The sequence below is a fragment of the Niveispirillum sp. SYP-B3756 genome (assembly GCF_009495745.1).
GTDB lineage: Bacteria > Pseudomonadota > Alphaproteobacteria > Azospirillales > Azospirillaceae > Niveispirillum.
Map to the genome: position 1 here is coordinate 342,966 of NZ_WIDQ01000002.1, position 230,686 is coordinate 573,651.

The 230,686-nt window shown below is 63.4% G+C and carries 187 protein-coding genes and 1 riboswitch (2 of these 188 only partly in view); of the genes, 82 read left to right on the top strand and 105 right to left on the bottom strand.

Going from position 1 to position 230,686, the window contains the following annotated elements; translation table 11 throughout:
- The 13 genes from GE253_RS05500 to GE253_RS05560 all read left to right on the top strand — a co-directional run.
- A protein-coding gene (locus tag GE253_RS05500) for a 2-dehydro-3-deoxy-6-phosphogalactonate aldolase (protein WP_247878492.1) crosses the window boundary here: on the top strand, positions 1-482 show its 3' portion. The gene continues 160 nt to the left of window position 1, outside the view; 482 of the gene's 642 nt are visible here — the last part of the coding sequence; the start codon falls outside the window, past its left edge; the stop codon is at positions 480-482.
- Positions 483-749: 267 nt separating this feature from the next.
- Complete coding sequence (locus GE253_RS05505; RefSeq protein ID WP_153203134.1) at positions 750-1,661, top strand: SMP-30/gluconolactonase/LRE family protein; 912 nt, start codon at positions 750-752, stop codon at positions 1,659-1,661.
- Between the two features lie 151 nt (positions 1,662-1,812).
- Positions 1,813-2,883 carry a saccharopine dehydrogenase C-terminal domain-containing protein gene (locus tag GE253_RS05510; RefSeq protein ID WP_153203135.1) on the top strand — a complete coding sequence of 357 codons (1,071 nt, stop codon included), beginning with the start codon at positions 1,813-1,815 and terminating at the stop codon, positions 2,881-2,883.
- A 213-nt stretch (positions 2,884-3,096) separates the two neighbouring features.
- Positions 3,097-4,602, top strand: coding sequence for an aldehyde dehydrogenase family protein (locus tag GE253_RS05515; protein ID WP_153203136.1), 1,506 nt, complete (start codon positions 3,097-3,099; stop codon positions 4,600-4,602).
- A 182-nt stretch (positions 4,603-4,784) separates the two neighbouring features.
- Positions 4,785-5,819 carry a DUF1338 family protein gene (locus tag GE253_RS05520; protein ID WP_153203137.1) on the top strand — a complete coding sequence of 345 codons (1,035 nt, stop codon included), beginning with the start codon at positions 4,785-4,787 and terminating at the stop codon, positions 5,817-5,819.
- A complete protein-coding gene (locus GE253_RS05525) occupies positions 5,813-7,225 on the top strand; it encodes an FAD-binding oxidoreductase (protein ID WP_153203138.1) in 1,413 nt (470 codons plus the stop codon). Before GE253_RS05520 ends, GE253_RS05525 begins: the two co-directional genes overlap by 7 nt.
- Positions 7,222-7,662: an Lrp/AsnC ligand binding domain-containing protein gene (locus GE253_RS05530; RefSeq protein ID WP_348770777.1), complete on the top strand. Its 441-nt coding sequence runs from the start codon at positions 7,222-7,224 to the stop codon at positions 7,660-7,662. The genes GE253_RS05525 and GE253_RS05530 overlap by 4 nt, the downstream gene beginning before the upstream one ends.
- A gap of 132 nt (positions 7,663-7,794) precedes the next feature.
- Entirely contained in the window at positions 7,795-8,517 is a 723-nt protein-coding gene (locus GE253_RS05535; RefSeq protein ID WP_153203140.1) for a TetR/AcrR family transcriptional regulator, read from the top strand.
- Positions 8,518-8,805: 288 nt separating this feature from the next.
- Positions 8,806-11,172, top strand: a complete 2,367-nt coding sequence (locus GE253_RS05540) for a TonB-dependent siderophore receptor (RefSeq protein ID WP_211101354.1) — start codon at positions 8,806-8,808, stop codon at positions 11,170-11,172.
- A 148-nt stretch (positions 11,173-11,320) separates the two neighbouring features.
- Positions 11,321-12,001: a Fe2+-dependent dioxygenase gene (locus GE253_RS05545; RefSeq protein ID WP_153203141.1), complete on the top strand. Its 681-nt coding sequence runs from the start codon at positions 11,321-11,323 to the stop codon at positions 11,999-12,001.
- A 170-nt stretch (positions 12,002-12,171) separates the two neighbouring features.
- Positions 12,172-12,318: a hypothetical protein gene (locus tag GE253_RS05550; RefSeq protein ID WP_153203142.1), complete on the top strand. Its 147-nt coding sequence runs from the start codon at positions 12,172-12,174 to the stop codon at positions 12,316-12,318.
- A 19-nt stretch (positions 12,319-12,337) separates the two neighbouring features.
- The gene (locus GE253_RS05555) at positions 12,338-12,790 is read left to right on the top strand and encodes a DUF4112 domain-containing protein (RefSeq protein WP_153203143.1); all 453 of its coding nucleotides are present in this window, start codon (positions 12,338-12,340) and stop codon (positions 12,788-12,790) included.
- A 41-nt stretch (positions 12,791-12,831) separates the two neighbouring features.
- The gene (locus tag GE253_RS05560; protein ID WP_153203144.1) at positions 12,832-13,341 is read left to right on the top strand and encodes a TerB family tellurite resistance protein; all 510 of its coding nucleotides are present in this window, start codon (positions 12,832-12,834) and stop codon (positions 13,339-13,341) included.
- A 57-nt stretch (positions 13,342-13,398) separates the two neighbouring features.
- On the opposite strand, the gene GE253_RS05565 is transcribed toward GE253_RS05560, so the two are convergent.
- The 8 genes from GE253_RS05565 to GE253_RS05600 all read right to left on the bottom strand — a co-directional run bounded on the left by GE253_RS05565 (position 13,399) and on the right by GE253_RS05600 (position 24,767).
- The gene (locus GE253_RS05565; protein WP_173012515.1) at positions 13,399-15,357 is read right to left on the bottom strand and encodes a methyl-accepting chemotaxis protein; all 1,959 of its coding nucleotides are present in this window, start codon (positions 15,355-15,357) and stop codon (positions 13,399-13,401) included.
- 312 nt (positions 15,358-15,669) lie between these two features.
- Positions 15,670-16,095, bottom strand: a complete 426-nt coding sequence (locus tag GE253_RS05570) for a hypothetical protein (protein WP_153203146.1) — start codon at positions 16,093-16,095, stop codon at positions 15,670-15,672.
- 66 nt (positions 16,096-16,161) lie between these two features.
- The gene (locus GE253_RS05575) at positions 16,162-19,419 is read right to left on the bottom strand and encodes a CusA/CzcA family heavy metal efflux RND transporter (protein WP_153203147.1); all 3,258 of its coding nucleotides are present in this window, start codon (positions 19,417-19,419) and stop codon (positions 16,162-16,164) included.
- 11 nt (positions 19,420-19,430) lie between these two features.
- On the bottom strand, positions 19,431-20,669 hold the full coding sequence (locus tag GE253_RS05580) for an efflux RND transporter periplasmic adaptor subunit (protein ID WP_153203148.1): 1,239 nt from the start codon (positions 20,667-20,669) through the stop codon (positions 19,431-19,433).
- Complete coding sequence (locus GE253_RS05585) at positions 20,666-21,916, bottom strand: TolC family protein (protein ID WP_153203149.1); 1,251 nt, start codon at positions 21,914-21,916, stop codon at positions 20,666-20,668. The genes GE253_RS05580 and GE253_RS05585 overlap by 4 nt, the downstream gene beginning before the upstream one ends.
- 74 nt (positions 21,917-21,990) lie before the next feature.
- Positions 21,991-22,314, bottom strand: a complete 324-nt coding sequence (locus GE253_RS05590) for a hypothetical protein (protein ID WP_153203150.1) — start codon at positions 22,312-22,314, stop codon at positions 21,991-21,993.
- 344 nt (positions 22,315-22,658) lie between these two features.
- Entirely contained in the window at positions 22,659-23,876 is a 1,218-nt protein-coding gene (locus GE253_RS05595) for an NADP-dependent isocitrate dehydrogenase (protein WP_153203151.1), read from the bottom strand.
- 291 nt (positions 23,877-24,167) lie between these two features.
- Positions 24,168-24,767, bottom strand: a complete 600-nt coding sequence (locus GE253_RS05600; protein WP_153203152.1) for a TIGR00730 family Rossman fold protein — start codon at positions 24,765-24,767, stop codon at positions 24,168-24,170.
- A gap of 278 nt (positions 24,768-25,045) precedes the next feature.
- On the opposite strand from GE253_RS05600, the gene GE253_RS05605 reads away from it, so the two are divergent.
- The 4 genes from GE253_RS05605 (at position 25,046) to GE253_RS05620 (ending at position 28,241) form a co-directional block, all read left to right on the top strand.
- Positions 25,046-25,504 (top strand): cytochrome c, encoded by a 459-nt coding sequence (locus GE253_RS05605; RefSeq protein ID WP_153203153.1) that lies wholly within the window; start codon positions 25,046-25,048, stop codon positions 25,502-25,504.
- Positions 25,505-25,617: 113 nt separating this feature from the next.
- On the top strand, positions 25,618-26,301 hold the full coding sequence (locus tag GE253_RS05610; RefSeq protein WP_153203154.1) for a cytochrome b/b6 domain-containing protein: 684 nt from the start codon (positions 25,618-25,620) through the stop codon (positions 26,299-26,301).
- 42 nt (positions 26,302-26,343) lie between these two features.
- Entirely contained in the window at positions 26,344-27,333 is a 990-nt protein-coding gene (locus tag GE253_RS26650) for a LysM peptidoglycan-binding domain-containing protein (protein WP_153203155.1), read from the top strand.
- Positions 27,334-27,425: 92 nt separating this feature from the next.
- Complete coding sequence (locus GE253_RS05620; protein ID WP_153203156.1) at positions 27,426-28,241, top strand: hypothetical protein; 816 nt, start codon at positions 27,426-27,428, stop codon at positions 28,239-28,241.
- Between the two features lie 19 nt (positions 28,242-28,260).
- Here the strand turns inward: GE253_RS05620 and GE253_RS05625 are convergent, their stop codons facing one another.
- On the bottom strand, positions 28,261-28,716 hold the full coding sequence (locus GE253_RS05625) for a hypothetical protein (protein WP_153203157.1): 456 nt from the start codon (positions 28,714-28,716) through the stop codon (positions 28,261-28,263).
- A 213-nt stretch (positions 28,717-28,929) separates the two neighbouring features.
- Between GE253_RS05625 and GE253_RS05630 the strand changes: the two genes are divergently transcribed.
- A complete protein-coding gene (locus tag GE253_RS05630) occupies positions 28,930-29,232 on the top strand; it encodes a hypothetical protein (RefSeq protein ID WP_153203158.1) in 303 nt (100 codons plus the stop codon).
- Between the two features lie 17 nt (positions 29,233-29,249).
- Here GE253_RS05630 and GE253_RS05635 read toward each other — a convergent pair whose 3' ends face one another.
- The 9 genes from GE253_RS05635 to GE253_RS05675 all read right to left on the bottom strand — a co-directional run bounded on the left by GE253_RS05635 (position 29,250) and on the right by GE253_RS05675 (position 35,678).
- On the bottom strand, positions 29,250-29,522 hold the full coding sequence (locus GE253_RS05635) for a hypothetical protein (RefSeq protein ID WP_089289920.1): 273 nt from the start codon (positions 29,520-29,522) through the stop codon (positions 29,250-29,252).
- Between the two features lie 146 nt (positions 29,523-29,668).
- A complete protein-coding gene (infA, locus tag GE253_RS05640) occupies positions 29,669-29,956 on the bottom strand; it encodes a translation initiation factor IF-1 (RefSeq protein ID WP_089289919.1) in 288 nt (95 codons plus the stop codon).
- A 161-nt stretch (positions 29,957-30,117) separates the two neighbouring features.
- Positions 30,118-30,324, bottom strand: coding sequence for a cold-shock protein (locus GE253_RS05645; RefSeq protein WP_089289918.1), 207 nt, complete (start codon positions 30,322-30,324; stop codon positions 30,118-30,120).
- Between the two features lie 171 nt (positions 30,325-30,495).
- The gene (locus GE253_RS05650; protein WP_173012516.1) at positions 30,496-32,061 is read right to left on the bottom strand and encodes an ABC transporter substrate-binding protein; all 1,566 of its coding nucleotides are present in this window, start codon (positions 32,059-32,061) and stop codon (positions 30,496-30,498) included.
- Positions 32,062-32,131: 70 nt separating this feature from the next.
- Positions 32,132-33,694, bottom strand: a complete 1,563-nt coding sequence (locus GE253_RS05655; RefSeq protein WP_153203160.1) for an ATP-binding protein — start codon at positions 33,692-33,694, stop codon at positions 32,132-32,134.
- 217 nt (positions 33,695-33,911) lie between these two features.
- Entirely contained in the window at positions 33,912-34,664 is a 753-nt protein-coding gene (gene fliP / locus GE253_RS05660; protein WP_153203161.1) for a flagellar type III secretion system pore protein FliP, read from the bottom strand.
- The gene (locus tag GE253_RS05665; protein ID WP_153203162.1) at positions 34,661-35,011 is read right to left on the bottom strand and encodes a flagellar biosynthetic protein FliO; all 351 of its coding nucleotides are present in this window, start codon (positions 35,009-35,011) and stop codon (positions 34,661-34,663) included. The genes fliP and GE253_RS05665 overlap by 4 nt, the downstream gene beginning before the upstream one ends.
- A 2-nt stretch (positions 35,012-35,013) precedes the next feature.
- Positions 35,014-35,349 carry a hypothetical protein gene (locus GE253_RS05670; protein ID WP_153203163.1) on the bottom strand — a complete coding sequence of 112 codons (336 nt, stop codon included), beginning with the start codon at positions 35,347-35,349 and terminating at the stop codon, positions 35,014-35,016.
- Entirely contained in the window at positions 35,346-35,678 is a 333-nt protein-coding gene (locus tag GE253_RS05675; RefSeq protein WP_247878493.1) for an EscU/YscU/HrcU family type III secretion system export apparatus switch protein, read from the bottom strand. Before GE253_RS05675 ends, GE253_RS05670 begins: the two co-directional genes overlap by 4 nt.
- Positions 35,679-35,955: 277 nt before the next feature.
- On the opposite strand from GE253_RS05675, the gene flgB reads away from it, so the two are divergent.
- From flgB to GE253_RS05715, 8 genes are all read left to right on the top strand, one after another.
- A complete protein-coding gene (flgB, locus tag GE253_RS05680) occupies positions 35,956-36,360 on the top strand; it encodes a flagellar basal body rod protein FlgB (RefSeq protein ID WP_089289912.1) in 405 nt (134 codons plus the stop codon).
- Between the two features lie 29 nt (positions 36,361-36,389).
- Complete coding sequence (gene flgC / locus GE253_RS05685; RefSeq protein WP_089289911.1) at positions 36,390-36,803, top strand: flagellar basal body rod protein FlgC; 414 nt, start codon at positions 36,390-36,392, stop codon at positions 36,801-36,803.
- A 70-nt stretch (positions 36,804-36,873) separates the two neighbouring features.
- On the top strand, positions 36,874-37,191 hold the full coding sequence (gene fliE / locus GE253_RS05690; RefSeq protein ID WP_153203165.1) for a flagellar hook-basal body complex protein FliE: 318 nt from the start codon (positions 36,874-36,876) through the stop codon (positions 37,189-37,191).
- A gap of 213 nt (positions 37,192-37,404) precedes the next feature.
- Complete coding sequence (gene fliQ / locus GE253_RS05695) at positions 37,405-37,695, top strand: flagellar biosynthesis protein FliQ (protein ID WP_153203166.1); 291 nt, start codon at positions 37,405-37,407, stop codon at positions 37,693-37,695.
- Positions 37,695-38,459 carry a flagellar biosynthetic protein FliR gene (gene fliR, locus GE253_RS05700; RefSeq protein ID WP_153203167.1) on the top strand — a complete coding sequence of 255 codons (765 nt, stop codon included), beginning with the start codon at positions 37,695-37,697 and terminating at the stop codon, positions 38,457-38,459. The genes fliQ and fliR overlap by 1 nt, the downstream gene beginning before the upstream one ends.
- 16 nt (positions 38,460-38,475) lie before the next feature.
- Positions 38,476-39,555 carry a flagellar biosynthesis protein FlhB gene (gene flhB / locus GE253_RS05705; RefSeq protein ID WP_153203168.1) on the top strand — a complete coding sequence of 360 codons (1,080 nt, stop codon included), beginning with the start codon at positions 38,476-38,478 and terminating at the stop codon, positions 39,553-39,555.
- Between the two features lie 189 nt (positions 39,556-39,744).
- A complete protein-coding gene (locus GE253_RS05710; protein ID WP_348770778.1) occupies positions 39,745-41,925 on the top strand; it encodes an ATP-binding protein in 2,181 nt (726 codons plus the stop codon).
- 495 nt (positions 41,926-42,420) lie between these two features.
- On the top strand, positions 42,421-45,495 hold the full coding sequence (locus GE253_RS05715; RefSeq protein ID WP_153203169.1) for a TonB-dependent receptor: 3,075 nt from the start codon (positions 42,421-42,423) through the stop codon (positions 45,493-45,495).
- Between the two features lie 188 nt (positions 45,496-45,683).
- Here GE253_RS05715 and GE253_RS05720 read toward each other — a convergent pair whose 3' ends face one another.
- The 5 genes from GE253_RS05720 to GE253_RS05740 form a co-directional block, all read right to left on the bottom strand.
- Positions 45,684-48,701 carry a TonB-dependent receptor gene (locus GE253_RS05720; RefSeq protein ID WP_211101355.1) on the bottom strand — a complete coding sequence of 1,006 codons (3,018 nt, stop codon included), beginning with the start codon at positions 48,699-48,701 and terminating at the stop codon, positions 45,684-45,686.
- Between the two features lie 457 nt (positions 48,702-49,158).
- Positions 49,159-50,508, bottom strand: a complete 1,350-nt coding sequence (gene accC / locus GE253_RS05725) for an acetyl-CoA carboxylase biotin carboxylase subunit (protein ID WP_153203409.1) — start codon at positions 50,506-50,508, stop codon at positions 49,159-49,161.
- A gap of 31 nt (positions 50,509-50,539) precedes the next feature.
- Positions 50,540-51,007, bottom strand: coding sequence for an acetyl-CoA carboxylase biotin carboxyl carrier protein (gene accB / locus GE253_RS05730; protein WP_153203170.1), 468 nt, complete (start codon positions 51,005-51,007; stop codon positions 50,540-50,542).
- Between the two features lie 30 nt (positions 51,008-51,037).
- Complete coding sequence (gene aroQ, locus GE253_RS05735) at positions 51,038-51,502, bottom strand: type II 3-dehydroquinate dehydratase (RefSeq protein WP_089289905.1); 465 nt, start codon at positions 51,500-51,502, stop codon at positions 51,038-51,040.
- 111 nt (positions 51,503-51,613) lie between these two features.
- The gene (locus GE253_RS05740; protein ID WP_247878494.1) at positions 51,614-52,402 is read right to left on the bottom strand and encodes a DsbA family protein; all 789 of its coding nucleotides are present in this window, start codon (positions 52,400-52,402) and stop codon (positions 51,614-51,616) included.
- Between the two features lie 231 nt (positions 52,403-52,633).
- Here GE253_RS05740 and GE253_RS05745 point away from each other — a divergent pair, with 231 nt between their 5' ends.
- Positions 52,634-54,190 (top strand): DUF3369 domain-containing protein, encoded by a 1,557-nt coding sequence (locus GE253_RS05745; protein ID WP_173012517.1) that lies wholly within the window; start codon positions 52,634-52,636, stop codon positions 54,188-54,190.
- 14 nt (positions 54,191-54,204) lie between these two features.
- Here the strand turns inward: GE253_RS05745 and GE253_RS05750 are convergent, their stop codons facing one another.
- The 6 genes from GE253_RS05750 to parE form a co-directional block, all read right to left on the bottom strand.
- Complete coding sequence (locus GE253_RS05750) at positions 54,205-54,735, bottom strand: hypothetical protein (protein WP_153203172.1); 531 nt, start codon at positions 54,733-54,735, stop codon at positions 54,205-54,207.
- A gap of 115 nt (positions 54,736-54,850) precedes the next feature.
- Positions 54,851-57,595 (bottom strand): type I DNA topoisomerase, encoded by a 2,745-nt coding sequence (gene topA / locus GE253_RS05755; protein WP_348770779.1) that lies wholly within the window; start codon positions 57,593-57,595, stop codon positions 54,851-54,853.
- Between the two features lie 49 nt (positions 57,596-57,644).
- On the bottom strand, positions 57,645-58,766 hold the full coding sequence (gene dprA / locus GE253_RS05760; RefSeq protein WP_153203173.1) for a DNA-processing protein DprA: 1,122 nt from the start codon (positions 58,764-58,766) through the stop codon (positions 57,645-57,647).
- Between the two features lie 160 nt (positions 58,767-58,926).
- Positions 58,927-59,160 carry a DUF3126 family protein gene (locus tag GE253_RS05765; RefSeq protein ID WP_153203411.1) on the bottom strand — a complete coding sequence of 78 codons (234 nt, stop codon included), beginning with the start codon at positions 59,158-59,160 and terminating at the stop codon, positions 58,927-58,929.
- 112 nt (positions 59,161-59,272) lie between these two features.
- Positions 59,273-60,280 carry a type I glyceraldehyde-3-phosphate dehydrogenase gene (gap, locus tag GE253_RS05770; RefSeq protein WP_153203174.1) on the bottom strand — a complete coding sequence of 336 codons (1,008 nt, stop codon included), beginning with the start codon at positions 60,278-60,280 and terminating at the stop codon, positions 59,273-59,275.
- 371 nt (positions 60,281-60,651) lie between these two features.
- Positions 60,652-62,643 carry a DNA topoisomerase IV subunit B gene (parE, locus tag GE253_RS05775; protein ID WP_153203175.1) on the bottom strand — a complete coding sequence of 664 codons (1,992 nt, stop codon included), beginning with the start codon at positions 62,641-62,643 and terminating at the stop codon, positions 60,652-60,654.
- 100 nt (positions 62,644-62,743) lie between these two features.
- Here parE and GE253_RS05780 point away from each other — a divergent pair, with 100 nt between their 5' ends.
- Positions 62,744-63,142: an acyl-CoA thioesterase gene (locus GE253_RS05780; RefSeq protein ID WP_153203176.1), complete on the top strand. Its 399-nt coding sequence runs from the start codon at positions 62,744-62,746 to the stop codon at positions 63,140-63,142.
- Positions 63,143-63,217: 75 nt separating this feature from the next.
- On the opposite strand, the gene cheB is transcribed toward GE253_RS05780, so the two are convergent.
- From cheB to tssI, 22 genes are all read right to left on the bottom strand, one after another.
- Positions 63,218-64,264: a chemotaxis-specific protein-glutamate methyltransferase CheB gene (gene cheB / locus GE253_RS05785; RefSeq protein ID WP_211101356.1), complete on the bottom strand. Its 1,047-nt coding sequence runs from the start codon at positions 64,262-64,264 to the stop codon at positions 63,218-63,220.
- Between the two features lie 11 nt (positions 64,265-64,275).
- Positions 64,276-66,516: a response regulator gene (locus GE253_RS05790; protein WP_153203177.1), complete on the bottom strand. Its 2,241-nt coding sequence runs from the start codon at positions 66,514-66,516 to the stop codon at positions 64,276-64,278.
- Positions 66,517-66,538: 22 nt separating this feature from the next.
- The gene (locus GE253_RS05795) at positions 66,539-68,149 is read right to left on the bottom strand and encodes a CHASE3 domain-containing protein (protein ID WP_173012518.1); all 1,611 of its coding nucleotides are present in this window, start codon (positions 68,147-68,149) and stop codon (positions 66,539-66,541) included.
- 2 nt (positions 68,150-68,151) lie between these two features.
- A complete protein-coding gene (locus GE253_RS05800; RefSeq protein WP_153203179.1) occupies positions 68,152-68,772 on the bottom strand; it encodes a chemotaxis protein CheW in 621 nt (206 codons plus the stop codon).
- Positions 68,769-70,220 carry a protein-glutamate O-methyltransferase CheR gene (locus GE253_RS05805; protein ID WP_153203180.1) on the bottom strand — a complete coding sequence of 484 codons (1,452 nt, stop codon included), beginning with the start codon at positions 70,218-70,220 and terminating at the stop codon, positions 68,769-68,771. The genes GE253_RS05800 and GE253_RS05805 overlap by 4 nt, the downstream gene beginning before the upstream one ends.
- Positions 70,217-70,714: a chemotaxis protein CheW gene (locus GE253_RS05810; RefSeq protein WP_211101357.1), complete on the bottom strand. Its 498-nt coding sequence runs from the start codon at positions 70,712-70,714 to the stop codon at positions 70,217-70,219. Before GE253_RS05810 ends, GE253_RS05805 begins: the two co-directional genes overlap by 4 nt.
- 237 nt (positions 70,715-70,951) lie before the next feature.
- Entirely contained in the window at positions 70,952-71,239 is a 288-nt protein-coding gene (locus GE253_RS05815) for a PAAR domain-containing protein (RefSeq protein WP_153203181.1), read from the bottom strand.
- Between the two features lie 4 nt (positions 71,240-71,243).
- The gene (locus tag GE253_RS05820) at positions 71,244-71,798 is read right to left on the bottom strand and encodes a DUF4123 domain-containing protein (protein WP_153203182.1); all 555 of its coding nucleotides are present in this window, start codon (positions 71,796-71,798) and stop codon (positions 71,244-71,246) included.
- Position 71,799: 1 nt separating this feature from the next.
- The gene (gene tssK, locus GE253_RS05825; protein ID WP_153203183.1) at positions 71,800-73,221 is read right to left on the bottom strand and encodes a type VI secretion system baseplate subunit TssK; all 1,422 of its coding nucleotides are present in this window, start codon (positions 73,219-73,221) and stop codon (positions 71,800-71,802) included.
- Positions 73,218-74,585: a DotU family type IV/VI secretion system protein gene (locus GE253_RS05830; RefSeq protein ID WP_173012519.1), complete on the bottom strand. Its 1,368-nt coding sequence runs from the start codon at positions 74,583-74,585 to the stop codon at positions 73,218-73,220. Before GE253_RS05830 ends, tssK begins: the two co-directional genes overlap by 4 nt.
- A gap of 14 nt (positions 74,586-74,599) precedes the next feature.
- The gene (locus tag GE253_RS05835) at positions 74,600-77,833 is read right to left on the bottom strand and encodes a type VI secretion protein IcmF/TssM N-terminal domain-containing protein (protein WP_173012520.1); all 3,234 of its coding nucleotides are present in this window, start codon (positions 77,831-77,833) and stop codon (positions 74,600-74,602) included.
- A 153-nt stretch (positions 77,834-77,986) separates the two neighbouring features.
- Complete coding sequence (locus GE253_RS05840; protein ID WP_153203186.1) at positions 77,987-79,336, bottom strand: alpha/beta fold hydrolase; 1,350 nt, start codon at positions 79,334-79,336, stop codon at positions 77,987-77,989.
- Between the two features lie 4 nt (positions 79,337-79,340).
- Positions 79,341-79,853: an OmpA family protein gene (locus GE253_RS05845; protein WP_153203187.1), complete on the bottom strand. Its 513-nt coding sequence runs from the start codon at positions 79,851-79,853 to the stop codon at positions 79,341-79,343.
- 17 nt (positions 79,854-79,870) lie between these two features.
- Positions 79,871-82,861 carry a VWA domain-containing protein gene (locus tag GE253_RS26460; protein WP_153203188.1) on the bottom strand — a complete coding sequence of 997 codons (2,991 nt, stop codon included), beginning with the start codon at positions 82,859-82,861 and terminating at the stop codon, positions 79,871-79,873.
- A 21-nt stretch (positions 82,862-82,882) separates the two neighbouring features.
- Positions 82,883-83,983 (bottom strand): autotransporter outer membrane beta-barrel domain-containing protein, encoded by a 1,101-nt coding sequence (locus GE253_RS05855; RefSeq protein WP_153203189.1) that lies wholly within the window; start codon positions 83,981-83,983, stop codon positions 82,883-82,885.
- A gap of 108 nt (positions 83,984-84,091) precedes the next feature.
- Positions 84,092-86,509 (bottom strand): caspase family protein, encoded by a 2,418-nt coding sequence (locus GE253_RS05860; protein ID WP_153203190.1) that lies wholly within the window; start codon positions 86,507-86,509, stop codon positions 84,092-84,094.
- On the bottom strand, positions 86,506-87,519 hold the full coding sequence (gene tssG / locus GE253_RS05865) for a type VI secretion system baseplate subunit TssG (protein WP_153203191.1): 1,014 nt from the start codon (positions 87,517-87,519) through the stop codon (positions 86,506-86,508). The genes GE253_RS05860 and tssG overlap by 4 nt, the downstream gene beginning before the upstream one ends.
- Positions 87,483-89,309 (bottom strand): type VI secretion system baseplate subunit TssF, encoded by a 1,827-nt coding sequence (gene tssF / locus GE253_RS05870; RefSeq protein WP_153203192.1) that lies wholly within the window; start codon positions 89,307-89,309, stop codon positions 87,483-87,485. The genes tssG and tssF overlap by 37 nt, the downstream gene beginning before the upstream one ends.
- Positions 89,306-89,770: a type VI secretion system baseplate subunit TssE gene (gene tssE / locus GE253_RS05875; protein ID WP_153203193.1), complete on the bottom strand. Its 465-nt coding sequence runs from the start codon at positions 89,768-89,770 to the stop codon at positions 89,306-89,308. The genes tssF and tssE overlap by 4 nt, the downstream gene beginning before the upstream one ends.
- Before the next feature lie 3 nt (positions 89,771-89,773).
- Positions 89,774-90,274 (bottom strand): type VI secretion system tube protein Hcp, encoded by a 501-nt coding sequence (locus GE253_RS05880; RefSeq protein WP_153203194.1) that lies wholly within the window; start codon positions 90,272-90,274, stop codon positions 89,774-89,776.
- Positions 90,264-92,150 carry a type VI secretion system contractile sheath large subunit gene (locus GE253_RS05885; protein ID WP_153203195.1) on the bottom strand — a complete coding sequence of 629 codons (1,887 nt, stop codon included), beginning with the start codon at positions 92,148-92,150 and terminating at the stop codon, positions 90,264-90,266. Before GE253_RS05885 ends, GE253_RS05880 begins: the two co-directional genes overlap by 11 nt.
- Entirely contained in the window at positions 92,150-94,183 is a 2,034-nt protein-coding gene (tssI, locus tag GE253_RS05890; RefSeq protein WP_153203196.1) for a type VI secretion system tip protein TssI/VgrG, read from the bottom strand. Before tssI ends, GE253_RS05885 begins: the two co-directional genes overlap by 1 nt.
- Positions 94,184-94,518: 335 nt before the next feature.
- Here tssI and tssH point away from each other — a divergent pair, with 335 nt between their 5' ends.
- The 5 genes from tssH to GE253_RS05915 all read left to right on the top strand — a co-directional run bounded on the left by tssH (position 94,519) and on the right by GE253_RS05915 (position 101,562).
- Entirely contained in the window at positions 94,519-97,077 is a 2,559-nt protein-coding gene (gene tssH, locus GE253_RS05895) for a type VI secretion system ATPase TssH (RefSeq protein ID WP_153203197.1), read from the top strand.
- Positions 97,078-97,263: 186 nt separating this feature from the next.
- The gene (locus GE253_RS05900) at positions 97,264-98,811 is read left to right on the top strand and encodes a TssA family type VI secretion system protein (protein ID WP_173012521.1); all 1,548 of its coding nucleotides are present in this window, start codon (positions 97,264-97,266) and stop codon (positions 98,809-98,811) included.
- 40 nt (positions 98,812-98,851) lie between these two features.
- Positions 98,852-99,403 carry a type VI secretion system contractile sheath small subunit gene (gene tssB, locus GE253_RS05905; RefSeq protein WP_153203199.1) on the top strand — a complete coding sequence of 184 codons (552 nt, stop codon included), beginning with the start codon at positions 98,852-98,854 and terminating at the stop codon, positions 99,401-99,403.
- A complete protein-coding gene (tssC, locus tag GE253_RS05910; protein WP_153203200.1) occupies positions 99,400-100,974 on the top strand; it encodes a type VI secretion system contractile sheath large subunit in 1,575 nt (524 codons plus the stop codon). The genes tssB and tssC overlap by 4 nt, the downstream gene beginning before the upstream one ends.
- Positions 100,975-101,046: 72 nt before the next feature.
- Complete coding sequence (locus GE253_RS05915; protein ID WP_153203201.1) at positions 101,047-101,562, top strand: Hcp family type VI secretion system effector; 516 nt, start codon at positions 101,047-101,049, stop codon at positions 101,560-101,562.
- Between the two features lie 366 nt (positions 101,563-101,928).
- Here the strand turns inward: GE253_RS05915 and GE253_RS05920 are convergent, their stop codons facing one another.
- Both GE253_RS05920 and GE253_RS05925 read right to left on the bottom strand, forming a co-directional pair.
- The gene (locus GE253_RS05920; protein ID WP_153203202.1) at positions 101,929-103,083 is read right to left on the bottom strand and encodes an ArgE/DapE family deacylase; all 1,155 of its coding nucleotides are present in this window, start codon (positions 103,081-103,083) and stop codon (positions 101,929-101,931) included.
- Between the two features lie 18 nt (positions 103,084-103,101).
- Complete coding sequence (locus GE253_RS05925) at positions 103,102-104,364, bottom strand: Zn-dependent hydrolase (protein ID WP_153203203.1); 1,263 nt, start codon at positions 104,362-104,364, stop codon at positions 103,102-103,104.
- Positions 104,365-104,490: 126 nt separating this feature from the next.
- On the opposite strand from GE253_RS05925, the gene xdhA reads away from it, so the two are divergent.
- From xdhA to GE253_RS05955, 6 genes are all read left to right on the top strand, one after another.
- Positions 104,491-105,924: a xanthine dehydrogenase small subunit gene (gene xdhA, locus GE253_RS05930; RefSeq protein ID WP_153203204.1), complete on the top strand. Its 1,434-nt coding sequence runs from the start codon at positions 104,491-104,493 to the stop codon at positions 105,922-105,924.
- Positions 105,921-108,260, top strand: a complete 2,340-nt coding sequence (gene xdhB / locus GE253_RS05935; protein WP_153203205.1) for a xanthine dehydrogenase molybdopterin binding subunit — start codon at positions 105,921-105,923, stop codon at positions 108,258-108,260. Before xdhA ends, xdhB begins: the two co-directional genes overlap by 4 nt.
- Positions 108,257-109,117: a xanthine dehydrogenase accessory protein XdhC gene (gene xdhC / locus GE253_RS05940; RefSeq protein ID WP_153203206.1), complete on the top strand. Its 861-nt coding sequence runs from the start codon at positions 108,257-108,259 to the stop codon at positions 109,115-109,117. The genes xdhB and xdhC overlap by 4 nt, the downstream gene beginning before the upstream one ends.
- Before the next feature lie 175 nt (positions 109,118-109,292).
- Complete coding sequence (locus GE253_RS05945) at positions 109,293-109,676, top strand: hypothetical protein (RefSeq protein ID WP_153203207.1); 384 nt, start codon at positions 109,293-109,295, stop codon at positions 109,674-109,676.
- Positions 109,677-110,400: 724 nt separating this feature from the next.
- The gene (locus GE253_RS05950) at positions 110,401-112,122 is read left to right on the top strand and encodes an MFS transporter (protein ID WP_153203208.1); all 1,722 of its coding nucleotides are present in this window, start codon (positions 110,401-110,403) and stop codon (positions 112,120-112,122) included.
- A gap of 164 nt (positions 112,123-112,286) precedes the next feature.
- On the top strand, positions 112,287-112,634 hold the full coding sequence (locus GE253_RS05955; RefSeq protein WP_173012522.1) for a PilZ domain-containing protein: 348 nt from the start codon (positions 112,287-112,289) through the stop codon (positions 112,632-112,634).
- Between the two features lie 97 nt (positions 112,635-112,731).
- Here GE253_RS05955 and GE253_RS05960 read toward each other — a convergent pair whose 3' ends face one another.
- Positions 112,732-116,229 carry a PAS domain-containing hybrid sensor histidine kinase/response regulator gene (locus tag GE253_RS05960; RefSeq protein WP_153203210.1) on the bottom strand — a complete coding sequence of 1,166 codons (3,498 nt, stop codon included), beginning with the start codon at positions 116,227-116,229 and terminating at the stop codon, positions 112,732-112,734.
- Between the two features lie 85 nt (positions 116,230-116,314).
- Positions 116,315-116,806 (bottom strand): hypothetical protein, encoded by a 492-nt coding sequence (locus tag GE253_RS05965; RefSeq protein ID WP_153203211.1) that lies wholly within the window; start codon positions 116,804-116,806, stop codon positions 116,315-116,317.
- Between the two features lie 318 nt (positions 116,807-117,124).
- Between GE253_RS05965 and GE253_RS05970 the strand changes: the two genes are divergently transcribed.
- The 3 genes from GE253_RS05970 to GE253_RS05980 all read left to right on the top strand — a co-directional run bounded on the left by GE253_RS05970 (position 117,125) and on the right by GE253_RS05980 (position 121,737).
- Positions 117,125-118,453: a dicarboxylate/amino acid:cation symporter gene (locus tag GE253_RS05970; protein ID WP_153203414.1), complete on the top strand. Its 1,329-nt coding sequence runs from the start codon at positions 117,125-117,127 to the stop codon at positions 118,451-118,453.
- 193 nt (positions 118,454-118,646) lie between these two features.
- The gene (locus GE253_RS05975) at positions 118,647-120,368 is read left to right on the top strand and encodes an ATP-binding protein (protein WP_348770784.1); all 1,722 of its coding nucleotides are present in this window, start codon (positions 118,647-118,649) and stop codon (positions 120,366-120,368) included.
- Positions 120,361-121,737: a sigma-54 dependent transcriptional regulator gene (locus tag GE253_RS05980; RefSeq protein WP_153203213.1), complete on the top strand. Its 1,377-nt coding sequence runs from the start codon at positions 120,361-120,363 to the stop codon at positions 121,735-121,737. The genes GE253_RS05975 and GE253_RS05980 overlap by 8 nt, the downstream gene beginning before the upstream one ends.
- A gap of 1,138 nt (positions 121,738-122,875) precedes the next feature.
- Here GE253_RS05980 and GE253_RS05985 read toward each other — a convergent pair.
- Positions 122,876-123,070, bottom strand: coding sequence for a hypothetical protein (locus GE253_RS05985; protein ID WP_211101358.1), 195 nt, complete (start codon positions 123,068-123,070; stop codon positions 122,876-122,878).
- A 136-nt stretch (positions 123,071-123,206) separates the two neighbouring features.
- On the bottom strand, positions 123,207-124,265 hold the full coding sequence (hisC, locus tag GE253_RS05990; RefSeq protein WP_153203214.1) for a histidinol-phosphate transaminase: 1,059 nt from the start codon (positions 124,263-124,265) through the stop codon (positions 123,207-123,209).
- Positions 124,266-124,483: 218 nt separating this feature from the next.
- Between hisC and GE253_RS05995 the strand changes: the two genes are divergently transcribed.
- From GE253_RS05995 to GE253_RS06015, 5 genes are all read left to right on the top strand, one after another.
- Positions 124,484-126,598 (top strand): TonB-dependent siderophore receptor, encoded by a 2,115-nt coding sequence (locus tag GE253_RS05995; protein ID WP_153203215.1) that lies wholly within the window; start codon positions 124,484-124,486, stop codon positions 126,596-126,598.
- Between the two features lie 138 nt (positions 126,599-126,736).
- The gene (locus tag GE253_RS06000) at positions 126,737-128,248 is read left to right on the top strand and encodes an FAD-binding oxidoreductase (RefSeq protein WP_153203216.1); all 1,512 of its coding nucleotides are present in this window, start codon (positions 126,737-126,739) and stop codon (positions 128,246-128,248) included.
- Positions 128,249-128,363: 115 nt separating this feature from the next.
- The gene (locus GE253_RS06005; RefSeq protein ID WP_153203217.1) at positions 128,364-130,502 is read left to right on the top strand and encodes a TonB-dependent receptor; all 2,139 of its coding nucleotides are present in this window, start codon (positions 128,364-128,366) and stop codon (positions 130,500-130,502) included.
- Between the two features lie 187 nt (positions 130,503-130,689).
- Positions 130,690-133,095: a TonB-dependent receptor gene (locus GE253_RS06010; protein ID WP_247878495.1), complete on the top strand. Its 2,406-nt coding sequence runs from the start codon at positions 130,690-130,692 to the stop codon at positions 133,093-133,095.
- On the top strand, positions 133,095-134,375 hold the full coding sequence (locus GE253_RS06015) for an aminotransferase class V-fold PLP-dependent enzyme (RefSeq protein WP_153203218.1): 1,281 nt from the start codon (positions 133,095-133,097) through the stop codon (positions 134,373-134,375). Before GE253_RS06010 ends, GE253_RS06015 begins: the two co-directional genes overlap by 1 nt.
- 39 nt (positions 134,376-134,414) lie before the next feature.
- Here the strand turns inward: GE253_RS06015 and GE253_RS06020 are convergent, their stop codons facing one another.
- The 3 genes from GE253_RS06020 to GE253_RS06030 form a co-directional block, all read right to left on the bottom strand.
- Positions 134,415-137,948, bottom strand: a complete 3,534-nt coding sequence (locus tag GE253_RS06020; RefSeq protein WP_153203219.1) for a YhaN family protein — start codon at positions 137,946-137,948, stop codon at positions 134,415-134,417.
- Complete coding sequence (locus GE253_RS06025; RefSeq protein ID WP_153203220.1) at positions 137,948-139,192, bottom strand: DNA repair exonuclease; 1,245 nt, start codon at positions 139,190-139,192, stop codon at positions 137,948-137,950. The genes GE253_RS06020 and GE253_RS06025 overlap by 1 nt, the downstream gene beginning before the upstream one ends.
- 75 nt (positions 139,193-139,267) lie before the next feature.
- Positions 139,268-141,346, bottom strand: coding sequence for a methyl-accepting chemotaxis protein (locus tag GE253_RS06030; protein ID WP_173012523.1), 2,079 nt, complete (start codon positions 141,344-141,346; stop codon positions 139,268-139,270).
- A gap of 206 nt (positions 141,347-141,552) precedes the next feature.
- Positions 141,553-141,754, top strand: a riboswitch (cobalamin riboswitch).
- A 173-nt stretch (positions 141,755-141,927) separates the two neighbouring features.
- On the opposite strand from GE253_RS06030, the gene GE253_RS06035 reads away from it, so the two are divergent.
- The 7 genes from GE253_RS06035 to GE253_RS06065 all read left to right on the top strand — a co-directional run bounded on the left by GE253_RS06035 (position 141,928) and on the right by GE253_RS06065 (position 149,269).
- Complete coding sequence (locus tag GE253_RS06035) at positions 141,928-143,781, top strand: TonB-dependent receptor (protein WP_153203222.1); 1,854 nt, start codon at positions 141,928-141,930, stop codon at positions 143,779-143,781.
- Positions 143,781-144,635 (top strand): ABC transporter substrate-binding protein, encoded by an 855-nt coding sequence (locus GE253_RS06040; protein ID WP_153203223.1) that lies wholly within the window; start codon positions 143,781-143,783, stop codon positions 144,633-144,635. The genes GE253_RS06035 and GE253_RS06040 overlap by 1 nt, the downstream gene beginning before the upstream one ends.
- Complete coding sequence (locus GE253_RS06045) at positions 144,635-145,627, top strand: iron ABC transporter permease (protein WP_211101380.1); 993 nt, start codon at positions 144,635-144,637, stop codon at positions 145,625-145,627. Before GE253_RS06040 ends, GE253_RS06045 begins: the two co-directional genes overlap by 1 nt.
- Positions 145,624-146,421, top strand: a complete 798-nt coding sequence (locus GE253_RS06050; RefSeq protein ID WP_153203225.1) for an ABC transporter ATP-binding protein — start codon at positions 145,624-145,626, stop codon at positions 146,419-146,421. The genes GE253_RS06045 and GE253_RS06050 overlap by 4 nt, the downstream gene beginning before the upstream one ends.
- On the top strand, positions 146,418-146,939 hold the full coding sequence (gene cobU, locus GE253_RS06055; protein ID WP_153203226.1) for a bifunctional adenosylcobinamide kinase/adenosylcobinamide-phosphate guanylyltransferase: 522 nt from the start codon (positions 146,418-146,420) through the stop codon (positions 146,937-146,939). The genes GE253_RS06050 and cobU overlap by 4 nt, the downstream gene beginning before the upstream one ends.
- A complete protein-coding gene (gene cobO / locus GE253_RS06060) occupies positions 146,936-147,553 on the top strand; it encodes a cob(I)yrinic acid a,c-diamide adenosyltransferase (protein WP_153203227.1) in 618 nt (205 codons plus the stop codon). The genes cobU and cobO overlap by 4 nt, the downstream gene beginning before the upstream one ends.
- A gap of 249 nt (positions 147,554-147,802) precedes the next feature.
- Positions 147,803-149,269 (top strand): cobyric acid synthase, encoded by a 1,467-nt coding sequence (locus tag GE253_RS06065; RefSeq protein WP_153203228.1) that lies wholly within the window; start codon positions 147,803-147,805, stop codon positions 149,267-149,269.
- Positions 149,270-149,709: 440 nt separating this feature from the next.
- On the opposite strand, the gene cbiB is transcribed toward GE253_RS06065, so the two are convergent.
- Positions 149,710-150,684 (bottom strand): adenosylcobinamide-phosphate synthase CbiB, encoded by a 975-nt coding sequence (gene cbiB / locus GE253_RS06070; RefSeq protein WP_153203229.1) that lies wholly within the window; start codon positions 150,682-150,684, stop codon positions 149,710-149,712.
- On the opposite strand from cbiB, the gene cobD reads away from it, so the two are divergent.
- Both cobD and GE253_RS06080 read left to right on the top strand, forming a co-directional pair.
- Positions 150,683-151,711 carry a threonine-phosphate decarboxylase CobD gene (gene cobD, locus GE253_RS06075; protein ID WP_247878496.1) on the top strand — a complete coding sequence of 343 codons (1,029 nt, stop codon included), beginning with the start codon at positions 150,683-150,685 and terminating at the stop codon, positions 151,709-151,711. The genes cbiB and cobD overlap by 2 nt on opposite strands.
- Before the next feature lie 166 nt (positions 151,712-151,877).
- Positions 151,878-153,116, top strand: coding sequence for an SGNH/GDSL hydrolase family protein (locus tag GE253_RS06080; protein WP_153203230.1), 1,239 nt, complete (start codon positions 151,878-151,880; stop codon positions 153,114-153,116).
- A 198-nt stretch (positions 153,117-153,314) separates the two neighbouring features.
- Here the strand turns inward: GE253_RS06080 and GE253_RS06085 are convergent, their stop codons facing one another.
- Genes GE253_RS06085 through rfbF form a run of 5 tightly spaced genes read right to left on the bottom strand, consistent with a single transcriptional unit; the run spans position 153,315 to position 160,154 of the window.
- A complete protein-coding gene (locus GE253_RS06085) occupies positions 153,315-156,650 on the bottom strand; it encodes a glycosyltransferase (RefSeq protein ID WP_153203231.1) in 3,336 nt (1,111 codons plus the stop codon).
- Between the two features lie 25 nt (positions 156,651-156,675).
- Positions 156,676-157,575 carry an NAD(P)-dependent oxidoreductase gene (locus GE253_RS06090; protein ID WP_153203232.1) on the bottom strand — a complete coding sequence of 300 codons (900 nt, stop codon included), beginning with the start codon at positions 157,573-157,575 and terminating at the stop codon, positions 156,676-156,678.
- Positions 157,572-158,102 (bottom strand): dTDP-4-dehydrorhamnose 3,5-epimerase, encoded by a 531-nt coding sequence (gene rfbC, locus GE253_RS06095; protein ID WP_153203417.1) that lies wholly within the window; start codon positions 158,100-158,102, stop codon positions 157,572-157,574. The genes GE253_RS06090 and rfbC overlap by 4 nt, the downstream gene beginning before the upstream one ends.
- Positions 158,102-159,334 carry a class I SAM-dependent methyltransferase gene (locus tag GE253_RS06100; protein WP_153203233.1) on the bottom strand — a complete coding sequence of 411 codons (1,233 nt, stop codon included), beginning with the start codon at positions 159,332-159,334 and terminating at the stop codon, positions 158,102-158,104. The genes rfbC and GE253_RS06100 overlap by 1 nt, the downstream gene beginning before the upstream one ends.
- A gap of 52 nt (positions 159,335-159,386) precedes the next feature.
- Complete coding sequence (gene rfbF, locus GE253_RS06105; RefSeq protein WP_153203234.1) at positions 159,387-160,154, bottom strand: glucose-1-phosphate cytidylyltransferase; 768 nt, start codon at positions 160,152-160,154, stop codon at positions 159,387-159,389.
- 782 nt (positions 160,155-160,936) lie between these two features.
- On the opposite strand from rfbF, the gene GE253_RS06110 reads away from it, so the two are divergent.
- On the top strand, positions 160,937-163,216 hold the full coding sequence (locus GE253_RS06110) for a glycosyltransferase (protein ID WP_153203235.1): 2,280 nt from the start codon (positions 160,937-160,939) through the stop codon (positions 163,214-163,216).
- Positions 163,213-164,373: a glycosyltransferase family 92 protein gene (locus tag GE253_RS06115; RefSeq protein ID WP_153203236.1), complete on the top strand. Its 1,161-nt coding sequence runs from the start codon at positions 163,213-163,215 to the stop codon at positions 164,371-164,373. The genes GE253_RS06110 and GE253_RS06115 overlap by 4 nt, the downstream gene beginning before the upstream one ends.
- Here the strand turns inward: GE253_RS06115 and GE253_RS06120 are convergent.
- Positions 164,356-165,030 (bottom strand): HAD family hydrolase, encoded by a 675-nt coding sequence (locus GE253_RS06120; RefSeq protein ID WP_247878498.1) that lies wholly within the window; start codon positions 165,028-165,030, stop codon positions 164,356-164,358. The two genes, GE253_RS06115 and GE253_RS06120, sit on opposite strands and share 18 nt — an antisense overlap.
- A gap of 422 nt (positions 165,031-165,452) precedes the next feature.
- On the opposite strand from GE253_RS06120, the gene GE253_RS06125 reads away from it, so the two are divergent.
- The 6 genes from GE253_RS06125 to GE253_RS06150 all read left to right on the top strand — a co-directional run bounded on the left by GE253_RS06125 (position 165,453) and on the right by GE253_RS06150 (position 172,088).
- Positions 165,453-166,112: a hydrolase gene (locus tag GE253_RS06125; protein ID WP_153203237.1), complete on the top strand. Its 660-nt coding sequence runs from the start codon at positions 165,453-165,455 to the stop codon at positions 166,110-166,112.
- Positions 166,113-166,346: 234 nt separating this feature from the next.
- A complete protein-coding gene (locus tag GE253_RS06130) occupies positions 166,347-166,604 on the top strand; it encodes a DUF1427 family protein (protein ID WP_153203238.1) in 258 nt (85 codons plus the stop codon).
- An 83-nt stretch (positions 166,605-166,687) separates the two neighbouring features.
- Positions 166,688-168,553 (top strand): amidohydrolase, encoded by a 1,866-nt coding sequence (locus GE253_RS06135; RefSeq protein WP_247878499.1) that lies wholly within the window; start codon positions 166,688-166,690, stop codon positions 168,551-168,553.
- A 262-nt stretch (positions 168,554-168,815) separates the two neighbouring features.
- Positions 168,816-169,235, top strand: coding sequence for a DoxX family protein (locus tag GE253_RS06140; RefSeq protein WP_153203240.1), 420 nt, complete (start codon positions 168,816-168,818; stop codon positions 169,233-169,235).
- Position 169,236: 1 nt separating this feature from the next.
- Positions 169,237-170,847 carry an MFS transporter gene (locus GE253_RS06145; protein WP_153203241.1) on the top strand — a complete coding sequence of 537 codons (1,611 nt, stop codon included), beginning with the start codon at positions 169,237-169,239 and terminating at the stop codon, positions 170,845-170,847.
- Positions 170,844-172,088: an alginate export family protein gene (locus tag GE253_RS06150; protein ID WP_153203242.1), complete on the top strand. Its 1,245-nt coding sequence runs from the start codon at positions 170,844-170,846 to the stop codon at positions 172,086-172,088. Before GE253_RS06145 ends, GE253_RS06150 begins: the two co-directional genes overlap by 4 nt.
- 3 nt (positions 172,089-172,091) lie before the next feature.
- Here GE253_RS06150 and GE253_RS06155 read toward each other — a convergent pair whose 3' ends face one another.
- The 5 genes from GE253_RS06155 to GE253_RS06175 form a co-directional block, all read right to left on the bottom strand.
- A complete protein-coding gene (locus GE253_RS06155) occupies positions 172,092-173,324 on the bottom strand; it encodes a LysM peptidoglycan-binding domain-containing M23 family metallopeptidase (RefSeq protein WP_173012524.1) in 1,233 nt (410 codons plus the stop codon).
- 2 nt (positions 173,325-173,326) lie between these two features.
- The gene (locus GE253_RS06160) at positions 173,327-174,007 is read right to left on the bottom strand and encodes a protein-L-isoaspartate(D-aspartate) O-methyltransferase (protein ID WP_348770780.1); all 681 of its coding nucleotides are present in this window, start codon (positions 174,005-174,007) and stop codon (positions 173,327-173,329) included.
- Positions 174,004-174,786 (bottom strand): 5'/3'-nucleotidase SurE, encoded by a 783-nt coding sequence (surE, locus tag GE253_RS06165; protein ID WP_153203244.1) that lies wholly within the window; start codon positions 174,784-174,786, stop codon positions 174,004-174,006. The genes GE253_RS06160 and surE overlap by 4 nt, the downstream gene beginning before the upstream one ends.
- The gene (gene serS, locus GE253_RS06170; RefSeq protein WP_153203245.1) at positions 174,786-176,054 is read right to left on the bottom strand and encodes a serine--tRNA ligase; all 1,269 of its coding nucleotides are present in this window, start codon (positions 176,052-176,054) and stop codon (positions 174,786-174,788) included. Before serS ends, surE begins: the two co-directional genes overlap by 1 nt.
- A 98-nt stretch (positions 176,055-176,152) precedes the next feature.
- The gene (locus tag GE253_RS06175) at positions 176,153-177,166 is read right to left on the bottom strand and encodes an esterase-like activity of phytase family protein (RefSeq protein ID WP_173012525.1); all 1,014 of its coding nucleotides are present in this window, start codon (positions 177,164-177,166) and stop codon (positions 176,153-176,155) included.
- A 165-nt stretch (positions 177,167-177,331) separates the two neighbouring features.
- Here GE253_RS06175 and GE253_RS06180 point away from each other — a divergent pair, with 165 nt between their 5' ends.
- Together GE253_RS06180 and GE253_RS06185 are read left to right on the top strand one after the other, a co-directional pair.
- Positions 177,332-177,592, top strand: coding sequence for a hypothetical protein (locus tag GE253_RS06180; protein WP_153203247.1), 261 nt, complete (start codon positions 177,332-177,334; stop codon positions 177,590-177,592).
- A gap of 170 nt (positions 177,593-177,762) precedes the next feature.
- Entirely contained in the window at positions 177,763-178,077 is a 315-nt protein-coding gene (locus tag GE253_RS06185; RefSeq protein ID WP_153203248.1) for a hypothetical protein, read from the top strand.
- Between the two features lie 21 nt (positions 178,078-178,098).
- Here the strand turns inward: GE253_RS06185 and GE253_RS06190 are convergent, their stop codons facing one another.
- Both GE253_RS06190 and GE253_RS06195 read right to left on the bottom strand, forming a co-directional pair.
- On the bottom strand, positions 178,099-178,632 hold the full coding sequence (locus GE253_RS06190; RefSeq protein ID WP_247878523.1) for a protease complex subunit PrcB family protein: 534 nt from the start codon (positions 178,630-178,632) through the stop codon (positions 178,099-178,101).
- A gap of 4 nt (positions 178,633-178,636) precedes the next feature.
- Positions 178,637-179,818: a M20 aminoacylase family protein gene (locus tag GE253_RS06195; protein ID WP_153203250.1), complete on the bottom strand. Its 1,182-nt coding sequence runs from the start codon at positions 179,816-179,818 to the stop codon at positions 178,637-178,639.
- Between the two features lie 205 nt (positions 179,819-180,023).
- On the opposite strand from GE253_RS06195, the gene GE253_RS06200 reads away from it, so the two are divergent.
- Positions 180,024-180,812, top strand: coding sequence for a MipA/OmpV family protein (locus GE253_RS06200; RefSeq protein WP_153203251.1), 789 nt, complete (start codon positions 180,024-180,026; stop codon positions 180,810-180,812).
- Positions 180,813-180,967: 155 nt separating this feature from the next.
- Here GE253_RS06200 and GE253_RS06205 read toward each other — a convergent pair whose 3' ends face one another.
- The 3 genes from GE253_RS06205 to GE253_RS06215 form a co-directional block, all read right to left on the bottom strand.
- The gene (locus tag GE253_RS06205; protein ID WP_153203252.1) at positions 180,968-181,429 is read right to left on the bottom strand and encodes a hypothetical protein; all 462 of its coding nucleotides are present in this window, start codon (positions 181,427-181,429) and stop codon (positions 180,968-180,970) included.
- A gap of 111 nt (positions 181,430-181,540) precedes the next feature.
- Entirely contained in the window at positions 181,541-182,965 is a 1,425-nt protein-coding gene (locus GE253_RS06210; RefSeq protein WP_153203253.1) for a mannose-1-phosphate guanylyltransferase/mannose-6-phosphate isomerase, read from the bottom strand.
- Positions 182,966-183,247: 282 nt separating this feature from the next.
- Entirely contained in the window at positions 183,248-184,174 is a 927-nt protein-coding gene (locus GE253_RS06215) for a hydrogen peroxide-inducible genes activator (RefSeq protein WP_247878500.1), read from the bottom strand.
- A gap of 144 nt (positions 184,175-184,318) precedes the next feature.
- Between GE253_RS06215 and katG the strand changes: the two genes are divergently transcribed.
- The gene (katG, locus tag GE253_RS06220) at positions 184,319-186,499 is read left to right on the top strand and encodes a catalase/peroxidase HPI (RefSeq protein WP_153203255.1); all 2,181 of its coding nucleotides are present in this window, start codon (positions 184,319-184,321) and stop codon (positions 186,497-186,499) included.
- 66 nt (positions 186,500-186,565) lie between these two features.
- Here the strand turns inward: katG and GE253_RS06225 are convergent, their stop codons facing one another.
- The 6 genes from GE253_RS06225 to GE253_RS06250 form a co-directional block, all read right to left on the bottom strand.
- Positions 186,566-189,490 (bottom strand): TonB-dependent receptor, encoded by a 2,925-nt coding sequence (locus tag GE253_RS06225; protein WP_211101359.1) that lies wholly within the window; start codon positions 189,488-189,490, stop codon positions 186,566-186,568.
- A 92-nt stretch (positions 189,491-189,582) separates the two neighbouring features.
- The gene (locus GE253_RS06230) at positions 189,583-190,674 is read right to left on the bottom strand and encodes an alpha/beta hydrolase (RefSeq protein WP_173012526.1); all 1,092 of its coding nucleotides are present in this window, start codon (positions 190,672-190,674) and stop codon (positions 189,583-189,585) included.
- A 169-nt stretch (positions 190,675-190,843) separates the two neighbouring features.
- Positions 190,844-191,512 (bottom strand): TetR/AcrR family transcriptional regulator, encoded by a 669-nt coding sequence (locus GE253_RS06235; protein ID WP_153203257.1) that lies wholly within the window; start codon positions 191,510-191,512, stop codon positions 190,844-190,846.
- A gap of 69 nt (positions 191,513-191,581) precedes the next feature.
- The gene (locus GE253_RS06240) at positions 191,582-192,064 is read right to left on the bottom strand and encodes a DUF3237 family protein (protein WP_173012527.1); all 483 of its coding nucleotides are present in this window, start codon (positions 192,062-192,064) and stop codon (positions 191,582-191,584) included.
- A 164-nt stretch (positions 192,065-192,228) separates the two neighbouring features.
- Entirely contained in the window at positions 192,229-193,809 is a 1,581-nt protein-coding gene (locus GE253_RS06245) for a carboxylesterase family protein (protein ID WP_153203259.1), read from the bottom strand.
- A 166-nt stretch (positions 193,810-193,975) separates the two neighbouring features.
- Positions 193,976-195,868: a sugar phosphate isomerase/epimerase and 4-hydroxyphenylpyruvate domain-containing protein gene (locus GE253_RS06250; protein ID WP_247878501.1), complete on the bottom strand. Its 1,893-nt coding sequence runs from the start codon at positions 195,866-195,868 to the stop codon at positions 193,976-193,978.
- A 163-nt stretch (positions 195,869-196,031) separates the two neighbouring features.
- Between GE253_RS06250 and aroQ (GE253_RS06255) the strand changes: the two genes are divergently transcribed.
- From aroQ (GE253_RS06255) to GE253_RS06265, 3 genes are read left to right on the top strand one after another with little or no spacing between them, the layout of a single operon-like run.
- The gene (aroQ, locus tag GE253_RS06255; RefSeq protein ID WP_348770785.1) at positions 196,032-196,484 is read left to right on the top strand and encodes a type II 3-dehydroquinate dehydratase; all 453 of its coding nucleotides are present in this window, start codon (positions 196,032-196,034) and stop codon (positions 196,482-196,484) included.
- Positions 196,481-197,332 (top strand): shikimate dehydrogenase, encoded by an 852-nt coding sequence (locus GE253_RS06260; RefSeq protein WP_153203261.1) that lies wholly within the window; start codon positions 196,481-196,483, stop codon positions 197,330-197,332. Before aroQ (GE253_RS06255) ends, GE253_RS06260 begins: the two co-directional genes overlap by 4 nt.
- A 52-nt stretch (positions 197,333-197,384) precedes the next feature.
- Entirely contained in the window at positions 197,385-198,722 is a 1,338-nt protein-coding gene (locus GE253_RS06265) for an MFS transporter (RefSeq protein ID WP_153203262.1), read from the top strand.
- A gap of 97 nt (positions 198,723-198,819) precedes the next feature.
- Here the strand turns inward: GE253_RS06265 and GE253_RS06270 are convergent, their stop codons facing one another.
- From GE253_RS06270 to GE253_RS06280, 3 genes are read right to left on the bottom strand one after another with little or no spacing between them, the layout of a single operon-like run.
- Positions 198,820-199,587: an SDR family NAD(P)-dependent oxidoreductase gene (locus GE253_RS06270; protein ID WP_153203263.1), complete on the bottom strand. Its 768-nt coding sequence runs from the start codon at positions 199,585-199,587 to the stop codon at positions 198,820-198,822.
- Positions 199,588-199,602: 15 nt separating this feature from the next.
- Positions 199,603-199,947, bottom strand: coding sequence for a putative quinol monooxygenase (locus GE253_RS06275; protein WP_173012528.1), 345 nt, complete (start codon positions 199,945-199,947; stop codon positions 199,603-199,605).
- Between the two features lie 22 nt (positions 199,948-199,969).
- Positions 199,970-201,148: an SRPBCC family protein gene (locus tag GE253_RS06280; RefSeq protein ID WP_153203265.1), complete on the bottom strand. Its 1,179-nt coding sequence runs from the start codon at positions 201,146-201,148 to the stop codon at positions 199,970-199,972.
- A 327-nt stretch (positions 201,149-201,475) separates the two neighbouring features.
- Between GE253_RS06280 and GE253_RS06285 the strand changes: the two genes are divergently transcribed.
- Genes GE253_RS06285 through GE253_RS06295 form a run of 3 tightly spaced genes read left to right on the top strand, consistent with a single transcriptional unit; the run spans position 201,476 to position 203,856 of the window.
- Positions 201,476-202,237 (top strand): SDR family NAD(P)-dependent oxidoreductase, encoded by a 762-nt coding sequence (locus GE253_RS06285; RefSeq protein ID WP_153203266.1) that lies wholly within the window; start codon positions 201,476-201,478, stop codon positions 202,235-202,237.
- A gap of 12 nt (positions 202,238-202,249) precedes the next feature.
- Positions 202,250-203,059: an SDR family oxidoreductase gene (locus tag GE253_RS06290; protein ID WP_153203267.1), complete on the top strand. Its 810-nt coding sequence runs from the start codon at positions 202,250-202,252 to the stop codon at positions 203,057-203,059.
- 14 nt (positions 203,060-203,073) lie between these two features.
- Complete coding sequence (locus tag GE253_RS06295) at positions 203,074-203,856, top strand: SDR family oxidoreductase (protein WP_153203268.1); 783 nt, start codon at positions 203,074-203,076, stop codon at positions 203,854-203,856.
- Positions 203,857-204,033: 177 nt separating this feature from the next.
- Here the strand turns inward: GE253_RS06295 and GE253_RS06300 are convergent, their stop codons facing one another.
- Positions 204,034-205,056, bottom strand: a complete 1,023-nt coding sequence (locus GE253_RS06300; RefSeq protein WP_153203269.1) for an NADP-dependent oxidoreductase — start codon at positions 205,054-205,056, stop codon at positions 204,034-204,036.
- Positions 205,057-205,120: 64 nt separating this feature from the next.
- Complete coding sequence (locus GE253_RS06305; protein WP_153203270.1) at positions 205,121-207,364, bottom strand: TonB-dependent receptor; 2,244 nt, start codon at positions 207,362-207,364, stop codon at positions 205,121-205,123.
- A gap of 323 nt (positions 207,365-207,687) precedes the next feature.
- On the opposite strand from GE253_RS06305, the gene GE253_RS06310 reads away from it, so the two are divergent.
- On the top strand, positions 207,688-208,137 hold the full coding sequence (locus GE253_RS06310) for a nuclear transport factor 2 family protein (RefSeq protein WP_153203271.1): 450 nt from the start codon (positions 207,688-207,690) through the stop codon (positions 208,135-208,137).
- A 47-nt stretch (positions 208,138-208,184) separates the two neighbouring features.
- Here the strand turns inward: GE253_RS06310 and GE253_RS06315 are convergent, their stop codons facing one another.
- From GE253_RS06315 to GE253_RS06335, 5 genes are all read right to left on the bottom strand, one after another.
- Complete coding sequence (locus GE253_RS06315) at positions 208,185-209,498, bottom strand: aromatic ring-hydroxylating dioxygenase subunit alpha (protein WP_153203272.1); 1,314 nt, start codon at positions 209,496-209,498, stop codon at positions 208,185-208,187.
- Between the two features lie 283 nt (positions 209,499-209,781).
- Positions 209,782-210,561: an SDR family oxidoreductase gene (locus GE253_RS06320; protein WP_211101360.1), complete on the bottom strand. Its 780-nt coding sequence runs from the start codon at positions 210,559-210,561 to the stop codon at positions 209,782-209,784.
- A complete protein-coding gene (locus GE253_RS06325) occupies positions 210,548-212,167 on the bottom strand; it encodes an AMP-binding protein (protein WP_153203273.1) in 1,620 nt (539 codons plus the stop codon). Before GE253_RS06325 ends, GE253_RS06320 begins: the two co-directional genes overlap by 14 nt.
- Entirely contained in the window at positions 212,167-213,288 is a 1,122-nt protein-coding gene (locus tag GE253_RS06330; RefSeq protein ID WP_153203274.1) for an acyl-CoA dehydrogenase family protein, read from the bottom strand. The genes GE253_RS06325 and GE253_RS06330 overlap by 1 nt, the downstream gene beginning before the upstream one ends.
- A gap of 8 nt (positions 213,289-213,296) precedes the next feature.
- Positions 213,297-214,502 (bottom strand): acyl-CoA dehydrogenase family protein, encoded by a 1,206-nt coding sequence (locus GE253_RS06335; protein ID WP_247878502.1) that lies wholly within the window; start codon positions 214,500-214,502, stop codon positions 213,297-213,299.
- A gap of 181 nt (positions 214,503-214,683) precedes the next feature.
- Between GE253_RS06335 and GE253_RS06340 the strand changes: the two genes are divergently transcribed.
- Positions 214,684-215,022: a Rieske 2Fe-2S domain-containing protein gene (locus tag GE253_RS06340; RefSeq protein ID WP_173012529.1), complete on the top strand. Its 339-nt coding sequence runs from the start codon at positions 214,684-214,686 to the stop codon at positions 215,020-215,022.
- A 7-nt stretch (positions 215,023-215,029) separates the two neighbouring features.
- Here GE253_RS06340 and GE253_RS06345 read toward each other — a convergent pair whose 3' ends face one another.
- Positions 215,030-215,788: a ThuA domain-containing protein gene (locus GE253_RS06345; protein WP_153203276.1), complete on the bottom strand. Its 759-nt coding sequence runs from the start codon at positions 215,786-215,788 to the stop codon at positions 215,030-215,032.
- Between the two features lie 21 nt (positions 215,789-215,809).
- Positions 215,810-216,571: an SDR family oxidoreductase gene (locus tag GE253_RS06350; RefSeq protein WP_153203277.1), complete on the bottom strand. Its 762-nt coding sequence runs from the start codon at positions 216,569-216,571 to the stop codon at positions 215,810-215,812.
- A gap of 175 nt (positions 216,572-216,746) precedes the next feature.
- Here GE253_RS06350 and GE253_RS06355 point away from each other — a divergent pair, with 175 nt between their 5' ends.
- Complete coding sequence (locus GE253_RS06355) at positions 216,747-217,157, top strand: OB-fold domain-containing protein (RefSeq protein ID WP_211101361.1); 411 nt, start codon at positions 216,747-216,749, stop codon at positions 217,155-217,157.
- A gap of 25 nt (positions 217,158-217,182) precedes the next feature.
- Positions 217,183-218,328 (top strand): thiolase family protein, encoded by a 1,146-nt coding sequence (locus tag GE253_RS06360; RefSeq protein WP_153203278.1) that lies wholly within the window; start codon positions 217,183-217,185, stop codon positions 218,326-218,328.
- Between the two features lie 161 nt (positions 218,329-218,489).
- On the opposite strand, the gene GE253_RS06365 is transcribed toward GE253_RS06360, so the two are convergent.
- From GE253_RS06365 to GE253_RS06380, 4 genes are read right to left on the bottom strand one after another with little or no spacing between them, the layout of a single operon-like run.
- Complete coding sequence (locus tag GE253_RS06365) at positions 218,490-218,759, bottom strand: nuclear transport factor 2 family protein (protein ID WP_348770786.1); 270 nt, start codon at positions 218,757-218,759, stop codon at positions 218,490-218,492.
- A gap of 6 nt (positions 218,760-218,765) precedes the next feature.
- Complete coding sequence (locus GE253_RS06370; RefSeq protein ID WP_153203279.1) at positions 218,766-220,322, bottom strand: 2-oxo acid dehydrogenase subunit E2; 1,557 nt, start codon at positions 220,320-220,322, stop codon at positions 218,766-218,768.
- 18 nt (positions 220,323-220,340) lie between these two features.
- Positions 220,341-221,354, bottom strand: a complete 1,014-nt coding sequence (locus GE253_RS06375) for an alpha-ketoacid dehydrogenase subunit beta (RefSeq protein ID WP_089290529.1) — start codon at positions 221,352-221,354, stop codon at positions 220,341-220,343.
- Between the two features lie 15 nt (positions 221,355-221,369).
- Positions 221,370-222,338 (bottom strand): thiamine pyrophosphate-dependent dehydrogenase E1 component subunit alpha, encoded by a 969-nt coding sequence (locus tag GE253_RS06380; RefSeq protein ID WP_153203280.1) that lies wholly within the window; start codon positions 222,336-222,338, stop codon positions 221,370-221,372.
- A 299-nt stretch (positions 222,339-222,637) separates the two neighbouring features.
- Between GE253_RS06380 and GE253_RS06385 the strand changes: the two genes are divergently transcribed.
- Complete coding sequence (locus GE253_RS06385) at positions 222,638-223,402, top strand: TetR/AcrR family transcriptional regulator (RefSeq protein ID WP_173012530.1); 765 nt, start codon at positions 222,638-222,640, stop codon at positions 223,400-223,402.
- 155 nt (positions 223,403-223,557) lie between these two features.
- Here GE253_RS06385 and GE253_RS06390 read toward each other — a convergent pair whose 3' ends face one another.
- The 3 genes from GE253_RS06390 to GE253_RS06400 form a co-directional block, all read right to left on the bottom strand.
- Positions 223,558-224,349 carry an SDR family oxidoreductase gene (locus GE253_RS06390; protein ID WP_211101363.1) on the bottom strand — a complete coding sequence of 264 codons (792 nt, stop codon included), beginning with the start codon at positions 224,347-224,349 and terminating at the stop codon, positions 223,558-223,560.
- Between the two features lie 7 nt (positions 224,350-224,356).
- Positions 224,357-224,770 carry a nuclear transport factor 2 family protein gene (locus tag GE253_RS06395; RefSeq protein WP_153203282.1) on the bottom strand — a complete coding sequence of 138 codons (414 nt, stop codon included), beginning with the start codon at positions 224,768-224,770 and terminating at the stop codon, positions 224,357-224,359.
- 65 nt (positions 224,771-224,835) lie between these two features.
- Positions 224,836-225,687, bottom strand: coding sequence for an enoyl-CoA hydratase-related protein (locus GE253_RS06400; RefSeq protein WP_153203283.1), 852 nt, complete (start codon positions 225,685-225,687; stop codon positions 224,836-224,838).
- 111 nt (positions 225,688-225,798) lie between these two features.
- Between GE253_RS06400 and GE253_RS06405 the strand changes: the two genes are divergently transcribed.
- Both GE253_RS06405 and GE253_RS06410 read left to right on the top strand, forming a co-directional pair.
- Entirely contained in the window at positions 225,799-226,113 is a 315-nt protein-coding gene (locus GE253_RS06405; protein WP_153203284.1) for a 2Fe-2S iron-sulfur cluster-binding protein, read from the top strand.
- Positions 226,114-226,230: 117 nt separating this feature from the next.
- Positions 226,231-226,965 (top strand): TetR/AcrR family transcriptional regulator, encoded by a 735-nt coding sequence (locus GE253_RS06410; RefSeq protein WP_348770781.1) that lies wholly within the window; start codon positions 226,231-226,233, stop codon positions 226,963-226,965.
- A gap of 4 nt (positions 226,966-226,969) precedes the next feature.
- Here GE253_RS06410 and GE253_RS06415 read toward each other — a convergent pair whose 3' ends face one another.
- Both GE253_RS06415 and GE253_RS06420 read right to left on the bottom strand, forming a co-directional pair.
- Positions 226,970-228,295 carry an aromatic ring-hydroxylating dioxygenase subunit alpha gene (locus GE253_RS06415; protein WP_153203285.1) on the bottom strand — a complete coding sequence of 442 codons (1,326 nt, stop codon included), beginning with the start codon at positions 228,293-228,295 and terminating at the stop codon, positions 226,970-226,972.
- A 224-nt stretch (positions 228,296-228,519) separates the two neighbouring features.
- Positions 228,520-229,716 (bottom strand): acyl-CoA dehydrogenase family protein, encoded by a 1,197-nt coding sequence (locus GE253_RS06420; RefSeq protein ID WP_153203286.1) that lies wholly within the window; start codon positions 229,714-229,716, stop codon positions 228,520-228,522.
- 100 nt (positions 229,717-229,816) lie between these two features.
- Here GE253_RS06420 and GE253_RS06425 point away from each other — a divergent pair, with 100 nt between their 5' ends.
- Positions 229,817-230,500 carry a TetR/AcrR family transcriptional regulator gene (locus tag GE253_RS06425; protein ID WP_153203287.1) on the top strand — a complete coding sequence of 228 codons (684 nt, stop codon included), beginning with the start codon at positions 229,817-229,819 and terminating at the stop codon, positions 230,498-230,500.
- Positions 230,501-230,595: 95 nt separating this feature from the next.
- On the opposite strand, the gene GE253_RS06430 is transcribed toward GE253_RS06425, so the two are convergent.
- Positions 230,596-230,686, bottom strand: partial view of an MFS transporter gene (locus GE253_RS06430; RefSeq protein WP_247878503.1) — the 3' end only. The gene runs 1,091 nt beyond the window's last position; the window shows 91 of its 1,182 coding nt (coding positions 1,092-1,182); its start codon lies beyond the right edge, outside the window; its stop codon occupies positions 230,596-230,598.

Consider the following 230,686-nt stretch of genomic DNA (forward strand, 5'->3'; position numbering starts at 1 on the left):
ACCCGTTTGAAAGCATCCGCCGTCTTGGGGAAGCTTTGGGCGACCAGTGTCTGCATGGCGCCGGCACGGTGCTGACCCCGGCGGATGTCGACCGGGTGGCCGATGCCAGCGGCCGGCTGATCGTTACCCCCAACAGTGATGTTTCGGTGATCCGCCGCGCGGTGGAACGGGGGCTGGTGCCTTTCCCCGGCTTCATGACCCCGACGGAGGCTTTCGCCGCCATCGGTGCCGGTGCCCGCCATATCAAGCTGTTCCCCGCCGCCACGGTGGGGACGGGCCATCTGAAGGCCATCAAGGCTGTGTTGCCGCGTGAGGTCGGTGTCTATGCCGTGGGTGGCGTGGGTGCGGCGGAGATGGAGTCTTGGCGTCAGGCCGGTGCCGTCGGCTTCGGCATCGGGTCGGAGATTTACCAGCCCGGCCGCGATCTGGCCGAAATCGACCGCCGCACCGCCGCCTTGGTGGCGGCTTGCGCGAAAGGGTGAGCGGGGGCTGGTCCTGTTCCGTTTGTTCAGGGCTGAAGATCTGATCAGCTACTTCTGTTCTCTCTACCGTCACCCCGGCGAAGGCCGGGGTCCAGTTTCATAGAGCAATGCGCCTTTGGCCCCTGGACCCCGGCCGCAGCATGGGTGACGGTTAGGGAACTGCGGTGACGATGCGGGACAGGTAGACTTTTCTCAGTCTCATTGCACCACCCGCCCACATCCATCCCGGTGCCGCTCTCAAGCAAATACTGAATAAGGGGGGAAACCATGACTATCGAACCGATCGAGATTGTCGCTACCCGTGACGGGCTGGGCGAGGGCGTGCTGTGGGATGACCGTAAGGGTGTGGCCTGGTGGACCGATATTGTCGGCCGCCGGATGCATCGCTGGACGCCCGGCGGCATTCTGGAAACCTTCGCCACGCCGCAGCGCCTCGGCTCCTTCGGGCTGGTGGAGGGGATGGATGCGCTGGTCTGCGCCTTTGAGCAGGGGTTCGCCCTGTTCGATCCGCCCAGCGGCCGGCTGCTCTGGATCGACCAGTTGCTGGAAAGCGGCTGCGGCATCCGCTTCAACGATGGCCGTGTCGGACCCAACGGCCTGTTCTGGGCTGGCACCATGGTGGAGGACGCCGCCAAGGCCGGTGCTGCTAACCTGGGCAGCCAGTTCACCCTGGCCGGTGATGGCACGGTGACCCGGCATGAAGGCGGCTTCCACATCTCCAACGGCACCTGCTGGAGCCCGGATGGCACCACCATGTATTTTGCCGACAGCATTCCCGGCGAAATGTACGCCTATGATGTGGACGCCGCGACGGGGCTGCCGGCCAACCGCCGCCCCTTTGCCCGCACGCCTGATGGGGCCTCGCCCGATGGGGCGACGGTGGATGCCGACGGTTATCTCTGGAGTGCGCAATGGGGTGCTTCCCGCATTGTGCGCTTCCGCCCGGATGGGGAAATTGATCTGATCCTGCCGGTGCCGGCGTCACAGCCCACCTGTGTCGCCTTTGGTGGCAAGGATCTGGACCTGCTGCTGGTGACGACGGCTTCTGTCGATCTGTCAGAGGAGGCATTGGTCGCCCAGCCGCAGGCCGGCAATCTGCTGGCCTATCGCACCGGCCATCGCGGCCGGCCGGAACGCCGCTTCACCCCGAAGCCCGGCTTCCCCAGCCTGCCCGCCTGATAGGGAATCTGTTGGATAGACGGTTTGGCAATTCGCCGGCCAAACCGTCTATCCGCCGATACTTATCCGTCTTTCCGTCACTTCGCCGGCTTCCCGCCGGTCGCCCCAGCCCTGACCATGGATGAAAATAATCCAGGAAGGTGAGGGCGTTATGAAGAACATTCTGTTGCTGGGTGCCGGCAAGATCGGCCTTGCCATCACGCTGCTGCTGCGCCGCAGCGGCGATTACAAGGTGACGGTGGCCGACCATAGTGCCGCCGCCCTGAAACGCTTCACCGATCTGGGTGTGGAGACGCTGGAACTGGATATCCAAGATGGTCCGGCCCTACGCCGCGCCATGGCGGGGCGCTATGCAGTGCTGAACGCCCTGCCGTTCCATGCCACCTCCACCATTGCCTATGGCGCCTTTGATGCCGGCATCCATTATTTCGACCTGACCGAAGATGTCGCCTCCACCCGCGTGGTGAAGGAAGTCGCGGCCAAGGCCAACAGCGCCTTTGTGCCGCAATGCGGGCTGGCACCCGGCTTTGTCTCCATCGCCGCGCATGGGCTGGCGGAAGGGTTCGACAGTTTGCGCGATGTGCAGCTGCGCGTCGGCGCGCTGCCGCGCTATCCCACCAATGCCTTGAAATATAATCTCACTTGGTCCACCGATGGGCTGATCAACGAATATCTGAACCCGTGCGAGGCGGTGCAGGACGGCCATAAGGTGGAGCTGCCGCCGCTGGAAGACCTGGAGGAATTCGCCCTGGAAGGGGTGACCTATGAGGCGTTCAACACCTCGGGCGGGCTGGGATCGCTGGTGGAGACGCTGGCGGGCCGGGTGGAGAACCTGACCTATAAATCCATCCGTTATCCGGGCCATTGCGCCCTGATCAAGCTGCTGGTGGAAGATTTGCGGCTGGCCCGCCGGCGCGACCTGTTGAAGGAAGTGCTGGAAGAAGCTCTGCCCATCACCATGCAGGATGTGGTGTTGGTCTTCTGCACCGTGTCCGGCAAGCGCCATGGCCGGCTGGAACAGGAAAGCATCGTCCGCCATATCCATGGCGAAGAGGTGGATGGCCATTTCCTGTCGGCCATCCAGATGAGCACGGCGGCCGGCATCTGCGCCATGCTGGATCTGCAGGCGCAAGGCCACCTGCCGGCCAAGGGCTTCGTCCGGCAGGAGGAGATGAAGCTGGACCGCTTCCTGGCTAACCGGTTCGGCAAGGTTTATGCGTGAGGATTAGAGGAACTGGCTGCTGCCCTCTCCCACCGTCATTCCCGCGAAGGCGGGAATCCAGCAGACGCATCAATTAGAAGTTGCTTTGGTAATGGCACCGTTGTCTGGATTCCCGCCTTCGCGGGAATGACGGTAAAATGGTGCGTACCCTGTATTGAATAACACCAAAGCCCAAAAAACCGCCCATCCATATACATACCGGAGGCCTGCCCCATGTCCGACCTTTCCGCCCTGCTGCACCGGCTTGGCCTTACCGGCCTTGTCACCGATGGCGACATCCTCTCCCGCTCCCCCATTGATGGCGCCGTTATCGGGGCGGTTCAGGCCCACAGCCCCCAACAGGTGGAAGCCGCCATTGCCCGTTCTGCTGCCGCCTTCAAGGTCTGGCGCACCGTTCCCGCCCCAAGGCGCGGGGAACTGGTGCGCCTGTTTGGTGAGGTGCTGCGGGAGCATAAGGCCGATCTGGGGGCGCTGGTGACGCTGGAGGCCGGCAAGATCGTCCAGGAAGGGCTGGGCGAGGTGCAGGAGATGATTGATATCTGCGACTTCGCCGTCGGCCTGTCGCGCCAGTTGCACGGGCTGACCATCGCCTCTGAACGGCCGCGCCACCGGATGGTGGAAACCTGGCAGCCGCTGGGGCCGGTCGCCATCATCACCGCCTTCAATTTTCCCGTCGCCGTCTGGGCCTGGAACGCCGCGCTGGCCCTGGTTTGCGGCGATCCGGTGATCTGGAAGCCGTCGGAAAAGACTCCGCTGACGGCGCTGGCCACGCAGAAGTTGTTTGAAAAGGCGCTGGCCCGGTTTGGTGATGCGCCGGCAGGCCTGTCGGAACTGCTGTTCGGGCTGAAGGATGTGGGGGAAAAGCTCGCTGCCGATCCGCGTATCCCGCTGGTCAGCGCCACCGGTTCCACCCGCATGGGCCGCGACGTCGCCCCGGTGGTGGCCGGGCGCTTTGGCCGGTCGATCCTGGAACTGGGCGGCAACAATGCCATGATCGTCACCCCCTCGGCTGACCTGAAGCTGGCGGTACGGGCCATCCTGTTCGCTGCCGTCGGCACGGCGGGCCAGCGCTGCACCAGCCTGCGCCGATTGATCGTGCATGAAGATTGCTATGACAAGGTGGTGGCAGCGGTGAAAACCGCCTTTGCCGCCATCCAGCCGGGCGACCCGCGCGACGCTGGCACCCTGATGGGGCCGCTGATCGACAAACCCGCCTTTGACGCGGTGGAGGCGGCGCTCACCCAGGCGAAGGCGCAGGGTGGCGTGGTGCATGGCGGCGGGCGGGCGCTGGCCGAAACGTTCCCAGATGCGTATTACGCCTATCTCGCATTGGTGGAGATGCCGGACCAGACGGCGATCGTGAAGCACGAAACGTTTGGCCCCATCCTCTATGTGCTGCGCTACAGCGATTTCGAGGAAGCGGTGGCGTTGCAGAATGACGTGCCGCAGGGCCTGTCCTCCTCCATCATCACCCGCGACCTGCTGGAGGCCGAGCGCTTCCTGGCCCCCGATGGGTCTGACTGCGGCATCGCCAATGTCAATATGGGCCCCAGTGGGGCGGAAATCGGCGGGGCCTTCGGGGGCGAGAAGGAAACTGGCGGCGGGCGCGAAAGCGGGTCTGACGCCTGGAAACAATATATGCGCCGCCAGACCTCCGCCATCAATTACGGCACCTCGCTGCCCCTGGCACAGGGGATTGAGTTTCCGGAGATGGGGTGAGGGGGGGGAACGACCTCCAAAATAGCGCACCATGACTCCCCCTCTCTACCGTCACCCCGGCACAGGCCGGGGTCCAGTTTCGTAGAGCGAGGCGCTTTTGGCCCCTGGACCCCGGCCTGCGCCGGGGTGACGGTAAAGGGGGCGCCAAGCTGATCTCCCCCCAACCAGAAAGGCCCCCAACCATGAGCCACCTGTCCATCCTGACCAGCGCCACCCTGGGTGAAGCCGACAGCGGGCGGTTGTTGGGGCTGCTGGATATCCGCCCCGACCTGCGGACCAGCGAGGGGCCAGACGTGCCGCGCGCCGTGCTCTCCATGGCCCTGTCCATGGTGTTGTTCCAGCGCCTGCTGGAGGAGGTGCCGGAGGGCACGCGCTATGTTGCCGAACAATCGCAGCGCGCCCGGCTGGTGTTCGACCATGGCGCCCTGCGCACGGTGGATATGGCAACGGGCGACCTGCCCGGCGGCACCGCCGCCTTCGGTCGGATTCTGGAACCGCTGGGTTATGCCGTGGCCGGGATTTATCCGCTGGATAAATTGCGCATGACCGGCCGGGCCTATGCCCACCGCGATTTCCCCGAAGATATCGCGCAATATTTCGTCAGCGAAATCCACCCCGACCGCTTCCCCGAACCGGTGCAACAGGCGGCATCGCGCATCTTCGGCAATTCCCGCGATCCGCTGACATCCTGGGCCAAGCAAGCGCTAGACCGGCTGGCCAGCCGCCGCTTCCTGCCCCTGGCCGATGCGGTGGAACTGTTGCCCACCCTGGCCGGCTGCTTCGACCGCCAGCACCCGGTGCCGGCGCTGGCGGATTATGAAACCGTCCTGGCCGCCTCGGCGGAAATGGGCTGGATCGCCACGGAAGGCAACCGTTTCAACCATGCCACCGACCGGGTACCCGACGTGCTGGCCCATGCCGAAGAGTTGAAGCTGCGCCAGTTCCCGATGAAGGAGAAGGTGGAAATCTCCGCCCAGGGCAGCGTGCGGCAGACGGCCATCCGGGCGGCCCAGGTGGAACGGCCCTTCCTGGCCGCCGATGGCAGCACCGTTACCCGCACGGTGCCCGGTTCCTTCTATGAGTTCATCTCCCGCGACGTGGTGGCCCCGCCGGGGCCGCGTAGCAGCGGCCTGGATTTGCGGTTTGACAGTTCCAACGCGCAGGGCATCTTCAAGATGACGGCAGCACAGAAAGCCGGACCCGCTGCGGAGTGTTGAGCCTTATGGATCTGGGTGCCTTCATCACCAGCCTGGCCGCCATCGTCGGCCCGCGTCACGTGTTGAGCGAGGCGGGCGATCTGGCCCCCTATCAGACCGCCGCACGCTATGGCGGCGGGCGGGCACTGGCGGTGGTGCGGCCGGACAGCGCCGAACAGGTGGCCGCCATCCTGCGCCTGTGCCACCTGCACAAGGTGCGGCTGGTGCCGCAGGGGGCCAATACCGGGCTGGTCGGGGCGTCGGTGCCCGATGGGTCGGGCGAACAGTTGGTGCTGTCGCTGTCGCGCCTGACCGGGCTGTTTGATCTGGATATGGCCAACCGCGCCGTCACCGTGGGGGCCGGCTGGGATCTGGACCGGCTGAATGAGAAGCTGGCCCCACACGGCCTGTGGTTTCCCATTGATATTTCCGCCAGCCCCAGCGTCGGCGGCATGATCTCCACCAATGCCGGCGGGTCGCGGGTGCTGCGCTATGGCGATGCGCGGCGCAATGTGCTGTCATTGCAGGTGGTGCTGCCCGATGGCCGCATCGCCGGCGACCTGAAGGGCCTGCGCAAGAACAGCACGGGCCTGGATTTCAAACAGCTTTTCATCGGCACGGGCGGCAGCTTCGGCATCGTCACCGCCGCCGTACTGGACCTGCTGCCGCTGCCGAAACAGACAGTCACCGCCCTGGTGGTGCCGCGCGATTTGGACGCCATCGGCCCGATCCAGGCCCTGCTGGATGGGCAGGCGGGGGAGTTCCTTTCTGCCTTTGAAAGCATGAGCGGGCCGGCCCTGAAGGCGGCCCTGCACCACCGGCCCCAGTTGCGCAACCCGTTCGGCGGCCCGCCGCCGGATGAAACCTTGCTGGTGGAACTGATGTCCACCACCGGGGCTGATCAGTTGGACCTGGAGGCGCTGCTGCTGGCGGTGCTGGAACAGGGCTATGAGAGTGGCCTGATCGCCGATGCCATTCCCGGCCCCCCGGCGGAACTGTGGGCGCTGCGCCACGCCATTTCAGAGGGGTTGCGGGGCCTGGGCCGGGTGATCGGGCTGGATATCTCGCTCGCGCGCGGCAAGATGAGCGCGTTCCGGGCAGAGGCGACGGCTTGGGTGCGGGCCAACCATCCGGGCCTGCTGATCTGTGGTTTCGGCCATCGCGGTGATGGCGGCGACCATTTCAATCTGGTGATCCCCAAGGAATTGGATGCTGATTACCCGCCTGACCGGGTGGATGGCGTGCGCCGTGGCATCTATGACCTGCTGGTGGGCCGCTATGATGGCAGCTATAGCGGGGAACATGGGGTCGGCCCGGTCAATCTGGCCCACCACCAGATCCATGCCGACCCGGCCCAGCAGGCGCTGGCCCGGCTGCTGCAGAACCATCTGGATGCGGATGGGCTGCTGGGGCGGGTGCGCTGGTGACGGAAACGGGGGAGCAGGACGGCACCGATCTGGCGCTGCTGCAATTGCTGCGCGCCAATGCGCGCGAACCCACGGCATCGCTGGCCCGCAAGCTGGGGCTGGCGCGGTCCAGCGTGCAGGCGCGGATTGCCCGGCTGGAACGGCTGGGCATCATCCAGGGCTATACGCTGCGCAGCGATTACGCCACCGCCCGGCTGATCCGCGCCTATGTATTGCTCTCCACCAACCCGAAAATGATTGCCCGCATCGTCGGCGATGTGAAGCGCATCCCGGAGGTGGAATCGCTGAGCGCCATTTCCGGCAGTTACGACATGATGGCCGTGGTCGCCGCCCCGACCGTGCAGGATATCGACCGGGTGCTGGACCAGTTGGGTCTGGTGACGGGGGTAGAGCGCACCATGTCGTCGCTGGTGCTGTCGGACAAGTTCCGGCGCTGACACCAAACCGGCCTTCCGCGCCAGGTCGCTGCCGTCGCTGCGTTTTTTGTTGGAGTTGACGTATCGCTGCGCGCGGGTGACCTTGGCATCGGACCGCTCACCGGTGGCCCGGGCGTGTTTGTGGGGAGACAGTTGGAACAAGGCGGTGAACCGTTCGGCAGCGTGGTGGCGCGCGGCCCCCGATCTGAGAAGGGCGAGGAAACGCGGGAGCGGATACTGGACGCGGCGGAGAAGCTGTTTGCCCGGCATGGCTTCTACGGCGTCACCGTGCGCCAGATCACCCGCGAGGCCGGGGTGGATGTGGCGCTTGCCCATTATTATTTCGGTACCAAAATGGGCCTGTTCGATGCGGTGTTCCTGCGCCGGGCGGACATTCTGAACCGGGCGCGCATCGCCTCCCTCAACCGCTATCAGGCCGATCCGGGGCCGGAGGGGTTGACGGTTGAAGGGGTGATTGAGGCCTTTGTCGGCCCAATGCTGGATATCTGGGCGGCGGGCGGGCGCGGCTGGTCGGATTATTTTGCCCTGCTGGCGCAGGTGAACAACACGCCCGACTGGGGCGGGCAGACCATGGCCCGTTATTTTGATCCCGTCATTCATCGCCTGTTGGATGTGCTGCGCCCCATCCTGCCGGGGGCGACAGAAGAGGATCTGCTCTGGAGCTATCAGTTCCTCTCCGGCGCCATGTTGCTGGCCTTCGCCCAGACCGGCCGGATCGAGCGACTCTCCGGCGGTGCTTTGGCGTCAAACGATGTTGCGGCGGTGCGGGCCCGGATGCCGCGCTATATCGCCGCCGGTTTCCGCGCGATCTGTGGCGACAAAACCGCTCCCCCCGGCGATAAAGCCATGCCTTGAGTGACGGGCTGGGCTGCGCTGCTGCCCGACCAATAAAAAAATATATTTATTTCAATATGTTATGTGAAAACGGTGTGCTGGCGCGGGTATCCCGTACCCGATGCGACAGCATTGTTAATGTGAATTGTTCGCAATATCGTGCGCGCAGCCAAATATTCTTCAGGCCTTGCGGCTGTGAAGGCATGGCAGCGGAATGACCAGGACTGTCCGGTCCTGATTTTTCGTATGCGAATAACATTGATAATGAATTGCTCACCGAAACAAACGGTGAAGGGAAGGGTCTCTGAAATGGAAGAGAAGTCGGGTTCGAATCTGGTGCGTGGCCGTATGGCCCTGATGGCGGCGCTTTCTGCGGGTGTGGTGTCGGCGGTGGCCGCCCCCGCCCTGGCGCAACCGGCCCAGCAGGGCAATGCCAGCGGTGGTACCATGATGCTGCCGACGCTGAGCGTCGAAGGCCAGGGCGTGGCCAATGAGAAGAAGCCGCCGGAGCGGGTGGCTTCCCCGAAATATGTCGCCCCGCTGCGCGACACGCCGCAGACCATCACGGTCATTCCCAAGGCGGTGATGGAGGAGCAGAACCTGATTTCGCTGACCGACATCCTGTCCACCGTGCCGGGTATTACCTTTGGCGCGGGTGAGGGAGGGGCCGGTGGTTCCGACAGTGTCAATCTGCGCGGTTATTCCGCCAACAGCGACATCACCATCGATGGCGTGCGCGACAGCGGTGCCTATGTGCGCAGCGACAGCTTCAATGTGCAGCAGGTCGAGGTGACGAACGGCGCCAACTCCGTGTTCAACGGCTCTGGCTCCGTCGGCGGCACCATCAATATGGTCAGCAAGGTGGCGCAGGATGATAGCTTCACCAAGGCAACCGCCGGCATCGGTACGGATAATTATTACCGCGCCACGGTCGACACCAACCAGTTGCTGGATGAGAATACGGCCATCCGCCTGAACGGCATGTGGCACCGCAATGATGTGCCCAAGCGCGATGTGGAGGATGCCAAGCGCTGGGGCATCGCGCCGTCGATCACCCTGGGCCTGAATACCGATACCCAGGTTTCCATCAGCTATCTCCATCAGCAGGATGACAATATCCCGCTGTATGGCGTGCCCTATGGGTTGAACGCCGTGTCACACGGGCCGCTGGCCGGTATTGATCGTGAGGCCTATTACGGCTACAGCAATATCGACACGCAGGAGAGTACGTTGAACATGGCCACCTTGAAGGTGGATCATCGCTTCAACGACACGCTGTCGATCAGCAACCTGACCCGCTGGCAGCAGGTGGACAGCTTGGTCACCACTTCCTATCTGCAGGGTACCTGGTGTCTGGCCAATGGCATTAATGCCTATACCGGGGCGCGCTGTACCCCGGCGGGCATCTTCACGCCCAGCACCAATCGCGGCATCACCCGCGATGCCGATACCAGCATCTTCTATAACCAGACCGATCTGAAGGCCTCGCTGCAGACGGGCAGCATCAAGCATGATATCGTGCTGGGTGCTGCGATCTCGTCGGAGAAGTTCGACCAGAAGTCGGGTAATCGCCTGCGCAATCCCAACGGCACGGTGCCGACGGCCAGCTTTGTGCCGATCTCCATCGCCAATCCCAACAGCGTCTGGACTGGGCCGGATAATTTCACCGTCACCAGCGATGTCGATTCCACGCTGAACAACCAGGCGGTTTATCTGTTCGACCGCACCCAGCTTTCCGAGCAGTTTGAGCTGAATGGCGGGATGCGCTGGGAGCGCACCGATGGTGACTATCACAGCACCAGCTACGCCTATACGGCCACCGGCAAGACCACCACGGTCAATCCGACGGCCAGCAACAAGGAGCATCTGTTCTCCTGGCGCGTCGGGGCGGTCTATAAGCCGCTGCCCTTTGGCTCGATCTATATCGGCTATGGCAATTCCAAGACGCCGTCACAAAGTGCCGTCAATGGTGCCTGCTCCACTTCCGCCACCAACCCGACCTGCAATGTGAAGCCGGAAACGGCGGAAAACATTGAACTGGGCACCAAGTGGGATGTGCTGGATGAGCAACTGTCGCTGACCGCCGCCATCTTCCGCAACGACCGCACCAACTACAAGGTGGCGTCCAACGAACCGGGCGTGCCGGATCAGCAGTTGGATGGCAAGTCGCGGGTGGATGGTGTCGCCCTGGGCGCTGCCGGTCACGTCACGCCGGAATGGGGTATCTTCGCCAACTACACCTTCCTGGACAGCGAGGTCTTGCAGGGTGTTTCCGATTACTGCCTTGCCAACCCGACCCAGGCCAGTTGCGCCAGCGCGCTGGCTGGGGCAAATGGTGGTCAAGGCGCGGTGCTGACGGCCACGCCGCGCCATGCCTTCAGCATCTGGACCACCTATGACCTGCCGGTCGGGGTGCAGTTGGGTTATGGTGTGACCTATCAGGGCAAGATGCTGCCCAATAATTCCAACGCCCTGGCCATGTACAAGGTGCCGGGCTATTGGGTCCACCGCGCCGCTGTCTCTTATCAGCTGAACGATCAGGTGAAGCTGCAGCTCAATGTCACGAACCTGTTTGACGAGACCTATTACACCAAGATCCGCAGCAACCCGACCAATGGCTGGGCCAACCCCGGCACGGGGCGCAATGCCACGCTGACGGTCGGCTACACGTTCTGATCTGACGCTGAAGAGCGCTACAAGGGGGAAGGGGAGCGGCCGCACAGCCGCTCCCCTTTTTCATGGGGGTATTGATGCAAATCAGAGTAGCTCTCAGGTGCATTCGCTATAAGCTGGCTCCCTTGCCGTTTTCACCAGGATATGCGCCATGTTGATCGCCATCCCCAATGTGCTGACCCCTGAACAGGTGGGGCAGGCCCGCGCGACCCTGGATGCGGCCGATTGGGTGGATGGGAAGGGGACCGCCGGTTTCCAATCCGCCAAGGTGAAGGATAATGCCCAACTGCCGGAGAATCACCCGGTGGCGCAGGAACTGGGGCAGATGATCCTGCAGGCGCTGTCGCGCAACCTGCTCTTCATGTCGGCGGCCTTGCCGTCCCGCATCCTGCCGCCGATGTTCAACCGTTATGCGGGGGGGCAGCATTTCGGCGCCCATGTCGATAATGCCATCCGACTGGTGGCGGGCACCGGCCAGCGCCTCCGCACCGACCTGTCCTGCACCTTGTTCTTCGCCGAGCCCGACGAATATGATGGCGGGGAGTTGGTGATCGAGGATCTGTTCGGCACCCAGCAGGTGAAGCTGCCGGCCGGTCACATGGTGCTTTATCCCAGCAGCAGCCTGCACCATGTCCGGCCGGTGACGCGGGGCGCGCGCGTGTCTTCCTTCTTCTGGGTGCAAAGCATGATCCGCGATGATGCGCAGCGCCGCATCCTGTTCGATATGGATATGGCCATTGTGCGGCTGAACCAGGATGTGCCCGACCATCCGGGTGTGCTGTCGCTGACCAACAGCTATCATAACCTGCTGCGGCTCTGGGCGGATGTGTGATGGGTGGTCGGTGTGGTCGCTGAATATTTTTGTCCGGCAGGGCTTGTGCCATGCGGCATGGCTTCTTACATCAGGTCAGTCTCGGGTCCGGGCCCCTCTGACGTGGTTTAACGCCACGTGATGTCGGACTCCTTGGACGAAGCTGTCGCTTGGTCGTGAAGGAGCCTGTTATGACCTATCAATTGCCCTACATTATCCGCTTCGCCCAGGTTGCCACCGCGCTGCGTCGTGCGCGGGCAGGCCGGCGGTCGGGATTGTTCCGGCTGTCCTGGCCGCGTCGGCAGCGGCTGGGGGCTTGGTGGTTGGCCGCGATCTGACGCGCAAAGGCCGCCCCGAATGTCCCCGCGTTTGCGCTCCTATGCCCCGGTTCTGGCAACCGGCGCTGGCTTTTCCGATCGTCACTGGCGTGTGCGGCGACGGTTGGAGCGTGTTTCCGGTCTGTTGGACAATGCCTTCCGCCTGCCCTTGCTCGGCTGGCGCTTCGGGCTGGACCCGCTGCTGAACCTGATCCCCGGTCTGGGGACGCTGGCCAGCGGCAGCATTTCCGCCTGGCTGATCCTGGAGGCGGCCCGGCTGCGGGTGCCGCGTGCCCTGCTGGTCCGCATGGCTGGGAATGTGGCGCTGGATACCGTGCTGGGGGCCATCCCCCTGGTCGGCTGGGCGGCTGATTTCGTCTTCAAGGCCAATGACCGCAATATGAGGCTGCTGCGCCGTCATCTGGATGGCGCGCATCCTTTCCGTGATCCCCGGGGTGGGCCGCTGATTGATGGCACGGCCGCCGCCCTTTGAGGGATGTTTACCAAACATATAACTTGGCAGGATGTGATTCCATGAGCTTGTTCAGTATGTTCAAGAGCGACAAGGGCGAGCAGATGACGCCGCACAAGGCGTTCACCATCGCCCTGATCTACACCATGGCCGCCGATGGCGAGATGGACCCCGAAGAGGTGGGCCATCTGCTGGCGGTGATCGGCGGTGACAGCAAGGGCGGCGTTATTGGCGTTGGTGCTAATAACCAGGCCTTGCTGGACTCTGCCTTCAAATATGTCCGCAGCCACAGCCATGAACAGTTCCTGGCCGAGGCCACACCGGTGCTGACCACGGCACAGCGCCTCTGCATCCTGATGAATCTGGTGGATAGCGCGCTGGCCGACGGCGAGGCGGAGCCGGAGGAACGGGTCTTCTTCGACAAAACCCAGCAGGCTTTCGGCATCACGGATGAGGAGTTCCGGCCGTATTTTGAGGTCATCATGATGAAGAGTGACCGCTCGGTGTTCCGAGACCAGAACCACCCGATGAACCAGCCCGGTTTCAAGGTTGGCCTGTCTGGCCAGCACTGAACCGTGCATAAAGGGGGTGGCGACAGCAGGTCGCCACCCCTCCCTTTTCCGAAGTCTTTAAGCCGCGCGGGCATTCGCCAAGAACTGCGCCACTTGGCGCGACAGCCGGCTGGCCCCGCCGGAAAGCTCGCCGGCGGCGGTGCTCACCTGCTGCGCGGCGTCGCCGGTTTCGCTGGTGGATTGGTTCAGGCCGGTGATGTTCTGCGTCACCTCCTGCGTGCCAGCCGCAGCCTGGGTGATATTGCTGGCAATTTCCCGTGTTGCGGCCTGTTGCTCTTCCACCGCCGCGGCGATGGCTGCCGCTGTGGAATGCACATCGCGCACCGATTGGGTGATCCCCCGCAGGGCGCTGCCCACCCGATCACTGGCGCCCTGGATTTCGGCGATCTTGTCGCGGATACGGTCGGTGGCGGTTGCCGTCTGGTTGGCCAGACCCTTCACCTCACTGGCGACCACGGCAAAGCCCTTGCCGGCCTCGCCCGCCCTTGCGGCCTCAATGGTGGCGTTCAGGGCCAGCAGGTTGGTCTGGGCGGCAATGGCATTGATCAGATCGACAACTTCCCCCACCTCGCGCGCCGCATCGGCCAGTTGCGCCACCAACGTGTCGGCATGGCCGGCATCTTCCACCGCCTTGCTGGTCCGGCCATTGGCGGCTTCCGCCTGACGACCGATTTCCTGGATGGAGGCGGCCAGTTCTTCGGTGGCGCAGGCCACCGTGGCGACATTGGTGCTGGCCTGCAGCGCGGCAGCGGCCACGGCAGCGGATTGGTCGTGGGCCCGCTCAGCCGTCTGGCTCAAGCTCACGGCGGCATTCGCCATTTCCTCGGCCGCCTGGCTGACCAGATCGACGACGCCCTTCACATTAGCCTCGAAATCGTCCGTCTGCTTCACCTGCTGGGTGATCAGTGACCAGGTCAGCATTGGGGCAACATAATTGCCGGCCGTGTCGCGGATGGCGCTGACGCGCAGATCCATCACCTCGCCGCCGACGCGGATCTTGGCATTGTGCGGCAGGTTGGCCGGGTTGGCCAGGATGCGCCGCTGATGTTCGGGATGCTTGTGCAGGATGTCGATGGACTTGCCCACCATCTCATCCACCTTGCAGGGCAGCAGGTTCTCAATGGTCTTCAGCACCTTCTGGCTCTGCTTGTTCATATAGGTGATGCGAAAATCATTGGCCGGGTCACAGGTCATCACCCCCAGCGGCAATTCAGCGATCATCTGCGCCTGGGCGAAACATTGGGTCACCGTTTCCCCCAACGCATCGGTGGCGTTGGCGATACGGCCGATTTCATCACGACGCTCCCAGCGCAAGGGGGCCACTGGTTCATTCCGGCTCAGCTTCGCCAGGATTTCCGCCACCTTGTGCAATGGTGCCGCCACCAGCCGGGACAGCAGCAGCGCCAGCAGCATGGCAAAGATGGCCACAAGGATGGCGCCGCCCCAGATGGCGACCATCGCGTGCTGCTTTTCTACTTCCGCTGCTTCGACAATTTGGGCCAGGCGACGCTGCTCCGCGGTTAGCGCGGCAATGACAGTATCGTGCAGTTTTGCCTGCAGGGCACGGCCCGTGGGGCCGTTGGCAATTTCTTTGGCTTTGGCTACGCCATCCGGCTGCGCCATCAAGGCGATTTCCTGATCCCCCACCTTCTGCCGCCAATCTGCCGCCACGCGCGATAGATCCTGAAGCCGCTGCTGTTGTTCGGCCTCTGTTGCCAGTTGCTGCGCTTTCTGCATCGCATGTTCGAAATCACCGCCGGCTTTGCGGTACTGCTCAACAAAACTGGCATTTCCCGTGGCCATATAACCGCGCACGGAGGATTCCTGCCGCGTGCTGGCCAACTCTGCTTCTGCCAGGATCTGCAGCATTTCCTGGGACTGGCTGTTGCGCTGCAGCGCCTCATCCAACTGGTTCAGCCCGTCGGTGGTGACCATGCCAGCCCCCAGAACGACAGCGATCACCGCCCCGAAGGACACGCCCAATTTTGAAAGGATCGAGAGATCGATCAAGCGCATGTTTTTCCTCATATACGGACGGTGATCGGTAGAAGATTCTATTATAGGAAAAACGTTAAACGCCTGTTTGTGGCAAATGAAGGCCGAATCCTTACTTCGACGGTATAGCCTATACTTTAGTAGATGGTAATAATGGTTAATAAAATCTTTAAAAGAATTTCAATGAAATAGGTTCGGTGTCGTAATGAAAAATGCTCTGCTTAATATAGTATTTGGCACGGATCGTGCTGAAAGGCCCGATCCGTGCGTTGGTGGATGAGCAAAAGCCCAAGGTGGTTCACGCCTGTCCCGAAAACTCGGCTCTCAATATCCTCAGTGCGCGTGGCCGCCCAGTTCGAACCGGGCCTGACCTGATTTGCCGTCCTTGGTCCGCAGGCTGATCATTGCATCTGCTCCTTCCGGTGCTGTGCCATTGGCTATCAGATGGTCACCCGCCGGGGCCAGCACCAGCGTACCCTTGCGGGTGCTGCCCTGGGTGAACAGCAGGCTGGCCTGTATGCCCTCAACCGACACGGGCTTGTCGGTGGCCACATCCAGCAGATAAAGCTGAACCGTGCCATCCGCCAACACCAGTTCCGCCTCAAACCCGGCCAGCCTTTGCACGATACCGCCATGCGGGCCTTTGGCATCTGCGGCATGGGAATGATCATGGCCATGTCCGTGGGCATGATTTTCGGCCGCCAGGGCGCTGCCGGCGGTGAACAGCAGGCTGGTGGCCAGCAGGAAAATTTTCAGCATGATGAACTCCTTGTTTGATGAAAGGGAGGGGGAACCCGGCGGCGGGACCGCCGGGTGGGCAATGGTTCAATGAGGGGAAGCCGGCAGGGCCGGGGCATCCCCTTCCGCCTCTTCGCCCTCGCCGGCCAGCGGCCCGGCGAAGCGACGGTAGAGTGCTGGCAGTACCAGCAGGGTCAGCAAGGTGGCGGTGATCAGCCCGCCAATGACCACGGTGGCGATGGGGCGCTGCACCTCCGCCCCCGGGCTGGTGGACAGGGCCATCGGCACAAAGCCCAGGCTGGCCACCAGCGCCGTCATCAGCACCGGGCGCAGTCGGGTCTGCGCCCCCTCCCGCACCGCCTGTTCCAGTGTCCTGCCCTTGATCCGCAACTGGCGGATATAGGAAAGCATGACCAGACCGTTCAGCACGGCGATACCCGAAAGCGCGATCATGCCGACGGCGGCGGAGATGGAAAACGGCATCCCGCGCAGGAACAGGGCCAGGATGCCGCCCGTCAACGCCAGCGGCACCCCGCTGAACACCAGGGCGGCATCACGACCGGAGCCTAAGGCGCTGTAAAGCAGCAGGAAGATCAGGGCGAAACAGGCCGGCACCACCACCATCAACCGCTCACGCGCGGCGATCAGGTTTTCAAACTGGCCGCCCCAGTTGATCCAGTAACCGGCGGGCACGGTCACTTGGGTGGCGATACGGGCCTGTGCGTCGGCCACGAAGGAACCGATATCCCGACCGCGCACATTGGCCTGTACCACGATGCGGCGTTTACCGTTTTCGCGGCTGATCTGGTTGGGGCCTTCGGCGATGTTGAAACTTGCCACCTCTCCCAATGGCACGGTGCGCACGGCGGCTTCCCCCCGGCCAGCCACCGTTTCAGCGGGCAACGGGATAGGTAACGCGGCCAGGGCGGCAGGGTCGTTGCGCAGGGCGTCCGGCAGGCGGGTGACGATATCAAACCGCCGGTCGCCCTGGTACAGCAATCCGGCTTCCAAGCCGCCCACGGCCATGGCCAGCACTTCCTGCACATCCGCGACGGACAGGCCGTAACGGGCGGCCTTGGCCCGGTCGACTTCCATATTCAGGTATGTCGCACCGGATACCTGTTCCACCCGAACATCGGCGGCACCCGGCACGGCTTGTACGACGGCGGAGATCTGGTTGGCGGTGGCCAACAGCGTGTCGAAATCATCACCGAACAGTTTGATGGCGACATCGCCCCGCACGCCGGCCAGCAATTCGTTGAAGCGAAGCTGGATCGGCTGACTGACCTCGTAGACCTGCCCCGGCAGGGCTCCCACGGCCTTTTCCAGCCGCTTGACCAGTTCTGCCTTGGACAGCGACGGGTCCGGCCACTGGTCGCGCGGCTTCAGCATCACGAACATGTGGGAGATGCCGGGCGGCATCACGTCGGTGCCGATTTCCGCCGTCCCGGTTTTGGAGAAGGCGAAGGCCACCTCCGGGAAGGCGGTAATGGTCTTTTCGATCTCCAACTGCTGACCGGTCGCCTGATCCAGCCCGGTGCTGGGGATACGGAAGGCATTCAAGGCCAGATCACCTTCATCCAGTTGCGGGATGAATTCTTGGCCCAGTTGGTTGAAGAACAGCAGGCTGCCGCCGAAAAGCAGGGCGGCCAATGCCGCCATCCGCAACGGTGCCTTCAACGCCTTATCCAGCAGCGGCAGATAGGCGGCGTTGGCCTTGCGGATGATGATGTTTTCCTTCTCCTCCACCTTGCCGGAAACGAAGATGGCGATCAGGGCGGGCACGAGGGTCAGCGACAGGATGAAGGCCGCCACCAGGGCGATGATGACCGTCAGGGCCATCGGCTCGAACATCTTGCCTTCGACATCGGTAAAGGTGAGCAGCGGCAGATAAACGGTAATGATGATGGCCTGACCATAGACGGAGGGCTGAATCATCTCCTTGGCGGCGATGGTCACCTCGCTCAACCGTTCCCGCAAGCTCAGTACCCGACCGACATGGTGCTGGCGTTCGCCCAGGCGGCGCAGACAATTTTCCGCGATGATGACGGCCCCATCGACGATCAGGCCGAAATCCAACGCGCCCAGACTCATCAGGTTGGCGCTGACACCGGCCTTAAGCATACCGGTGGCCGTCAGCAGCATGGTCACCGGGATGACCAGGGCGGTGATCAGCGCCGCCCGGATATTGCCCAGCAGCAGGAACAGCACGGCAATGACCAGCAATGCCCCTTCTGTCAGGTTCTTGGCCACGGTCTTCACCGTGGCATTCACCAGATCGGTGCGGTCCAGCACCGTCTTGGCCATGATGCCGGCGGGCAGGGAGCGGCGGATATCCTCCAGCCTGGCATCCACGGCAGCGGCCACGGTGCGGCTGTTCTGGCCAACCAGCATCAGGGCCGTGCCCACCACGACTTCACGCCCATTTTCCGACGCGCTGCCGGTGCGCACCTCCTGCCCCGGCTGGATGGCGGCCACATCGCCCAGCCGCACCGGCACCCCCTCCCGCGTTGCCACCACCACCTGGGCGATCTGGTCGGGCGTGGCGATGCGCCCGTCCGAGCGCACGATGAACAGCTCGCCATTGCGCTCCAGTTGCCCGGCCCCCAGGCTCTGGTTGGCGCGTTCCAGCGCCCGGCCCAGCTCCGCAAAGGTCAGGTTGAAGGCGATCAGCCGGGCCGGGTCGGGCATGACATGGAACTGGCGGACATAGCCGCCGATCGTGTCCACACCGGCTACCCCCTTCACCCCCTTCATCTGGGGGGCGACGATCCAATCCTGCACCGTGCGCAGATATGTGGCCCGCTCCACCTCGCTGGTCAGGCTTTCGCCTTCCGGGGTCAGGAAGCTGCCATCGGGTTGCCAGCCGGGTTTGCCGGCCTCCGCCTTCACCGTATCGAACGGCGCATATTCCACCGTCCACATATAGACCTCGCCCAACCCGGTGGAGATCGGGCCCATGGTAGGGGCAAGGCCGGGGGGAAGCTGTTCCTTGGCCTCCGTCAGCCGCTCGCTCACCTGCTGGCGGGCGAAATAGATATCCACCTTCTCCCCGAAAATGGCCGTCACCTGCGACAAGCCGTTGACGGAGATGGAGCGGGTGCTTTCCAGCCCGGCAATGCCGGCCAGGGCGGTTTCCACCGGATATGTCACCTGCTGTTCGATTTCGAACGGCGACAGGGCCGGGGCCAGCGTGGTGATCTGGATCTGGTTGTTGGTGATATCTGGAACCGCATCGATGGGCAGTTGCCGCAGCGACTGCACCCCAAAGGCGGCGGCGACCGCCACCAGCAGCACCACCAGAAAGCGGCGCTGGATGGCGAAGGTGAGGATACGTTCGATCATGCCAACGTTCCTCAATGTGAATGCGAATGGGCGGCTGCCCCGCGCGATGCCTCGGCCTTCAACAGGAAGGTATTGCCGGTGGCCACCTGATCGCCGGGGAACAGGCCGAACAGCACCTCCGCCACGCTGCTGTTACGGCGGCCGATTTCCACCACGCGCGGTTCAAACCCCTCTGGATTGCGCACAAACACCACGGTTTCGCCCTTCAGCATTTGCAGGGCAGAGGCGGGCACGGTGAGATCCGCCGGTTCCCCGCCACCGGTTTCAATGGCACCGCTGGTGAAATCACCGGGGCGCCAGTGGCCTTCGGCATTATCCACCTGCGCCACCACGCGGGCGGCACCCGTGGCCGGGTCGATGGTGGGGGCGACGAAGATCACCTTTCCGTCGCCCTGCTGGCCATGATGGCCCTTCAATACCAGCCGCTGGCCCTCCCGCACCTGGGGCAGGTCGGCGGCATAGACGGGCAGTTCCACCCAGACCTGTGACAGGTCGGCAATGGCAAAGGCCTCCTTCTCCGCCGCCACCAGCTCCCCGCGCTGCAGGTTGCGGGCGGTGATGCGCCCCGCGATGGGGGCCCGCAATTCCAGCCGGGCCAGGCTGGCGGGGTTCTGGCTGGGCAAAGCCTTGATATCGCTGGCACTCAGGCCCAGTGCGCCCAGCCGCTGGCGGGCGGCATCCAGGCTGATCCGGGCGGTTTCGGCATTGGTGCGGGCGTCCAGATAATCCTGCTCGGCCGAGATTTTCTTGCGCCAGAGGTCTTCCTCGCGTTTCAGGGTGCCGGCGGCCAGCCCCTCCTGACGCTGGGCGGAAAGATAGGCGGCCTTGGCGTCGGCCATCTCGGTACTGTCCAGCACGGCCAGCACCTCGCCCGCCGCCACCCTGTCGCCCAGCCGCTTGGGCAGATCCACCACCACGCCGGGAAGGCGGGTGGTAACGCTGCTCATCCGGTCGGCATCGGCGGTGATGCTGCCCATCACCCGCACCTCGCCGGTGACGGCGGCGGGGCCGGCGGCGACAAGGTTGATCTTGGCCTTGGCAATCTGCTCTGTCGTCAGATGCACATTGCCGTCGCTTTCCTCCTCCTCGCCATGCGCATGGCCGCCTTCGGCAGCGTGGTTGTGGCCATCGCCCTCGGCGTGTTTTTCGTCCTTGGGCGCGTGGTCGCCGGGACCGGCGAAGGCATGGGGTGCGCCGCTGGTGGCCAGGGCTGCCAGACAGACACCGATCAGCAGGAAATTCTTGGTCATCGTGCCCCCTCTGCGCCGGTCACGGCGGCGGTTGCGGTCAGCCGGTCCAGCTCAGCCCGCGCGTTATGAAAGCCCTGGAGTGTGTTGATCAGGTCGCGCCGCGCCTCAAACAGGGTGCGCTGCGCCTCCAACACCTCCAGGTAGGCGAACTTGCCCTGGCGATAGCCTTCCTGGGCGGCGGCGAAGGCCGTTTCCGCCGTGGGAATGATTTGTTCTTTCAGGGCGGTGGCACCATCGCGGGCGGCATCCAGATTGGCCTGGGCGGCAGCCAGCCGCCGGTCGCGGTCAATCCGCTCGGCCGCCAGATCGGCCTCTGCCGCCGTCAGTTCTGCGCGCGCGCGGGCAATCGCCCCCCGATTCTGGTCAAACACGGGAATCGGCACGCTGACGCCAACCAGGAAGGCATTATTGTTCCCCTCCCGGAACTGGCGGAAGCCGGCAGAGACCGTCACGTCGGGAATGGCTTTGGCCCGTTCCACCGCCAGATCGGCGCGGCCCTGACGCACGGCGGTCTGCTGGCGCAGCAGGTCCGCCGTTTCCCCCGTTTGGGCGGCTGGGGCGCTGTCCAGCCGGGTGAACCAATCATCCACCAAGCGTAGGCCCGGCTGCTGGATGCCGGTCAGCCCGGCCAGCATCTGCCGGGCCAGGTTGGCGCGGCGTTTGGCCTGATCCAGTACCATCTGAGCCTGCCGTCGGGCGATTTCTGCCCGGCTTAACTGGATCGGGGCTTCCCGCCCGGCATCCAGCCGGGCCTGGATCGCCCTTTCAACCTCTCCGGCCAGACGGACCTGATCTTCAGCCAGGGCCATATCGGCCTCGGTGGCCAGGGCCTCGGCAAAGGCCAGCCGCACATCGCGCGTCAGGTCCAGCCGGCTGATCTCCAGATCATAGGTAGCGCGGGAAAGACCGGCGCGGGCGGCATCCACCCGCGCGCCCCGCTTGCCGCCCAGTTCCAGCCTCTGGGACAGGCTGTAGGTGCGCTCGGAACTGCGGAAATCCCGATAGGGACCGGAGCCCTGGAAATTCTCCATCTCCACGGAGAGTTCAGGATTGGGGGCGACATCGGCCTGATCGACACCGGCGGCCGCCGCCTGCCGGCGGGCCTGGGCGGCGGCGGTGCGTGGCCCCGTCTCCAGGGCCTGGGCGATGGCGGCCTCTATGGTCAGGCTGGCCGGCACCTGTTGCGCCATCGCCAGCGGCACCCCGGCGATAACCATCGCCAGGGCAGTAACAAGATGAATGCGCATGGAAACTCCCACATGCGGACAAGCAGATAGCGGGAACGCCACGGGGGGCGGTCACCCGGCTTCAGGTCGGCTTGTCAGGCGCGTGGGGGTTCTTCGGGCTGGTGCGGCTCGGCACTGGCCGGCGGCGTTTCGTTATCGGCGCGGTACAGGGTCGGTTCCCAGAAGGCGGGTTCCGACACATGTGTCAGGCGGACATGATCGGCCACATGGATATGGCTGCAGCAATGATGCGCATCCATCCCGTGCGGGGTGTCCGGCGCGGGGGAAGCATCTTCGCAATCCGGCGTGCCGGTATCCGCCGCGCCATGCACATGGTCCGGCATCACGTCCCGGGCATGGATGCCGGGCGCGTTGAACAGGAATGCCACGAGCAACAGAAGGGCGGCGAAGCAGCGCATGGGGAACAAGATAGGGTGATTGCGGATGGTTCGCAAGGGAGGTGAGGGCTGTAAGTGTCTGTTTGGAAAATTGTCGTATTTTCCGACGCTTTGTCATTTCACCACCGTCATTCCCGCGAAGGCGGGAATCCATACGACAGGGCGGGTTTTGGATTCCCGCCTTCGCGGGAATGACGGTTATGTGGTTGGAACGACAGCAGAAACCTACGAGGAGACTCCTGAGTTTCAGTCACACCTGACCGTCGCTCTGGTCCACACATCAGCGCTGACAAAAAGAAAACCCCGGCACCATCGGCACCGGGGTTCCCCATCTCAACGAAACCTGTACGGTTTCGCCCATCGCCTTACTTGGCGCGGGCGGCCTGCAGGTTTTCGTCCAGCTTGGCCAGGAAGTCCTGGGTGGTCAGCCACTTCTGTTCCGGCCCGATCAGGGTGGCCAGATCCTTGGTCATGTAGCCATCTTCCACCGTGGCCACGCAGACCTTTTCCAGGGTCTTGGCGAACTCGACCACGTCGGGCGTGTTGTCGAACTTGCCGCGATATGTGAGACCCTGGGTCCAGGCAAAGATGCTGGCGATCGGGTTGGTGGAGGTGGGCTTGCCCTTCTGGTGGTCACGGAAGTGACGGGTCACGGTGCCGTGGGCGGCTTCCGCTTCCACCGTCTTGCCATCGGGGGTCATCAGAACGGAGGTCATCAGGCCCAGAGAGCCGAAGCCCTGCGCCACCAGATCGGACTGCACGTCGCCATCATAGTTCTTGGCAGCCCACAGGAAGTTACCCGACCATTTCAGGGCGGATGCCACCATGTCATCGATCAGACGATGTTCATAGGTGATGCCGGCGGCCTGGAACTTGTCGGCGAATTCTGCCTCGTACACTTCCTGGAACAGATCCTTGAAGCGACCATCATAGGCCTTCAGAATCGTGTTCTTGGTGGACAGGTACACCGGGTAGCCGCGCATCAGGCCATAATTCATGCAGGCGCGGGCAAAGCCACGGATCGATTCATCGACATTGTACATGCCCATGGCAACGCCCGGCCCGTCGAAATCGAATACGGTGTGGCGGATGTTGCTGGTGCCATCGGCGCTGGTGAAGGTGATGGACAGGCGGCCGGCGCCGGGGATGATGAAATCCGTGGCCTTGTACTGGTCACCAAAGGCGTGGCGACCGATGACGATCGGCTGGGTCCAGCCGGGCACCAGACGCGGCACATTCTTGCAGATGATCGGCTCGCGGAAGACGGTGCCGCCCAGGATGTTGCGGATGGTGCCGTTGGGCGACTTCCACATCTGCTTCAGATTGAATTCCTTCACCCGCGCTTCGTCGGGGGTGATGGTGGCGCACTTCACGCCCACGCCGTAATGCTTGATGGCCTCGGCGGATTCGACGGTGATCTTGTCATCCGTCTTGTCGCGGGCTTCCACGCCCAGATCGTAGTACTTCAGATCGACGTCAAGATACGGCAGAATCAGGCGGTCCTTGATGAACTGCCAGATCACGCGGGTCATTTCGTCGCCGTCGAGTTCCACGATCGGATTGGCGACTTTGATCTTCGACATGGAAGCGCTCTCCCAGGGTTCAAGAGGGCGGACCTGTTTACCGATCCGCCCGGCGGGGCCAATAAAGCCTATTTGCAATAACGTCGCAACAGCCCCGCAACCGGTAACTTTCGTTCTAACGGCGGGGCTGGGCTGCGGTAATACCATCGGTCAAATTCTTGACCGATGGTTCGGCGGCGACTGCCGCCGCGCCGCTCGTGCGGCGTAGCCAAGCCCACGGATGTGGGCGCTGGCGATTGAAGGGCCTGACAGAGTGACCGATGGTCACTCTGTCAGGCCGCTGGTATCGGATCAAATCCGCGCCGTCTGCGCCTCGCGCATCGGGGTCGGCTGCACCGACAATAGCGGCAGGATCGATTCCACGTCATTGACGATCTGAAACAACTGGCTGCTGGCGCCCGGCAGGTTGGGCTTGCGCATGAAGCCGGTGGCCTGCATATGGTCCATCAGGGCCAGCAGCGGATCCCAGAAGCCGTTGATATTGACGATGATCACCGGCTTGGCGTGCAATTGCAGCTGCCGCCAGGTGATGATCTCGAACATCTCATCCAGGGTGCCGATGCCGCCCGGCAGCACGATGAAGGCGTCGGAACGCTCCACCATCATGCGCTTGCGGGTATGCATACTGTCGACCACATGCAGCTCGGTCAGGCCGGTATGGTCCACCTCGAACTTCTGGATATGGTCGGGGATGATGCCGATGACGCGGCCGCCGGCGGCCAGGGCGGCATCGGCGGTGATTCCCATCAGGCCGACATTGCCGCCGCCATAAACAAGGTCCAGCCCGGCCGCGGCCAGCAGATGGCCGGTTTGTTTCGCCGCCTGCTTATAGGCCTCATCCACATAATTTGATGAACCGCAGTAAACACAGACGGAACGGATATTCGACATGATCAACGCATTTCCCTGACGACGGATACCGGTGATGGGCCCGTAAAAGCTGGTGTTGACGGCAGATGCCGGAATGGGTGCTGGCGGCACTCTGTCACGCCATAAGGGACGGGTAAACCCGCAGCTTGTTCTCAATGTGGCTTTCTTGCCTCTTGCGGATATGGGGCGGTACCAACAAATTGCGGGGGCGGATGTGCTGCGGTGCATCCACTGACCCCCATCCGGGACGCCGCCTTTCGATTGGCGCCGGCCCGGCGCCAGGATGACAGGAGAATCGAATGAAGCGTATTCAGGGCTTGCTGATCGCCGGTTTTGTGGCTGCCGGTGTGCTGTCGGCCGGCGTCGCCGTCGCTGCACAGGACCCGCTGGCCGTGGTCGATGCGCGCAAGACCGAACTGAAGAAGGCTGGCGGCGCCATGAAGGCCATCGGTGCCTTCCTGAAAGAGGGCAAGGGCACCGTCGCCGATGTGCAGGCCGCTGCCGCCACCATCGAGGGCGTTTCCAAGGCCTTCCCCGGCTGGTGGCCGACCGGTACCGCCATTGGTGTCGGCGAGAGCGAGGCCAAGCCCGGCATCTGGGAGAATATGGACGATTTCAAGGCCAAGACCATGGCGTTCCAGGCCGCTTCCGCTGACCTGGTGGCGGCCGCGGCCACCGGTGACAAGGCCGCCATCGGTGGGGTTCTGGGCAAGTTGGGCGGCACCTGCAAGGGTTGCCACGAAACCTACCGCAAGTAAGTCTGCGCCGTCCCCTCGCCAGGGCTTCGGCGGGGGAACGGCATAGTGGCGCGGGCGGCGGTGCCTCACGGCTTCCGCCGCCTTTCATCCGGATTTTCCAGTGGGATAAGGCCATGGGCCGGAACAAGGACAAGACCGCTGTTACCCGCAGGGTCGTGGTATGGGATCTGCCGGTGCGCCTGTTCCATTGGTCGCTGGTGTTCTGCATTGTCGCGGCCTGGTGGTCGGGCGAAAATGATGCCATGGATTGGCACATGCGCTTTGGCTATGCCGTGCTGGCGCTGCTGCTGTTCCGGCTGATCTGGGGCCTGGTGGGCAGCCAGACGGCACGGTTCAGCCAGTTTGTCCGCGGGCCAGCGGCCATTCTGGCCCATCTGCGGGAACTGGCGGCACCCGGCCGCATGGCGGCCCATGCCGGGCATAATCCGCTGGGTGCGCTGGCGGTGATCGGGCTGCTGAGCGTGGTGACTGTGCAGGCCGTGACCGGCCTGTTCACCAGCGATGGTATCATGGTGGACGGGCCCTTGGCGGGGAAGGTCAGCGGGGCGACGTCCGCCCTGATGCGTACGATCCACAAGGGCAATTTCAATGTGCTGCTGGCCATTGTCGGCCTGCATATCGCCGCCATCCTCCTCTATGCCGGGTTGAAGCGGCTGGATCTGGTGCGGCCGATGGTGACGGGACGGGCGGCCTTGCCAGCGTCGGAGCCGGCGCCACGGATCGTTTCGCTTTTTCGGGCGTTTATGGTAGCAGCCATAGCGACCGCCGCCATCTGGGCCCTGATCAGCTTCGCCTGATCTGGGGCGTTCCGCATGATTGCGAGAAAGGTTCCACTGCCCGTGAATCGCAAACAGCTTCTGATCCCCGCCGCCATTGTCGCCGTTGCCGCCATCGGCGCGGGGGCCTTCTATCTTCAGGGCCAGGGGGGCGACAAGGCCGGCCCCGGTACGGCCAGACCGGCGGCAAGCGCCCCGGCGACGCTGCCTGCCGGCCCCACCTTTGATGTGGTTCGGGTGGAACCGGCGGGCAATGCCGTCATCGCCGGCCGTGCCATACCAGGGCAGAATGTGCGCATCCTGGATGGCGACAAGCTGTTGGGCAGTGTCATGGCCGATGCCCGGGGCGAATGGGTGTTCCTGCCCACCGAACCCCTGCCGCCCGGTGCGCGCGAATTACGGCTGGAGGCGGTGGGGCCGGATGGCACGGTGACCGCCGGCCTGGGTACGGTGGTGCTGGCGGTGCCGGAGAGCAACCGCGATCTGGCCGGGCGCCGCCAGGATGGCACGGGCGACGCGCTGGCCGTGCTGACTGGCCCGCAGGGCGACAGCCGCGTCTTGCAGAAGCCGCGCGCTGCCGGTGGCGAAGGCGCGCCCCGTCCGGCGGGGGAGGTGACGATCGACACCATCGATTATGACCGTGGCGGCCGCGTCACCGTTGGCGGCCAGGCCAAGGCCGGGTCGGAGGTGATGCTCTATGTGGAAAATAATCTGATCGGCCGGATACAGGCCGATGATGCCGGGCGCTGGTCGCTGACACCGGATCGCGGGCTGGAAAATGGCCGCTACAATCTGCGTGCCGATCAGGTTCAGAATGGTGCCAAGGTTGCCAGCCGGGCAGAGGTGGAGTTCGACAAGAAACCCTTGCCGGAAAGTATGGCTGGTAACCGCGCCGTGGTGGTGGTGCCGGGCAATAATCTCTGGACCATCGCCCGCCGCTCCTATGGCGAAGGGCCGCGCTATACGATGATCTTCGAGGCTAACCAGGGCCAGATCCGCGATCCGGACCTGATCTATCCTGGTCAGATTTTCATGATGCCGGACGAGAAATAGCCCGTTTCCAAAAAGAGAAAATCCCCCTGGTCATGCGCGTTGTCCTGCCTTATCGTCCGCTGTGCGACCATTGACGTAAGGGGGAGGGGCGCTTGCGGCATTTCTGGTTTGGTCTCGGCCTTGTCTTGTGCCTGCTGGGGTTGTTCATGCCCCTGCTGGAACTGTTGAACCTGATGCCCGACCGGCTCTCTCCCGCGACCGTCCGCTTGGAACAGGAGGACCGTCAGGTCGCTGCTGTGGTCCGCTATATCCAGACGGGGGAGGATGCGGCCCTGCGCGGTTTGGCACCGCCCGCCCTCTGGGAGCAATTATCCGCCGTCCTGCCCGCTCTGCGGGACGCGCTGCCGACCGCCCCTGTGGAACAGCGGTTGCTCTCCGTCCATTGGGGGCAAAACCTCGCCGTAACCTATGAACTGAAGGGGGCTGACGGACGGTATGCCCTGCTGAATATCGTTCTGGAGCGGGGGGAGACGGCCCGTCTTCTGGGGATTCAGGTCAATCCGCTCAAAGCGCCCCTGGCAGAATTGAACCGTTTCCATCTGAACGGCCTCAGCGGGGAGCATTATGTCCTGTTGGCACTGATGCTGGTGATTGTTGCGATTAAGGTGCTGGCATTGACGCTGATGTGGCGATGCAGGGTTTTGCGGTTTCGCTGGCTCTGGACCCTTTTTGTCTCTGCCGGGCTGGGGCTGGTGACGATGGATTGGGCGGGCAACCTCAATCTGCATCTGCTGATGGCCGGCATCATGACGGAGGGCTTTCAAAAGCCGGTCCTGTATCTGCCCTGGTCGCTGAAATTCGCCCTGCCGGTGGGGGCGGCCATATTCCTGATCCTGCGGCTGATCTGGCGGGAAGATCAGGCGTTGGCGCAGCCCCTGGCACCGGTAAACACCCCGCTGAGCACGTAAGGAGGGGCGCCCTTTACTGCTACAGACACTCCCCCAGCACGCGCAGATAGGGGCGGGCTTCCTGCAGGAACTGCACGGTTTCATACATCAGGTCGGCCAGGGTCATGGCCCCCTCAACCTCCACCTGCCCCAGCACCAGAATCTTCTGCTTCTCATCCACGATGAATTTGGCGCGGTCCAGCCCATTGGTGGCCCGCAGCACCGTCATCAGCCGCGCCCGCTTTTGCGGTGATTCGATGGAATAGGGCAGATAACCCACCTCTGCCCAGATCTGGAAGACCGTATGGTCATGCCGGGGCATCAGGCTGACATGAAACATCAGCCCGTCCAGGAAGAAGTGATGGCGTGAGCTGACGCTTTCCCGATTGACGGTGACACCACCATCATCATCCATGCGCAGTGTACCGGGGGCGATGGGCAGGCCCCTCTCCACCTCATGTACCAGCTTGGCAACCGTCTCAAGCGCCTGTGACAAGGGGACTCTCCCTCTGCCGCCCCCAATTTGGGGGGAACCTGTCCATGGGTGAATTCGATATAGGGGACAAGCCCCCCGGTCCAGTGAATTATCATAACGATAAAGCCCTGGTTTAAAAAGACGAAGCGCAGGCTTCGCCTTCTCCTCATGCGCTGGCATAGTGGCAGAGAATAATTAACCAACCGTTGCATCAGGGCGCAAAGACGAGGGGCCATGGTCACCTACCCCGATCTTACCGATCTGCCGGAGGAGGTGGCGGCGGCTGTCGTGCGGCTGGTGCGGTTGGTCACCCAGATGCGCCATCGCTATCCGGACCTGGACCGTTTCGCCTTGTCTGTAGAAAATGAGGTCGATCTGCGGGCGGCTGTCATTGTCAGCCGGCATATCGAGAAACATTGCCGGGATTTTGAGCTGCTGCTTTCGCCCTGGGACGGCAACCGGCTGATGGAGACGATACAGGCGCAGGGGCAGATGGGGGAGCCATCGCCCCTGCGCCGGCGCAAGGAACCGGACTGAACCTTGCCGGGCCGCCCTTACTGATCGTCGCCGCCACTGCGGTCATTGGCGATATCGTCGGCCAGTTCCGCCGCCATTTCGGCGAACAGGTCGGCATCGGCCTGCACGCCATTGGCTTCGCAGATGCGCATGAAGACGCGATAGCCGTGCAGAATCGCCACATCCATGGCCGCCTGATCGCCTTCTTCGCTGTAGCGATCCTTGATGCCCTGTTCTTCCAGCGTGCCGAGCACATCCATCTCGGCGGCTTTCAGGACGGCTTCCATCGCCTGCTTGTGAAGACTGGACATGATATTCCCCGTGAACCAATAGAAACGCGGCCGCGCCCCGTCCCCGGAGCATCGGCCGCCAGCAGATAATCAATAGCAGTTTTGTGACCGTATGACCGCTGAAGGCTTTTCAGTGCAGCTAGGCACTGCCTTCAACGGTTGCCCGGTCAGTGGCGGCGCGGGCCACCCGGACGGCGCGGCGGGCCACCGGCGGGCGGCGGGCCGCCGGCGCGTTCATCCTTGTGACGGAAGGTAATGCGCCCCTTATTGAGGTCGTAGGGGGTCATTTCCACCGTCACCCGGTCACCCGCCAGGGTGCGGATGCGGCTTTTACGCATTTTGCCGGCCGTATAGGCGATGATCTCGTGGCCATTTTCCAGCGTCACGCGGAAACGGCCATCCGGCAGGGCTTCCTGAACAGTGCCCTCAAACTCAATGAACTCTTCTTTGGCCATCTGGCCTCTCCTTGCAACGGCGGTGGCGGTACTGAACGGGCCGCTGCCGCCTGTCTGATCCATGTACAAAGCCAATCAGGGCGCGCAGGCTCCCCGCCTGTGCACCCTTTGCGAAGGGCTTCCATTACGTTGTCCTGGCGCCGGCCCGGGGCCGGACCGCATCAGTTACGCAGGTTGAGCGCCACCGTCTTGCCGGTGCGCCGGTCCTTCTCCACGTCGAACTGCAGCCACTGGCCTTCCTTCAAGGTCGCCAGACCGATGCGCTGAACGGACGAGATATGGACGAAAATATCAGGGCTGCCATCTTCCGGCGTGATGAAGCCATAACCCTTGATGCTGTTGAACCATTTGACCGTGCCCGCGGGCATTTTTGGCAATCTCCCCTTGAGGTTCCCGACTGTCGGCTACAGCGGGAACGGGGCCGGTTGCCATGCCGGCCGGTCCAGAAGCAGGAACGACGGCGGCAAGATGGCGCTTTGGCCGGCCGAATGCAAGCGGTCGGCCTGTCATGGCACCCATCGGCAGCGCCATTCTCCCCTTCAACGCATGCGGGCCGGCGTTGCCACCAGCGGCATCACATTGGCGGCAAGGGTCAGCCCGTCCGGCTGGTCCAGATATCCCAGATCGGCATTCATTGCCCAGGAACGGGCGATGTGCAGCAAGGGGATGGTCGGCAGTTCCCGCATCACCAGGGTGCTGATCTGGCGCGTCAGGGCGGCGCGCTCCGTCTTGTCTTCCGTCGCCATCGCCCGTTCCACCAGCCCATCCAGCTCGGCGTTGGAATAGCCCTGGAAATTCCCGGCCCCTGCCCCCCGTGCCGAATCACGGGTCACCAGCGTATCGCGCGTCTGCTGAGCCAGATCGCCATCGAACATGACACGTCCGATCATCATCATGTCGAAATCGCCCGATTCCAGCAGCCCGGGCAGCGCTTCAGACGGAACATCGCGGATATCAACCTGGACCCCGGCCAGCCGCAGGTAGCGGGCCACCCCGTCCGCCACCCGGCGGAAGGTGGGGGGCGTGGTGATTTCCAGTTTTTGCGGCAGGCGGGTGCCCGGCGGTGGGGTGGGCAGCTCCTCCCGCAAGCCAGGATAGGCCGGGTCATCCGGTGGCAGGGGCTGGAACGCTGGCAAGGCCAGCCCGCCCATCAGCCGGTCCGCCAGCCCGCGTCGGTCAATGGCGGCGGAAATCGCCTGGCGGACGGCGGCACTGTCCAGGCTGACAGCACCCGTGCGTTTGCGCGTGTTGGGCAGTAGGAACAGAGTACGGCTGATACCGCCGGTGACGATCCTGGTATGGGGATGCTGGTCGAAGAAGCTGGTGCTTTCCAGCGGCGGGCGGTTGATGATGTCCACCTTGCGGCTGATCACCGCCCGGGCCCGCTCCGCCCCCTCAGGAATGGCGGTCATTTCCACGCGATCCCAGTCGGGCGGTTCCCCCCAATATCCCGGATAGCGTTGCAGAAGGGCCGAAACGCCCGCCTTGAACCCGGTCAGGCGATAGGGGCCGCTGCCCGGAACACGCCCAGCGTTGAAATCCGCTGGCTTGTATTGGTCCGTCGGCGGGCAGCTTTCCGCTGCATAATCCCCCCGCCAGCCCGGCGGCGCGCCGATGATGGCCAGACGCGACAGCTGGCGGGGCAGGTTGGACATGGGGCTGCGCGTGTCGATCTGCACCCGGTTCTGTCCCGGCGCCTCTGTTCTCACGATATTATAGATCAGCCCCTGCAACTGGCCCTCCAGACGGGCCAGCCGGCAGAAGGTGAAGGCCAGATCCGCCGGTCCCAGTGGATGGCCATCATGGAAGCGCACATCGCTGCGCAGCGTAAAGCTCCAGCGGGTCGGTCCTTCGCGTCGCCATTCCTGCGCCAGGACGGGTTTGATCCGGTCGCCGCCGTCCCACATCACCAGCGATTCGAAGATGTGGAAGGCCAGCGCATGGCTGGAGGGGGCGGCGATGGCTTGTGGATCGGCGCTGGCCGCAACGAAATCCAAACCGATGCGTAGAGATGTCGCTGCGCTGGTGCCAAAGGCGGGCAATGCTGCCAAAAGGCTGATGAAGACCAGCAGAAGCTGGTCTATACGGCTGGTCTTTCCTGGCATGGCCGGATATTGCATCCTCCCCATTTACGATCATGACTTGTATTGGGGTGCTGTGCCAGTGACGTAAACGTTAACCGTTGGTGCCAAACAGGTCCGGCCCATTTTCCGCGGCTGCCATCATGTCGGCCGGGTCGGGTGCATGGGGATCGCCGGCGGCCGTCTGGCAGCCCAGATGTGGCAGGGCGATGGCCCGCATTCCGCCCAGCAGCGTCCGCTGCACAATGACGCCGCGCTGTTCCATATAAGAGAGCAGGCGCCGCGCCCGGCCGGGGGAGCGGCTGCCGCAGGCCCGCGCCACCTCTGCATCAGACGGGCAGGGCGCCTTGGCAATGGCGGCGCGGGCCAGCAGCAGGAAGACCCCCTGCATATCCTCGGGCAGGCCGGAGGCTGCTTCCTCCGCCTGGGCCCATTCCGGCTGGTCGGTGCCGCCGGCATCCACCCCGGCGCGGATCACCGACAGGCGACGGCGAAAGCCCGGCATATCCAGGGCTTCCCCGCGCAGTCGGTGAATGCGGCAGCGGACCAGGAAATCCTGATACAGCACGGCATCGGTGCGGAAGGCGGCCTCTGGGTCGGCCAGCACCTCGCGCAGCACCTCATCCAGCCGCTGCTCCATCTCCTCCGCCGAAAGGGCGGGCGGTTCCGGGTTGGCGGCGGCATTGGCGGCGATTTCCGCCTGGCGCTGCCCGGCCAGCCGCAGGGCGGCGTTGATGTCGGGGGCGGCCTGCGGCGGCGGGCGCTTGGCCACGGGCATGGGCGTCGGGGCGAACAGCTCATCCGCCGTCGGGGTCAGGATCAGGTCGCGGGCGTCGGCGGGCGGCTGATCGGGCAGGGGCATCAGCTTGGGGCTGCCGCCCCGCCCGGCCGTTTCCACCACCCCGATTCGTACCGGCAGCGGCCGGCGCGACAGGGCCGGGCCCAGGGCCACGAAATGGCCGCGCTGCAAGTCGCGGAACATTTCCGCCTGCCGGCGTTCCATGCCCAGCAGGTCGGCGGCGCGCGCCATGTCGATATCCAGGAAGGTGCGGCCCATCAGGAAGTTGCTGGCCTCCGCCGCCACATTCTTGGCCAGCTTGGCCAGGCGCTGGGTGGCGATGATGCCGGCCAGTCCGCGCTTGCGGCCCCGGCACATCAGGTTGGTCATGGCGCCCAGGCTGATCTTGCGCGCCTCGTCCGATACTTCACCAGCGGCGGCAGGCGCGAAGAGCTGGGCCTCGTCCACCACCACCAGCATCGGATACCAGTAATCGCGCTCTGCATCGAACAGCCCACCCAGGAAGGCGGCGGCCAGACGCATCTGCGCCTCGATATCCGCCCCCTCCAGGCTCAGCACCACGGAGACACGGTGCTGGCGCACGCGGGCGGCCACCCGTTGCAAGGAGACCTCCGTATGGTCGGCGGCCTCCACCACCACATGGCCGTATTTCTCGGCCAGGGTGACGAAATCCCCTTCCGGGTCGATGACGCATTGCTGCACCCAAGGCGCGCTCTGTTCCAGCAGGCGGCGCAGCAGGTGCGACTTGCCGGAACCGGAGTTGCCCTGCACCAGCAGGCGGGTGGCCAGCAATTCCTCCAGGTCGAGCAGTGCCGGGCGGTTTTCCGCCGTCAAACCCATGTCGATGCCGACCTGCATCCGCCCATCACTCCGTCAGTTCCGTTCGAAGCGGCCTATCTGGAGCCGGCTTTCGTTAAGCTGAAAATAGAGCCGGCTCCAGATCGAGTCTGTCCGCGAGCGGCTTCACGCCTGAAGGCGACCCGCTCTATAGCGCAGGAAGGCCGCCGACGGGGAGGGGGCGTTGGGGGAGGGGGGCGGGGGGCAGGGTTGTGCCGGCCATGGGGCGGACGATCTTCTACCCGAAGCTCTGCACCAGACTGCCCACCACCAGATACCAGCCATCGATCAACACGAAGAAGATCAGCTTGAAAGGCAGGGCGATCATGGCCGGCGGCAACATCATCATGCCCATCGACATCAGCACCGATGAGACCACCATATCGATGATCAGGAAGGGCACGAAGATCAGAAAGCCGATCTCGAAGGAGCGCTTCAGCTCTGTCAGCATGAAGGCGGGGATCAGCACATGGATGGGCACATCCTTTGGCGCCGCCACCGGCGGGGTCTTGGATATATCCATGAAAAGCTGCAAATCGCGCTCCCGCACATGGCTGGTCATGAAGGCATGGAACGGTTCAACGGCGCGCTTGAACGCCGTCATCTCGTCCACCTCCTCATTCATCAGCGGCACGATGCCGTTCTGATAGGAGGCCTGCAGGGTCGGCGCCATGATGAAGAAGGTCAGGAACATGGCCAGACTGACCAGCACCTGATTGGGTGGCACCTGCATCGTGCCCATGGCGGAGCGCAGGAAGCTCAGCACAATGGTGATGCGCACGAAACAGGTCATCATGATCAGGATGCTGGGCGCCAGTGACAGCACCGTCAGCAGGGCGACAAACTGGATGATGCGGCCGGTGCTGCTGGGCCCGTCGCCCATATCCAGCGAGAAGCTTTGTGCGGCCGCCGGCAGGACCGCCAGCAGCAAAGCGGGCAGGGCCAGGGCTAGCCCGCGCAGCAGGCGCGGCATCGTTGAGAAAAGGCTCATGCGCCTTCCCCCGGACCACGTTTCAGCAGGGAGAGGAAACTGGGTGTCGGGGCGGGGGCGGCTGTCTCAGCCACAGCAGGTGGAATGATACCCGTTTCCACCACCCGGTCATCCCCCATGCCCAGCAACAGCAGATGCTCCACCCCGTCGCGCTTCACCAGCACCAGCCGGCGGCGCGCATCCAGCGGCAGTACCTCCACCAGGCCCAGCCGGCGGGCTGCACCCCGGCGCTGCACCGGCAGGCCGGCATTGGGGCCGAAGCGCCGCAGCAGAAAGCCGAACAGCCCGATCAGGGCCAGCACGAAGACCAGGGCCGCGACAAAGCGGATGTAACTATCCCCGTCCATGCTCAGCCTTCCTCGCTGCGGCGATAGGCGGCGGCGGCACGGATACGGGTGGAGTGGGTTTCCGTACCCCCCAGCTTGTCGCCATGTACCTCCTTCAGGGCCATGGCCAGCCCCTCCAGACCCAGCATCACCTTTTCCAGTTGTGGCAACAGGGCGCGGGCCTGATCGGGTGGCAGGCCCAGGGCGGCATCCAAGATCGGCTTTACCTCTCGCTCCAGTCCCGCCAGTTCCACCATGTCGCCGCTGCGCACATTGGCGGCACTGGCGGTCAACAAGGCATCCAGGCTGGCCAGCGTGTCGGCGATATCGGCGGCGGCAGGGGGCAGGGGTATGGTCATGCTGGCGGTCTTACAGGATCATCGGGGCCGGTGGAAGGGCCGGCCGCAGCCGGCCCGCCATTGGCGCGGTAAACATAGGCAAGAATTTCCGCCACGGCGGCAATCGCCTCAATAGGGATTTCGCTTTCCACATCCACGGCGGCAAGAATTTCCGCCAGATCGGCATCGGTGCGCACCTTCACCCCATGGGCGAAAGCCAGTTCCAGGATCTGTTCCGCCACCGCGCCATGCCCGCTGGCCACAATGCGCGGCAGGGCCGGATCGCCAGCCTGATGGCGCAGGGCGACGGCGACCTGTCGTTTCTGCCTGGGTTCTTCGGTATCGGCCAACGGCAAGCTTCCCGGCAAGGGAGGACAAAAAGGATACAGAGGCAACAGGATAACAGAATGGCCGGCCCCGCGACAGGCCGGCCAGCGGCATTTGCGCTTTATTAACCGTGGGGTTGGAGTATGGTGATGAGGTGAGGTGTGAAGGGTGCCAACCCCTTGCCCCCATCGGCCGGCATATGAAGATGCGGCCAGCCTGCCAGAATGGCGCGTTTTTTGCTTCTTGTTCTGTCAGGCATGTGATGTCCGGCCCGGTGGGTCGACGAATGGGGATTGGATCATGGATCTGGGCGATACCGGCTTGTTCCGCATGATGAACGACAAGATGGCCTGGCATAACCAGCGCCAGGAAGTCTTGTCGCAAAACGTGGCCAATGCCGACACGCCGCATTTCCAGGCCAGCGATCTGACCGCTTTCGACTTCAAGAAGCAACTGCGTGCGCATCAGCAAATGGGTCTGGCTGGCAGCAAGCAGGGGCATCTGGCCAGCACATTGCCGCAGCAGGGGCCGTTCCAGGCCGATAAGGAGCGAACCCCTTATGAAACGGCGCCCGACGGCAATGGCGTGGTGCTGGAAGAGCAGATGTTGAAGATCGGCCAGAATGCGCTGGAATACCAGACGGTGACCAATCTGTACCGCAAGCAGGTGGGGATGCTGCGCACCGCCATGACGGCGCCGCGCTGATCGGCCTGACGCGATAGGGGAGGGATAAGATGGACCTGATGAATTCCATGGCCTTGTCGGCCGCCGGCATGAAGGTGCAGGGCACGCGCCTGCGCATCATTTCCGAAAATCTGGCCAATGCCAATTCCACCGCCCCCTCGCCGGGCGATCTGCCTTATCGCCGCAAGGTGGTGCTGTTCCAGAATGCGCTGGACAAGGAAATCGGCGTTGAAAAGGTCAAGGTGAAGAAGATCGATGTGGATCGCAGCGATTTTCCCCGTCGCTATGATCCGGGCCACCCCTCCGCCGATGCCGATGGTTATGTGCTGACGCCCAACGTCAATTCGCTGATCGAAGCATCGGACATGCGGGAGGCCCAGCGCTCCTATGAGGCCAATCTCAATACCATCGACGCCACGCGCCAGATGATCATGCGCACCGTCGATCTGCTGCGTGCCAACTGAGTTCCCCCTGTCCTGAGAGGCCGGGCGGCCGCAACGCTGTCCGTACCCGTGAGAAAGCCGGATTACCGCCATGGCCATTCCCTTCTCCAGCGCCGCTTCTGCTTATGCCAATGCCGCCCAGCGCGGGCTGACCGCCCCTGGTGGTTCCGCCAAGGCCGGCAATGCGGAGGGGGCCTCCTTCGGGGATGCCTTGAAGGAGGCGGTGGAGACCTCCATCAGCACCATGCACAAGGGCGAGGACATGACCGCCAAGGGCGTGGTGGGCAAGGCCGACCTTGCCGATGTGGTCAGCGCCGTGACCAACGCCGAAATGACGTTGCAGGCGGTGGTCAATGTGCGCGACAAGGTGATCTCCGCCTATCAGGAAATCCTGCGTATGCCGATGTGACGGCGGGCCTGTGGCCGGCGGGCCGGTATAATACCAACCTGCCTAGAGGTTGAGCTTTAGGCAGGTTGGAGGCTGGCGACCGCCAGCCCGGCACCGCGTGGTGCTGTCAGGCCAAGGCGGCGGATGCCGCCGCCCGGCGCTTGGGGGAACATGAAATCTCTCTGGATCGGTCACGATCAAGGGGGATTGGTACAAGGGGAAGGAACCGCCGGCATGACCGAGGCGGAAGCCATTGATATTGTACGCGATGCGCTGTTCGTCACCATCATCATCAGCCTGCCGCTGATGGCGATTGCCTTGGTGGTGGGCTTGGCCATTTCGCTGTTCCAGGCGCTGACCCAGTTGCAGGAACAGACGCTGACCTTCGTGCCGAAGATCCTGATCATGTTTGTGGCCATGGTCTTTCTGCTGCCCTTCATGCATGGGCATCTGAAGGTGTTCACCGAAGGGCTGATGGACAAGATCATCGCCGTTGGCACGGCCCGCGATGGGGATGATGGCTGATGCAGCTGGACCAGCTGATCGCCGGCTCGCTGTTCGCTTTCCTGATGGTGTTCATGCGCGTCGGTGCCGCCATGCTGGTGATGCCGGGCTTTGGGGAGCCGTTCGTCTCCGCCCGCATCCGGCTGCTGTTCGCGCTCGGCGTCTCCTATCTGCTGATGCCGGTGCTGCTTTCCAGTATGCCGCCGCGTCCCGCCACGGTGGGCGGGATGCTGACCCTGATCCTGGCGGAAACGCTGACCGGGCTGTTTTTGGGCACCATTGCCCGCCTGTTGATGTCATCGCTGGAAACGGCGGGGATGCTGATCGCCAATCAGGTGGGCCTGTCGGCGGCGCAGAGCTTCAACCCGGCCCAGGCTACGTCCGGCAATGCGCTTTCTTCGCTGCTGTCCATGCTGGCGCTGGTGCTGATCTTCGCCACCGACCTGCACCATATGCTGCTGCTGGCCGTGGTGGACAGCTATTCGCTGTTTGCGCCCGGCGTCTGGTTGCCGGTGGATGATGCCGCCCAGCATCTGACCCGGGTGATGGCGGATAGTTTTCTGATCGGGATGCAATTGGCAGCCCCCTTCACGGTGATCGGCCTGCTATTCTATCTCGGGTTGGGGCTGATCGCCCGTCTGGTGCCACAGATCCAGGTCTTCTTCGTGGGGATGCCCTTGCAGATCATTTTCGGCATGTTGTTGCTGGGGCTCAGCCTCAGCGGCCTGATGGTGTTCTGGCTGGCCCGGTTTGAGGGCCACCTGATCAACATCCTGCAGCCGTGAGCTGAGGAGGGGCGCCATGGCCGAGGATCAGGACGATGACAGCAAAACCGAAGAACCAAGCAGTAAGCGCCTGGCCGATGCGCGTGAAAAAGGCCAGGTGCCGAAATCCCAGGAATTCAGCCATCTGTTCGTGCTGGGGGCCAGCCTGGGCCTGATCCTGCTGATTCTGCCCTGGTCGTTCCGGCGGATCGACGCCTCGCTGCTGCCCTTCATCGAACAACCCCACGCGATCCCCATGGATGGCGGTACGTTGGAACTGATCCTGCGCGATCTGGCGATGAGTGTGGTGGGTGCCCTGGCGGTGCCGCTGCTGCTGTTGCTGGTCGCGGGCGTCCTGGCGTCGGTGGTGCAGGTCGGCTTTCTGGTCACTACGGAAAAATTTCTGAAGTTTGATTTCAGCCGCCTCAACCCGCTGACGGCGCTGGGGCAGAAATTCTCCATGAAGAATCTGGTGGAATTTCTCAAGGCCCTGGCGAAACTGGTGATTGTCGGCATCGTCGTCTTTGTGATGCTCCGCCCCCTCTGGCATTCGGTCGATCATTTCATCGCCATGTCGATGATCGATATTGTGCGGGAGACCCAATCGCTGGCTGCCCGCATCATCTTTGCCGTGCTGCTGGTGCTGCTGGTGCTGGGCGGGGCCGATTATCTGTACCAGCGCTATACGTTCATGCAGCAGATGCGCATGACCAAGCAGGAAGTGAAGGACGAGTTCAAACAGGCGGAAGGCGATCCGCTGATCAAGGGCAAGATCCGCCAGTTGCGCATGGAACGCGCCCGCAACCGGATGATGGGCAATATTCCCACTGCCGACGTGGTGGTCACCAACCCTACCCATTATGCCGTCGCCCTGAAATATGACCCCGCTGCCATGGGGGCACCGACGGTGGTGGCCAAGGGGGTGGATCATCTGGCCATGCGAATCCGCGAGCTGGCGGAGGAGCATGGCGTGCCATTGATCGCCAATCCGGCCCTGGCCCGCGCGCTCTACGCCACGGCAGAGGTGAATGAGGAGATCCCCGCCGACCATTACAAGGCGGTAGCGCAGATCATCTCCTACGTGTTCAAAATGAAGCGCAAACCCCTGCCGGGCTGACACACAGTTGCGATGCGTTCGCCTCATCGCAACTGTGTACGGCGGCAACTGCCGCCGCGCGGCCCGTGCCGCGTGAAGCCAAGCCGACGGATGTCGGCGCCGGCGCTTGAGGGTATTGCTTAGAACCTATAGGTTCTAAGCAATACAAATGAGTTAAGCCTTGGCACCCTTGTCAGGAAGATCGCAGACGTGAGCAGGCGTGCCAGAAAATTCGCCCTCCCCACCGATATGCCCCCGGCGCGGCTGGTGGGCGGTGGCTTGACGCTGCTGGTGCTGGCTGGGGTGGCGGGGCTGTTGCTGATGGGCCGGGTGGAAGGCCCGCCGCCGGCGGAATGGCCGGGGGGACTGAGGGCCGGGCTGCTGATCTGGGCCTTCTCCGCCCTGTTGGTATTTGGTGGGCTGGTGCTGGGGCGGATGCTGCTGGCCGGCATTGCGACGATGCAGGCGCAGCGGCGCTTATTTTCCCGTACGCTGGAGGCCGGCCCGCTGCCGCAGCTGTTGATGGGGCCGGACGAACGGGCTGTGGCCTATAACCCGGCTTTCCGTGATCTGGCCCGGCCGGGTAAGACACCGCCGCTGACGGCACTCGCCAGCCGCAGCCCCAGCCCAACCGCGGGGGTGGAGCTGACCCGGCTGGCCGCGGCTGCCGCGCGCGGGATGGCGGGGGAGGTGACGCTGACCTTTCCGGATGCCGCGTCGGGGCAGCTGGTGCCACATCGGGTTTGCGCACGGCCGGTGGAGGGGTTTGCCGGTCATATCCTTTGGCTGGTCCATCCCGCGCCGTTGCCACTGGCAGAGCCGACCCCGGTATTGCCTGCGCCCCCGGCCATCGATCCCGCCCTGGCACAGCTGGAACGCCGGTTTCAGCGCCTGTTCGATTATGCTCCCATCGGCATCGTGCTGCTGGACGCGGAATTGCGGGTGACGGAGTGCAATGACACGGTGCTGGCCCTGGCCGGCATCCCGATGGCGGAGGTGGCGGGCCGGTCCGTCGGCCTGCTGTTCCAGCGGGAAAAGCGCGCCGAGGCCCAGGCCCGCCTGCTGGCCCTGCGCGATGGGCGGGAGGGTGAGGTGCCGTTCGAAGCCCAGTTGCGCGGCGCCCCGGGCCCGGTGGTGCAGGTCTATGCCCGTCCGGTGGAGGGGGAGGCAGCAGGCGATTGCGGGCTGGTGCTGCATATTGTCGACATGACCCGGCAGAAAAGCCTGGAGGCGCAGTTCGTCCAGTCGCAGAAAATGCAGGCCATCGGCCAGCTGGCCGGTGGGGTGGCGCATGATTTCAATAATCTGCTGACCGCAATGATCGGCTTCTGTGACCTGCTGCTGCTGCGGCACAAGCCGGGCGACACCTCCTTCACCGACATCATGCAGATCAAGCAGAATGCCAACCGGGCCGCCAATCTGGTGCGCCAGCTGCTGGCCTTCTCCCGCCAGCAGACGTTGCAACCGCGCGTGCTGTCGGTCACCGATGTGCTGGCGGAACTGTCCAACCTGCTGCGCCGACTAATTGGCGAAAATATCGAATTACGGATGCTGCATGGCCGTGACCTGGGGCTGGTCAAAGTGGATCAGGGCCAGCTGGAACAGGTGATCATCAATCTTTGCGTCAATGCCCGCGACGCCATGCAGGCGGTGGGCGGTGGCAAACTGACCATTGTTACATCCAATCTGGCGATGGTTGAGCCTGTGAGACGGGCAGCCGATCTGGTACCGGCCGGCGATTATGTGGTGATAGAGGTGCTGGATACCGGTATCGGGATTCCGCCTGAAAATCTGGAGCGGATTTTCGAGCCCTTCTTCTCCACCAAGGAGGTCGGGTCCGGCACGGGGCTGGGCTTGTCGACGGTCTATGGCATTGTCCGCCAAACGGGCGGTTTCGTCTTTGTCGACAGTGCGCCGGGGGACGGCGCGAAGTTCAGCATCTATCTGCCCCGTTTCAACGAGGGCGATGCGACGGTCAGTGCCGAAAAGCAGGAGCGCGGCAGCTCCGACCTGACCGGCATGGGCTCCATCCTGCTGGTGGAGGATGAAGATGCCGTGCGCATTTTCGCGGCCCGCGCCCTGCGCAACAAGGGCTATCACGTCATTGAAGCGAAATGCGGTGAGGCCGCATTAGAGCTGTTATCAGCGGACAATCCCCCGGCGGTGGATCTGATCGTAACGGATGTGGTGATGCCGCAAATGGACGGTCCGACCATGATCCGGGCCGTGCGGGAAACCATGCCTGACGTAAAGGTGATCTTTATTTCCGGTTACGCCGAGGAACGGTTCCGCAGCACTTTGGGCAATGATGAAAAGGCGGAATTCCTGCCCAAGCCCTTCAGCCTGAAACAACTGGCGGCCAAGGTGAAGGAGGTTATGGAGGCGGGGTAAGGGAAAGATCTGGAAACATTATGGCTCTTGCCTATTTTTTTGTGGGAATCAATCCAGAATTGAGTGAGTTGATTTTTTGTTCATAATTATGCGTATAATTGTCTTGAAATAAAAACCATGCACGCTGGTCACGGTACGTGAAAATGCCGGTAATCCAGAAGAATCTCATGCTGCGGAGCTGCTGGGAGCATGTCTATGCATTCCTTCACGGGAAGAGGGCGTGCGCCGTGTGCGTCACAGTGTAATTAATAAAATAACAAAAAATCATATTAAATAGTAATTTTATTTCCAATTATGCGATTTTACGCAACAAAATTATATCAAGGCGAAATTATTGCAACAATGCAACAGGTCAAAACCACTTTTACGAATTGGTTACACACTTCTTGTCGTTATTTTCTTTCCTTGGTTAACTGCCATGACCTGACTGCATGATTGGTGGATCGGGAACCACCATGCTGCGGACGGGAACCAAAAATAACGGGGTAGATAATCATGGCGATCCAGTACATTCCGACGGCACGGCGTTTCCGTTCCGTCCTGCTTGCCGGTGTGGCGGCGGGTTTGGTTACAGCACTGCCGGCACAGGCGCAGCAAAGCGCGTCTGCTGGTGCGTCGACGCTTCAGATTGAAGAAATTGTGGTGACGGGTTCGCGCATCCGCCGCCCGAATGTGGATTCGGCTGTACCGGTGACCTCTGTTGCCGCAGAGGCTTTCTCTGAAACCGGTACCGTGTCTGTCGGTGATGTGCTGAACGATCTGCCGGCCCTGCGCTCCACTTACAGCACCGGCAACTCCACCCGTTTCATCGGCACCGCTGGCTTGAACATGCTTGACCTGCGTGGCCTGGGTACCAGCCGCACGCTGGTGCTGCAGAATGGCCGCCGTCATATCGGGGCCGTTGAAGGTGGCAACGAAGTCGACGTCAACATGATCCCGACCGATCTGATCGAGCGGGTGGATGTGGTGACGGGCGGCAGCTCCGCCATCTACGGTTCTGACGCCATCGCCGGCGTGGTGAACTTTGTTCTGAAGGATGATTTCGAAGGGGCGAAGGTTCGCGCCCAATATGGCTCGCCGGAAGATCCGGGTGGGGACAGCTATTTCGTCAGCGCTACGCTGGGCACCAATTTCGACAATGACAAGGGCAACATTGCCCTTTCTGTTGAACAGGCCAAGCAGAAGCAGATCAAGATGAAGGACCGCGATTGGACGCGGTCTCGTCAGCTTTTTGCGATCAATGAAAGCCCCGCCAATGAGCCGGGCGGTACGGACGGCATTCCAGATCGCATCTTCGTGCGTGACGTTCGCAACGTATTATTGAGCGAAGGCGGCTCCGTTGTTCCGGGCTGTCCTGCTTCCCTGACCGGCACCGCCCGTGACCTGCGTTGCAAGCCGGGTTCGAACATTGCCCGTGTCTATCGCTTCCGCCCGGATGGTACGCTGGCTGAGGCCGACTATGGCTCGCGGGATTTTCGTCCCAATCAGAACTACACCGATGGTGGCGACGGCACGACGCTGCGCCGCTATGGCCAGTTGCAGCCGGAAATCCGGCGTATGGCCGTCAATGCGGTCGGCCATTACACGGTCTCTGACGCCTTCGTGCCGTTCTTCGAAGCGAAGTTCGTGCGCAATCAGGTCACGCAGGAATCCAGCCCCAGCTTCGACCAGGGCACGCTGATCGTTGGCTTGGACAATCCCTATCTCAGCACCCAGGCTCGCACGTTGCTGAACAGCATTGTGCCCGGCACCTCGCCGTCGCGGACCTTCTCGGTAAACCGGAACAATCTTGATCTCGGCAGCCGTGTTGAGGATATCACCCGTGAAACCTATCGCGGGGTTGTGGGTGTCTGTGGTGATTTTAATGACGACTGGAACTACGAATTCTCGCTGAATTACGGTCATCAGAAGAAGACGTTGCTGTCCGGCGGCAACCGTGTGGAGCAGCGCTTCGCCTTCGCCACCGATGCCGTCCGCGATGCCAGCGGCAAGATCGTCTGCCGGGTGACGGTTGATCCGTCGGCGCGTGAAGCGCTGGCGCCGGAACTGCAAAAATATCTGGCGGACGATGTGGCAAACTGCGTTCCGCTGAATCCGTTCGGCGAAGGCGCTATGTCCGATGCCGCACGCAATTATGTGATGACCCAGTCCCAGGCGAACGGCAAACAGACGCAGTTCGTGGCGGGCGGCTTCATCAGCGGTGACAGTTCTGACCTGTTCGAACTGCCCGCCGGCCCGGTCGGCTTTGCGGTGGGTGGCGAATATCGTCGCCAGACCGCCTATGAGCAATATGACGAGCTGGTTCGCGCTGGTGGTACCTTCCTGAACGCCATCCCGACTTTCGATCCGGCGGTGTTCGAGGTTAAGGAAGTTTATGGTGAGTTGAATGTACCGCTGCTGAAGGATCTGCCTTTCGCGGAAGAACTGACGGCGCAGGGTGCTGTGCGTTACTCCGACTATAAGGGAGCCACGGGCACGACGCTGGCATGGAATGCGGGCGCTACTTGGTCCCCGCATTCCTGGATCCGCTTCCGGGGCAATTACTCTGTGTCAGTTCGCGCACCGGACCAGTCCGAGCTTTATTCCGCTCCCACGCAGAACTTTGCCTCGATCAACGATCCCTGCGATGCGAACTATATCAGCTCGGGTACGTCGACACGCGCCTCCAACTGTGCGGCGGCTGGTATCCCGACCGGCTTCGTGAACGAGCTGGCGCGCTTGCAGACGGCGGAAATCCGCTCCGGTGGTAACCCCAATCTGACGGAAGAAAAGTCGAAGGCCACAACCTTGGGCTTCGTGCTGACGCCAGAGATCATTCCGGGCTTTACCTTCGCCGCCGACTTCTTCGATATCAAGGTCAATGACGTTATTTCCTACGTTGATGCCCAGGATATCGTTGATCTTTGCTATGATGCCGCTTCGCTCAACAATGCGTTCTGCCAGTTGATCCAGCGCCAGCCGGCCGGCAGCATTGATCCGCGCACTGGCCAGAGCAACGCCTTCTATTTCGTTCCCGGTGGTATTCTGGAATCGTCGCTGAACTACGCCAAGCGGACGTCGCGTGGTATCGATTTCGATACCAGCTACAATACCGATATTGGCGATTTTGGTACATTGGATCTGCAGGTCATCGCAACCTATACGATGATGCGCAACAATTTCCCCAATGTGCTTGCTCCCAAGTTCAAGGACCAGATCCTGATGGAACTGGGTGACCCGAAGTGGAGCGGCCAGCTGTCCGCCAAGTTCAAGACCCACGGCTTCACCGTCGGTTACCAGATGCAGTATATCGGCAAGATGTCGATTTCTCCGAACATCGAAGCCATCAAGTCGGTGCAGGGTCGTCCGCCGCAGGATGCCGACTATGCGACCGATCGCTGGTATCCGAGCGTGTTCTATCATGATGTTCGCCTCGGCTATGACATCAATGAAGGGCTGAATGTCTATGCCGGTGTGGATAATGTGTTCGACAAGGAGCCGCCGTTTGGCCTGACCGGCACGGGTGAAGGCTCCGGTATCTATCAGAACCGTGGCCGCTTCTTCTACGCGGGTGTGGTCTACAACTTCTGATCCCATTCTCGTCGATCCGGCCTTTACGAGAGGCCGGATCGACGGGTTCGATAAGAAAGCCGTCCCTGTCGGGGCGGCTTTTTTCTTGGGCGCCGCAACGGCAAAGAAAAACCCCGCCGGTCGCCCGGCGGGGTATCAGTCAGAGGGCAGCGATGGTCATGCCGTCGCTGCCCCTATTATTTCACTGATCAGAAGCTCTTGCTCAGGTTGATAAAGACGCGACGGCCGACATAGTCGTAACCGCTGTAAAGCGGGGAATTGCCGACGCGGCTGTAGGAGGCGTAGGTACCGGCCAGACCCGCAGAAATCTTCGGCGGATCACGGTCGAAGATGTTGCGCACGCCAGCGGTGACGCTCCAATCCTCGCCCTTATACTGCATCGACAGGTGATGCAGGTCATAGTCGCTGACCTTGGCAATCCGCGGATCCGTAGCCGGGTTCAGATCCAGCAGGTCATAGCTGTCGGTGCCGGAGATCCATTCAAAGCCGTAACGGAAGCTCCATTCCTCGATCTTATAGGTCAGATCAGCATTCAGCGAATATTTCGGGCGGTTCAGGGTGCCATTATATTCGGTGAAAGGCTGATCGCTGAAGGTCTTTTCCTTCTGATCGATGAAGTAGGTCAGCGTCCCGTTCAACCCGAGATCGCCGGGGCCTGCTTCAATATTGTAGCGCGCCGTGAAGTCCAGACCACGGGTCAGGGAGGAGGCGATGTTGGTGTAGCTGTCGGAAACGGTCAGCGCATTGGTGCCGGCCGCGCGGGTGGAGACCAGACGGCACAGGTTGCTGCCACGGCGGAAATCCGCCGATTCATAGCAGCGGCCCAGGATTTCCGTACCGCCGATACGCTCCACGCTGTTGTCGATCTTGATATCGAAATAATCGACAGCAAAGGAGAAGCGGCCGAACTCACCCGGCAGTTCCGGCTGCAGGATCAAACCGGCGGTGAAGTTCTTGGAGGTTTCGGCTTCCAGACCGCTTCCCGAACCACCGCCAGAATTGACCTGCACGCTGTTGGTGGCCTGATAGTCCGGGCCAATCCCTTCGGCCGCGCAATTGGCCCGCAGGGTCGCCGTCTTGCCGGCGGCACCGTAATTGTTGCAGGGGTCGTTCTGCGACGACAGGAAGGCCGTTGTCGTCCCCAGGAACTGTTCGAACAGCGCCGGGGCGCGGAACGAGGTGCCGTAGGAGGAGCGTAGCGACATCCAGCTGGTCGGCGCATACACACCGCCCACCTTGTAGGTCCAGTCCGAACCGTAGGAATCATACTTGGTGTAACGGCCCGAACCGGTCACCGTCAGCTCTTCCACCAACGGCAGATTGGCCAGAACCGGCACTTCCACTTCGCCAAACAGCTCATACACCTTGTCCGTGCCGCGGGTCGGGGCCGACGAGGTCAGGTTATAGAGGTTGGAGGTCTGGCTGTTGATGTCCGGCGTATCGTCGATCTTGGCTTCACGATATTCGGCACCGAAGGCACCCTGCACCGTACCGGCCGGCACGGTGAACAGCGGGCCGTCCAGGCCCAGCGAAGCGACCTTCTCGTCATACTTCGTGTGGCCGGTTACGGTCTGGAACACCTGGTTGGACCAGTCCTGCGGCAGCTTGCCGCCGATGGTCGCCGTGTTCAGCACCGGGGCCGGGATGCAGCCCAGCGACGGGTTGGCGATATTGGCGGCACAGGTGACCAGCCCGCCATTGGCACCCGGACGCACCAGTGCTGCATTGAAGCCGGCCGGGGCGGCAACCACGTTCAGGCTCTGCGCCAGACGATCGGTCAGGAAGGACTGCTGACGATAGGTGGCGTCAGACTTGGAATAGCTGAAGGACAGGTCATAGCGCCAGCCATCCAGCGGGGTGAAATCGCCCCGGACGCCGGTGGTGGACTTGTAGAAATCGACATCCTGCTCGCTGCGGTCATTGCCGAAGCCGATGAAGGCGCGGACGCCGACGGGGGCGTTGTTGGTCAGCGCGTTCGCCACGGAGGAGAAGGTCGAACCCTGCAGCCCGGTCGGGATCAGCAGGCTGCCCTTGGCATAATCCAGGGCAAGCTGGCGGTAGCCGGTCTGGGTGGATTCGCGGCGGCTATACAGCGCCTCGGTATAGATTTCGGCGTTGCCCAGGGCTTCCAGCTCATAGGAGGCCTGACCGAAACCGGTATAGGTCTTCGCTGGGGAGATCAGCGACCGGTTCAGCATTTCCGGCGCGAAGGTGTCGCGGACATTCAGGTTGTTGGCACCACCGCCCACACCTTCGAAGCCGACCAGCCCGGTGGAGATGGCACCGTTCGGACGCCAGCGGTTGAAGCTGCTGCCCACCGAACCGGGGGCGCCGACACCGGCCAGATTGTTGGTGCCGATGCTGTTGATGGCAGAGCCGTTCGAACCGGTGCCGGAGATCGGATAGCACTTGGGCTGGCCAGTCATCGGGTCGACGAAATCCAGGCGCGCACCCGTGGTCGGGTTGAACTGGTAATCGGTGTTGCAGCGGGTCCAGTCACGATCCGCCAGGGTCAGGTTGCCACGCTCGTAATATTCGAACGATCCGGCCACCTTCCAGCGATCACCGCTGGTGCCACCGACGATGGAGGCGCGGGCTTCCTCGCCGCCCTCATGCACCGGACGGGTGTAACTGCCATCTACCGTCACGCCTTCGACATTGCTCAGGGTGACGACATTGATCACGCCGGCGATGGCGTCGGAACCATAGATCGAGGAGGCACCGTCACGCAGCACTTCCACGCGCTCGATCATGGCGTTGGGCAGCACGTTCAGATCGGCGGAGCCGATGGAACCACGCGTACCGGCCGGGGCCACGCGGCGGCCATTGATCAGCACCAGCGTGCGGCCGGCACCCAGGCCGCGCAGACCCACGGTGTTGGCACCGGGGCCACCATTGGTGACAAAACCACCATAGGCATTGTTGATCTGGCCGGAGCCGCTGGTGATGCCGGCATTCTGCAGCATTTCAGCGGTGGAGCTCATGCCGGCCAGAACGCTGTCTTCCTTGGTCAGCACCTGGATGGGCGAGGGGGAATTAAACGTATCGCGGCGGATACGCGAACCCACCACGACGATTTCCGACATGGCTTCTTCGGTATTGCTGCTCTGGGCCAGGGCCGGTGCCCCCAGCGTGCCGATGCTGCCCACGGCAACACCCAACAGCAGCAGGCCCCGCAGCGTGCGGGTACGATTGCTCATCATCATTTTTCAACTTTCTTTTGTCGTCTGCCGCAGCCCGTCCGATGGACTGTTCATTTTTGGCTTGCGGATTGAGCCACCCTCGTCATGGCGATTCAACCTTATCATCAGAAAACTGAAAAACTCTGTGCATCATGTGTCGAAACAGCCACATTCAATTGTATTTTTGTTATAAAAGTTCCTTTTTTCAAAAAAATAAAATGTTTTATGTCGGGTTAATTTTGTTTCACTTGCAATAATTTTACTTCCATACAGATACATCAACATTTGTACATTTATAGAGTTTCATTTTTTTCATAACTTTTGAAATTATAAACTTTGTATGGAATGTGTGGAGGAAAGGTTTATCTGGCAGCGGTCTTCCCGACCTGCCCGCTGTTGCTACCGATGCGGGTATGAAAAAACCCGGCCTGCGGGTGCGGGCCGGGTTCTCACGATCAGTCGACTTTCGGGTGGGGAGCAATCAGCCTTCGGCCTGACGCTTCATCCAGCCTTCCATCCACTTGATATCGTAATCACCATTGATGAAATCCTGCTCGGCGATGATGCGCTGATGCAGGGGGATGGAGGTATCCACCCCGGTGATAACGAATTCTTCCAAGGCACGGCGCAGCCGCATCAGGCATTCGTTACGCGTGTTGCCGTGTACGATCAGCTTGGCGATCATGCTGTCATAATGCGGCGGCACGCGATAGCCGTCATACAGCGCGCTGTCCACGCGCACGCCCAGGCCACCCGGCGCATGGTACTGGGTGATTTGGCCGGGTGAGGGCATGAAGGTGACGGCATTTTCCGCATTGATGCGGCATTCGATGGAATGGCCGTGGAAGCGGATATCCTGCTGCGTATAGCCCAGCGGCGCCCCGGTGGCGACGCGGATCTGCTCACGCACCAGATCGACACCGGTGATCATCTCGGTGATCGTGTGTTCGATCTGCAGGCGGGTGTTCATTTCAATGAAATAGAACTGCCCGTCCTCGTACAGGAACTCCATGGTGCCGACGCCGCGATAGCCCAGCAGCTTGGCGGTACGGGCGGCCAGCGAGCCCACCTTTTCCCGCTCCTCGGCATTCAGGGCCGGCGACGGCGCCTCTTCCACCACCTTCTGGTGACGGCGCTGGATGGAGCAGTCACGCTCCCCGAAATGCACCACATTGCCATGGTGGTCGCCCAGCAGCTGCACCTCGATATGGCGCGGGTTGGCGAGGTACTTTTCCAGGTAAACCTCGTCATTGCCGAAGGCGGCGCGGGCTTCACCCCGGGCCAGCTGATAGGCTTCCTTCAGCTCGTCCCGGCTGAAGGCCACTTTCATGCCCTTGCCACCGCCACCGGCGGCGGCCTTGATCAGCACCGGATAGCCGATCTGGTCGGCCACGCTGGCTGCCGTCTCGAAACTGTCCACCGGACCGTCGGAGCCGGGCACGCAGGGCAGGCCCAGCGAGATTACGGTCTTCTTGGCCGTGACCTTATCGCCCATGATGCGGATATGGTCGGGTGTCGGCCCGATCCAGGCGAAGCCATGCTCAATCACCATATCGGCGAACTGGGCATTCTCCGCCATGAAGCCGATGCCGGGATGGATGGCATCGGCCCCGGTGATGGCGGCGGCCGACAGGATCGCCGGGATGTTCAGATAGCTTTCCTTGGCGGACGGCGGACCGATACAGACGCTTTCATCCGCCAGACGCACATGCATGGCGTCGGCATCGGCGGTGGAATGCACCGCCACCGTCTTGATCCCCATCTCGCGGCAGGCGCGGTGGATGCGCAAAGCGATCTCGCCGCGATTGGCGATCAGCACCTTGTCGAACAGCCCTTGCTGGGTATTCGCGCTCATCGTGCGATCACTCAATGATCAGCAGCGGCTGGCCGAATTCGACCGGCTGCGCGTCGGAGATCAGGATCTCTGTCACGGTGCCACCCTTGGCGGCCTTGATCGGGTTCATCACCTTCATGGCCTCAATGATCAGCACGGTCTGGCCGGCCTTCACCACATCGCCCAGCTTCACGAACGGCGTGCCGCCGGGTTCAGACGCGGCATAGGCGGTGCCGACCATCGGCGATTTCAGGGCGTTCGGGTTCTGGGCAGGGGCGACGGCCGGGGTGGCGACGGGTGCTACTGCGGCAGCCGGGGCAGCTGCGACGGGACCGGGCGGCACGGCATAAGCGGCCGGGTAGGCGGCCGCAGGGGAAATGCGGCTGAGCCGGATGCGGCGTTCGCCTTCCGAATATTCCATCTCCGTCAGGCCCGACTCCTCCAGGAGTTTGGCCATGGTCCGCACGAACTCGGCATCCAGATCGAAGCTCGACATGGTGTTCTCAACCTTATCCAATGGCTTGCCTCAGGCGCCCGGCCGGTTCGCGGCATCAATCAGCCGGCAGGCGGCCTGAAGTGCCAGAACGTAACCGTGCGAGCCGAGGCCGCATATGACCCCGCGCGCGACCATCGACACATAGGAATGGTGTCTGAACGGCTCGCGGCGGAAGATGTTACTCAGATGAACCTCGATGACCGGCAGGTCAACCGCCGACAGCGCATCCATGATGGCCACCGACGTGTGGGTATAGGCGCCAGCATTCAGCACGATGGCATCATGCTCGCCCCTTGCCTCCTGGATCCAGGTCACCAGTTCTCCCTCATGGTTGGACTGGCGGAAATCCATGTCCACACCTAAGCGGGCTGCCTCTGTCTGGCACAAGGTTTCGACATCGTCCAGCGTTTCCGCCCCATAGATCTGGGGCTCTCGGGTGCCGAGCATGTTAAGGTTCGGCCCATTCAGGACAAGAATCGAAGGTTGGATCGCCAAAGTTCAGTCGCCTGCTATTGTTACCACAAGGAAGCGGGGCGGTTATATCACGGCCATGGATTGGGGCAATGGCCGCGATAAAGCACCCGGTTTCACGGGCTTACCTATAGGTCAGCCCGCCTTGTCGGCCTTCTTGGCCGCACGGGCAGCCGCGAAGTAGCTGGTGAATTGTTCGGTCTGAATGGCGCCCGGCACCAGCGTGTCGCCGATGACGAAACCGGGGGTGCCGCGAATACCCAGTTCGCGGGCCAGCGCGATATTGGCGTCGATTTCCGCCTGGATGGCCGCGTCGCCCATATCGGCTTCCAACTTCTTGATATCCAAGCCAACATCGCGGGCCGTGGCACGGATGGCATCGCTGTCCAGCCGGCCTTCATGCTTCATCAAGGCTGTATGGAACGCCTCATACTTGCCCTGACGGTTGGCGGCCAGGGCAGCCTTGGCCGCCTCTATGGAAGAGGGGGCAAGGATGGGGAATTCCTTATAGACGACGCGGACCTTGCCATCCTTCTTCACCGCTTCCACCCTTTCCGGATGGGTGCGCTTGCAATAGCCACAATTGTAATCAAAGAACTCCACCAGGGTGACATCGCCCTTGGGGTTGCCGCCGACCGGCCCCTTATTCTCCAGAGCGGCGCGATTCGCCGTCAGTGCTGTCTTCTGCGCCTGTTCCGACTGGGCCTGTTCCTTGGTCTCCAGCGCGTGCATCGCCTCCACCAACACTTCCGGATTGGCGATCAGATAATCGCGTACGATCTGTTCCACCGCCTGCCGGTCCAGCGGCTTGTCGGCGGCCATGCCGGGTGCCGCGCCGACCAGTGCCAGCAGGGCCACCAGGGGCAGGGTGCAGCCGGCACGCTTCAAAGAGCGGAGACGGGGAAGGGCGAATGGCTTCATCATGGTGGGTCCGTTTCGATTCTGGTCGGGTAAGGCATGTGAGGTGCCTGCTCCAGCGCTGCAACAGCAATACATCTTTTTGCGGTTGTTTTATGGTGCTTGCGTAACATGTCGGCCTATGCGGGAATAGGTTGGATCATCCGTTCCCGACGGATATAACTTTGGAACAGGTGTCGGGACGGGCGAATTTTAACAGGCGCTCTCCCTCTTGGGGGATTTGGGACGGATATGGGCATGAATGACGACGCCTTCCTGTTTCGGGAAGAAACGCCGGACAATTCCGTCGTGCCAGCGCCCCTGCCCCCGTGGCTGATCCTGATCGTCGATGACGATCCAGAGGTCCACGCCATGACCCGGCTGGTGATGAAGAAATTCGCCTATCGGGGCCGGCCGGTGCAGTTCCTCTCCGCCTATTCCGCCGAGGAGGCGTTGCGGGTGTTGAGCAACGATCCCGGCATCGCCGTCATCCTGCTGGATGTGGTGATGGAAACCGATGATGCAGGTTTGCGTCTGGTGCCGCGCATCCGCAAGGAACTGGGCAATGATCTGGTCCGTATCATCCTGCGCACCGGCCAGCCCGGCCAGGCGCCGGAGGATGATGTCATCCATGGCTATGATATCAATGATTACAAGGCCAAGACGGAACTGACGGCCCAGAAGCTGGGCACGGCCACGGTCGCGGCTTTGCGTTCCTACGAGCATATTCTGGAACTGACCCGTTCCCGCAAGGGGATGGAGCGCATCATTGAGGCATCGGGCAACCTGTTCGCCCTGCGCGCCATTGATAGTTTCGCTGAGGCGGTGCTGCGGGAGCTGGCGCGGGTGCTGGACCTGCCTTGTGATGGGCTGGTCTGCGTTGTGCGGGGCAGCACGGCGGCCGATGCACAGATATTGGCTGCGGCCGGGCGTCACCATGGTCTGGTTGGTCTGCCCATGGGGCGCAGCGTCGATCCGCTGCTGGCGGCGCGAATCGCTGAGGTTCTGCGCACCCGGACCCATCATTATGATGATGGCGATGTCATTATCTGGCTGCGCACGGCGGACGGCCGCGATGCGGCGGCCTGTGTTCATGCCGGCCGCCCGCTGGATGGGCTGGAGCGCAAGCTGGCGGAGGTACTGGGCTCCAAGATCACCATCGGTTTTGATAATCTCCACCTCTATGAACAGGTGAAGCGGGCTCACAAGGCCGCTGTCATCGCCCTGGCCGGGCTGGCGGAATATAAGGATCCGGAGGGCGGCGGCGACCATGTGCTGCGCCTGTCACGGCTGGTGACGGAGATTGCCTTCATTCTGCGCGCCGACCCTGCCTATGCCAGGGTGATTGATGATGATTTCCTGGACCAGATCGCCATGGGAGCCATGCTGTATGATATTGGCATGGTGGGCGTGCCCGACCGGGTGATCACCAAGCGGGAACCGCTGGATGCGGACGAACGCCAGTTGATGGAACAGCATTGCGAGCGTGGGGCCGCGCTTTTGGAGAAGGCTTCGCGCATGGTGGAGGGGAGCAGCTATTTCTCCTTCGGGGCGACGATTGCCCGCTGCCACCAGGAACGCTGGGATGGCAGCGGCTATCCCGCCGGGCTGCGGGGGGAGGCCATTCCCTTGGCCGCCCGGATCGTCGCGGTGGCCGATGTCTATGATGCGCTGACGCATAAGCGCAGCTGGCGGGAAGCGAAGCCTCTGGCGGAAACGTTGCGCATGATCGAACAGGGATCGGGCACTCTGTTCGATCCGGCCGTGGTGACGGCTTTCTTCCAGGCCATGAAGTCACGCGGACGTCGGCGTTAACAGGTTCCTGTCCGTCAGCGGTCCAGCGGTCCGGGGACGCCGTTATAGCGATCCTGCTCCAGGCGATAGGGATCGTAGCCGCCATCATAATGGTCGCGGTGGCGGCGTTTCAGCTCCATATCCGACTGGGAGACGGCAACGGACATGCTGAAATTGGTATCCGGGCAGGGGGTGGGCATATAGCCACCCGCCATGGCGCGGTCGTCTTTGCCATAGGCCAGTTCGGCACCAACATATTTACCGCTGACCCCGCCCATGGCCACCCCGGCTTCCACCGTTTTGCGGACCCGGCATTTGGCTTTCTGATCCGCCGCCGCCTCCCCGGCCAGCGGCACCATGGGCAATTGCTGGGCGGCCGTGGGGGGAACTGCCGCTGTGCCGGCATTCTCCCCCGGCCGATCCAGCCGGACCCAGCCATTGACGGGCTTGCCGGGGGTAACAGTGGCATTCTGTCCCCCGACCACGGCATCACCATCCGCCGCCAGGGCTGGCAGTGCCGGCGCCAGGGTCAGAAAGCAGCAGAATATCAGGGGCAGGGGGCGCATGGCGGTTCCCGGGCGGAAGGGTTCAGTGCAGGTTACACGGACGCATCGCCCCTGTCCCGTCGGTCTTCCGGGGTAGGCGGCGATGCGGGGGATCATCCCGCATCGCCGTAAAGGGTCAGAATGGCTCGCTTACTTTGGTCGCCTTGGCAGCCGTCTTGCGTGGGGCGGCCGGCTTTTTCGGTGCTGCCGCCGCATCGCCTTTCGCCGCGCTGGCCCGTTTGGGGGCCGCTGCCTTTGCCGTCGCGGTTTTGGTGGTCGCGGCCTTGGCGGTGGTCGCCTTTTTGGCCGGGGCCTTTTTCGGCTTCTCCTCTGCGGTGGCGTCCGCGTCCGCCGGGGCGGCACCCTTCTTGGCGCCGTCCTTCGCGGCCTTGGCCGCCAGCAGTTCAACCGCCTGTTCCAGCGTCAGCTCGTCGGGCGACATGGCTTTGGGAATGCTGGCGAACAGCTTGTTATGTTTCACATAGGGGCCGAAGCGACCGGAACCGATGCTGATCGGCTTGCCATCCTTGGGATGGTTGCCCAACTCCCGGCCCGCCACCGCCTTCTTGGCCAGATTATCACCCAGCAATATGACGGCCCGGTTCAGCCCGATGGTCAGCACATCATCATCTGCCGGCACGTTCTTATAGGCGTCGCCATGTTTCAGATAGGGCCCGTAACGCCCGATGCCGGCCTGGATTTCGATCCCGGTGGAAGGGTGCATCCCGACGCTGCGCGGCAGGGAGAGCAGGGCCAGCGCCTTTTCCAGATCGACATCCTGCGGGTTCATGCCCCGCGGCAGCGATACGCGCTTGGGCTTCACCTCCTTGGAGGATTCAGTGCCCAACTGCACATAGACGCCATAGGGGCCGCGCTTCATCACCACCGTCAGCCCGGTTTCGGGATCGGGGCCCAATTCGCGGTCGGCATCGGCCTCCCCCTCTTCCCCGGCCACGGCCAGGGGGCGGGTATAGCGGCATTCCGGGTAGTTGGAGCAGCCGATGAAGGCGCCGGTCTTGCCCAGCTTCAGCGACAGCCGGCCGCTGCCGCAGGTGGGGCAGGTGCGCACATCGATCGGCTGCCCGTCGGCCCCGACGCGGGCGGGGAAGAAATGCGGCCCCAGCGCTTCATCCAGGGCATCCAGCACCTGGGTGATGGTCAGATCCTTGGTGCCATCAATAGCCCCGCGGAAATGCTGCCAGAAATCGCGCAGCACATCTTTCCAATAGACGCGGCCGCCGGAAATATCGTCCAGCTTCTCTTCCAGGGCCGCCGTGAAATCATACTGCACATAGCGGTTGAAGAAGCTTTCCAGGAAGGTGGTGACCAGCCGGCCGCGGTCTTCCGGTTCGAACCGTCGCTTTTCCAGCCGCACATAGTTGCGCTCCTGCAAGACCTGCAGGGTGGAAGCATAGGTAGATGGCCGGCCGATACCCAGCTCTTCCATCTTCTTCACCAGGCTCGCCTCCGTATAGCGGGGCGGGGGCTGGGTGAAATGCTGGTCAGATTTCAGGTTACCACGCGTCAGGTCGTCGCCATCCTTCATTGGCGGCAGGCGGCGATTTTCCTCTTCCTCCCCATCATCATCCTTATCTTCCTGATAGACCTTCAGGAAGCCATCGAAACGGATGATGGAGCCGGTGGCGCGGAACACGGCTTCCGCGCCCTTGCTCATGATATCGACTGTCACCTGATCCAGCACGGCGCTGGCCATCTGGCTGGCCATGGTGCGCTTCCAGATCAGTTCGTAAAGCCGCAACTCGTCCTTATCGAGATAGCGGCTCATCTGGTCCGGGCGGCGGAACAGGTCGGTGGGGCGGATCGCCTCGTGCGCCTCCTGGGCGTTCTTGGCGGCGGTTTTGTAAATGCGCGGTTTTTCCGGGACGTAAGCCGCCCCCCAGGTCTGGTCGATCAGCCGGCGGGAACCGTCAATAGCCTCCTGGCTCAGCGACACGCCGTCGGTTCGCATATAGGTGATCAGGCCGACCGTCTCACCGCCAATATCCACGCCCTCATAAAGCTTCTGGGCCGTGCGCATCGTCTTGACGGCACCGAAGCCGAGCTTGCGGCTGGCTTCCTGCTGCAAGGTGGAGGTGGTGAAGGGCGCAGAGGGGTTGCGCTTCACCTCGCGCCGTTCCACCCGGCCGACCTTGAACAGCATCGGGCGGATGCGGGCCAGGGCGGCCTCCGCCTGCTCCTTGTTGGTCAGGCTGAACTTTTCCAGCCGCTTGCCATCCAGCTGGGTCAGGCGGGCGGTGAAGGTGGCGCCATCGTGGGTTTTGAATTCCGCCTCGATGGTCCAATATTCCTGCGGGCGGAAGGCCTCGATCTCGGCTTCCCGCTCACAGATCAGACGCAGCGCCACCGACTGCACGCGCCCTGCCGATTTCGACCCCGGCAGCTTGCGCCACAGTACCGGCGACAGGGTGAAGCCCACCAGATAATCCAGCGCGCGACGGGCCAGATAGGCCTGAACCAGCTCCTGGTCCACGTCGCGTGGCTTGGAAATGGCCTCCAGCACCGCGCTCTTGGTGATCTCATTGAAGGTGATGCGGCGGATTTCCCGACCGGCCAGCCGCTTTTCCTTCAGTAGTTCCTGGACGTGCCAGGCAATCGCCTCCCCCTCTCTGTCAGGGTCAGTGGCGAGGAAAACGCGGGTAGCGCCCTTTACGGCGCGGGCGATTTCATCCACATGGCGTTTGGAGCGGTCGCCCAACTCCCAATCCATCTCGAAATCCTCGTCAGGACGGACGGAGCCATCCTTCGGCGGCAGATCGCGGACATGGCCAAAGCTGGCCAGAACCGTGTAATCCTGCCCGAGATATTTGTTGATGGTCTTGGCCTTGGCCGGGGACTCGACGATGACGACACTGCCAGCCACTGAACGACCCGCCTTTCGAGGGATACAGTAACGATACGGATAACGGGGGTCAGATCAGGCTGACACGCCCGCCAGGATGACGCTGCAACCGTCCCGCCAGTTCCAACTCCAGCAGGATTGTCAGTACCACCCCGGCAGACAATTGGCAGCCGCGAACCAGTTCGTCAATCAGAACCGGGGTGGGGGACAGGCTCTCCACCACGATGGCACGGGCTTTATCCACCATTTTTTCATCCGGTGCGGCGCCGGGGCCACCCCGGAAGAGGCCGCCGGGCGGTTCCGACAGGGGAGAGAGGCTGGCATTGCGCAGGGCCAGAATCACATCTTCGGCCGTCTCTACCAGCCCGGCGCCCTCTTTGATCAGCCGGTTGCAGCCCTGGGCGCGCGGGTCCAGCGGTGATCCCGGCACGGCGAAAACGTCGCGCCCCTGTTCGGCGGCAAAGCGGGCGGTGATCAGGGAGCCGGACTTCAACGCCGCCTCCACCACCACCACACCCAGCGACAGGCCGGAGATCAGCCGGTTGCGGCGGGGGAAGTGGCGGGCTTGCGGTTCGGTGCCGAGCGGTGATTCGGCGATGATGGCGCCGCGCTGCGCCAATTCCCGATAAAGCGCTTCATTTTCCGGGGGATAGATGATGTCGATCCCGCCAGCCACCACGGCGGCGGTGCCTTTGGCCAGGGAACCTTCATGCGCCGCCGTATCAATGCCGCGTGCCAGTCCGGACACGACGGTGAAGCCGGCCTCGGCCAGATCATGGGCCAGCTTCTCCGCCATCTTGCGCCCGACAATGCTGGCATTGCGGGCCCCGACAATGCCCACACAAGGCCGTGCCAGCAGGGCGGGGAAGCCCAGCACGGTCAACACGGGCGGGGCATCATCCACATTGGCCAGGGGCCTGGGATATTCCGCCTCCCCCTTGCAGATCAGCCGGGCGCCGCGTTTTTCCAGCGCCGCCAGTTCCCGCTCAATCTCGGCCTTGGGCGGTATGCGCAGCGGCTGTTGCCGCCCACCCTTGCGGGCCAGATCAGGCAGGGCTGCCAGGGCGGCAGCGGCCGTGCCAAACCGTTCCAGCAGCCGGGCAAAGGTGATGGGGCCGACATTCTCCGTGCGAATCAGGCGCAGCCAGTCCATACGATCCTGGCGGGTAAACTGGCTTTGCGGTGCGTGCATCGGGGTGGGACCACATGAAATTCAAGAAGATCATCTAGTAATCTATTCTCGCATTTCGATGCGATCAAAACAAGAACAAATCCACCATGAAAAAGGCCGCCACCTGGCTCCCCCAGAAGGGGGGCAGGGGCGGCCTTCACTGCTGCCGCGAAGCCCGATCTTACTTGCCCTTGGCCGGGGCGATGTTCGGCAGGTCTTCGGACAGGATGGACATGTTGAAGGCGTAGGAGACGTCGCCATCTTCCTCGTCCCGGTACAGCGTGCCGATGAACTCGCCATCCAACGTCACTTCGACGGGCTGGCCCTTCTTGGCCGGGGGGTTCACGGTGATCTTATCGTTGCCGAAATTACGGCGGAGATAGGCCTGCAGGCGGGCGATCTCGTTGGGGGTCATGTCTTTCTCGTCGGTTGCTTGAAACGTCAAGGGCGCCGTCCGCGACACGGACGGCGCCCAACCGTTACGACAGCGGAACAAAATCGTTCCGCTGCCGAAATCAGTGGGTCAATCAGCCAGCCTTGGCCATGGCGATGACAGTATCGCCCATGCGGTTGGAGAAGCCCCATTCATTGTCGTACCAGGTCAGGATGCGCACGAAATTGCCTTCCATGACCTTGGTCTCGCTCAGCGCGAAGATCGAGCTGTGGGCATCATGGTTGAAGTCGCTGGACACCAGCGGCTCCGCATAGGCACCCAGGATGCCCTTCAGCGGGCCGTTGGCGGCCTCGGTGATGAGCTGGTTGACTTCTTCGACACTGGTGTTGCGCTTGGCAACGAACTTGAAATCCACCACGGAGACATTCGGGGTCGGGACGCGCAGCGAGGTGCCGTCCAGCTTGCCCTTCAGTTCCGGCAGCACCTTGCCCACGGCCTTGGCGGCACCGGTGGAGGTGGGGATGATGTTCAGCGCGGCGGCGCGGGCGCGGTGCAGATCCTTGTGGAACGTGTCCACGGTGTTCTGGTCGCCGGTATAGCTGTGGATGGTGGTCATGAAGCCATGGTCAATGCCGATGCCGTTATTCAGCACGAAGGCGACCGGGGCCAGGCAGTTGGTGGTGCACGACGCGTTGGAGACGATCTTGTGTTCGGCCGTCAGCTTGTGATGGTTCACACCATAAACGACGGTCAGATCTTCATCCGTGGCCGGGGCGGAGATCAGCACCTTCTTGGCGCCGGCGGTCAGGTGCTTGGAAGCAGCTTCGCGGCTGGTGAAGATGCCGGAGCATTCCAGGGCGATATCAACGCCCAGTTCACCCCAGGGAAGCTGGGCCGGGTCGCGCTGCTGCACGGAACGGATGGTGTGGCCATTGACGACCAGATTGCCGTCCACGACCTCCACGGTGCCGGGGAAACGGCCATGCACGCTGTCATATTTCAGCAGATGGGCATTGGACTTGGCGTCGGCCAGATCGTTGATGGCGACGACCTGGATATCGGTCCGACCGCTTTCAAAGAGCGCGCGCAGCACCAGACGGCCAATACGCCCGAACCCGTTGATCGCAACTTTAACAGCCATGCTTTCCTCCGATTGAACGACGCCCCGGCCCAGCGGCCGGCCCATCGATGGCCTACAGCGTCCCACGCCTTTGGTAAACCCGGATTAGCCCGCCTTGTGCCCTGGGACAAGGCGCTTCCGCCTGAATCCGCCATGCATCATGCGCACGGCATTTCGGCTTGGGGGGGGGGGAGAAGCGGTGGACAGGTGTGACGGGCGCGCCATGCACTTGCGAAGGCGTTTCCGGTTTTTGGCGAGTTTACCGTCACCCCGGCGAAGGCCGGGGTCCAGACTTCCAAGCGCGACTCTTTACGAACTGGACCCCGGCCTTCGCCGGGGTGACGGAGATGGGAGGGAAAAGCTGACGAAGAAGTAACCTTCAAGGCCCTCCATCACACATCCAAATCCTGCGCAAACTTCGCATTCTCGGTGATGAACTTGAACCGCAATTCCGGCTTGCGGCCCATCAGGCTTTCCACCAGGGATTTGGTGGATTCCACATCATCCTTCTGGTCCGGGTCGCGCAGGTCGGGCACCACCACGCGCAGCAACATGCGCTTTTGCGGGTCCATGGTGGTTTCCTTCAACTGGGCCGGCGGCATTTCGCCCAGGCCCTTGAAGCGGCTGATTTCGATTTTGCCCTTCACATTCTTGAAGGTGGTGCGCATCAACTCGTCCTTATGCGCGTCGTCGCGCGCATAGTGCACCTTGCCGCCCCCGGCGATGCGATAGAGCGGGGGCAGGGCCAGATACAGGTGCCCTTGCTGGATCAGGGCCGGCATTTCCCGATAGAAGAAGGTCATCAGCAGCGAGGCGATGTGCGCCCCATCCACGTCGGCGTCGGTCATGATGATGACGCGCTCATAACGCAACTTGTCGAGGCTGAAATCCTTGCCGGTGCCACAGCCCAGCGCCTGCGCCAGATCGGCCAGCTCCTGATTGCCGCGCAGCTTGTCCACACTGGCCGATGCCACGTTCAGGATTTTGCCGCGCAGGGGCAGAATGGCCTGGGTGTCGCGCCGGCGGGCCTGTTTGGCTGAACCGCCGGCCGAATCACCCTCAACGATGAAAATCTCGGTATCTTCGGCACTCTGGCGCGAACAATCGGCCAGCTTGCCGGGCAGGCGCAGGCGGCGGGTTGGCGTTTTGCGCGCCATCTCCTTCTGCGCCTTTCGCCGTGCCCGCTCATCCGCCTTTTCGATCAGCCGTTCGATCAAGGCCTTGGCAGCATCGGGGGAGCCGGAAAGCCAATGGTCGAAATGATCCTTGATGGCGGCGTCGGTCAGCTTCTGCGCCTCCGCATTCACCAACCGTTCCTTGGTCTGGCCCTGGAAATGCGGGTCGCGGATGAAGACGGAGAGCAGCACCATGGCGCCTTCCATCACATCATCGGCGGTGATGGTGGCGGCGCGCTTGTTGCCCAGCAGGTCACCATAGCCCTTGATGGCGCGGATCAGCGCCCCGCGCAGGCCCTGTTCATGGGTGCCGCCCAAGGGCGTGGGGATGGTGTTGCAATAGGTGTGGCTGAAACCTTCATCATCTTCCGGCCAAGCCACCGCCCATTCCACCCGCCCGGCATCACCGGGGAAATCCGCCTGACCGGCGAAGGGGTTGGGTGTAACGGTGGCGCGGCCTTTCAGGCTGCTAGTCAGATAATCCAGCAGGCCATTGGGGAAATGCAGTACTTCAGCCGCCGGCACCTCACTGCCCGGCGGCAACAGGCTGGCATCACAGCTCCAGCGGATTTCCACGCCACGGTAAAGATACGCCTTGGAGCGGCAGAGCCGGTAAAGCCGTTCCGGCTTGAACTGCGCGTCGGCGCCGAAAATCTCTGGATCGGGGTGGAAGCTGACCGTGGTGCCGCGCCGATTCTGCACCGCACCCGCACTGGCCAGCGGCCCCAGCGGTACCCCGCGGGAGAAGCTCTGCACCCAAAGCTGACGGTCGCGCGCCACCTCCACATGCAGCCGGTCGGAGAGCGCGTTGACGACGGCGGAGCCGACGCCATGCAGACCGCCGGAGGTGGCATAGACCTTGCCGGAGAATTTGCCGCCGGAATGCAGGGTGGTGAAAATCACCTCCAGCGCGGACTTGCCGGGATATTTGGGATGTTCATCGGTGGGGATGCCGCGCCCATTGTCGCGCACCGTCACCGTGCCATCGGCGGCCAAGTCCAGTTCGATGCGGTTGGCATGGCCTGCCACCGCCTCGTCCATGGCGTTGTCCAGCACCTCCGCCACCAGATGGTGCAGGGCGCGTTCATCGGTGCCGCCAATATACATGCCGGGACGGCGGCGCACGGGTTCCAGCCCCTCCAGAACTTCGATGTCCTGGGCGGAATAGCTGTCCTGCTTGACGGCGGTATTCTGAAAAAGGTCGCTCATGCCCCATTATAGGGAGGGGGAACGCCAAGGTTCAAGGAGATGCAGTATCTCCGAACGATATATGCCACCATATTTTGTAGCTTGCCCTGGGAGGGCAGAGATGTCTGAGCGAGTTCCCGATTTCGACCGCGACGCCCCCGCCTCGCGCACCTTCGCCATGCCGAAGGATTTGAACGGCAATGGCGATGTTTTCGGCGGCTGGGTGATGTCGCAGATGGATTTGGCAGGGGCCGCCCCCGCCGTTCGGCTGGCCCGCGGCCCGGTGGCCACGGTTGGCGTGGAAGCGATGAAGTTCCACCGCCCGGTCAGCGTGGGCGACGAGGTGAATTGCTATACGGAGGTGGAGCGGGTGGGCCGCACCTCCATCCGCGTGCGCATCGATGTCTGGGTCCGCAAGGTGGATGGTACCGCCTACAAGGTGACGGAGGGCGTGTTCACCTATGTCGCCATCGACAAGGATGGCCGCCCGCGTCCGGTGATTAAGGCGACAACGGCGTGATCAGGGGAACTGGCGGACACGGCCACCAGTTCCGCCTGTACAGCGTCAGGCCAAAATGCGGGATGCTGCTGACGCTCAATCCCTGACCAATGTCACCAGTTTCGCCCCGATTTCCGTCGGGTTCAGCACGTGGCTGGCGCCACCCATGTCGATGGCGACGCCGGGCATTCCGTGGACCACGGAACTGGCCTTGTCCTGGGCGATGGTGGTGGCCCCCAGCGCGTGCAGGTGGGTCAGTTCGGCGGAGCCGTCGGCGCCCATGCCCGACAGCAGAACCCCTACCGCATCGGCCCCCACCTGGTCCGCCACGCTGCGGAACAGGTGGGAAACGGCGGGGCGCAGGCCGCTTTCCGGGGCGGCGTCGGACAGGCGGATCACCCCGTTGCGGTCAATGCCCAGATGCCGGTCATCCGGCGCCAGATAGACATGGCCCGGCAGGGTAGCCGTGAAATCGCGGGCCACCTGCACCTCCAGCCCGCTGGAAAGCCGCAGCCATTCGGCAAAGCCTTCGACAAAGCCATTGGCAATATGCTGCACCACCAGGATGGGCAGGGGGAAATTCGCCGGCAGGCTGGACAGGATGGTCTGCAACGCCATCGGCCCGCCGGTGGAGGCACCGATGGCCACCAGCCGGGGCCGGCGGCGCCCGCCTGCCGCCTCCCCTGCGCCTGTCCCGGCGCGGCTGCTGCTGCCCAGCGGTGGGGGGCGGCGCCAGCGGCGCACCACCTTCACCTCCGACATCAGCCGCACCGTCATCACCAGTTCGGCCGCCTCAGCATCATGATCCACATGGCCGATGCCGGCCGGCCGGCGCACAAAGGCCAGCGCGCCGGCCTCCACCGCGCGGAAGGTGGCGGCGACCTGATCGGTCATCATGCCGGAAACAATGACGATGGGCACCGGCAGCGTTTCCATGATGCGGCGGGTGGCGGTGAAACCATCCATGCCGGGCATATGGATATCCATGGTCACCACGTCGGGCTTCAGATCCTGCACGGCCGCCACCGCTTCCTCGCCGTTGGCAACGGCACCCACCACCCGCATGTCGGGCTGGGTTTCCAGGATACTGACCAGGAAAGCCCGTATTGTGGGGGAATCTTCGGCGACCAGAACCTTAATCACAACGCACGTCCTTAAAGCAGGCGACCGATCATATCCAGCAGGTCGCTTTGGTCGAAACTTTTCTTGACGATATAGGCACTGGCACCAACATCAACCCCACGTTCCCTATCCTCCCGCGTTTCCAGCGAGGTAATCAGGATCACCGGCAGATCGGCCGTGCGGGGATCGTGGCGGATTTTGCCGGTCAGTTCAAACCCGCTCATCCGCGGCATTTCCACGTCCGAGACGATCAGGTCGAAGCTTTCCTCCGCCAGCAGGCCCCAGGCTTCCAGCCCATCCACGGCGGTGCGCACCCGGTATCCGGCGGCTTCCAGCACATGCTTGAACAGGGTGCGGGCGGTGATGCTGTCTTCGGCGATCAGGATGGATGGGCGCGCCGGGGCCGCCATGCTGGTCAGGCTGCGGGCCGGGCGCGTGGGGAAATCCTGGCGCAGCGCGCTGCGCAGCAGCTCATGCACATTCAGCACAAAGCCCAGCCCGCCCGACGGCAGCATGATGGCCCCGGCGACGCAGGCCACCTGCGCCAGGGGCCAGCCCAGGCTTTTCATCAGGATTTCGGTTTCGCCAATAATCTGGTCCACCTCGATGGCGATACGCTGGCCGGCGGCGGCCACCACCAGATAATGCCGGAATTCCCCTTCCGGTTCCGCTCCCCCCGACAGGCGCAGCAGATCGGCCAGCCGTACCAGCCCAACGGCCTTGCCATCCACCCGTACCACCTCCCGCTGGTCCACCAGCTCCACCGCCCGCCAGGGGATGCGCGCCACCCGCTCCACCCGGTTGGTGGGCAGGGCCAGACATTGCGTGCCCACCCGCGTCATCACCACGCGGAAGGCCGCCATGGTCACCGGCAGCAGCAGGCGGAAGCTGGTGCCGGCACCGGGGGCGGTTTCCACCGCGATGGTGCCGCCCAGCCGTTCCACCTTTTCCTGCACAATGGCCAGCCCCAGCCCCCGGCCGGACAGGTCGGTCAGCCCATTGCTGGTGGACAGGCCGGACTGGAAGGCCAGCGCCAGGATCTGGCCTTGGTCCAGGGCTGCCGCCTCTTCTGCCTCCACCACGCCCTGGGCGATGGCCTCCGCCACCAGCCGGGCACCATCCATACCGCGCCCGTCATCGCTGATGGTGATCTCTGCCCGGCCGCCATCGCGGGGGGCCAGACTGATCGACAGGGTGCCCTGGCCGGGCTTGCCCTGGGCCAGCCGCTCGGCCGGCGTCTCCAGCCCATGGCCGATGGCATTGCGGATCAGGTGCAGCAGGGCGTCGCGCAGTTCATCCTGCACCCGCCGGTCCAGCTCCAGCCCTTCCCCGGCGACGACAAGCTGGATATCCTTGCCCTGTTCACGCGACAGTTCGCTTACATTCTGCGCCACCAGATCCAGCAGGTTGGCGGCGGGCTGCATCAGCACCTGCTTGGTGCCGCTCAACAGCCCATCCACGCTTTTGGCCAGCCCGCGCGCCTCCTGATCGGCCTCCATGGCCAGCTTGCTGAGGCGTGATCCCAGCCAGGCCAGCGTCTGCGCATCATGGTCGGCCTGGGCGGCCCGGCCCAGCCGGCCCCGGCTGCGCGTGCGTTCCCCCAGCTCTCGCCCCAGCCCGCGCAGCATGGCCGCCCGTTCCGCGCCGGACAGCTTGGCCCCGATCAGCTCTTCCGCCTGATGCAGCAGCCGGTCCAGCTGGGCGATGGGCACCCGCACCGTCTGCTTCACCGGTCGGTGGACCACCGTCTGCTCGGGCACAGGCGGCACGGCAGCGGGGATTTCCGCCACGGTTGCCACCGGTGGGGCAGGGGCCGGAATGGGCGGCGGCAGGGGCGGGGGCGGCGGGCTGGCCATGCCCGGTGCCCCCGCCTTCTGGTTGATATCGCCAACCAGCCGGTCCAGCCCCGGCGGATCGGCCGGGCTGGGGCCATTGCCCCCGCCGGGGATCATCACCCGGATGGCCCCCAGGCTGCGATGCAGCAGCTCCCGCAGGTCGCCATCCAGCGCCATGCTGCCCTGCTTCACCAGGGCCAGCAGGGATTCCAGCGCATGGCAGAGCGCGACCAGGGAGCCCAGATTGACTGTGCGCGCCGCGCCCTTCAGCGTATGCACCTGCCGGAAGATCTGCTCCACCAGTTCGCGCCGCCGCTCGTCGGCCACGCCGCGATCCAGTTCCAGCAGGGCCGCACCCAGGGCGGTGGCATGTTCCTCCGCCTCCACGGTGAACATGGCCAGCAGCCGTTGCAGAAGCTGTTCATTCCTGCTGTTCATGGACCGTCCCCGTCGCCGCCCGTCAGGCGCGATACTGGCTGACCAGCGATTTCAGCTTGTGCCCCAGCGCATTCAGATTATGCGCCGCCGTTTCCGCCTGTTTGGTGGCCACGGTATTCTGGGTGCTGGCCTGCCGGATGCTGTCCATGGCCAGCGCCACCTGATCGATGCCCACCTGCTGCTGCTGGTTCGACGCGACGATCTGGGTGCTGGCCTGGGTGGCGATGGCGATATTCTGGGCCAGGTTCTCAATGGCCTGTCCCGCTTCCAGCGACTGGCGCACCCCGGCATCCACCGCCTTGGAGCCCTGTTCGGCGGCCAGCACGGCGGTGGCCGTGGCCTTCTGGATATCGGTCAGGATGGCGCGCACCTGGGCCGTCGCCTCCTTGGACTGTTCGGCCAGACTTTTCACCTCCGTGGCCACCACCACGAACCCTTTGCCCTGTTCGCCCGCCCGCGCCGCCTCGATGGCGGCATTGACGGCCAGCAGGTTGGATTGTTCGGCCAGATCATTGACGGAAGCCACGATGGTGCCGATGGCCTGGCTCTGTTCGGACAGTTTGATCACCGCCTCGGCGATGGCGCCGATCTGGTCGCGCACCAGATTGATGCCGGCAATGCTTTGTTCCACCGCCCGCTTGCCGGTGGCAGAAATCTGCGCCGTCGCCTGGGCCGTGTCGGCGACATGCCGGGCCTTTTCGGTGGAAAGCTGGGAGGTTTTGCGCACCTCCTCCATGGTGGAGGAGGTCTCCGCCAGGGCTGTGGCCGTCTCCGCCGCCGATGCGGCTACCTGGGCGGTGGTGCTGACAATCTGGCTGCCGGCTGCGCCCAGCACATTGATGCCCTCCGCCAGTTCCTGCATCAGCTGGCGCAGGCTGCGCGTCATGCGCATGAACGTGTCGGAGAGGGTACCCACCTCATCCGCTCGCGTGGAGGGGGTGAGGGTGACGGTCAGGTCGCCGCTGCCGATCCGCTCTGCGATGCGGGTGATCTCCTGCAGCGGGGTGGCGATATTGCGGCTGAGATAAAGGCCGGAGGCCAGCACCAGCAGGCCGGCGATCAGCGCCCCGCCAATGACGCTGGCCCGCGCCATTTCTGTCGTCTCCTTCAGTTCCGCTTCCCGCTGGCGCAGCAGGGTATCTTCCACCGCGTGCATCTGGGCAATGACGCCGCGGAAATCATCCATCGCCTTCTGGCCCCGCAGGGTCATCACCGCCGCCTGGCTTTCCTGGAAACCCTGGTTGCGGCGGATATCCACGTTCATGCGCATGGATTCGGCCTTCACCGCGATGAATTCTTCCGCCCGGTCCATATTGCGCATCTGATCCGGATTATCCGTGATCAGGTTGCGCAAACTGCGGATACCCGGCTGCAGCCGGCCCAGGGCACTTTCATAGGGTTCCAGGAATTTCGGGTCGCCTGTGATCAGGAAGCCGCGCTGCCCCGTCTCCACATCCTGCATGATGGACAGCAGCTCGGTGATGGCGCCCTGCACCTGATAGGTGTGGCTGCGCCAGGCGGCGTCGGCGGTCAGCCGATCGGTCACCCGCAGGGAGACGCCGCCGACCACCAGCAGAACCAGCAGCACCATGCACAGGCTGCCCCAGATTTTCGTGCCCACGGTGACGCGCATGATCATTGTCCCCTTGTCGCCGGTCCCGGCAGGCCCGCCTGTGCGAAGCCATTTTCATCATCATTGAACAGTACGGGCCCATCCAGCAGGATGGTTCCCGTCCGTGAAATACCATGGAAAAAACGCCGGCCCTGCTGAACGGTTGCCGGCAGGCTGTCGAGCTGGTCGCGGGCGATGGCGGTAATGCCGATCACCCGTTCCGCCAGCAGGCCCAGCATCCGCTCCCCCTGTTCCAGCACGATGATGGCATCGGCTTCCGGCGTCGGCGGCAGACCGCAGAGCAGGCCGAAATCGATGGCCGAGACCATCTGTCCGCGCAGATAGAAGATGCCAGCCAGGAAGGATGGGGTGTAGGGCACCGGCGTGGGGCGCAGTTCCGTCGCCACCTCCCGCACCAGATGGCCTTCCACGGCAAAGGGCCGACCCTGGACCTGGAATTCCAGCAGGGTGAGCTGTGCGGCCGCATCCACCGGCGCTGCCGGTTTGCGGGCCAGTTGCCGGGCGCGTTCCCGCAGGCGGCGGCTTGTTTCTGCCTCCCCCGGCTCGAACCCGCGCGCCAGCCCTTCGCGGGCGGCGGCCAGGCGCAGATGCATCGCGGTCCAGTCGATCCTGCTCTCACTCATAACCCAACCTCGGCGCTGGCAACGCGGATGATCTCCGTCAGGCGACCGACGGTCAGCCCGTCGGATTCAGGCAATGTGTCCTCCGGCGCGTGGCGGCGCAACAAATCCAGCGTATTGCGATAATGCCGTCGGGCATCGGTCACCCGGCCTTCCCCCAGGGCCAGCCGCGCCAGGGCGAAATGGGCCAGCACAAAGTCGGGGTCCAGAAACAGGGCACGGCGCAGCGCTTCTGCCGCCTGTTTCGACTCCCCCCGCTCCTGGCTGATCATGGCCAGCAGGTAATGGCGCTCCGGGGCGGTCCGGTCCAGGCTCAGCGCCCGCTGGCAGCAAAGCGCCGCCTCTTCCAGGCGGCCTTCATTGGCGTGCAGCCGGGCCAGCATGGCCAGGGCGACGCCATCCGCTTCCAGCCGCACCGGATCGGCCCGCAGCAGGGCGATGGCTTCCCGATAACGCCCCTGCTGGTACAGCGGCTGTACCTTGCCCAGCAGATCATCCGGACCCTGGGGGACTGGCGGCGGCGGGGCAGGGGCGGCGGGGGGCGGGGCTGGCGGTGCGGGCTCTGCCATTGCCGGGGCTGGTGTCCATGGCACGGCGGCGGCACTTGCCGTCTTGCGATAGAAGGTGGCCCCCGGCAATTGGGCATTGACGAAGGGCTGGAACAGCTCGGTTGAGCCTTCGACCGAGCTGGCCACCAGCCACCCGCCTTCCACCAGGGAATTATGCAGGTTGGCCGCTACCTGCCGCGCCCGGTCAAAGCTGAAATACATCAGCACATTGCGGCAGAAGATGACGTCGATCGCATTGGTGTTGCTGGTGACGGACGGGTAAAGATCCTCTGCCAGATTGTGATAGGCAAAGCTGACCATGCGGCGGATGCGGGGAATGATCGCCTGCCTTCCGTCCTGAGACTCAAAATATTTCTGCCGGACGGCCGGATCAACGCCCCGGAAGGACCATTCCCCATAGCGTCCCTCCGTCGCGCGGCGCAGGGAGCGGGGATTGATATCGGTTGCCAGGATACTGATGTTCCACTGGGCAATATCCGGGATCAACCCGTCCAGCAGCATGGCCACCGAATAGGCTTCCTCGCCCGTGCTGCAGGCGGCACTCCAAAACCGCAGATGCCGGGTGCCCGCCTGTCGCCGCGCGGCGATCAGCGGCGGCAGCACGGTCTCAGCCAGGGCTTGGAAGCTTTGCGGTTCACGGAAGAAATAGGTTTCGCCGATGGTCAGATGGCTGGCCAGGATTTCAATCTGTTCCCGCGTCGGCTCCGTCGCCAGGAAATGCTGCATACAGGCGGCCGCATCCGGGAAGCCCAGTTCCTTGGCCATGATGGCCACCGCCCGGCCCAGCTCCGCCCGCCGTTCGGGGGCGTAATGCAGGCCGGTGCGCGTTTCCAGGAACTGGCTGAACGCCGTCAGCACGCCGCCATCGCCGTTGATGCTCATGCATCGCCCCGCTGGCGGCCAAGGCTGTCATCCAGGGCGGCTGCCTCCGTCAGCGACAGGAACCGGTCCACATCATGGATGAAGACGGGCCCATCGGGCAGCCGGGTGACACTGTCAAAATAGCGTGTACCGGGGACCACCCCCTCCACCGGCACCAGCGATGCCGCCGGCAGCTGGATGGTGCCTGTCACATGGTCCACCAGCAGGGCGACCAGGCGCTGGCCGGTGCGGACCATGACCAGCGCATCCTCCAGCCGTTGCCGGCGTGGCGGCAGATCGAAACGCTGGCGGATATCCAGCACGGGCAGAATGTCGCCGGCGACATCAATCACCCCCAGCACGATGGCGGGGGCGGCCGGCAGCGGTGTGATATCCACCAGCGGGGCGACACGCGCCACCCGTTCCAGCCGCAGCGCATAGCTGCGATCATCCAGCGTGAATAGCAGCAGATCGACCATGGCGGTCGATGGGATGCCGTCCTGGAAATCACCCATGCCGATTGCTGACCCTTACTATCCATGCGCGTGAGCCAAGCCGCCGGATGGCGGCGTCAGACGCCAGAAGGAACATGCATATACCGAACACGATGATCAATGGTTCAGAGTAGGGAATGGATTATGACTCTTGGTATTTACCTGTTCCCTCATATGTCGGGCGCTGCCTCCGGCAGCTTGGCTTACGCAGGCCGGCGGTCGCCGGCCTTCAAGGGTAAAGGCCCATGACCCTTGATATCAGCCGATGATCACCGTGGGGCAGCCCTGGATGATCACCCCGCCATGGGCGGTCCGGTCCCCCTGGCGGGCAGCGGCCCGGCCACCGATCCGGACAGTGGCAGACCCGCTGCTGATCTGGTCGACGGGGCCGATACAAAGGCAGGAATTGCCGGTCACCGCAGCGGGACTGAAGCCGATCTGCACAGAGGGCACGCCTGCCGGCAGGATCGGGCCCCCAACATGGGGCACTTGTCCGGTGGTTCGGGGGCAGAGATGCATGTCGGTGACGCGGGCTGCGGGCGGCATGGGCTCAGGCTCCTGTCAGGCTGATAAGGGAATGATGTAGTATCCCGTTGTTCCAACAGAACAACTCCGCCTCTCCCGCCTGTGGTGCTTCGGTCCAGATCTGCTGCACTGGGCCGAACAGGCGATCAAGCTGTGCGGGGTCACAGGTGGGCAGGATCAGGCGCATCACCCTAGGATCGTAGAAGCGAAAAAGCACCATGTCGCCCGATGGCATCCGGGCGAAGGTCAGTTTGCGCAGATGCAGGCGCAGCGTCGTGAAATCGACGTCGCCTTGCAGCACGATCAGGCAGGATCGGCCCCATTGCTGACGCAGGAAGCGCCAGGCTGGCCCCTCACCCCCGGCTTCCAGCGCCATAAGATAGGGTGCGACTTCCGCCAGATCATGCGCACTGTCCCCTTTATAGAGACATTCCAGATGAAGGTCGTCCTGATGTTCCAGCAGATAGTCGAAGATGGCGGGATCGCGGGCTGCATCGATCACCAGATAAAGCGGTGTCGTCCCCTCCGGCATTGGATGGTCGTGGGCGTTCAGAAGATCAGCCGGGCCGGGCGCCACCATTTCAGGTCGTTTCCGCCTTGAGCAGTTGCACGCGGGAGCTTTGCGGGTTCAGCTCCGGCATGAAGAGGCTGATGGCCCCCTCGGCCTCCACATAACGCCATTCGTTTTCCTGGGGGTCGATCTGGAAAAAGACAAAACGGGCGGAACGCTGGGGCAGGTCTTCCGGCGGGCGCGGCAGATGGGTCGGTTTCAAGCCGCGCGTGGCGACGTGATGCAACATTTCCGGCAGGCCCCGTGCGCTCAATTTCGCCCGGGTCCGCATCAGGTTGGCCAGGACCGCCTCTTCCAGGTCGCATTCAATCCGCAGGTAATAGCGGTTCTGGTGGCCCTGGAAGAAATGCGGCGGGATATCCGCCTCGTAGCAATTACCGTTAAACTCCAGCGTGATGGCGGCTTCCGGTCCCGCCGTCAGCCGTTTGGCCATGGTTCTGATCAGCCCCATCGCTTGGCGAAGTCCCCCCATGATGTCATGATGATCATAGGCTGGCAGGCCCCGGTGGGGTGTCTCCGTCTCAAGGGCGCCCTCCAGATCATATTCCTCGGTGAAGCTGGACAGCTCGGCCACGATGATGGACAGCAGGTGGTGCGCGTCTGCCGGGTGTGTGGCATCGGCCCGTGCCAGCAGTGCCCGCAGTTGGGCAACCTGCCGGTTCAGCATGGTCAAAATCAATGTCCGCAAGACATCCTGCGGCGTGCCATTGCCGGCGCGGATGCCCCGATCGCGCTTCAGTTCGGCGAAGCTCAGCGCCCGGTGGTGCAGCAGGGCCGTTACATCAAGCAGAAGCTCCCCCATTAACGGGTCGGCGGCCAGGTTCAGGCTGGGCGGCACATGCTCCTGGGATAATTGCAGCTTCCCATCCAGTGCATAAAGCGTCGCCAGCCGCAGCAGGCTGTGTCCCGATTGTAATATCTGGAAGGCCGGTTCCACATCCAGCACCAGTTCCAACTGATAGGTCAGGTGGGTTACCGGGACCGTATCATTGGCGTCGAACCGGTTGCGTTGGTTCCCGGCCTCAGGGCGCTGTCGGCGTCTTGCCCCCTGTGTCCCGTCGGGCGACGGCTGGCCCAGCCCGTCGCCTTCGACTGGCAGGGCGGCATAGAGGCCGATGGCCCCGCGATGGTCGGCCGGAACAGCGACGCGTGCCCGTGACGGCAGAATGGCATTGGGTCTGTCCGCCGTGCCGGCGCGGATCAGGCTGCCATCGGGCATGATGGCTTCCAGCGCCGTCACCGCGATGTCGCCATTCTCCAGGCCACCCTGCCGCAACGCCCAGCGGGCAACGCCCCAGCCATCGCGCCCGCCCAGCAGACGCCAATGGGCCTGGATCAGTGCTTCCGGCCGCGCCTCCAGCAGTTGAAAATGCTGGGGGGTCAGGAAAAGCCCCTGGGTCCAGTAAAGCCCCCTCAGATCATCGGCGCTCATGGCGTTCCCCTTACCGCCGGATCACTGCCGCCGGCCGGCGCTTCGCTGGTGAAGAAAAGATGGGTGACAATCGGCAAGGCCCCCTCGGCCCGTTGGGCCTCCAGGGCCTGCCGCAGGGCCAGTAGCAGCGTTTCCGGCGGCTCCCTCAGGGGGCGTGGGCTGGAAAACAGCGGCTTTGGCGTATGGATCAGGAAGCTCATTTCCGTGCCAGCCGGCGCATAGAGTGTCAGCTCCTTGTGCGGCGGCAGCAGGCTTTCCATCGTGGGGGCCCCTGACGCTGGCTGCTGGCTGACTTCCCGGGCGTTGTTCGGATAGAGATTCAACACGTCGCCGCGCCCATTGACATAGACCAGCGTCAGATAGCCCGATACCGGGGGCAGGGCGATCTGGAACGCCACCTTCTGGCCCAGGAACAATCTGGTGGCCCCATTCGCCAATGTCAGCCGCATGGGAAGGCGGGTGGAAGCCTTTTCATAAGGGGCAAGCAGTTCCAGGAAGTTGCAGAAGGGGCGGGGATGGATTTCCACCGCATCGCGCACCGTGCCGACGCCCTGAACCAGTGCGATGGCCTGCATCAGCCTGTCACGATCCTCGGCGCTGCCCAGGTAACCCCGCAGCGTCAGCCCGGGCCTGTCCCCCTCGCTCCAGTCCATATCCAGGGCGGCACAGGGTACGTTCTGCATCAGCAGGGCGACGCGGGCACGGGGATCATCCCGCAAGGTCAAACCGGGCAGGGCGTTGCTGCTTGGCACCCAGAGTGCCGGTAGCGGTGCCAGCAGGGCCAGGGCTGCCACCAGCGCCAGCCAGGGCCGCCTGACCGGGATCGGGGCGGCCACTGGCGCCGGCTGTTCATAGGGTTGCGGGGTGCGGCGGGGTTCTGCGGCCAGCAGGCGCGGGTCCAGTGGCGGTGTCTTCAGGGCCGCGCGCTGGTTCCGGCGAATATCCTGCAACTCTTCCAGATTGCTGCGGGGGCGTTCATAGAAGCCGATATATCCCAGGGCCAGCAGCAGGTAATGCAGGTCACGCAGGTCGTCATCATCCCCCAGCTTCTTGATCTGATGAAAAAAATCGTCCCCCGCCTCGTGCAATCCGCGTTCGCTGTATTCCAGGGTGACACCCCGGGCCATACGGATGTCGCAGGCCAGCAGCCGCGCGTCTGCCCAGCCGATCACGGCGACCGTGGCTGCCGCGATGCGGTCGGGTCCGTGGCCATCCTTGGCGGCTTCGGCCTTTGCCTGTTCCAGCAATCGCAGCAGCAGGGCGTGGATGGTGGCTGCTTCAGGGGTTCCGCTGCTTTGGCGCGCGGCGCGTTCGATCGCCAGAACTTCGGTGATGAAATGGCGGTAATGGTGCCGCAGATACATGGGGTGCCCTTTCATCACAGCAACGGTTGCATGATGCTGGCCGGCAGGTCATCCGGGCCGCCGCCTGCCGGGTCGAAACCGTTGATAAGCTGAATGGCGGCGTCCACGGATACGATGGGGCTGATCTCTCCGCCGGAGAGGGTCTGCTGGGCCTCCGCTGTCAGGCTGTGGTCGAAATCAGCGAGCTTCAAGCGGATGCGACCGCCTTTCAGGAACGCAGCCGCGTCCAACAGCATGTTGGCACCACGCCATTCCCGGACCAGCAGGCTGGCGCCACTGGGGTCCACGGCGGCGGGGACGGAAATGGTCAGCTTCAAGGACGTGCAAGTGGCCGCATCCCAGTAAAGCGGTGCCCGCCGTTCCGCTAGGCTACCCCCGGACCGGACAGCCGCTGGCTGCCGGGGACAATCCGCCGCCAACTGGGTACCTTGCGGCCCCTCGGCCATGTTGCCGATCTGGCTGATATTGTTGATGACCAGTTGCCCCGCCAGATTGCCACTTTCCCGGGCACCCGGCTGGCGCAGCCGGTTGGCCAGATCGGTGAACTCGGCGGACAAAGGCAGTTTCAGATCGAACAGGCTTGCCGGTGCCAGGCTGCCACTTTCGCGGAAGGGGGCCAGGACGCTGTCGCTGAACATGGCGACCGCCCCATTGCTGCCCGCCAGAAACTGCTGACGCTGGCTCCGCGGCAGTTGCAGGGCCTGGCTGCGGACCTGCCGCCCCCATTCCTGGTCGATATGGCGGCCGGCATCGGCCAGGGCCAGCAGCAGCACTGTGCGGGGGCCGACCCGCAGCAATTCCATGGCCGCCTTGTCTTCGGTGGTGTCGTCGCCGACCGGAAGTTCGCGCCGCGCCTTGGCCAGGATCTCCTCTGCCTGCAACAGGGCTGCGGCACTGCGCGCACCGGCGCTGCCCCTGGTCTGCATCGCCTCACCGGCCAGCTTGTAGCCGGTCAAGCCTGTCGGATCGGCAGCGAGCTGTTCTGTTGCCTCTCGCAGCAGGCTCATTGCCTTGTGCCAGTCTCCCTTCAGGAAGGGCTGCAAGGTGGAGGCCCAGGGGCGTAGTTCCGCCTGAGGTGTCGTCGCCAGGACAGAGGCTTCCAGTTCCCGGACCAGCCGGTCGAACGGGTTTTCATCCTTGGTGGCCAGCAGGGCCTTGACCGCCTGCGGCTCACCCGCCCGCAATGTGATACCACTGCCGAACTGGGCAATGAAGCGGCTCCAGCCGGTCTGACGCTGCGCCATGAAGCTACGCCGTAAGGTCTCCACCTCTTCGGCCGGGGCATTGCCGTGCGCGACAAGGATGGTCAATACGGGCTGAAGTTCCTTTACCCAGCCGGCGGCGGTATAGGCGCCCTCCAATGTCTGGCTGGGCATCGTGCCGGCGGCGCCCCAGAACTGGCTCAGGCTGAGCGGGGATACCCGGTCATTCAACCAAGCCAGCATGTCCGTCACATTGGGTGGATTTGATCGCCACAGCCGCCGGCTGAGCTGAGAGAATTCCTCCCGGTCCTGTGTGCGCCGCTCATTATCCAGCCAGGCGATATGGGCGCCATGCAGCCGCAACAATTGCTTTGGCGTGCCAAGGGAGGACAGGCGCTGGCCCAGGTTGCGTTGCTCTTCGGCCAAGTGCGCGCAGGCTTGTCCCTGCTGGTCGCACATGTCCAGCAGCGCTGCCCCCTGCGCCAGACTGACCGCCAGTCCGAAGCGCCGGCTGTCGCGCCGGTCCAGTTCCTGTTCCAGGCCGCCCAGCAGATTGCGGCCGACCGAATCTGCCCAGGCCGCCGCCCAGGATTGGCGCAGGTCACGCAGCCCCATCACAGGCCGGTACCAGCCGATCCAACCGGCACCCGCCACGGCACGGTCGAAGTCAAGCAATGCTTCGCCACAGGCGGTCAGGCTGCGCACGGCCCCCTGGTGATCCTGGTCGTTGCAGATATGCACGACGTCATCTGCGGCGCGGTCCAGTTTGGGACTGCTGTAAAGAAGCCAGAACAGGGTGGCAGCGGAGAGCAGCACCAGGGCTGCGGTTCCGGCCAGGGCCAGTCGCTGGCGCCCCCGCCGTACCGGCGTCAGCGCCCGTCCCAAGGCCCCGTCACGCGGGATCAGCCGGGCCAGCGCATCCTGGCTGAAACTGGCCGGATGATTGCCGCCAACCAGGTAAAGACTGCGCAACCGTACCGGATGCTGCAGGGCAGCCGGTGCCACAAGATCAAGCAGGAAGCTGGTAAGGGCGGGCTGGAACTGCGTTACCGTCTCCCCGAACAGGAAGGCCGCTTCACGTTCCAATGCGGCCTGCGGGGGAGCATCCAGTATTTCCAGCCGCCCCAGCCGGAGTTGATGAAAGAACCTTTCCAATGTCGTACTGAACCGGGCGGTCTCCGCCGTCAGGTCATTGCCTTCGGCGTCGGTGTAGACATGGCCAAGCGCCTGTGAACAGGCTTCCTGGGGCATGTGCTTCAGTAGATCGGCCGCCCCTGGCAGTTCGTCAAAACCTGTCAGTAGCACATGCAGGGGCAGGGCGGCGCCCAACCCCTGTTGCAGCCCGTGGATCAAACCGCGCAGCCGCTGCTGATAGGCTTGGCGGGCCGAGGCCCCGGCGGGGTCCATCAGCAACCGTATCGGCAGGATGACGATGATGCCGTTGGCGGCCAGGCCCGGCCGCAATGCGCGGCCCATGGTCAGCATCTCCCGCCAGGCATGGCGGGTGAGGGCATCGTCTGGAGAGGCGGCTTCGGTCAGTTGCACCACAACGCTGTCGCGTAGAAACCAGAAATGCCAGGGCGTATCGGGCTGTGCCGCCGGATCGGGTGGTGGCAGCGGCGCCGTTGCCGCTGCCGATCGCAGCAGGTTAAGCGCGAGCGGTGTGTCGCCCACCAGATAGAACCAGGGCAGGGCCAGGGCCTCCTTGCCGCCATCATGCCCGCTTTGCAACCTCTGCCGGGCTTCTGCCAGGCTTTGCCGCTGCCCCTGCTGCACGGCCGCCATCCGGCCATTATCGTTGGTTCCGGCATTATTTGTCTGGGGCGCGGCCGCCCGCCGCTGCCGCCAATAGGCGATAGCCGGACCGGCGGCACCTGCCAGCAGCAGCAGGATGACCAGTCCCCAGAGAACCGGTACCGGCAGATGTCCGCGTGCCAACGCGAACAGGCCGACCGCTCCGCCACAACCGAGCAAGGGCAGGGCCACGCGATAGGAGGGCAGGCGGAAGGAAAAGGGCAGGCGAGGCTGTGGGTTCTGCAGTGTCATATGGAGCATCTTCCGGCCAGTTTGGGTCGGTACATTAAAAGAGTATGATCTGGTTGCTTTGGATTTAATTCTGAATTTAACTCAATTAAGGCAGGATAAAAATTCAATGTCTAATAGTTTGTAAAATATTTATCTAGTATTCATTTTCCTATTCTATTTTACATTCTCCATACCTAACTGTCTTCTGGCTTGCTGTGGGTCGGCGAACGCAATTGGGTGTTTGCGTGTGAGGCAAACCCCCGGTTGGCTGGTTGGATCGGCCAGGAATTGTGCCACGATATGCGTGGTGCAGCCGGGTGCCTGCAAAACATCATGGCCGGCCTCATCCACGGGCCGCACAACAGCGCCGGGCAGGTTTTCGGAGATTTCCGCCGCATCGAACGGGGTCAGCGCATCGCGCCGGCCGGCCAGTATCAGAATCGGCAGGGTTGCCGGGGGCAGGATGGCGGCGGGCGGCGGTGCTGCAACCCCCTGGGTCCACGCCGCGCAGGCCGAGCGATACTGGCTCAGAAAGGCCTCTGCGCCCTGATCCTTTGGCAGGTCTTCGGCGCAGATGACAGCCAGATGATGCCCGACGCTGGTGTTCCGCGATGGCCGTGCCAGAATGGCCATCACCTTGTCCATGGCGGGCGCTTCCGCACCCTGCCAGCGACTGGCGATGAACGGGACCAGCGGGCGGGTCAGGCCGCGGCTCATCAGGCCCACCAGCAGCAGGCGGCGTTCGCTGGCCACATATTCTTCTTCTGCGTTATTGGCGGGCGTTCCTGGTGACAGCAAATCCCGCAATGTGGCATCCAGATCCGGATAATCCCGGGCGCAAGCCGGCTGCGCCTGACATTCCGCTGCCAGTTGCTGCGCCACCGCCAGCCGCTGCGCCGCCAGTCGGCTGCTGTAGAAGGGCCGCCAGGATGGTCGCAGACTGTCCAGCACCAGGGCTGCTGTTCCATCGGGGTCAAGCGCCCCGGCGGTCAGCGCCACCCGCGTGCCATGGGAAATGCCGTAAAGCACCCAGCGCCTGATTCCCAACGCCTGCCGTAGCGCGATGATATCGGCGGCAAGGGTGCGGCTGTCCAACAGCGCCGGCGCGTCACCGCGCCGGTCCAGGCGTCTGCGGCAGGCGGCAACTTTCTCCGGCTGCAGCATTTTGTCGGCCGTCTGCTCCGGGCAGGTCATATCGGGTCCGGACAGGCCGGTGCCGCGCAAATCCAGCAGGATCACCGGCCGGGCGCGGCGCCAGATGGCCAGACGGTTCAGCCAGCCTTCACCATCACCGCTGGGGGCAACACCGGGGCCGCCCGGCACCAGCACCATCGGCACACCATCACCGCCAGACAGCCGGGCGAAAAACAACCGGCCCCCGGCCAGGGGAAGATGCCCGCATTCCACCCCGGCGGCGCCCTGCATACCAAGGGGGCAGGTGGCAGGAATGGTATCCGCCACCGCCACCGCCGCCGTCATCGCCCATAGAGAACTGATGAGCAGTGCGCGCAGCTTGACACCCATTGCCTCAATCCAGAACCCGAACCTCGACCCGGCGGTTCTTGGCGGCTGTGGGATCGCTCTTGTTCAACAGCTTGTCGAAGCCATAGCCGATTACGGAGAAATTATCCGTCGGCAGATTATTTCGTTCCATATACTGGCGGACTGCCTCTGCACGACGTTGCGACAGGGCGCGGTTATAGGTGACACCACCGGTCTGGCTGGTATGGCCGGAAATTTCCAGGCGACGCCCCTTCGCCTCCGGGCTTTTGAGTGCGATCAGCAGGTTTGCCAGCACATCCCTTGCATCTGCGGAAAGCTCGGCACTCATATTGGGAAACTCCAGGTAAAGCGTGGTCGTCCCAGCCCTGGCATCGGTCAGATCGCCCAGACGAGAGGGGCTGACCTCATCCGGCGGGAGGGGCGTGCCGAACAGCTCATTGCGGAACTGTGCCGGCGTTTTGCTTTCGGCCATGGCGGGTAGGACGCAAAGGATGGCCAAGGCCACCCCCAGCGAGCTGCACTTGGCAAACAGGTTCATAATCTGTCTCCTTGTTGTCAGAAGAACATCCACTTGGCGGGAAAATTGAATGGGACATTCTCTATTTCCGCGACGGAAAGCAGATCGATATCGCCCAGGGGGGGCGTGCGCAGGTCGCCCGCGACCGCATATTCCGCCTGCGTGATGATCGGTGCGTCCTTCCAGGTCAGGGCACCATTAGTGATGGCGAAATTGTCCGGATTGTATCGACCCGCCATCTGCACCAGGATTTCCGCCATGCCGGCAGCCTGCCCGATATGGATGAAGGCACTGTCGGCTTTCAGTTCGATCCCGACCTGCCCCTGCGTCAGGGCGGTGGTGCCAGGGACAAAAGTGATAATCCCGCTCAGTTCCAACTGGTCGATGGCCAAGATGTCGCCAACCCCGAAGTCGGTGATGGTATCGCTGCGGGTGGCATGGCTGTCACTGGCCTGCGTCAGGCGGAACAGATCGCTCCCCGCCCCACCGGTCAGGGTGTCAGCCCCGCTTCCCCCGATCAAAGTGTCATTCCCATCCCCGCCCAGCAGCAGGTCATTGCCGCGCCCGCCGATCAGACTGTCATTACCGCTGCCGCCATCCAGCGTATCGGTTCCATCGACGATGCCGGTGCCGGGAATGGTCAGGATGGTGGTGGCGCTGCCGCCCAGCCGGGCACTGTTCACCGTCACTTCCACCCGGTTGAGGTCGCCAGGATCGGCCGACAGGCCCGTCAATGGCTGATCGAAGCGGATTTCGCCATTAACGACGGTAAACTGATCGATCACCACCGTCTCGCCACCATTGATCCGCAGCGTCACGCTGCTGATATCGCTGACAGCCAGATCGCGGGTGATAGAGGTCTGGATCACCTTCTGGATTTGCGTGGCGTCCAGTGTCTGCACTGGACTGTTGCTGTCGAAGCTCAATGAGGTTGTTTTGACGCGGCTGCCGATGGCAAATGCTTCCACTGTCGCCAAAGAACGCACCAGATTAATTATACTCGGCGTCGGTGTTGCTGCGCTGCCATCCGGGTCACCATCGGTTAGGAAGATGATCAGGTTCTCCGAAGCGCCGTTGCCGGTGCTCGGCATACTCTGCAATAATTGCGCACTGGATGTGAGGCCGGCGTTGAAATTCGTTCCCGTGGATTCCCGCAAGGTGGCCAGGGCGGCGTCCAGGGTTGCCTTATCACTGGCGGTACCAAAGGAGGCCTGTCCCACCGGTACGATCCGCGCGTCAGACGTGAAGGCGACAAGGCCGACATTGACGGCACCCAACCCTTCGGCGTTCAGGAAGCCGATCGTGTCGCTGACGGCCTTCAACTCATAGTCAATAATTGTATCCGACTTGTTGTTGTTATTGAAATCAAGGCCAGTCGGGGGGCTGCCGGTCGGCAGGGCGGAATTCGTCGTGCTGCCCGAAATATCAATAACGAACACGATATTCTTCAGAGGACTGCTGGTCTGCAGCACGGTGCCGGTCACGCTGCCGGAAAGGGTCAGCGTGCCGGCGCTGTTGCCGACGCTGCTGGCATAGGTCAGGCTGCTGGTCAAGGTCACAGGGTTGCCATCGGCCGCAACAGCCTGCACACGGGTGGTGCTCACAGGCCCATCTGTTCCCGACAGCAATGTCTCGCTGCCGCCGATCAGCACATCGTCGCCGGCACCACCGGCTAAATTGTCGCTGCCCATGCCGCCGGTGATGCTGTCATGTGCAGCACTGCCCGTGACGGTCAGGTTGCCGGTGGCACCACCGCCATCCACAATGATCATATCCGCTGCCTGGCGGAAGCCCGACCCGATATTGAGGCCCGACAAATCCAGAGCCCCGCTGCTCAGCACAGTGCGGATAAGCTGGGCACCATCGTCCGCCCCATCAAAGGTCAGGCTGGCGCGGTGCAGTCCGGCGGCTTCCATATCCAGTGTGACCGTTGATCCGGCCACCGCAGGTGTCAGCGCTATCTGTTCGATCCCGGTCAACTGGGTGGCCGACAGGGTCCACGGGCCATTATTGTCTGCAACCAGGGCCAGCGTGTCGATGCCATCGCCACCATTCACCGACAGGCCGGTCAGATGGCTGGCGCTGACCACGCGGATCAGGTCATTGCCCGCATCGCCTCGCAGGCTGTCGGTTCCACCGCTGGTGATGATGATATCATCACCAGCACCACCGGCGATGATGTCAGCCCCGCTGCCGCCGGTGATGCTGTCATGTGCAGCACTGCCCGTGACGGTCAGGTTGCCGGTGGCGCCACTGCCATCCACAATGAACTTGTCGGCCGCCTGACGGAAACCCGACCCAATATTGAGGCTCGACAAATCCAGAGCGCCGCTGCTCAGCACAGTGCGGATAAGCTGGGCACCATCGTCCACCCCATCAAAGGTCAGGTTGGCGCGGTGCAGTCCGGCAGCTTCCATATTCAGTGTGACGGTTGATCCGGCCACCGCAGGTGTCAGCGCTATCTGTTCGATCCCGGTCAACTGGGTGGCCGACAGGGTCCATGGGCCATTATTGTCTGCGACCAGGGCCAGCGTGTCGATGCCATCGCCCCCATCCACCGACAGGCCGGTCAGATGGCTGGCGCTGACCACGCGGATCAGGTCATTGCCCGCATCACCCCGCAGGCTGTCGGTCCCGCCGCTGGTGATGATGACATCATCTCCAGCGCCACCGGCGATGATGTCAGCCCCGCTGCCGCCGGAAATGCTGTCCGCGCCAGCGAAGATGGCGCGATCCATGGCCAGCGGATCGCCAGAGCCCGAGAGGGCAAGGGCCTGTTCGAAGGAAAGGTTGATATTGGCGATATTATATAGCTGTGCGCCACCGCTGTTGGTGACGGTCAGGCCGGTAATGCTGCCGGTCGGCAAGCCGGTATTGGTGAAATCGAAGGTTCCGGTAAAGCGATAGGTCGTGCCATCGGGCAGGCGTGTGACCAGCAAACCGGCCGCGAAGGAGACGAACTCCGCCACCTGCTGTCGGACGGTGACCATATCAATGCTGGCACCGGGGGAAACGGTGATGACGGGCATGGGGCTGCTCCCGAGTGAGGATCAGAGGCTGATACGGGTGGCGATCAGCAAGGTCTGGCTATCGAGCTTTTTGCGGGCGAAGACCCGGTTATATTCAGCGGTCAACTGGGCGCGTGGCGTCAGGCCGACAGAGAAGCCAACCCCGCCCAGCAGGCTGGACCGGTCCTTCGGCCGCCGGGTCTCGTTCAGTTCGGTGTCGTTGTTCTGCACGAAGTCCAGTTGATAAGTCAGGCTGGCCAAGGGGACAAAGCCGGGTGTCCCATCGCTGCCGGGGGTGGCTTTTCCATCTGCACGCAGGCCGGCCGTCCAGCGTCCCAACCGGTTCACCCCGCCACCAATGGCGCGGCCGCTGCTGTCTTTGGAACCTGCCTGACTTTCCACCGCCCAGGACAGACCGGTTCGTGCCGACAGCCCGACCACGCCGCCGGTCCAGCTTGCCGGCGCATAGGCGGTCAGGTTGCTGAACAAGAGCAGCCGGTCGGCGTTGAAGCTGCGCTGACTGGCCCGGCTGTTGTTCCGGTTATCCTGGCGGTGATAGCGCAGGCTGCTATAGTTGATACCGCCGTCGAGAATCAGATCATTTGTCAGCCGCGTCCCGATATAGGGCAGGATGGAAACGCCATCTGCCGTCAATTTGCCATTGTTGAATTTGGTCGAAAGGTCGATCCGTTCATAACCAAGCGCCATACCCAGGACGGTCGCCCCCTGGACCCTGTCAAGCCCAAGGACGGGGGTATGGATGCGCCCGCTCATCGCTGTGTCGGTGAAATTGTCATCCAGCCAGGACGTGCTCATCCGGCCCCAGCCATCCAGGCGTGCGCCACTGGTCCCCCCCACTGCCGGTGCGGTCAGTTCAATACCGGACTGCCCCCAGGCGAAGGCTGTCTGCTGGGCGCCGAAATCGCCGGAATCAAAAGACCGCAAGGCATCGCTGACGCGGTCGCTGACGGCACCGGTGAAAACCTGCGTGTTGGTTTGCAGGTTCTCCTCCGTGACCACCTGATCGGTGACTGTGGTTCGGGGGATTTGCGGCAGATTGGGGATCAACTGTGCAGAAGCGGGTGCCACCCCCACCAGCAGGGAGCCGAGTGGGAACACCCAAAGACGCGAAAAGAAATTCATATTCTATTCCTCGGAGAAGGGCGCGGCCCATTGTTCCATTCTGCTGATGCGTAATGCAATTTTTACTATAGAAAAGTTATATTACCTTTAGATGAGGAGTCAAACGTCTCAACCCCCTGATCGTGCGTTTTTGTCCCCTGCGCTGATCACGCCCGCCGCGCGTCCAAGATTGAAATCCTCACCTGTGGTGAAGAAGGTCGGCGTGCTGGGCTTCAGCTTCAGCAATCTGGGGATGATGGGTGACGTATCCCCTTTGGTGCGGCGCCAGTAGTCGGCATCCTCCAGTGCCCCTTTACGAATCAGGAGGGGGGTCTGTTGCTCGGTGTATTTCAGCAGTTCCTTTGCCCGGACGGCGTCACTGCCGGTTTGCGATGGCTGGCGCATCCCTTCCAGAAGGGCGGTGGTGAAGGCGCCATGACCCAGGGACTGGAACTCGAATGCCTCTTCACCCGGGCTGGTGGCGGCCAGCACATGAACCCCGGCCTGACGACCGATCCTGGCCATGGCGCGCAACTCGCTGCCCTGATTCAGCCTGGCGCTGACGGTGCCGGAATGGCAGGAATCGATGGCGACAAGAATGCGCCCGGCCGGTATGGCCTGAATGAGCTGGATGAGCCGGGAAGCGCTGATGGCGCGCTGGTCCAGCAGAAAACTTGATTGATCCCGAACCGGGTCCAGCGGCGTATCACCCGTCAGGAAGTACCAATGTTCGCCGATGGATATGCCGTGGCCCGCCAGAAAAATGACGACCACATCTTCCGGCTTTGTCTTTCGTAACAGCTCCAGTGCGGCCAGGATGGCCTCCTGCGTCACCTCTTCCGTGCGATACAGAAGCCGGGGAGATACTTTGGTAAAAAGCGATGCACCGCTGAGGGAGAGTTGTTCTGCGATGCTCTGCGCATCAACGTTGGGGAAGCGCAGCAGTTTGTCGGCGCGGATGGCGGTGATTTCCTTCACGTCATTCACACCGACGGCCAGGATATGCAGCGTGGGTTCCGGCACATGGCCGCTGAGGCTGGCTGTCAGTTCTGCGCTGATGCCATGGATGTCCCGGCGGCCGGCGCCGCTGGCCAGCAGCCGGTTCACCCCGGGCAGCGCCTCTACCTGCCAAGTTTCCACCAGCTTGCCGGGGCTGGGGCGCTGGCTGTCGATCCGGGCTGTCTCCGGCACTGGCTTCTGGTTGAACTGAAGGCTGATCGCCTCCAGCCCGCCGCCCTGGTCTTCCGCTGTGATCCGCACCACCAGCGTCGCCGGCAGCAGGGCGGGGGGAGGGCTGGTGAATTCCATGCTGACTTTGGGCGGGCCATCAATCCCCTGTTCAATCGATGCCGGCTGGGCGGTCAGCATTTCCGGTGCCGCCTGCAGGCTCTTGCCCAGCAGTTCCGGCTCATAATTGCTTTCCTGCAGGCGCTGTACCGGCAGCCGGCCGTCTTGCGTCTGCCATCCGGCCTGCCAGGTGGTCAGTCCCGTGCCGTCATAGCGACCGGCCGCATCCACGGCCATCCAGCCATCTTCGGCCGGTATCAGGCGCAGGATGCGGGCTTCCCGTTCCGCGGCCCAGACGCCGATCTCCTCGTTGTCGGCCAGCAGCAGCCGCCCCGAGGGGTGCAGGGCAGCGGCCTGGGCCGGTCGCGGGCTGGTCATCGACCAACGGCGCTTACCGCTGGTCAGGTCCAGGGCGCGGATTTCCCGTCCGCTCACCAGCACCAGCAGGTTCTGGCCGGGCGCCACCGCCAGGGCGGCCGGCCGGCTGCGCAGTCGGTCCAGCCGGCGTGGGCGCTCTACTCCTGGTTCCCAGATGAACAGTCCCCCCGCCTCATCCAGCACGATCACGCCGTCGCCGGCCCCCAGCAGCAGACGCGCTGGTGCTGCCAGTTTCAGGCTACCCTGCTGGGTTCCATCTGTTACGGCCAGCCGGTGCAGCATTCCGTCGCCGGTACCGGCCAGCAGGTCGCCGCCGATCCAGGCCAAAGCGGTGACGTCGGCAAGGCTGCCAAGCGGGCGCGGGCTGTCTTGCCCCTTTTCCAGCAGGTAAAGGCTGCCATCGCGGCCGGCCAGGGCCAGACGGCCGTCACGGGCGGCCAGGGCGATCACCGGGACGGGCAATGCCAGTGGCTGCGCTGCACCGCCGCCCGGTTGCCAGAGCCGCACGGTGCCATCGTCGGACCGGGCTGCCAGCGTCACGGCCTCGTCCCCCAGGGGCAGCAGTTCCGCTGCGGCCGAGCCGGCATCCGGCCAGAAGCCGATTTCGGCACCCGTTTCCAGATGCCAGGCCCGAACCTGCCCATTGGCCAGCCGCGCTGCCATCACCTGCCCATCCGGTGTCAGGGTCAGGGTATTGGTGCCCCCGGGGATGCGGCTGGGAATATCCAGGGTTCCGCGCAGGACATTGTTGACCATTTCGCTGGCTGCCCGCGGAATCTGGTCCAGCGCATTGTCCAAGGGTGCCTGCGCCCATGCCCTTGCGCCGGCCAGCGGCAGCAGCATGGCCAGCAACAGGGCAAGGGTTCGACCGGATGATGTCATGATTGCTCCTCCGTCATGAACGGCCGATCTGCCGGCCAGTGGAACAGCGTGTCCGACAGGCTCTGCGGCCCCGGCGGCAGGCCCAGCCAGCCGGTGATGCCCAGACGGTCCGCCCCGCCCAGCCGGGGGCCTTCCAGGGTAGGTTCATCCAGCAGAAAGCGGACCAGGATGTCGAAACCATCCCCCAGGTAAAGCCGGGTCAGACGCTCTGCCTTGGCCAGCGGGCTGTCTGAGCCGGCGGCGGTCAGCTGGTGCAGGCTTGTCAGGTTCACCGGACCGACGCAGATGCCCAGACGGGATTGCACCTCCCAGCGACGCCGGCCAACGGGGGGCAGGTTGCCCAGTCCCTGTCCCATGCCGATGCGCAGCCGGGCAACCGGCGGTATATCCACCCAACCGCCCAGAAACTGTTCAACCGTCACCGGTTGGTTGAAATGCCCCATCAGCAGCCGCTCCAGCCCTTCTGCCGGTCGGGTGGCCAGCCCCAGCAGGGCGGCGTGGCGGGCCAGCCCATCCTGTGACAGCCCGGCGTCACCGGCGGCAATTCTGGCGGCCATACCGCTGGTGGCCAGCCCGGCCACGGCCAGCAGGGGCAGGTGTGCTGCCGGGTCACCCGCTTCATGTGACAAGGCCGGCTGGGACCGCCGCCAGCCGGTATGCAGCAACTGCCCCAGACGCACCGTCAGCATGTCGAGGAATTCATGCAGGGCCTGTTTGCCCGCCCGCCCTTCATCCAGCAGCCGACCGGTCAGATGCCAGGGCATGGTGCCCGCCGGCCCGACCAGCCCGAAGCTGGACAAAACCAGTTCCGGCTTTCCGTCCGGGCCGTCGCGGATCGCGGCAACCTCTCCCGACGGATGGCCGAGGCGTAATTCTGTGCGCAGGCGGGGGAGATCCTGCCCGGCCAGCCGGGCCAGCCGCATCAACTGGTCAAACTCGAAACTGCTGAGGTCCGTGGTCCCGACCAGCCGTGTCAGATCAACGGCCGCAGACCCGCTCTGGGTGCCCATGAGGCAATCCTTTCCTGACGCTGGCGGGAATGGGCGGTCACCCTGACAAAGCTGTTCGCCGTGACATGCAGGGCCAGAAACCGTTCCAGCACCAGGGCGAACAGATATTTACTGCCGCTGGCATCTCCCTCCTCGAAAGTCAGATCCACCTGGCTTCCCTGGCACCAGGCGGTATGTCCGGTCGGTCCCAGCGCGTGCCAGTCCGGGGCGGTCTTCAGGTCCACCAGCGTATCGATGCGCTGGGCAATTTCCCGATACAGGCCAGCATCACGATCCGGATGGGCGAAATTATAGATGTTCAGCAGGCCGCGCAGCGCCGCCACCCCGTTGCCGGAGAGGCTGAGGCGATTGAAGGCCAGATGCGAAACCAAGCGCCAATGGGCATTGTCGCCTCTGCCCGGCCGCAGGCAACGCAGGGGCCGGCGAAGAAACCGGGCCGTGGCCAGCGAGGGATTGACGGCCAGTTCCACTGGACCTGCCGACAGCCGGGCCGGCAGGTCACGATTGCCACAGGCTGCGGTCACCGCCAGGACGGCTTCTTCCGGCGACCAGCTGCTTCCCCTTGGGTCGCAGAGGCTGAGCGAGAGTTCATTGCCACCGTCCGGTGCCTGATCGGCCGTCACATGCCAGCGAAGCCCGTCATCATCGGCATCGAACGTCGGGTGCGGGGCGAAAAGCGGCGGCAAATCCTGCCCGACCGCCCGTCCACCGCGAACAACCAGCCGCACTTTCGTGACGGCGTGAACCTCAAACGCCTGGGGCCGCCAATTATCGGCGGCCAGCGGGTAATGTGTCACCTGCGGGCTCAGCCTTACCGGCTCCAGCGCCTGGCTGAACTGGTTGATCACGGGTACGCAGCCCAGGCGCAGGCTGTCGCGGGCATTATCTGCCAGCAATGCCAGGGGGAGTTCGGGAAGGTCGCCGGGGTCCAGGATGAAGCAAAGCTCGCATTGGTCTCCGCTCAGGGCACCCTTCAGGCCGGTGGCGGCGATGAACATGAACTTGTCGGGAAAGTTCAGATATTCCAGCAGATAACGGCTGGCCAGGGGGACGCGGCTGTCATAATCCAGCATTCCCTCCGTCGGGGCGAATCCCACCGGCTCGCAGGTGGCGCCGGGCAGGGGGCGGTAACGCCCCCCTTCCCCGACCGCCATGCCGCGCAGCCGGTTCAGCAACATCTCCAGTAGGGCGTTGCGGACGTCCGGCGGGCCATCCAGATGGAAGACCAGCCGATCGAGCGGCAGTTCTGCCAGGTTTTCCACCCCCGGTATCGCCGCCAACCGGCAGATCAGGGCCTGCGCACCACGCAGGCCCAGGGAACGCAGGGGTGTCGCCGCGACCGGTTCAAAGCGGATATCCTCGATCCGTAAAGGCCACAGCGTCACGTCGCTTGTGGTGGAGAAGCGACAGGCGACCGTCCCGCCAGGACCGGTCTGCTGCGGCGGTGCCAGCAACTCCGTCCCCCGGGCCAGATGTACGGGCCCCGCGATATCCCGGCCGCAGGTCAGTTGTACGATGCCGCGACACGGTACAGGCTGCAGCAGATGGGGATATGTAGCCGCCAGCAGGGCGTTGGTGATCTCCGGCACGCCGTCATCGATCCGCGCCTGGACGCGGGCGGCCAGCATGGCCGATGCCTCGATCAGCCTTTCGACATGGGGGTCGGGGCAGATATCCGCCGTCAGGTGCAGCCGGCTGGCAATTTCCGGGTGGCGCTGGGCAAAGGCGGCCCCGGCCTGCCGCAGGGCCGCCAGTTCCCGCTGATAGCCGGCAAGCAACGTCTCATTCATCGCGCAAGCCCCCGTTTGCGACGTTCAAACCGACGGCTGGCAATATCCAGAACGGTATCTCGGGAAATATCGATCACCCCATCGGGCAGACGGATGCGCGCACGGATGTGAAAGACCGGTCGATGATTACCATCCGGCGTCTGCCCATCTTCCACCTGCACCCCCTCAATCCGGGGTTCGAATGCGGTGATGGCGCGGGCAATCATCTGGCGCAGGCGAAAACGGTCGCTGACGCTGTGCGTCGCCAGCGGACCCTGATCAGGCATCCCCCAGCCCAGCACGGTGCAGTCCAGCGGGGAGGGCAACTCACCGCTGGACCAGACGCTGCGCGTGTTCAGCAGTAACAACAGGTGTGCGAAGATCAATTCCTGCATGTCATCCGCCGTTTCCGGCATCATGAAATGGTCGTCGAAACGATCCAGCAGGGGCGGGTCGGGTGGCAGGAAATAGGCGTACGACATGGATTATCCGCCCCTGTTGCTGCTGGCGTCCCAGAAATGGGAGATGTTGCGCATCTGCCCGCCCTTGCCGTTGATGGTGTAGATCCAGGCGATGCGGCCATAGCGCAACCCGACCTCTTCCCAGGCTGCCGGGGTTCCGTCCGATCCCTGGCAGGCGGGAAGCTGGGGCCGCACGCTGCGCACCAGCACATCGGTCAAGGTAATTTCCATGAATTTCAACTGGTTGTAGCTGGCATCCCATAGTTCCAGCGACACTTCCGGCACCAACCGTCCCGAACAGCAATACAGCGCCAGGACGGGGCTGCTGTCATCGATCAGCTTGTCGATCACCAGGTCGCCATGCCGCACGCGGGCGGGGGCCGCGTCTCCGCCGCCACCGGCACTGCCGCCACCCGGTTGTTCGATCATATGGCGGAAAGCGAGCAGGCGGATCCAGCCAGGGCGCAGGGAATCGGGATTGCTGGTCTCTATTCCGGAGAAGCGGACATAGGCTTCATGAGCCATTGATATTCTCCCTGCTCGTGCTGTCCTGCGACACGGGGCCCCCCCGATCCAGGATGGCGGTCAGGCTGATATCGCAATCCATTTCGTCGAACTGGAAATGGGGCTGCAGCCTGACCTGCATTTCCAACTGGTCTGCCCGCTGCGGGTGCGGGTTCACAAAGACCTCGCCCCGGCGCAGCGGTTGTCGGGCGCGGATTTCCGGCGCTGCATCATCCTGGTGGGCGATATAGCGCGACAGCCATTGGTTCAGCTTATGCTCTACGGCGGATTCCTTGCCGCTCTGGCCGATTGTCTGTTGTCCCAGGGCGCGCAGGTAATGGGTGATATGGCAGGCGGCCAGGACCAGGGGCAGGCGTGCCTGCATCCGCGCCAGTATGTCACCGGGCTCTCCGCTGGGGTGATGCAGCGTATTGGCCCGGAAAAAGGCGGCGAAGGCTCGGCCGCGACAGGCCGTCAGCGGCAGCAGCCCCGTCTCTGCCAGGGCATCCTCCATCTCCTCCGTCGGCACAAATTCCGTGGCGGGAAGGGTCTGGGCCTCTGTCTCGCCCGGTGAAGGCCCAGGATTCAGCACGCGCCCTGCGGTCAAACCGGTCAGGTCGGTGACCCAGCCATCACGCAGGAAGGCCTTTCCGGCAACCTCTGCCAGGGCATAAGCCGGGTTTTGCCACAAGGGGCGCGGCGGCGGCATGTCGGCAGCCGTAAAGGGGAGCGGCTGCCGATCCGCCTGCCGACCAGCAGGGCGGGCCAGGATGCGCGGCAGCAAAAGGGATAGAAAGCGGCTGACCGGCCGCCGGCGCAGTTCCTGCCAGTGGCGTTCCTGGCGCAGCCGCATCAGGCTGGAAAGAAGATCAGACCCGGTGGCGATCTGGCCGAAATCACGCAGGTTCAGCAATTGCGGGGCTGCGGCGGCGACAAGCGGCGAACTGACCATTTCCCCCAGCCGGGCCAGCTTGTGCATCAGGTGGGTCTCGCCCCTGTCTTCCCCCAAGGCCATGTCCAGGCAGATCAGACCGAAGGGCTGCCCACCGTAATAGTCGCCGGGGCTGATCCGTTTATAGAAGCGCGTGGCGGCCAATCCCCTGTCATCCGTGGGGGGAACCCCTTCCAGGTCGGCCAGCAGGGCCGATTTCGCCCAGGGCAGCAGGGCCAGTTCGACCTCGCTGCCGGCAAAGCATTTTGCCAGCCTGTCCACCCCGCGCCAGGCGGCCTCCAGGGATTGCAGGGCCGGATGGTCGCGCAGGTCGGCGACCATCCGGCCCAATCGCCGGTCCAGGCGGGCCAGCCACAAGGCCAGGCTGTCATCATCAAGACCGTCGGCCAGTCGTTCCGCCAGCACCTGCTGGCGCTGGGGCAGCAGGGAACGCAGGTGCGCCGGCAGCGCCTTGGCCGTCTCCGCCGCGATGCGGGTCAGTTGCCGGTGATCCACCGCGCCCGCCTGGCGCAAGGCGGCCAGCAACATCCGGTCAAGCAGATCATTCTGCAAGGTAAGCGATCGTGGTTCGGCTGGTCCGGCCGGATCGTCGGGAACGCGGGCCCCCAATGCCAGGGCCGCCGGTTCGAAATCACTCATGCGCCGGAACTTCAGCATCACCTGTTCGGGTGATTGCCCCGGCGCATCGGGATCGGTCAGGTTAAGGACCAGGGCTGGTTTAAGGGCCGCAAAGGCCATCGTGACATCATGATCTGTCAGCGGTGTGAAGACCGGCAGATCTGCTTCCCCATCAATCCCGCGCGTTTTGGCACCGGGGGCAAAGTCGCCCACCAGACCAATAATGAACTGCAGAACCTTATCCGGCCCGTCCGGATGCTCCCGATAGCTGAGCCGGACGCGGCGTCCGTCGCCCTGTCTCTGCCTGCTGGCCTCGCCATAGCGCATCAGCCACCTCCACAAAGGGCGGCGAAGGGGACGCCGTTGGTCGCTGCGGTGACCATCGTCTGGATCTGGGCGATACGCTCCAGATTGCCGCTGGGGCGCACCAGACGGCGGCCCGGCGGGACGATATCGCGGCCGCCTTCGGCTGTGGGCGGGGTTTGCGGTCTCTCTGGTCGTTCCGGATCGGCTGTCACGCCCGCGGGGCTGCCGCCGCTGTTGATCCGCACCATCGGGCCGGATACGGCGATTCCGGCCGGCCCGATGGTGATGAAACTGCCGCCTGATTTCAGTGTCAGGCCGCTGCCGGCATGGAGCACCAGTTGCTGCCCTGCCTTTACCGCCATGACGGTGTTGGCACGGATATGGATATCGCTGCCGGCGTCCAGCGACCAATCTTCGCCAGTCCGTATCCGGATATCGCGCTTGGCTTCCTGGCTGTCATTGCCCTGCACCAGGGCGCGGCGGTCACCCCCGACGCTGAGATGATCGCCGCCGCCGATCAGGGCCCGCCGCCGCGCCCGGACACGCAGATCAAGATCGCGTTGGGCCTGGATGAAAACCTGCTCCGCGCCTGCCTTGTCCTCCAGCCTGATTTCATTGAAACCGCTGGCATTGGGAGAGGACCGGCTTTTCAGCACCAGCCGCGTCTTGTTGGCGGGCAGGGGGTAGGGCGGCATATTATCCGCGTTATAGACGCAACCGGTGACAATCGGCCGATCAGGATTGCCATCCAGGAAGGAGACGACGACTTCCATGCCCACGCGCGGCACCGCCATGCCGCCCCATCGCCCCCCCGCCAGGGGTTGGGCAACCCGGATCCAACAGGACGATCCTTCATCCCCCTTGGAGCGTCGATCCCAGTGGAAGCTGACGCGGATTCGTCCATAAGCGTCGGTATGGATTTCCTGGCCGGCAGGGCCGACCACAGTGGCCGTCTGCGGCCCTTCCACCACCGGACGCGGATGATATCGTTGGGGGCGATAGGGGATGGCGGTGGGCAGGGCGATGAAACTGTTGTTATAATGGCCACCCCCGCCCGCCATGTCGTTGCTGGCGCTGTGATGAACAGAAAGCAGCAGATAGCTGCCGTCATAATCCGCCAGTTCGTGGCCGGACAGCAGCACGCGGTTGCCGCAGGCCAGCCGGGGCTCGTTGCTGTTGCCGTCGAACTGTCGCCGCGCTGTTTCCCATCTTTCCTGGGCCAGGCGTGCCAGGCGATCGGCATCCGCCAGATCCTGATGGCCAGCCGGATGATCGAACTGTTCCAGGGCAGTGGAATGGCCGGCCGGACTGGCCTCACTGCGCATGGCCAGCAGATCACGGCGGGGCGTTTCGAAATTATGATCACCGACAGCATAACGGCCGGGCACCACCTGCCGCCGCTCCAGCAGCTTGGTGACGCCGGCCTGCGCATCGGCCATGTCGCCGCGCTTGACCTGTAACGCCCCGGTACCGGCGAATGGCTGGTGCGCGGACGGACCATCGGCCAGCACCAGCACATGGCGGTCGGCCTCGTGCCGGAAAAAATAATGGATGCCGTCTTCTTCCCAAAGCCGGCTGAGAAAATCCAGATCGCTTTCCCGGTACTGCACGCAATAAGGACGGACAGGCGGTTGGCTTTCCAGTGTCACTTCTACATCGCTGAAACCCAGCTCGCGGAAAATCTCCTGGGCGATCTCAATTGCGTTCCGGCCCTGAAAAATACGGCTGTCGCTGCGGCGTGACAGGAACCAGAGCCATGGCACCATGTCCAACTCGTAATGGAACTGGTCGGCAGCAAAATCACGTCCACGATAGCAGGCATTGGCGACATAGCCATGGAAGTGCCGGTCATAATCGCCGGCACCGCTGCGCACACTGACCACGACCGGCCGGCCAACCAGCCCGGCAAGATCAACCGGGCTGCCGATGCTGAACGCTTCCAGACGGAAATGGAAAGGCGTAGACAGCCCTTCCTCTCCGCTCAAAGCAGCGATGATCAACCTGTCCTGCCCCAGCAGGGTATGCAGGCGGAGGAGACGGTTCTCCTGATCCATCAGGCGCTCCCGCTTCCCGACGGCACGCAGCACGTCCGGAACCGCTGCGATGATGCCATCTCACTCAATATAACGATGAATTTCAGGGTGAGCATACTCTAATCCATAGGGATTGCTCATATTTATAAAGACTATATGCATTCCATATTATCATTCCATGGAAAAATATAACCTTGGTTCGCAATTATAATTGTATTCACTGACTTTTTGGAGGGTCATATTATTCATTTTGTTTGTGCTCTCTTGTCGATTGGATATGCTGTGTCGGAATTTTCCCTGATGAGATTTCTGGGCTCGCCAGATGCAGCAGTTGTCATTGGACGTGGGAGGGAACGTTGGAAGCTGATAAGGACTTTCTGGTTTCCCGTCTCAACCCGTCAGCCCGTCGCGCGCTGGCCCTGGCGGCCAGATCGGCGCAGGGCTGGGGGCATAGAACCTTGCGCCTGGAACATCTGCTGCTGGTCCTGCTGGATGATCCGGAAGACGATGTGCCTTTGCTGCTGCGCCAATATGATGTGGCACCGGCCCGGCTGGCGACGGCCCTGACCCAGACCCTGGAGGCTTTGCCCCGTCGGGGAGAGGGGGCGCTCAGCTATTGCCAGGATCTGCTGGATTGCCTCAGCAGCGCCTGGTTGCTGGCTTCTGGCGGTCAGGGGACGGATGATATCCGGTCCGGCCAGTTGTTGCTGGCGGTGGTGGGGCGGGTTGCTGAATGGGCGGCGGGGCCGGAATGGGCGGCTTTGCTGGCCCCCTTACAAGCCGACCTGCCCTTGCTGCGCCGCGACCTGCTGCTGCGGCTGGCGCGGCCCGGCGAATCGTCGCCCGCTGATACGGCCGCCGACGGCGTGCCGGCTGATGATATCCTGTCACGGTACACGATTGATTTTACCGCCCAGGCGGCGGCCGGGCGGATTGATCCGGTCTTCTGCCGTGACCGGGAAATCGGCCAGATGATTGATGTGCTGGGGCGGCGGCGCAAAAACAACCCGATGTGTGTGGGCGAGCCAGGTGTCGGCAAAACGGCTGTGGTGGAGGGACTGGCCCTGCGCATTACCGCCGGTGAGGTGCCGGATTTCCTGGCCGATGTCCGGCTGCTGGGGCTGGATCTGGGCCTGTTGCAGGCCGGTGCCGGTATGCGGGGGGAGTTTGAGAAGCGGTTGCGGGCGGTGATCGACGCGGTGAAGGCCTCCCTGCGCCCCATCATCCTGTTCATCGATGAGGCGCATACGCTGATCGGTGCCGGCGGGCCGGCGGGGGGTGGGGACGCCGCCAACCTGCTGAAGCCGGCGCTGGCGCGGGGGGAACTGCGCACCATCGCCGCCACCACCTGGGGAGAATATAAGCGCTATTTTGAAAAGGATGCCGCGCTGGCCCGCCGATTCGAACTGGTGAAGCTGGATGAACCGTCGCCGGATGACGCGGTGACCATCCTGCGTGGCCTGCGCCCCGTCTATGAGCAGGCGCATGGTGTCATCATCCGTGATGAAGCCGTTGTGGCCGCCGCCCGGCTCTCCGCCCGTTATCTCAGCGGGCGGCAATTGCCGGACAAGGCCGTTGATCTGCTGGATACCGCGGCTGCGCGCGCACGGTTGAGCACGGTCGCCCGTCCCCCTTCACTGGAGGCGGCACAGAATGCGGCGGCCGTGTTGCGGCGGGAACGGGATGCTTTGGCCCGCGATCTGGTGGCCGCGCATCCCCGCCTGTCGGCGCTGGATGACGCCATCGCCACGGCCGATCAGGAAGCCAACGCCCTGGCCGACCGCTGGCAGGCGGAGCGGGAACTGGTGGAGCGTCTGCGCCTTGCCGCGGAGCCGGAGCGGGCGGGGCTGATCGGGGAGCTGCACGAACTGCGCGGCGACACCATCCTGGTCCATCACGAGGTGACCGCCGATCTGGTGGGGCGTGTCCTGTCCGACTGGACCGGGATTCCCATCGGCACCATGGTGCGCGACGAAGCCGCCATGGTGCTCGGGCTGGAGGCGGCGCTGCAGCGCCGGGTCATCGGTCAGGATGCCGCATTGGCGGCTATCGCCCGTTCCATCCGCACCGCCAAGGCGGGAATCGGCAATCCACAGGCCCCGCTGGGGGTCTTCCTGCTGGTCGGCCCCAGCGGGGTGGGCAAGACGGAGACGGCCACGGCCCTGGCCGATCTTCTATTCGGCGGGGAGCGCTTCATGTGCACCATCGCCATGTCGGAATTCCAGGAAAAGCACAGTGTCTCCCGCCTCATCGGCTCCCCGCCCGGCTATGTCGGCTATGGGGAAGGGGGCGTTCTGACCGAAGCCGTGCGCCAGCGCCCCTATTCGGTGGTGCTGCTGGATGAGGTGGAGAAGGCCGATCTGGAGGTGATGAACCTGTTCTATCAGGTCTTCGACAAGGGCACCTTGTCGGACGGGGAAGGGCGTACGGTCGATTTCCGCAATACGATCATCTTGTTGACCAGCAATCTGGCCACCGATCTGTTAACCGATATCGGCCAGGCGATTGATGAGGATGGCGGCGCGATACCGGCGACAGAGGAACTGGCGGATCGGATCCGGCCCGTCCTCTCCCGCCATTTCAAGCCAGCCCTGTTGGCGCGGATGCAGATCGTTCCCTATCTGCCGCTGCTGGGTGCGCCCCTGACCGCCATTGTGAAGCTGAAGCTGGCGGCGGTGGCGCGGCGTCTGCGCGACAGCCATGCCATTGATCTGGCCTTCGCCGAAGGGGTCGATACGGCCATCGCCCGCCGCTGCGCCACGGTGGAGGCTGGTGCACGCAATATCGACCATATCTTGAATGGCAGTCTTCTACCGAAAATCGCAGAACTGGTGCTGAGTCGGCTGGGAGGTGGGCTGCCGGATCGAATCATCGTATCTATAGATGAAAGTGGAGGATTTTCCGTTTCTGAATAAACTGAACAGAATTATATTCAGATGATAATTAATAGAGTATCTCGGTTATTAGATTAATATATAGTTAGACATTAAATTTATAATTGACTATTGTTCGTATTTTTAAGATTTATAGTAATCCATTCAAGCGAAACGGTACGCATAATGCCGGCCTCTTCATTCAAGATCGATGAAGATCATTTATCCTTGCTTCTGGAACCGTTCGACGATGGTCCAGATGATGCTGGCTTCAATCCGTTTGAAGAGGATCGTTTTCAGGAAGTCGTGGAAGAGACGCGGCGGCTGTTCAGCGAAGGCCCGGCAGCCGTGCGATGGCAGGCCTGGGTGATCAATCCGGCCGAGGAGCTGTTGCGGGAGCGGGGCAAGGATCTGCGCCTGGCCGTGTATATCGCCCTGGGCTGGACCCATCTCAGCAAGGAGCCGATGGAGGGGTTGGCGGCCGGCCTTGATTTCCTGAACCGGTTGCTCAACGCGTTCCCGCAAACGATCCACCCGCTGCGACAGGATTACCGGCTGAGCGCGCTGGCCTTCCTTGCCGAGCGTGCCAAAGCCTGGCTGAGCCGGCTGGAGGCCAATGATGATCGCCTGCCGGCCTTCAAGCGGCTGATGAGCGTACTGGGTGACTTCAGGAAAGACCAGTCGGAACAGCTTTATGAACCCCTTGTTCCCCTGGATCGGTATTTGAAAGAGTTGGGGGAAAGGCTGCCGCAAGACCAGCCGCCGCCCCCGCCGCCGGTCGAGCCGGCCCCCGCATCCCCCCCCGCAGGCGACGCGCCAGCCGCCAAAGTGGCGGATGAGGGCAAGCCATCGCCCCCGCCCCCGCCGGCACCCGCCCTGGCATCGGCGTCACAGATCACGAATGTGACATTCGAGGAATGGGCCATTGCCGAGGCCGCGGCTCTGCGACTGGCAAAGCCGCTGGATGGCAGCGCTTATGCCCTTCTGCGGGCGGGATTATGGACGGGGTTGCGCCACGTCAAGGGGGCAAAGGGCACGATCAGCGCCCACGGAACAGCCCCTGCGGCCGAACGTCAGGCGGTCGCACAGTTGCTGGCGGCGAAGAGCTGGTCGGATCTGCTGGCGAGGGTGGAAAGCCTGTTGCCGCAGCGCCGGTACTGGCTGGATCTCAACCGTTATGCGGACCTGGCCCTGGAAGGCCTGGAAGAGCCGTTGACCTCTCCGGCCAGGCGCGCCGTGCGCGGGGCTGTCGCGGGTCTGCTGATCCGGGTGCCTGATCTGCCGCAGATGCGCGACAACAATAATAACCCGCTGGCCGAGGAAGAGACCCAGATCTGGTGCGCTGGTTTGACGGCTGGACAGCCGGTGGCAAGCGATCCGGTTGATTCTGTGCTGGCCGCCTGCCGCGCCCGCCGCAAGACAGAGAAGCCACGCGAACTGATGACGTCGTTCGCCGACCCGCCCCCGGCCATCTTGCGCAGTGGGCGCGAGCAGTTCCGCTGGAAGCTGGCTCAGGCGCAGATTGCAAGCGAGATCAATCTGTTACCGCACGCGCTGGCGCTGTCTGACGAACTGGTGGCGGATGCTGAGCGGATGGGACTGGATCAGTGGGAACCGGCCCTGGCCCTGGCGTTGCACCGGCTGCGGACCCGCTGCCTGGCCCATGGCGACATCGCCAAGCTGCGGCCGGAGGCCGATCGCCGGATGGCGCAGGCCCGCAGCCTGGCCATCATTTTCCGCCTGGACCCGGTCGCGGCACTGGATGGGCTTGGATGAAACGAGGCTGCCGCCGGCAGCCTGTTGAAAGGGGGCGTTGATGAGTTCGGATGTTTCGGTGACGCCGAAGGAGCGGATCAATATCACCTATGCCGCCGCCATCGAGGGGGGCGAGGAACAGCGGGAACTGCCCCTGCGGTTGCTGTTGCTGGGTGATTATCGCCAGGATGCCGATCCGGTGGCCAATATTGGCGAGCGCAAATCCTACGATGTGGACAAGGAAACGCTGGATAGCGCGATGGCGCTGATGAAGCTGTCCTTGAACCTGACGGTGCCCAACAAGCTGGATGATGCGGATAGCAGCGAGAAGCTGAATGTCGCGCTGCGGGTCCGCAAGCTGAAGGATCTGGAGCCTGACAGCATCGCGCGGCAGGTGCCCGCCTTGCAGGAACTGATCCGGGTGCGGCAGGCACTCCTTTCATTGAAAGGGCCGCTGGCCGATATGCCCGCCGCAGGCAAGCAGCTGCTGGAAAGCGTGAAGACAAATGCGATCAGCGATGAGGCGATGCGCTCCCGCATCCGCGCGCTGCTGGATCAGATTCAGACCAATGAGAAGAATCTCCGCAACGGCAATCAGGGGAATGCCCGATGAGCACGCTTGATCAAGATGCGCTGCGGGACAGCGCCAGCGCCGCCGTGGCGGATGATCTGGATATCGATGCCATCCTGTCCCAGGTCTCCGCCCCGTTGGAGAAGAACTTCGAAAAGGGTCTGGAAGACCGGGCGAAGCTGGGCGTTGCCTGGCTGATGCGGTCGCTGCGGGCGGAAGATAAGCTGGACATAGCACAGCTTGACGGGCGTCTGATTGACCAGCTGGTTCAGCAGATTGATGAAAAGCTGACCGACCAGGTCAACGCCATCATGCATCATGATGACTTCCGTAAGATGGAGTCTGCCTGGCGCAGCGTACAGTTCCTGGTCGAGCGCACGGATTTCCGCCAGAATATCAAGCTGACCGTGCTGAATGTGACCAAGGAGGAGTTGGCGACCGATATGGCGTCGTCCAACGGCGACCCCAGCACCACCAAGCTTTACCAGCATCTTTACTCCCCCAACCTTGGCACCTATGGCGGGTCTCCCTTCGGTGCCATGATCGGGAATTACGATTTTGGTCCCGCTTCGGGCGATGTGGCAACCTTGCGGGGTGTGGCCGCCGTTGCCGCCATGGCCCATGCCCCCTTCATCGCGGCGGCAAACCCGAAGATGTTGAGTCTCAACAACTTCAAGAGCCTGCATCAGCGCGGTGATATCAAAGGGCTGATGGAGGGGGACCAGTTCACCAAATGGAACTCCCTGCGCCAGACCGAAGATGCGCGCTATATCGGTTTGACCCTGCCACGCTTTGTGTTGCGGCTACCTTACGGGCCGGACAATCCGGTACGGGCGACCAGCTTCAGCTTCAAGGAACCGGCAGCGGCGGAGGATGATGCCTATCTCTGGGGGAATTCGGCCTTCGCCTTCGCCTCCCGCTTGACAGCCAGCTTTGCTGAAAGCGGCTGGTGCTCCAACATCATCGGCCCCCGTGCGGGGGGGCGCGTCGCGGATCTGCCCGTTCATATCTATGAGCAGAAGCTCCATGATGACGATCAGGATGATGATTTTGATGATGAAAATGGGGCCGTGCCGAAAACCCGCCTCGTCTCTCGTCCGCCATTGGAAATTGATCTGACGAACCGGCGCGATACCGAGCTGCAGGAGGCGGGCTTCATTCCGCTGGTGATGCATCAGGGCAAGGATGAGGCCGTTTTCTTCTCCGCCCAATCCATCCAGAAGCCGAAATTCTTCGGTACGCGCAAGGAGGACAAGGAGGCGGAGTTCAATTATCGGCTCTCCACCCAACTGCCCTACATGTTCATCATCAGCCGGCTCGCCCATTACGTGAAGGCGATCCAGACCGAGGATATTGGTAGTTCGCTGACCCGGCAGCAATTGGAAACAAAGCTGCAGAACTGGGTCGCACAATATGTTGCCGCTCATGACAATCCCGGTGCCGATATCCTGCGTAAACGACCGCTGCGGGCCGCCAATATCGAGGTTTCCGACATAGAAGGGGAACCCGGCTGGTACCGGGTCGGCATCACGGTAACCCCCCATTACAAATACCAGGGGGCGTATTTCACGCTCTCCCTCTCCGGCCGCATGGAAAAGAAATTAAAAAAGTAATCTTCTCCAGAGACCGCCTGATCAACGCAGCAAGCCCCAAGAACATCTGCAACATTTCAGGAGTATTCAAACATGCCCGTACCCGCCTATCTGACGATCAATGGCGCCAAGCAGGGTTTCATCTCTCAGGGTGCTTATACGGCTGAAAGTGTCGGCAATGGCTGGCAAGAAGGCCACGAAGATCAGGTTCTGATCCAGGCCTTCGATATGGGGGTGATGCAGCCGCGCGACCCCAATCATGGCCAGCCCAATGGCCGGCGCCGCCACCACCCTGCCAGCTTCACCAAGATCATGGACAAGGCTTCCCCGCTATTGTGGAAGGCGCTTTGTTCGGGTGAAGTTCTGCAGCTGGAGATGAAGTTCTATCGCACCTCCATGGAAGGGGAGCAGGAACATTACTTCACGGTGCAATGGACGGATGCCATTCTGGTGGATGGCAAGGGCTATATCCCCAACTGCCTGGATGCGAAGAACGACAATTATTCCCATATGGAAGATTGGCAGTTCATTTATCGCAAGGTGGTCTGGACGCATGAACGGGCCAGCGTTTCGCAGTCCGATGACTGGCGGGATGGTGCCACCTCCTGAAAGGGGAATGGGGCGGCGTCAGCCGCCCCACCACCGGCACCGGTGCCCAGACAACAGGCTCAGCCTCTGGTACGGTTGGCACCCTTCACCACTGAACCGTCGCTGCCACCGCCGGCACCAGATGTTCCGGCCCCTGTTTCCGTCGGGCAGGGTAAGGCCTGGTGGCGGCGCTTCTGGCTCTGGCTGCGCCGTCTGTTGGGATCAAGCTGATACCAAGGGGCATGTTCCATGCCCCTTGGAGGCCAGCGACTGCTGGCCCGCGGGCTCGTGCCCGCGTGAGCCAAGGCGGCGGATGCCGCCGCCCGGCACTTGAGGGAACTGGGAAATACCAAGAGCCATGATCCATGGCTCTTGGTATGAGATCGTTCAGTCCCGATAGCCCAGCAGACGGCCGACCAGCCCTTCCAGGATGGCGGTTGCCGCCACCAACTCGTCCAGTGGCACGAATTCATTGGCCCGGTGGCCCTGCCAGCCGGCACCGGGGCCGAAATTGACGATTTCGATCCCGTCATCGGCGAAATAGCGCCCGTCGCTGGCCCCGGTATCCTTCAAAAAGCGGGCGGGCGCACCCGTAACGTCCGCAATGGAGGCGGTCAGCGCGCTGACCAGCGGTCCGTCATGGGGGGCTCGGAAGCCGTTGGTGCCAGTCAGCAACCGGCAGGACAGATATTCGGCTTCCGGGTGGGCCTTCACCAGACCTTCAATCTCGGCAAAGGCATCGGCCAGCTTCTCCTCCGGCAGCAGGCGGCGGTCGATTTCCAGCCGGGCGAAATTAGGCACGACATTGGTATTCTCACCACCCCGGAATATGCCGATATTCATGGTGGATTGCTGCTCTCCTACCTTGCGGTCAGCCAGCCGGCGGGTCATTTCGGCATCGATATAGGCAGCCAACCGGAACAGCCGCAAGATGGCATTATCCCCCGCTGCCGGGTTGCCGGCATGGGCGGATTTACCATGTGCCGCCAGTTCCACCCACATCACGCCGCGTTCGGCGGTGATCAGCTGGTTTTCCGTCTGGGTGCCGACCACCAGCATATCGGGCTTCACCGCCCCGATTTCCCGCAGGAAGAAGGCGCCGTCGGGCCCCAGATTTTCCTCATCCCCGCAGAAGGTGAAGACAATCTCCCCCTTTGCCGGTCCGCCACGGCTTGCCACCTGTTCAGCCAGCCAGAGCTGGGCCGCCATGGAGCCTTTGCAATTGCCCGCCCCCAGCCCATGCACACGGCCATCGATCAGGGTGGCGACCAGCGGGTCGGTTTCCCACAGGCTGTGTTCGCCGATGCCCACCGTATCGGCATGGGCGTTGAAGACCAGGGAGGGCGCGCCATCGCCGAGTTTGGCCACCACATTGGCAATTTCCGGCCGGTCGCGGTCCAGCACCCGCACCTCATACCCCGCTGCCCGCAGCCGGTGGGCGGCATAGGCGGCGATGGCGCTGGTATCGCCCGGCGGGAAGGTGCTGGGGATGGCGATCAGGTCGGACAGGATGTCCAGCACGGGGTGGTCTTGGGTGTTCATGGACTTCCTGTCTGTTTCTTACGCCCCGGCCAGCCGCACCAGCGTTTCCGCCAGCACCGCCGCCCCGGCGTGGCAATCCGCCGGGCTGGCATATTCGACCTCATTATGGCTGATCCCATCTTTGCAGGGGATGAAGATCATGCCGGTGGGGCAGCGCGGGGCCATGAATTTGGCGTCGTGATTGGCACCGGACGGCATGTCGCGGTGGGGATAGCCCAGCAGGGCGGCGGCGTCGCGCACCGCCTCCACCACGGCGGGCGCGAAATCCACCGGGGCCGTGGTCGATGTCTCCCGCACCATCACCGCGCAGGGGGCCGCCAGCGATTGCAGCAGGGGCGTGATGGCATCGCCCTTCTCCTCCTTCACCACGCCGGCATCCGGGTGGCGGAAATCGATGGTGAAGATCACCTTGCCCGGCACGGTATTGGGCGATCCCGGCAGCACCTCAAACCGGCCAAAGGTGCAGCGGATAATATCGTCCGGATCATGCATCAACTCGTTCAGGGCGGTCACCATGCGCAGGGCCGCCTGAAAGGCATCCTTGCGCGCCCCGTGCGGGGTGGTGCCGGCATGGGCCTCCTGGCCCGTCACCTCTACCTGGAACCAGCGGCTGCCCTGGATGCCTTGCACCACGCCGATAGTCTTGCCCTCCGCTTCCAGCCGTGGGCCCTGTTCAATATGGGCCTCAACATAGGCGGCAGCGGCCCCACCAAAGGGGCGCACCGGCATCGGTGGGGCCAGGGCCAGGGTTTCGGCCAGCGCGTCTTTCACGCGGATGCCTTTCGGGTCGGTGCAGGCCAGCACCATCTCCAGGTCCATCTTGCCGGCGAACAGGGCGGAACCCATGCAATAGGGCTGGAAGCGGGAGCCTTCCTCATTGGTCCAGGCCACCAGTTCCACCGGATGGCGGGTGGCGATGCCGGCATCTTCCAGCGCCTCCAGCACCTCAAACCCGGCCAGCACGCCATAGACGCCATCATAACGCCCGCCGGTGGGCTGGCTGTCCAGATGGCTGCCGGTCATCACCGGGGCGGCGCTGGGGTCGGTGCCGGGTCGGCGGACATACAGGTTGCCGATGCCATCGGTTTCCACCGAAAAGCCGCGCGCCAGCGCCCACCCGGTCAACAAGGCCCGCGCCTTGCCATCTTCCACCGACAGGGCGGGCCGGTTCACCCCGCCCTTTTCCGTCGCCCCGATTGTGGCCATGTCGGCCAGCCGCTGCGCCAGCCTGTCCGGACGGACGAAACGGGCGATGGTACCGGGGGCGGGGGAAGGGGCCATGCGGTGCATCCTGCTGGTGGTTGCTCACAAACAAAAATGTTGCACCGCATAAAAGTTCTGTAAAGCGCCTTGACAGTGATCCTTTCCTGTTTTGCCATACTGTCTTCAGGAAATGATTGGACCCAGATGGCCGAAACGATCCGCTTCCTGCACCGGGGACAGGTGCGCCACCTTGCTGGTTTTTCGCCCACGCGCACCGTGCTGGACTTCCTGCGGGAAGATGAACGGCGCTGCGGCAGCAAGGAGGGCTGCAATGAGGGGGATTGCGGCGCCTGCACCATCGTGCTGGGGGCGGAGGAGGACGGAAGGCTGGTTTATCGTGCCGTCAATGCCTGTATCCTGTTCATCGGTGCTCTGGATGGCAAGGAACTGCTGACGGTGGAGGATCTGGCCGGGCCTGATGGTGCGCTGCACAAGGTGCAGCATTCCATGGTGGATTGCCATGGCAGCCAGTGTGGTTTCTGCACCCCTGGCATCGTCATGTCGCTCTACGCCCTTCATGTCGGGGGCGCGGTGCCGGACCGGCAGCGGATCGATACGGCCCTGGCCGGCAATCTCTGCCGCTGCACCGGCTACCGCCCCATCATCCAGGCGGCCCAGGCCATGGGGGTGGCGGTGCCGGATGCGGCAGAAATGGCGGAAAAGCTGGAATTGCTGCGCAGCATGAAGGGTGACGACAGCGCGCTGCTGCCCGGCTCCGCCGACGCGTTGGCGGACCTGCTGCTGCATTATCCCGATGCCACCCTGGTGGCGGGCGGCACCGATGTCGGGCTGTGGGTGACGAAACAATGCCGCGATCTGGGGCGCATCATCCATCTGGGCCAGGTGGCGGATTTGCAGCAGATCGAACGGGCGGATGGCTGGCTGCGCATCGGCGCGGCTGTTACGGTCGCACGGGCTGCCGATATGCTGGGCGGGCTTTACCCCGATCTGGCCGTGCTGTTCCGCCTCTATGGTTCCGAGCAGGTGCGCAATTCGGCCACGCTGGGCGGCAATATCGCCAACGGGTCGCCCATTGGCGATTCCATGCCAGCCTTGATCGCGCTGGGCGCACGGCTGGTGCTGCGGCGCGGGGCCGTGCGGCGGGAACTGGCGCTGGAAGATTTCTTTCTGGCCTATCGCCAGACGGCCTTGCGGCCGGGGGAATTCCTGGAAACCATTCTGGTGCCGGAACCGCCGCCCGATCTGGCCTTTGCCTGCTATAAAATCTCCAAACGCTTTGATCAGGATATCTCCGCCGTGATGGCCGGCTTCGGGCTGATGCTGGAAGCCGGTGTCGTGCGGGCGGCCCGGCTGGCCTATGGCGGCATGGCCGGCACGCCGAAACGGGCGGCGGCGGCAGAGGCGGTGCTGATCGGCCGCCCCTTCGATGCGGCGGCGGCCCGCGATGCAGCGGCGGCACTGGCGCGGGATTTTCAGCCCTTGAGCGATATGCGCGCCAGTGCCGATTATCGCCTGCTGGTGGCGGGCAATCTGATCGTGAAATTTCAGGCTGAATGGGTGGGGGCCGCCCTGGCCACCACCCGCGTGCCAGCCTTTAAGGCGGGGGGTGTGGCATGAGCACCCAGCGACCCGCCCGCGCCCCGGCCCCGGTGCCGTTCCCCGCCGTGCATCATGATATCCGGCATGAAAGTGCCCATGCCCATGTTGCGGGTACGGCGCGCTATGTTGATGATATGCCGGAACCCGCCGGGCTGCTGCACGCCGCCTTGGGGCAAAGCCGCATCGCCCATGGCCGCATCCTGTCCATGGACCTGTCGGCAGTGCGTGCATATCCCGGCGTTGTCGCGGTGCTGACGGCGGCGGATGTGCCGGGGGTGAATGATGTCGGCCCGGTGGTGGCCGACGATCCGATCTTCGCCGATGGGCTGGTGGAATATGTCGGGCAAAGCCTGTTTGCTGTGGCCGCCACCAGCCGGCAGGCCGCCCGCGCCGCCGCAAGGCTGGCGAAGGTGGAATATGAAGAGCGTCCCGCCATCGTGACCATCGCCCAGGCCCGCGCGGCGGACAGCCATTTATTGCCGCCCAGGCGGGTGCAGCGGGGCGATCCGGAAAGCGTGATCGCGGCGGCGCCGCACCGGCTTTCCGGCCATATTGTCATTGGCGGGCAGGATCATTTCTATCTGGAAGGCCAGATATCGCTGGCCACACCGGGGGAGGATGGCGACATGCATATCCTCTGTTCCACCCAGCACCCGTCGGAGGTGCAGCATCTGGTGGCCCGCGCGCTGGGAAGGCCCGACAATGCGGTGGTGGTGGAGGTGCGGCGCATGGGCGGTGCCTTCGGTGGCAAGGAGACACAGGCCAGCCTGTTTGCCGCCGCATCCGCCCTGTTGGCCGACCGCACAGGCCGCCCGGTGAAGCTGCGCCTGGACCGCGACGATGATATGGTGATGACCGGCAAGCGCCATGATTTCGAAACCCGCTACAGCGTGGGTTTCGATGATCAGGGGCACATTCTGGGGCTGGATATCACCCTGGAATCGCGTTGCGGCATGTCCACCGACCTGTCGGGCGCCATCAATGACCGGGCTTTGTTCCATTGCGATAATTGCTATTTCCTGCCCGATATCCGCATCACCTCTTACCGTTACAAGACGCATACCGTCTCCAACACCGCCTTCCGGGGCTTTGGTGGGCCCCAGGGCATGGTGGGGATCGAACAGGTGATCGATGACATTGCCCGCCATCGGGGATTGGACCCGCTGGATGTGCGGCTGGCCAACCTCTATGGCGGGCCAGGGCGGGACATCACGCCCTATGGGATGCGGGTGGAGGATAATGTCGCCCCGCAGATCATCCAGCGGCTGGCGGACAGTGCTCAGTACCGGGAACGGCGGGCGGCTTTGGCGGATTTCAACCGGACCTCCCCCATTCTGAAACGCGGGCTGGCCCTGACCCCGGTGAAGTTTGGCATTTCTTTCACCACCTCCTTCCTGAACCAGGGCGGGGCGCTGGTGCATCTTTATGCCGACGGGTCGGTGATGCTGAACCATGGCGGCACGGAGATGGGGCAGGGGCTCTATACCAAGGTGGCCCAGGTGGTGGCCGATGCGTTCGGCATCGGGCTGGACCGGGTGCGGGTGACATCCACCCGCACGGACAAGGTGCCCAATACCTCCGCCACCGCAGCGTCCGCCGGCACAGACTTGAACGGCATGGCGGCCTATAACGCCGCCATCATCATCCGCGACCGGCTGGCCGGAATGCTGGCGGAGCGATGGGGCGTGGATGTTGCCGATATCCGTTTCGCCGACGGCAAGGCGACGGGCGGCGGGCAGGAGATCGCCTTTGACGATCTGGCCCGCCAGGCCTATCTGGCGCGGCTGTCGCTGTCGGCCACCGGCTTTTATGCCACGCCCAAGATTGATGTGGATAAACAGACGCTGATCGGTCGCCCCTTCTATTATTTCGCCTATGGCGCTGCCTTGTCGGAAGTGGTGATCGACACGCTGACCGGGGAAAATAAGCTGCTGGCGGTGGATATCCTGCATGATTGTGGCAAGTCGCTGAACCCGGTGCTGGACCGGGGCCAGATTGAAGGCGGCTTCATCCAGGGCATGGGCTGGCTGACCATGGAGGAACTGGTGTTCGATGCGGCGGGCCGCCTGCGCACCCATGCGCCCTCCACCTATAAAATCCCCGGCTGCGGCGATGTGCCGGACCATTTCAATGTCACACTCTGCGACTGGCCCAATGGGGAGGACACCATCCACCGGTCCAAGGCGGTGGGGGAACCGCCGCTGATGCTGGCCATTTCCGTGCTGCACGCGCTGAAGGATGCGGTGGCCGCCTGTGGCGGCAGCGGGCCGGTGCTGCTGGACGCACCCGCCACCCCGGAACGAATTTTGCTGGCCGTCACCGCCCGCCAGCGGCAGGGGAGGGGACAGGCATGAGCGGGGGCGACTGGATCCAGGCGCTGGCCGCCTTCGACCGGCGGGGGGAGGCCTGCGTGTTGGTCACGGTGACCGCGGCAGCCGGCTCCACCCCGCGCGCCGCCGGAACGAAGATGCTGGTGGGGGCGGACAGTTTGCATGGCACCATCGGCGGCGGTGCCTTGGAATTCGCCGCGGTTGAAACCGCCCGCGCCATGCTGGACCGGGGGGAGGCTACCCTGCGCAGTGAGGCGCTGCCGTTGGGGCCGAAGCTGGGGCAATGCTGCGGCGGCCATGTCACCCTGCTGCTGGAACCGATCCTACCACCCCGCCTGCGGGTGCTGCTGTTTGGTGCCGGGCATGTGGCCAAGGCGCTGGTGACGGTGCTGGGGACATTACCCTGCCGCATCGTCTGGGTGGATAGCCGGGCAGCGGAGTTCCCCGCCAGCCTGCCGGATAATGTAACCGCCCTCTGTAGCGACCAGCCGCTGGAGCAGATCGCCCGCCATCAAGGCTTCACCCATCTATTGATCATGACGCATGACCACGCACTGGATTACCAACTGACAAGGGCTGGACTGCAGGCCGGAGGGTTTGCTTATGTCGGGCTGATCGGCTCGGCCACCAAGCGCGCCCGCTTCCTGTCGCGCCTTGCCCGCGATGGGGTGGTAACCGGTGGACTGACCTGTCCAATTGGGTTGCCTTCCATCAGTGGTAAGCATCCTGGCGAGATCGCTGTCGCAGTTGCAGCAGAAATTTTGGCGAGCAGTGAAACCATCCGGATCGGCAAAAATTCAGGTAGTATCGTTACAAACGATATGGAGTGTTCTAGCTGTTTTGCGGTTTGTGAAGCTATGCGCCCACCACATGATCGGTAGTATGATTAGCGGGGCCTTTATAGGGTAAACGCCCTTTTCGCTGCGGTGCGATATATCTATAGTGCAAAGCACAACAAGGGTACGCATCTAAGACAGACCCACATTTCAGGGAGCGAACGTACAGGGCCCGAAACGTCGGTGGCATCCGCCCCCGTTCAACCTTGTGAGTATCGCTATGAAGACGATCTACACCGCTCTTTTCGTTTCCGCCGTTGCCCTGCTGGCCGTTGGTCAGTCCAATGCCGCCCCGACCGCCATCAAGCGCGTTTGTGGCGAGGCCCCGGCCGCGCCGGCCGTGATCGAGGGCAAGTCCGCCACCGAACAGGCCATGCGCCAGACCGCCGTTGCCGTGCGTGGCTATGCCGACAAGGCCGTCAACTATCTCAGCTGCGTTGACAATGCCGACATCTCCACGGCTTACCTGTCCCAGCCGGCCTATCGCGCCGCCATCGCCGCCCACCGCGATCAGGTGGTCGACCGTCTGGAAATGACCGTTGGCAGCTTCAACAGCGAACTGCGCGCCTTCAAGGACCAGCAGTCGCAGGTTGCCTCCAAGTAATATATCGTCACGGTGATCCGTTCCGATCACCGTGACGATAGACCCATCCGCCGGAAGAGTGATCTTCGGGCGGATGGGTGGCCGGTGACGCCGGCCCGGCGCACGAGGGAGATGGGCACCAGACGTCGCTCTCTGACGCTTGCAAGGTTTCGACAAGGGATGCGGGTGCCGTCGGTGCCTGCATCCCTTGTCGTTTTACCCCTCATGCGATTCCCCTCCGGTTTACCGGTGCGCTGACCGGCGGAGGCCGAAATTCCCTTCCGCAAGAAGCCCTCGACCAATGTCGGGAGAGGGGGGCCTCTCTCCACGCGCCCAGCGTGCGGGATAATTGTTGCGGTGCGATATGGGTTTCGTATTGGAAACCACCATCAGGCCCCTGCTTATTGCCTAGCGGATTTGCGTATGTCGCATGGCGGAACTGTCCGCCTATCTCTTTGATATAAGGGTCTTTTAGCCCGCGTTTTCCGTGGTTCGGTCGCCCAACGATGATTTGCCGAAGCGGCGTCCCGGTATCTCCGCCTGCTGCGTCGCATCAAAAATCCCTGTATTGTCAAAGCTCTGTAACATTAACCTTCCCGACCAAGGTCGGGGCTGCCCGCTGCCCGGCTGTGTCACATCGTAGCAGCATCGATCGGCATGGACGGCGATCAGACGCCGCCAACGGCGCTTCATAAGACGCCGAGCGATGAACGTCCGAGACACGTCGCGACTTCTGGGAGGGCATATGGCAAATGTAACAGCAGGTGGTGCGGTAACCCCCGCCCCCATGACCAAGGAAGAGAAGAAGGTGATTTTCGCCTCTTCGCTCGGCACCGTTTTCGAATGGTACGATTTCTACCTCTATGGTTCGCTGGCGGCGGTGATCGCCAAACAGTTCTTCTCCGGTGTGAATGAGACGGCGGCCTATATCTTCGCCCTGCTGGCCTTTGCCGCCGGTTTTGCCGTGCGCCCCTTCGGTGCCCTGGTGTTCGGTCGCCTTGGCGACATGATCGGCCGTAAATATACCTTCCTTGTCACCATCCTGATCATGGGTGCCTCGACCTTCATCGTTGGTATCCTGCCCAACTATGCGTCCATCGGCATTGCGGCGCCGGTGATCCTGATTTCCCTGCGTATGCTGCAAGGTCTGGCGCTGGGCGGTGAATATGGCGGTGCCGCCACCTATGTGGCTGAACATGCCCCGCATGGTCGCCGCGGTAACTATACGGCCTGGATTCAGACCACCGCGACCTTGGGCCTGTTCCTGTCGCTGCTGGTAATCCTGGGCTGCCGCATGTCGATGCCCACGGAGGCTTTCGACGCCTGGGGCTGGCGCATTCCCTTCCTGGTTTCCATCCTGCTGCTGGGCGTGTCGGTCTGGATCCGCCTGATGCTGAATGAAAGCCCGGCCTTCAAAAAGATGAAGGAAGAGGGCAAGCATTCCAAGGCGCCGCTGACCGATGCATTCGGCAACTGGAAGAACCTGAAGATCGTGCTGCTGGCTCTGTTCGGTCTGGTCGCCGGTCAGGCGGTGGTCTGGTACACGGGTCAGTTCTACGCCCTGTTCTTCCTGACCCAGACGCTGAAGGTGGACGCCGCTGCCGCCAACCTGATGATTGCGGCTGCCCTATTGATCGGCACCCCCTTCTTCATCATCTTCGGCAGCCTGTCCGACCGTATCGGCCGCAAGCCGATCATCCTGGCGGGCCTTGCCATCGCCGTCATCACCTATTTCCCGCTGTTCAAGGGCATCACCCACTTCGCCAATCCGGCGCTGGAACAGGCGGTTGCCACCTCCCCCATCGTGGTGGTGGCTGATCCGACCCAATGTTCCGTGCAGTTCAACCCGGTCGGCACCTCCAAATTCACCAGCTCCTGCGATATCGCCAAGGCGGCCTTGGTGAAGAAGGGCGTACCCTACAGCAACGAGGTGGCCCCTGCTGGCACCCTGGCTCAGATCCGTGTCGGTACGACCGTGATCGACAGCTATGATGCTACCGGCGTTGCTGGCAAGACCGAGGTATCGCTGGGCCATGGCCCCAGCAGCACCGCCGCCCCGGCCGATCCGAAGGCTGCCGGTGCCAGCTTTGAAAAGGCGGTGGCCGATGCGCTGAAGGCTGCCGGTTATCCGCCCAAGGCTGACCCGGCCCAGATCAACTATGTCATGGTGGTGGTGCTGCTGACCGTCCTGGTCATCTATGTCACCATGGTGTACGGGCCGATCGCCGCCATGCTGGTGGAAATGTTCCCCACCCGCATCCGCTATACCTCCATGTCGCTGCCCTACCATATCGGCAATGGCTGGTTCGGCGGCTTCCTGCCCACCACCTCCTTCGCCATCGTGGCGGCCACTGGCAATATCTATGACGGCCTGTGGTACCCGATCGTCATCGCGGCGGTGACCTTCGTCATCGGTGCGCTGTTTGTGAAGGAAACCAAGGACGTCGACATCTACGCCGACGATTGATCTTCCCATTCCCCTGATGCTCCAGCCTGGGCGGGCCGTGATTGCGGCCCGCCTTTCCTTGTGTCCGCCTGGAGAGGGGGCGTTCTTTACCGCTATGCAATATTTCACTTCTGAATTTTCTACCAAAATTGCGGCGTTTGCGTCAAAATAGGCACATTATGCGTATGCCAGAGAGCCCTTGTGAGCGGCGGCTGCATCCCCGCACCGTGACGCTGCCAATGTTCCTGATGGTCGCCGGTTACCCGGCGCGCCTGTTGGATTGGTCATTCGGGGGCCTGCGGGTCCGGCTGGAACTGCCGGCCTCAGATTTGGTGATCGGTATGGCGGTGGATATCACCGTGCTGCGGGCTGATGGCGGCAGCTGGTCGCATTTGCCGGCAACGATTCGCCACCTGGGTGACTGCAAGGATGGCTCGATCGGGCTGGAATTGCTGGATCGGCCCCATGCTTTTCCCATCTTGCTGGAACTGCTGAATGACAGCATCGATCCGTTGCCGTCAGCGTCTTTCTGATCCCGGCGGCTTGGAGGCCGGCAACCACTGGCCCGGCGCAAGAGGGAACGCAAAATCTCCCTGGATCGGTCACGATCAAGGGAGATTGGGATAAGCATCAGGCGGCCGGCCGCCGCCGTTCCGCTGTCATCTGGGTCAGCAGTGCGCGCAAGGCACCGGGGCGCACCGGTTTGTAGATGATGCGTGCGCCAGCCGCCGTCACCGCCTCCCGCACAGCATCGCTGCGGTCAGCGGTGACCACGGCAGCCGGCAGCGCGTCGCCAAACCGGGCGCGTACCAGCGCCAGGGCCTCCAGCCCGCTGGCACCATGATCCAGATGGAAATCGGTCAGCAGCAGGTCGGGTTTGGCATCGCCCAGGGCGACCAGGGCGGCTTCCCCTGTATTGCCCCAGACCACCTGGCAATCCCAGCCGGTCAGCAGGGCGCGGGTAGCCTCCGCGATGGCGGGCTCGTTTTCCACACACAGCACCAGCGTGCCCTGCAGCCCCGTTACCTGCACAGCACTGGTGGGGCGGCGTGGCTCCGCCGGGGTTGCGGCCAGCGGTACCTCCACGGAAAAACAACTGCCCTTGCCGACGGTGGAGCGCAGGCCGATCCGGTGGCCCAGGATGGCGGCAAAGCGCTCCACAATGGAAAGCCCCAGGCCCAACCCCTTGTCCCGGTCGCCGGGGCCGGTATCCAGTTGGCGGAACTCCTGAAAAATCTCCCGCTGGCGTTCGGGCGGGATGCCGGGGCCGGTATCCCACACGTCGATCCGCAGATGGTCGCCCACCCGCCGGCAACCCAGCAGGATACGGCCCTTGGGCGTGTAGCGCAGGGCGTTGGCCAGGAAATTCTGCAGGATGCGGCGCAGCAGCACCGCATCGGTATCCACACTGGCCCGGCACGGCACGCGGCGCAGGCGCAGGCCGTGCCGGTCGGCCACCATGCCCAGTTCCTCTGCCAGCGGGCGCAGGATATCGTCCACCATCACGGCGGTGCGGTTGGGTTTCACCACCCCGGTATCCAGCTTGGTGACATCCAGCAGATCGCCCAGCAACTGTTCCACCGACCGCAGGGCCGCATCCGCCTGGGTCACCAGCGGGTCTTGCCCGCGTTCCAGCGCGGCGGAGATGAACAGGCGGGCGGCGTGCAGCGGCTGCAGCAGATCATGGCTGACGGCGGCCAGCAGGCGGGTTTTGGCCTGGTTGGCACGGTCAGCCTCCTGCTTGGCGGCGGCCAGGTCGGTGGTGCGCTCGGCAATGCCGCGCTCCAGCCCCTCATTGGCCGCCCTTAACGCTTCTGCCGCCCGATGCTTGTCGGTGATGTCATTATAGACGGCGACGAAGCCGCCATCGGGCATGGGGTTGGAACTGATTTCCAGCACCGTGCCATCGGGTCTTGTGCGGTGGAACACGTCATCCTGATCGCGGCGTTTCGGGTCCAGCCGGCGCATGAACAGGCTTTCCACCTCGCCCTCGCGCCCGAATTCCCCCCGGCTTTGCAGATAGGAGACGAGCTGCCCCAACGGTGTGCCAACCGTGATCAACCCCTCTGGCACATCCAGCAGCTCCAGGAACCGGTAATTCCACAGCAGCAGGCGGAAATCCTTGTCTACCGCGCAGATGCCCTTGCCGACATTCTCCAGGGTGGAGCGCAGCAACATATGCTGGTCCAGAATGGCCCGCGACGCTTCGTCGATGATCGACCGTGCGTCGGAGCGGGAGAGCCGCCGGTCAGACAGCAGGCTGGCCACCACCACGCGGGCCGAGGCGCTGCCGATGGCACCGGCCAGCAACCATTCGGTGGCCTGGATGGCTTCGTCATCGATGCGGGCTTCCAGCGCCACCTTGAACTGGTCGGAACGCGGGTTGGACAGTTGCGTCAGGTCCAGAAAGACGGCATCCGCCCGTTTGGTGCCGACATAGCGGGCGGCCAGTTCATGCAGGTCGGCCAGGATGGCGCCGCGCGGTGCCTGCCGCCCGTCCCGCGCATCGGAGCGCTGGGAGACGAAGCGCCGCGCCTGCTGCCGCTCCAGCTCCGACTGACGGGTGACGGCGGAGACCAGTACCAGGGCCAGCAGGTTCAGCCCCAGGCTGATCAGCGCGCCATGGGCCAGCGTATCCAGATCATGGATGCCCCCCAGCCCGGCCGGCGTCAGCCAATGGATGCCGAACAGCCCCTCATCCATCAGCGAGCCGGGGATCAGCCCGGCCACGGCGAAGCTGGGCACCAGCACCGTATAGGCCCAGGTGATGAAGCCGGCACCCAGCCCGGCAATGGCGCCGGCCTTGGTGACACGCCGGAAGAACAGGCCCAGCAGCAGGGGCGGGGCAAACTGCGCCACCCCGGCAAAGGAGACGGTGCCGATGGTGGCCAGCGGAAAGGTGCTGCCGATGAACAGGTAATAGAAATAGGCCATGGTCAGCAGGGCCAGCACGGTCAACCGCCGCACGGTCAGCAGCATGGGCTTGGGATCATCCTGCCAGCGCTTCATGGCCGGGCGATAGGCCATCAGCACCGGCACGATGATATCGTTGCAGACCATGGTGGAAAGCGCCACGGTGCCGACAATGATCATGCTGGTGGCGGCCGACAGGCCGCCGATGAAGGCCAGCAGCGCCATGCCGGGATGCCCCAGTTCCAGCGGAATGGTGACCAGGAACGTATCGGCATTGACGCTGCCATCGGGGAACATCAGCAGCCCGGCCAGCGCCACCGGCATGACGAACAGGTTGATCCCCACCAAATAGGCCGGGAACAGCCAGGAAGCGGTGCGGATATCCCCGACATGGGTATTTTCCACCACCGCCACATGAAACTGGCGTGGCAGGCAGATGATGGCCAATGCTGCCAGCAGCGTCATGGTCCACCAGCCGCCATCCAGATGCGGGATCAGCATTTCCCGCAATTCCGGCCGGGCCAGCGCCTGATTGAAAATCTCCCAAGGGCCGCCGGCCACGGTGAAAACGATACCGCCGCCCACCACCAGGGCCGCCAGCAGCTTTACCAGGCTTTCCGCTGCAATGGCGGTCATCAGCCCGCGATGATGTTCATTGGCGTGGATGTTGCGCACCCCGAACAGGATGGCAAACAGGGCCATGGTACAGGTGATGATGAAGGTGTTCTGGCCCGGCTTGTCCAGCAGGCGACCGCCGAACATATTGCCGGAAATCGCCTCCAGACTGATGGTGATGGCCTTCAGCTGCAAGGCGAAATAGGGCAGCACCGTCAGCACGGCGATGAAGGTGACAAAGGCCGCCAGCACCCGGCTTTTGCCATAGCGGGCGGAAATGAAGTCGGAGATGGAGACGGTATTTTCTGCCTTCGCCACCCGCACCATCTTGGCCAGGATGGGCCAGCCCAGCCCGATCATCAGGCTGGGGCCGACATAGATGGACAGGAAGTCAAACCCGCCATTGGCGGCCCGCCCCACCGCGCCATAAAAGGTCCAGGAGGTGCAATAGACGGCCAGCGACAGGGCATAGAGCAGGGGCGCACGCCCTCCCTTTGCAGCACCCGGATGCTTGTCCGCCAGCCGGTCGCCCTGCCAGGCGACGCCAAACAGGGCGGCCAGATAGACCAGCGACAGGGTAAGGACCAGCCAGCTCTGCATCTTGTTCCAGGGGGCGACGGCGACAGGCGATCAGCTTACACCCTGGCGTGGGGGCGGCGTAGCGGGACTTTGGCCTTGTGTCGTCTCACCCTGCCGCGAAGGCGTAACTGCGCCCCGCCCGTTTCGCGCCGGTTTTCACCTCAATCAGCTTTGCCTCGGCGGCGGGGGCGCAGGTGGCGGGGCGCATCCAGCCGGGCAATCCCGGCAACGTGCCATTCGGGTCCGGTGGCACGAAGGACCATTCCCCGCCGCCGCGCAGCTGTACCCGGTGGTCATTGGTGGCGTTCCGTCCGTCGATCACCAGCAGCCAGATGGTTTCATCCCCCGGCAGGGGGCGGTTGGTCAGCATGGCGGCGGCGCGCTGGCCGGGTTCCCCATTCTCCGCGCTGGCCAGATCGCTGGCCTTGCTGTTGCCACTGGCGATGCAGACATGCCCGCCATTCAGCGCCAGTGCGGGGCCCAGCGCGATGCCGCCACCAGCGCTGAGTGCCGGTGCGATATCCAGGCTGGTATCCCCATCGCAAGCCGCCAGCGGCAGCAGGGCCAGCAGGGGCAACAACAGATATGTGCGGCGCATTGCTTCCATCCACGAATGATATAGCCCCGGTATCGACCGTCCCTTGGGTGCTGGCAAGGTCGTAAGTTGCCGCTCCCCCTTCATATGGGTGCGTCGGATATTTCGGAAAACCACCCGTCCGACATTCCGGATTTTCAGAAAATGCCGCATTGCGGCCTTTTCTTGCTGCATCTGCGAAGTCGTTTTGTTTCAAACGATTATCGGGATGGCCTCCCAACCCGGCCTGTTGGCACGCCGCGTGCCTATAAGGCTCCCAAGCCGCCCTTTCCTGTCCGGGGTGGTCATGGTTCAAACGGGAGGCAAAGAATGGCCCAGGAAATGACCGGTGGTGCCGTGGCAGCACCAAAGCCCAAGAAGTTCTATCAGAGCCTCTATGTCCAGGTGCTGACGGCGATCGCCATCGGCGTGGCGCTGGGGCATTTCTATCCCGAGCTTGGCACCGCCATGAAGCCGCTGGGCGATGCCTTCATCAAGCTGATCAAGATGCTGATCGCGCCGATCATCTTCTTCACTGTCGTCCACGGCATTGCCGGGATGGAGGATATGAAGAAGGTGGGCCGTGTCGGCATGAAGGCGCTGATCTATTTTGAGGTGCTGACGACGCTGGCCCTGATCATCGGTTTGCTGGTGGTCAATATCTGGAAGCCCGGTGCCGGCATGAACGTGGATATCGCCACGTTGGACACCAAGGCCATCGCCACCTATGCCGCCAAGGCGCAGGAGCAGGGCACGGTCGAATTCCTGATGCACATCATCCCGAAGACCGTCGTCGGTGCCTTTGCCGAGGGCGAGATCCTGCAGGTGCTGTTCATTGCCATCCTGTTTGCTTTTGGCCTGCATTCCATGGGTGAGCGCGGTCGCCCGCTGCTGCACATGATCGACAGCGCCGCCGGCGTGTTCTTCAAGATTGTCGGCATCGTGATGAAGGTGGCCCCCATCGGTGCCTTCGGTGCGATGGCGTTCACCATCGGCAAATATGGCGTGGGCACGCTGGTGTCGCTGGGTGAGCTGATGGCCGCCTTCTACCTGACCTGCCTGCTGTTCGTCTTCGGCGTGCTGGGTGTGGTTGCCCGCCTCACCGGCTTCTCCGTCTGGCGCTTCATCAAGTACATCAAGGAAGAGCTGCTGATCGTGCTCGGTACCTCCTCCTCTGAAAGCGCGCTGCCGCGTTTGATGTCCAAGCTGCACAAGCTGGGGGCGGAAAAGTCCGTCGTCGGTCTGGTGGTGCCCACCGGTTATTCCTTTAACCTGGATGGCACCTGCATCTATCTGACCATGGCCGCCATCTTCCTGGCCCAGGCCACCAATACCGACCTGACCATCTGGCAGGAACTGTCCATCCTGGCCGTGCTGCTGCTTACCTCCAAGGGCGCGGCGGGTGTTACCGGTTCCGGCTTCATCGTGCTGGCGGCCACGCTGGCCACGGTGGGCCATATCCCGGTCGCCTCCATCGCGCTGATCCTGGGTGTTGACCGCTTCATGTCCGAAGCCCGCGCCCTGACCAATCTGGTCGGCAATGGCGTTGCCACCCTGGTCGTTGCCAAGTGGGAAGGCGCGCTGGACCAGGAGAAGCTGACCCGTGAGCTGGCCAACCCGTCCCCGGACGTGGAGATCGCCCCGAACACCCGTTTGGCCCCGGCGGAATAAGCCCCAGGGTCTCCCGGCCAGGGCCGGCGGTGTGGAACAGTGATGGGGTGCTAAGCGAGACCCCCCATCGCCTGTTCCGTACCGCCGGCCCTTTGTTTATGGTGACGAGCGGTCCCCCAACCCCAAAACGAGGCCCATCCTGAAACCCCATTGGCGTCGTGCCCTGTTCTGGTTGATCCCCGCCTTGATCGCGGTGCTGGCTGCCGGCGGGGCGGGGCTGTTGGCGGAGCGGCTGGCCATTGCCCAGTTGCTGGAACAGGCGGGCCCCCGCCGCGACATCTATGTGGAAGGTTTGCGCAGCGAGCTGGGGCGGTATGAGACCCTGCCGTCGGTCATGACCTATTCCACCACCCTGCGCCAGATGCTGTCCGCCCCCGGTAATGAACCGTTGAGCCAGCGGGCCAGCACCTATCTGGAACAGGTGGCCACCGTGTCGGGCGCCGCTGCCATCTATGCCATCGACACAGAGGGCACGACGCGCGCCGCCAGCAATTGGCAGGGGCCGGCCAGCTTTGTCGGCATGAATTTCTCCTATCGTCCCTATTTCCGCGATGCCATGGCCAAGGGCTATGGCCGCTTCTATGGCATCGGCACCACCAGCGGGGAGGCGGGATATTACTTTGCCCGCTCCATCCCCGGTCCCGAGGGGGTGCTGGGCGTGGTGGTGGTGAAGGTGACCCTGACCGGCATGGAACGCACCTGGGGCCAGGCCGCCGACCGGGTGCTGGTGAAGGATGGGCATGGCGTGACCATCCTGTCATCCGTGCCGGGCTGGACCTTCCGCACCCTGGAACCGCTGTCCGACGGTTTGCGCGAGCGTTTGGCGGCCACCCGCCAATATGACCGGGTGGAACTGCGCGTGCTGGCGGTGAAACAACTGGCCGATCTGGGGGGCGGGGCCTCTGTCCTGCGTATCGGCGGGCCGGGCACACCGCCCTTGCTGGCCATGGCCCGCAATGTGCCGGGCACGGATTGGCAATTGCTGTTATTGACCGATATGGCGCCGGTGGCCAATGCCCAGCGCATCGCCTGGGCGGCGGGGGCGGCGTTTGTGTTGCTGCTGACCCTGGCGGCCATGCTTGTACGCCAGCGCCGCCGCACGCGCGCGGCCGAACGCGCCACCCGTGCCGCCCTGGAACGTTCCGCCCAGGCGTTGGAACGGGAGGTGGCGGCCCGCACAGCCGAACTGGTGGCCGCCAATGATGATCTGCGCCGTGCCCAGGATGGGTTGGTGCAGGCGGCCAAGCTGGCGGCACTGGGCCAGTTGGCCGCCGGCATCACGCATGAGCTGAACCAGCCGCTGGCGGCCTTGCGCACCCTGTCGGACAATGCCGCCGCCTTCCTGGCGCGCGGCAAGGCCGACCGGGTGACGGAGAATCTGACCATGATCGGCCAGTTGACCGAGCGGATGGCCCGCATCACCGGCCAGTTGCGCGGCTTTGCCCGCAAGTCGGAAAACCGGCCGGAACCGGTGCGGCTGGCCGTGGCTGCTGGCAACAGTCTGGCCCTGCTGGCGGAAAAAAGCCGGCGGCTGGATGCGAATGTTGAAACCGCCATCGACCCCGACCTGTGGGTGCGGTTTGACCCCATCCGGCTGGAACAGGTGCTGGTCAACCTGCTGGGCAATGCCCTGGACGCGGTGGCCGGCGGCCCGGTACGACAGGTGCGGCTGGAGGCGGTGCGCGACGGTGGCCGCGCCCTGGTGCGGGTGCTGGATAGCGGGTCCGGCATTGCGCCGGAAAGCCTGCCGCACCTGTTCGAGCCCTTCTTCACCACCAAGCCGCCGGGCCAGGGGCTTGGATTGGGGCTGGTGATTTCCGCCGGGATGGTGCAGGACCATGGGGGAAGCATCCATGCCGCCAACCGCCCGGAAGGAGGGGCAATGTTCACCATCGACCTGCCCGCCCATGGCTGAGAGACCCCCGCGCATCCTGCTGGTGGAGGATGAGGACGCCGTGCGCCTGGGCATTGAACAGGCGCTGGAACTGGCGGACCTGCCGGTCACCGCCTTTGCCGCCGCAGAGCCGGCGCTGGCGGCGCTGAAGGCCGGGCCGGCGGATCTGCTGATCACCGATGTGCGCCTGCCCGGCATGGACGGGATGGACCTGCTGCGCGCCGCCCAGGGGCTGGACCCTGACCTGCCCGTGGTGCTGATGACCGGGCATGGCGATATCAGCATGGCCGTGGGGGCCATGCGCGACGGGGCCTATGATTTCATTGAAAAGCCCTTTGCCTCTGAACGGCTGACCGCCACCGTTCACCGCGCCCTGGAACGAAGCCGCCTGTCGGCGGAGGTGCGGCGGCTGCGTGCAGCATTGGATGGTGACCATGGCATTGACAGCCTGATCCTGGGCCGGTCGCCTTCCATGCAGGCGCTGAAGCGCACCATTTTGCAGGTGGCCGATACCGGGGCCGATGTGCTGGTGCTGGGGGAGACGGGCAGCGGCAAGGAAATGGTGGCCCGCGCCCTGCACCAGTTTTCCAGCCGCGCCAACCGGCCCTTTGTGGCGCTGAATTGCGGCGCCATCCCGGAAAGCATGTTTGAAAGTGAGCTGTTCGGACACGAGGCCGGGGCCTTCACCGGGGCCGGCAAGCTACGCATCGGCAAGCTGGAATATGCCGATGGCGGCACTGTCTTCCTGGATGAGATCGAGAGTATGCCCCTGGCCCTGCAGGTGAAGCTGCTGCGGGTATTGCAGGATCGCAAGGTGGAGCGGCTGGGGGCCAACAAGGCGATCCCGCTGGATTTGCGCTTTGTCGCCGCCACCAAGGCCGATCTGGGGGAATTGTCGCGCGCCGGCAAGTTCCGGGAGGATTTATATTACCGCCTGAACGTGGTGCCCCTGACCATCCCGCCCTTGCGCGACCGGCCGGAGGATATCGGTCTGCTGCTGGACCATTTCATGGGCCAGACGGCGGGCCGCCTGGGCCGCGTGCCGCCCTTCGTGTCGGAGGCGGAACGACAGGCCCTGTTCGCCCATGGCTGGCCGGGCAATGTGCGCGAACTGGGCAATCTGGCCGAACGCGCGGTGATCGGCCTGCCCCTGCTGCCCGCTGGGCTGGGTGGTGGGGCAGGGGCACCCCCGGCCACGGCCCCCGCTGGCACCCCCGGTTCAGCCAGTCTGGCCGATCTGGTGGACGGCTTCGAACGCCGCCTGATCGCGGACTCCATGCGCCGCCACAAAGGCGATGTGGCGGCGGTGAGTGCGGAACTGCAGGTGCCGCGGAAGACGCTGTACGATAAGCTGAAACGGTTCGGGTTGGAGATTGAGACGTTTCGGTGAGGGGAAATTTAAGAGTCCGTCTGAAAAGTTTTCGTTCTTTCTCAACATGTTAATGTTTTAATCCCGTCACCCCGGCGAAGGCCGGGGTCCAGTTTCGTAGAGCAAAGCGCCTATTATTCTGGACCCCGGCCTTCGCCGGGGTGACGGTAGCGTTTGAAGATAAGTCGTGTAAGACGTTGAAATAACGTGAAACTTTCCGGACAGACACTAAGAATAATGCTATTTCAGGTATTTTAAATAACTAAAAACAGTATATTTTATATTTCTTCTTCATTAGTCTGCACGCATATTTCTTTTCCCCCCATTTGCAAGCAAAAGCATCTGAGATTTCAAACCAAGTTCCATCGTTTCCGGTGCCGTGATTTTGCCCCATACAAGAGCACTGACACTCGTGGCCTTCTGCATGTAAGCACGCCGAAGCGCATTTTTCTTTTTCTCTATATGGTTGTATTATATACAACTGACCATAGTCCTCTAGGGATCTCTCGACAAAATCATTAAACCAAGATTTTGGTATCTCCCAGTAATTTTCCGATCTTATCCATATCGGAGACGATTTTCGTCCGTTTTTCAGCCATTTGTAATTTAATTCGCTATGCGGGATGCGAACCCTTAACAGTTCCCATGGTCCAGTTCTTCTTAGGGCAACTGGTATCTTTCCTTGATTCCATATTTTTCGTAATTTATCATATTCCATTCGATGCATCCTTTTATTTTTTTTGGCCTCTTGCTGCGCTGTTTTTTTTAATTTCTATTTTTATATGAAAAATATTTATATCTGATTCTATAATGAATGAACCAGATTTATTACAGCATCTTTGACTAACGCGGATTATAGCCCTTTGATCGTTGCGTTCATAAAAAAGTGAAAAATATATTTCCGTCCCTTTCCATTCAAGGGTATATACTGAAAATCTATAAATACGAAACTATGATATCCTGGATATAAATTTATTTAAAGCAGCAATTGCGCCCTATCTGATGGTTGTTTTTCTCTCGACCTGCCTCGTTTTTAGGTCACCGCCTTCTGGGTTTCCTAAACCAAAGTCTCCTCCGCAATCCTCGGATTACGATCCAGCAACGCCAGCAACGCTAGCAAAACCCGTGCCGCGCCTTCTGGGGAACGACGACCCTTCTCTCAATCCCGCCGTGTTGCAGACGAAACTCCGATGCGGTCGGGGGCAGTATCCTGAGACAGTCCTTTTTGGCGACGCACGGCGGCGACATCCACCGTTTCGGGGACATGCACCACCAGCTCCGGCACATCCTCCCCCTTGGCATGGGCAAGGGCTTCCTGAAGCCCTTGGAGAATACGGTCAGCGCTGCTGCTCATTTTCTGTTCCTCCCGCGCCAAAGTCCGGCAATCAGCGTTGTCAGCACCTTGAACCTGGCGATTTCAGCGTATGCGGTGAAAGAAAATATACGCCCAATCAGCGGGTAGCGACAGCCTAGCCGTTACCGGCCACCCCTCACCCCAAAACCTCCCCCAACGCCGCCACCAGCCGCGCGCACTCGGCTTCCGTCCCCACGGTGATCCGCAGGAAGTCCCCGATCCGCTCCTTCTGGAAGTGCCGGATCAGGATGGCTTTTTCCCGCAGCGCGGCGGCCAGTTCCTTGCCGGCGCGGTCCGGGTGGCGGGCGAACAGGAAGTTGGCGGCGGAGGGCAGCACCTCGAACCCCAGCCCCTGCAGCGCGACCGTCAGCGTCTCCCGACTGGCGATGATGCGTTGGCGGTGGGTTTCGAACCAGTCCTGGTCGGTCCAGGCGGCCACGGCGCCGGCCAGGGCCAGCCGGTCCAGCGGGTAGGAATTGAAACTGTCCTTCACCCGTTCCATCGCCTCGATCAGCGGGCGCTGGCCCACGGCAAAGCCGACGCGCAGCCCCGCCAGGCTGCGCGACTTGGAAAAGGTGTGCACCACCAGCAGGTTGGGATAGGTCTTGACCAGCGGGATGGCGCTCTCCGCGCCGAAATCCACATAGGCCTCGTCAATCACCACCACCTGATCGGGATGGTCGCGCAGCAGCGTTTCAATCTCCGACAGCGGCAGGGCAATGCCGGTGGGGGCGTTGGGGTTGGGCAGGATGATGGCGCCACAGGGCAGCTTGTAATCCGCCACCTGCACCCGCATCGCCGCATCCAGCGGGATGGTGCGGAAATCAATGCCGTAGAGCCGGCAATAGGTGGGGTAGAAACTATAGCTGATATCCGGGAACAGCAGCGGCTGATCATGGTTCAGCAGCGCCTGGAAACAGTGGGCCAGCACCTCGTCCGACCCGTTGCCGACAAACACCTCATCCACCGACAGGCCGTGGCTGTCGGCAATCACCTGGCGCAGGGCCAGCCCCGTCGGGTCCGGGTACAGGCGCAGCGTGTCATCCACCGCCGCCTTGATGGCCGCCAGCGTGCGCGGGGAGGGGCCATAGGGGTTCTCATTGGTGTTCAGCTTGATCAGACCATGAATCCGGGGCTGTTCACCGGCCACATAGGGGGTCAGGCTGTGAACAATGGGGCTCCAGAAACGGCTCATTCCCAATCACCAATCGTCGTAGGCGGCCCTGGCCGCACCGGAAAGCAGGGCTGAGTACCATAGGGATTTTGCTGGCCGATTGCACGCCCCTCCCAGGGGAAGGCTGCTGCCCATCCGCCGCACGGCTGCTATCCGCCGCGATAGTTTGATAATGATAACGACTCTTATTATTTGTGTGCGCGAATTATGTATGTCGATAATAGGGGTTGGGGGTACCGATGAATGTGAAGGGGGTTTTGCGGGCGGGTGCCGCCCTGTGGCTGCTGGGTGCACTGACGGCACCCGCATCGGCGCAGCAGGAACAGGCGGCGGAGCAAGTGGCCCAGCGGGCGACGGCGGAGGATATTGTCGTCATCGGCACCCTTGAACGGCTGAAACAGCCGGTCAGCAGCGGGGCGCTGGGGGAAAAGAGCATTCTGGACACGCCCTATTCCGTTACCCTGGTGGACAAGGACGAAATTGCGCGGCGTCAGGCCACCAGCATCGGCCAGATCTTCATCAATGATCCCGGCGTCTTCTCCTATGCCAGCCCCGGCACCACCAATTGGTGGGGCACCCAGATCCGGGGGCTGGGTGTGCGCAATTACTATATCGATGATGTGCCGCTGTTGCTCTATTGGGGTGGCGACTTCCCGCTGGAATCGGTGGAAACGGTGCAGGCGCTGAAGGGGCTGACCGGCTTCATGTATGGTTTCGGCGCGCCGGGCGGGGCCATCCTCTATCAGACCAAGCGCCCCACGGCGCAGCCGCTGCTGACCACCGAACTGGGCTATCGCAATCCCGGCGTTCGTTATGGTCATATTGATGCCGGTGGCCCGGTGGGGGATGGACGGCTGGGTTATCGCCTCAATCTGGCCGGGGAACAGGGGACGGCCTATAGCAAGGCCGGCGTCAATCGCTGGGTTGGGTCGCTGGCGCTGGATTATGCCATCACGCCCGATCTGCGCTGGCACGCCACCGCCACGCATGAGGCCAGCAAGCTGAAACATGAGCCCTTCCATTTTTATTGGACCGGGTATCAGGGCACGGTTCTGCCGGAACCGACCTATGATTATGACAATCTGAACGTTGATAATTCCTATTACCGCACCCGCACCACCAGCGTTGCCACCGGGCTGGATTGGGATCTGGCGGATGATTGGACCGCCAAGCTGAATTACGGCTATACGCGCAAAAAGCATCAGTCGAACAAGATGTTCGCCTATATGCTGAACCGTGCCGGCGATTATCAGGGCTATGCCTATAATTTCGCCGAGACCGATCAGGCGCATTTCGGTCAGGGGATGGTGCAGGGCAAGCTGGAAACCGGGCCGATCCGTCATGAACTGGTGGCGGGCGTGGCACTGCACCGGACCCTTTCCGATTTCGGCTCGCTCACCTCCTACTGGAACAATGATTTCAACGGCAATATCTACCAGCCGCAGCCCTTCCTGGTGACCCGCGATCTTGATTTCAGCACGGCGGGCGGCGCCTCGGATGAACGGCAGACGGCTTTGTTTGTCTCCGACACGCTGCATATCGGCCCGCAATGGCAGGCCATCATCGGTGCCCGCCACACAAAGTACAAGCTGATGGATCTGGATGGCGACCCCACGGTGGATAGCGGCTATCGCACCACCGCCACCACCCCCACCTTCGCGCTGATCCACAAGCCGGCGGAATATATCTCGCTCTACGGTTCTTATGTGGAATCCATGGAGGGGGGCACGCGTGTGGGCGGTGAATATGCCAATGCCGGGGAAATTCTCAATGCCACCATCTCCAAGCAATATGAGGGTGGGGCGAAGTACGACCATGCGGGCTTGAGCCTGACGGCCGCCGCCTTCCGGGTTGAACGGGCCAACCAGATCATCAATGAGAGGGAGGGGCGCCGCTACCTGTCCCAGGATGGTTTGAATATTTACAAGGGGGTGGAGTTCACCGGCGCCTACCGGGTGAATGATGGTCTGCGCCTGGGCCTGGGCACCCTGTATCTTGATCCCAGCATCGACAAAGTATCCACCGGTAATGCGGCGCTGCGCGGCCACATCCCGGCAGAGGCGTCACGCTGGCAATGGCTGGCCAATGCTGAATATCAGGTACCGTGGGTGGAGGGGCTGCGCCTGCATGGCAATATCCGCTATTTCGGCCGGGGGCCGGTGGCGGATGATAACCAGCTCTATATGCCCAGCCGGGTGGTGGCCAATGCCGGCTTCCAGTACAGCACCAGCATTGCCGGCCGCCGGGCCGACATCACGGGCAATATCAACAACCTGTTCAATCGAAAATATTGGAGCTACAGCAGCGTTGGTGAGGCGCGCAACGCCTCTCTCAGCATAAAATTCTACTGGTGACAATGGTGGGGCAGCGGGTGATCGCTGCCCCATGGTGCCCTGACGTTTTGATTGTAAAACATTTTTGATTTTTCGCCGAAAACTTGCGCACTGCGCATATGCCCTGATAAACCTATGCGATAGGATATCGGAGGTATCATGCTACGCAAAATTGAACATAATCGCCGTTCTTTTCTGGCTGGCCTGGGTGGGTTGGCCGTGGCCACACAGATACCGGGGCCGATACGGCTGGCCCGCGCCGCCGATGGCGACCGCGCCTATTGCCCGCCGCCTTCCGCCTGGACTGATCTGGCCAAGGCGATGCAGGGGCCGGTGCTGCGCCCGGAAGACCCGAACTTCGCCGATGTCTGCCGTCCCAATAACCTGCGCTACAATATCCCGCCCCAGGGCATCGCCCGCTGTGAGAGGGCGGAGGATGTGCTGACCTGCATCCAATGGGTGAAGAAGCATAACAAGCCGTTCGCTGTGCGCTCCGGCGGGCATAATTATGCCGGCTTCTCCTCCACCCCCGGTCTGCTGATCGACATGTCGCTGATGAAGGGGGTGGAACCCGTCGGCAAGGACGGTCTGGTGCGTGTGGATGGCGGCATTTCCAATGCCCTGGTCTATAAGTCACTGGAACGCATGGGCCGCACCATCACCCATGGCCGCTGTGATGCGGTGGGGGCGGCGGGCTTCCTGCTGGGGGGCGGGATCGGTTTTAATATGCGCCTGCTGGGTGTTGGTTCCGACCTGCTGACGGCGACCGATCTGGTCACGGCGGAGGGGGAGTTGCACAGCGCCAATGATACCCATGACCGCGACCTGTTCTGGGCCTGCCGCGGTGGGGCCGGCGGCAATTTCGGCATCAACACCGCCTTTACCCTGCAAACCTACCCGGTCAGCACGGTCACCGTGTTCAAGCTGACCTGGGAGGGGGGCGACCTGACAAAGGTACTGACGGGCTTGCTGGCACAGTTGAACAGCGCGCCAAAGGAATTCGGCAGCAAGATCAGCGTCACCATGCCCAGCCTGGCCGAACGGTGCGCCGGCAAGGGGATCAGCCTGTCCGTATTGGGCCAACTGCATAAATGCGATAAAACCCTGGCCTCCATCTTTGGCAAATGGTGGGAAACCGCCTCCAGCAAGGTGGTGAAACCGGACATCGCCTATTGGGAAGGCCAGGATTTCCTCAGTGAAGCCCCCTATCCCTATTATTATCAGGAAAAATCCAGCTACATGATGGCCCGGCGCCTGACCGAGGCCGCTGTCGGGGAAATGATGGAGCTGGCGCACAAGCTGCCCGGCACGGCCATGCCAGTGGCCTTCAAATTCTTCCAGGTCGGCGGGACCATCAACCAGATGAAGCCGACCGAAACCGCCTATGTGCATCGTGGGTTCGACTGGCTGTTCACGGTGGAAATGAACTGGTGGCAGCCCACCGATCCGCCGGCCCAGGTGGAAGCCAACCTGCTTTGGCAGCAGAATTTCTATAATCTGGCCAATCAGCAGACGGGGGCGGTTGGGGCCTATCAGAACTTCTCCGACCCCACGCTGGGTGATTGGCCCATCGCCTATTACGGGGAGAATTACCCCCGGCTGCGAGAGGTGAAAAAGCAGGTGGACCCCAAGTCGCTCTTCACCTTTGCCCAGGCGATTCAACCGGCGTAACAGTTCTGACCAGCCGTTACGGGGGGCCGCCCTGGCTGTCCGTAACGGTATGTAACTTGTGCCCCGCTTTCCCCCCGCCGGATATCGGCAGCAGAACGTGCAAGGGAGGAAAGCAATGCACCACGCCAGGACAGTCCCGGAACCGCAAGGGGCCAAGTCGCGGCGACGGGCCCAGGGGCTCCCCGCCCTGAAACTGGCGTTGCTGGCCGGTATCCTGCTGCCGGCCAGCAGCCCGGCCGCCCCCGCCGCGACAGAGGTGGCGGCGGTGGAAGAGGTGGTGGTGACCGCCCAGCGGCTGGACCTGATCGGCACGGCCGTCACCTCCAGCCAGGGTGTGGTGGTGAAGGAGGAGCTGGACCTGCTGCCGGCCTATCGGCCGGGCCAGATGCTGGAAACGGTGCCGGGCCTGGTCGTCACCAGCCATAGCGGGGAGGGCAAGGCCAACCAGTATCTGCTGCGCGGTTTCAACCTGGACCATGGCACCGACATGGCCACCAGCGTGGACGGGATGCCGGTCAATATGCGCACCCATGCGCATGGCCAGGGCTATACCGATCTGAACTTCATCATTCCCGAACTGGTCAGCGGCATCGGCTATACCAAGGGCCCCTATTTCGCCGCCCAGGGTGATTTTTCCGCCGTCGGCTCGGTCCAGTTGGGCTATCTGGACCGGATGGACCCGCAGGCGGCCCTGACGGTCGGCACGCTGGGATATAAGCGCCTGTTCGGCGCTGGCAGTGCCGAGATGGGGCAGGGCCGTCTGCTGGCCGGTGGTGAACTGGTCCGCTATGACGGGCCGTGGGACCATCCCGACAATCTGCACAAGACCAACGCCGTCCTGCGCTATGCCCAGGGCGACCGGGAGGATGGGTTCGGCCTGACCGCCATGTACTATCGGGGCCGCTGGAATGCCACCACGGATCAGCCGCTGCGGGCCATCGAACAGGGGCTGATCGGCCGTTACGGCACCCTGGACCCCAGCGATGGCGGGCAGGCCCGGCGGATCAGCCTGTCGGGCAACGTTGCCCGCTCGCTGGAACGGGGCTGGCTGGCCGGCGGCCAGTTGACGGCCAATGCCTATATCGTCGACAGCAAACTGACGCTCTGGAACAATTTCACCCATTTCCTGGATAATCCTGTCGATGGCGACCAGCACGCCCAGAATGAGAACCGGACGGTGATCGGCGGTTCCATCCGCTATGGCCAGAAACTCGATTTCCTGGGCGTGGAGCATGAGTTGGCGGGCGGCCTGGACGGCCGCTATGATGATGTGCGCGTGGATTTGCAGACCACCAAGGCCCGTGTCACCACCGGCTTCCTGAAGGATGATACGGTCCGGCAGACGGGGGCGGGCGCCCATCTCCAGCTCACCAGCCGCTGGACGCCCTGGCTGCGCACCGTTGTCGGGCTGCGCGGGGATTATATGCGCGGCACCGACCGTGGCAGCAATGCCGGGAAGGTGAGCGCGCATCTGTTGCAGCCCAAGGGCAGCGCCATTGTCACCCTGTGGAAGGACACGGAATTCTATGTCAGTGCCGGCCGTGGCTTTCACAGCAATGATGTGCGCGGCGTCACCCAGGGCGGTGCGGCCCTGCTGGCCAAGGTGGATGGGGAGGAGGTGGGGCTGCGTTCCACCATCCTGCCCAACCTGACGGCGACGCTGACCGCCTTCCAGATGGATTTTGGTTCTGAGCTGACCTACAGCGCCGATGCCGGACAGACAGAGGCCGGCCGGCCCAGCCGGCGGCGCGGCCTGGAACTGAACAGCACCTACGCCCCCTGGTCCTGGCTGGAATTCTACAGCAGCATCGCCTTCAGCCATGCCCGCTATCGGGATGCTGATCCGGCCGGCAAATTCATCCCCGACGCACCGAAATATATCGGCTCGCTGGCGATCTATCTGAAGGAATTGGGGCCATCCGGGGGTGGGGAACCCTGGTTGGCCGGCACCTGGGCAGCCGGGCGCCTGTCCGCCGGTGCGGAGTTCCGTTACCTCGGCACCCATCCGTTGATCGAAGATAACAGCATCCAATCCAGCGGCTACAAGGAATGGAACCTGTTGACCAACTATACGCTGGAAAGCGGGCTGAGCCTGGGGGTCGGCATCTATAACCTGTTCGACAGCAAGGATGATGCCGCCGTCTATCACTATACGGACCGGCTGCCGGGCGACCCTGCCGAAGGGGTCAGGGACCGGCATGTCCACCCGCTGGAACCGCGTTCGGTCCGCTTCACTGTGGCTCAGAAGTTTTGACCTTCCCTTATCTGCTAAATTTTAAGACCAATTTAAGATTTATGCAGGCATGAATATAACAATCATGCAACCGTAACCAAACCACAGCCAAGGCGTCATCGGCCAACCTTATACCCCGCTTCGCCATTCTGATTGACGGGCGCCCGCCCCTTGCCGGCGCGGGCGCCCCTGGAACGAAGCGAGTTTGATGATGAAGATGCGTACCGGTACCGCCATCACGGCGGTGATGCTGGCCTCCAGCCTGTCCCCCGCCTTTGCCCAGGAGGCCACGCAAATGGCCGCCAATGAGCCGGTGGAACTGGAGGAGATCATCGTCACCGGGACGCGCGGCAACCAGCGCACCGTGTTCAACAGCCTGTCACCCATCGATGTGGTGGGCGGCAGCACCATCGACAGCACGGTTTCCAGCGAGCTGGTGGATGCCTTGGCCCAGGCCATCCCCAGCTTCAATGTGCAGCGCCTGCCGGCGGCTGACGGGCAGGCCTTTGTCCGCCCGGCGCGGCTGCGCGGCCTGTCGCCGGACCAGACCTTGGTGCTGGTCAATGGCAAGCGTCGCCATCGCTCGGCCCTGCTGGGCTCGCGCGGGGCGCAGGCCGTCGATCTGGCGCAGATCCCCAACTTTGCCATCAAGCGGATTGAGGTGCTGCGCGACGGCGCGGCGGCACAGTACGGGTCGGACGCCATTGCCGGCGTGATCAATGTCATTCTGGATGATCAGCCGGGCTTCCAGGCCTTCAGCCAGGTGTCGCAATATTACGAGGGCGACGGCACCGAATATCAGGCCGGCGCGCAGGGCGGCTGGGGGATCGGCCAGGGCGGCCATGTCACCGGCACGGTGGAATGGTCCAAGGCCGATGCCACCTCGCGCAGCCGCCAGCGTGCCGATGCCATCGCCTTCCAGCAATCATCCGGCCTGCAGGTGCCCAACCCGGTGCAGCGCTGGGGCCAGCCCGATCTGGAAACCATCCGGCTGGCGCTGGACAGCGCCCTGCCGCTGGGGGAAAAGGCCGAAGCCTATCTGTTCGGCACCTATGGCGAAGGCGATGGCTGGACGGATTTCAACTGGCGCAATCCCGCCAATACCAGCAATGTCTATAAGGCGACCAAGGCGTTTCCCGGCTGGAATGCCAACCGGCTCTATCCGGCCGGCTTCACCCCCCGCTTCGGCCAGGAAGATCAGGATTACAGCCTGGTTGGCGGTGTGCGCGGCAATCTGCTGGGCGATCTGCGCGCCGATCTTTCCGCCTCCTATGGCCGCAACCGCATCGATTACAAGATGAAGGAGAGCCTGAACGCCTCCCTTGGCCCCAACAGCCCCACCAATTTCGATGCCGGCTCCCTGATCCAGGAAGAAAAGAACCTCAATCTGGATTTCAGCTATCCCTGGGAAAATGGCCTGCTGGCCGGCCCGGTGAATATCGCCTTTGGCGGGGAGCGGCGGCAGGAAATCTACAAGGTTGTTGCCGGCGACTACGCCTCCTACGCGGTTGGACCGGGGGCGGCGGAGGGGTTGGCCACCGGCTCCAACGGTTTCCCCGGCTACAGCCCCGATCAGGCTGGCCGTTTCGACCAGACCAGCTATGCCGCCTATATCGATGTCGAAGCGCCGATCACCGCTATCTGGACCGTCGGTCTGGCCGGCCGGTATGAGGATTTCTCGGAATTCGGCCATACGACCGACGGCAAGATTTCCACCCGGATCGAGCTGACGGAAGGGCTGGCCTTGCGCGGTTCCGCCTCCACCGGCTTCCGCGCCCCGACGCCGGCGCAGGTTTACAGCACCCGCACCTCCCAGGGGCTGGACACGGTGACGCTGAACACCTTCACCTCGGGCCGGCTGTCGCCGTCCAACCCGGTGGCGCAATATTTCGGCGCCCAGCCGCTGAAGCCGGAGGAATCCACCAACCTGTCGGCCGGCTTTGCCTATCAGAACGGGGATGGCTTCACCGCCACGGTCGATGCCTATCAGATCAAGCTGACGGACCGGTTCAGCCAGTCGGCCAGCTTCACCGTCACGCCGGCCATCCGCAACCGGTTGATCGCCCTGGGCGTGCCGGGGGCCAATACCTTCACCTCCGTCAGCTTCTTCACCAATGATTTCGACACCCGCACGCGGGGGCTGGATATCGTCGCATCTTATGCGCTGCCGGTATCCGATGGCACGCTGCACCTGTCCGCCGCCTATAATTACAACCAGACCCGGGTGACCGGCGGCGGGCTGAATGCCAGCGACACGCAAAGGCGCCTGTTTGAGGAAGGCTTGCCGGAACATAATGCCAGCCTGTCGGCGGAATATCGCTGGGGGGATTTCAGCGTGCTGGCCAAGCTGCGCTATTACGGCAAATGGACCGACAGCTCCGGCAATGCCACCGGCGACCTGTTCCAGAGCTTCGGTTCAGAGAGCTTTGTCGATCTGGCCGGCAGCTGGAACGTGACGCAGAATGTCACCCTGCGCGTCGGCGCCGAAAACATCTTCGACAGCTATCCGGAAGAGGCAACCTTCCAGGCCAGCCGTGGCCTGGTCTATTCCCGCAACGCGCCCTATGACACCGATGGCGGCCAATATTACGCGCGGGTGGAGGTGCGGTTCTGATGCCGGGCTGGACGCGGCGACACCTGTTGCAAGGTGGCGGGCTGGCCCTGGGGGCCGGCTTGCTGCCTGTGGCGGCGGCCACCACCACCGGTCTGCCAACTGGTGGTGGTGAACCGTCTGACAGTGCCTTCTGGCGGGCGGTGGCGTCACAGTATGACGTCACACAGCAGGTCATTCAGTTGGAAAACGGCAATTGGGTGATGATGGCGCGGCCGGTACTGGCCGACTACCAGCGCCAGCAGGCGCGGGTGAATGCCGAGACCTCCTTCTATGCCCGCCGCAGCTTCGGCCCCGATGCCAAGCGGGTGGTGGAGCGGGTGGCAGCTCTGATCGGCTGCGGGCTGGATGAAATCACCCTCACCCGCAACGCCACAGAGGCGCTGCTGGCCCTGATCGGCGGCTATAACCGGCTGCGGCCGGGCGATACGGTGATCTATGCCGATCTGGATTATGATGCCATGCAGGCCGGCATGGCATCGCTGCGCCAGCGGCGCGGGGTGGAGGTGGTGCGCATCGACCTGCCGGAACCGGCAACCTATCAGGGGCTGATCGATGCCTATGCGGCGGCACTGACGGCGCATCCGAAAACCCGGCTGCTGCTGCTGACCCATCTGACGCATCGCACTGGTTTGATCCTGCCGGTGGCGGAAATCACCGCCATGGCGCGGGCGCGCGGGGTGGATGTGATTGTCGATGCGGCCCATTCCATCGGGCTGGTCGAATTCACCGCCGACAGTCTGGGGGCCGATTTCGTCGGCTATAACCTGCATAAATGGATCGGCGCGCCGGTGGGGGTGGGGGCGCTTTACATCCGGCGCGGCCGGGTGCCCGACATCGATCCCAGCCCGGCGGAGATGGAACCGGCGCCCGACAATATCCGCGCCCGTGTGCATACCGGCACCCGCGATCTGGCGGCGATGCTGGCCGTGCCGGCCGCCATTGATTTTCACCAGTCCATCGGCACCAATCGCATCGCTGCCCGGCTGCGCCATCTGCGCGACCGTTGGGCGGAGCCCCTGCGCGACCATCCGGCCTATGAGATCTTGACCCCGCCCGACCCGCGCCTGACCGGCGGGCTGACCAGCTTCCGCCGGCGCGGGGTGGTGGGGGAGGCGGAGAACGCCGCCATCTCCCGGCAATTGCTGGAAAAATACGGCATCTTCACTGTGCATCGTGCCGGTGTGGCGCGGGGTGCCTGTGTCCGCGTCACGCCGGCCCTGTTCAATCAGGAATCCGATACAGACAAGCTGCTGGCTGCCCTGCGACACATGGCGGGGTGATGATGCGACCGGGCGGCGGCCAGCCGGGGGGATTTTGCGTCAGTCATTCCCCAGCCGGTGCACCTTAACCCCTTCCAGCCCCTCTGCTGCATCCAGCACATAACGGTGGTGGGTGAACAGCACCACCTGCGTGCTGGCCCCCAGTTCCGCCAGGGCCGCCAGCCCGGCCGCCGTGCGCGGCTCGTCCGAGGTGATGAACAGATCGTCGGCGATGAAGGGCAGGGGGGTGGCCTGGGTCACATGCGCTTCCACGGCGGCGATACGCAGCGCCAGGAATAGCTGATCGCGCAGGCCCTCGCTCATATCCTGCACCTGGGCGTCGCTGCCGTCGCGGCGCACGCCCAGCAGCACCGGATGGTCGCCATCGCCGTAATCCACTTTCAGATGCGTCACCGGGTTGCCGCCGCTGGCGGCCATCAGCGCCAGGATGGCGCTGGCCCGGCGCAGCAGCGGATGTTCATTCCGGTTGCGATACCGTTCCACCGCCTGCGTCAGCAACAGCCCGGCGGCGCGCAGCCGCAGCCAGCGGGCGGCGTGCTGGGCTGCCTTGGCCTCGGCTGCCGCCGCTTCCTGCGCCGCTTCGCCGATGCCGCTGCGCTGGCGTAGTTCCTCCAGCAGCCGTTCCGCATCGCGCAGGTCGGCGGAAACCTGGGGCAGGGCCGCCTGCAGCCGGTTGATCTCCTGCCCGGCGGCGGCCAGTTCGGCGGCGGCACCATCCGGGTCCAGCCCGCCCGCTTCCGCTGCCAGGGCTGCCCGGCTCTGCCCGTCACCGGCCTGGGCCAGTTCGGTCAGAGCCGCCTGTTCGGCCCGCTGCAACTCCCGCCGCCGGCTGGCCAGTGCCACCAGGGCCGGCACATCATCCGCCGGCCCCAACCCGTGCAGCCGTTTCAGATCATCCCGTTCCGCCTGTGCCTCGGCCAATTCCCCGGCCGCTTCGGCATCACTGCGCCGGGCCTTTTCCGCCGCCTCTGCCAGCAACCCGCAGCGCGTCTCCCGCCGCCGCGCCTCATCCAGTGCCATCAGCAGTTGGTTGGCGGCATCTGGGGCCTTGGCATCCAGCGGCAAGGCAGGGTCCAGGGCCGCCGCTTTTTCAACCAATATCGTCAGATCATCCTGAAACTGTTTGATATCGCTGGAAAGTCTGTCGATACGGTGAACCAGATCATGCCGCGCCCGCAATTCCTGGCCGATATCCTCCCAGGCGGTCAGCGCCGCTTCCGCCTCGGCCGGGCTGGTGCCGGCGGGCAGCCCCAGGGCGGCCATATCGCCGGCCCAGCCCGCCGCCCAGGCTTCCAGTGCCTCCGTCGCTTCGGCCTTTTCCCGCTGGGCATCGCGCAGCGCCCGTTCGGCGCGCGCCTGTTCCTGCCGGCGCTTTTCCGCCTTGTCTGTCTGCTCCCGGCAGGCCTTCACCGCCGCATCGGCGCGGGCACGCAGGCGGGAAAGCTCCGTCTCCCCCGCCGCGGCCGGAAGGCCGGCCAGCGCCATGGCATCACGCAGATGACCAGCACAGCGCGCCGCCTCTTCCGCCAGCCCCGCTTGTTTGCGCGCCGCCTCCCGCCCCTGGCGATGCAGCGCCAGCACATTTTCCACCTGCCGCCGCCAGCCGGCCATCAGGGCCGGTTCTGCCGGGGTCAGCCCGCTTTCCCGCCACAGGGATTGCCAGTCATTTTCCAGCGTCCGGCCCTGCTGATCCAGGTCATTCCGGTCCCGTTCCAATGCCCGCAGCCGCGCTTCAGCCTCGGCCAGATCGCTGCTGGCGCGGGCATGGCGGCTGACCCGCTGCGCCTCCCGGTCGCGCCGGTCGGCCAGTTGGTCGGCCGTCCGTATCGTCGCCTCAAAGCGCGGGGCCGGGGCCTCCCCCAACCCCAGGGCAGACCATTCCACATCCGGAACGTCCAGCTTTTCCAGCATCCGGCGGCGGATGGCCTGCCAGGCCCCATCGCGCAGCCGCCGCGCCTCCTCAATGGCGGCCAGGGTTGGCACCTCGCCATCGGCGGCCAGTTCTGCCAGGGTGGCGGCATGTTTGCGCGCGTCTGCCTCCGCCTGATCCCAGGCTTCCCGCAGCTTGGCCCGCTGCTGCGCCAGATCGCCCAGCCGCCCGGCCCAGCTCTCAATCACCGCCAGATCGGGCAGGGGCAGCCGGGCCAGGGCCTCGGCGCCGCCGCTGAACCGGCCCAGCCGCGATAGCGCATCGGCCAACTCGTCGGTGCGGGCATCGGCCTCCCGTGCCGCCTCGTCCAGCCGCGTTTCCACCTCCCCCAACCGCAGGGCGGCGGCCAATGCCGCCTCTGCGGCCAGCGGATCGCCGGCCGTCTCCACATCGCCGGCACCATCGGCCAGATCGGCCAGGCTGCGCGCAGCCAGCATTTCGCGTTTGCTGGCCGCGTCCCGCGCCCCATCCAGCCGGCCATGGGCGGCGGCTTTCTCGCGGATGCGGGCCGCCAGCACGCGCCCCGGCTGGGCCGCTTCCAGGGCGTCGGGCGCATCATGCCGCCCCAGCCGCCCGGCCAGCAAGGCCAGTCGCTCATCGGCCATTTCCAGTTCCCGCTGGCGGCGGGGCAGGTCGGCCCGGGCCTTTTCCACACTGCCGGCGCGCTGGAACAGCGCCTCGATCTCCGTCGCCAGTTCCGGCAGCCGGGGGGCCTCCCCGGCGTCGGCCAACGTCGCCAAGGCCGTTTCCACCTGCTGGGCCGCCTGCTGGCGATGGCGTTCGGCCTGCAGCAGCCGGGCCGCCGCCCCGTTCCACAGTTCCGCCAGGGCGGCCGGCAGGTCCGGCCCTTCGCCCAGTTCGGCGCGTTCAGCGGCCAGTGCTTCCAGCCGGGCCAACAGCGGCCGCACGCGGCGGATACGTTCCAGCCGGCTTTGCGCCCGCTGCGCCTTTTCCAGTTCTGCCTGCAGCCCGGCCAGGGCCGCCCGCGCATCGGCCAGCCGTTTCTCTGCCGCTTCCCAGGCCTCCGCCTTGGTAGCCTCGTTTCGCATCCGGGCCGATGCCGCCTGCTGCGCGTCCAGCGCCTCATAGAGCGGTTTGCTGCCCTGGCGCTTATGCGGGCTGCCCAGCCGGTCGGCATCGGCCATCAGCCCGGCCATGATATCGGCAATGCCGGTCAGGCCACTGCCGGCCTGGAACAGGGTGCGGGCCAGATCGCCACCGGCCGCCAGCATCGCCTCCCCCCCGGCCCGCAGCCGGGCATGGTCCAGCCCGAACAGCCGTTCAAACTGCGCCCGGTCGATGCCGCCCAGCAACGGGGCCAGCGTGCCATCGGCCAGGGCCGTGCTGCCATCGGCGGCCAGCAGCGTGTTCTGCCGCCCCTTGCGCCGCTTCACCTCCAGCAGGCTGCCATCCGGCTGGCGCAGCACCGCGCCGATGCGCAAGGCATTGTTGCCATGGCGAAAACCCAGCCGCGTGCGTTCCGGCACGCCGAACAGCAGGTCGCAAATGGCCGCAAGGGCGGTGGATTTCCCCGCCTCATTGGCGCCATGCACAATATGCAGCCGCACATCGGTGCCGGAAAAATCCAGGTGATGGTCGGTGAAATGCCCGTAACGCTCCAGGTCCAGCCGGTCGATCCGCATCACGCTTCCCCCGCCAGCCGGTTCAGCAGCAGGGATTCGGCATCTGCCAACACGGCTTCCAGCATCGCTGCTTCATCCTCTCCCGCCAGCCCGGCCGCCTCCAGCGCGCCGGGGGGCAACCGGTGGCGCAAGGCCGCCAGATCATCGGCCAGCAGCCCCCGCGCGGCGGGATCGTCGCGCAGTTCGGCAATGGCGGCGGCCAGTTCGGCCAAGGCATCGCCCGCTGCCGCCGGGACCGCCACCGCGTCAGTCGTTTCGATAACGATCCGTTCGATCCAGATATCCCCGCCGGCCCGGCTGGCCGCCAGCTCCACCTCCGCCGCTAATCGTTCCGTATCCGATTTTAACCAGCGATGCAGCCCAGTGCGGCCGACAAGGCACAGCCGCACGGCCAGGGTTCGGCCCTCTGCCTCCGTGCTGGCCGCTGTTAATGCTGCCGCCAACCGGTCGCCCAGGGCGGCCTCATCGGCGCAATCGCTGGCATCCACCACCAGTTTTGCCCAACGCACCTGATCCAGGGCCAGCGCCTCCACCTTGGCGATGCGGCCTTCCTCCACGCTGACCAGCGTGGCGCCCTTCGGCCCGGTTTCATTGGCGTGGCGGCCCTGCAGGTTGCCGGGGAAGATGATCCAGGGGTCTTGCGCCAGCACGGCCCGTTCATGCACATGGCCCAGCGCCCAATAATCATAGCCCTTGCCCATCAGGTCCGCGATGGAGCAGGGGGCATAGGGTGCGTGCGGCGGCCTTCCCTCCAGGGCCGTATGCAGCACGCCAATATTCAGATACCCGGCCACCGGCGGCGGATAGGAGAGCGCGATATTCTCCGTCACATGTCGGCTGGGGAAGCTGCGGCCATGCAGGGCCACGCGCAGATCATCCAGCCGGATGGTTTCCGCCTTGCGGGCGGAAAAGACGCGTACATTACCGGGCAGGCTCAACTGCTTGGTCATCAGGCTTTCGGCATCATGGTTGCCGCGCAGGATGATGACGGGGATGTTCGCCCGCTCCAGCCGGGCCATCTGGCCGGCAAAGAACAGGCCGGTCATGAAATCGCGCCAATCGCCATCATACAGATCGCCGGCGATGATCAGAAAGGCCACCGGTTCGGCCAATGCGGCATCCACCAGCCGCACCAGCGCCCGCCTTGTCGCCCCCACCAGCTCATCCGCCCGCGCCCCGGCGCGTCCGGCCAGGCCCAGCAGCGGACTGTCGAGATGGATATCGGCGGCGTGAAGAAAGCGCATCGGACCCAACCGGTGATGGACAAGGGGCTCCCCTGCTTAACGGCAAGCACGCCCCCGGTCCAGTCCCGCTTGGCGTCACCCCTCCCGAATGCGGCGCAGGAAGCCGTGGGTTTCCCCATCCGCCTGGGTGGCGTGGCCGCGCACATCGGTGGCGTTGCTCAGCGCCATGGCGGCGGCCTCCGTCACCTGCACCACCCTGTCGGCAATGCCCTGGATGGCGCGCGAGGCATCATCGGTGCCGCGTGATGCCTCCGTCACATTGCGCGCAATCTCCTGCGTTGCCGCCGTCTGTTCCTCCACGGCACCGGCAATGGCAGTGGAGGTTTCGTTGATCGACCGGATGGTGGTGGCAATGCCCTGGATGGCCTTCACCGCTTCGCCGGAACTGCTGCGGATATTGGCCACCAGTTCGGCGATTTCCTCTGTCGCCTTGGCGGTCTGGGTGGCCAGATTTTTCACTTCCGCCGCCACCACGGCAAAACCCTTGCCCGCCTCTCCCGCGCGTGCCGCCTCAATCGTGGCGTTGAGCGCCAACAGGTTGGTCTGGCTGGCAATTTCCGAAATCAGCCCGACCACGGCACCGATGCGGTCGGCGCTCTGGTTCAGGGCGTCCACCGTCTCGGTGGCAGCACCCGCTTCGTCAGCGGCACGCGCGGCCACGCCGGCCGACATCTGCACCTGATTGCCGATTTCAGCGATGGAGGCGCGCAGTTCTTCTGCGGCCGCCGCCACCGTTTGCACATTGGAAGCAGCCTCCATCACGGCGGCCGCCCCCAGCGCGGCACTCTGCTGGGTGGCGCTACAGTCGCTGGACATCAGGTTTGATTGGTCGACCAACTGGCCGGCCGCTTCATTCACCTGCCGCAGCAGGGCCCCCACCTCCCGTTCGAACTGGTCGGCCAGGGCCAGCCGGTCCAGGCGCTGGCGCTCAGCCATCTGTTCTTCGCGCTCTGTGGCAATCTCCCGCAACCGCTCGGTTTCCGACAGCCCGTCACGGAAGCCACGCAAAGCCTTGGCCATCTGGCCGATTTCGTCGCCATGATCCCGGCAGGGAATCTCCGACACAAGATCGCCTTTGGCCATGCGGCCCATGGATTGGGTCAGTTGCAGGATCGGGCTGGCCAAGCCATGGCCCAGCCAGGTGAAGCTGGCCGCTGCCAGGGCCGCCAGCACCAGACCGGTCAGCGCCATCGGCAGCACATTGTCCCACACCGCCTGTGACACCACAGCGGCGGGCACGGTCACCAGTACGCTCCATTGTTCCGTCGCCCCGGCAAAACGGATGGGCAAGGCCACGGCGATGCGGTCCACCCCTTCCAGGGTCAGGCGGGCCGTGGCCGGTCGGCCGCTGCTGGCCGCCTCTGTCAGCAGGGGGGCCAGGCCTGGAGCCTCCACCTTGGCATTCAGCTTGTCGGCGACGGGGTGCACCACCCAGTGGTTATTATGGGCGATCAGCCGAACATCGCCCACGCCCATCGGCTGAAAGCTGGCAAACTGCTTCTGCAAGGCGGTCAACGCCAGATCGGTGGTGGTGATGCCCACCGCCTTGCCCTGGCGCCGGATCGGCACGCTGGCTGTCACCATCAGCACATCCTTGCCTTCCACCGGATAAATATAGGGGGCGGTCAGCAGGGTGCGGTTTTGCTCCAGCGGGTCCAGGTACCATTCCTTGATCCCAGCCTCCAGCGTCATCACCAGCACATCAATACCGACACCCCCGCTGCTCTTGCGGAAGAAATAGGGAACGAAGCGCCCCTTGGCATCGGCCCCCGGCGTGCCCAGATGGCCGGCATCATTGCCATCCAGCCCGTCGGGTTCAAAGGCGATGGTGACACCGACAATGCCGGGATTGGCATTCACCAGCCCGATGGCCTGGGACGACAACATCTCCCGCGACACGCCGGCCTGATCCAGGCCACCTTCCACGAAGCCATTGATCAAAATGGCATTATGGAGTGCCTGGTTGATAATGTCGGCCGCGATCTGCCCATATTGCTGGCTGTTTTCCTGTACCGTCTCTTCCACCCGGTGCTTGGTTTCCTGGTACGTCAGATATCCGGTGACACCGATCAGGCTGGCACCCAACAACAGGCAAACAGCGATGCCTGAAATGACCAGACGCGCCTTCAGGGATGATTTGAGCAATGTTAGCATCACCATTTCGTCTCCTGCGCACAAAGTGGGAGAAACGGGGTGTTGGATTGTTACGCATTGCAATATGTCAGGTGATTGTGACGGTCTTTGCATATGCAGACCAGCCCCAATGCAACGTGTGCGTTTTATCTTTTGGATAGAATGCGCCGGCCGCCGCCTTGCCATGCGCGGCGGTACGGCCGCTTGATTGCCGATCATGACCGGCGTATGACGGCCCTATCGATGGTTCCCCCGTAACAGGGGGTGAAAAGGGAACGCGGGTAAGGGCTGGTCACAGCCCGGAGCCGCGGCTGCCCCCGCAACTGTAAGCGGCGAGCGATGCCCATCATGGCCACTGGGAAACTGGGAAGGCCGGGCGGAAGCGACGACCCGCAAGCCAGGAGACCTGCCATCGGCAATGCGTCGCGCGGCCATTGGGCGGGGTGCCCCGGTGGGACGGTTTTCCGTTTCGCGTTGGCGCTTCGGCGGCCCTTCGGGCTGGCCGGGGCGGTTTTCCGGGGATTGCAGCCCCGTTTTCCGCTTCGTGCCTGCACGGGTTCCGCCGGACCCAGGCAGTTTTGCGAAGCGGAGTGAAACCAGAAATGTCGCGTTCCTCTCTCTCCCTTTTCGGCCCGCTGTTGCTGGCCGGTCTTGCCACCCTGCCGGCGGCGGCCCAGTCCGCCCCCACCACAGAGGTGGCGGAACTGGTCGTCAGCGCCAACCGTCTGCCCACAGAGGCCTCCCGCGTTGGCGCATCCGTCGATGTCATTGACCGGGCGGAGATTGACCGCCGCCAGCAGGTGCAGGCGCTGGACCTGCTGAAGCGGCTGCCCGGTGTCTCCATCTCCCGCAATGGCGGTTTTGGGTCCACCTCCACCGTGCGGCTGCGCGGGTCGGAATCCGGCATGGTGAAGGTGCTGGTGGACGGGGTGGAGGTGAATGACGCCGCCGGCGCCAATAATGAGTTCGATTTCAACAGCCTGTTGACCGGCGACATCGAAAAGATCGAGGTGCTGAAAGGCCCGCAGAGCGCGCTTTATGGCAATGACGCCATGGGCGGCGTCATCAATATCACCACCCGGTCGGGCAGCGGTGCCCCCCGCGTCACCGCCCTGGCGGAGGCCGGTTCCTATGGCACCTTCCGCCAGCAGGCGGGGATCAGCGGGGCCAGCAATGGCACCTCCTATGCGCTGGACGCCTCGAACCTGCATACCGATGGCTTCTCGCGCACCTTTGTCGGGTCGGAGAAGGATGGCAGCGATGCCCGTTCCGTCAGCGGCAAGCTGGGGGTGCAGGCCAATGAGGTACTGCGCTTCGATCTCAGCGGCGGCTGGTCCTGGCTGGACAGCGATTACGATCCGTTCGCCGCCGATGGCGCCGCCTCCCAGGAAAAGGAAATGTGGCAGGGCCGCGCGGCGGCCGACCTCTCCCTGCTGGATGGCCGCTTCACCAACAATTTTGCCGCCTCCATCGCCAGCACCAAGCGTGATTTCGACGAGCCGACGGGCTGGTACATGAAATCCACCTTCGACAGCCGGCGGGAGGCGCTGGATTACCAGGGCAACCTGCATCTGGGCCGCGATGTCGCCACCTTCGGCCTGTCGGTGGATAGCGAAACCGCCAAGACCACCAATACCACCGCCTTCGGTCTGGAACCCGGCATTGATGACAAGGTGACCACCAAATCGGCCTTCCTGCAATATCAGGCCGAACTGCTGGATAACCTGACCGTCACCGCCGGCGGCCGGGTGGATGATCACGATGCCTTTGGCTCCAAGGCAACATACCGGCTGACCGGCGCCTATCAGGTACCGCAGAGCGGCACCATCCTGCGTGCGTCTTATGGCACCGCGCACAAGGCACCGACGCTCTATCAGCTTTACGAGCCCAGCTATGGCAATGCCAAGCTGCGGCCGGAGGAAGCCAAGGGCATGGATGCCGGCATCGAACAGCCCTTGCTGGATGGCAAGGTGACGCTGGGGGCCAGCCTGTTCCGCAACCTGTATGACAATCTCATCGGCTTTTCCTCGGCCTATGTGAATGTCGCCAAGGCGCGGACGCAAGGGGTGGAACTGACCTTCCAGGCCCGTCCGGTGGAAAGCCTGCTGCTGTCGGCCAACTATACCTATCTGGATGCCACCGACCGGGTGACCGGTCGGGATCTGCCGCGCCGGCCGCAGGATACCATCAATGCCAGCATTGACTGGAACGTCACCGATGCGCTGATGCTGGGCACGGCCCTGCGCTATACCGGCAAACAGCGCGACACGGCATCGGCCCGCCCTGCCATGCTGGACAGTTCCACCGTGCTGGATGCCACCGTGCGCTGGCAGGCCTGGGAGCAGGTCAGCCTGTTCGGCCGCATCGATAATGTGCTGGATGCGGATTATCAGGAGGTGCTGAACTATCGCGCCCCCGGCCGCTCGGCCTATGGTGGTGTGCAGGTGCGCTTCTGATGCGGCGGGCGGCCCTGTCCTGGATGGCGGCCGCCCTGCTGGCCGCTGCTTGTGCTGCCGTTCCGGTAGGGGCGGCGGCACCGGCGCGTATCATCTCCCTCTCGCTTTGCACCGATCAGTTCCTGCTGGCGGTGGCGGCGCGTGACCAGATCGCCGGCCTGACCCATCTGGCCGGCGATCCCCATCTTTCCCCCTATGCCGCCCAGGCGGCCGGCCTGTTCCTGCATGATGGCACGGCCGAACAGGTGCTGTTGCAGCATCCGGATCTGGTGCTGGCCGGCAGCTTTGCCCGGGGTGCCACGGTGGAGATGCTGGAGCGGCTGGGCGTGCCGGTATTGCGGCTGAAAAGCCCGCGCAGCCTGGCGGAAATCCCCGATCAGGTGGAACAGGTAGCCAATGCCGTGGGCAGGCCGGAGGCTGGGCGTGCCCTGGCCGCCAGCCTGCGCGCCCGGCTGGCCCCCGCTGCCACCCCCTTTGCCAGTGCCGCCCTTTACCGGCCGGGTGGCGAGGTGCCGGGCGCGCGCAGTCTGGTGGCCGACATGATGCAGGTGGCCGGCCTTGCCAATAGCGGCGGCCGCCTTACCGGCCGCCCCAATGGCCGGGTGGCGGTGGAAAGCCTGGTGCTGGACCCGCCCAACCTGCTGGTGCTGGATAGTGTGCGCCCCGACCGGCCCGGCATTGGCCAGTCCGTGCTCTCCCACCCCGCCCTGGCGGCGGGAGCGGCGGGGCTGCGAACCGTCAATTTCCCCATCCTTTATTGGCTCTGCGCCAGCCCCGCTTCCATCGACGGGGCCTATATCCTGGCCAGCCGGGCGCGTCAGGCGCTGGCGGCCGGGCAGGGGGGTGCATCATGATGCGACAGGATCGGCCTCTGCTGGCGGGGCTTTCATTCTTGCTGCTGGCCTTGCTGGCAGCCTCCTTCCTGGTCGGTTCGGTGCCCGTGCCGGCAGGCCAGATGCTGGCCGCCCTGTGGGGCCAGGGCGATGGCGCGCTGGTGCTGGTGGCCCAGGAAATCCGCCTGCCCCGCGCCCTGCTGGGGGCGCTGGTGGGCGCGGGGCTGGGCATGGCCGGGGCGGCGCTGCAGGGCTATCTGCGCAACCCCTTGGCGGAGCCGGGGTTGATCGGTGCTTCTTCCGCCGCCTCCCTGGGGGCGGTGCTGGTGATCTATTTCGGGCTGTCGGCCACGTGGCCGCTTTCCCTGCCGCTGGCCGGCATGGCGGGGGCGGGGCTGGCGGTTCTGCTGATCCAGGGGCTGGCCGGGCGCGATGCGTCGGTGCTGCTGCTGATCCTGGCCGGCATGGCGGTGCAGTCGCTGGCCGCCTCGCTGACCGCCCTGGCCCTGAACCTCGCCCCCAATCCCCATGCCGCATTGGAAATCGCCTTTTGGCTGCTGGGCAGCCTGACCGACCGCACCAACCAGCATCTGCTGCTGGCCGGCCCCTTCATTCTTGCCGGCCTCTGGCTGCTGGCAAGCGATGGGCGGGCGCTGGATGCGTTGGGGCTGGGCGAACGCACGGCCGCCAGCCTGGGCGTCAATCTGGCGGGCCTGCGCCGGCGGGTGGTGCTGGGCACCGTGCTGGCAGTGGGGGCCTCGGTCGCCGTCACCGGCGCCATTGGCTTTATCGGGCTGGTGGTGCCGCACCTGCTGCGGCGGGTGACGGGGCACCAGCCGTCGCGCCTGCTCTGGCCCAGTGCGCTGGCGGGGGCCTGTCTGCTGCTGGCGGCTGATCTGCTGGTACGGCTGCTGCCCACCAATGATGAATTGAAGCTGGGCGTCGTCAGCGGCCTGATCGGCGCCCCCTTCTTCTTCCATCTTCTGCTGCGGACAAGGGCGGATTTGCGATGAGCCGGCTGGAAGCCACCCAGATCCATCTGTCACGCGGGCCCCGCCCGGTTCTGACCGGGGTGGATTTCGCCGTTGCCGCCGGCCAATGTGTCGGCCTGATCGGCCCCAACGGGGCCGGCAAATCCACCCTGCTGTCGGTGCTGGCCGGGCTGCTGGAGCCATCCGGCGGCCAGGTCAGCCTGGATGGCACGCCCCTGGCCGCCGTCCCCCGGGCCGACCGGGCCCGGCGCATCGGCTATCTGGAACAGGGGGCCGCCTGCCATTGGCCGCTGCGCGTGGATCGGGTGGTGACCCTGGGCCGGCTGCCCCATGCCAGCCCCTGGGGCGGGGAAAGCCCGGCTGACCGCGCCGCCATTGCCCGCGCCATGGACCAGTGCGAGGTGTCGCATCTGGCCGCCCGTACCGTCACCCACCTGTCGGGTGGGGAACGGGCGCGGGTGATGCTGGCCCGCGCCCTGGCGGGGGAACCCGCCCTGCTGCTGGCGGATGAGCCGGCCGCCGGGCTGGACCCGCATCACCAGTTGCATGTGATGGAACTGCTGGCCGGTCTGGCCGCCGCCGGCACCGGCGTGGTGGTGGTGCTGCATGATCTGGCCCTGGCCGCCCGCTATTGCACCCATCTGGTACTGCTGGACGAGGCAGGCCTTGTGGCCGCATCCGGCCCGCCCGCCGCCCTGCTGGCCGATGGGGTGATGGAGCGGGTCTACGGCGTGGAATTGCTGCGCGGGGAGCGGGATGGCGTGCCCTATGTGCTGCCCTGGCGCCAGCGCCCGGTGCGGGAGCAACAGGCATGACCGCCCGGCTGACCCTGGTGCTGGGTGGCGCCCGTTCCGGCAAAAGCGCCATGGCCGAACGGCTGGTGACCGGGCTGCCCGGCCCCTGGACCTATATCGCCACCGCCCAGGCCTTTGATGCGGAAATGCGTCAGCGCATCCGCCAGCATCAGGCCGACCGTGTGCCCGGCTGGCAAACGCTGGAAGAACCGATGGATCTGGCCGGCGCCCTGGCCAGCAGCGCCGCCGCCGGCCCGGTACTGGTGGATTGCCTGACCCTGTGGTTGACCAACCTGATGCTGGCCGAGCGGGATATCCCCGCTGAGCGCGCCCGCCTGCTGGCCCTGCTGCCCACCTTGCCCGCTCCCGTCGTGCTGGTGGGGAACGAGGTGGGGCTGGGCATTGTGCCGGAAAATAAACTGGCGCGGGAATTCCGCGACCATGCCGGCCGTCTGCATCAGGATATTGCCCGTATCGCCGACCGGGTTCTGTTCATGGCGGCAGGCTTGCCGCTGGTATTGAAGGGGGAAGCGCCATGACGATAGACATCAGCGAGGCCGAGGCCGAACGCCACCACCGCAAGATGGAAAAGCGCAAGGCGCTGATGGACCGGCGCGTCGCCGAACGGCAGCATGAAAAGGGGCTGCTGATGGTGCATACCGGCCCCGGCAAGGGCAAATCCACCGCCGCCCTGGGCCTGATGCTGCGGGCGGCGGGCCATGGCTTCCGCGTCGGCTTCATCCAGTTCATCAAGGGGGCCTGGGCCACGGGTGAACAGGTGGCGCTGGAACGGTTTGATGATCTGATCGAGCATTACACCATGGGCGAAGGCTTCACCTGGGAAACCCAGGACAAGGCCCGCGACATTGCCGCCGCCAGCCGCGCCTGGGACAAGGCGCGGGAGATCATGGCCGATCCCCGTTACCGCCTGCTGGTGCTGGACGAGATCAACCTGGCCCTGCGCTATGATTATCTGGACATTGACGAGGTGGTGGCCACCCTGGTGTCCCGCCGGCCCGACCTGCATGTGCTGGTCACCGGCCGCAACGCCAAACAGCCGCTGATCGATGCCGCCGATCTGGTGACCGAATTCCAGAACGTCAAACACCCGTTCAATGCCGGCATCAAGGCCCAGGCGGGGATTGAGTTTTAGGGGGGCAGGCCGCTCATCCTTAACCTTTCAGTCATCGCAGCGATAACCCCCTAGGCATCAACCTTTAGCACCTCGTTAATGCCTCCCCCGCGAAAGCGGGGGTCCAGGGGCCAGGGGCACCAGAGTGTGGTTCTTGGCAGCCCCTGGTTCCCCGCTTTTGCGGGGAAGGCAGGTGGGGGCAAGGGGGGAACCCAGTCTCCTCTGGTTTATTGCCGACTTAAGAAAACACCCCCAACCCCCGGCCCGCCCATGACCCGCCCCCGCGCATTGATGATCCAAGGCACCGGCTCTGATGTCGGCAAATCCCTGCTGGTGGCCGCCATCGCGCGCGCCTACAGCAACCGGGGGCTGGTGGTGCGGCCCTTCAAGCCGCAGAACATGTCCAACAACGCCGCCGTCACGCCCGATGGGGGGGAGATCGGCCGGGCCCAGGCGCTGCAGGCCCGCGCCTGCCGGGTGGTGCCGTCTGTCCATATGAATCCGGTGCTACTGAAACCGCAAAGCGATATCGGCGCCCAGGTCATTGTCCAGGGCCGCATGATCGGCACCTCCCGCGCGGCCGATTATCAGGCCCGCAAGGGCGAGCTGCTCACCGCCGTGCTGGACAGTTTCGCCCGCATCGGCCAGGGGGCCGATCTGGTGCTGGTGGAAGGGGCGGGCAGCCCGGCGGAAATCAACCTGCGCGCCCGTGACATCGCCAATATGGGCTTTGCCCGGGCGGCCGGCGTGCCCGTCATCCTGGCGGGCGATATTGACCGGGGTGGGGTGATCGCCAGCATCGTCGGCACCCACAATGTGGTCGATGCCGACGACCGCGCCATGATCCGCGGCTATCTGATCAACAAATTCCGCGGCGATATCCGCCTGTTCGATGATGGGCTGGTGGAAATCACCCGCCGCACCGGCTGGCCCAGCTTCGGCGTGCTGCCCTTTCAGCCGGCAGCATCCCGTCTGCCGGCGGAAGATGCGGTGGCTTTGGACAATTGGCGGGGCGGGCAGGGGGCCTTGCGCATTGCCGTGCCCATGCTGTCCCGCATCGCCAATTTTGATGATTTTGATCCTTTGCGCCTGGAACCGGGTGTGGCCGTCACCATGGTGCCGCCGGGCAAGCCCCTGCCGGGCGATGCCGATCTGGTGATCCTGCCCGGCAGCAAGGCCACCATTGCCGATCTGGCCTTCTTGCGCGCCCAGGGCTGGGATATTGACCTGCACGCCCATATCCGCCGGGGTGGGCGGGTGCTGGGCATCTGCGGCGGCTATCAGATGCTGGGCACGCGCATCAGCGACCCGGACGGCATCGAAGGCCCGCCCGCCAGCGTGGCCGGTTTGGGCTGGCTGGATGTGGAAACAGTGCTGACCGGCACCAAAACCCTGGTTGCCGTGACCGGTCATGCCATTGATGCGGATTTACCTTTGACCGGTTACGAAATGCATGTCGGCATCACCAGCGGCCCCGGCCGGGACCGGCCGATGCTGTATCTCAATGGCCCCACCGGCCCGGTGGCGGAAGGGGCCATCGCCCCGGATGGCCTTATCGCCGGCTGCTATATCCACGGCCTGTTCGGCCATGATGCTTTTCGCCGCCATTTCCTCTCCGGCTTCGGCGCCGGCTCCGACCTTGCCTATGACGCCACGGTGGACGCCGCCCTGGACGAACTGGCCGCCGCCTGCGAACGCCATCTGGACCTGGATGGGCTGCTGCGCTGCGCCGGGTGATCTGGAATTATTTCCTATTTTCTGTTAGGGTGCGGAATTTGAACCGGCGGCGGGAGGGGGCAATGCAGGGGGAGGAGACCAGGGGTTTGCCATTTTCGGTGCTGTCTGCTCTGCCCTTCATTCGCCGATGGGCGTGCCGCTCCGCCTTTTCTTGCCTCCCCCGCGAAAGCGGGGGTCCAGGGGCCAGGGGCGCCGGAGCGTGGTGTTCGGCTGCCCCTGGTTCCCCGCTTTCGCGGGGAAGGCAGGTTGAGTTGACGGGAGGGGGAAGCGTAGGGGGGCGCCATCCATTCGGAGCAGCCTTCACCCCAACCAACCCGCCTGCTCAACCACCCCTGCCGACTAACCCATTGACTTCCCACAAAACCACCCCGCACCCCCTCCGCAACAAAACGCGTAAATCTGTTGCGTACTGTTGCGTAGACCCCCTTCCAACTCCGAATTCACCCCATCGCCCAGGCCCAAACCCCGGCCAGCAGCCACAGCCCCGCCAACGCCCGCCAGTACAGCCGCAAGCCCGCTTCGATATCCGCCGCCCCGGCCTCGGCGCGGCCATCGCCCATCCAATGATCATCCACCACCACGCCGGCATAGCGGCGGGGGCCGGCCAGCCGCAGGCCCAGGGCGCCGGCCATGGCGGCTTCCGGCCAGCCGGCATTGGGGCTGCGATGCTTGCCGGCATCACGCCATACTGCGCGCAGCGCCGTGCCGGCCCGTGCGCCCCGCGTCACCGCCGCCGCCCCCACCAGCAACAGGGCCGTCAGCCGCGATGCCGGCAGGTTCACCAGATCGTCCAGCCGGGCAGCGGCCCAGCCGAACGCTTCATGCTTGGGTGTGCGGTGGCCGATCATGCTGTCGGCCGTATTGATCGCCTTATAGGCCAGAATGCCCGGCAGCCCGCCCACCGCCAGCCAGAAGGCCGGGGCCGTCACCCCGTCGGAGAAGTTTTCCGCCAGGCTTTCGATGGCGGCACGGCTGACGCCGGCCTCATCCAGGCTGTTGGGATCACGCCCGACAATATGCGCCACCGCCGCCCGGCCACCCGTCAGCCCCTCGCGCCGCAGCGCTGCCGGCACGGCGGCAACAAAGCGGTAAAGGCTGCGCTGCGCCAGCAGCGCACTGGCCAGCAGCCCCACAATCAAGGCCCCGCCCGGCAGGCCCAGCAGCCATATCTGCAGCGCCCCGCCCATGCCCAAAGCCCCGCCCAGCAGGATCAGCACCGTCAGCACGCCCCCGGCGCGCCGCCAGGGGGCTGGCCAGTGCGGCCGGTTCAGCCAGCGGTCCAGCCGGGAAATCACGGCACCGATCCACACCACCGGATGGCGGATCAGGCGGTAAAGCCCATCCGGGTAACCCAGCAGCGCTTCCAGCAGCAAAGCCAGTGACAGCAAAAGATAAGGCGAGGTCAGGTCGATCATGATGGTGTCAGCCAATAGCATGGAAGCGGGGGCCGCGCAGCCCCATGGCGGGGATCTGGCGGCGGCATCCGCCCTTTTCCCCCAGGCGCCCCGGCCCTGGATCGACCTGTCCACCGGCATCAACCCCTGGCCCTATCCGCTGCCCGACATTCCGGCCAGTGCCTGGGCCCGCCTGCCCGAACCGGCGCAGGAACGCGCCCTGTGTGCGGCGGCCGCCACCGCTTATGGTGTGGCCGATCCGGCCTTGCTGGTGGCGGCCCCTGGTTCGCAAATCCTGATCCAGACCTTGCCCTTCCTGCGGGCGCCGGGCCATGTGCAGGTGCTGGCCCCCACCTATGGTGAACATGCGCCCGCCTGGGCCCGCGCCGGCCATCGGGTGGAACAGGTGGCTGGCCTGCCCAGCCCGGACGGGCCGCTGCCGGATGTGCTGTTGCTGGTCAATCCCAACAATCCCGATGGCCGGATCGTCCCGCCGGCTTCCCTGCTGGCCCTGGCCGATGCGCTGGCGGCGCGCGGTGGCTGGCTGGTGGTGGATGAAGCCTTTTGCGACCTGATGCAGGAGCTCAGCCTTGCCCCCGGCATCGGCCGGCCCGGCCTGCTGGTGCTGCGCTCCTTCGGCAAATTCTATGGGCTGGCCGGTTTGCGCCTGGGCTTCCTGTTGGGGCCGGAAAGCCTGGTTGCGGCCATGGCCGACCGGTTGGGCCCGTGGCGGGTGGCGGGGCCGGCCTTGCTGGTGGCCAGCCAGGCCCTGGCGGATATCGATTGGCAGACGGCCACCCGTGCCCGCCTTGCCAGCGCACATCAGTCCTTGAAGACGGCCTTGACGGAAGCGGGGATTGAGCCGGTCGGTGGAACGGCTCTTTTCCAGCTCGTGCGATCACCAGACGGCGTGGATCTATTTACGGCTTTGGCCCAGGCCGGCTTCTGGACCCGGCGGTTTCCGGATCGTCCCGGTCTGATCCGTCTGGGGCATCCGCCAGATGCACATTCTTTTGGCAGATTATGCCAAATACTCAGAAGTTATTAGGCTATTTTGATATTGAGTATCGGCCTTTATTATTGTGAAGGTCTTCCGCCGCAGGGGGGAATTTAGCCATCTCATTCTACTTATTGGGACTGTCTCTCATTTGTTGGCAATGAACGGGGCTTGCGGTAGTTTCCCTCTTTCGTGACTTGAGAAAAGGGGGATAATCATGCCTGTCGCGGTTTCCTGGCGGAGTTTAGGCGCTTTTGCCCTGGTGGGCACCCTGTTGCTGGGTGGCTGTGCTGGCACGCCATCAGCCGTGGGTACCCATGGGCCGAAGATGGCCAGCAGCCATCATGCCTGGGTTCCAGCCTGGGCCCTGTCCCCGTTGCCGGCTGGCAATAACCCGTCCTTTGATAACCAGACCGTCCGCCAGCTTTTGCCGCTCGTGGCATCGGGTGAGGCTGTGCGGGTGCGGCTCTCCAATGAATTGGGGACGCGGCCAGTGGTGATCGGGGCGGCTCGGCTGGCCCTGGCCGATGCCGATGGCAGCATCCGCCCCGGCAGTGACCGGCCGCTGCTGTTTGGTGGTCAGGCGGGTGCTACGCTGCCGCCCGGTGCGCCCCTGCTTAGCGACCCGCTGCCCGTCAAGGTGGCGGCTGGGGACCGGCTGGTGATCTCCATCCATTATCCGGGGCCTGCCTTTGTGGCTGGCCATCAACCCCTGGTCACCCTTGCCGGCCCCGGCGACCTCACGGCCGCCCCGGTATTGCAGGGTGAAACCAAGCGCGCCCCTACCCTGGTCGGCGCGGTGGAGGTGCTGGCAGCCCAGCCCGCGCCTGTTCTGGTGGCCATCGGCGATAGCATCACCGAAGGCGATAACAGCCACACCAAGCCCACCGGCACCTATCCGGCCAAGCTGGCGGCTCTGCTGGCGGCACGCAAGGATGAAGCGGCCCGCGTGGTGGTGTTGAACCATGGTATTTCTGGTAACCGGCTGCTGCACGACCAGACCGGTGCCAACCTGCTGGCGCGGTTTGACCGGGATGCCTTGGGCCAGCCCGGTGTCAGCCGCGTGGTGTTGCTGATCGGCATCAACGATATCGGCCATAGCATCCGCCGCCCGGAAGAGGTGGTGACCGCGCGTGAACTGATCCAGGGCCTGTCCCAGTTGCGCGACCGCGCCCACACCCAGGGGGTGCAGTTGTTCATCGGCACCATCATGCCCTATGCCGGTGCTGGCTATTATTCCCCGGAAGGGGATGCTGTCCGGCGGGAGGTGAATGATTGGATCCGCCGGAATGAGGGCTTTGACGGGGTGGTGGATTTCGACGCCGCCACCCGCGACCCTGCCAGCCCGTCCCAGTTGCAGCCTGCCTATGATGTGGGCGACAAGTTGCACCCCAGCGATGCCGGCTATGCCGCCATGGCGACGGAAGTCGAGAAGACCCTGTTCGGGGGCAAATGAAAGATCAAAGCGGCGTGGCCGCGCAGACAGTGACGCGTTTGCCGACGCAAGCGATGATAGCACGCTTTTTGGTCATGGTCGAAATTCAAGGACCGGAATCTGGTGGGGTATGCCCCACCAGATTCCGGTTGCGATTTACGGGCATTGGAACCAGACGCCGTATCCATTCGGTTCAACCGAACGCAGCAGAATGAGGTCTCAACCGTTGGAATAGGGATCTTGCTGTTTCAGCAGGTCATTAAGCGGTTGCCGCAACGCGTAATCAATACGATCAGGTGCAAAATTGGGGTTGTGATGCGGATCACGTGCCACATAACGCCCCCAACGCTGGCTGAACAGTTCCACCTCCGCCGGGTTCTGGGCGGTACGGACAGAGGTTTTGCCTTCGAAATGGAACAGCTCGCAGAAAGGCGTGTAGACGTTCCGATAACCGGCTTCCACAGCCTTCAAACAGAAATCGATATCATTATAATCAATGGCAAAGGCTTCATCAAAGCCACCCAACTCATCAATCACCGACTTACGGGTCGCCATGCAGGCACCCGTCAGAACAGTGTAGTTACGGATAGTATGGGTATAGCCATTGTATCCGACGAAATCGCCCGGGAACCCATGATACATGTGGGCTGAATTGCCGTTGACGCCCAACACTACGCCCGCGTGCTGAATGGTTGAGTCCGGATAGAGCAGCTTCGCCCCAACCACGCCGATTTCGGGTGAATGGGAAAATTCCAGCAAGGCCTCCAGCCAATCGGGTGTGATGATCTCCATATCGTCGTTCAGCATGACGAGATGTTCGGTTTTCACCTGCCGGAAACCGAAATTAGCCTTCGCAGAGAAATTGAACGGCGACCGGGGGCCCTTATAGCTGGCAATCTGAATGCCGGTGCGCTCATAACGCTCGCGCTGCTGTGCTGTCAGATTGCCATTATCCACCACCAGTATCCGGTAATTGGGATATGTGGTCTTTGCCTTGATCGACGTGATCAGGTTGTCGATCATATTAAACTCACCGCGACCTTCCACCATAACCAAGCGGTTGTCCGTCGGGATCATGATTGTTACCGGCGGTTTTCCCACCAGATCATGTCGTACACGGAAGAACCCGGTGAGCTTCCCATGTTCCACCTTGGCACTGCCGCCGTACCGGATCCTGACATGATCCTCCAGGGCCCGGAACGCATTCTGCAAGGCCTTCGGTTTGGCATCAATGGCCGCTGCTGCTGAGCCGGGGATCATACGCCAATGATAAAGAATCTCCGGAATGTGAACAATTTCTGTTGTCGATTGCGAAATCCGCAATGCGAGATCGAAGTCCTGCGCCCCTGTATATTCCGCGCGGAACCCCCCAAGCTTCAAGAACAGAGATTTGCGAATAACCTGTAAATGAAGCAGGTACATAACGGACTCCAGATGTTCCGGAGACCAATCAGGCTTGCAATAGTCATCGACATGCTCGCCCTTCTCGTTAATCTTGTCCTCGTCAGTATAAATGTAGTCAACAGACGGCCGTGCATTGATTGTCTCAACAACGCGGAGCAGTGCCATCGGGGGCAGTTCGTCATCATTATCCAGCAGGGCCAGATATTCCCCCGTCGCAACCTCCACGGCAGCGTTGGACGCGCCGGAAATGCCCAGATTCTTGGGGAGATGACGGATTATGATACGTCCATCCTTGCCTTGATACTCTTCCAGCACGGCAAGCGTATCAGCAGAGGTCGATCCGTCATCACACAGGCACAGTTCCCAATTGGGATAATACTGAGCAATGACTGATTCGATACATTTGCGCAGATATTCGCCGGGGACGTTGTAAACTGGTACAATCAGGCTGATGGTTGGTTTCAAAAGCAAATTATTGACACGGGCCTCCCACGGCTTTCCTTTGATGGAGCTGATGGGTAACTTCCATACCGCATCCACACTGCGCCCCCAGTTGCGCACAAAGGGAGGCGGCTCCTGCTGCAGGCCCAATTCCTTCAGACGGCCTTCAATCTGCAGACCGACGGCCTGTTGGGAATTGCGGGTGCGAACATCGCGGGCAGCCTGTGCAGCCTTGAGGGCGGCATCGTCTCTATTTTCATAGACGTGACGCATCAATTGAGCCATGTGGTCAATGGATGGTTCAGCCCAGATAAAACCTTTCAGATAGGGGCCAAGATTCTGATCGATTTCAGTGAGATCATAATCAATCAGGTAGCTATTATCCTTGCTCATGAAGTCCATGTTTCCGGAATAGCCGGTCGCAATGACCGGTTTACCGAGATACATCATCTCCGCAATGTTCAGGCCAAACCCCTCGCTCCGATGCGGTGAAACGAAACAATCACAACATTGTTTCAAGCCGGTGATCTGCGCATCCGTCATCTTCTCCGACATCAACCGGATATTGGAAGCGCGGGCGACACTATAAAGCTTGGTGACGCGGGACCGGTCGGCATTACCGCTGTGATACTTCAACAGCAAATGCACTTTCGGGTCATTGCCGAAGGCCTTTTTGAAAGCCTGCACCAGAGCCAGCGGATTCTTCCGGTCCATCACACTGGACACATCGAAGATGAAACTGAAAATATAGGCATCTTCCGGTAGGCCGAAATAAGCCCGGTCATAGGTCGGATTCGGCGTGTCCAGTTCGACTACCAACGGCATCGCCCGAACCGGCACCGGGGACAAGGTGCTGATGGATTCCGCACAAAAATTGCTGAGCGCCCACACCTCGTCCAGCGCACCGAACTCCTGCAGCCAATCCGGGCGAAAGGCTGCCAGTTCCCAAGCCCAGATGCCGATATTATAGTGATCGTCGAGAATATTTCGGCCATAGATACGCGCCATGTTTGTCAACATGTCGCAGTTCTGCTGAATGATGTTTACGCGATATTGGCCGTTCCAGCTGGGCAGGCGGATGGGAGACTTGCTGGCATCGCCATAACGCGAAATATCAAGGGAAAGCGAATTGAAGGGCACATTCACAGCACCCAGCGCCTGCATATATCCCCGGGCTGCCGTGCCGAGGCCGCTTTTCGCCGACAACGGCGCAAAGAAGTTCACACCGAAAGGGTGTTGCAACAGGCGGTTCATGTCCAAGGAGCGGTCAGCGAAGGGGCGGATGCCCGGTGCTACGCGCGCCTCGAATCGTCCATGATTTAACCAATGCTCAACCGGGGAGGGGACAGAGGCGACATCAGGGTTGAGATGTACATAGCCATATTCGTCGAAATCCGAATAAACCGACGGCGCAAGCGTCGTATCCACCACAGGGGGAGCGGTTGTAAAAGGTGGACGCAGGCCAGCTTCAATTTCGTGCTGGCCATGATGGAGCCAATGTTGATAAGCGGACACGACGGTGCCGGCCGCGACGGCTTCGGCAATATCCGGATAAGCGGCCAGATAGGCTTCTTCATCGAAGTCCTGTGCTTCCCAAAAGCGCGGGGCGTGCGCAGGCTTTTCCGTGGACACCTTTGGCGAAGACGAAAATTCTTCGCCAACTGGCGTCATAGCGTCATCTTCGTTTGAAAGGCTCGTCATGTCGTTCATCTCTAGCCACCTGTCGCACAAATCTTCATAAAGTCGGGGTCTGACCACGCCACCAGTCTACGGTGGCTGCAACCCCGTCTTCTAACCTGTAAACCGGCCTGAAGCCGACCTCATCCCGCAACCTTGTCACATCCGCCGCCAGGCAGGGCGGGTCATTGGCAGCGATTGGACGGGCACCAAAATGGGGCAGGTCGGGCCTGCCTGCGGCTTCAGCCACGGCGGTGATCAGTGTCCGCAAAGGCTGGGGCTCCCCAGATGCAATATTGACAGCCCCCCGCACATCACTATCCAGCAGAGCAGCAAAAGCACTGGCGATATCCTGCACATGCATGAAGTCGCGTATCTGTGTTCCGGCTGTGGTGGGAACGGGCTCACCCCGCAGGCAGCCGATCACCACGTCGCTTACCAGCCGGGCCCTGGCTTCCCCTGGACCGTAAAGAAAGAAAACATGACCCCAGCCGAAGGAAACGCCTTCAAGTCGGGCGCTGGTATCCAGCAGGCGTCGGGTCGTATCCTTTGCCATCCCATAAAGGGTATCCGGTCGATAGGGGGTGTCCCCCTCCTTCAGTTTGCTGAAGCGCCAATCATATTCCGCACAAGTGCCGGCACCAACAAAACGATGCCCGCCTGCTTGGGTGAAGGACCGGTAAAGGTTCAGCGACGCTGCTACCCAGTCCAGATTTTCTGTCGCTGTCCAATAGCGACCGGGCTTCACATACCAAGCCAGATGCAATAGATGCGAGGGTGAAATCCCCCGCACAAGCTGCGTAGTGGCAGCATGATCCAGCAAATCACACCGGTGCATGACGCAATCGGCCAAATCTGTCTGACCGACGGCATGTACTTCGAACCCGCGCTGGACGAGCGGGGCAATGACATGGCGACCGATGAAGCCGGTTGCCCCAGTGACAAGCACCCGTTTCATCGCTGAACTGCCGGATAGCTAAGGTCACGTTCGGCAATCACCGATACGGGCAATGGCCAACTGATCTCCAGGGCTGGATCATCCCAGCGCACGCCCCGGGCCAGTTCTGGCGCATAGATGTCGCCCATCAGATAGAAAACCTCAGTTGTATCAACCAGGGTCTGGAATCCATGGGCAAAGCCAGGGGGAATATAGAGCATCAGACCGTTCTCGGCACTCAGTTCCACCCCCACGCTGCGATGCAGCGTGGGGGAGCCGGGGCGCAGATCGACGATCACATCGTAAATCGCCCCCCGGGTACAACGAACGACCTTCGGCTCCTCATGCGGGGCCAGTTGGTAATGCATTCCCCGGACGGTGCCCGCCTTGGCATTGAATGACACATTGGATTGCGGAAAATGTGTCGGCAGGCCGGCCCGCGCAAACTCCTCCGTACAAAATACCCGGGCAAAAAAGCCACGCTCATCGGATCGGCGTTCCGGTTCAATGAGAATTGCGTCGGATATTTCCAGAGGATGGAAGTGCATCAAAACACCTCAAGCTTCGGAATGGCGGTCACAAAACGTCCCCCCCATTCACGGATATGCCTCATCTGCCCGGCAATCTCATCCTTGAGATTCCACGGCAGAATCAGCAGATAGTCCGGCTTCTGCTTGGTGATTTCCTCCACACTCAGCACGGGGATGCGCACGCCGGGCAGGAAACTGTTCTGCTTCACAGGGTTCAGATCAACCGTGAATGCCAGATGCTGGGGGCCGACACCACAATAATTCAGCAAGGTATTCCCCTTCGCAGGGGCCCCATAGCCAGCCACCCGCTTGCCGGTGCGGCGTGCTTCAATCAGGAATTCCAGCAACGCGTCCTTGACCTCTGCTACACGGTCGGCAAACGCATCATAAACCGCGAAATCATTCAACCCCTGTGCCGTCTCGGCGACGAGCAGGGCGTCGACCGCCGGTGTCTGCACATGCGATGCTGCCTGATGGCAGGCAAAGACGCGCAGCGACCCGCCGTGGGTGGGGAGTTCCTGTACATCGAAAACCCGCAGGCCTTGTGCAGCCAGGATGCTGCGGACCGGCCCAAGCGCCAGATATGAGAAATGTTCGTGATAGATCGTGTCAAACTGCGCGCTCTCAATCAAACGGGCCAGATGCGGGAACTCAAAGGTCACCACACCTTCCGGCTTCAGCATTTCCCGGAAACCGGCTACGAAGTCGCTGATGTCGGGCACATGGGCCAGCACATTATTGGCTGCCATAAGGTCGGCTTTGCCATAGGTGGCTGCCAGCACCTGCGCACTGCGGGCATGGAAGAAGGTGCTCTCCGTCCGCACGCCCTTCGCCTGGGCCGCCCGGGCACAGTTCGCGGCCGGTTCAATCCCGGTTACCGGGACTCCGCGCTGAACGAAATATTGCAGCAGATAGCCGTCATTGCTGGCCACTTCCGCCACATGGTGATCGGGGCCGATGCCAAAACGCTCCACCATCGCCGCCACATAGGCTTCGGCATGACGCAGCCAGCTTGAGGAGAAGGAGGAAAAATAGGCATATTCGTCAGAGAAAATCTTCTCCGGCGTTTCGAATTCCCCAAGCTGAACAAGGTAACATTTTTCGCAAACGTAGGTGTGCAGCGGGTAAAACACCTCGCCCTGCTCAGCCTTGTCCATGGGCACAAAGGAATTCGCCAGGGGCGACATTCCCAGATCCACGAAAGTGCGGGAAAGGGGGGTACGGCACGCACGGCAACTGAATTGGGTCATAATGGCGTCCTGACGAGCCTGTTTCACGATAGCGGACAAGTATGGATCTGGATCACCAAGTTTTCCACGGGGCGGCATTCGCCTGCCACAGCGACTCCAGGTACTTCTTGTCTCGCAATGTATCCATCGGCTGCCAGAAGCCTGTGTGCAGATAGGCTGCCAACTGGCCATCGGCTGCCAAGCCTTCCAACGGCTCCTGCTCCCAGATCGTCTCATCGCCGCTGATTCGGTCGATTACCTTGGGCGAGAGGACGAAAAACCCGCCATTGATGAGACCGCCATCCCCCTGCGGCTTTTCCAGAAAGCGCTGCACAACGCCATTCTCGATATCCAGCGCCCCGAAGCGTCCCGGCGGACGCACCGCCGTAACCGTAGCCTGCTTGCCTGCGGCGCGGTGATGGGCCAGCAGCGCCGTGACATCGACATTGGCGACACCGTCGCCGTAGGTCATCATGAAATCATCGTCGCCCAGCAGATCCCGCACGCGACGAAGACGCCCACCGGTCATAGACCCTTGGCCCGTATCGACCAAAGAGACGCTCCAATCTTCACCCGAACTGCGGTGAACCTCAAACTTACCGGTGCGTGTATTAACAGTAATGTCACTGGCATGGGACCAGTAGTTCACGAAATATTCTTTAATCGCATACCCTTTGTAGCCCAGGCATACAACAAAATCGCGCACCCCATGCTGGGCGTATATTTTCATGATATGCCATATGATGGGATATCCGCCAATTTCTACCATTGGCTTGGGACGAACCTCCGTCTCCTCAGCCAACCGCGTACCGGAACCACCCGCAAGAATGACAGCCTTCATTTCGAGCCTACCATGTCACAATGCGCCTTACGCAAATTTTAGAATGTGTCTGAGCACAAGATTAAAGCAGCTTCCCCAGCCGCGCGACAAAGTTTCAACTCTCCGCACGGGATTCCCAGTCTGCCTTACGGACAGCCCCCATCCGACAAATGGTTAAGCAATTACTAAAACATACCATTTTAGAAAAATTACCACAAGTGGGCACTAGGGTCCAGACTCATTCAGATCCAGTACGCCATAATGGTTGCGACTGCGAGAGAGGAGAGGAAGTTCCCGGTCCGCGTGTCGTATCGGGCGACAATGCATCTGAACTCCCTGATTCGGCAATAGTCAGCTTTCAACATCAGTCAAAACTTATTCCCAACCTTATCGGGGTCGATGGGGACATTGTGCGACTTTCTTTCGGGAATAGTCGGATTTTAACCTTTTTCTTGATCCAGGCGTCTGATTCGTCGTTTCCATACCCCTTGTCAGGTGGGGTATCGCTGAACCGATCCTCTCTGTCGGTGGGTTTCTGCAAGGTTAATGACGGAAACGTTGCCGGCCGCCGCGCGCAAGACGTCCCGGGAACATGGCGGGACCAACGGGGGGCGTTTTTGCAGCCTGTCGGTTTCTGGATGTGGCAATCGCCTGCGCGGCGATGAAGCGTTGGTCGCCGACAACGGACCGCGCAATGATGTGCCGACGCCTCAGGCAGCCGGAACCCCGCGCGGGGATGTTCCCCTGGCGGCAGCGGAAGTGCTATTCTGGTGTACAGATTTGTTTCAGCGTGGATTTTCCTCATGACTTTATCGCCCTGCCAGGGTTGGGTCGAAGAATATGTTGCCGGTGCCCTGACGGGCTGGATATACCGGCCCGGCGCGGGGGGAGCACCTTTATTGCTGCTGGCGTTGGTGGATGGGGTGGCGCGGGGCGCCTGCCTGGCTAATCTCTATCGCGGCGATCTGGTCAGCGCCGGGGTCGGTGAAACCGGCTATCATGGGTTTCGCCTGACAATGGCGTTGGCTCCCGGCGAAACGGTACAGCTGGTGGATCCGCAGGATGGCGTCCCGCTGCTGTCTCCGTTCACCCGGCCGCTGATCATGCTTGACCCGACCGCGCCGACAGAGCGGGCGGATTGCCGGTTTGGCAATATCGATACAAATGTCGGTACCAGCATCGATGGATGGTGCTGGAACCCCGCTGCACCGGAAAAACACCTGACAGTTATGGCTCTGGTCGAAGGTGTGGTGGTGCAGGAAACCGTGGCTGGCAAGCAGCGCGGCGATCTGGTGGAGGCCGGGATCGGCGAAGGTGATCATGCCTTCACCTTGGACATGCCTTTCTGGATGCTGGATGGTCGCAAGCGGCTGGTGCATGTTCATGCCGAGGGGATTGGGCTGCTGAACAACAGCCCCGTCAGCTTTCAATCGACCGCGCGGGGGCCCCAGCACCTGCTGGCGCAGTTGGCTGCCGCCGTGCCACCCGAGCGGCAGGAGGAGTTGGAGGGCACCCGTCAGCTGCTAGCCGCTTTCCTGGCGGAAAACAATGTCATCCACCCCCGTTCCATCGGCTTCGCGCGCTATGAGGAATGGCTGGCCGCAATGCAGATGGACCTGCCCCCCAACCCCACGCCGCAACTGAGATGGCCGCTGGAAGGCCCGACGCCGGAGGATACTGTCTTCCGCTGTCAGGCGGCGGCCGGCGATATCCTGTTCCTGATTGATGCCGGGGTCCGGCTGCTGCCCGGCGCGCTGGACCGCGCGCTGACAATCTTCACCCAGACAGATGCCGATCTGCTTTATACCGACGCCGATATGCGCCTGCCCGGCAAACCGGCGGTTCCCTGGTTCCGACCGGATTGGAACTATGACCTGTTCCTGAGCCAGGATTATATGCGTGGCCTGGTGCTGGTGCGCGCAGCGCTGCTGGATCAAGCGCAGCCGCTGGCGTCGCTGCCCGCCGTCAAGATGATGGCGACCGAACAGGCGCGGCCTGGCAAGATCATCCACCTGCCGGAAATCTGGGCCAGTATTGAGCGACAGGCGGAAAACCAGGCCCTCTGGCTGGATGTTGTCACGGGACATATGCAGCGCCGGGGCTTTGCCGGGGGCAGCGTAGCGTTGCATCCGCGCTGGCCTGATCTCCGCCGTGTCCAATGGCCCCGGCCGGCGTGGCAGGCGCCGCTGATCAGCCTGATCATCCCCACCCGCGACCGGCTGGACCTGCTGCGCCCCTGTATTGACAGCATTCTGACCCGGACCCGGTATCGACCGTTCGAGATTATTATTATTGATAATCAAAGCCAGGAGCCGGAAACCCTGTCCTATTTGGCGCAGGGAAGTCGCCAGGGTCGCTTCCGGGTTCTTTCTTATGATGCCCCTTTTAATTATGCTGACATGAACAATCAGGCGGCCCAGGTGGCTCAGGGGACTGTGCTGGGCTTCATCAACAATGATGTGGAACTGATCAGCCCCGACTGGCTGGGGGAGGCTGTCAGCTTGCTTGCCCGACCGGAGGTAGGGGCCGTTGGCGCCCGCCTGCGCTTTGCCAATGGCATGATCCAGCATGGCGGCGTGGTGGTGGGGACCGGGGGGTTGGCGGAAAACGCGTTCCAGCAATGTCATGTTGATGATGAGGGCTATTTCGGCCGCACTCAGGTCGCTGGCAATTACTCTGCCGTAACAGCGGCTTGTCTGTTCTGCCGTAAGACAGACTTTCTGGCCGTCGGCGGGTTTGATGCGCAAAACCTGCCGGTCGCCTTTAATGATGTTGATCTCTGCCTGCGCTTGCGTCAGCAAGGCTTCCTGCTGGTATGGACACCGGCGATCGACCTTTTCCATTATGAATCTGTCAGCCGGGGACGTGACATGGCACCTGAACGACGGGCCAGATCCATGAAAGAAGAACAATATATGCGTCACCGCTGGTATCATCAGGCCATGTCGGACCCTGCCTACAATCCCAACCTGAACCTGGATGGCCGGCCGTTCCGGGGACTGGCCCTTCCGTCCCGGCACTGCTGGGGAGGGCCATTGCCTGGCGTAGCCACGCTGTCTGCCGGTCAGGAGGATGCAGTATGATCTACGGTCATTTCGACCGGCTGGCCGGTCGGCATGTGGCGGGATGGGCTTTTAACCGCACCATACCGAACCAGCGATTGACTGTACGCGTGCTGGTGGACGGGGTGGAGCAGGCGGCCGCCATCGCCGACCAGTACCGGCCGGACCTGGAGGATGCCGGGATCGGCGATGGTGCCCATGCCTTCACCCTGGTATTGCCTCCCCAGGCCATGGATGGCAAGCCCCATCAACTGGTGGTGGAGGTGGAGGGGGCACCCCTGCTGGGAACGCCGGTGGATGTGGTGCTGCCCAATCTGCACTACAGCCCATTGCCGGCCCCGAACCCGGTACCGCCCATTGGCCTGGCCATCTGTGCCATCGCCAAGGACGAGGACAGCTATCTGCTGGAATGGCTGGCCTATCACCGGGTGGTCGGGGTGGATCATTTCGTGATTTTTGATAATGACAGCAGCGACGCCACCAGCCGCATCCTCTCCCGGCTGTCACAGCAGGGCTGGCTGGACCATGTGCCCTGGCCCACCCAGCCGGACCGCACCCCGCAGGAACCCGCCTATCAGGAGGGGGTTCGGCGCCTGAATGGTCGCGCCCGCTGGGTCGCCTTCATCGATCTGGATGAATTTATCCAGCCTTTGGGAAATGATGATGTCCGCATCGTGCTGGCGGATTATCAGGGGGTGGGCGGATTGATGCTGCCATGGCGGATTTTCGGTTCCGGCGGGCGGCAGGTGGCGGGCGAGGGGCTGGTGATGGAGCGTTTCACCTGGCGGGCAGCCGAAGACCACCCGGTCAATGCCACGGTTAAAACCATCGCCCGACCGGAGCTGGTGGCAAGGGTTGGCGTACACACGCCGGGCCTGTCGGCTGGCTTTCTGGTAGATGAGAATTTCACCGTGGCCGGTGCCCATGGCGATCCGGACCGGCATGTGGTGCCCCAAGCCCGCCGGCTGGTGCTGAACCATTATTTCTGCAAATCCTGGCAGGAATGGGAACGCAAGCGCGATCGGGGCATCGCTACCGCCTTGCCCGGCTCCCCCACCCATATCCGGCCCGACAGCCATTTCCACAGCCATGACGTTAATGATGTGGAGGATAAGACCATTCTGCGTTTTCGTGATCGGGTGCGGGCGGAAATGCAGCGCCTAGCCGCCGCTCTCTGAACCGGTTGGCACCAGCCGCCGCACCTGGTGCAGCAGGCCCGCCCTATCCAGCAGATGGCCGCGAATGCGGGCGGCCTCTGCTGCCTGCAGGTCACTGGGCCGGTCGCCGATCAGGAAGCTGCGTTGCATATCCACCGGCCAGCAACGGGCCAGATCCAGGATCATGCCGGGGCCGGGCTTTCGCCAGTCATGTGCCCGGCGATATTCTGGCAGCACCGCTTCGGGATGGTGGGGGCAGTAACGCCAGTCATCAATCTGCGCGCCAGCCAGGCGTAATTGCGCCTGCATCCAGCGGTGCAGGTGCTGCACCGCCGCTTCGTCATAAAAGCCACGGGCGACACCGGATTGGTTGGTGACGACAAAAACCAGGTAGCCTGCGTCGTTGAGATGGCGAATGGCTGCCGGCACGCCCGGCAGCCAGATGATCTGATCAGGGCGATGGGCGTAACCGACATCCTGGTTCAGCACGCCGTCACGATCCAGAAAGGCGGCGGGTTGGCAGGGACCGGCACCAGCCTCCTTTCCCCTGGGGGATTGGTTTAGCGGGGCACCGGGATCGCCGGTTGTGTCACCCGGCCCATGCTGGCGCCGCTTCATCAGATCAGACCACCCATCATCCATGCCGCCCGCCGCCGCGACCTTGCCGGTGAAAGCCATGCGCAGACGCCCCGCCGGCCCTTGAAGGAAATATCCAGCGCCCGTTGCAGCATCACCCGCCCGCTGGCACCCGCGACATCGCGGCCACATACAGCCGCAGCCAAATATTGCCGGATTTTGGGTAAGATGCCAGCCAGACAATGACGGACATGTTCGGATCTTGGGGCTGTTGGCAGGTAGGCACCGGTGATCAAAGCCGGTCGGTATTCATCGTCAACTGATGACCGCGCGGAATGGTTCGCTGTTAAAAGTTCTAAAGCCCGGCAATCCGCACAAGCATCGGCGGCCAATCTGGTTAAGATCGGCAGCGAACATCATCGAACAGCTTGTTCAGCCTTCCATACACGATCCCGCACAGATCAGGGCCATAGCGCTTCTGGCAAGGCCCACCCATGCCTGCAACCCTTGAAGGAACCGATCCCATGTCCATCAAAGCCACCCCGACGCCCGGCCCGCTGCTGCTGTCCCCCCAGGATCACACGCTGATCATGATCGATTTCCAGTCGCAGATGGCCTTTGCGACCAAGTCGATCGATGCGGTGGAACTGCGCAACAATGCCGCCCTGGTTGCCCATGCCGCCAACGGTTTCGGTGTTTCCACCATCCTGACCACCGTGGCGGAAAGGAGCTTCTCCGGCCCGATGTTTGCTGAAATCACCGAGGCTTTCCCCGGTCAGAAGCTGCTGGATCGCACCTCCATGAACACCTGGGAAGATGCCCCGGTGATCGCGGAAGTGAACAAGATCGGCAAGGGTCGCCTGGTGTTCTGCGGCCTGTGGACGTCGGTCTGCATCGTCGGCCCCACCCTGTCGGCCCTGGCCCAGGGCTATGAGGTCTATGTGATCGCCGATGCCTGCGGCGACGTTTCCACCGAAGCGCATGACCGCGCCATGGACCGCATGGTGCAGGCCGGCGTTCGTCCGATGACTTCGCTGCAGTACATGCTGGAATTGCAGCGCGATTGGGCCCGTACCGAGACCTATGACATGACCACCGGTATCGCCAAGAAGTTCGGCGGCGCCTATGGGCTGGGCATCATCTATGCCAAGACCATGTTTGGTGCGTCGGAAGGCGCGCATTAAGGGATGTTGGGGCCTGGCCGGTGGAGGCACTGCTTCTCCGGCCAGGCCTGCTTTTGTGAGTCCGTCCAGCAAATTGTTTCCGCTCCCCTTAACCGTCATTCCCGCGAAGGCGGGAATCCAAACAACGCTTCCACCGGATAGTGTTGGGCAGATGGCTCTGTCGTATGGATTCCCGCCTTCGCGGGAATGACGGAAGGGAGGGCAGTTACTCCCCCACCCAGGAGCCCGCCTCCCATGAAGCCCTATCTCCTCTCGCTTGCCGCCGGGCTGCTGGTCGGTGTGATCTACAGCCTGTTGAATGTGCGCTCCCCCGCGCCGCCTACCATCGCCCTGATCGGGCTGCTGGGCATCCTGCTGGGCGAACAGGTCGTTCCCGTGGCCAAGCGGCTGTTTGGCGGTGAGTCCGTTGTCTCCTACCTGCGCACCGGCTGTGCCAACCATGTGATGGGCCGGCTGCCGGACGCGCAGGACAGCGAAGGCCGCCCGACATGACCGGGCCAACGCGTCGCGGCACCCTGGCGGGTGCCGCATCCCTTTTCATCACCCCGTTCCTTGCCGACCCTGGGAGAGCCGCCATGCCCGGCACCGATCTGATCCTCACCAACGCCAAGATCACCACGCTGGACCGCGCCAACCCGCAGGCCCAGGCGGTCGCCATCCGCGACGGGCGCTTCCTGGCCGTCGGGTCGGAAGCAGAGGTGCGCGCGGCGGCAGCCCCTGATGCCAAGATCATCGACGCCAAGGGACGGCGCGTCATCCCCGGCCTGATCGACAGCCATATGCACATCATCAGGGGGGGGCTGAATTACAATATGGAATTGCGCTGGGACGGGGTGCCCACCCTGGCCGATGCCATGGCCATGCTGAAGAAGCAGGCCGAGGTGACGCCGCCGCCGCAATGGGTTCGGGTTGTCGGCGGCTTCACCGAACATCAGTTCGCCGAAAAGCGCCTGCCGACGTTGGAGGAGATCAACCAGGCGGCCCCGGATACCCCGGTCTTCATCCTGCATCTCTATGACCGGGCGCTGCTGAACCGGGCCGCCCTGCGCGTTGTCGGCTATACGCGCGATACGCCCAACCCGCCGGGAGGGGAGATCATCCGCGATGGCAATGGGGAGCCGACCGGCCTGCTGCTGGCCAAGCCCAACGCCACCATTCTTTATTCCACGCTGGCCAAGGGGCCGAAGCTGGCCCCGGAATATCAGATCAACTCCACCCGCCATTTCATGCGGGAAATGAACCGGCTGGGTGTGACCGGGGTGATTGATGCCGGTGGCGGCTTCCAGAATTATCCCGACGATTACCAGATCATTGAGAAGCTGCATGGGGATGGCGAGCTGACGCTGCGCATCTCCTACAACCTGTTCACGCAGAAGCCGAAACAGGAACTGGCGGATTTCTCTGGCTGGTCGAAACAGGTGAAGCCGGGCCAGGGCGACGATACCTATCGCCATAATGGCGCCGGTGAAATGCTGGTCTATTCCGCCGCTGACTTTGAGGATTTCCGGGTGGAGCGGCCGGAGATGCCGCCCAATATGGAAAGCGACCTGGAACCGGTGGTCCGCCTGCTGGTGGAAAATCGCTGGCCCTGGCGGTTGCACGCCACCTACAACGAAACCATCACCCGCGCGCTGGATGTGTTTGAAAAGGTGAACCGGGATCTGCCCTTCGACGGGCTGCATTGGTTCTTCGACCATGCCGAAACCATCGATCAGCGCAATATCGACCGCATCGCGGCCCTGGGCGGCGGCATCGCCGTGCAGCACCGCATGGCCTATCAGGGTGAATATTTCGTCGAACGTTATGGCGCCAAGGCGGCCGAGGCGACACCCCCCATCGCCAAGATGTTGGCGGCCGGCGTGCCGGTGGGGGCAGGGACGGATGCCACCCGGGTTGCCAGCTATAACCCCTGGGTCTCGCTGTCCTGGCTGGTGACGGGCCGTACCGTGGGCGGCCTGTCGCTCTACCCCAACACCAACCGGCTGGACCGGGAAACGGCGCTCCGCCTGTGGACGGAGGCCAATACCTGGTTCTCCAACGAACAGGGCAAGAAGGGGCAGGTGAAGGCGGGCCAGTTGGCCGATCTGGTGGTGCTGTCAGACGATTATTTCAGCGTGCCGGAAAGCGAGATTCTGCACATCACGTCGGTCCTGACCCTGCTGGGCGGCAAGGTGGTGCATGGGGCCGGTGATTACGGCCCGCTGGCCCCGGCCCTGCCCAAGCCGATGCCCGACTGGTCGCCGGTCGCCACCTTCGGCGGCTATTACCAGCCGGCGCGGGACAAGGATGGCAAACTGCTGAAAATGGGCTCGCTCTGTGGCTGTGCATCTGCCTGCGGGGTCCATGGGCATGACCATGCGGTGGCCCTGGGGGCCAACGTGCCGGCGGCGGATGCCGGCGGGTTCTGGGGGGCGTTCGGGTGCGGGTGCTGGGCGGTGTGAGGGGCTGGCCTCGGGAGTACAGTCCACCTTTCAGCTTCCTTTCACGATTTTATCGTCTCTAACGCCGCTCTTACCTTTCTAACCGTCATTCCCGCGAAGGCGGGAATCCATAACCCGTTCTGTTGTTTGGATTCCCGCCTTCGCGGGAATGACGGAAAGGATTGGTTTGCTAGAAGAGCGAAAAATGGAGAGGGCTCAACAACTGCTCAAGCCCTTTTGGCCGGATCTGAACAGCCCCCAACCGAAACGAAAGCCCCCACCCATGCGCGACACGCCGGCCCCTCTGGCCTCCCTGCTCACCGCACCCTGGTTCGATCTGGCCGCGCGTGTGCTGTTGACACTGCCTTTCTGGACCAGCGGCATCGCCAAGCTGTTCGACCTGCCGGGCGCCCTGGCGGAGGCGGCGCATTTCGGGCTGGAACCGGCCTGGCTCACTGTCATCGCCACGGTGCTGGTACAGATCGGCGGGTCGGTGCTGCTGATCTGGGGCCGGTTTGCCTGGGTAGGGGCGGGGGCGCTGGGGGTGTTCACCGCGCTGGCCACCCTGATCGCCCATCCGTTCTGGACTATCGCTGACCCGATGGTCCGCTTTCATGAACGCAATACCTTTCTGGAACATGGCGGGTTGATCGGCGGGCTTGTGCTTGTCGCCATCCTGTCATGCCGGCGGCGGGGGGTGTGATATGACGATTGCCCCATCGCCATCCGCACCTCCGCCGCCGTCCCCATCTGCCTCCCCACCCCCCTTGAGCCTGCCGCTGTTCCGGGCGCTGTGGATCGCCACCATCGTTTCCAATGTTGGCACCTGGATGCATGATGCCGGGGCCGGCTGGTTGATGACCAGCCTGTCCGAGGCACCGATCATGGTGGCCCTGGTGCAGGCGGCCACCACCCTGCCCATGTTCCTGTTCGCCCTGCCGGGCGGGGCGCTGGCCGATATTGTCGACCGCCGCCGCCTGCTGATCGGGGCCCAGCTTTGGGCGCTGGTCTGTGCCGGCTTGCTGGCAACCTTGACCTTCATGGGGCTGACCGGGCCGCTGGTGCTGCTGGCGCTGACCTTCGCCATTGCCACCGGGGCGGCGCTGTCTGCCCCGGCCTTCCAGGCCATCGTGCCGGAACTGGTGCCGCGACCGGCCTTGCCCGATGCGATCGCGCTGAACAGCCTGGGTATCAATATTTCCCGCGCCATCGGCCCGGCGCTGGGGGGCTTTATCATCGCGGCTGCCGGCACGCCTGCCGTCTTTGCCCTGAACGCCATTTCGGTGCTGGGCGTGATGGTGGTGCTGGTGGCGTGGCGGCGGCAGGTGGCCGCCCCCACCTTGCCGGCGGAACGCTTCTTCGGCGCCTTGCGGGCCGGGGCGCGCTATGCCCGCCATTCACCGGCCTTGCAGACGGTGCTGATCCGCTCCATCGGCTTTTTCCTGTTTGCCAGCGCGCTCTGGGCCTTTGTGCCCATCATCGCCCGGCGGGAACTGGGGCTGGGCCCTGCCGCCTATGGCGGGCTGCTGGGCTGCATGGGGGCGGGGGCCGTGCTGGGGGCCGTGCTGCTGCCGCATGTGCGGGCGCGGACGGGTGCCAACGGCCTGACCATCGGGGCCACCATCCTGTTCGCCCTGGTCGCCGTTGGGCTGGCCCATGCGCGGAACTTTGGCGAGGCGGCAGGCGCCATGGCGCTGGCCGGCATGGGCTGGATCGCCATGCTCTCCAGCTTTAACGTCGCCGCCCAGATGGCCGTGCCGGCCTGGGTGAAGGCAAGGGCGCTAGCCGTCAATCTGCTGGTCTTCCAGGGTTCCATGGCAGCGGGTAGCACGCTTTGGGGTACGCTGGCCGGGCATCTGGGCATTCCCATGACCCTGATGGTGGCGGCAACGGGCCAGATCCTGGCCCTGGTTCTGGCGCTGCGCTGGCGGATCAGCGGGGAAGGGGCGGGCAATCTGACCCCATCCTCCCATTGGCCGGTCCCGCTGGCGGTGGCCGACATGCCGGCGGACCGGGGGCCGGTGATGATTACCGTTGAATACCGGGTCGATCCGGCCAGGGTGGCGGATTTCAGCGCCGCCATGCAGGTGCTGCGCCGCATCCGCCACCGCGACGGTGCCATCAGTTGGGGCCTGTATGAGGATGCGGCCGAGCCGGGCCGGATGGTGGAGAGCTTTGTGCTGGAAAGCTGGCTGGAACATCTGCGCCAGCATGAACGCGTCACCCATGCCGACCGGGAAAATCAGGAGGTGGTGCGTGCCTTTCATCTGGGGCCGGATGCCCCCATCGTCCGCCACCTGATCGCCCCATCATGAAACGGTGTCTTGCCGGTCTCACGCTGGCCTTGATATTGAGCGCACCGGCCGGGGCCGAAAGCACCACGGTCACGCCGGGGCTGGATCTGCGCCTGCGCTGGGAGGATCTGGCCCATGACCAATGGGGCCAGGGGGGCGACCATTATCTCTATGAACGGGTCATGCCCTCGCTTTCGGTGAAGGGGGACGGGTTTCGCCTGTTCACCCAACTGATCGGGGCCGGGGTTACCGGAATGCGGGCCGATCCCGGCCCGCCCGACCGCAGCGGGGTGGACCTGTTGCAGGCGTCCCTGGCGGTCGATCTGGTACAGGCGGGACCGGTCACAATGTCGGTCAGCGGCGGGCGGGAATTGCTGGGGCTGGGCTCTGAACGGCTGGTGGGGCGGCGGTTCGGCGCCAACGTACCGCAGCCGTTTGATGGCGGACGGCTGATCCTGTCCGGCCAGGGCTGGAAGGCCCAGGCCCTGTGGGAACGGCCTGTCATCACCGGGCCGGATGATTTTGACGACAAGCCGGGCCAGGGCCGTTTCCTGCACGGGCTCTACACCACGCTGCAGGGGCAGCAGGGCGTGATGGATGCCTATCTGCTGGCCACCGGCCAGGGCACCGCCCGCTATGCCCAGGGGCGGGGCCGGGAACGGCGGCGCACAGCGGGTCTCCGCTTAGCCGGTAAACAGGGCTCCTGGTCCTGGAATTGGGAAGCGATGGCCCAATGGGGGCATCTGGCGGACAGCAGCATTCGGGCTTGGTCGCTTGCCAGCGAAACCGGCTATCAATTCACCGATCTGCCCCTCACCCCGCGCCTGCTGCTGCGGGCCAATATTGCCAGCGGGGATGGCGATCCCAAGGATGGCCGGCTGGGCACCTTCAACCCGCTTTACCCGCGTGCCAAATATTTCGGGGAACTGACGCCCATCGGCCCGCGCAACATCATGAACCTGCATCCGGGCCTGGAACTTGATTTGGGCCATGGCTTTGACCTGTCGCTGGTCAGCCTGTTCTACTGGCGGGAAAACCGCCATGACGGGGTCTACAGCGTGCCCGGCCCGTTGCTGCGCCCCGCCGACCCGGCGGCTGGCCGCTATATTGGCCATCAGGGGGAACTGGTGCTGGGTTGGAAGCGGGAGGGGCTTTCCGTCACCGCCTCCCTTTCCGCCTTCCAGCCCGGTTCTTATCTGCGCCGCACCGGCCATGACGACACCACCACCCTGGTAGGGGTGGAAATCGGCTGGGCGCTGTAACGCTTACTTTTCCAACTGCCCCATCGGGTCGACCACCTGATCGCCCTTGCGCACGGCGAAGTGCAGTTGCGGGAAGCGGACGTTGCCGGTCTGGCCCACGGTGCCGATGGATTGGCCGCGCGTCACCCGCTGACCCTGCTGCACGCCGATATCGGCCAGATGGGCATAGACCGTGACCCAGCCGCCATCATGGCGGATCAGTACCAGATTTCCGAAGGATTTCAACTGGTTGCCGGCATAGGCGACGATGCCGGCCTCGGCCGCTGCCACGGCGGTGCCTTGGGATGCGGCAATGTTGATGCCGTCATTGCGCAAGCCCCCCGGCTTGGCACCATAGGTTGAGATGATCTCCCCCCGCAGCGGCCACATGAAGCGGGCGGCGGTGCGCGGCGGCGGCGCGTCGTCGGGCTTGGCCAGCGGGGCAGCGGTGGCCACCTGGGGCGCCGGGGTGGTTACCGGGGCCGGGGACACCGGTGCCGGCTGGCGGTTGGCGGGCAGGACCGGCGCAGTCGCATTGCTGGCGGTTCCGTTGCCATTGCTGGCATGGGGGACGGGGGCAGCCGGTGGCGGGGCCAGGGTTTCCGCCTCCACCCCCCGCTTGCCGGCGGTTGGGGCCGGGCTGGTCGCGGGTGGACTGGTCACCGTCGGGCGGACGGGGACCGGGGTGGGCGTTAGCGGTTTGGCTGCCACAGGGGCTGGCGGGTCCAGCGGCACCGCCTCCACACTGGGGCGGGGGGCGCGGGCCGGCGGGGCGGAGCTGGTGGCCGGCGGCATATCCGGCTTGCGCGCAGGGGCGGGGGCCTGGTTGACGCTGCTGGCGACCTGGGTCGGAGCACCGCCCCCGCCACCGGGCATCTGCAACTGTTGGCCGACCCGAACCATATAGGGCGGCTGCAGGCCATTCAGGCGGATGATTTCCGCCATATCAACATTCATCTGCCGGGCGATGCCATAGACCGTATCTCCTGCCTTCACCTGATAGGTGCGGGGTGTCGGCAGGGTCAGCCGCTGGCCGGGATGCAGCGTATAGGGCGGGGTCAGCCCATTCAGGCTGATCAGATCCTGGGTGGAAACATGGTACTGCGCGGCAATCGCCTGCAGCGTATCGCCGCGCGACACGAAAATGGCATTGGCTGGCGGGGATGGGAGGGCTGTGTGCGGCAGATCCCCCTGTGTGGAACAGCCAGACAGCAGGCCCAGGGTCAGCAGAGGGACGGCGATGGCAGCCAAACGCATCGTCAACCCACACCGACTTGCGGTGGATAAGGAGCGATGTCCGGCAACAGGGGGACGAATCGAACGGGCCACAATTCCTCTCGCTGTAATCCACATTCGCCGTCACCGTTCGCCAGAGGTCGCCGGAAACGCACAACCTTCAGCGCGCGGTGATCGGGGCCCAACGGTATGACCATGATACCACCGGGCGCCAGTTGTTCCACCAGATCGGGCGGTGGATGGCCGATACAGCCGGCCGTCACCAAAATCCGCTCGAACGGTGCTGCCTCTGGCCAACCGCGCCGGCCATCGGCCAGCCGCGCCATGACATTTGGCAGCCGCAGGGCGGCGAACCGTGCCTCTGCCTCCTGCAACAGAGGCCGGTGCCGCTCGACCGTATACACGTGCCGGGCGATCTTGGCCAGGATGGCCGCCTGATAGCCGCTTCCCGTGCCGATTTCCAGCACCTTATCGTTCGGCCCTGCCGCCAGCGCCTGGCTCATCAGCCCTACCACCTGTGGCTGGCTGATGGTCTGGCCATGGCCGATGGGCAGGGCCGTATCCTCATAGGCCTGATCGCGGAATGGGGCCGGCACGAACAGTTCGCGCGGCACCATCTCCACCGCCCGCAACACATTGACATCGGTGATGCCCTGGCGGCGCAGCAACATCAGCAGCCTGATCTTGCTGGCCGCCCGGTTCACGCCAAGGCCCCCTTCAACGCCTCCAGACAGGCGTAATGGGTCAGGTCCAGATAGATCGGCGTCACCGAGATGCCGCCATGGGCGACGACATGCACATCGGTATCCGCCGGTACTTCCGTCTCCCCACGGGCCAACCCGATCCAGAAATAGCGCCGACCGCGCGGGTCAATCCGCTCGTCCAGCTCATCCCCGATCTTGCGGTTGCCATGGCGCACCACATGCACGCCGGTTACATCATCCGGCGGTACGGCGGGGTAATTCACATTCATCAGCACATGGCGGGGCCATTCTACCGCCATGATCTTGCGGACGATATCGGCACCATGGCGTTCCGCCACCGACCAGTCGGGCGGGCTATCCGGGCTGGTCCGCTGGCTCATGGCGATGGCGCGCACGCCCAGCAGCGTCGCTTCCATGGCGCAGGCGATCGTGCCGGAATAGGTGACATCTTCACCCAGATTGCTGCCATGGTTGATGCCAGACAACACCAGTGTCGGCTTGCGGTCCTGCATCAGATGGTTGATGGCCAGCAACACGCAATCGGTGGGCGTGCCGTCCACCGTATAGCGCTTCGGCCCCACCTCCCGCAGGCGCAGGGGCCGATGCATGGTCAGGCTGTGGCTGGCACCGGATTGCTCCGTCTCCGGCGCCACCACCCACACATCATCAGCCAGCGACCGGGCGATCTTTTCCAGCACGCCCAGCCCTGCGGCATGAATGCCGTCATCATTGCTGATCAGGATGCGCGCACCGGTGAAATCAAAGCTGGGATTGCTCATCACGCGGTGATCCGTTCCAGCCCGCCCATATAGGGACGCAGCGCTTCCGGCACCAGAATGGAGCCATCGGGCTGCTGATAATTTTCCAGCACGGCGATCAGGCAGCGGCCGACGGCCACGCCCGACCCGTTCAGCGTGTGCAGGAACTGGGTGTTCTTGTCACCCTTGGCGCGGAAGCGGGCCTTCATGCGGCGGGCCTGGAAATCCCCGCAATTGGAGCAGCTGGAGATTTCGCGGTACATGCCCTGGCCGGGCAACCAGACCTCAATATCGTAGGTCTTCTGGGCGGCAAAGCCCATATCGCCGGTGCAGAGCGTAACAGTGCGGAAGGGCAGGCCCAACCGCTTCAGCACGGTCTCAGCGGCATCCGTCATCCGTTCATGTTCCGCCGCCGACTGGTCGGGCCGGGTGATGGAGACCATTTCCACCTTGTAGAACTGGTGCTGGCGGATCATGCCGCGCGTATCGCGCCCCGCCGACCCGGCTTCGGACCGGAAGCAGGGGGTGCGGGCGGTCAGGCGCAGCGGCAATTCGTCCGCATCCAGAATGGCGTCATTGACCAGATTGGTCAGCGGCACCTCTGCCGTGGGGATCAGCCAGAAACCATTGGTGGTCTGGAACAGGTCTTCGGTGAATTTGGGCAACTGCGCGGTGCCGAAGGCGGCCTCATCCTTCACCAGCAAGGGCGGGGACACTTCCTCGAACCCGAACTCATTGGTGTGGATATCCAGCATGAAATCGCCCAGCGCGCGTTCCAGCCGGGCCAGCTTGCCGCGCAGCACGGTGAAGCGCGCCCCCGACAGCTTGGCCGCCAGATCGAAGCTCATCAGGCCCAGCGCTTCGCCCAGTTCAAAATGCTGCTTGGGGTTGGCGATATCGGCCGGCGTGCCAATGCGGCAGATTTCCACATTGTCATGCTCATCCTTGCCGGCCGGCACATCATCCGCCGGGATGTTAGGCAGGCTGGCCAGGATACCATCCAGTTCGGCCCCCAGCTCCTTTTCCTGCTGTTCCAGGGCGGGCAGCTTTTCCTTCAGCGCCGCCACCTCATCCAGCAAAGGCTGGGCGTCGCGCCCTTCCTTCTTATAGGTGCCGATCAGCTTGGAGGCTTCGTTGCGCCTTGCCTGCAATTCCTGGAATTCGGTCTGCAGGGCGCGGCGGCGCTGGTCCAGGCCCAGGATGTCGGACGACTGGGCGGACAGTCCGCGCCGGGCCAGGCCACGGTCGAAAGCATCGGGATTGTCGCGGATGGAACGAAGGTCGTGCATGACAGCGCCAGTTGAAGCCTAGGGGGGAACAAAGAGTGCATGGCCCTTATAGGGGCAGCAGGGGGGTGTCGTCCAGGGACACCGGTTGCGAAGCCCGTTCAGGGCTTCCATTCGAACATCATCATGATAGTTCTTTGCAGCACAAAGAAATTATCATCAGAAATAATGTGGATGAAGACGGTGCCATCCTTGGACCGGCGGACATCGATTCCCTCAAAATTATCGGTCAGCAGGGGCGGGTCCAGCCGGGCGATCTCCCGTCCCGCCAGGGTGCCGCCGGCGACCGTACCCGCGGCCAGGGCCTTGGCATCAATATGCATGATGCGGTTGCCCCAGCCGCCCAACATGCCGACGCGCCGTTCCAGCACCAGAATGCCGCCACCGGGCAGGTTTGCCGCATCCACCGGCAGGAAGGGCGGGTGGCCCTGATAGCGGAATTCCACCCAGTTACCGGATCGGCCGATCCAGGCCCGGTGCAGGCCCTTCTCCCCCGGGGCTTCCCCTTCCGCGATCAGCAGCAGCCGGCTGTCCGGCAGCATCAGGGCGGTTTCCAGCCCGGCATTGAAATCCAGCTCTTTCAAGCCCGCCGGGCCGCCCAGCGCCACCGGCGTCACCCCGGCCAGGGCCGGGCCATAGCGCAGCAAGCGGTGTTCACGTTCAAACCCGACAACCCAGCCGTCGCCCGGCCAGGGGCCGATCAGGGCCAGTGATTCGCTGTCATTCTTGCCGCCTTGCAGAACGCTGCCGTCTGTTTCCAGCAGGGTGCCCAGGGTGAAATCACCCATGCCGGCCAATGTTCCATCCGACCGGTAGGAGAGTCGGCCCGCCACCTTGTCCCCCCGGTCGGAGATGGCAACGAACTGCCCGCCATCAGGGCTGACCCGCAGGGCGGACAGCCCGCCAATGGCCTTGCGCGGTCCCTGCAGCGCCACGGCGCCCTTGAACACCAGTTCCCCCACGCGCTGCGGCTGGATGCCGGACGCTTCGGTTTCCAGCAGCTGCACCGGCACGGAATAGGGCAGCGGGTCGCCATTGGCACAGCCGGTCAGGCCCAGCGGTGCCAGCAGCAGACAGCCAGCAAGGTGAAGCAGGCGAACGGGGGAGAGGGCCATGGGCGGGCGGGTTTCCCTGAAGGGTCGGGACAGGCGGGCATAAAACAGGCTGGTGCCTGTCCGGGTCAAGCCATCATGCCTGTTCAATCTTCTTTCGCAGCGCCGCATGGGCAGCTATCCTGCGCGCTAACCTTTGGCATTCCACAAGATCAGGTACCAGACATCATGAGCGAGATCGACGCCCTGCCGACCCCGCCGCCGGCCATCGATTCTGAGCGGCTGGACCGCCTGGAGGCCCGCATCGCCGAACTGGAAGCCAGGCTGGCGGCGGTGGAGCCCAAGCCGGATGCGGATAATGTTCGGGTTCTGAAGGCGGAATTTAATTTCAGCAGCAGTGATCTTGCCGCTTGGCTGCGATACAATCCAGTGATGGCATTGGTGATTGCCCTTGTCGGGTTCGTCATCCTGTTCCATCTGCTGGGGTAATACCCAGTTGCGATGAGTAAAGCTCTTCGCAACTGGGTACGGCGGCGACCGCCACCGCGCGGCCCATGCCGCGTAAAGCCAAGCCAACGGATGTTGGCACCGGCGATTGAGGGCCTTGATCAGAGCCGGTTGATTCTGATCAAGGCGCATAAATATAAGGTGCCCATTCCATGGCCAATTACAATTTCGAAACCACGGTGAAGTTTAAGAACCGCGGTGACATGGACAAGGCGGAGGATTGGATACAGGCCAATATCAAGGGCCTGTGGGCGCTTGAGTTCATCGGTATGCAAGAGCAGATGAGCGTGGATACCGGTATCCGCAGCCAAGTGCTGCTGGTGCTGTTCAAATTCGGCCGGAAGGAGGATTTTGAACGGTTTTGCCGTGAATATGTGCAGGGCAAGCCCGCCCTGCCACAGCCCAAGCCGCAAGCCAAGCCAGCGCCGAAAAAATCAAAGGGCCTGCTGGGCTGGTTGTTCAACTGAACAGTCAGGCGGGTTCAACGGTCACGGCAGCTTGTTGTACCGCACGCCCGCCTCGCTGCGATCCACCATGATCACTGCGTAGGGGGATGTCAGCACCTGCGTGGTCATCTGACCTTCAGGCGGTGATTTCTCCCGGAACTCCACCACCAGCCGGTCGCGCTGCGCCACCTGCCGTTCCGAGCGCACGCGCAATATATCCACCGAATAGCCGGTGGTGGTGCGCGTGCCCAGGAAAATACCAAGTGCCATCAGCTCATTCGGCAAGTCGCCCGGCGGCGGGCGGCCCACCAGATCCCATAGCGCCGCCCATTCCGCCGGGGTGCGGGCTACCAGAAAGGCTTGGGCCTGGGCGCGGCTGGTCTCCCCCGACCACAGCGCCCGGCCCACCAGGGGCGGCGCTTTGCCGCCAATATCCGCCACGCTGGCTGCCGCCGTTTCACCCGCCAGCCAGCTGCTGGTGTCGGTGGCACAACCGGTCAGTAAGGGGGCGATCAGGATAGACAGGGCCAGAACACGGCCCCAATCGCCCTTAGCCCGCCAGCATGTCGGCATCATCACCTCAAGCCGCCTTTGGCAATGCCGTTTCCACCAGCGTCGCCCAATAGCTGGTGCCCAGCGGCAGGATCTCGTCATTGAAATCGTAGCGCGGGTTGTGCAACTGGCAGCCCAACGCCGATCCGCCCTGGCCGACCCAGACATAGCAGCCGGGCCGCTCCAGCAGCATGAAGGCGAAATCCTCCGCCCCCATGCTGGGACCGACATTGCTGTAAACCTTGTCTTCGCCGACCAGCTGCCTGGCCACAGCGGCGGCCAGATCGGTGGGGGCGCCGGCATGGTTGACCGTGGGCGGATAGCCCCGGCGATAGGTCATGGAAGCACTGCTGCCAAAGGTGACCGGCACGGTTTCCACAATATGGCGCAGGCGTGCCTCCAGCATGTCCCGCACCTCATGGCTGAGCGCGCGCACGGTGCCGCGCATCACCACTTCCTCCGGGATCACATTATAGGCGCTGCCGGCATGGATCTGGGTGATGGAGATGACGCCGCTTTCAATCGGGCTGACATTGCGGCTGACGATGCTCTGCACCGCCGTCACAATATGGGCGGCAATGACGATCGGGTCGATCGTGTGGTGAGGCAATGCCGCATGGCCACCCTTGCCCGCAACCTTGATTTCAAACTGGTCGGCCCCGGCCATGATGGGGCCCGACTTCACCACCATCTCCCCCGGCGGCAGGTCGGGCCAATTATGCATCCCGAAGACCATGTCACAGGGGAAACGCTGGAACAGCCCTTCTTCCACCATGCGGCGACCGCCGCCCAGCCCTTCCTCGGCCGGCTGGAAGATGAAATTCACCGTGCCGCTGAAATTGCGGGTTTCCGCCAGATAGCGGGCAGCCCCCAGCAGCATGGTGGTGTGGCCGTCATGGCCGCAGCCATGCATCTTGCCCGGCACCTTGCTGGCATGGGCGAATTCGTTCGCTTCCTGCATGGGCAGGGCATCCATGTCGGCGCGCAGGCCGATGGCTTTGCCATTGGGGCCACCCTGGCCATGCAGCACACCGATGACACCGGTGCCGGCGATGCCGGTATGCACCTCCACCCCGAATTCCTTCAGCTTCTCCACCACGAAGGCAGAGGTCTTGAATTCCTCAAACCCGGTTTCGGGGTTTTCGTGAATATGCCGACGCCACTCGGTCATGTCGGCATGGAAATCGGCGATACGGTTAATGATCGGCATGGTCCCTTGCTCCTGACGCAGCACCACCCCGTTTACGTGGGTATGGCGCGGCCATCTGTCGGACAGATTAGGGCGAAGCTTTCCAATGGGGAAGGGGCAAACGTTCCTGATGGTGATCCGCATCATAGTGCAGCGCGTATATTCTCCATCAAGAAACGTCCGTGGGCGGTAACCGGCCCATCTGGCAGTTGGAGAAATTGAGAAAATGTCGACGAAACGACTATTCCCCCTGATGGCCGGGGTGGCGCTCTGCACGCTGGCCCTGGGCAGTGCCCAGGCGCAGCAGGCGCCGAAGCAACGGGACTGGCAGGTCCGGCTGGGGATTCTGGGCGCGGCAATGCCGGATTATGAAGGATCTGATGATTATCGATTTCGCCCCTTTCCCGACATCGAAATCACCTATGGCAACACGTTCTTCCTGGACCGGCGTGGCGTGGGGGCCAATCTGATCAAGTCCGGCCCGCTGACGGCAGGCGTGACATTGGGCTATGATGGCGGGCGCAAGGAAAGGCGCAACCGCGCCCTGCGCGGTCTGGGCAATGTCGGTGATACGGCGGTGGCGGGGGCCTTTGCCAATTACCAGGTCGGGCGCTGGATGCTGACCGCCGATGTCAATACCGACCTGCTGGGCGATGGGCATGATGGCACCACGGCCGATCTTGGCTTTTCCTATGTGCTGCGGCCGACCAAGCAGATGATGATCATCATCGGGCCGTCGGTCACCTGGGCCAGCGACAATTACATGCAAAGCTATTTCGGCATTGATGCGGCCCAGGCCACCCGCGCCGGCCGTGCCGTGTATCGCGCCGAGGCGGGGTTCAAGGATGCCGGGTTGCTGGGGTTGGGCACCTACGAGCTGACGCGTAACTGGTCATTGACTGGCGTGGCCGCTTACACCCGCCTGCTGGGCGATGCTGCCGACAGCCCGCTGGTGGATCGTGACGGCAGCGCCAACCAGTTCTTCTGCGGTGTGGGCGTATCCTACAGCTTTTAATACCAATCTTCCTTGATCGTGACCGATCCAGGGAGCTTTTGCGTTCCTTCAGGTGCCGAGCCGGCAGTCGCTGGCTTCCAACCCGCCTTAAGCACAAACTTTAGGCGGGTTGGTATCAGAATGTCAGGCCTTTCAGCAGGCCCCGACCCTTATTATTACATCTCCTCTTCGCCGTCTTCATAGGGGAAGAAGGGACCGCCCGTCATTGTGGTGCCGGTCGCCCCGTCGGCACGGAACCGCCAGACCTTGGGTTCGTTCAAGGTGAGGTTGCCGCTGGACAATTGGTCCATGATGGCGATGGCGATATCCGCTTGCAGCCGTACTGCCCACGGAGCCATCGCGGTCTTCTGGTCCTGCAGATAGGTGGCGGAATAAAGCGTGTGCGCCACGCCCTCGGCATGGCGCTGCATGAACACCACCACCTGGCGTGCACAATCCGCTGGCGCCAGGATCGGTTCAATCCCGGCCGCAGCGGCTGCCAGCACCGGGAACATCAGATGCTCCCGCTCTTCCAGGGCAGGATCTCCGTTCAGCGCATCGGCGACCTTCCGTACATAGGCGGCACGGGCGGCGGGCAATTCACGCAGGGCCAGATCAAGGATTTGCCGATGGTGCATTGTCTTAATCCCGATCAGAATGGTCCGTGCCTGATTGCCAGAGGCTCTCCTTCTTATCGCAAAAGGAGATGTGCCTGTCACGCCCTGGCCCGGAACCTTTCGGTCAGGTGGCTATAGCTTAGTATATTTGTCCGCGAACCGGACGATATCGTCCTCGCCCAGATAGCTGCCCGAGCGTACCTCAATCAGGTGCAGCGGGATGCGGCCCGGATTGCCCAAGCGGTGTTTCTCCCCGATGGGAATATAGACGGACTGGTTCTCATGTATCAGCCGCACGTCTTCACCGCAAATCACTTCCGCTGTACCCTGAACCACGACCCAATGTTCGGCGCGATGGTTGTGGCGTTGCAGGGAAAGCTGTTCGCCGGGCTGCACCACCACCCGCTTTACCTGGTAACGTTCGCCGGCATCAATGGTGCGATGGTAGCCCCAGGGGCGATGCAGCGTGGTGTGGGTATCACATTCCGGTCGGTGGGCTTTTTTCAACCGTTCGACAATTGCCTTGATATCCTGGGCGCGGTCGCGGTGCGCGACCAGAACGGCGTCGTCGGAGGCCACAACCACCACGTCTGACAAGCCGGCCACGGCAACCAGACGCCCGTCGGCACGAACGTAACTGTTGCTGCAATCATGCAGCAGCACATCGCCGATCCCAACATTGCCAGCTGGATCCTTGGCCCCGATATCCCACAGGGCCGACCAGGCGCCGACATCGTTCCAACCCATATCCACCGGCACCACCACGGCACGAGTCGTCTTTTCCATCACCGCATAATCGACGGAAACGGATGGTGAGGCGGCAAACGCCTCACGCGACACCCGGCAGAACGTGAGGTCGGTTGTCGCCCCCGCCAGGGCGGCCCGGCAGGCGGCCAGGATAGCCGGCGCCTGCCGCTCCAGTTCCGCCAGATAGGTGGAGGCAGCGAACAGGAAAATGCCACTGTTCCAGAGATAGCACCCTTCCGCCAGATAGGTGGCGGCCGTGGCGGCATCCGGCTTTTCCACAAAGCGGTCGACAGGATGGGCGGTTCCCCCCTCTGTCAGCGCCTGTCCCATCTTTATATAGCCATAGCCAGTTTCCGGCCGATCCGGACGGATGCCGAATGTCACCAGCGCACCGTCACGGGCCGGTATCACAGCCGAACCAACCGCCTTCCGGAACCCAGCCACATCGGCCACGACATGGTCTGACGGCATGACCAGCAGCAGCGGGTCACCGCCGCTCTCCATCACCTTCAAGGCGGCCAGCGCGATGGCGGGGGCCGTATTGCGTCCCACAGGTTCCAACAGAATGGCCGCCGGCTCCACCTGGATGGTGCGCATCTGCTCGGCCAGGATGAAGCGGTGTTCTTCATTGCAGATCATCAGCGGCGACGCAAATTCGTCCCCCTGCACACGCAGAGCCGTCTCCTGAATCATGGTCAGGTCACCCGCCAGCGGCAGGAACTGTTTGGGATGCAGGGATCGAGATGCCGGCCACAGCCTTGTGCCGGAGCCACCAGACAGGATGACGGGCGTTACCTGCAAAGCTGTCATTGTCCGCTTCCTCTCCTGTCTGCCACACACGGCAACCAATGGCGCAATGTCATCATTTGTCGTGAGACGTCAAGCCGGATAGGCAGGTTGGTGGCAGACAGGCATCGCCGTCGCCAAGGCCCCCCTTCATAAAAATCAGGTAAAACCTTTGTTTGCGTATTGGGTGACGACATGCGCTTTTAGTGAATATGGTGCAGTTTTTTGACCCCTTTGATGCGGATAAGGGGGAGGTGCCGCCCGGCAGCCTGAAAGTAAATTTGGCTCATATTGAAAATGCCGGGCTCAAGCGCCGGTGTGGCCCGTCTCAAGAAGATATGAGCTATCCATGCGCATGTTTTCGCCGATCCGGCGGACGATCTCCCCCACGGCCCGCAGTTCCCCCGCCAGCGGATGGCTGCGGCGCCAGATCATGCCAATGGTGCGGCTGGGGCGCGGCGGGGCCAGCCGGGCCAAAGCGATGCGGGCGGAGCGGGTTTCAACCCCCAGCGCCATCTCCGGTGCCAGGGTGATGCCGATCCCGGCCCCCACCATCTGCACCAGCGTGGAGAGCGAACTGCCCTCCATCATATTATGCGGGGCTTCGGCGGCGGAGAGCTTGCAAAAGGCCAGGGCCTGTTCGCGGAAACAATGACCTTCCTCCAGCAGAAGCAGACGCATCTGCCACAGCTTGTCGGCCGCCGGCACGGGCTTTCCGGCGTCCGCCGGCGGACGAACCAGCACGAACTCCTCCTCAAACAGGGGCATTTCGTGCAGGGAGGCTTCCGAGACGGGCAGGGCGACGATGGCCGCGTCCAGCCGCCCATCCATCAGGTCTTCCAGCAGCTTCTGGGTAATGGCCTCCCGCGGGCGCAAATCCAGGCCCGGATAGGTCTGCGCCAGTTCCGCCACCAGGGCCGGCAGCAGATAGGGCGCCACCGTCGGGATGGCGCCCAGCCGCAATTGCCCCATGAAGGGCGCGCGGGCGGCCTGCACCAGATCCTCCAGCGCATCCACGCTGCGTAAAATCTCATGCACTTGGGTGGCGAAAGCCTCCCCCAGGGCGGTCAGGCGGATTTGCCGGGGCGTGCGCTCCACCAGAGGGGCGCCGACCAGATCCTCCATCTCCTTGATCTGCACCGACAGGGCAGGCTGGGAAATGGCGCATTCCTCCGCCGCCCGCCCGAAATGCCCAAGCCTAGCCAGCGCATCGAAATAACGCAGATGCTTCATGGAAAACGGGATCATAAGGTTAGCCTATCACGCCTTTAAGGTAATGCAATTATACCGCAACGGCCGACCCTGATACTTTGCATCCAGGGCGCCAAGGCGCCGCGAGGAACCGACACAAATCAGGCTAAACCGGCGGAGGCAAGAATGGAAGGCAACAAAATTACCAGTGCCAGCGGCAAATGTCCCTTCATGCATGGCGCGAACACCGCCAACAGCAGCAATGTGACAAGCTGGTGGCCCAACGCGCTCAACCTCGACATTCTGCACCAGCACGACAGCAAGACCAATCCGCTGGGCCAGGGCTTCTCCTACCGCGAGGCGGTGAAGAGCCTGGATTTTGAGGCGATCAAGCGCGACATGCACGCATTGATGACCGACAGCCAGGATTGGTGGCCGGCGGATTGGGGCCATTATGGCGGCTTGATGATCCGCATGGCCTGGCATTCCGCCGGCACCTATCGTATCGCTGATGGTCGTGGTGGCGGCGGTACCGGCAACCAGCGCTTCGCCCCGCTGAACAGCTGGCCCGATAATGTCAGCCTGGACAAGGCGCGCCGCCTGCTGTGGCCGATCAAGAAGAAATACGGCAACAAGATCAGCTGGGCCGACCTGATGATCCTGGCCGGCACCATCGCCTATGAAAATATGGGCCTGAAAACCTTTGGCTTTGCCTTTGGTCGTGAGGATATCTGGCACCCGGAAAAGGATATTTATTGGGGCGCGGAGAAGGAATGGCTGGCCCCGTCCGATGGGCGCTATGGCAATGTCGATGAACCCGCCACCATGGAAAACCCGCTGGCGGCGGTGCAGATGGGGCTTATCTATGTCAATCCGGAAGGGGTGAACGGCAAGCCTGACCCGCTGAAGACGGCGGCCCAGGTGCGGGAAACCTTTGCCCGCATGGCGATGAATGATGAAGAGACGGTGGCCCTGACCGCCGGCGGCCACACGGTGGGCAAGGCCCATGGCAATGGCGATGCCAGCAAGCTGGGCCCCAACCCCGAAGCCGGCGACGTGACCGAACAGGGTTTCGGTTGGTCCAACCCGAACCAGAGCGGCAAGGGCCGGTTCACCGTTACGTCGGGCATCGAAGGGGCCTGGACGACGCACCCCACCCGCTGGGACAACGGCTATTTCCAGATGCTGTTCAACCATGAATGGGAATTGCGCAAGTCCCCCGCCGGGGCCTGGCAGTGGGAGCCGGTGAATATCAAGGAAGAGGATAAGCCGACCGACGTGGAAGACCCGTCGATCCGCTATAACCCGATCATGACCGATGCAGACATGGCCATGATCAAAGACCCGGCCTATCGCCAGATTTCCGAGCGTTTCCACAAAGACCCGGCCTATTTCAACGAAGTGTTCGCCCGGGCCTGGTTCAAGCTGACCCACCGCGATATGGGCCCCAAGGCCCGCTATATCGGCCCGGATGTGCCGGCCGAAGACCTGATCTGGCAGGATGTGGTGCCGGTGGGCCGCACGGATTATGATGTGGCGGCGGTGAAGGCGCGGATTGCGGCTTCTGGCCTCTCCATCGCGGAGCTGGTCGCCACCGCCTGGGACAGTGCCCGCACCTTCCGGGCCTCGGACATGCGCGGCGGGGCCAATGGTGCCCGTATCCGGCTGGCCCCGCAGAAGGATTGGGAGGGCAATGAACCGGCCCGGTTGGCCAAGGTGCTGGCGGTGCTGGAGCCCATCGCTGCGGCGACCGGGGCTTCACTGGCCGATACCATCGTGCTGGCCGGCAATGTCGGGATTGAGCAGGCGGCCAAGGCGGCCGGCTTTGATATCACTGTACCCTTTGCCCCTGGCCGTGGCGATGCCAGCGATGACCAGACCGATGCCGACAGCTTCGCCCCGCTGGAACCGATCCATGACGGTTTCCGCAACTGGACGAAGAAGGCCTATGCCGTCAGCCCGGAAGAATTGTTGCTGGACCGGGCGCAGTTGATGGGCCTGACGGCGGCGGAAGTGACGGTGCTGGTTGGCGGCCTGCGGGTGCTGGGGGCCAACCATGGCGGCAGCAAGGATGGCGTCTTCACCGACCGTGAAGGGGCTTTGACGAATGACTTCTTCATCAACCTGACTGACATGGCCTATCGCTGGCAGAAGGGCGATGCCGTCTCCTATGAAATCCGCGACCGCAAGACGGGGGCGGTGAAATGGACCGCCTCACGGGTTGATCTGGTGTTCGGCTCCAACTCCGTGCTGCGCGCCTATGCGGAGCTTTATGCCCAGGACGATAATGCACAGAAATTCGTGCAGGATTTCGTCGCCGCCTGGGTGAAGGTGATGAATGCCGACCGGTTCGATCTGACGGCCTGATGCGTTATCTGTGACAGCTTGGTTCCGGCGGGGAAGCTCCCCGCCGGAATGCTGCCGGGGATCGTTTCAGAACTTCGCCTTCAGCCCGATATAGTAGGAGCGGCCGACAGCGTCATAAACACCCACGTCGGTGCTGTTTTGTGAACTGGCGACGGTGGGCAGGCCGCGATCAAACAGGTTGGTGACACCAGCCCGCAGCTCAATCGTCTCGCTCACCCGCACATTGCCGAACAGGTCAACCAGATGATAAGCGGGCACGCCTGGGGATGGGTTGTTGGGCGTGGTCACTGCCGTCACATCCTCCATCGCCCCCTGATAGCGCCAGCGCAGGCCGACACCGAACAGGTCGGAGCGGTAGCCCACCGTGGTCAAGGCCTTCCAGCGGGGCAGGGCGCGGCCCAGCGTGCTGGTATTGACATAATCCTGGAAGCTGCTGCCCGGCAGGGTCTGGATATTGTAGTGATTGACCCAGCCGATGACGGGCGTGACATAGATTTCAGCACTGGCGTCACCGACATCGGCCCCGATATCCGACAGGCTGGCCGACCAGTTGATCTGCACATCAATACCGTCGGTTTCCAGCCCGCCCAGGTTCAGGAACGGCATACTGACATCCTGCAGCTGCCCCTGCGCGTCGCGGGTCAGCAACTGGCAAAATTCGTTCGACGCGGCATAGCTGGGGTTAGAGCCGTCGAGATTATAGCATTTGGACAGGGTGGTCAGGCCCGGTACGCCGGAGATCACTTCCTTGATCTTGATGTTATAATAATCAACGGAAATCGCGGTGCCGCTGTACCAGGGGCTTTCACCCGGCACGGTCAGCACGGCCCCGACATTGAAGGTATTGGCCTTTTCCGGCTTCAGGGCCAGATTGCCGCGAATGGTGCCACCCGTGGCCGTGGTGGGGAATGTGTAGGTGTCAATGATGTTCGCCGGCACGCCCTGGGCGATACACAGCGCCCGCACCTGTGCCCCACCGGCGCCGGTGCGGGCCACAGAACGGGCGTCGCAGGGGTCGCCCACCGATGCCGGCGGCGTGCCGAACTGCACCTGGGTGCCCGTGGGTGGGGAGAACAGCTCCCCGATATTGGGGGCGCGCACCGCGCGCTGGTACGATCCGCGAAGCATCAGGGAATTGACCGGCCGCCAGCGCAGATCGGCTTCATAGCTGGTGACGCTGCCCGTGGTGGAATAATCGGAATAGCGGGCGGCGGCGCCGATGGCCAGTTCCTCCGCAAATTCTGCCCCGCTGATCAGCGGGATATCCACCTGACCGGCAATTTCCTTCAGGTTGATATTGCCACGGGCGGGGGCGGAGCCGGTCACCGCCTCAATATTCTGCGTCATCAGATCGCTGTCGGGCGTATAGCGATAGGTGTTGCGGCGGTACGAGGTGAGCAGCGCCACCTGCAGGGGGCCGGCGGGCAGTTCCAGCACGGGGCCGGACAATTGGCCCTGCACCTGGGCCTGCGTCAGCTTTTCCACGCTGATCGCCGTCTTGGTCATGTAGCTTTTGCAGGCATCGGAAATGCTGGTGGCGTTGCTGATGCCAAACGGGTTGAACCCGCCGGCGCACAGTGCCTTGCCGCCATCGGCCGCGTTCAGCAGGCTCTGCACCTTGCTTTTCACCACGGCATTATAGAGCGCCTGATCATGCCGGCTTTCATCGTAAGAGCCGTAGATATCCCATTTCCAGGTGCCGGCCAGATCGCCTTTCAGCCCCAGCGCATACTGGCTGACCTTGTATTGCTCATCCCAGTTCTTGTCGGCGATGCCGACATAGCGCCCGTTCCAGGTGAAGGGCGCGTTGGGGTTGGGGCGCGAGGCCAGGATGGTGCGCAGATCGGCCGGAATGAAGGGATTGCTGGTCGGAATGGTGGTCAGATTGCCGATCTGTGTCAGGCTGCCGCCGCTGGCCGTATTCACCACACTGTCGACATACATGAACTGGCCATAGGCGGTGAGGCCCTCTGTCAATTCATAATCGAAGGAACTAAAGGCCGTCTTGCGTTCCAGGGCGTTCTGGAACTGCACCTGCTGGCCCACGGGCATCCGGACATTGCCGGCAATGACGGCATAGCCGCTGTCGGTCGGCCCCTTGTAATTGACGGCCCCTGTCTGGGTGAACAGCGATCCGTCATTATTGAAGCCCAGGTTCAGCGTCCGCCCCACCGGCGCCGCGATGCCATATTTGCTGAAAACGCTGTTGATAGCGGCCTGCGTCGGCAGGTTGGCCGCATTGGGCACATAGGTGCTGGTGCCGATGAAGGAGGAGGGAGTGACGAATTCAAAGAAGGAACGTTTGGAACCTTTCAGGCCCGGCCGGTCTGTATAGCTGGCCGTCAGCATCATATGGCCTTTATCTTCGGCAAAGGCGCTGCCCAGCGTGACGGAGGCGGATTTCTTGAACACATCGCCGCGTTCATCCTGGCCGAACTGCACGTCGGCGCGCACGCCGTTGAAGGGCTGGATGGTTTTGAAATTCACGACACCGGACATGGCGTCGGAACCGTAAATGGCCGAAGCGCCGCCGGTGATCACATCGATGCTGCCGATAATGGCTTCGGGCAGGATGTTGATATCGACATTGCCGTTAATGTCGGACAAAGGCAGGCGCTTGCCATTCAGCAGCACCAGATTGCGGTTGGCGCCGAGGCCGCGCAGGTTAAGGCTGGCGCGCCCGCCAGCGCCCTGGCCACCCGTGCTCGACGTGCCGGCGGCGGTGAAGGAGGGCAACTGGTTCAGCGCTGCTTCAATCTCGACCTGACCGCTTTCCTTGATGGATTCCGTCGATACCGTGGTGATCGGGCTGACGGCGACATTGTTGGGCCGCTGGATCAGGGAGCCGGTAACGACAATTTCATCCAACAGTTCTGCCTTCTCCGCCCCGGCCTGCTGAGCCAGGGCTGGGCTTGCCAGCGCCATGCCGGCCGCCAGTGACAGCGCCAAGGGCGAGGCGCTGTGCCGCATCAGGTTCGTCTTGGTTTTCATTATGTCCTCCCTTTCCTCACGCACAGGGGTTCCCGTTCCGAAACGGCGTGGGCCCCCGGGCTTTGATTTTGCTGATTTTGTTTGATCCCCCGTCAGCGGGGGCCGATGATGCTGCCGATGAAATCGATGGTGTCGGCCAGTGCCTGGCGGCTGACCTCTGCCGTGCGTTCCGGCTTCTCGGCGATCCAGCTATGATTGGCGCTGTCGAAAATCCGGGTTTTCACGGAGACCTTGGCCGCCGCCAGCGCCGTGGCAAACCGTTCCTGCTGGGCCACCGGTACGACAGTATCGTCGCGCCCATGCAGCAGCAGGAAGGGGGGAGCCTTGCCATCCACATGGGCAAGGGGCGATGCCAGACGTGCGCGGTCGCCATCGCAGCCAGTGGTCGTACAGCCCAGGAACCGGCGCATCGGGTCGGTTGGCGGGGCATCCTTGTTCAGATAGCTGGGCATGGTTGACAGATCATAGATGCCGAACCAGGAGACCACGGCCTGCACACAGTCGGATGCCTGATCCGTCCCGCCGGCCCCGGTGGGCACGGTTTCAACCGTCGCTGGCCGTGCGGGGGCCGGTGCGTCTTCGGCAAAGGCGGGATCGCCGCAGGTCGCACCGACCAGTGCGGCCAGATGGCCACCGGCCGATTGGCCCCAGGCGGCGAACCGCGCCGGGTCGACACCAAAGCGGGAACCATTGGCCCGCAGCCAGCGGATGGCGGATTTCACATCCTTTGCAGCCGCAGGAAACGGTGCCTCCGCCGAAAAGCGATACCCGACAGAGGCCACGACATAGCCCTGGGCAGCGATGGCGGCCAGCACCTTGGGCCAATCCTGAAAGGCGGCACTGCGGCGCGGGCCGCCCGCCATCCAGCCGCCGCCATGGATATAGAGAATGACCGGCCGCAGCTTGCCATCCTGCCCGGCACCCGGCGGCAGGAACAGGTCCAGCTTCAAGGGCCGGTAACCGGGGATGGTCTTGTAAACCACATCCGGCAGACCGATGACCCCATCGGGAAAGGGCACGGTAACGGTGGAGAAGGTGTCAGCCCCCACCTGTTGAACCGAGGCGCCAATATCAGCCTTTGCCGCGATATCAGCACCGCCAGCATGGGCCGGCAAGCTGACAGCCGACAGGGCAGACAGCGACAGGCACAAGATGGCGGACATGGCGGTGACGGAACGCTTCATTCTTTCCCCCCGACCGATATTTTTGATTTTTCGGGTCCGGATGATAGATCGGCCCGACATTTTTCTGATGAAGTTAATGTACGAAACAGTTCGTACGTCGTCAATCGCGTTTGTTATGCCGCAGTGCGTTTCTCGATGTGTGCTGGAAAACGTTGGATGGCGGTGTGGATCAGACCTTGCGGCACCAGGTCATGACGATATCCACCACCTGTTCCTTGCGCCGGGCGGCGGCTTCCTCCGACCCCAGCTCGTACCCGAAGATGGTGGAGAAGGTGTAGCGGTTGGAGACATTATAGAAGCTGAGCGCACTGATGGTCATATGCAGTTCCACCGGATCAATATCCGGTCGGAACAGCCCCTCGGCCACGCCCTTGTCCAGAATGGCCTTCAGGCCTTGGATGACATGCTGGCTGCGGCGCTTGATCCCGTCGACATGGCCGATGAAGGCGCCGTGCAGGATATTTTCATTCATCACCAGCCGGACAAATTCCGGGTTCTTGAAATGATGGTCGAAGGTCAGGCGGATATGGGCCTTCAACGCCTCTTCCGCGCCGACATCCAGGATGGGCAAGGCTGCTTCCGAATCACGGATGGCGATATATTCCTGTTCCAGCACGGCCTGATACAGCCCTTCCTTGGAACCGAAATGGTAATAGATCATCCGCTTGGATGTGTCGGTCTTCTCCGCGATCTCATCGATGCGGGCCCCCATCAGGCCCTTGTCGGCGAATTCCCGGCGGGCCACGGCCAGGATATTGGCCTTGGTCTCATCAGCCTCGGCAGCGCGGGGATTGCGGGCCGGGGATGCCGATTTCGACTTGGGCGCCGGGGCGTTCATGGGAAGTCCGTTGGATGATGATCATGCGGGGCCACAGGATAATGCGGCCCCGCGCGTTTTGAAGCGAATTCAGCCTTTTGCGGCAAAGACGCTGATGATCACCGCCCCGCCGCCCGGCACGGGGCTGACCCGCCCGACGAAAACATGGCGGTTCAGCCATTCATATTTGCCGGCGGGCGCATGGAAGGCGGGGATGGTCATCAGGTAACGCGGGTCCGGCACCGACAGGCCCTTGTTATGGACGATGATGACCGCCCCATCATCGGTGCGCAGGGAATAGAGCGCATCCAGTTCCCGCACGCCATCGGGCCGATCCAGCTGCCAGTCGGCCCCGCCGGCCAACACCTCCCCCTTGATGCCCTCCCCTGTGAAGCTGCCACCGGTGATGGGGATGAAACGGCGCTTGCCATGGTCGCTGTCCCCCACCTCCACCGCCGGCGATATGGTGACGCGTGCCTGCAGCACCAGCCGCAGGGTGGGGCTGGGAACGGCTTCATAAGCCTGAACGCTGACGGGCCATAACAGCATCAGCCAGAGCAACAGATATTTCATAGTGTTATCTTCCCCCCTCATACCATGTCCCGGTGATCGCAACCGATCACCGGCCTCAAGCGCCGGCGCCAACTCCGTTGGCTTGGCTTCACGCGGCATGGGCCGCGCGGCGGCGGTCGCCGCCGTACCAAATCCCGGTGAGTTTTCCTCACCGGGATTTGGTATCAATCACGCACGCGCGATGGTGTGGCCGGGGATGGCGGCGGTGCCTCCCACCCGGCCAGCAGGTCCAAAGTGCTGTAACGTGGCCAATCCACCACCCGTACCTGTTCCCCCAGCTCCATCAGGCGCGGCCGTTTGGGATCGAACCGGGGCCAATCGGGGGCCGGCTTCCCGTCCCTGGCAAAGGATAGCAGCATGGTTTGCATCCGGGCAGCCAGTTCCAGATCGACCGGTTGCCAGTCGCGGGTACGGCGGAACAGGTTCAGCGCCTCCAGCGTGCCCAGCCAATAGGGCACGTCGCCCGTGTGATAGGCCCCCACCGTGGCCGGGTCGTGATCGGCGAAACGGATACCGTCTGTATAGGGATGGCGGCGGGTGAACAGCCAGATATAGGCGGGCTGCTTCTGTGCCCGCGCCCATGCTGCGACCTGCCGGCCAACCGTGGCATCGCGCTGAATATCGCTGATGGCACGGGGGATATCCGCCGGCGCACTGACCGCATAGGCTTTCAGCAGCTTGTCGGCGACGCTGGGGAAGGCTTGTTTCACCAGTGCCTGAAAGGCCGGGATATCGCTGGCACGGCCCAGGCTGCGGAAGCTTTCATCGCGGGTGAAGCCGATCATCACCGGCACATCGCTGTGCCCGTTCCCCTGCATCGCCTGATCAGGCGGCAGGGGCAGCAGCTTGCCATCCAGCACGATGGGGGAGCGGCGGGGCAGCGATGTGGCAATGATCCGGTCCCCGGCGATGGCCCGCATATCGGCAAGGGAGCCCGACTTCAGCGCCTCTTGCAGGCGCTGACCGTCCGCTTCGGCTTCCGCCAGCGGCAGGGGTGGCAGCAGGGCGCCAAAGGGGCTGCCGCTCATCCCGACTGCGCGATGGAACAACCCCTTGGCCGCCGGGCTGGCCAGCAGCAGGCCGATGGACATGGAGCCGGCGGACTGCCCCACCAGCGTGACATTACCCGGATCGCCGCCAAAGCCGGCAATATTGTCGCGTACCCAGCGCAGCCCCTGGATTTGATCCATCAGGCCGTAATTGCCGGAATGCCCCCCGCCCTCCGCCGTCAGCTCAGGATGGGCAAGGAAACCCAGCGTGCCGACGCGGTAGGAAAGGGCGACATAGACCACCCCCTGCTTGGCCAGAAACTCCCCTGAATAATTGGGCATACTGGCAGAACCGACATTGAAGGCCCCGCCATAAATCCACACCATGACCGGATAGGGTTTGCCCGGCGGTGCCGGTTCTGCGGGGCCCCAGACATTCAGGTAAAGGCAATCCTCGCTGATCGCCTCATGCCCGAAATAATGGTTGATGCTTGACCCGCGCATGGGCTGCAGGCACATGGGCGCGAACCGGTCAGCATGGAATGTACCTTTCCAGGGGGTAACCGGCTGCGGTGGACGCCAGCGTAGGTCACGCAGCGGCGGGGCGGCGAAGGGCACGCCCAGAAAGGCATTGACGCCGCTGTCCAGTACCTTGCCCTCGATCACCCCGCCCTCAACCTTTACGGTCTGGGCGAATGCTGCCAGGGGCAGGCACAGGCAGGCAGCGCCCAATAACAGGCGCGACCAGATGGACATGTTTCCTCCGTTATTCTGCTTTTCTGGGGTCTGTCCGGAAAGTTATCCCGCCTTCCGAAATCTTGCCCTTTCTCCACCGTCATTCCCGCCTTCGCGGGAATGACGGTTAAGAGATTGGAAAAGAAGTGAAAGTTCTTGGTTCCTACCGGCGCTGTTGCTGCGCCGTTCAGTAAACCGTGTCGGTGTTGAACCGGGATTGCGCCGCCAGCCGCATGGCGGCATTGGCGGCGCCATAGGCGTCATAGCCACGCCGTTCGACAAATTCGAAGAAGAAGCGCTTGGCGAAAGCGCGGGAATAGAGCTGGAAGAACTCCGCTTCCTCCGTCCGGTCATAAAGAATGTCGTGGGCCGCCAGTTTCTCCACCAGATCTGGGTCCAGGCCGAAGCGGGCCTCGATATCATCATAATAGTTGCGGGGAATGGGCAACCGCTCCAACCCGCGTTCCTGCAACGCCCTGGCGGTGGCGAAAATGTCGCCGGTGGACAGGGCCACATGCTGCACACCCGCCCCCAGATAATGGTTGAGGAAGCGGGAGGTGAGCGTCTGTGCCGCGGCCGAGCCATTCAGCGTGACCCGGAAAGACCGGTCGGCATTTTCGATCGCCTGGCTATGGACGATGCCCAGCGGATCGGCGATTTCCAACTGCGGCGTCTTGGTCACGTCGAACAGGGCAAAATAATACAGCAGCCAGGACAGGAATTCCTCATACCCCATGGCCTGGGCGATATGGTCGATCCGGATCAGGCCGGAGCCAACGACCGGGGCTTCGCTCAGGGGGACGAAATCATTGCGCCAGACCTGTTCCTGTGTGCCGTCTTCGATGAAATAGATCAGGCTGCCACCCACCCCGCGCACGCAGGGAATATCCATCTCCCCCGGTCCCACGGCCTGGGCAAAGCGCGGGATGTGCAGGCTGTCGGCGCGGGCCAGGGCCGCCGGCACATCCCGCACCCGCAGCGCCAGCGCACAGACCGAGGCACCATGTACGATGGAATGGCTGTGGGCGAACCCCTCGGTTTCCCCATTCACCACGATATTGATATCCCCCTGCCGCCAGCGGGTGACGGCCTTGCTGACATGCCGCCCCACGGGTTCAAACCCCATGCTGGCCAGCATGGTGCCCAGCGGCCCCGCCTCATCCTCCGTGGCGGCGAACTCGATGAATTCCACGCCGCGCACATCGATGCGCGGCGGCATGGTGGCGGGGCGTTTCAGCTTCGCCAGCGCCTCATCCTCCACCAGCTTCAAGGATCGATAGCCATCCAAGGCAATGCCGGAGGCTGACCCCGCCCGGAACCGGTCGTTGAAAATCTCCAGGGACAGCGGCCCGCGATAGCCGATGGCGATCAAGGCTTGCACATAATCGGTGATGGGAAGGTCGCCCTGGCCCGGCATGTTGCGGAAATGCCGGCTCCAATAAAGGTGATCCATGTCCAGCCGGGGGGCATCGGCAATCTGCACGATGAACAGCTTGGCCGGGTCGATATCGCGGATGCTGTCGATGGGCACATTGCGCGCCAGCGAATGGAAACTGTCCAGGATCAGGCCGATATGCGGGTGATTGGCGCGGTGGACGATATCCCAGGCATCCCGATGGTCATGCACATGCCGGCCCCAGGCCAGCGCCTCATACCCCACGCGCAGGCCGCGCGCGGCAGCAAGGTCACCCAGTTCCCGGAAATCATCAACGATGCGCCCGCGTTCCGGCAGGGATTGCGGGGAGACGTTGGAGCAGACCAGCAGCAGATCGGTGCCCAGTTCCGCCATCACATCGAACTTGCGCAACATCCGCTCAAACGTCCGGGTGCGCAGCGTGCCGGGCATCCCTTCAAAATCGCGGAAGGGCTGGAACATGGTGATGCTCAGCCCCAGATCGGCGGCGATGCGCCGCACATCGGCCGGGCGGCCATCAAAGGTCAGCAGGTCATTCTCAAAGATTTCCACACCGGTGAAGCCGGCCGCTGCTGCCGCTTCCAGCTTGCCGGTCAGGGTACCGCTGATCGATACGGTGGCGATGGATTTGGCCAAGCCGCCGGCCGGCATATCCGCCCGTTCCATGTCCCCTCCCTGTCTTGTCTGATGCTGATTGTCGGGTCGTGAAAGACGCGCCTTGACGTGAACGTACTATTTCGTACACATTCACGCAACGGCCAATCCCATGGCCTGATCCACGATAAACACATCGCCTTTGCCGGGCGCAGGGGGAAACTTGCCAGACCCTGTGGAACGAAAGCCTGTTCACATCCTGAACGGCCCCAACCTCAATCTGCTGGGCACGCGGGAGCCGGAAAAATACGGCCACCGCACCCTGGCCGATATCGAAGAAAGCTGTCGTCAGCACGGGCAGGCGCTGGGCCTGTCGGTGCTGTGCCGGCAGAGCAACCATGAAGGGGTGCTGATTGACTGGATCCATGCCGCCCGCACAGAGGCGGCAGGGATCATCATCAATCCCGGTGCCTATACCCACAGCTCCATCGCCATCATGGATGCGCTGCTGGCCTGCGCCATCCCGGTGGTGGAGGTGCATCTGACCAATATCCACCGGCGGGAAGCGTTCCGCCATCATTCCTATGTGTCGCTGGCGGCCACGGGTGTCATCTGCGGCCTTGGGGCCGACGGATATCTGGCCGCCCTCAGCTTTCTTGGCAACCGAAGGGGGAACAGCCCATCATGAGCGGGAAATCCATCCTCGCGGGCCTGATCGGATCGGGGATCCAGGCATCCCTGACGCCCCGGATGCATGAACAGGAAGGGGCCCGCCAGGGCCTGCGTTATGTTTATCGCCTGATCGATCTGAAGCCGCTGGGCCTTGACGTTTCAGACCTGCCGGACCTGCTGGCCGGGGCGGAGCGCTTCGGTTTCAACGGTCTGAACATCACCCATCCCTGCAAGCAGGCTATCATCCCGCTGCTGGATGAGCTGTCGCCGGAGGCAGCCGCCATCGGTGCCGTCAATACCGTCGTCCTGAAGGATGGCCGCAAGACGGGGCACAATACCGACTGGTGGGGCTTTGCGGAGGGGTTCCGCCGCGGCCTGCCCGATGCCGATCTGCGCCATGTGGTGCAGTTGGGAGCGGGTGGGGCCGGGGCCGCTGTTGGCTATGCGCTGCTGCGCCTGGGTGTGGAGCAGTTGTCCATCTTTGATGTGCAGATGGAGCGCGCCGCAGAACTGGCCAGCCGGTTGAACGGCCTGTTCGGTGAGGGCCGCGCCAAGGCCATATCAACACCTGATACCGCCATTCCCCACGCCCATGGGCTGGTGAACACCACCCCGCGCGGCATGGCCGATTATCCGGGCCTGCCTGTGCGGGAGGAATTGCTGCGTCCCGACCTCTGGGTGGCGGAGATCGTTTATTTCCCCATCGAAACCGCCTTGCTGCGTGCGGCGCGGCAACGCGGCTGCCGTACCCTGGATGGCGGCGGCATGGCCCTGTTCCAGGCCGTGGGCGCCTTCGGGCTTTTCACCGGCATGGAACCGAATGCCGATGACATGGGGGCCGATTTCAAGGCAATGCTGGGATAAATCCTGCGACATGGCCCGATAGAAGGCCAGGCGCGGATCAGGGAGGAAAAGAATGTTGAAGAAGCCGGACCCGGTGATGGACCGGGCCAGTGCGGCCTTTCAGGCGCGCGTCGCCGCCCTGGAAGCCGCCCCTATGGGGCTTACGCGCCTGACCGTGGTGCTGCTCTGCTTTGTCCTGAACCTGCTGGACGGGGTGGATGTGGTGCTGCTGACCTATGCGGCCCCCGTCATCGCCCAGGAATGGGGGTTGAAGGATGGGGCGCTGGGCATCGTGTTGACGGCCAGCCTGTTGGGCACGGCCTTCGGCTCCATGCTGATGGGGCCGCTGGCCGACATGATCGGCCGGCGCAAGGTGGTGCTGATCGCCATCAGCCTGATCGGGACCGGCATGTTACTGGCGGCCACGACACATGACATGCTGATGCTGGCGATCTGGCGCGTGGTGACGGGGGTGGGGATTGGTGCCATCCTGGCCTCCATGGCGTCCATCACGTCGGAATTCTCCAACGCCAAACTGCGCAGCTTCTGGGTGGCTTTCCTGCAGGCGGGCTGGCCCATCGGTGCCATCATCACCGGCTTTGCCTCGGCCGTGCTGATCCAGGCCTATGGCTGGAAGCCGCTTTTCTTCGGTTCCGGCCTGCTGTCGGTTTTCATTCTGCCGCTGGTGGCCTGGTTGATGCCGGAATCCTTGCAGTTCCTGGCCAAGCAGGCGGCACCAGACCGGCTGGAGCGGATGAACCAGTTGCTGGTCAAGCTGGGCCAACCACCGCTGGCGGCGGCACCGCCGCTGCCGGAGAAGCGCGGCGTGAAGCTGTCAGCCCTGTTTGAAGGGCATCTGGCCCGTTCCACCCCCGCCTTGTGGCTGGGCATGACCATGGGCTGGGCCGGGCTTTATTTTCTGATCAGCTGGATTCCGCGCATCGCGGTCAATGCCGGTCTGGCGCTGGATCAGGCCATCATGGCCGGTGCCACCTTCAATATTGGTGCCTTCATCGGCAGTGCCGGTATTGGCTTGCTGGCCACGCGCCTGCCGCTGAACCGGCTGATCCCCGTCTTTCTGGGCAGTGCCACGCTGCTGATGCTGCTGTTCGGTTGGGTTTCCATGCCCATTGCTGCCACCTTTGCCACGATCCTGGGGCTGGGGGTGCTGGTGCAGGGTGGCTTCAACGCCTTTTACCCAACGGCAGCCCAGCTTTACCCCACAGAAATCCGCACCACGGGCATCGGCACCGCCATGGCCGTGGGGCGCAGCGGTGCCATTCTGGGGCCGCTTGCAGCGGGCTATCTGATGGAAATCGGCACGGACCGGGGCCTGCTGTTCCTGATCTATGCCGTGCCGCTGGCCATCGCGGCAGCGGCGGCCTGGAGGGTGTCATCCAGGCCGGCATGACAAGCAGCGATGCCAGCAAGGCGGATCGCCCGGTATGGCCCATATCAACGGGGGGTGATCTGCTTCTGATTATAAGAGCCCGTGGGTCATTACCCCCTTATCGCGGGGCCATGCGGATGGCGCCGTCCAGGCGGATGGTTTCACCATTGATCATGCTGTTGGCGATGATATGCAGGGCCAGGGCCGCATATTCATCTGGCTTGCCCAGGCGGGAGGGGAAGGGCACCTGTTTGCCCAGGCTGTCCTGGGCATCCTGCGGCAGGCCCAGCAGCATGGGCGTCAGGAAAATGCCGGGGGCGATGGTGGCCACACGGATGCCACTGCGCGCCAGTTCCCGCGCGGCGGGCAGGGTCAGGGCATGGACCCCGCCCTTGGACGCGGCATAGGCGGCCTGGCCCACCTGCCCTTCGAACGCGGCGACGGAGGCGGTATTGATGATGACGCCCCGTTCGCCATCATCATTCACCGGGTCCAATCCGGCCATGCCGGCGGCGGCCAGCCGCAGCATGTTGAAGCTGCCGATCAGGTTCACCTCAATCACGCGGCGGAACAGGTCCAGATCATGCGGACCGTCGCGGCCCAGGATCTTGGCCGGCGGGGCGATGCCGGCACAGTTGATGGCGATGCGGGCAGGGCCATGGCTGGCCGCCGCCTCTGCCACCGCCTGCGCGGCACTGTCCGCGCTGGTGACGTCGCAGCGGATGGCGATACCGCCAATCTCCGTCGCCACCGTTGCCGCCGCATCCGGATTGATATCCAGCAGCGCCACCCTCACCCCGCGTGCCGCCAGCGCACGGGCGGTGGCCGCCCCCAGCCCGGACCCACCGCCAGAAATAAGGGCGGCGGTCTGTTCATTGATCTCCATGGTGCGTCCCCGGTTTCAGGCGGTAAAGAAATCGGCCCGTGCCTGCCCCTGTGGGTCATAGACGGGTTCGATTAGATCGACGCGATATTTGCGCGCGTCCGCTGCCGTCATGCCAGCCTTTTGCAGCAGCCCGACCATGGTGCTGTAGGCGGGGGCCGCGAAATGGGCGCGCAGGGCGGCCTCGTCGCGCCATTGCTCGAAGACATTCACCCGGGCGGGGTTCTTATGGTCGGCACCCCAGCTATATTCGACACAACCATCCTCCGCCAGCGCCTCTTCAATCAAGGGATCGGCTTCGGTCAGGAATTGCGCGCGCAGGGCAGGGGCCACGTCCAGCGTGGCCATGATCACGATGGTCATTTGCGGTCCTTGATAGGTTTTGTCAGAGGCGGGGCGGCGGGGCGGCCGGATCATCTGTCAGATAATGATCGACCCAGCGGTGGAAATACTGGTTGCCGCGTTCATTGCGGCCAAAGGTGACATGGTCTAGCGCGCCGGATTGCAGCCCTTTCTGGATGGACAGGCCCAGCACATAATCTTCCTGGTTGGTCACATCGCCGAAGAAGCTGGCCATCATGGCCATCTTCTCCCGCTCCGCCTCATCGGCCGGGGGGCGGGGGGTGGCGTAGGTCAGGATCGTACGGTTCTGTCCCGGCGTCGGCCCCGGCAGCAGCAGGGCGATCTGGGCGATTTCCGGCGCCACGAAGATCGACAGATTGGGGAACAGGGTGCGGACGAAATCATAGCCGTCATTCTGGTGCCGATGCCAGTCGGCGCGCGGCACATCGCGCAGCTTGCCGATGCTGCGCTGGGGGAAGCCGATGCGCAGATGCGGGCCGAACCCTTCGAAATGCATGATGTTGGAGAAGGTGCGCGGATGCACCGTCTCCGGATGGGCCGCCGCGAAATGATAGCCCTCCAGATAGCCGTCATAGGCAATCTTCCAGTTGGCGCCCTGGATATCCCGGTTGCCGCAGAAATGCCAATGGCTGAAATCCAGGCTTTCCAGATCATCCAACATGCCGCCGAGATAGGATTTCACATCCATCGCCAGCCCCGGCGTCAGGATGACGAAGATCATGCCGGCCAGTTCCTGACAGGGGAGCTGTTTCAGCCGGTGGCAATCCTTCTCCACCTCCCCGAACTTGGCTTTCTCTGCCACGGCAAACAGCCGCCCGTCATTCTGGAAGGTCCAGGCATGATAGGGACAGACGAAACGGCTGGCCGTTCCCTGGCCGGCTTTGACCAGCGGTGCACCCCGATGGGTGCAGACATTCAGCATGGCATGGACCTGCCCGGCGCGGTCGCGGGTGATCAGGACGGGGATGTCCATCACCTCCATCGCCTTGTAATCACCGGGGTTCGGCAGCTCGATCGACAGGGCCAGCATCAGCGGCAGCCGTTTGAAGATGCGCGCCATTTCAAGCTCAAAGCGGGCAGGGTCCAGATAGTCGCGGGCCGGAACCTTCAGGATGTCTGCGGCCTGATCGGTGGTTTGTGTCTCCACATAGGTGAGCATCGCTTCCACCGAGCGGTTGATCTGCTCCGCAAGCGCCGTCATCTCAACTCCCCCTATTGTGCAAAGCAGGTTGGTAATGCGCGGACCCGACCGCCCGAATAATCACCTGCAATGATTTATGATTCATTCATCATCGTTATCATCCGCGCCGACCTTGTCAAGGCGGGTTTGATGGCATTTCAGCGATTTTGCAGAAAAGCGAAAGGGCGGCCGGATGGCGCTTGACAGCCCCGGCCGGTTGGGTCGAAATAATGACTAATGAATCATAAATCTCATTAAGGTCGGTCAGACGGGTTTGCTGGGCGGGGGGATTTTTCCCGGTCCTGGCCATGCCCGCCGACCGGCTGTTGCAAAAACGGGAGGATTGAAATGGGTCGAATGCAGGGCAAGGTGGCCCTTGTCACCGGTGCCGCTTCCAACCCCGGCCTGGGCTATGCCACGGCGTTGCGTCTGGCGGCCGAAGGGGCGCGGCTGGTGGTGACAGACCGGGAGGAGGCGGGGGCCGAGCTATGTGCCGCTGCCATCCGGCAGGCGGGCGGTGAGGCCATCCATCTGCGCCATGATGTGGTGTCGGAGGAAGAGTGGGCCCAGGTCATCAACGAGACCGAAAAGGCCTTTGGTCGCCTGGATGTGCTGGTCAACAATGCCGGTATCCACCTGACCAAGAGCCTGGATGACACCACGCCCAAGGAGTTCCAGCGGCAGTTGGATGTCAATCTGGTGGGTTCCTTCCTGGGGGTGAAGGCGGCCTTCCCGCTGCTGCGCCGGTCGGGGGCGGGGTCGATCATCAATCTCTCTTCCATCGCTGGCACGCTGGGCATCCAGGGCCTGTCCGCCTATGCGGCGGCCAAGGGCGGGGTGCGGTCCATGACCAAGACCATCGCCATCGAGGGGGCGCCCGACCAGATCCGCTGCAACTCCATCCATCCGGGCATGATCTGGACCAACATGATGATGCAGGCCTCTGTCAGCGCCGAAGCGGTGAAGGATGCGCTGCTGGCCGCCGTGCCGCTGCGGCGCATGGGGGAGCCGGATGATATCGCCAATGCGGTGCTGTTCCTGGCCTCCGATGAAAGCCGCTATGTCACCGGTATTGAACTCTATGTCGATGGCGGCATGTGGGCGCAGTGAGCGGGGGGCAGCATGGTTGAGCGTGGATTGCAGGATGCCCGTACCCTGGTGACCGGTGCCCTGCGCGGGATCGGGCTGGCCACGGCGGTGCGGCTGGCGGCGGAAGGGGCACAGGTGCTGGTCACCGACCTGTCGCCGCCCGATGATCCCCTGGTGGGGCAGGTGCTGGACCGCCTGGGGCCGGCCGCCCGCTATCTGCCGCTGGATGTGACGGCGGAGGCGGATTGGGAACGGGCGCGCGGCTGGGTGGAAAGCCGCTGGGGCAGCCTGGATGTGTTGGTCAATAATGCCGGGACCGATCTGGTGGGGCCGGTGGATCAGCTGGACCTTGCCGCCTGGCACCGGTTGATGCGCGTCAATGTCGACAGTGTGTTCCTGGGCGTGCGCAGCTTCACGGCCGCTCTGGCGGCTGGTGGGGCCGGGCGGCGCGGGGGCGCCAGCGTGATCAATGTCGCCTCCATCATGGGGCTGGTCGGCTTTGCCGAGACCTCCGCCTATAATACCAGCAAGGGGGCGGTGCGCCTGTTCAGCAAGGCGGTGGCCATTGAATTCGCCCAGGCGGGCAAGCCTATCCGGGTCAATTCCATTCATCCCGGCTTTGTGGAAACGCCGCTGCTGCATGTCGGGATGCAGCGCTGGGTCGATCAGGGCAAGGCGGCCCGGGCACAGGATCTGCTGGACGGGATCGCCGCCATGACGCCGGTGAAACGTCTGGCCCAGCCAGAGGAGATTGCCGCCGCTATCGCCTTTCTGGCCAGCACCGACGCCAGTTATCTGACCGGTGCGGAACTGGTGGTTGATGGCGGCTGGACAGCGCAATAGGGGGACAGCAGAGCATGAGCGACGAACTGAAAGGGGCTGTTGCCCTGGTGACCGGGGCGGGCGGCGGTATCGGCCGGGCCATCTGCACCGCCCTGTCCGCCGCCGGCGCGCATGTCGTGGCGGCCGACCGGCACTGGCCCGCCGACGCCGCCCCGGTTGCCGGTGAACAGGCGGTGCTGGATGTCTGCGATCCGGATGCCTGGTCCCGGCTGATGCAGAATATCCGCCAACGGCATGGGCGGCTGGATGTGCTGGTCAATAATGCCGGCATTTCACTGGTGGCCAGCATCGCGGAGACCAGCCTGGAGCAATGGCGTCGCTGTCAGGCGGTGAATGTGGAGGGCACGCTGCTGGGCATCCAGGCGGCCCTGCCATTGCTGCGCGATGCCGGGGCCGACCGTCCCGGCGGGGCCTCCATCATCAATATCTCCTCCGTCGGGGGCTTGCGCGGGGCGCCGTTCAACGCGGCCTATTGCACCTCCAAGGCTGCCGTGCTGATGCTGAGCAAATCGGCCGCGCTGGAATTTTGTGCGCTGGGCTATCCGATCCGGGTGAACTCCGTCCATCCGGGGGCGGTGGGGACTGCCATGATGCAGGATATCATCCACCGTTATGTGGAACTGGGGGCGATGGCATCGCTGGAACAGGCCACACAGGCGGTCAATGCCATGCACCCGATCGGCCGCCAAGCCACACCGGCGGAAATCGCCGCCGGCGTGCTGTTCCTGGCCTCGCCGGCCTCCAGCTATATGGTCGGGTCGGAACTGGTGATTGATGGCGGCTATACCAGCCGGTGAGTAACTGTCCAGGAAGTTGTGGTGCTTTTCGAAACCTTGTCTATCCACCACCGTCATTCCCGCGAAGGCGGGAATGACGGTTAAGGAGCTGTAAAAGAAAAGTAAATTTATGGACGGCCCATCAGCTAAAACTGAAGGAGCAGGGGCACCGGCGGATAACCCGTGCCCCTTTGTCGTTCAATCCGGCCAATCCAGCGCCAGCACGGTTTTCCCGACCGTTTCCCCTGCCATCAGGCGGCAGAAACTATCCGGCGCGTGGGCGATGCCGCGGGTGACATTCTCCAGCGCCACCAGCTTTTCATCTGCTGCCCATTGGTGCAGATCGTGCCGGGCCTGGGGCAGGCTGTCTGTGTGAGAGAACAGCAGAAAACCCCGCATGGTCAATTGCTTGGCCACCACCTGCCACAGATTGTGCACGGGCGTGGGGCTGGCTTGGTTGTTATAATCGGAAATCATGCCACAGCAGATGATGCGTCCGAAATCCCGCATGTTCGGCAGCAGCGCATCCAGGGTGCGCCCGCCGACATTATCGAAATAGACATCGACCCCGGTGGGGCAGGTATCGGCAATGGCGGCCCGCAGATCATCCACCGCGCGGTAATTGATGGCGGCGTGGAAGCCCAGCCGGTCGGTCAGGATCGCCGCCTTTTCCGCCGAGCCGGCCAGCCCCACCACCCGGGCCCCGCGCAGCCGGGCGATTTGCCCTGCCACACTGCCCACCGCCCCGGCGGCAGCCGAGATGACGACTGTATCGCCCGCCTTGATCCGCCCGATATCATGCAGCCCGACATAGGCGGTCAATCCGGACGGTCCCAGCGCGCCGACATAATGCGACAGCGGAATATCCGGGCTGACCGTCAGCCGTTCCAGCAGGATCGTCTCGGCCGACAGGATTGAATATTCTTCCCAATGGGTCAGGCCCCAGACGTAATCGCCGGGCGTGAACCCCGCCAGGTTGGATTGTTCCACCACACCCAGGGAGGGGCCGCGGATGACGCCGCCCAGGGGGATGGCCTGAAAGTAATTATCCTTGCCATCCAGCCAGCCGCGAATGGCCGGCTCCATGGAGAAGTAAAGGTTGCGCACCCGCATCTGGCCCGGCCCCGGTTCAGGAACCGGCGCCTCGATCAGGGCGAAATCATCCGGTTTGGGATGGCCCTTTGGATGGGCACGCAAGGTGATGCGTCGGTTGACATTCATGGAACAAGCTCCCCGCTTGCAAGAAAATGTCCCGGCCAGCCGAGTGGGCTGGCCGGGGCCGGCATCAGAACTCGTACCCGAGCTGGATGCCGAAGGTCCGCGGCTCACGCCCGGAGGAGAAGGACCAGAGACCGGCGACGGTGAAGGCGGCGTTGGGGCCGCGATCATCGAACAGGTTGCGGCCATAGAGCGTGACCTTGGCCTTGTTGTCGCCGACGTCGAATTTCATCGTCGCCGAGGCGTCGAACAGGTTCTGCGCGTCTGAGCGCACGCGCGGATCGTTGGAGAGAACCTTGACATTGCCCGACGCATCCACCTGCGTCGGCCCCAGCGAAATCTGCTGATCATAGGGGGCGACGTAACGATAGCTGCCGCTGAAGACCAGATCGCCGGCTTCCAGCGGCACCGTATATTCCGCCGTCAGGGAGCCGGTGACATCCGGCGAATAGATCATGTTCACGTCGGAATAGTCGAACTTCACCAGCTTGCCGGCGGCATTGGGGGCTGTGGTGATGAAGCCGTCGAAATTGCTCTTTTGCAGGCCCAGCGAGGCCGTGACCTTCAAATCATGGGTGACGCGGGCGGTGACATCCAGTTCCAGCCCCTTGATCTTGGCCTTGCCGACATTGGTGACAATGGTTTCATTGCCGGTGCCGACGGTGGTGGGAATGGTGGTGTTCTGCTGCAGGTCGCTGTAATTGGACAGGTAGGCCGCCAGATTGACCTGCAGGCGGTTATTCAACAGCGCGCTTTTGAACCCCGCCTCGTAGCTGTCCACCGTTTCCGGGCCAAAGGGCGTGGTGGAGGAAAGCAGCGTCTGACCCCGGCTGGAGAAGCCGCCGGAACGATAGCCACGCGACCAGGACGTATAGAGCATGTTATTTTCGTCCGGGCGGTAATCCAGCACGATCTTGGGCGTGAATTTGCTGCCGCTATATTTTGAGTTGGGATACTGGGCGGTGCCGACGCGGTTGATCTGCTGCTTCTGATCCTTCGTCCAACGGCCACCGCCCGACAGGCGCCACTGGTCCGCGAACTTCCAGTTGAAGTCACCGAACAGGGCGTAGGATTTGGCACGGCCGGTATTATACTGGTCAGCCCCCGGATTGACGGCGCCGAACAGCCGGGTCGCCTGGAACAGGTTGAACTTGCTTTCATAATAGAAGCCACCGACCACATAGTCGAAACTGTCGGTCAGTTTGCCGGCACCCCGCAGTTCCTGGCTGAACTGCCAGTAATCCTGAATGCGGTTGGTATAGTAGAGATCGGCCGACGAGGCGTCGAAATCCTGCGTCTGCGCCTCGTCGGAAGTGCGATAGCCGGTGACTGAGGTAAGGTCGATCCCGTCCGTATCCAGGTTCATCTCCAGCGTGGCTGCCGGGGATTTATAGTTGGAATGGGCCGGGCTGTTGAAGACCGTATAAAGGTCATCCCTGGTATTGCGGTTGCATTCGCGCGCCGGGGCGAAAGAACAGAATACCTCCCCCGTCTTGGAGATATTGGAATTGACCGGATCGAAATCCTGCACCTGTTTTTCCAGGGTCAGCAGGGCTTCGAAATTATCCGTCGGGGTTAGCAGGAAGCTGGCGCCGAAATTCTCGTTATTATTGCCGCCAACCCGCTTGCCGGTGATGCCGTTACGGTAATAGCCGTCGCTTTCATTGTGGAAATAGAAGAACTTGGCGGCCAGCTTGTCCGGGATCAGGTTGGCGTTCAGGATGGCGCGGGTGGCCCAGGTATTGAACTTGCCATAGCTGACTTCCAGCTTGCCGCCATTCTCCCCCGTCGGGCGCGACCGGCGGATATTGATCACACCGCCGATGGTGTTGCGCCCGAACAGGGTGCCCTGCGGGCCGCGCAGCACCTCGATACTGTCAATATCGAAGAAATCCAGGAAGGCGCCGGTGCTGGTGCCAATGAAGATGCCATCGACGACGATGGCCACGGTCGGGTCAAAGGATTTCTCCACATCCGCAAAGGACAGGCCGCGGATGGAGACATTGGCGGCGGCGGCACCGGAATTCTGCTGCGTGATCAGCACATTGGGGGCCGACCCCATCAGGTCGCCGATATTCAGCGTCGCCTTGCTTTCCAACTGGGCGGGCGTGATGGCCGTGATGGCCAGCGGCGTCTCCTGCAGGGTTTCAGACCGGCGACGGGCCGTGACGACAATCTCTTCCAGCGCGTCAACCTGGGTGCCGGATGCGTCCCCGGCGGCCTGCGCCAGGGCTGGCGGGGTGCTGGTGCCGGTCAGCACCAGGGCGGCAGCCGCCAGCAGGGTAGAACGCAAGGTGGGTGCGCAAGCCATGATCGATATCCTCCCTGTGGATGTCTTTTTTTGTGGGCTTGTTTGCAGCGACTCTTTGGGCGGGGCACCGGTTCCGGTGTGGCAGGCGCTTTGTGCATTCCCGCTTGAAATGATGATTTGTGAGTCATTAATCACTATATTCGTGCCCTGAACCGGCGTCAATCCACCTTCGCTTTTTCACCGCTGAATTCCCCGTCACCACAGGGCGGATTTAGGGTGGTGAATGGCGTGCCGGATGGCCGTCGGCGGGGCTTGACAGAAGGGTGAGGGTCCGCGTTAATGACTAACGAATCATAAATCATAACGATGGTTTTGGGGGGAGCATGGTGCCCGCCCGTTGCCATCCCTTCATGGAGGAACAGGTGACCCATACAGACGCAGCCGCCCGCAATCTGGCCACCACAGAGGCGCTCTATGCCGCCACAGCCAGCGGTAACTGGCCGCTGGCCGAAACCATGCTGTGCGATGATCTGGTGATTACGGAAGCTGAAACCTTGCCCTTTGCCGGCACCTATACCGGCAAAGGGGCCTTGCGCGACCTGTATGCCAAGGTGCTGGGCACCTCGCTGGGCCAGGCCACCATCGCAGTGAAGAACAAGATGGCCGCCGGTAACAATGTTGTCTATCTGCTGGAACTGGTGCCGCCGGCCGGCAATCCGCTGGAACTGGTGGAGGTGTTTCATTTCGCCGATGACGGGCGGGTGTCTTTGATCAAGCCTTATTACTACAACAGTGCTGCCGTCACGGCCGCGGTCGCCGCGGCCCGTGGCTGAATGAAGCGGGGCGGCCCATCCGGTGCCGCCCCGCTTTATTGACCCGGTCAATCCGCCAGATATTTATCCAGCGTGGCGTGCAGGTGCCGCACCCGGATTTCCTGGTAATTGCCCAATTGCACCTCGCCATTCTTGGAACATTTCAGCCCGTCCTGGACGAAGGGCAGGTTTTCCATATCCTGCTGAAACACGTCGCCCAGCACGCCCAGTTCCTTGGCATCGGTCCAGGGCTGGTCCGGGCCCAGGAAGTTCATTTCCACCGGCGGCGGTTTCGGCGCATCGGCTGGCAGGCGGACCAGGATGCGCACCTCCATCAAGGTCTTGTCCTGATCCGGCCAGGGGCGCCAGCGATAGACGATATTGGGCATGAACCCGCCCCAGGGCGCGAAATTGGGGAAGACATTGTAAACAAAGGCGTCCAGCAATTCGGCGTCGGTCACATGGCTGTGATCATAGCCGCTGTCGGCCTGATACTTCTCCCGATTGGCGGCGGCCATGGCGCGCCGCGCGCTCATGCCGTCCGGGACCTGCACCGACATGTCGGTACCGCCGGCCCGGCCATTATATTTCAGGAATTCATCCACGATCCATTGCTGGGGTTTGCCCTTGGGATCGATATGCGGGGACATGACGGCAAAGGGCGTCAGCGCCGCATTCACATGGTCGCCATAGGTGCTGTATTGCGTGTTGGCGTCGCCGGTGAAGGGCAGAATCTGCGGGTGCGTTTCGATCGTGTGCCAGGCCTCCATGAAGGCTTCCGCCACCACCTTCCAATTGGCATTCACCACCTTGCCAACCCAGATGACGGTCGTGCATTCCTCATGCCGCCAGCGTTTGAAGAAGTCGGGCAGGGGGGCCAGGTACTCTTCCAGGCTGGGGCCTTCTGCCGCTTCGCGGATGAAGATGTAACCCGCCCAGCGGCCAACCTGCGCCTCTGGCAGGGCCATCTTCTCCTCCTTCAGGTGAGGGAAGTCCCAGCGGCAGGGGATGTTCTTCAAACTGCCATTGGTGTTCCAGGAAAAGCCGTGGAAGGGGCATTTGAACTCCGCCGCCGATCCGCCTTCCAGCCGCAGCTTGCGCCCGCGATGCAGGCAGACATTGTGGAAGGCGCGGACGGAACCGTCCGGCTGACGGGTTACCAGATAGGAACGGCCGGCATTCTCATAGAGCGCGAAATCGCCGGGCTCGGGGAGATCCTCCTCCCGTGCCGCGAACTGCCAGACGCGGGGCCACATTTTGTCCAGTTCGCGGCGGAAGAATTCCGGGCTGGTATAGCGCTCGGCCTTCAGCGGTTCGCTGCCCATATAGTGGTAATTTTCCTGGCGCAGAAAGTCGGGCACGGGCCGCGTGTCCGTATCCATCAGGTCGTTCCACGACGTGCCGGGGCAACGGGCCTCCCCGGGTTTGGGTTGGGACGCAAGATCATCTGGCACGGCAACCTCCCTGAACCTGTTTGATTTGTTTGACTGCGTGTGTCTCGGTGACTGGCCGGAAAGTTATTGTTTTTTCAGAGGTATAGCCACCTCTCCACCGTCATTCCCGCGAAGGCGGGAATCCATACGACAGCGCGGATTTTGGATTCCCGCCTTCGCGGGAATGACGGTTAAGTGACTGGAAAATCGTAGGACATACACGGACAGACCCTCAAACCCCGACCAGCCCCGCCGTCGTGCCGCCATCGGCCACCAGTTCGGCGCCATTGATCAACGACGCGTCGGCACTGGCCAGGAAACTGACCAGGGCCGCCACCTCCTCCACCTGGCCCAGCCGGCCCAGGGGGGAGATATTGCCCAGATAGGCCAGCGAGGCGTCGGGATCGGGCGTGTCGGCCACGGCGCGGCGGATGATCGGCGTATCGATGATGCCGGGATGGATGGAATTGCAGCGGATATTGGTCTTGGTGCGCGCGCAATGCACCGCCACCGATTTGGCCAGCAGCCGCACCGCCCCCTTGGAGGTGGTGTAGGCGATATTGGCCGGCAGCCCCATCATACCATTGATCGAGGAGTTGATGATGATCGACCCGCCAGGCCCACCAGGATTGGCCTTCATGGCGGCAATCGCGTGCTGACAGGTCAGCATGGTGCCGGTGACATTGACGGACAGGATGCGGTTCCAGGCGGCCATGCCGATGGTTTCGATGCTGCCATCCCCCGTTTCGATCCCGGCATTGGCAAAGGCAATGTCCAGCCGGCCGAACCGGTCCGCAATGGCCTGCATCAGGGCGGGCCAGGCGGCCTCGTCCGTCACATCATGGGCGTGGAAATGCGCACCGGTTTCCTGGCACACCGCTTCCGCCGCCACCGCGTTGGAGCCGGTGAAGATCACTTTCGCGCCATCATCCGTCAGGCGGCGGACCGCCGCCGCGCCGATGCCGGCGGTGCCGCCGGTGACCAGGGCCACCTTGCCGTCAAGCCTTGCCACTTTCGCCTCCCTGTTCTGCCGCGATCTGTGCCGCGACGCGTTGGCGCAAAAGATCCTTGCGCACCTTGCCCGATGCCGTGCGGGGCAGGTCGGTCACCAGCTCCACCCGTTCGGGGAATTTCTGCCGTGCCAGCCCGGCGGCGGCGACATGGTGGGTGATGCTGGCCAGATCGGGCCGTTCACCGGGCTGCGGCACGACATAGACGCAGACGGTCTCCCCCAGCCTTGCGTGCGGCATGGACACGGCCGCCACCTCCTGCACGGCCGGGTGTCGGTGCAGCACATCCTCGATATCCTTGGCGGAGAGATTCTCCCCGCCCCGGATGATCAGGTCTTTCTTGCGGCCGGTGATGACAATGGCGCCGGCTGGCGTCAGGTGGCCGATATCGCCGGTGCGGAAATAACCATCGGCATCCACGGCCTCCCGCGTCTGTCCTTCATCGGCATAACCCCTGAACAGGGAGGGGCCGCGCACCAGGATTTCCCCATCCCGGCCCCGGTCCAGTGCCCGCCCCGCCTCGTCCACGATGCGGATGTCATAATCGATGACCTTGCCGTCGGTGGTGGCGGCCATTTCCCGCTCATCCGCCCCCATGCAGCCCTGAGTGATCAGCGGGGCTTCGGTGCTGCCATAGACGCGGAAGGCGCGGCCCCGTTCAAACAGGGCATTGGCGCGGCGGATCAGGTCCGGCGGCACGGCCGCCCCGCCACAGGCGAAGATTTTCAAGGAGGGCAGGCGGGAGCCGGCGCGTTCCGCCGCTTCCAGCAATTCCTGCAAAAAGGGCGTGGCGCCGATGGTGATATTCACCCCATGCCGGTCGATCAGGGCCACCGCTTCATCCGCGTTCCAGCGTTCCATGAACAGGGTGCGCGTGCCATCGGTGAAGGGCAACTCGATCCCGTTGGAATAGCCGGTAATATGGGTGACGGGCGACGGCATCAGCATCAGATCGCCCGGTTCCAGCCGCCAATAGCCCATGAAAATATGCGATACGCGGGCGATGGAGCGATGATCATGCATCACCGCCTTGGGCCGCCCCGTCGTGCCGGAGGTGTACATGACCAGTTTCAGGGCATCGGGGGCCACGGTCGGCCAGTCGATCCGCCGGCCCCGGCCCGCCTCTATCAACCCTTCCAGCGTCAGCGCCGCCGTGCCCGCCCGCACCTGCACCACATGGCGCAGGTCGGGCAGCGCGGGGCGCAGCGCCGCCAGCATGGCCGTATAGTCGAAGCCGCGATAGCTATCAGGGATGAAGATAAGCCGGCTTTTGCAGTCAGCCAGGATCAACCCGACCTCCGCCCCGCGATAGATCGGCACGATGGGGTTGCAGACCAGGCCCAGCAGGCCGGCGGCCATATCCACCAGCACCGCCTCCATCCAGTTGGGCAACTGGAAGCTGATCACATCGCCGGGGCGCAGGCCCAGATCCCACAGGCCAACCGCCAGGGCTTCGGCATCCGTCAGCAGGCTGGCATAGGTGCCGGGATGCTGATCCTGGTTCAGGAAGGCGACGGTATCGGGCGCCCGCTCGGCATGGTGGCGGGCCAGCACGGCCAGGGGCTGCGCCGTCCAAAGGGTGGGTGCAGGGTCCAGCGCCGTGACCATCAGGCCTTCTCCCCATCAATGCCGGCAGCCGTCCAGCCGCCCAACCGATCCAGATGCCAGCCTGCCCCGCCGAACAGCGTTTCCAGCAGCATCAGGCGCCGATAGTAATGCCCGATGACATACTCTTCTGTCATGCCAATCCCGCCATGCAACTGTATGGATTGTTCGCCGATCAGGCGGGCGGCGGCGGCGCTGCGGGCCTTGGCGGCGGCGGTCAGGACGAGTGTTTCCGCGGCGCCGATGCTGGCGGCCCCGATGGCGGCCCAGGTGATGGCGGCGGCCTCCTGCGCGGCCAGCGTCATATCCACCATCCGGTGCTGCAGCACCTGAAAGTTGCCGATGCTGGTGCCGAATTGGGTGCGGGTTTTCAGATAGTCCAGGGTCAGCCGGTTTGCCGCCTGCATGGCGCCCACCGCCTCGGCACAGACGGCCAGGGCCGCCATCTGGTTCAGCCGCTCCAACAAAGCCGCGTCACCCCCCGGCAGCCGGTCCGCCTCCGCCACCTGCACCCTGTCCAGTGTCAGGTCGGAGACGGGTCGGTCATCAATGCTGCGCGCATGGGCCAGGGTGACGCCGGGGGCCGTGGGGGACAGCAGGAACAGGGCCGGCTGTCCCGCCCGTTCCGCCTTGACGATGATCCGGTCTGCGGCGGCACCGTAGAGCACGAAGCCACGCCGGCCGGACAGGCGGTAGCCGTCGCCGGTTGCCTCTGCGATCACGGGTGCTTCATCCTGGGCGGCATTGTCCTGGGCAAAGGCCAGGATGGCCCGCCCCTCTGCGATGGCGGGCAGCCATTCCGCCTGCTGCGCCGCGCTGCCGCCGCCCGCCAGGGCACCCGCCGCCTGCACCAGCGTGGGCAGCAGCGGTTCCATCAGCAGGCCGTGACCGGCGGCGCGCATCAGCACGGCCAGTTCCGCCAGCCCGCCACCGGACCCGCCATGCGCCTCGGCAATGGCGATGCCCAGCCAGCCCAGCTCAGCGTATGTCGCCCATTCCGCGCGGCCGAAACCCTCATCGGATGTCAGGATGGCCGCGCGGCGTTCCGGGCCATAGGCATCCGCAACGAAGCGGTTGATGCTGTCGGCCAGCAGGCTGCGGTCTTCTTGGGTGAATGCCGACATGATGCTCCCTAGAGGCCGAGCACGGCCTTCGCCAGGATGTTGCGTTGGATCTCGTTGGCCCCGCCATAAATGGTGGTGGCCCGGTCATGCAGATGTTCGCGGATCATGCCGGGCGCACCGGGCAGCCCGACCGGCGGCGTCTGCCAGCCCGGTTCCAGCCCTTCCGTCTGATAGACCAACCCCTTCACGGCCAGCGCATCGACCATGGCACCCGTGATGCCCTGGATCAGTTCCGATCCCATGATCTTCAGGGCCGAAACCTCCAGCCCCGGGGTGGACCCGGCCTCCGCGGCGGCCAGATATTCGTTGCACACGGCCTCCAGCGCCAGCAGGCGGGCCCGCAACTCCCCCAGCCGCCGCCGCCAGTGCGGATCATCCGACAGGGGCCGCCCCCCGTCGCGGATATCGGCGAGCGTCCGGCGCAATTGCTGCAACAGGCGGGTGGATTTCCCCACCTCTGCCCCCAGCAGCCGTTCATTGTTCAGCAGGAACTTGGCATAGGTCCAGCCGCGCCCTTCCTCCCCCACCAGATTTTCAGCCGGCACCCGGACATCGTCCAGAAACACCTCATTCAGGTGGTGGCATTTATCGATGCTGATGATGGGGCGGACGGTAACGCCCGGCGTTTTCATGTCGATCAGCAGGAAGGAAATACCGTTCTGCGGCTTGCCCTCGCTGCTGGTGCGGACCAGGGTGAACATCATGTCGGCCCATTGCGCCATGGTGGTCCAGGTCTTCTGGCCATTCACGACATAATGGTCGCCATCGCGCACAGCCCGCGTCTTGATATTGGCCAGATCGGACCCGGCACCGGGTTCGGAATAGCCCTGGCACCACCAAGTGTCGGTGCTGCGGATACCGGGCAGGTACCGATCCTTCTGTGCCTGGCTGCCAAAGGTGTAGATGACCGGCCCGGCATAGCAGACGCCAAACGGGGTCAGCCAGGGGGCGCCGGCCTTGCTGGTTTCATCGTCAAAGATGGCGCGTTGCAAGGGCGTCCAGTCCTGCCCGCCATAGGGACGCGGCCAATGGCCGACGATCCAGCCCTTGTCGAACAGGATCTTCTGCCAGCGCACATAATCCGATTTCACCAGATGCTGGCCCGCCAGCACCTTGTCACGGATATCGCGGGGCAGGTGCGTGGCGCAGAATTGCTGCACATCCGCCCGGAACGCCTGGATGGCCGGGTCGCGCATGAGGTCGATCCCCAACATGGCCTTCCTCCAGTTATTGTTATGATTGATGAGTCATAAATCAGGTTAGATCGGGTGGCGGGCGTCGTCAATGGTTGCGAACAGCGACGGGGGAATTTTTATGTTGACTGATGAATCAAGGGTCAATCATCATTCCGCCTGTAACCCCTTGTCCCGTGCCGCGCCTGTGCAGGATGGTGCCATGTCTGTTGAAAATGCCGTTGCCGATCTGACCTATCACGACCTGCTGTCCGCCGATGATCTGCCCCTGGGGCAGATGCGGCTTTTCACGCTGGCGGGGGAGGAGGTGTTGGTGTGCCATGCGGCGGGCGGCTTTTTTGCCGTGCGCAACCGCTGCCCGCACGCGGAATCACCGCTGGTGGGCGGGCGGTTGCGGCAGAACAGCATTTCCTGCCCGCTGCATGGTGCCCGCTTTGATCTGGCCAGCGGTGGCGCGCTGGGCGGCACCGGCTACCGCCCGCTGGCCTGCTTTTCCGTGAAGGTGGAAGGCGGGCGGGTGCTGGTGGGGGTGAAAGGGTAGGCGGCGGTTAGAACGCCGCCCCCATCGCATCGCGCCCCGTGGCCCAGCGGATGCCCCGGCGCAGCAGCTCATAGAAAACCGGGCTTTGCCAGGAACAGTGCTCGTTATGGGGATATTCCTCCATCAGCGGGCGCAAATCATGTTTGCCCCGGCAATGGCCCAGTACCAGATACAGCACCTGTCCCGGCCCATGGTCGCGCAGATACAGCACGGGGTGGTCGGCCTCTGGCCAATCCTCCTGCACGAAGGGGGCGCAATTGCCGCCCCAGCGCGTATGCAGCAGGGTGCGGTTGCCGGGGCTGACACTGCCCAGATACAGCTCATCCTCCACCCAGAAATTCTTCAGGCCACGGGTCAGCGGATGGGTGCTGTCCGTCACCTGGATTTCATAACGGCAGATGGGCGGATGGGCGCGGAACTGGCTGCCCAACATATCCGTCAGGTCCCCATCCAGATCGGGGCAGTCGATGCGCCCATCGTCGAGAAACTTGATCACCGAGTTGGTGCCGTGCAGGGCGAACCATTTGCCGCCCTTGGCCAGAAACCGGCGCAAGCCTGCCTGCTGTTCGGCCGTGGGCACGACGTCGCAGGTATAGGTGACCAGCACATCCGCCGCCTCAATCTCATCAATGCGGCTATAATCCGGCCCCACCTCCACCCTGATATCCTCATGCTCGGCCAGCAGCTTCAACAGCTCCAGCCGGGCGAAATTGATGTCGTGATATTTGCCGCCGGCCACCAGATAGACGTCGATCCTGCTGGACATGCTTTTCCCCTCCCGCCTTTGTCAGAGCTGCACACGCTTGGTATAGCCGCCATCCACCACCAGATTGACGCCGGTGACCCAGCTTGCCGCTGGGCTGGACAGGAAGGCGACGCAGGAAGCCACTTCCTCTGGTGTGCCCAGGCGGCCGGATGGCTGGGCGGCGACGGTGGCGGCATATAGGTCGGGTGCGCCTTCCTTGATGCCTTCCCAGGCGCCGCCGGGGAATTCGATGGGGCCGGGGGAGACGACATTGACCCGGATGCCGCGCGGCAGCAGCGTTTGGGAAAGCTGCTTGGCATGGACGATCACGGCACCCTTCATGGCGTTATAGGCCATCGGGGCCATGAAGGTTTCCACCGCTGCCGTGGTACCGGTGATGGTGATGGCCCCCTGGCCGGAGGCTTCCAGCGCCGGCAGGGCGGCATCAATGGCGCGCAGCGTGCCCAGCACGTCGATCTGATAGGCGTCGTGCCAGCTTTGCTCCCCGTTCAGGCTGCCGCCGGCTGACACGTTGGGGATCAGGATATCGATGCCGCCCAGGGCATCGGCCATCTGGGCGACCCAGTTCTTGACCGAATCCGCATCGGCGGCATCCATGGCCGCCCCCACCACCTTCACGCCCAGGCCCGACAGGTCGGCGATGGCAGCATCCACTTCGTCCGCCTTGCGCGCACCAATGGCGATGGCGCAGCCCTCCCGCGCCAGCGCCTCGGCAATGCGGCGGCCGATGCCGCGTGTGGAACCGGTGATCAGCGCCCGGCGACCGCTCAGCCGAAGGTCCATCGGAACTCCTCCCGTTTATCGATTGTTTGTGGCGGGGCAGGGTAAGGCCCCCAGCGGAATTGACAAGCACCCGCCTTCATCGTCATTATCATGACTGATGAATCAAAAGTCAACGCATCCGCAGGGCGGAGGCGTTGGCCTTTCAGCGACGCGGCAGACGAACGGAGGAACCATCATGGCGATGGAGGGCAAACCGCTTGCCGACAATGTATTCACCTGGCCCAGCGATGATCCGGCCCTGATCGGTGGGGTTGATGCGCGCGGGCGCCTCCGCTTCCCCTTCATGGGCCGTCCGGGTGAACAGCCGGTCGAACTGGCGCGTGCGGGTGTGTTGTGGAGCTGGACGGTGCAGCGTTTCCTGCCCAAGCAGCCCCCCTATCTGGGACGGGAGACGAAGGCGGAATTCCAGCCGTTTGCGCTGGGCTATGTGGAATTGCCGGGACAGGTGCGGGTGGAAACACGGCTGGTGGATTGCGAACCGGCGGATTTGCGCATCGGGATGCCGATGCGCCTGACCATCCGCCCGCTGTTCCGCGATGAACAGGGGCAAGACCTGCTGATGTACGCATTCCAACCGGTGGCTTGAGAATAAACAGGGGGAGGGTTTTGCCATGTCGGATGTGGCGATTGTCGGTATCGGTATCCATCCGTTCGGGCGGACACCGGACCGAACCGGTCTGGAACAGGGGGCCTTTGCTGTGCGTCAGGCGCTGGGGGATGCCGGCATCACCTGGGGCGATGTGCAATTTGCCTATGGCGGCAGCCAGGATGGCGGCAATGCCGACACGATGGTGGAGGAACTGGGCCTGACCGGCCTGCAATTCATCAATGTCGCCAATGGTTGCGCCACGGGGGGCTCGGCCCTGATCTCCGCCTATGGCGCCATCCGGTCCGGGCAATATGATCTGGGCCTGGTTGTCGGCTTTGATAAGCATGAACAGGGATCGTTCCGCGTGCGCCCCGCCGATTGGGGTCTGCCGGAATGGTATGGGGAGGTGGGGTTTGCCCTGACCACCCAGTTCTTCGCCATGAAAATCCAGCGTTATATGGCCCTGCATGGCATCACCGATGATGCCCTGATCCGGGTGGCGGAAAAGGCCTTTACCAATGGGGCGCTGAACCCCACCGCCTGGCGTCGCCGGGCGCTGTCCTATGCGGAGATTGCCCAATCGACCATGATCAGCGATCCGCTGCGGCAATATATGTTCTGTTCCCCCGGCGAAGGGGCGGTGGCCCTGATCCTGGCCAGCCCAAAAAAGGCGGCGCAATTGACACGTCATCCTGTCTGGCTGAAGGCGGCCGCCATGCGCACGCGCGGCGCGGGGTCGTTTGAGGTGTTCAGCCCCAGCCTGTCGGTGGAAGACGGCGAAGGTGCCACCCCCATCGCCGCGCGCGGGGCCTTCGCCATGGCCGGCATTGGGCCGGAAGATATCGACATTGCCCAGCTTCAGGATACCGAAAGCGGGGCCGAGATCATGCATATGGCGGAAAACGGCTTCTGCCGGGATGGCGAACAGGAAAAATGGCTGCGGGAAGGATGGACCCGGCTGGATGGAAGGTTGCCGGTCAATACCGATGGTGGCTGTCTGGCCAATGGGGAGCCCATCGGGGCGTCAGGCCTGCGACAGGTTTATGAGACGGTATTGCAATTGCGCGGGGATGCCGGGGTGCGGCAGGTGCCGAAGAGGGTTCGCACCGGCTATACCCATGTTTATGGGGCGCCGGGGGTTTCGGCGGTGACGATCCTGGCGCGTTAGTATCTGTTCGGAAAGTTATAACATTATTCGAAGCGTTGCCACTTCACCACCGTCATTCCCGCGAAGGCGGGAATCCATACGACAGCGCGGATTTTGGATTCCCGCCTTCGCGGGAATGACGGTTAAATGGCTCGAAGAACGAAAGAATTTATGGGCGCCCTCTACCCACCCCACAGCCCATAAACCGCATCCGTCGGCGCGTGGCCGCCCCTGTGCTGCATCAGGGCGAAAACGCCCTGATCCCAGGATACAGTGCGCGGCGGGCTGGCGTTCCAGTCCATCAGATACTGGCGGTGGCTGAATTTCCACACGCCATCCCGTCGCTCATACCGGTCCAGATAGCGGCCATAGAGGATGCTGTCCGTCTCGGCCCCCGCAGCGGCAGCCAGCGTCAGGCTGTAGATTTCCCCCACCGCCTGATCGCCGCGAATGTCGAATCAGCTCAATAATCCCAGCGGCTGTTCCAGATGCTGGCGCAATGCTGCCAGGAAGCGGGCACCCACCGCCCCATCAATGGCGCGATGGTCGCAGGAGAGCGTCACCGACATCACCGAGCGGAAGCGCACGCCGCCATCACTGGCTTCCTGCGCCTCCCGCCTTGTGGCACCGACGGCCAGGATGGCGGCCTGCGGCGGGGCGATGATGGCCTGGAAATGCCGGATGCCGAACATGCCCAGGTTGGAAATGGCGAAACTGCCATCGCTCAAATCCTGTTGCGTCAGCCGCCGGTCGCGGGCGCGGGCAGCCAGCCCCACCGCCTCTGCTGCGATGGTGCGCAAGGGTTTGCCCCCGGCATCGCGCAGCACGGGCGTGACCAGCCCGCCCTCAATCGCCACGGCGATGGCGATATTGGCCTGGGTGAAGCGGCGCATTCCTTCATCGGTGAATTGCACATTCACATCCGGCACATCGCCAAGCGCCAGGGCAGCGGCACGGACGATGAAATCATTGACAGAGATTTTTGGCCCCGCCATGGCGTTCAACTGACCGCGTAAGCCCAGCAGATCATCCATCAGGATATCGGCGGTCAGATAGAAATGCGGTACATCCCGCTTGGCCGCCGTCAAGGCTGTAGCAATGGCGCGGCGCATGGCGCTGTGCGGGATCAGATCGCTGGCAGCAGTCGGCGCAGGGGCTGGCGGCGGGGAGGCTGCGGCGTTGCGCACATCCTCCTTCGTTGCGTGGCCCTTTGGCCCTGTCGGCGTCACGCTGGACAGCGGGATGCCCAAATCCGCCGCCAGCTTGCGCGCCGCCGGTCCGGCGGGTGGGGTGGGGGCTGCTGCCGGGGCTGGGGCCAAGCCGCTGGCGGCGGCGTGGCGTTCCACATTGTCCACATTCACCCGCCCGTTCCGCCCGGTGCCGGACAGGCGGGACAGGTCAATGCCCAGCCGGTTGGCCAGCCGGATGGCGCGGGAGGTGGCATGGATCGACCGGTTGTCGATGATTGCCGGTGCAGTGTTTACAGGCGCTGAAGCAGGATGGTTGGCCAGATAGGCCTCCACATCCTCCTGATTGATGCGGCCGTTGCGCCCGGTACCGGTCAGGCGCGACAGGTCCACCCCATGCCGATTGGCGATGCGCCGGGCGATCGGGGTGGCCGATACCGTCTCGTTCCGGCGCTCCAGATCGGGGTCGCTGACGGCCACCGGCTCGGCTACCTCCTGTGACCGGGTGTCAACCCGGGCCGGTTCCGCCTGTGGCGCTGCTATGTCCCCCCGGATGAAGCGGTCAATATCGGCATCCGTCACCCCGGCATCAGCGACGATGGCAATCAGGGCGCCGACGGGCAGGGTCTGGCCCACGGGCGCCACAAGGCGGCGCACCGTGCCTTCCAGATCGGATTCCAGGGTGTTGACGATCTTGGCGGTTTCGATATCGACGATTTCCATGCCGCGGGAAAGGCTCTGCCCCTCCACGACGTGCCAGTTGGAAATCGTCCCTTCCGACATTTCCAGGCCCCATTTGGGCATGATGATCGGGGTGATGGCGTTCATCGCGTCGTTCCCCCTTTATCAGCGGCTGCCAAGCACTTTGCGGATGGCGGCTTCAATCTTTTCCGGCGACGGCAGATAGGCGGCCTCCAACTCCCGCGCAAATGGCACGGGCGTGTGCGGGGCTGTCACCTGGATGATCGGGGCTTTCAGATGGTGGAAGGCCTTTTCCGCCACCATGGCGGCGATATCAGCGGCGACGGAGCAGCGCGGTGGGCTTTCATCCACCACCACCAGCCGGCCCGTGGCCCGCACGCTTTCCAGAATGGTTTCCTCGTCCAGCGGGCTGGTGGTGCGCGGGTCGATCAGGTCGCAACTGATCCCCTCCGCCGCCAGCTTGTCCACCACGCCGATGGCCAGCGGCACCATGCGGGCCAGGGCCACGACGGTGACATGTTCGCCCTCGCGCACCATCGCCGCCTCGCCAAAGGGGATGGTGTAATCCCCGTCCGGCACCTCGCATTCGTCCATATAGAGCGATTTATGCTCGAAGAAGATCACCGGATCATCATCGCGGATGGCGGTTAGCAACAGGCCCTTGGCGTCATAGGCGTTGGACGGCACCACCACCTTCAATCCTGGAATGCCGGTCAGCATGGGATAGATCGTCTGTGAATGCTGGGCCGCCGCATTCATGCCGCCGCCGCAGGTCATGCGGATGACCAGCGGCGTGCGCGCCTTGCCGCCGAACATGTAGCGGAACTTGGCGGCCTGGTTCAGCAACTGGTCCAGACAGACGCCGACGAAATCGGCGAACATGATCTCCGCCACCGGGCGCAGGCCGGTCAGGGCCGCGCCATTGGCGGCCCCGACGATACAGCTTTCACTGATCGGCGTGTCGATCACCCGGTCTTCGCCGAAGCGGGGCAGCAGCCCCTTGGTCAGGCCGAAGACACCGCCGGCAGCCTCCCGCTCACCCGAGGTGCCGCCGGCCCCGCCGGACACATCCTCCCCCAGTACGATCACGCGGGGGTCGCGTTCCATTTCAAGATGCAGGGCGTCATTGATCGCCTGGCGCATGGAAATTTTGGGCATGGGTCAGGCTCCCGCTCAATAGCTGATATAAACGTCGGTCAGAACGTCGGCTTCGGTGGGGGCAGGGGCGGCCACCGCTTCGCGCACGGCGCGGTCGATCAACTCCCGCACCTCACTTTCCACCTGATCCAGATCGCTGCCGGGCAGCAATCCTGTCTCCGTCACCCGCTGGCGGAAGATTTTCAGGCTGTCGTTTTCGGCGCGCAGCCGCGCCACCTCATCCTTGGCGCGGTAAAGTTGCGGGTCGCCTTCGAAATGGCCGAAGAAGCGGGTGCATTCGGCATAGACGGCGCAGGGGCCGCCGCCATTGCGCGACAGTTCCGTCGCCTGACGCATCGCCTCATAGACGGAAAAGAAATCATAGCCATCGGCCTGGAACACCGGCATCCCGAAGCCTTCGGTGCGGCGCACCATATCCCGGCCGCCAACGGCGTAGCTGAAGCCGGTATGTTCGCTATAACCGTTATTCTCCAGCACGAAGATTTTCGGCACTTTCAGCACCACGGCCATGTTCATGGCCTCGAAAACCGTGCCCTGGTTGCTGGCACCATCGCCACTGAACGACACGGCGACGCCGCCGGTCTTCAGCACCTTGGCGGTGATGGCGGCGCCCACGGCGATGGGCGGGCCACCGCCGACAATGCCATTGGCGCCCAACATGCCCTTATCCAGGTCGGCAATATGCATGGAGCCACCCTTGCCCTTGCACAAGCCATCCTGCCGGCCATAGATTTCCTTCATCATACCGATGACGTCACAGCCTTTGGCGATGCAATGACCGTGGCCGCGATGGGTGCTGATGATCTTGTCCTTTTCCGTCAGGTGTTCGCACACCCCGACGGCCACCGCCTCCTGCCCCGCATAAAGGTGGGTGAAGCCGGCAATGCCGCCGCGCTGGATATCGACATGGATCCGTTCCTCAAACTCCCGGATCGTCACCATCTGGCGGTAGGCCCGCAGCATCTGCTCGCGGCTGATCTGCATGGAAATCTCCCTGTTGCGTCAGGCAGAAGGGGCGGCTGTTGCGGCCGTTTCCCGCTGCCCCGGACCGTGCCCGGCACCTGAGCCGGTGGTCCGATCCTCCCGAAGAATGATTTTTGATTCACTAGTCATATTAACTTTTCAGCATCCCCCCGTCAATGCCACTTTCTGAGTCCCGGTAACCATGTTGCGGGGCAAGAGGGTGGATTGAGTTGCGGCGTTGAGTGTGACAAAATGATTATAGAGTCATTAGTCATGTATGCTAATGACGCCTCGTTTTCGCACAAATCCCAGGTCTGCCCGTGCCGCCCAGAAAAGCCAAAACCACCGCCCCATCGGATGAACAGGAACCAGCTCCCGGCCGCCGCCGGCGGTCGGAAGCGCAGGTCCAGAAGAATGAGGAGACGCGGACGCGGCTGTTGAATGCCGCCGCCCGCGTTATCGGCAAATATGGCTATGCCGGCTGTTCCATCGCCCGTGTCGCCGCCCGGGCCAAGGTGGCGCACGGCACCTTCTATCTGCATTTCAAATCACAGCAGGATCTGTTCGACCAGTTGCTGCCCGCCTTGGGCGCGGAGATGCTGGAGGTGATCGGCAAGGCGGTGCGCGACAGTAAAAGCCTGATCGAGCTGGAACATCGCGGGCTGGTGGCCAATTTCGATTATCTGGTGCAGCATCCCTATCTGCACCGGGTGACGTCGGAGGCGGAGCTTTACGCCCCCGTGGCCTATCGCCAATATTTTGAGGAACTGGCCAAGCCCTACAAGAAGTCGCTGCGCCGGTCGATGGCGGCGCAGAGCCAGCCGGCCTTCAGTGAAGACCAGTTGGATGCCGTCATCTCCATGTTGCTGGGTGCCCGCTATTACCTGCTGACGCGGTTCTGTGTGGAGGGTAACAGCCTGAAACCGCTGACCCCGGAACTGACGCAAACCTATCTGCGCTTCGTCGCCGAAGGTTTGGGCGTGAAGCTGGACATGCCGGCAGAAGCGATAGCGGCGCCAGCGGCAGAGGTGGTGCCGCTGGCGCCGCGTCGTAAGCGCAAGGTGGCGGGGCAGGGGGACGATTAGAGTTTGTCAGGTTTACGCTCAATCACTTTCCACCGTCACCCCGGCGCAGGCCGGGGTCCATTTCGTAGAGCAAAGCGCCTTTGATTCTGGACCCCGGCCTGCGCCGGGGTGACGGTAGAGAAGGGATGATCGGTTCAATCTAAACCTGACACACACTAACCCCCCGCCGCCCGCGCAATCGATGCCGCCATCTCCTCCTTTGTCGGGTTGCGGCGCAGGGTCAGCCCGCCATTGACCTGGAGATTCTGGCCGGTCATGAAACATTCGTCGGATGCCAGGAACACAGCCGCCGCCGCGATATCCTCCGACGTGCCGATGCGGCCCAGCGGATATTCCGGCAGGAACGCCTCTGTCAGGCCGGGAATGGCCATATGCCCCGCCGTCATCGGCGTGGCGGTCAGGCCGGGGGAGATGGAATTGGCCCGGATGCCGCGCTGCCCGAATTCATGCGCCACGACGCGGATAATGTGATCCGTCCCTGCCTTGGCCCCCATGTAGGCGGCATGGTCATTCAGCATGATGGTGGCGGTGGCGGAACTGATCTGGATGATCGATCCGCCCCGGTCCATGGCCCCGATCACCGCCTGATAGAACATGAACGGCCCCTTGAACTGAAGCGCGCTCATCTGGTCGAACTCTTCCTCCGTCGTCTCCAGAAACGGCTTCAGCAGGCCCCAGCCGGTGGCATTCAGGGCGATATCGACATGGCCCAGCTTTTCCTTGGCAAAGGCGGCCAGGGCGAAAACCTGTTCCCGGTCGGTGATGTCGCAGAGGGCGGCGTGGCCGCCGATCGCCCCAGCCAGCCGCTCCAGCTCCTCCCGCTTGCGGCCGGCGACCACAACCGTGGCCCCTTCGGCGGCGAAGCGGCGGGCGATGACCTGGCCCATATTGTCTCGATTGGCGGCACCGACGACGATGGCACCCTTGCCGGCAAGACGTCCCATCATGCCCCCCTTAAACCCAGTAACGCACAGAGAAGGTGCGGGACTTGAAGGCCCAGCGCCCGTCGATCTTCACCAGGATGTCGTCATACTGGCCATGGGTGCGTCGGGCCACGCCCTCGGCGTCGGTATAGGATTCCGCCGTATACATGCGGGCCGTGGCCTGATCGCCCGCCACCACAATGGAACCGGGCAGTACCAGAAACACAATGTCGGGATAATGTTTCATCGCCGCCACCCAGGCATCAACGATGGTTTGTTTGCCAGACAGTTTCTCCATCCCCGGCACATGCGGCAGGCACCAGAAACTGTCTTCCGCCCAGGTTGAGGCCCAATCCTCGGCATTATGCTGGTTGACGGCATCCGCATAGATTTCATTCAGCTCGCGGATGGCCAGCCGGTCTTCCACCGGTCCCGTGAACGGCATTGTTTCCTCCCGATTTCCATGGATCACGGTGCCGGTTTGACCGGCTGTGATGACATATTGTTGATTTATGATTCGTTAGTCAGAATGAAGCGCGAGTCTTGGCTTGTCAAGTCCGGGCGGCTGGTGAAATCCGGCTTCCTTTTGCCCAGGAAAGCCCGCAGCCCCTCGGCAAACTCGGCACCGTTGGCACGGGCGGTGAACTGGTCCTTTTCTGCCTGCAACTGCGCCAGGAAGGCGGCGGTCAGCGGCCCGCGCAGCAGTGCCTTGGTCGCGGCATGGGTGCCAAGCGGTCCGTCGGCCAACCGTTGCGACAGGGCGTCCACCGTGTTGGCCAGCGCATCGGCGGCCACCACTTGATTGACGATGCCTAGCCGGTGGGCCTCCGCGGCGCCGAACCGGTCGCCCAGCATCACCAGCGCGCTGGCCTGTTTCAGGCCGCACAGGTGCGGCAGCATCAGGGTGGCCCCACCATCCGGCGTGGCGCCCAGATGGCAATAGGCCAGGGAGAAGCCTGCATTTTCTACGGCGATAGAAAAATCGCAGGCCGCCGCCAATCCGATGCCGAAACCGGCCACCGGCCCATTGATGGCGGCGATCACCGGTTTCGGCATCCGCCACACCCGCTCCACCGCGCCATGGGCGTGGTCGATCAGGCGGCTGAAATAGGTGCTGCGGGCGGCGGCCGGGCCGTCCAGCGTCTGGGCGAATTCCCGCACATCGCCGCCGGCCATGAAGGCGCGGCCAGCCCCCGTCAGCACGATGGCGCCCACCGTTTCATCCACCGCCAGCCGTGCCAGCGTCTGATCCAGGGTGCTGGCCAGCGCCATGTCCAGGGCATTCAACGCATCGGGGCGGTTGAAGGTGACATGCGCCACGGCCCCCCGCTGTTCAACGCCGACCACATCTGCAATCGTCATGTCTCCTGCTCCTCCCTTTTGCCTTTGTCCGTCTGCGCCAGACGGCACTTGACGTTAGCCCCTGTCGATATGATTATGATCAATGAATCATAAGTCAATAAAGGAAGCGCCATGACCCTGATCCAGGTAACCGACCGTGATGGAACCCGGCACAGCCTTGACGCCCCCGATGGCGACAGCCTGATGGTGGCCCTGCGTAATGGCGGCCTGTCGGTAGAAGGTCTGTGCGGGGGGAACATGGCCTGTGGCACCTGCCATATCCATGTGCTGAATGCCATGGAGGGTCAGTTGCCGCTGGTCAGCGCGGATGAGGCGGCCTTGCTGGCCGACCTGCCCGATACCATGCCGCAGTCGCGTCTGGCCTGTCAGATCCCGGTCGGCCCAGCGCTGACCGGCCTCTCCATCGTGGTGGCCCCGGATGACTGAACGGCCTTATTAGGCCGCCCCGGTTGAACCGCGGCCCCTTCCGTTGCTATCATCGCCTTGAAATCAGCCTCGGCCGGCAGTCGTCCGGTGGCGAAGCAGGGTCAAGGAGTGGGGACGGTGGCGGTCAGCGCACAGGGGCGGAAACGGAAGCCATCTGCCGAGAAGGTGGAAAAGAATGAGGCCACGCGCCTGACTTTGATCGAGGCGGCGGCCAAGATCGTCGGGCGTTATGGCTATTCCGGCTGTTCCATCGCGCGGGTGACGGCCAAGGCCAAGGTGGCGCACGGCACCTTCTATCTGCATTTCAAGTCACAACAGGAACTGTTCGACCTGCTGCTGCCCACATTGGGGGCGCGCATGTTGGACAAGATCAGCGATGCCGTGCGCAACGCCACCTCCCTGCTGGAGGTGGAGCGGCGGGGGCTGGAGGCGAATTTCGCCTATCTGGTGGCCCATCCCTATATGTACCGCCTGATGATGGAGGCGGAGCTTTTCGCCCCCACCGCCTTCCGTGCCCATGTTGACATGCTGCTGGAACGCTATGTCCGGTCGCTTCGGCGCAGTCTGAAGGACCAGGAACCGCCGCTCTATAGCGAGGCGGAACTGGAACAGGTGGCCAGTATGCTGATGGGTGCGCGCTCCTATCTGCTGATGCGGTTCTGCGCGGTTGATGGCAAGATCCGGCCCCTGTCGCCGGAGATGCTGGATACCTATCTGCGCTTTGTTGCCACGGGCCTGAAGGCTGGGCCGCTGGACCCGGTGCCGGAAGCGGTGCCAGCGGTCGCACCAGCGGCAGAGGCACCGCCCAAACCCGTCCGTCGCCGCCGGGTCACGGCGGTGACGGAGGCATAGGGCATCAGCGCCGGCCCTCAATATAATCGTTGATCATCTCGTGGAACCGGCGGACCCGGGCTTCCTGGCCGGTCAGATAGGCATCCTTGAAGCCACGGGAGCGCAGGCCCCGCTGCTGCCCCACGGCGATGGAGAGATCCTGATCGGCGACAAAGCCCAGGCTCTGGTCGCCATGGCTGAATATTTCATGTTCCGCCTCTGCCAGGCAACGCGGACCCACCGGGGTCATCGCCTCCGTCTGGCCTGGCACCACCGGTACCATGAACCAATGATCGAACAGGCATTTCTCCGGATCGGTCGGGTGCGGCTGCGGCCGCAGCAACTGGAACCCGTCCGCACTCATGGTCAGGGAGACGTTGGGGAACAGGGTGTAATGGTGATAATCGGTCAACTGGTCATCATCCAGCAGATCATAATGGGCAAAGCCGCGTTCCCGGCCCAGGCGTCGCTTCTGTTCCTGTAAGGCCCGGCGGGCATCGCGGGCATGGCCCTGAAAGGCGGCGGGGTCCAGATCCCAGGCGCGCAGGATATCATCCAGCGGCTGGGCCACATCGGTGACGCTCTGCGCCCGTAGAGAGGGCATCCCGCCCTTCATCCGCATCCGATTATGGCCGGACGGGTAAAGGTCGAACAGCGTGTCCTGATAGGCATCCTCAATGAAGGTCGACAGTTCGGGATGCAGGGTCGGCAGATGGTAGCTTTCATTGAAATTGTCGTGAATGACCTTCCAATTGCAATTGACCTCTGCCGTCAGGTACAGCACGCGAACCTGCTGATCCATGCTGTATTTTTCAAATTGTGCGGCCACAGGGTCGAGATAGTGGCGCAAGGGTGGGGCTGCTGGGTCCATGTTGAACCAGACGAAACCGCCCCAGACCTCGCATTTTATGGCGGACAGCTTGACCTTGCCGCAGGGGTTTCCCTGGGGGAAATCATCGGGGTCTTGAACCCGGCAGGTGGTGCCGGCCCGGTCGAACTGCCAGGAATGATAGGAACAGGTAAAGACCTTGGCATGGCCCAGATCGCCATGCACCAGCCGGTTTCCCCGGTGGGGACAGACATTGTAGAAGGCGGCGACCGATCCATCCTCCTGCCGGACCATCAGGATGCTCTCCTGCCCGATCGCATGGGTGATGTAATCGCCCGGTTCCGGCAGGTCGGCCGCCCAGCCCCCGATATGCCAGATGCGCGTCCACATTCGGTCCCATTCCAGGGCCATGAATTCCCGGCTGGTATAACGGCTGCCGGTGATGGGATCGCCGCGCAAGGACGGCGGCGTGGGGGAGGGGTCGACGGCGGGCTGGGGCGGCTGGCTGTTGATCACGGACATGGGGTTGCATCCTCCGCTGTTCGATTGCGGCCGAGCGCCGCTTATTCATGATTGATGAGTCATTGATCAATGTATGACCAGCCGAACCCGCCGTCAACGACCCATGCAGGGCCGTCAGCCCAGTACCTTTGGATGGCTGATCGACAAGGGTGCATCCTGACCTGACCGCCGGGCCAGCCAGTCGGCAAGGCCCTGCAACTGCGCGGGTGACAGGGAAGCGGTGCTCATGACCACCCCCAGAACGCGTCCCCTTCGGCCAGATAGGACCGGCTCAGCACCATCTTGTGCACCTCCGACGCGCCATCGACCAGCCGCGACTGCCGCGCATAGCGGTAAATCCATTCCAGCACCGTATCGCGGGAATAGCCGCGCGCGCCGCAAAGCTGGATGGCGGTATCCACCGTGCGCGACAGCGTGTCGGCCACCTGTACCTTGGCCATCGACACTTCCTTGCGGGCGAAATGGCCGCGATCCAGTTCGGCGGCGGCCCGCATGGTCAGCAGGCGGGAAATCTCGATCTGCATCGCCGCTTCGCCCAGCATCCACTGCACCCCTTCATGCTCGGCGAGCGACATTCCGAAGCTGTGGCGTTCCTTCACATAGGCACCGGCAATCTCCAGGCAGCGCTTGGCAAGGCCGGTCCAGCGCATACAATGGGTCAGCCGGGCGGGGCCCAGGCGGATCTGCGTGGCTTTCAGCCCGTCGCCGACATGCATCAGCACGTTTTCGTCGGCCACCTCCAGCCCGTCGAAGATCAGCTCGCAATGGCCGCCATGTTCCTCCGGTCCCATGATGGGGATGCGGCGTTCAATGCGCCAGCCGGGCTGGTCGCGGTCGAACAGGAAGGCGGTCAGGCCCTTGCGCGGATCGTCAGAGGTGCGGGCCAGCAGGATGAAATGCTGGGCGACACCAGCCCCGGTGATGAACCATTTATGGCCATGGATGACCCAGCGCCCGTCCCGGCGTTCCGCCCGGGTACGCATCATTGACGGGTCGGACCCGCCGCCGGGATGGGGTTCGGTCATGGCAAAGGCGGAGCGTACCCGCCCTTCGACGATGGGGTCCAGCCAGCGGCGCTTCTGCGCCTCCGTGCCCACCTGATGCAACAGCCGCATATTGCCATCATCGGGGGCGGCGGCATTGAAGCAGACGGGGCCGAAGATGGAGCGGTTCATCTCCTCATAACAGGCGGCAAGGCCGGTGAAGGGCAGGCCCTGGCCGCCGGCTTCCCGTGGCAGTTGCAGGGTCCACAGGCCGGCCGCCTTGGCCTTGGCACGCAGGGCGGCCAAGGGCCCCTCGGCAATATTCTCATGCGCGTCCCAGTGGCTGCGGTCGGCTTCCACCGGCAGGATTTCCGCTTCCACGAAATCCCGGATGCGGCGGCGATAATCCTCCAGGGCGGGGGGCAGCGCGAAATCCATGGCGAGGGTCTTTCAAAAAAGCGAGCGCTCGTTTTATATCGTCATTCGGCTTCGCCGGCAATGGCCGTTCATGCTATGTCGGGCGGCGAAGGGGGCCGATATGGACAGTTACAGCACGTTCCAGCAGGAATTCGACCTATCGATGGCGGCGCTGTGCGGCCGCATTCTGGAGCGGCATCAGGCCACCATTAGGGTACGCAAGGCTGATACGGCGGTGCCCAATCTGGTGCGGATCATTGAGACCACCCTGGCCCTGTCCAACCGAAACGGGTTCCATCCCATGTCGCTGCGCGACCTGTCGGAACAGTCGGGCCTGTCGATGGGCGCGCTCTACAGCTATTTCGACAGCAAGGACACGCTGCTGCTGATGATCCTGGGGCAGGTGGTGGATGCCATCGGTCTGGTGCTGACCGCACCGGATGTTGCGACCGGTGATCCGCTGGCGCGGCTGCGCGCCCTGATGGCGCGCCATGTCTATCTGACAGAAACCATGGGCCCCTGGTTTGTTTTCGCCTTCATGGAAGCCAAGGCCTTTGGCAAGCAGGGGCGTGAGATGGCGGTGGAAAGCGAATTGTGGACGGAAGGCCTGTTGCGCGACGTCATCGCCGATGGCATCGATGCCGGCCGCTTCCGCCCGGTCGATCCAACCATGGTGGCCGCCCTGATCAAGCCGATGCTGCAGGATTGGTATGTGAAGCGGGCGAAATACCGCAAACGCGGGGTGGGGCCGGATGCGTTTGTCGCGGTGCTGGTGGATTTGGTGGGAAATATGTTGCGGGCATAGTCTGCTCAACCGGGCCCCCCGGAATTGATCCGCCGCAAGGTGGCGGCGGATCGGGCCTGACATGGTCGCTGTCATCAGGGCCGGGAAGGCGTCTTTCACTTCCGCGCGGTCAATTGCGCCAACAGGGCCAGGAGCGACAGGCCCACACCCAGCAGGCTGACGCCCGCCCAGCCGGCCAGGGGCCAG

Excerpts from the sequence above, each read along its gene's own strand:
- GE253_RS05505 (WP_153203134.1), top strand. The coding sequence starts at position 750 with ATGACTATCGAACCGATCGAGATTGTCGCTACCCGTGACGGGCTGGGC.
- GE253_RS05510 (WP_153203135.1), top strand. The coding sequence starts at position 1,813 with ATGAAGAACATTCTGTTGCTGGGTGCCGGCAAGATCGGCCTTGCCATC.
- GE253_RS05515 (WP_153203136.1), top strand. The coding sequence starts at position 3,097 with ATGTCCGACCTTTCCGCCCTGCTGCACCGGCTTGGCCTTACCGGCCTT.
- GE253_RS05520 (WP_153203137.1), top strand. The coding sequence starts at position 4,785 with ATGAGCCACCTGTCCATCCTGACCAGCGCCACCCTGGGTGAAGCCGAC.
- GE253_RS05540 (WP_211101354.1), top strand. The coding sequence starts at position 8,806 with ATGGAAGAGAAGTCGGGTTCGAATCTGGTGCGTGGCCGTATGGCCCTG.
- GE253_RS05545 (WP_153203141.1), top strand. The coding sequence starts at position 11,321 with ATGTTGATCGCCATCCCCAATGTGCTGACCCCTGAACAGGTGGGGCAG.
- GE253_RS05550 (WP_153203142.1), top strand. The coding sequence starts at position 12,172 with ATGACCTATCAATTGCCCTACATTATCCGCTTCGCCCAGGTTGCCACC.
- GE253_RS05555 (WP_153203143.1), top strand. The coding sequence starts at position 12,338 with ATGTCCCCGCGTTTGCGCTCCTATGCCCCGGTTCTGGCAACCGGCGCT.
- GE253_RS05560 (WP_153203144.1), top strand. The coding sequence starts at position 12,832 with ATGAGCTTGTTCAGTATGTTCAAGAGCGACAAGGGCGAGCAGATGACG.
- GE253_RS05565 (WP_173012515.1), bottom strand. The coding sequence starts at position 15,357 with ATGCGCTTGATCGATCTCTCGATCCTTTCAAAATTGGGCGTGTCCTTC.
- GE253_RS05570 (WP_153203146.1), bottom strand. The coding sequence starts at position 16,095 with ATGCTGAAAATTTTCCTGCTGGCCACCAGCCTGCTGTTCACCGCCGGC.
- GE253_RS05575 (WP_153203147.1), bottom strand. The coding sequence starts at position 19,419 with ATGATCGAACGTATCCTCACCTTCGCCATCCAGCGCCGCTTTCTGGTG.
- GE253_RS05580 (WP_153203148.1), bottom strand. The coding sequence starts at position 20,669 with ATGACCAAGAATTTCCTGCTGATCGGTGTCTGTCTGGCAGCCCTGGCC.
- GE253_RS05585 (WP_153203149.1), bottom strand. The coding sequence starts at position 21,916 with ATGCGCATTCATCTTGTTACTGCCCTGGCGATGGTTATCGCCGGGGTG.
- GE253_RS05590 (WP_153203150.1), bottom strand. The coding sequence starts at position 22,314 with ATGCGCTGCTTCGCCGCCCTTCTGTTGCTCGTGGCATTCCTGTTCAAC.
- GE253_RS05595 (WP_153203151.1), bottom strand. The coding sequence starts at position 23,876 with ATGTCGAAGATCAAAGTCGCCAATCCGATCGTGGAACTCGACGGCGAC.
- GE253_RS05600 (WP_153203152.1), bottom strand. The coding sequence starts at position 24,767 with ATGTCGAATATCCGTTCCGTCTGTGTTTACTGCGGTTCATCAAATTAT.
- GE253_RS05605 (WP_153203153.1), top strand. The coding sequence starts at position 25,046 with ATGAAGCGTATTCAGGGCTTGCTGATCGCCGGTTTTGTGGCTGCCGGT.
- GE253_RS05610 (WP_153203154.1), top strand. The coding sequence starts at position 25,618 with ATGGGCCGGAACAAGGACAAGACCGCTGTTACCCGCAGGGTCGTGGTA.
- GE253_RS05630 (WP_153203158.1), top strand. The coding sequence starts at position 28,930 with ATGGTCACCTACCCCGATCTTACCGATCTGCCGGAGGAGGTGGCGGCG.
- GE253_RS05635 (WP_089289920.1), bottom strand. The coding sequence starts at position 29,522 with ATGTCCAGTCTTCACAAGCAGGCGATGGAAGCCGTCCTGAAAGCCGCC.
- infA (WP_089289919.1), bottom strand. The coding sequence starts at position 29,956 with ATGGCCAAAGAAGAGTTCATTGAGTTTGAGGGCACTGTTCAGGAAGCC.
- GE253_RS05645 (WP_089289918.1), bottom strand. The coding sequence starts at position 30,324 with ATGCCCGCGGGCACGGTCAAATGGTTCAACAGCATCAAGGGTTATGGC.
- GE253_RS05650 (WP_173012516.1), bottom strand. The coding sequence starts at position 32,061 with ATGCCAGGAAAGACCAGCCGTATAGACCAGCTTCTGCTGGTCTTCATC.
- GE253_RS05655 (WP_153203160.1), bottom strand. The coding sequence starts at position 33,694 with ATGCAGGTCGGCATCGACATGGGTTTGACGGCGGAAAACCGCCCGGCA.
- fliP (WP_153203161.1), bottom strand. The coding sequence starts at position 34,664 with ATGAGCCTTTTCTCAACGATGCCGCGCCTGCTGCGCGGGCTAGCCCTG.
- GE253_RS05665 (WP_153203162.1), bottom strand. The coding sequence starts at position 35,011 with ATGGACGGGGATAGTTACATCCGCTTTGTCGCGGCCCTGGTCTTCGTG.
- GE253_RS05670 (WP_153203163.1), bottom strand. The coding sequence starts at position 35,349 with ATGACCATACCCCTGCCCCCTGCCGCCGCCGATATCGCCGACACGCTG.
- flgB (WP_089289912.1), top strand. The coding sequence starts at position 35,956 with ATGGATCTGGGCGATACCGGCTTGTTCCGCATGATGAACGACAAGATG.
- flgC (WP_089289911.1), top strand. The coding sequence starts at position 36,390 with ATGGACCTGATGAATTCCATGGCCTTGTCGGCCGCCGGCATGAAGGTG.
- fliE (WP_153203165.1), top strand. The coding sequence starts at position 36,874 with ATGGCCATTCCCTTCTCCAGCGCCGCTTCTGCTTATGCCAATGCCGCC.
- fliQ (WP_153203166.1), top strand. The coding sequence starts at position 37,405 with ATGACCGAGGCGGAAGCCATTGATATTGTACGCGATGCGCTGTTCGTC.
- fliR (WP_153203167.1), top strand. The coding sequence starts at position 37,695 with ATGCAGCTGGACCAGCTGATCGCCGGCTCGCTGTTCGCTTTCCTGATG.
- flhB (WP_153203168.1), top strand. The coding sequence starts at position 38,476 with ATGGCCGAGGATCAGGACGATGACAGCAAAACCGAAGAACCAAGCAGT.
- GE253_RS05715 (WP_153203169.1), top strand. The coding sequence starts at position 42,421 with ATGGCGATCCAGTACATTCCGACGGCACGGCGTTTCCGTTCCGTCCTG.
- GE253_RS05720 (WP_211101355.1), bottom strand. The coding sequence starts at position 48,701 with ATGATGATGAGCAATCGTACCCGCACGCTGCGGGGCCTGCTGCTGTTG.
- accB (WP_153203170.1), bottom strand. The coding sequence starts at position 51,007 with ATGTCGAGCTTCGATCTGGATGCCGAGTTCGTGCGGACCATGGCCAAA.
- GE253_RS05740 (WP_247878494.1), bottom strand. The coding sequence starts at position 52,402 with ATGATGAAGCCATTCGCCCTTCCCCGTCTCCGCTCTTTGAAGCGTGCC.
- GE253_RS05745 (WP_173012517.1), top strand. The coding sequence starts at position 52,634 with ATGAATGACGACGCCTTCCTGTTTCGGGAAGAAACGCCGGACAATTCC.
- GE253_RS05750 (WP_153203172.1), bottom strand. The coding sequence starts at position 54,735 with ATGCGCCCCCTGCCCCTGATATTCTGCTGCTTTCTGACCCTGGCGCCG.
- dprA (WP_153203173.1), bottom strand. The coding sequence starts at position 58,766 with ATGCACGCACCGCAAAGCCAGTTTACCCGCCAGGATCGTATGGACTGG.
- GE253_RS05765 (WP_153203411.1), bottom strand. The coding sequence starts at position 59,160 with ATGACCCCCAACGAGATCGCCCGCCTGCAGGCCTATCTCCGCCGTAAT.
- gap (WP_153203174.1), bottom strand. The coding sequence starts at position 60,280 with ATGGCTGTTAAAGTTGCGATCAACGGGTTCGGGCGTATTGGCCGTCTG.
- parE (WP_153203175.1), bottom strand. The coding sequence starts at position 62,643 with ATGAGCGACCTTTTTCAGAATACCGCCGTCAAGCAGGACAGCTATTCC.
- GE253_RS05780 (WP_153203176.1), top strand. The coding sequence starts at position 62,744 with ATGTCTGAGCGAGTTCCCGATTTCGACCGCGACGCCCCCGCCTCGCGC.
- GE253_RS05790 (WP_153203177.1), bottom strand. The coding sequence starts at position 66,516 with ATGAACAGCAGGAATGAACAGCTTCTGCAACGGCTGCTGGCCATGTTC.
- GE253_RS05795 (WP_173012518.1), bottom strand. The coding sequence starts at position 68,149 with ATGCGCGTCACCGTGGGCACGAAAATCTGGGGCAGCCTGTGCATGGTG.
- GE253_RS05800 (WP_153203179.1), bottom strand. The coding sequence starts at position 68,772 with ATGAGTGAGAGCAGGATCGACTGGACCGCGATGCATCTGCGCCTGGCC.
- GE253_RS05805 (WP_153203180.1), bottom strand. The coding sequence starts at position 70,220 with ATGAGCATCAACGGCGATGGCGGCGTGCTGACGGCGTTCAGCCAGTTC.
- GE253_RS05810 (WP_211101357.1), bottom strand. The coding sequence starts at position 70,714 with ATGGGTGATTTCCAGGACGGCATCCCATCGACCGCCATGGTCGATCTG.
- GE253_RS05815 (WP_153203181.1), bottom strand. The coding sequence starts at position 71,239 with ATGCCGCCCGCAGCCCGCGTCACCGACATGCATCTCTGCCCCCGAACC.
- GE253_RS05820 (WP_153203182.1), bottom strand. The coding sequence starts at position 71,798 with ATGGTGGCGCCCGGCCCGGCTGATCTTCTGAACGCCCACGACCATCCA.
- tssK (WP_153203183.1), bottom strand. The coding sequence starts at position 73,221 with ATGAGCGCCGATGATCTGAGGGGGCTTTACTGGACCCAGGGGCTTTTC.
- GE253_RS05830 (WP_173012519.1), bottom strand. The coding sequence starts at position 74,585 with ATGTATCTGCGGCACCATTACCGCCATTTCATCACCGAAGTTCTGGCG.
- GE253_RS05835 (WP_173012520.1), bottom strand. The coding sequence starts at position 77,833 with ATGACACTGCAGAACCCACAGCCTCGCCTGCCCTTTTCCTTCCGCCTG.
- GE253_RS05840 (WP_153203186.1), bottom strand. The coding sequence starts at position 79,336 with ATGGGTGTCAAGCTGCGCGCACTGCTCATCAGTTCTCTATGGGCGATG.
- GE253_RS05845 (WP_153203187.1), bottom strand. The coding sequence starts at position 79,853 with ATGAACCTGTTTGCCAAGTGCAGCTCGCTGGGGGTGGCCTTGGCCATC.
- GE253_RS26460 (WP_153203188.1), bottom strand. The coding sequence starts at position 82,861 with ATGCCCGTCATCACCGTTTCCCCCGGTGCCAGCATTGATATGGTCACC.
- GE253_RS05855 (WP_153203189.1), bottom strand. The coding sequence starts at position 83,983 with ATGAATTTCTTTTCGCGTCTTTGGGTGTTCCCACTCGGCTCCCTGCTG.
- GE253_RS05860 (WP_153203190.1), bottom strand. The coding sequence starts at position 86,509 with ATGACATCATCCGGTCGAACCCTTGCCCTGTTGCTGGCCATGCTGCTG.
- tssG (WP_153203191.1), bottom strand. The coding sequence starts at position 87,519 with ATGGGCACCCAGAGCGGGTCTGCGGCCGTTGATCTGACACGGCTGGTC.
- tssF (WP_153203192.1), bottom strand. The coding sequence starts at position 89,309 with ATGAATGAGACGTTGCTTGCCGGCTATCAGCGGGAACTGGCGGCCCTG.
- tssE (WP_153203193.1), bottom strand. The coding sequence starts at position 89,770 with ATGTCGTACGCCTATTTCCTGCCACCCGACCCGCCCCTGCTGGATCGT.
- GE253_RS05880 (WP_153203194.1), bottom strand. The coding sequence starts at position 90,274 with ATGGCTCATGAAGCCTATGTCCGCTTCTCCGGAATAGAGACCAGCAAT.
- GE253_RS05885 (WP_153203195.1), bottom strand. The coding sequence starts at position 92,150 with ATGCGCTATGGCGAGGCCAGCAGGCAGAGACAGGGCGACGGACGCCGC.
- tssI (WP_153203196.1), bottom strand. The coding sequence starts at position 94,183 with ATGGATCAGGAGAACCGTCTCCTCCGCCTGCATACCCTGCTGGGGCAG.
- tssB (WP_153203199.1), top strand. The coding sequence starts at position 98,852 with ATGAGTTCGGATGTTTCGGTGACGCCGAAGGAGCGGATCAATATCACC.
- tssC (WP_153203200.1), top strand. The coding sequence starts at position 99,400 with ATGAGCACGCTTGATCAAGATGCGCTGCGGGACAGCGCCAGCGCCGCC.
- GE253_RS05915 (WP_153203201.1), top strand. The coding sequence starts at position 101,047 with ATGCCCGTACCCGCCTATCTGACGATCAATGGCGCCAAGCAGGGTTTC.
- GE253_RS05920 (WP_153203202.1), bottom strand. The coding sequence starts at position 103,083 with ATGAACACCCAAGACCACCCCGTGCTGGACATCCTGTCCGACCTGATC.
- GE253_RS05925 (WP_153203203.1), bottom strand. The coding sequence starts at position 104,364 with ATGGCCCCTTCCCCCGCCCCCGGTACCATCGCCCGTTTCGTCCGTCCG.
- xdhA (WP_153203204.1), top strand. The coding sequence starts at position 104,491 with ATGGCCGAAACGATCCGCTTCCTGCACCGGGGACAGGTGCGCCACCTT.
- xdhB (WP_153203205.1), top strand. The coding sequence starts at position 105,921 with ATGAGCACCCAGCGACCCGCCCGCGCCCCGGCCCCGGTGCCGTTCCCC.
- xdhC (WP_153203206.1), top strand. The coding sequence starts at position 108,257 with ATGAGCGGGGGCGACTGGATCCAGGCGCTGGCCGCCTTCGACCGGCGG.
- GE253_RS05945 (WP_153203207.1), top strand. The coding sequence starts at position 109,293 with ATGAAGACGATCTACACCGCTCTTTTCGTTTCCGCCGTTGCCCTGCTG.
- GE253_RS05950 (WP_153203208.1), top strand. The coding sequence starts at position 110,401 with ATGGCAAATGTAACAGCAGGTGGTGCGGTAACCCCCGCCCCCATGACC.
- GE253_RS05955 (WP_173012522.1), top strand. The coding sequence starts at position 112,287 with ATGCCAGAGAGCCCTTGTGAGCGGCGGCTGCATCCCCGCACCGTGACG.
- GE253_RS05960 (WP_153203210.1), bottom strand. The coding sequence starts at position 116,229 with ATGCAGAGCTGGCTGGTCCTTACCCTGTCGCTGGTCTATCTGGCCGCC.
- GE253_RS05965 (WP_153203211.1), bottom strand. The coding sequence starts at position 116,806 with ATGCGCCGCACATATCTGTTGTTGCCCCTGCTGGCCCTGCTGCCGCTG.
- GE253_RS05970 (WP_153203414.1), top strand. The coding sequence starts at position 117,125 with ATGACCGGTGGTGCCGTGGCAGCACCAAAGCCCAAGAAGTTCTATCAG.
- GE253_RS05980 (WP_153203213.1), top strand. The coding sequence starts at position 120,361 with ATGGCTGAGAGACCCCCGCGCATCCTGCTGGTGGAGGATGAGGACGCC.
- GE253_RS05985 (WP_211101358.1), bottom strand. The coding sequence starts at position 123,070 with ATGAGCAGCAGCGCTGACCGTATTCTCCAAGGGCTTCAGGAAGCCCTT.
- hisC (WP_153203214.1), bottom strand. The coding sequence starts at position 124,265 with ATGAGCCGTTTCTGGAGCCCCATTGTTCACAGCCTGACCCCCTATGTG.
- GE253_RS05995 (WP_153203215.1), top strand. The coding sequence starts at position 124,484 with ATGAATGTGAAGGGGGTTTTGCGGGCGGGTGCCGCCCTGTGGCTGCTG.
- GE253_RS06000 (WP_153203216.1), top strand. The coding sequence starts at position 126,737 with ATGCTACGCAAAATTGAACATAATCGCCGTTCTTTTCTGGCTGGCCTG.
- GE253_RS06005 (WP_153203217.1), top strand. The coding sequence starts at position 128,364 with ATGCACCACGCCAGGACAGTCCCGGAACCGCAAGGGGCCAAGTCGCGG.
- GE253_RS06010 (WP_247878495.1), top strand. The coding sequence starts at position 130,690 with ATGATGAAGATGCGTACCGGTACCGCCATCACGGCGGTGATGCTGGCC.
- GE253_RS06015 (WP_153203218.1), top strand. The coding sequence starts at position 133,095 with ATGCCGGGCTGGACGCGGCGACACCTGTTGCAAGGTGGCGGGCTGGCC.
- GE253_RS06020 (WP_153203219.1), bottom strand. The coding sequence starts at position 137,948 with ATGCGGATCGACCGGCTGGACCTGGAGCGTTACGGGCATTTCACCGAC.
- GE253_RS06025 (WP_153203220.1), bottom strand. The coding sequence starts at position 139,192 with ATGCGCTTTCTTCACGCCGCCGATATCCATCTCGACAGTCCGCTGCTG.
- GE253_RS06030 (WP_173012523.1), bottom strand. The coding sequence starts at position 141,346 with ATGCTAACATTGCTCAAATCATCCCTGAAGGCGCGTCTGGTCATTTCA.
- GE253_RS06035 (WP_153203222.1), top strand. The coding sequence starts at position 141,928 with ATGTCGCGTTCCTCTCTCTCCCTTTTCGGCCCGCTGTTGCTGGCCGGT.
- GE253_RS06040 (WP_153203223.1), top strand. The coding sequence starts at position 143,781 with ATGCGGCGGGCGGCCCTGTCCTGGATGGCGGCCGCCCTGCTGGCCGCT.
- GE253_RS06045 (WP_211101380.1), top strand. The coding sequence starts at position 144,635 with ATGCGACAGGATCGGCCTCTGCTGGCGGGGCTTTCATTCTTGCTGCTG.
- GE253_RS06050 (WP_153203225.1), top strand. The coding sequence starts at position 145,624 with ATGAGCCGGCTGGAAGCCACCCAGATCCATCTGTCACGCGGGCCCCGC.
- cobU (WP_153203226.1), top strand. The coding sequence starts at position 146,418 with ATGACCGCCCGGCTGACCCTGGTGCTGGGTGGCGCCCGTTCCGGCAAA.
- cobO (WP_153203227.1), top strand. The coding sequence starts at position 146,936 with ATGACGATAGACATCAGCGAGGCCGAGGCCGAACGCCACCACCGCAAG.
- GE253_RS06065 (WP_153203228.1), top strand. The coding sequence starts at position 147,803 with ATGACCCGCCCCCGCGCATTGATGATCCAAGGCACCGGCTCTGATGTC.
- cobD (WP_247878496.1), top strand. The coding sequence starts at position 150,683 with ATGATGGTGTCAGCCAATAGCATGGAAGCGGGGGCCGCGCAGCCCCAT.
- cbiB (WP_153203229.1), bottom strand. The coding sequence starts at position 150,684 with ATGATCGACCTGACCTCGCCTTATCTTTTGCTGTCACTGGCTTTGCTG.
- GE253_RS06080 (WP_153203230.1), top strand. The coding sequence starts at position 151,878 with ATGCCTGTCGCGGTTTCCTGGCGGAGTTTAGGCGCTTTTGCCCTGGTG.
- GE253_RS06085 (WP_153203231.1), bottom strand. The coding sequence starts at position 156,650 with ATGAACGACATGACGAGCCTTTCAAACGAAGATGACGCTATGACGCCA.
- GE253_RS06090 (WP_153203232.1), bottom strand. The coding sequence starts at position 157,575 with ATGAAACGGGTGCTTGTCACTGGGGCAACCGGCTTCATCGGTCGCCAT.
- rfbC (WP_153203417.1), bottom strand. The coding sequence starts at position 158,102 with ATGCACTTCCATCCTCTGGAAATATCCGACGCAATTCTCATTGAACCG.
- GE253_RS06100 (WP_153203233.1), bottom strand. The coding sequence starts at position 159,334 with ATGACCCAATTCAGTTGCCGTGCGTGCCGTACCCCCCTTTCCCGCACT.
- rfbF (WP_153203234.1), bottom strand. The coding sequence starts at position 160,154 with ATGAAGGCTGTCATTCTTGCGGGTGGTTCCGGTACGCGGTTGGCTGAG.
- GE253_RS06110 (WP_153203235.1), top strand. The coding sequence starts at position 160,937 with ATGACTTTATCGCCCTGCCAGGGTTGGGTCGAAGAATATGTTGCCGGT.
- GE253_RS06115 (WP_153203236.1), top strand. The coding sequence starts at position 163,213 with ATGATCTACGGTCATTTCGACCGGCTGGCCGGTCGGCATGTGGCGGGA.
- GE253_RS06120 (WP_247878498.1), bottom strand. The coding sequence starts at position 165,030 with ATGGCTTTCACCGGCAAGGTCGCGGCGGCGGGCGGCATGGATGATGGG.
- GE253_RS06125 (WP_153203237.1), top strand. The coding sequence starts at position 165,453 with ATGTCCATCAAAGCCACCCCGACGCCCGGCCCGCTGCTGCTGTCCCCC.
- GE253_RS06130 (WP_153203238.1), top strand. The coding sequence starts at position 166,347 with ATGAAGCCCTATCTCCTCTCGCTTGCCGCCGGGCTGCTGGTCGGTGTG.
- GE253_RS06135 (WP_247878499.1), top strand. The coding sequence starts at position 166,688 with ATGCCCGGCACCGATCTGATCCTCACCAACGCCAAGATCACCACGCTG.
- GE253_RS06140 (WP_153203240.1), top strand. The coding sequence starts at position 168,816 with ATGCGCGACACGCCGGCCCCTCTGGCCTCCCTGCTCACCGCACCCTGG.
- GE253_RS06145 (WP_153203241.1), top strand. The coding sequence starts at position 169,237 with ATGACGATTGCCCCATCGCCATCCGCACCTCCGCCGCCGTCCCCATCT.
- GE253_RS06150 (WP_153203242.1), top strand. The coding sequence starts at position 170,844 with ATGAAACGGTGTCTTGCCGGTCTCACGCTGGCCTTGATATTGAGCGCA.
- GE253_RS06155 (WP_173012524.1), bottom strand. The coding sequence starts at position 173,324 with ATGCGTTTGGCTGCCATCGCCGTCCCTCTGCTGACCCTGGGCCTGCTG.
- surE (WP_153203244.1), bottom strand. The coding sequence starts at position 174,786 with ATGAGCAATCCCAGCTTTGATTTCACCGGTGCGCGCATCCTGATCAGC.
- serS (WP_153203245.1), bottom strand. The coding sequence starts at position 176,054 with ATGCACGACCTTCGTTCCATCCGCGACAATCCCGATGCTTTCGACCGT.
- GE253_RS06175 (WP_173012525.1), bottom strand. The coding sequence starts at position 177,166 with ATGGCCCTCTCCCCCGTTCGCCTGCTTCACCTTGCTGGCTGTCTGCTG.
- GE253_RS06180 (WP_153203247.1), top strand. The coding sequence starts at position 177,332 with ATGAGCGAGATCGACGCCCTGCCGACCCCGCCGCCGGCCATCGATTCT.
- GE253_RS06185 (WP_153203248.1), top strand. The coding sequence starts at position 177,763 with ATGGCCAATTACAATTTCGAAACCACGGTGAAGTTTAAGAACCGCGGT.
- GE253_RS06190 (WP_247878523.1), bottom strand. The coding sequence starts at position 178,632 with ATGATGCCGACATGCTGGCGGGCTAAGGGCGATTGGGGCCGTGTTCTG.
- GE253_RS06195 (WP_153203250.1), bottom strand. The coding sequence starts at position 179,818 with ATGCCGATCATTAACCGTATCGCCGATTTCCATGCCGACATGACCGAG.
- GE253_RS06200 (WP_153203251.1), top strand. The coding sequence starts at position 180,024 with ATGTCGACGAAACGACTATTCCCCCTGATGGCCGGGGTGGCGCTCTGC.
- GE253_RS06205 (WP_153203252.1), bottom strand. The coding sequence starts at position 181,429 with ATGCACCATCGGCAAATCCTTGATCTGGCCCTGCGTGAATTGCCCGCC.
- GE253_RS06210 (WP_153203253.1), bottom strand. The coding sequence starts at position 182,965 with ATGACAGCTTTGCAGGTAACGCCCGTCATCCTGTCTGGTGGCTCCGGC.
- GE253_RS06215 (WP_247878500.1), bottom strand. The coding sequence starts at position 184,174 with ATGAAGCATCTGCGTTATTTCGATGCGCTGGCTAGGCTTGGGCATTTC.
- katG (WP_153203255.1), top strand. The coding sequence starts at position 184,319 with ATGGAAGGCAACAAAATTACCAGTGCCAGCGGCAAATGTCCCTTCATG.
- GE253_RS06225 (WP_211101359.1), bottom strand. The coding sequence starts at position 189,490 with ATGAAAACCAAGACGAACCTGATGCGGCACAGCGCCTCGCCCTTGGCG.
- GE253_RS06230 (WP_173012526.1), bottom strand. The coding sequence starts at position 190,674 with ATGAAGCGTTCCGTCACCGCCATGTCCGCCATCTTGTGCCTGTCGCTG.
- GE253_RS06235 (WP_153203257.1), bottom strand. The coding sequence starts at position 191,512 with ATGAACGCCCCGGCGCCCAAGTCGAAATCGGCATCCCCGGCCCGCAAT.
- GE253_RS06240 (WP_173012527.1), bottom strand. The coding sequence starts at position 192,064 with ATGAAATATCTGTTGCTCTGGCTGATGCTGTTATGGCCCGTCAGCGTT.
- GE253_RS06245 (WP_153203259.1), bottom strand. The coding sequence starts at position 193,809 with ATGTCCATCTGGTCGCGCCTGTTATTGGGCGCTGCCTGCCTGTGCCTG.
- GE253_RS06250 (WP_247878501.1), bottom strand. The coding sequence starts at position 195,868 with ATGGAACGGGCGGATATGCCGGCCGGCGGCTTGGCCAAATCCATCGCC.
- GE253_RS06260 (WP_153203261.1), top strand. The coding sequence starts at position 196,481 with ATGAGCGGGAAATCCATCCTCGCGGGCCTGATCGGATCGGGGATCCAG.
- GE253_RS06265 (WP_153203262.1), top strand. The coding sequence starts at position 197,385 with ATGTTGAAGAAGCCGGACCCGGTGATGGACCGGGCCAGTGCGGCCTTT.
- GE253_RS06270 (WP_153203263.1), bottom strand. The coding sequence starts at position 199,587 with ATGGAGATCAATGAACAGACCGCCGCCCTTATTTCTGGCGGTGGGTCC.
- GE253_RS06275 (WP_173012528.1), bottom strand. The coding sequence starts at position 199,947 with ATGACCATCGTGATCATGGCCACGCTGGACGTGGCCCCTGCCCTGCGC.
- GE253_RS06280 (WP_153203265.1), bottom strand. The coding sequence starts at position 201,148 with ATGACGGCGCTTGCGGAGCAGATCAACCGCTCGGTGGAAGCGATGCTC.
- GE253_RS06285 (WP_153203266.1), top strand. The coding sequence starts at position 201,476 with ATGGGTCGAATGCAGGGCAAGGTGGCCCTTGTCACCGGTGCCGCTTCC.
- GE253_RS06290 (WP_153203267.1), top strand. The coding sequence starts at position 202,250 with ATGGTTGAGCGTGGATTGCAGGATGCCCGTACCCTGGTGACCGGTGCC.
- GE253_RS06295 (WP_153203268.1), top strand. The coding sequence starts at position 203,074 with ATGAGCGACGAACTGAAAGGGGCTGTTGCCCTGGTGACCGGGGCGGGC.
- GE253_RS06300 (WP_153203269.1), bottom strand. The coding sequence starts at position 205,056 with ATGAATGTCAACCGACGCATCACCTTGCGTGCCCATCCAAAGGGCCAT.
- GE253_RS06305 (WP_153203270.1), bottom strand. The coding sequence starts at position 207,364 with ATGGCTTGCGCACCCACCTTGCGTTCTACCCTGCTGGCGGCTGCCGCC.
- GE253_RS06310 (WP_153203271.1), top strand. The coding sequence starts at position 207,688 with ATGGTGCCCGCCCGTTGCCATCCCTTCATGGAGGAACAGGTGACCCAT.
- GE253_RS06315 (WP_153203272.1), bottom strand. The coding sequence starts at position 209,498 with ATGGATACGGACACGCGGCCCGTGCCCGACTTTCTGCGCCAGGAAAAT.
- GE253_RS06325 (WP_153203273.1), bottom strand. The coding sequence starts at position 212,167 with ATGGTCACGGCGCTGGACCCTGCACCCACCCTTTGGACGGCGCAGCCC.
- GE253_RS06330 (WP_153203274.1), bottom strand. The coding sequence starts at position 213,288 with ATGTCGGCATTCACCCAAGAAGACCGCAGCCTGCTGGCCGACAGCATC.
- GE253_RS06335 (WP_247878502.1), bottom strand. The coding sequence starts at position 214,502 with ATGTTGGGGATCGACCTCATGCGCGACCCGGCCATCCAGGCGTTCCGG.
- GE253_RS06340 (WP_173012529.1), top strand. The coding sequence starts at position 214,684 with ATGTCTGTTGAAAATGCCGTTGCCGATCTGACCTATCACGACCTGCTG.
- GE253_RS06345 (WP_153203276.1), bottom strand. The coding sequence starts at position 215,788 with ATGTCCAGCAGGATCGACGTCTATCTGGTGGCCGGCGGCAAATATCAC.
- GE253_RS06350 (WP_153203277.1), bottom strand. The coding sequence starts at position 216,571 with ATGGACCTTCGGCTGAGCGGTCGCCGGGCGCTGATCACCGGTTCCACA.
- GE253_RS06355 (WP_211101361.1), top strand. The coding sequence starts at position 216,747 with ATGGCGATGGAGGGCAAACCGCTTGCCGACAATGTATTCACCTGGCCC.
- GE253_RS06360 (WP_153203278.1), top strand. The coding sequence starts at position 217,183 with ATGTCGGATGTGGCGATTGTCGGTATCGGTATCCATCCGTTCGGGCGG.
- GE253_RS06370 (WP_153203279.1), bottom strand. The coding sequence starts at position 220,322 with ATGAACGCCATCACCCCGATCATCATGCCCAAATGGGGCCTGGAAATG.
- GE253_RS06375 (WP_089290529.1), bottom strand. The coding sequence starts at position 221,354 with ATGCCCAAAATTTCCATGCGCCAGGCGATCAATGACGCCCTGCATCTT.
- GE253_RS06380 (WP_153203280.1), bottom strand. The coding sequence starts at position 222,338 with ATGCAGATCAGCCGCGAGCAGATGCTGCGGGCCTACCGCCAGATGGTG.
- GE253_RS06390 (WP_211101363.1), bottom strand. The coding sequence starts at position 224,349 with ATGATGGGACGTCTTGCCGGCAAGGGTGCCATCGTCGTCGGTGCCGCC.
- GE253_RS06395 (WP_153203282.1), bottom strand. The coding sequence starts at position 224,770 with ATGCCGTTCACGGGACCGGTGGAAGACCGGCTGGCCATCCGCGAGCTG.
- GE253_RS06400 (WP_153203283.1), bottom strand. The coding sequence starts at position 225,687 with ATGACGATTGCAGATGTGGTCGGCGTTGAACAGCGGGGGGCCGTGGCG.
- GE253_RS06405 (WP_153203284.1), top strand. The coding sequence starts at position 225,799 with ATGACCCTGATCCAGGTAACCGACCGTGATGGAACCCGGCACAGCCTT.
- GE253_RS06415 (WP_153203285.1), bottom strand. The coding sequence starts at position 228,295 with ATGTCCGTGATCAACAGCCAGCCGCCCCAGCCCGCCGTCGACCCCTCC.
- GE253_RS06420 (WP_153203286.1), bottom strand. The coding sequence starts at position 229,716 with ATGGATTTCGCGCTGCCCCCCGCCCTGGAGGATTATCGCCGCCGCATC.
- GE253_RS06425 (WP_153203287.1), top strand. The coding sequence starts at position 229,817 with ATGGACAGTTACAGCACGTTCCAGCAGGAATTCGACCTATCGATGGCG.